176 protein-coding genes, 1 tRNA gene and 4 pseudogenes (1 of these 181 only partly in view) are annotated in these 165512 nt (G+C 33.4%); 163 read left to right on the forward strand and 18 right to left on the reverse strand.

The window, feature by feature from the left end:
* A protein-coding gene (locus tag KA894_RS04410) for a pyruvate carboxylase (protein WP_115342297.1) crosses the window boundary here: on the forward strand, nucleotides 1-2638 show its 3' portion. The gene continues 818 nt to the left of window position 1, outside the view; the window shows 2638 of its 3456 coding nt (coding positions 819-3456); the start codon falls outside the window, past its left edge; the stop codon is at nucleotides 2636-2638.
* Between the two features lie 557 nt (nucleotides 2639-3195).
* Nucleotides 3196-3408 (forward strand): annotated as a pseudogene (locus KA894_RS14925) (IS5/IS1182 family transposase); the annotation flags it as partial.
* A gap of 252 nt (nucleotides 3409-3660) precedes the next feature.
* Here the strand turns inward: KA894_RS14925 and KA894_RS04415 are convergent.
* Nucleotides 3661-4569 carry a COX15/CtaA family protein gene (locus KA894_RS04415; RefSeq protein WP_096810382.1) on the reverse strand — a complete coding sequence of 303 codons (909 nt, stop codon included), beginning with the start codon at nucleotides 4567-4569 and terminating at the stop codon, nucleotides 3661-3663.
* 286 nt (nucleotides 4570-4855) lie between these two features.
* Between KA894_RS04415 and cyoE the strand changes: the two genes are divergently transcribed.
* The 4 genes from cyoE (at nucleotide 4856) to KA894_RS04435 (ending at nucleotide 8675) form a co-directional block, all read left to right on the forward strand.
* On the forward strand, nucleotides 4856-5767 hold the full coding sequence (gene cyoE, locus KA894_RS04420) for a heme o synthase (RefSeq protein ID WP_096810381.1): 912 nt from the start codon (nucleotides 4856-4858) through the stop codon (nucleotides 5765-5767).
* Nucleotides 5768-5791: 24 nt separating this feature from the next.
* The gene (locus KA894_RS04425; protein WP_096810380.1) at nucleotides 5792-6253 is read left to right on the forward strand and encodes a DUF420 domain-containing protein; all 462 of its coding nucleotides are present in this window, start codon (nucleotides 5792-5794) and stop codon (nucleotides 6251-6253) included.
* 926 nt (nucleotides 6254-7179) lie between these two features.
* Nucleotides 7180-8229, forward strand: a complete 1050-nt coding sequence (locus KA894_RS04430) for a CAP-associated domain-containing protein (RefSeq protein ID WP_096810379.1) — start codon at nucleotides 7180-7182, stop codon at nucleotides 8227-8229.
* Between the two features lie 11 nt (nucleotides 8230-8240).
* A complete protein-coding gene (locus tag KA894_RS04435; protein WP_096810378.1) occupies nucleotides 8241-8675 on the forward strand; it encodes a YlbF/YmcA family competence regulator in 435 nt (144 codons plus the stop codon).
* Between the two features lie 79 nt (nucleotides 8676-8754).
* On the opposite strand, the gene KA894_RS04440 is transcribed toward KA894_RS04435, so the two are convergent.
* Entirely contained in the window at nucleotides 8755-9672 is a 918-nt protein-coding gene (locus KA894_RS04440; RefSeq protein WP_096810377.1) for a glycerophosphodiester phosphodiesterase family protein, read from the reverse strand.
* A 128-nt stretch (nucleotides 9673-9800) separates the two neighbouring features.
* On the opposite strand from KA894_RS04440, the gene KA894_RS04445 reads away from it, so the two are divergent.
* Entirely contained in the window at nucleotides 9801-10052 is a 252-nt protein-coding gene (locus KA894_RS04445) for a YlbG family protein (RefSeq protein WP_096810376.1), read from the forward strand.
* Between the two features lie 93 nt (nucleotides 10053-10145).
* Here KA894_RS04445 and KA894_RS04450 read toward each other — a convergent pair whose 3' ends face one another.
* The gene (locus KA894_RS04450; protein ID WP_103373004.1) at nucleotides 10146-10535 is read right to left on the reverse strand and encodes a DUF7147 family protein; all 390 of its coding nucleotides are present in this window, start codon (nucleotides 10533-10535) and stop codon (nucleotides 10146-10148) included.
* A gap of 67 nt (nucleotides 10536-10602) precedes the next feature.
* Here KA894_RS04450 and rsmD point away from each other — a divergent pair, with 67 nt between their 5' ends.
* The 3 genes from rsmD (at nucleotide 10603) to KA894_RS04465 (ending at nucleotide 12375) form a co-directional block, all read left to right on the forward strand.
* Nucleotides 10603-11145: a 16S rRNA (guanine(966)-N(2))-methyltransferase RsmD gene (rsmD, locus tag KA894_RS04455; protein ID WP_096810374.1), complete on the forward strand. Its 543-nt coding sequence runs from the start codon at nucleotides 10603-10605 to the stop codon at nucleotides 11143-11145.
* Nucleotide 11146: 1 nt separating this feature from the next.
* A complete protein-coding gene (gene coaD / locus KA894_RS04460) occupies nucleotides 11147-11632 on the forward strand; it encodes a pantetheine-phosphate adenylyltransferase (RefSeq protein WP_096810373.1) in 486 nt (161 codons plus the stop codon).
* A gap of 278 nt (nucleotides 11633-11910) precedes the next feature.
* Entirely contained in the window at nucleotides 11911-12375 is a 465-nt protein-coding gene (locus KA894_RS04465; protein WP_332271621.1) for a MepB family protein, read from the forward strand.
* Between the two features lie 256 nt (nucleotides 12376-12631).
* Here KA894_RS04465 and KA894_RS04470 read toward each other — a convergent pair whose 3' ends face one another.
* Nucleotides 12632-13765: a nucleotidyltransferase gene (locus tag KA894_RS04470; protein ID WP_096810371.1), complete on the reverse strand. Its 1134-nt coding sequence runs from the start codon at nucleotides 13763-13765 to the stop codon at nucleotides 12632-12634.
* Nucleotides 13766-13891: 126 nt separating this feature from the next.
* Here KA894_RS04470 and KA894_RS04475 point away from each other — a divergent pair, with 126 nt between their 5' ends.
* The 7 genes from KA894_RS04475 (at nucleotide 13892) to pheT (ending at nucleotide 20303) form a co-directional block, all read left to right on the forward strand.
* The gene (locus tag KA894_RS04475; protein ID WP_096810370.1) at nucleotides 13892-14428 is read left to right on the forward strand and encodes a YceD family protein; all 537 of its coding nucleotides are present in this window, start codon (nucleotides 13892-13894) and stop codon (nucleotides 14426-14428) included.
* An 80-nt stretch (nucleotides 14429-14508) separates the two neighbouring features.
* Nucleotides 14509-14682, forward strand: a complete 174-nt coding sequence (rpmF, locus tag KA894_RS04480) for a 50S ribosomal protein L32 (protein ID WP_096810369.1) — start codon at nucleotides 14509-14511, stop codon at nucleotides 14680-14682.
* Nucleotides 14683-14808: 126 nt separating this feature from the next.
* Complete coding sequence (locus KA894_RS14665; protein WP_245337193.1) at nucleotides 14809-15384, forward strand: hypothetical protein; 576 nt, start codon at nucleotides 14809-14811, stop codon at nucleotides 15382-15384.
* A gap of 1 nt (nucleotide 15385) precedes the next feature.
* Nucleotides 15386-15751, forward strand: coding sequence for a M23 family metallopeptidase (locus KA894_RS14670; protein WP_245337194.1), 366 nt, complete (start codon nucleotides 15386-15388; stop codon nucleotides 15749-15751).
* 17 nt (nucleotides 15752-15768) lie between these two features.
* Nucleotides 15769-16509: a TrmH family RNA methyltransferase gene (locus KA894_RS04490; protein ID WP_096810367.1), complete on the forward strand. Its 741-nt coding sequence runs from the start codon at nucleotides 15769-15771 to the stop codon at nucleotides 16507-16509.
* Between the two features lie 333 nt (nucleotides 16510-16842).
* Nucleotides 16843-17901: a phenylalanine--tRNA ligase subunit alpha gene (gene pheS, locus KA894_RS04495; RefSeq protein ID WP_096810366.1), complete on the forward strand. Its 1059-nt coding sequence runs from the start codon at nucleotides 16843-16845 to the stop codon at nucleotides 17899-17901.
* Nucleotides 17901-20303: a phenylalanine--tRNA ligase subunit beta gene (gene pheT / locus KA894_RS04500; RefSeq protein WP_210133736.1), complete on the forward strand. Its 2403-nt coding sequence runs from the start codon at nucleotides 17901-17903 to the stop codon at nucleotides 20301-20303. The genes pheS and pheT overlap by 1 nt, the downstream gene beginning before the upstream one ends.
* 87 nt (nucleotides 20304-20390) lie before the next feature.
* Here pheT and rnhC read toward each other — a convergent pair whose 3' ends face one another.
* Nucleotides 20391-21329 (reverse strand): ribonuclease HIII, encoded by a 939-nt coding sequence (gene rnhC / locus KA894_RS04505; RefSeq protein WP_107644530.1) that lies wholly within the window; start codon nucleotides 21327-21329, stop codon nucleotides 20391-20393.
* Between the two features lie 305 nt (nucleotides 21330-21634).
* Between rnhC and zapA the strand changes: the two genes are divergently transcribed.
* The 13 genes from zapA to KA894_RS04570 all read left to right on the forward strand — a co-directional run bounded on the left by zapA (nucleotide 21635) and on the right by KA894_RS04570 (nucleotide 35061).
* Complete coding sequence (gene zapA / locus KA894_RS04510; protein WP_096810363.1) at nucleotides 21635-21901, forward strand: cell division protein ZapA; 267 nt, start codon at nucleotides 21635-21637, stop codon at nucleotides 21899-21901.
* On the forward strand, nucleotides 21901-22422 hold the full coding sequence (locus tag KA894_RS04515) for a CvpA family protein (protein WP_103373526.1): 522 nt from the start codon (nucleotides 21901-21903) through the stop codon (nucleotides 22420-22422). Before zapA ends, KA894_RS04515 begins: the two co-directional genes overlap by 1 nt.
* A gap of 112 nt (nucleotides 22423-22534) precedes the next feature.
* Nucleotides 22535-24247 (forward strand): DNA polymerase/3'-5' exonuclease PolX, encoded by a 1713-nt coding sequence (polX, locus tag KA894_RS04520; protein ID WP_096810361.1) that lies wholly within the window; start codon nucleotides 22535-22537, stop codon nucleotides 24245-24247.
* Between the two features lie 9 nt (nucleotides 24248-24256).
* A complete protein-coding gene (locus tag KA894_RS04525; RefSeq protein ID WP_119487804.1) occupies nucleotides 24257-26605 on the forward strand; it encodes an endonuclease MutS2 in 2349 nt (782 codons plus the stop codon).
* 82 nt (nucleotides 26606-26687) lie between these two features.
* Nucleotides 26688-27002 (forward strand): thioredoxin, encoded by a 315-nt coding sequence (gene trxA, locus KA894_RS04530; RefSeq protein ID WP_019469293.1) that lies wholly within the window; start codon nucleotides 26688-26690, stop codon nucleotides 27000-27002.
* A 229-nt stretch (nucleotides 27003-27231) separates the two neighbouring features.
* A complete protein-coding gene (gene uvrC, locus KA894_RS04535; RefSeq protein WP_096810359.1) occupies nucleotides 27232-29016 on the forward strand; it encodes an excinuclease ABC subunit UvrC in 1785 nt (594 codons plus the stop codon).
* Between the two features lie 337 nt (nucleotides 29017-29353).
* A complete protein-coding gene (locus KA894_RS04540; protein WP_096810358.1) occupies nucleotides 29354-29965 on the forward strand; it encodes a succinate dehydrogenase cytochrome b558 subunit in 612 nt (203 codons plus the stop codon).
* Between the two features lie 40 nt (nucleotides 29966-30005).
* A complete protein-coding gene (gene sdhA / locus KA894_RS04545) occupies nucleotides 30006-31769 on the forward strand; it encodes a succinate dehydrogenase flavoprotein subunit (RefSeq protein ID WP_096810357.1) in 1764 nt (587 codons plus the stop codon).
* A 2-nt stretch (nucleotides 31770-31771) separates the two neighbouring features.
* A complete protein-coding gene (gene sdhB / locus KA894_RS04550; RefSeq protein WP_096810356.1) occupies nucleotides 31772-32584 on the forward strand; it encodes a succinate dehydrogenase iron-sulfur subunit in 813 nt (270 codons plus the stop codon).
* A gap of 261 nt (nucleotides 32585-32845) precedes the next feature.
* Nucleotides 32846-33640, forward strand: a complete 795-nt coding sequence (gene racE, locus KA894_RS04555) for a glutamate racemase (protein ID WP_096810355.1) — start codon at nucleotides 32846-32848, stop codon at nucleotides 33638-33640.
* A 17-nt stretch (nucleotides 33641-33657) separates the two neighbouring features.
* On the forward strand, nucleotides 33658-34239 hold the full coding sequence (locus KA894_RS04560; protein WP_096810354.1) for an XTP/dITP diphosphatase: 582 nt from the start codon (nucleotides 33658-33660) through the stop codon (nucleotides 34237-34239).
* Nucleotides 34239-34748, forward strand: coding sequence for a metallophosphoesterase family protein (locus KA894_RS04565; RefSeq protein ID WP_096810353.1), 510 nt, complete (start codon nucleotides 34239-34241; stop codon nucleotides 34746-34748). Before KA894_RS04560 ends, KA894_RS04565 begins: the two co-directional genes overlap by 1 nt.
* A 239-nt stretch (nucleotides 34749-34987) precedes the next feature.
* Nucleotides 34988-35061 (forward strand) — tRNA-Arg (locus KA894_RS04570).
* Between the two features lie 52 nt (nucleotides 35062-35113).
* On the opposite strand, the gene KA894_RS04575 is transcribed toward KA894_RS04570, so the two are convergent.
* Genes KA894_RS04575 through KA894_RS04590 form a run of 4 tightly spaced genes read right to left on the reverse strand, consistent with a single transcriptional unit; the run spans nucleotide 35114 to nucleotide 37868 of the window.
* Nucleotides 35114-36160: a tyrosine-type recombinase/integrase gene (locus KA894_RS04575; protein WP_210133737.1), complete on the reverse strand. Its 1047-nt coding sequence runs from the start codon at nucleotides 36158-36160 to the stop codon at nucleotides 35114-35116.
* Nucleotides 36161-36220: 60 nt separating this feature from the next.
* Nucleotides 36221-37012: a hypothetical protein gene (locus KA894_RS04580; protein ID WP_210133738.1), complete on the reverse strand. Its 792-nt coding sequence runs from the start codon at nucleotides 37010-37012 to the stop codon at nucleotides 36221-36223.
* A 47-nt stretch (nucleotides 37013-37059) separates the two neighbouring features.
* Entirely contained in the window at nucleotides 37060-37524 is a 465-nt protein-coding gene (locus KA894_RS04585; RefSeq protein WP_210133739.1) for an ImmA/IrrE family metallo-endopeptidase, read from the reverse strand.
* A gap of 11 nt (nucleotides 37525-37535) precedes the next feature.
* Nucleotides 37536-37868 carry a helix-turn-helix transcriptional regulator gene (locus KA894_RS04590; protein WP_115342283.1) on the reverse strand — a complete coding sequence of 111 codons (333 nt, stop codon included), beginning with the start codon at nucleotides 37866-37868 and terminating at the stop codon, nucleotides 37536-37538.
* Nucleotides 37869-38034: 166 nt separating this feature from the next.
* Between KA894_RS04590 and KA894_RS04595 the strand changes: the two genes are divergently transcribed.
* Both KA894_RS04595 and KA894_RS04600 read left to right on the forward strand, forming a co-directional pair.
* Complete coding sequence (locus KA894_RS04595; protein WP_107549498.1) at nucleotides 38035-38265, forward strand: helix-turn-helix transcriptional regulator; 231 nt, start codon at nucleotides 38035-38037, stop codon at nucleotides 38263-38265.
* An 18-nt stretch (nucleotides 38266-38283) separates the two neighbouring features.
* Nucleotides 38284-39021 carry a phage antirepressor KilAC domain-containing protein gene (locus KA894_RS04600; RefSeq protein WP_210133740.1) on the forward strand — a complete coding sequence of 246 codons (738 nt, stop codon included), beginning with the start codon at nucleotides 38284-38286 and terminating at the stop codon, nucleotides 39019-39021.
* 119 nt (nucleotides 39022-39140) lie between these two features.
* Here the strand turns inward: KA894_RS04600 and KA894_RS04605 are convergent, their stop codons facing one another.
* On the reverse strand, nucleotides 39141-39374 hold the full coding sequence (locus KA894_RS04605; protein ID WP_115342281.1) for a hypothetical protein: 234 nt from the start codon (nucleotides 39372-39374) through the stop codon (nucleotides 39141-39143).
* 211 nt (nucleotides 39375-39585) lie between these two features.
* The gene (locus tag KA894_RS04610) at nucleotides 39586-39867 is read right to left on the reverse strand and encodes a hypothetical protein (protein WP_119649746.1); all 282 of its coding nucleotides are present in this window, start codon (nucleotides 39865-39867) and stop codon (nucleotides 39586-39588) included.
* A gap of 64 nt (nucleotides 39868-39931) precedes the next feature.
* On the opposite strand from KA894_RS04610, the gene KA894_RS04615 reads away from it, so the two are divergent.
* The 59 genes and pseudogenes from KA894_RS04615 to KA894_RS04905 all read left to right on the forward strand — a co-directional run bounded on the left by KA894_RS04615 (nucleotide 39932) and on the right by KA894_RS04905 (nucleotide 75611).
* Complete coding sequence (locus KA894_RS04615; protein WP_210133741.1) at nucleotides 39932-40141, forward strand: hypothetical protein; 210 nt, start codon at nucleotides 39932-39934, stop codon at nucleotides 40139-40141.
* A 254-nt stretch (nucleotides 40142-40395) separates the two neighbouring features.
* Nucleotides 40396-40650, forward strand: coding sequence for a DUF2483 family protein (locus tag KA894_RS04620; RefSeq protein WP_096810590.1), 255 nt, complete (start codon nucleotides 40396-40398; stop codon nucleotides 40648-40650).
* Nucleotides 40643-41260 carry a Sak single strand annealing protein gene (locus tag KA894_RS04625; protein WP_210133742.1) on the forward strand — a complete coding sequence of 206 codons (618 nt, stop codon included), beginning with the start codon at nucleotides 40643-40645 and terminating at the stop codon, nucleotides 41258-41260. Before KA894_RS04620 ends, KA894_RS04625 begins: the two co-directional genes overlap by 8 nt.
* Nucleotides 41260-41640 (forward strand): single-stranded DNA-binding protein, encoded by a 381-nt coding sequence (locus tag KA894_RS04630; protein ID WP_210133743.1) that lies wholly within the window; start codon nucleotides 41260-41262, stop codon nucleotides 41638-41640. Before KA894_RS04625 ends, KA894_RS04630 begins: the two co-directional genes overlap by 1 nt.
* A 15-nt stretch (nucleotides 41641-41655) precedes the next feature.
* Nucleotides 41656-41988 carry a hypothetical protein gene (locus tag KA894_RS04635; protein ID WP_210133744.1) on the forward strand — a complete coding sequence of 111 codons (333 nt, stop codon included), beginning with the start codon at nucleotides 41656-41658 and terminating at the stop codon, nucleotides 41986-41988.
* The gene (locus KA894_RS04640; RefSeq protein WP_210133745.1) at nucleotides 41988-42767 is read left to right on the forward strand and encodes a phage replisome organizer N-terminal domain-containing protein; all 780 of its coding nucleotides are present in this window, start codon (nucleotides 41988-41990) and stop codon (nucleotides 42765-42767) included. Before KA894_RS04635 ends, KA894_RS04640 begins: the two co-directional genes overlap by 1 nt.
* A gap of 4 nt (nucleotides 42768-42771) precedes the next feature.
* Nucleotides 42772-43128 (forward strand): hypothetical protein, encoded by a 357-nt coding sequence (locus KA894_RS04645; RefSeq protein ID WP_210133746.1) that lies wholly within the window; start codon nucleotides 42772-42774, stop codon nucleotides 43126-43128.
* Nucleotides 43121-44371 (forward strand): DnaB helicase C-terminal domain-containing protein, encoded by a 1251-nt coding sequence (locus tag KA894_RS04650; RefSeq protein ID WP_210133747.1) that lies wholly within the window; start codon nucleotides 43121-43123, stop codon nucleotides 44369-44371. The genes KA894_RS04645 and KA894_RS04650 overlap by 8 nt, the downstream gene beginning before the upstream one ends.
* Nucleotides 44368-44574: a hypothetical protein gene (locus KA894_RS04655; RefSeq protein WP_210133748.1), complete on the forward strand. Its 207-nt coding sequence runs from the start codon at nucleotides 44368-44370 to the stop codon at nucleotides 44572-44574. Before KA894_RS04650 ends, KA894_RS04655 begins: the two co-directional genes overlap by 4 nt.
* On the forward strand, nucleotides 44565-44801 hold the full coding sequence (locus tag KA894_RS04660) for a DUF3269 family protein (protein WP_210133749.1): 237 nt from the start codon (nucleotides 44565-44567) through the stop codon (nucleotides 44799-44801). The genes KA894_RS04655 and KA894_RS04660 overlap by 10 nt, the downstream gene beginning before the upstream one ends.
* 10 nt (nucleotides 44802-44811) lie before the next feature.
* Nucleotides 44812-45225 (forward strand): RusA family crossover junction endodeoxyribonuclease, encoded by a 414-nt coding sequence (locus tag KA894_RS04665; RefSeq protein ID WP_210133750.1) that lies wholly within the window; start codon nucleotides 44812-44814, stop codon nucleotides 45223-45225.
* Nucleotides 45218-45406: a hypothetical protein gene (locus KA894_RS04670; RefSeq protein WP_192943052.1), complete on the forward strand. Its 189-nt coding sequence runs from the start codon at nucleotides 45218-45220 to the stop codon at nucleotides 45404-45406. The genes KA894_RS04665 and KA894_RS04670 overlap by 8 nt, the downstream gene beginning before the upstream one ends.
* A 1-nt stretch (nucleotide 45407) precedes the next feature.
* Nucleotides 45408-45758, forward strand: a complete 351-nt coding sequence (locus KA894_RS04675; protein WP_210133751.1) for an SA1788 family PVL leukocidin-associated protein — start codon at nucleotides 45408-45410, stop codon at nucleotides 45756-45758.
* A 429-nt stretch (nucleotides 45759-46187) separates the two neighbouring features.
* Nucleotides 46188-46406, forward strand: a pseudogene (locus KA894_RS14675) (DUF3310 domain-containing protein); the annotation flags it as partial.
* On the forward strand, nucleotides 46407-46712 hold the full coding sequence (locus KA894_RS04685; RefSeq protein ID WP_210133752.1) for a DUF1140 family protein: 306 nt from the start codon (nucleotides 46407-46409) through the stop codon (nucleotides 46710-46712).
* On the forward strand, nucleotides 46709-46906 hold the full coding sequence (locus tag KA894_RS04690) for a hypothetical protein (protein WP_210133753.1): 198 nt from the start codon (nucleotides 46709-46711) through the stop codon (nucleotides 46904-46906). Before KA894_RS04685 ends, KA894_RS04690 begins: the two co-directional genes overlap by 4 nt.
* On the forward strand, nucleotides 46903-47286 hold the full coding sequence (locus KA894_RS04695; RefSeq protein ID WP_210133754.1) for a hypothetical protein: 384 nt from the start codon (nucleotides 46903-46905) through the stop codon (nucleotides 47284-47286). The genes KA894_RS04690 and KA894_RS04695 overlap by 4 nt, the downstream gene beginning before the upstream one ends.
* 92 nt (nucleotides 47287-47378) lie before the next feature.
* The gene (locus tag KA894_RS04700) at nucleotides 47379-47570 is read left to right on the forward strand and encodes a hypothetical protein (protein WP_210133755.1); all 192 of its coding nucleotides are present in this window, start codon (nucleotides 47379-47381) and stop codon (nucleotides 47568-47570) included.
* 12 nt (nucleotides 47571-47582) lie between these two features.
* Nucleotides 47583-47954 carry a hypothetical protein gene (locus KA894_RS04705; RefSeq protein ID WP_210133756.1) on the forward strand — a complete coding sequence of 124 codons (372 nt, stop codon included), beginning with the start codon at nucleotides 47583-47585 and terminating at the stop codon, nucleotides 47952-47954.
* Nucleotides 47955-48233 carry a hypothetical protein gene (locus KA894_RS04710; RefSeq protein ID WP_210133757.1) on the forward strand — a complete coding sequence of 93 codons (279 nt, stop codon included), beginning with the start codon at nucleotides 47955-47957 and terminating at the stop codon, nucleotides 48231-48233.
* Entirely contained in the window at nucleotides 48223-48366 is a 144-nt protein-coding gene (locus KA894_RS04715; protein WP_210133758.1) for a hypothetical protein, read from the forward strand. The genes KA894_RS04710 and KA894_RS04715 overlap by 11 nt, the downstream gene beginning before the upstream one ends.
* A complete protein-coding gene (locus KA894_RS04720; RefSeq protein ID WP_210133759.1) occupies nucleotides 48356-48577 on the forward strand; it encodes a hypothetical protein in 222 nt (73 codons plus the stop codon). Before KA894_RS04715 ends, KA894_RS04720 begins: the two co-directional genes overlap by 11 nt.
* 90 nt (nucleotides 48578-48667) lie before the next feature.
* Nucleotides 48668-48973: a MazG-like family protein gene (locus KA894_RS04725; RefSeq protein WP_210133810.1), complete on the forward strand. Its 306-nt coding sequence runs from the start codon at nucleotides 48668-48670 to the stop codon at nucleotides 48971-48973.
* Nucleotides 48966-49793 (forward strand): hypothetical protein, encoded by an 828-nt coding sequence (locus KA894_RS04730; protein WP_210133760.1) that lies wholly within the window; start codon nucleotides 48966-48968, stop codon nucleotides 49791-49793. The genes KA894_RS04725 and KA894_RS04730 overlap by 8 nt, the downstream gene beginning before the upstream one ends.
* A 10-nt stretch (nucleotides 49794-49803) precedes the next feature.
* Nucleotides 49804-49992 (forward strand): DUF1381 domain-containing protein, encoded by a 189-nt coding sequence (locus tag KA894_RS04735; protein ID WP_210133761.1) that lies wholly within the window; start codon nucleotides 49804-49806, stop codon nucleotides 49990-49992.
* Nucleotides 49993-50146: 154 nt separating this feature from the next.
* A complete protein-coding gene (locus tag KA894_RS04740; RefSeq protein ID WP_210133762.1) occupies nucleotides 50147-50380 on the forward strand; it encodes a hypothetical protein in 234 nt (77 codons plus the stop codon).
* Nucleotide 50381: 1 nt separating this feature from the next.
* Nucleotides 50382-50516: a transcriptional activator RinB gene (gene rinB, locus KA894_RS04745; protein ID WP_210133764.1), complete on the forward strand. Its 135-nt coding sequence runs from the start codon at nucleotides 50382-50384 to the stop codon at nucleotides 50514-50516.
* Nucleotides 50513-50713 carry a hypothetical protein gene (locus KA894_RS04750; protein WP_210133766.1) on the forward strand — a complete coding sequence of 67 codons (201 nt, stop codon included), beginning with the start codon at nucleotides 50513-50515 and terminating at the stop codon, nucleotides 50711-50713. The genes rinB and KA894_RS04750 overlap by 4 nt, the downstream gene beginning before the upstream one ends.
* Complete coding sequence (locus KA894_RS04755) at nucleotides 50713-50913, forward strand: hypothetical protein (protein WP_210133768.1); 201 nt, start codon at nucleotides 50713-50715, stop codon at nucleotides 50911-50913. Before KA894_RS04750 ends, KA894_RS04755 begins: the two co-directional genes overlap by 1 nt.
* 1 nt (nucleotide 50914) lies before the next feature.
* Nucleotides 50915-51124, forward strand: coding sequence for a DUF1514 family protein (locus KA894_RS04760; protein WP_210133770.1), 210 nt, complete (start codon nucleotides 50915-50917; stop codon nucleotides 51122-51124).
* A gap of 13 nt (nucleotides 51125-51137) precedes the next feature.
* Nucleotides 51138-51584: a transcriptional regulator gene (locus KA894_RS04765; protein WP_210133772.1), complete on the forward strand. Its 447-nt coding sequence runs from the start codon at nucleotides 51138-51140 to the stop codon at nucleotides 51582-51584.
* Between the two features lie 640 nt (nucleotides 51585-52224).
* Complete coding sequence (locus tag KA894_RS04770; RefSeq protein WP_115342255.1) at nucleotides 52225-52575, forward strand: HNH endonuclease; 351 nt, start codon at nucleotides 52225-52227, stop codon at nucleotides 52573-52575.
* Nucleotides 52576-52731: 156 nt separating this feature from the next.
* A complete protein-coding gene (locus tag KA894_RS04775; protein ID WP_115342254.1) occupies nucleotides 52732-53217 on the forward strand; it encodes a phage terminase small subunit P27 family in 486 nt (161 codons plus the stop codon).
* Nucleotides 53210-54961 carry a terminase large subunit gene (locus tag KA894_RS04780; protein ID WP_210133774.1) on the forward strand — a complete coding sequence of 584 codons (1752 nt, stop codon included), beginning with the start codon at nucleotides 53210-53212 and terminating at the stop codon, nucleotides 54959-54961. The genes KA894_RS04775 and KA894_RS04780 overlap by 8 nt, the downstream gene beginning before the upstream one ends.
* Nucleotides 54962-54973: 12 nt before the next feature.
* The gene (locus KA894_RS04785; protein WP_210133775.1) at nucleotides 54974-55159 is read left to right on the forward strand and encodes a hypothetical protein; all 186 of its coding nucleotides are present in this window, start codon (nucleotides 54974-54976) and stop codon (nucleotides 55157-55159) included.
* Between the two features lie 2 nt (nucleotides 55160-55161).
* Nucleotides 55162-56394 carry a phage portal protein gene (locus KA894_RS04790; protein ID WP_210133781.1) on the forward strand — a complete coding sequence of 411 codons (1233 nt, stop codon included), beginning with the start codon at nucleotides 55162-55164 and terminating at the stop codon, nucleotides 56392-56394.
* A complete protein-coding gene (locus KA894_RS04795; protein WP_210133784.1) occupies nucleotides 56384-56947 on the forward strand; it encodes an HK97 family phage prohead protease in 564 nt (187 codons plus the stop codon). Before KA894_RS04790 ends, KA894_RS04795 begins: the two co-directional genes overlap by 11 nt.
* A 40-nt stretch (nucleotides 56948-56987) precedes the next feature.
* Entirely contained in the window at nucleotides 56988-58331 is a 1344-nt protein-coding gene (locus KA894_RS04800; protein ID WP_210133785.1) for a phage major capsid protein, read from the forward strand.
* 18 nt (nucleotides 58332-58349) lie between these two features.
* Nucleotides 58350-58691, forward strand: coding sequence for a head-tail connector protein (locus KA894_RS04805; protein ID WP_210133787.1), 342 nt, complete (start codon nucleotides 58350-58352; stop codon nucleotides 58689-58691).
* Nucleotides 58681-59010, forward strand: a complete 330-nt coding sequence (locus KA894_RS04810) for a hypothetical protein (RefSeq protein WP_115342247.1) — start codon at nucleotides 58681-58683, stop codon at nucleotides 59008-59010. The genes KA894_RS04805 and KA894_RS04810 overlap by 11 nt, the downstream gene beginning before the upstream one ends.
* Nucleotides 59007-59417, forward strand: coding sequence for a hypothetical protein (locus tag KA894_RS04815; RefSeq protein WP_210133788.1), 411 nt, complete (start codon nucleotides 59007-59009; stop codon nucleotides 59415-59417). The genes KA894_RS04810 and KA894_RS04815 overlap by 4 nt, the downstream gene beginning before the upstream one ends.
* Nucleotides 59418-59822, forward strand: coding sequence for a hypothetical protein (locus tag KA894_RS04820; RefSeq protein ID WP_210133789.1), 405 nt, complete (start codon nucleotides 59418-59420; stop codon nucleotides 59820-59822).
* 12 nt (nucleotides 59823-59834) lie between these two features.
* Nucleotides 59835-60464, forward strand: coding sequence for a major tail protein (locus KA894_RS04825; protein ID WP_210133790.1), 630 nt, complete (start codon nucleotides 59835-59837; stop codon nucleotides 60462-60464).
* Nucleotides 60465-60482: 18 nt separating this feature from the next.
* Complete coding sequence (locus tag KA894_RS04830; RefSeq protein ID WP_108909455.1) at nucleotides 60483-60668, forward strand: hypothetical protein; 186 nt, start codon at nucleotides 60483-60485, stop codon at nucleotides 60666-60668.
* A 61-nt stretch (nucleotides 60669-60729) separates the two neighbouring features.
* Nucleotides 60730-61080 carry a hypothetical protein gene (locus KA894_RS04835; protein WP_210133791.1) on the forward strand — a complete coding sequence of 117 codons (351 nt, stop codon included), beginning with the start codon at nucleotides 60730-60732 and terminating at the stop codon, nucleotides 61078-61080.
* 27 nt (nucleotides 61081-61107) lie between these two features.
* Entirely contained in the window at nucleotides 61108-61470 is a 363-nt protein-coding gene (gene gpG / locus KA894_RS04840) for a phage tail assembly chaperone G (RefSeq protein ID WP_108909453.1), read from the forward strand.
* 44 nt (nucleotides 61471-61514) lie between these two features.
* Complete coding sequence (gpGT, locus tag KA894_RS04845) at nucleotides 61515-61655, forward strand: phage tail assembly chaperone GT (protein WP_182478042.1); 141 nt, start codon at nucleotides 61515-61517, stop codon at nucleotides 61653-61655.
* 27 nt (nucleotides 61656-61682) lie between these two features.
* The gene (locus tag KA894_RS04850; RefSeq protein ID WP_210133792.1) at nucleotides 61683-66290 is read left to right on the forward strand and encodes a tape measure protein; all 4608 of its coding nucleotides are present in this window, start codon (nucleotides 61683-61685) and stop codon (nucleotides 66288-66290) included.
* Nucleotide 66291: 1 nt separating this feature from the next.
* Nucleotides 66292-67119 (forward strand): distal tail protein Dit, encoded by an 828-nt coding sequence (locus KA894_RS04855; protein ID WP_210133793.1) that lies wholly within the window; start codon nucleotides 66292-66294, stop codon nucleotides 67117-67119.
* An 8-nt stretch (nucleotides 67120-67127) separates the two neighbouring features.
* A complete protein-coding gene (locus KA894_RS04860; RefSeq protein WP_210133794.1) occupies nucleotides 67128-68714 on the forward strand; it encodes a phage tail protein in 1587 nt (528 codons plus the stop codon).
* Nucleotides 68704-68919 carry a hypothetical protein gene (locus KA894_RS04865; RefSeq protein ID WP_210133796.1) on the forward strand — a complete coding sequence of 72 codons (216 nt, stop codon included), beginning with the start codon at nucleotides 68704-68706 and terminating at the stop codon, nucleotides 68917-68919. Before KA894_RS04860 ends, KA894_RS04865 begins: the two co-directional genes overlap by 11 nt.
* The gene (locus KA894_RS04870; protein WP_210133798.1) at nucleotides 68906-70810 is read left to right on the forward strand and encodes a phage baseplate protein; all 1905 of its coding nucleotides are present in this window, start codon (nucleotides 68906-68908) and stop codon (nucleotides 70808-70810) included. The genes KA894_RS04865 and KA894_RS04870 overlap by 14 nt, the downstream gene beginning before the upstream one ends.
* Nucleotides 70811-70820: 10 nt before the next feature.
* Nucleotides 70821-72281 carry a BppU family phage baseplate upper protein gene (locus tag KA894_RS04875; protein ID WP_210133800.1) on the forward strand — a complete coding sequence of 487 codons (1461 nt, stop codon included), beginning with the start codon at nucleotides 70821-70823 and terminating at the stop codon, nucleotides 72279-72281.
* On the forward strand, nucleotides 72281-72664 hold the full coding sequence (locus KA894_RS04880; RefSeq protein ID WP_210133801.1) for a DUF2977 domain-containing protein: 384 nt from the start codon (nucleotides 72281-72283) through the stop codon (nucleotides 72662-72664). The genes KA894_RS04875 and KA894_RS04880 overlap by 1 nt, the downstream gene beginning before the upstream one ends.
* Before the next feature lies 1 nt (nucleotide 72665).
* Nucleotides 72666-72827, forward strand: a complete 162-nt coding sequence (locus tag KA894_RS04885; protein ID WP_210133803.1) for an XkdX family protein — start codon at nucleotides 72666-72668, stop codon at nucleotides 72825-72827.
* Between the two features lie 37 nt (nucleotides 72828-72864).
* A complete protein-coding gene (locus KA894_RS04890; RefSeq protein WP_115342520.1) occupies nucleotides 72865-73287 on the forward strand; it encodes a hypothetical protein in 423 nt (140 codons plus the stop codon).
* Nucleotides 73274-73672, forward strand: coding sequence for a hypothetical protein (locus tag KA894_RS04895; protein WP_210133805.1), 399 nt, complete (start codon nucleotides 73274-73276; stop codon nucleotides 73670-73672). Before KA894_RS04890 ends, KA894_RS04895 begins: the two co-directional genes overlap by 14 nt.
* Nucleotides 73673-73787: 115 nt before the next feature.
* Entirely contained in the window at nucleotides 73788-74108 is a 321-nt protein-coding gene (locus tag KA894_RS04900) for a holin (protein ID WP_147641501.1), read from the forward strand.
* 57 nt (nucleotides 74109-74165) lie between these two features.
* Entirely contained in the window at nucleotides 74166-75611 is a 1446-nt protein-coding gene (locus KA894_RS04905; RefSeq protein ID WP_103372652.1) for an SH3 domain-containing protein, read from the forward strand.
* Between the two features lie 1551 nt (nucleotides 75612-77162).
* Here the strand turns inward: KA894_RS04905 and KA894_RS14680 are convergent.
* Nucleotides 77163-77330: pseudogene (locus KA894_RS14680) on the reverse strand (transposase); the annotation flags it as partial.
* Between the two features lie 1230 nt (nucleotides 77331-78560).
* On the reverse strand, nucleotides 78561-78992 hold the full coding sequence (locus KA894_RS04910; protein ID WP_103373263.1) for a GNAT family N-acetyltransferase: 432 nt from the start codon (nucleotides 78990-78992) through the stop codon (nucleotides 78561-78563).
* A gap of 271 nt (nucleotides 78993-79263) precedes the next feature.
* On the opposite strand from KA894_RS04910, the gene KA894_RS04915 reads away from it, so the two are divergent.
* From KA894_RS04915 to KA894_RS04935, 5 genes are all read left to right on the forward strand, one after another.
* Nucleotides 79264-80886, forward strand: coding sequence for a BCCT family transporter (locus KA894_RS04915; protein WP_096810352.1), 1623 nt, complete (start codon nucleotides 79264-79266; stop codon nucleotides 80884-80886).
* Nucleotides 80887-82621: 1735 nt separating this feature from the next.
* Complete coding sequence (locus KA894_RS04920) at nucleotides 82622-82756, forward strand: beta-class phenol-soluble modulin (protein ID WP_096810351.1); 135 nt, start codon at nucleotides 82622-82624, stop codon at nucleotides 82754-82756.
* A 42-nt stretch (nucleotides 82757-82798) separates the two neighbouring features.
* Entirely contained in the window at nucleotides 82799-82933 is a 135-nt protein-coding gene (locus KA894_RS04925) for a beta-class phenol-soluble modulin (protein ID WP_096810350.1), read from the forward strand.
* Between the two features lie 37 nt (nucleotides 82934-82970).
* Nucleotides 82971-83105: a beta-class phenol-soluble modulin gene (locus tag KA894_RS04930; RefSeq protein WP_096810349.1), complete on the forward strand. Its 135-nt coding sequence runs from the start codon at nucleotides 82971-82973 to the stop codon at nucleotides 83103-83105.
* Nucleotides 83106-83264: 159 nt separating this feature from the next.
* Complete coding sequence (locus KA894_RS04935) at nucleotides 83265-83951, forward strand: YjjG family noncanonical pyrimidine nucleotidase (protein ID WP_210133807.1); 687 nt, start codon at nucleotides 83265-83267, stop codon at nucleotides 83949-83951.
* Nucleotides 83952-84231: 280 nt separating this feature from the next.
* On the opposite strand, the gene KA894_RS04940 is transcribed toward KA894_RS04935, so the two are convergent.
* Entirely contained in the window at nucleotides 84232-84672 is a 441-nt protein-coding gene (locus KA894_RS04940) for an N-acetyltransferase (protein ID WP_096810347.1), read from the reverse strand.
* Between the two features lie 284 nt (nucleotides 84673-84956).
* On the opposite strand from KA894_RS04940, the gene bshC reads away from it, so the two are divergent.
* From bshC to KA894_RS05095, 31 genes are all read left to right on the forward strand, one after another.
* Nucleotides 84957-86570 (forward strand): bacillithiol biosynthesis cysteine-adding enzyme BshC, encoded by a 1614-nt coding sequence (gene bshC, locus KA894_RS04945; protein ID WP_115342232.1) that lies wholly within the window; start codon nucleotides 84957-84959, stop codon nucleotides 86568-86570.
* A 149-nt stretch (nucleotides 86571-86719) separates the two neighbouring features.
* Nucleotides 86720-87151, forward strand: coding sequence for a division/cell wall cluster transcriptional repressor MraZ (gene mraZ / locus KA894_RS04950; protein ID WP_096810345.1), 432 nt, complete (start codon nucleotides 86720-86722; stop codon nucleotides 87149-87151).
* Nucleotides 87152-87165: 14 nt separating this feature from the next.
* Complete coding sequence (gene rsmH / locus KA894_RS04955) at nucleotides 87166-88101, forward strand: 16S rRNA (cytosine(1402)-N(4))-methyltransferase RsmH (protein ID WP_119487928.1); 936 nt, start codon at nucleotides 87166-87168, stop codon at nucleotides 88099-88101.
* 14 nt (nucleotides 88102-88115) lie between these two features.
* Nucleotides 88116-88520: a cell division protein FtsL gene (ftsL, locus tag KA894_RS04960; RefSeq protein ID WP_096810343.1), complete on the forward strand. Its 405-nt coding sequence runs from the start codon at nucleotides 88116-88118 to the stop codon at nucleotides 88518-88520.
* Complete coding sequence (locus tag KA894_RS04965) at nucleotides 88501-90834, forward strand: penicillin-binding protein (protein ID WP_107644078.1); 2334 nt, start codon at nucleotides 88501-88503, stop codon at nucleotides 90832-90834. The genes ftsL and KA894_RS04965 overlap by 20 nt, the downstream gene beginning before the upstream one ends.
* A gap of 206 nt (nucleotides 90835-91040) precedes the next feature.
* Nucleotides 91041-92006 carry a phospho-N-acetylmuramoyl-pentapeptide-transferase gene (gene mraY / locus KA894_RS04970; RefSeq protein ID WP_096810341.1) on the forward strand — a complete coding sequence of 322 codons (966 nt, stop codon included), beginning with the start codon at nucleotides 91041-91043 and terminating at the stop codon, nucleotides 92004-92006.
* A gap of 1 nt (nucleotide 92007) precedes the next feature.
* The gene (gene murD, locus KA894_RS04975) at nucleotides 92008-93357 is read left to right on the forward strand and encodes a UDP-N-acetylmuramoyl-L-alanine--D-glutamate ligase (protein WP_119487927.1); all 1350 of its coding nucleotides are present in this window, start codon (nucleotides 92008-92010) and stop codon (nucleotides 93355-93357) included.
* 15 nt (nucleotides 93358-93372) lie between these two features.
* Complete coding sequence (locus KA894_RS04980) at nucleotides 93373-94263, forward strand: cell division protein FtsQ/DivIB (RefSeq protein WP_096810339.1); 891 nt, start codon at nucleotides 93373-93375, stop codon at nucleotides 94261-94263.
* A 105-nt stretch (nucleotides 94264-94368) separates the two neighbouring features.
* Nucleotides 94369-95775, forward strand: coding sequence for a cell division protein FtsA (ftsA, locus tag KA894_RS04985; protein ID WP_103372924.1), 1407 nt, complete (start codon nucleotides 94369-94371; stop codon nucleotides 95773-95775).
* Nucleotides 95776-95804: 29 nt separating this feature from the next.
* A complete protein-coding gene (ftsZ, locus tag KA894_RS04990; protein ID WP_096810337.1) occupies nucleotides 95805-96980 on the forward strand; it encodes a cell division protein FtsZ in 1176 nt (391 codons plus the stop codon).
* Between the two features lie 223 nt (nucleotides 96981-97203).
* A complete protein-coding gene (gene pgeF, locus KA894_RS04995) occupies nucleotides 97204-97992 on the forward strand; it encodes a peptidoglycan editing factor PgeF (RefSeq protein WP_115342227.1) in 789 nt (262 codons plus the stop codon).
* Nucleotides 97993-98010: 18 nt separating this feature from the next.
* Nucleotides 98011-98685: a YggS family pyridoxal phosphate-dependent enzyme gene (locus KA894_RS05000; protein WP_119487925.1), complete on the forward strand. Its 675-nt coding sequence runs from the start codon at nucleotides 98011-98013 to the stop codon at nucleotides 98683-98685.
* A 5-nt stretch (nucleotides 98686-98690) separates the two neighbouring features.
* Nucleotides 98691-99284 (forward strand): cell division protein SepF, encoded by a 594-nt coding sequence (locus tag KA894_RS05005; RefSeq protein WP_119487924.1) that lies wholly within the window; start codon nucleotides 98691-98693, stop codon nucleotides 99282-99284.
* Nucleotides 99285-99296: 12 nt separating this feature from the next.
* Nucleotides 99297-99587 (forward strand): YggT family protein, encoded by a 291-nt coding sequence (locus tag KA894_RS05010; RefSeq protein ID WP_096810333.1) that lies wholly within the window; start codon nucleotides 99297-99299, stop codon nucleotides 99585-99587.
* 118 nt (nucleotides 99588-99705) lie between these two features.
* Complete coding sequence (locus KA894_RS05015) at nucleotides 99706-100479, forward strand: YlmH family RNA-binding protein (protein WP_115342225.1); 774 nt, start codon at nucleotides 99706-99708, stop codon at nucleotides 100477-100479.
* 143 nt (nucleotides 100480-100622) lie between these two features.
* Complete coding sequence (locus tag KA894_RS05020) at nucleotides 100623-101252, forward strand: DivIVA domain-containing protein (protein WP_119487923.1); 630 nt, start codon at nucleotides 100623-100625, stop codon at nucleotides 101250-101252.
* 241 nt (nucleotides 101253-101493) lie between these two features.
* Nucleotides 101494-104244 (forward strand): isoleucine--tRNA ligase, encoded by a 2751-nt coding sequence (ileS, locus tag KA894_RS05025; protein WP_096810330.1) that lies wholly within the window; start codon nucleotides 101494-101496, stop codon nucleotides 104242-104244.
* A gap of 334 nt (nucleotides 104245-104578) precedes the next feature.
* Nucleotides 104579-105373: a VOC family protein gene (locus KA894_RS05030; RefSeq protein WP_096810329.1), complete on the forward strand. Its 795-nt coding sequence runs from the start codon at nucleotides 104579-104581 to the stop codon at nucleotides 105371-105373.
* Nucleotides 105374-105510: 137 nt separating this feature from the next.
* Nucleotides 105511-105987, forward strand: a complete 477-nt coding sequence (gene lspA / locus KA894_RS05035) for a signal peptidase II (RefSeq protein ID WP_096810328.1) — start codon at nucleotides 105511-105513, stop codon at nucleotides 105985-105987.
* Nucleotides 105988-105999: 12 nt separating this feature from the next.
* Entirely contained in the window at nucleotides 106000-106917 is a 918-nt protein-coding gene (locus KA894_RS05040; RefSeq protein WP_115342224.1) for an RluA family pseudouridine synthase, read from the forward strand.
* Nucleotides 106918-107447: 530 nt separating this feature from the next.
* Nucleotides 107448-107975 carry a bifunctional pyr operon transcriptional regulator/uracil phosphoribosyltransferase PyrR gene (gene pyrR / locus KA894_RS05045; RefSeq protein WP_107644081.1) on the forward strand — a complete coding sequence of 176 codons (528 nt, stop codon included), beginning with the start codon at nucleotides 107448-107450 and terminating at the stop codon, nucleotides 107973-107975.
* 291 nt (nucleotides 107976-108266) lie between these two features.
* Nucleotides 108267-109574, forward strand: coding sequence for a uracil-xanthine permease family protein (locus KA894_RS05050; protein WP_115342223.1), 1308 nt, complete (start codon nucleotides 108267-108269; stop codon nucleotides 109572-109574).
* 31 nt (nucleotides 109575-109605) lie between these two features.
* Nucleotides 109606-110520, forward strand: a complete 915-nt coding sequence (locus KA894_RS05055) for an aspartate carbamoyltransferase catalytic subunit (protein ID WP_096810324.1) — start codon at nucleotides 109606-109608, stop codon at nucleotides 110518-110520.
* Nucleotides 110504-111778, forward strand: a complete 1275-nt coding sequence (locus tag KA894_RS05060; protein WP_115342222.1) for a dihydroorotase — start codon at nucleotides 110504-110506, stop codon at nucleotides 111776-111778. Before KA894_RS05055 ends, KA894_RS05060 begins: the two co-directional genes overlap by 17 nt.
* Nucleotides 111778-112878, forward strand: a complete 1101-nt coding sequence (locus KA894_RS05065; RefSeq protein WP_115342221.1) for a carbamoyl phosphate synthase small subunit — start codon at nucleotides 111778-111780, stop codon at nucleotides 112876-112878. Before KA894_RS05060 ends, KA894_RS05065 begins: the two co-directional genes overlap by 1 nt.
* Nucleotides 112871-116044 carry a carbamoyl-phosphate synthase large subunit gene (carB, locus tag KA894_RS05070; protein ID WP_119487922.1) on the forward strand — a complete coding sequence of 1058 codons (3174 nt, stop codon included), beginning with the start codon at nucleotides 112871-112873 and terminating at the stop codon, nucleotides 116042-116044. The genes KA894_RS05065 and carB overlap by 8 nt, the downstream gene beginning before the upstream one ends.
* Nucleotides 116045-116145: 101 nt before the next feature.
* Nucleotides 116146-116850: an orotidine-5'-phosphate decarboxylase gene (gene pyrF, locus KA894_RS05075; RefSeq protein ID WP_096810320.1), complete on the forward strand. Its 705-nt coding sequence runs from the start codon at nucleotides 116146-116148 to the stop codon at nucleotides 116848-116850.
* Nucleotides 116843-117454, forward strand: a complete 612-nt coding sequence (gene pyrE / locus KA894_RS05080) for an orotate phosphoribosyltransferase (protein ID WP_103372934.1) — start codon at nucleotides 116843-116845, stop codon at nucleotides 117452-117454. The genes pyrF and pyrE overlap by 8 nt, the downstream gene beginning before the upstream one ends.
* Before the next feature lie 22 nt (nucleotides 117455-117476).
* Complete coding sequence (locus tag KA894_RS05085; protein ID WP_096810318.1) at nucleotides 117477-117662, forward strand: hypothetical protein; 186 nt, start codon at nucleotides 117477-117479, stop codon at nucleotides 117660-117662.
* Between the two features lie 812 nt (nucleotides 117663-118474).
* The gene (locus KA894_RS05090; protein ID WP_096810317.1) at nucleotides 118475-119329 is read left to right on the forward strand and encodes a YitT family protein; all 855 of its coding nucleotides are present in this window, start codon (nucleotides 118475-118477) and stop codon (nucleotides 119327-119329) included.
* A 121-nt stretch (nucleotides 119330-119450) separates the two neighbouring features.
* Entirely contained in the window at nucleotides 119451-119858 is a 408-nt protein-coding gene (locus KA894_RS05095) for a VOC family protein (RefSeq protein ID WP_096810316.1), read from the forward strand.
* A gap of 541 nt (nucleotides 119859-120399) precedes the next feature.
* Here the strand turns inward: KA894_RS05095 and KA894_RS05100 are convergent.
* Nucleotides 120400-122100 carry an Rqc2 family fibronectin-binding protein gene (locus KA894_RS05100; protein WP_119488210.1) on the reverse strand — a complete coding sequence of 567 codons (1701 nt, stop codon included), beginning with the start codon at nucleotides 122098-122100 and terminating at the stop codon, nucleotides 120400-120402.
* Nucleotides 122101-122259: 159 nt separating this feature from the next.
* On the opposite strand from KA894_RS05100, the gene gmk reads away from it, so the two are divergent.
* From gmk to KA894_RS05205, 21 genes are all read left to right on the forward strand, one after another.
* Nucleotides 122260-122883, forward strand: coding sequence for a guanylate kinase (gene gmk, locus KA894_RS05105; protein ID WP_096810313.1), 624 nt, complete (start codon nucleotides 122260-122262; stop codon nucleotides 122881-122883).
* Nucleotides 122883-123083 (forward strand): DNA-directed RNA polymerase subunit omega, encoded by a 201-nt coding sequence (gene rpoZ, locus KA894_RS05110; RefSeq protein WP_096810311.1) that lies wholly within the window; start codon nucleotides 122883-122885, stop codon nucleotides 123081-123083. The genes gmk and rpoZ overlap by 1 nt, the downstream gene beginning before the upstream one ends.
* Before the next feature lie 386 nt (nucleotides 123084-123469).
* Complete coding sequence (gene coaBC / locus KA894_RS05115; RefSeq protein ID WP_115342219.1) at nucleotides 123470-124672, forward strand: bifunctional phosphopantothenoylcysteine decarboxylase/phosphopantothenate--cysteine ligase CoaBC; 1203 nt, start codon at nucleotides 123470-123472, stop codon at nucleotides 124670-124672.
* Between the two features lies 1 nt (nucleotide 124673).
* Nucleotides 124674-127082: a primosomal protein N' gene (gene priA, locus KA894_RS05120; protein ID WP_115342218.1), complete on the forward strand. Its 2409-nt coding sequence runs from the start codon at nucleotides 124674-124676 to the stop codon at nucleotides 127080-127082.
* A gap of 372 nt (nucleotides 127083-127454) precedes the next feature.
* Entirely contained in the window at nucleotides 127455-127637 is a 183-nt protein-coding gene (locus KA894_RS05125; RefSeq protein WP_096810203.1) for a CsbD family protein, read from the forward strand.
* Between the two features lie 117 nt (nucleotides 127638-127754).
* Complete coding sequence (locus KA894_RS05130) at nucleotides 127755-127946, forward strand: hypothetical protein (RefSeq protein ID WP_096810201.1); 192 nt, start codon at nucleotides 127755-127757, stop codon at nucleotides 127944-127946.
* A gap of 310 nt (nucleotides 127947-128256) precedes the next feature.
* Nucleotides 128257-128727, forward strand: a complete 471-nt coding sequence (locus KA894_RS05135) for a GNAT family N-acetyltransferase (RefSeq protein ID WP_096810200.1) — start codon at nucleotides 128257-128259, stop codon at nucleotides 128725-128727.
* Between the two features lie 270 nt (nucleotides 128728-128997).
* Nucleotides 128998-129195 (forward strand): hypothetical protein, encoded by a 198-nt coding sequence (locus KA894_RS05140; protein WP_096810197.1) that lies wholly within the window; start codon nucleotides 128998-129000, stop codon nucleotides 129193-129195.
* Nucleotides 129196-129622: 427 nt separating this feature from the next.
* On the forward strand, nucleotides 129623-131065 hold the full coding sequence (locus KA894_RS05145; RefSeq protein WP_115342217.1) for a M20 family metallopeptidase: 1443 nt from the start codon (nucleotides 129623-129625) through the stop codon (nucleotides 131063-131065).
* A gap of 62 nt (nucleotides 131066-131127) precedes the next feature.
* Nucleotides 131128-132642 (forward strand): AbgT family transporter, encoded by a 1515-nt coding sequence (locus tag KA894_RS05150; protein WP_096810193.1) that lies wholly within the window; start codon nucleotides 131128-131130, stop codon nucleotides 132640-132642.
* 12 nt (nucleotides 132643-132654) lie between these two features.
* A complete protein-coding gene (locus KA894_RS05155; protein ID WP_096810192.1) occupies nucleotides 132655-133929 on the forward strand; it encodes an amidohydrolase in 1275 nt (424 codons plus the stop codon).
* A 529-nt stretch (nucleotides 133930-134458) separates the two neighbouring features.
* The gene (locus tag KA894_RS05160) at nucleotides 134459-135148 is read left to right on the forward strand and encodes a GNAT family N-acetyltransferase (protein WP_107644156.1); all 690 of its coding nucleotides are present in this window, start codon (nucleotides 134459-134461) and stop codon (nucleotides 135146-135148) included.
* A gap of 711 nt (nucleotides 135149-135859) precedes the next feature.
* Nucleotides 135860-136348, forward strand: coding sequence for a peptide deformylase (locus KA894_RS05165; RefSeq protein ID WP_096810184.1), 489 nt, complete (start codon nucleotides 135860-135862; stop codon nucleotides 136346-136348).
* Nucleotides 136341-137273 (forward strand): methionyl-tRNA formyltransferase, encoded by a 933-nt coding sequence (gene fmt, locus KA894_RS05170; RefSeq protein ID WP_096810179.1) that lies wholly within the window; start codon nucleotides 136341-136343, stop codon nucleotides 137271-137273. The genes KA894_RS05165 and fmt overlap by 8 nt, the downstream gene beginning before the upstream one ends.
* A 2-nt stretch (nucleotides 137274-137275) precedes the next feature.
* Entirely contained in the window at nucleotides 137276-138583 is a 1308-nt protein-coding gene (gene rsmB / locus KA894_RS05175) for a 16S rRNA (cytosine(967)-C(5))-methyltransferase RsmB (protein WP_229719049.1), read from the forward strand.
* A 3-nt stretch (nucleotides 138584-138586) separates the two neighbouring features.
* Entirely contained in the window at nucleotides 138587-139681 is a 1095-nt protein-coding gene (gene rlmN / locus KA894_RS05180; RefSeq protein ID WP_096810176.1) for a dual-specificity RNA methyltransferase RlmN, read from the forward strand.
* Between the two features lie 4 nt (nucleotides 139682-139685).
* Entirely contained in the window at nucleotides 139686-140429 is a 744-nt protein-coding gene (locus tag KA894_RS05185; RefSeq protein ID WP_096810170.1) for a Stp1/IreP family PP2C-type Ser/Thr phosphatase, read from the forward strand.
* A complete protein-coding gene (gene pknB / locus KA894_RS05190; RefSeq protein ID WP_096810165.1) occupies nucleotides 140426-142480 on the forward strand; it encodes a Stk1 family PASTA domain-containing Ser/Thr kinase in 2055 nt (684 codons plus the stop codon). The genes KA894_RS05185 and pknB overlap by 4 nt, the downstream gene beginning before the upstream one ends.
* Before the next feature lie 203 nt (nucleotides 142481-142683).
* Nucleotides 142684-143559 carry a ribosome small subunit-dependent GTPase A gene (gene rsgA, locus KA894_RS05195; RefSeq protein WP_107644159.1) on the forward strand — a complete coding sequence of 292 codons (876 nt, stop codon included), beginning with the start codon at nucleotides 142684-142686 and terminating at the stop codon, nucleotides 143557-143559.
* Complete coding sequence (gene rpe, locus KA894_RS05200; RefSeq protein ID WP_115342215.1) at nucleotides 143560-144204, forward strand: ribulose-phosphate 3-epimerase; 645 nt, start codon at nucleotides 143560-143562, stop codon at nucleotides 144202-144204.
* 5 nt (nucleotides 144205-144209) lie between these two features.
* A complete protein-coding gene (locus tag KA894_RS05205; RefSeq protein ID WP_103372970.1) occupies nucleotides 144210-144845 on the forward strand; it encodes a thiamine diphosphokinase in 636 nt (211 codons plus the stop codon).
* 80 nt (nucleotides 144846-144925) lie between these two features.
* Here the strand turns inward: KA894_RS05205 and rpmB are convergent, their stop codons facing one another.
* Entirely contained in the window at nucleotides 144926-145114 is a 189-nt protein-coding gene (rpmB, locus tag KA894_RS05210; RefSeq protein WP_002483503.1) for a 50S ribosomal protein L28, read from the reverse strand.
* Nucleotides 145115-145350: 236 nt separating this feature from the next.
* On the opposite strand from rpmB, the gene KA894_RS05215 reads away from it, so the two are divergent.
* The 5 genes from KA894_RS05215 (at nucleotide 145351) to recG (ending at nucleotide 151357) form a co-directional block, all read left to right on the forward strand.
* Complete coding sequence (locus KA894_RS05215; RefSeq protein ID WP_096810143.1) at nucleotides 145351-145722, forward strand: Asp23/Gls24 family envelope stress response protein; 372 nt, start codon at nucleotides 145351-145353, stop codon at nucleotides 145720-145722.
* Nucleotides 145723-145736: 14 nt separating this feature from the next.
* Nucleotides 145737-147395 (forward strand): fatty acid kinase catalytic subunit FakA, encoded by a 1659-nt coding sequence (gene fakA, locus KA894_RS05220; RefSeq protein ID WP_115342214.1) that lies wholly within the window; start codon nucleotides 145737-145739, stop codon nucleotides 147393-147395.
* A 366-nt stretch (nucleotides 147396-147761) separates the two neighbouring features.
* Nucleotides 147762-148427, forward strand: coding sequence for an L-serine ammonia-lyase, iron-sulfur-dependent subunit beta (gene sdaAB, locus KA894_RS05225; protein WP_096810131.1), 666 nt, complete (start codon nucleotides 147762-147764; stop codon nucleotides 148425-148427).
* Nucleotides 148428-148440: 13 nt separating this feature from the next.
* Nucleotides 148441-149310, forward strand: a complete 870-nt coding sequence (gene sdaAA / locus KA894_RS05230; protein WP_096810130.1) for an L-serine ammonia-lyase, iron-sulfur-dependent, subunit alpha — start codon at nucleotides 148441-148443, stop codon at nucleotides 149308-149310.
* A 1-nt stretch (nucleotide 149311) separates the two neighbouring features.
* On the forward strand, nucleotides 149312-151357 hold the full coding sequence (recG, locus tag KA894_RS05235; protein ID WP_096810129.1) for an ATP-dependent DNA helicase RecG: 2046 nt from the start codon (nucleotides 149312-149314) through the stop codon (nucleotides 151355-151357).
* A 103-nt stretch (nucleotides 151358-151460) separates the two neighbouring features.
* Here recG and KA894_RS05240 read toward each other — a convergent pair whose 3' ends face one another.
* Nucleotides 151461-153020 (reverse strand): M4 family metallopeptidase, encoded by a 1560-nt coding sequence (locus KA894_RS05240; protein ID WP_119488122.1) that lies wholly within the window; start codon nucleotides 153018-153020, stop codon nucleotides 151461-151463.
* A gap of 300 nt (nucleotides 153021-153320) precedes the next feature.
* Between KA894_RS05240 and fapR the strand changes: the two genes are divergently transcribed.
* From fapR to ffh, 10 genes are all read left to right on the forward strand, one after another.
* Nucleotides 153321-153890, forward strand: coding sequence for a transcription factor FapR (fapR, locus tag KA894_RS05245; RefSeq protein ID WP_096810127.1), 570 nt, complete (start codon nucleotides 153321-153323; stop codon nucleotides 153888-153890).
* Nucleotides 153883-154869 (forward strand): phosphate acyltransferase PlsX, encoded by a 987-nt coding sequence (gene plsX / locus KA894_RS05250; protein WP_096810126.1) that lies wholly within the window; start codon nucleotides 153883-153885, stop codon nucleotides 154867-154869. The genes fapR and plsX overlap by 8 nt, the downstream gene beginning before the upstream one ends.
* Nucleotides 154862-155788, forward strand: coding sequence for an ACP S-malonyltransferase (fabD, locus tag KA894_RS05255; protein ID WP_096810125.1), 927 nt, complete (start codon nucleotides 154862-154864; stop codon nucleotides 155786-155788). Before plsX ends, fabD begins: the two co-directional genes overlap by 8 nt.
* A complete protein-coding gene (gene fabG / locus KA894_RS05260) occupies nucleotides 155781-156518 on the forward strand; it encodes a 3-oxoacyl-[acyl-carrier-protein] reductase (RefSeq protein ID WP_096810124.1) in 738 nt (245 codons plus the stop codon). Before fabD ends, fabG begins: the two co-directional genes overlap by 8 nt.
* Before the next feature lie 240 nt (nucleotides 156519-156758).
* Nucleotides 156759-156992 (forward strand): acyl carrier protein, encoded by a 234-nt coding sequence (locus KA894_RS05265; RefSeq protein WP_019467939.1) that lies wholly within the window; start codon nucleotides 156759-156761, stop codon nucleotides 156990-156992.
* A gap of 310 nt (nucleotides 156993-157302) precedes the next feature.
* The gene (gene rnc, locus KA894_RS05270; protein ID WP_369967697.1) at nucleotides 157303-158019 is read left to right on the forward strand and encodes a ribonuclease III; all 717 of its coding nucleotides are present in this window, start codon (nucleotides 157303-157305) and stop codon (nucleotides 158017-158019) included.
* A gap of 531 nt (nucleotides 158020-158550) precedes the next feature.
* Nucleotides 158551-162120: a chromosome segregation protein SMC gene (gene smc / locus KA894_RS05275; protein ID WP_103373754.1), complete on the forward strand. Its 3570-nt coding sequence runs from the start codon at nucleotides 158551-158553 to the stop codon at nucleotides 162118-162120.
* Nucleotides 162117-163352 carry a signal recognition particle-docking protein FtsY gene (ftsY, locus tag KA894_RS05280; RefSeq protein ID WP_096810120.1) on the forward strand — a complete coding sequence of 412 codons (1236 nt, stop codon included), beginning with the start codon at nucleotides 162117-162119 and terminating at the stop codon, nucleotides 163350-163352. Before smc ends, ftsY begins: the two co-directional genes overlap by 4 nt.
* The gene (locus tag KA894_RS05285; protein ID WP_119488123.1) at nucleotides 163339-163671 is read left to right on the forward strand and encodes a putative DNA-binding protein; all 333 of its coding nucleotides are present in this window, start codon (nucleotides 163339-163341) and stop codon (nucleotides 163669-163671) included. The genes ftsY and KA894_RS05285 overlap by 14 nt, the downstream gene beginning before the upstream one ends.
* A 26-nt stretch (nucleotides 163672-163697) precedes the next feature.
* Entirely contained in the window at nucleotides 163698-165065 is a 1368-nt protein-coding gene (gene ffh / locus KA894_RS05290) for a signal recognition particle protein (protein WP_096810117.1), read from the forward strand.
* A gap of 50 nt (nucleotides 165066-165115) precedes the next feature.
* Here ffh and KA894_RS05295 read toward each other — a convergent pair.
* Nucleotides 165116-165512, reverse strand: a pseudogene (locus KA894_RS05295) (transposase); the annotation flags it as partial.

Below are 165512 nucleotides of genomic sequence, written 5' to 3' on the forward strand. Positions count from 1 at the left end.
CGCTGGTACTGTTGAATTTCTAGTTTCTGGAGAAGATTTCTATTTCATTGAAGTAAACCCACGTGTTCAAGTTGAGCATACGATTACTGAAATGGTAACAGGCGTAGATGTAGTTAAAACTCAAATTCTTGTAGCTGACGGTGAAAAGTTATTTGATGCAGAAATTGGTATGCCCCAACAAAAAGATATTAAAACACTAGGCTATGCTATCCAATGTCGTATCACCACGGAAGATCCAACTAACGATTTCATGCCAGACACAGGTAGAATTATTGCGTATCGTTCAAGTGGTGGTTTTGGTGTGAGGCTGGATGCTGGTGATGGATTCCAAGGTGCCGAAATCACGCCATATTATGATTCTTTACTAGTAAAATTATCTACACACGGTATGACATTTAAACAAGCAAACGAAAAAATGGATCGTTCATTGCAAGAAATGAGAATTCGTGGTGTAAAAACCAATGTCCCATTTTTAATTAACGTTATGCGAAATGCACAGTTTAAAACTGGCGATTATACAACCAAATTTATTGAAAGTACACCAGAATTATTTGATATTGAACCGACTTTAGATAGAGGGACAAAGACATTAGAATATATCGGTAATGTATCGATTAATGGATTTCCAAACGTTGAAAAACGACCGAAACCGGTATATGAAACATCACCTATTCCACAAGTGCCTAAAAAAGTAGTGGATAAGTTTGAAGGTACAAAACAATTATTGGATAGTAAGGGACCTACAGCAGTTGCTCAATGGTTGAAAGAACAAGAAGACGTATTGATTACAGATACGACATTTAGAGATGCACATCAATCCTTACTGGCAACACGTGTTAGAACAAAAGATATGATGAATATTGCTTCTAAAACATCGGAAGTAATGAAAGATAGTTTTTCATTAGAAATGTGGGGCGGCGCCACGTTTGATGTCGCTTATAATTTCTTGAAAGAAAACCCATGGGAAAGATTAGAAAGATTAAGAAAGTCTATTCCAAATGTTTTATTCCAAATGTTGTTACGGGCTTCTAATGCAGTAGGGTATAAAAACTATCCAGATAACGTAATTAAAAAGTTCGTGAAAGAAAGTGCTGAAGCAGGTATAGATGTATTCCGAATTTTTGATTCATTAAACTGGGTAGACCAGATGAAAGTTGCTAACGAAGCAGTCCAAGAAGCAGGAAAAATTTCAGAGGGAACGATTTGTTATACGGGTGATTTCTTGGATCCAAATCGTTCTAATATATATACATTAGACTACTACGTTAATATGGCGAAAACGCTAGAATCTGAAGGTTTCCACATACTTGCTATTAAAGATATGGCTGGTTTATTAAAACCTAAAGCAGCATACGAATTAATCGGTGAATTAAAAGCAGCAGTTAATTTACCAATTCACTTACACACACATGATACAAGTGGTAACGGTCTTTTAACTTATAAAGAAGCTATAGATGCCGGTGTAGATGTTATAGATACAGCAATTGCATCAATGAGCGGTCTAACAAGTCAACCAAGTGGCAACTCGTTATATTATGCACTAAATGGATTTGGAAGAAGTATGCGTGCAGATATTGATGGCATGGAAGAGTTATCTCATTATTGGAGTACAGTACGTCAATATTATAGTGATTTTGAAAGTGATATTAAGTCACCAAATACAGAGATTTATCAACATGAAATGCCGGGCGGACAATATTCTAATTTACGTCAACAAGCCAAAAGTTTAGGGTTAGGTAATCGATTTAATGAAGTTAAAGACATGTATAAACGTGTCAATTTCTTATTTGGGGATATCGTTAAGGTTACACCATCATCAAAAGTAGTTGGAGATATGGCGTTGTATATGGTCCAAAACGATTTAGATGAACAAACTGTAATTAAAGATGGTTATAAATTAGATTTTCCTGAGTCGGTTGTTTCGTTCTTTAAAGGTGAAATTGGTCAGCCAGTAAACGGATTTAATAAAGAACTACAAAAAGTGATTTTGAAAGGACAGCAGCCATTAACTGACAGACCAGGTGAGTATTTAGAACCAGTCGACTTTGAAGCAATAAGGAAAGAATTAGAAGAAAAACAACAAAAAGAAGTCACTGAACAAGACATTATTAGTTATGTATTATATCCAAAAGTTTATGAACAATTTATTACGACACAAGAACAATATGGTAATGTGTCACTTTTAGATACACCAACATTCTTCTTCGGTATGAGAGCAAATGAAACCGTAGAAATTGAGATAGACACTGGTAAACGATTGATTATTACGCTTAAAACAATTACTGAACCTGATGAAAAAGGGGTTCGTACAATATTTTACGATATGAATGGTCAAGCGAGACGTATTTTCATACAGGATGAAAATGTAAAAGCAAACGCAAGTGTTAAACCTAAAGCTGACAAATTAAATCCAAATCATATTGGCGCACAAATGCCTGGGTCAGTAACAGAAGTTAAAATTTCAGAAGGGGAGTCTGTAACAAGTGGACAAGCCTTATTAATCACAGAAGCAATGAAAATGGAAACAACGATACAAGCGCCATTTGATGGTGTGGTTAAGAAAGTAACCGTTCAAAATGGAGAAGCGATCGAAACTGGAGATTTATTAATAGAAATTGAAAAAGAACCAGTAGATTAAATAAGAATTAATCAAATAAAAAATGTGAGTATGACTAAAATCAAACATATACTCGTTGCATTCCTTGCATAGACATCATTTATTTTTATAATTAGAAAATACTGATTTATAGTTAATGAGTGACTTAATTGGAACGCTTCATACTGTCAACAAAGCCTTTGACTTTGTTGACAGTTTTTTATGCGCACTTTTTCGCGGGTAATGTATTATCTTATAGTCTTTGCTTAGTACTTTCTCACAAAAATCAGGCGAAACTACTGTTATTTTTAAAAAATAGCATATTATATAGATTATACAGTAGTGGCGTTTGTATGTTGAATAAATCAATGAATATTGAGACTAAATGCTCAATACGCATGCTATTCCTACAGCGTGTCACAATCAATACTATGTTTTAGACTAATATCATTATCATAAGTTTTTACTAAAAATAAGACACTTTCATATAATTCAATAAACCTCACTAAACTAAATTAACGGGGCGTATTATATCTGAGATGATAACATGACTCAACTTTCGCTACTAATTGAACTCAAGTATCAATCACTAATCATGATATATGGCGTCAATCATAGATCATTTTAATAGCATGTCTTTCATTACATATTATTTTTTGTTTCTTAAAGGTAAGGTTAAAAAATATAAAAGTAATCTTTTCAATACACAGAATTTGAAATACGATAAATTTATTTATCTAAAACACAAAAGAGTCGACTTTAAAAGTTATGTAAATCGAGAAGATAAATATGAATTTAAGAGAAATTTTAAATGATATGCATACGGCAATTGTTCATGAAAAATTTAATTTATGAAAACTGGATTAAAAATGAATAAGGTTAAACGAAAATTTAGTTTTATCTTAGTAGCGCTGGATATGAGAAAAATAAGAGCTCAACGAGATGCAAAATTACACAAAAACAAAGAAAACGTCAATTTCTATATGATTTCAATAGAAATTGACGTTTGTTTCTAGTTGGAGCTACCTATGTCTTCAACACTTATTTAAGGTTATTCATTTCATTTATTTAGCACTTCGAATTGTTCGTAACATCAATACAATAAAGTATGCAATCAAGCCAAACAATAGTGTGATAAATAAAGCATGTAGTAAAGCAACCAATAAATTGACTTCAGTAATAATAGATAAAGCTCCTGTAATTACTTGTAAAATAATTAAAATAAAGGCAGCAGTATAACCGAATCGAATGGTACGATTCTCTTTATAATTATTAATTGCATGAATAAATGTAATTAATATCCATATAAACGCAATTAAAGCCATGCCTCGGTGCGTAAAGTTTACCCAATCTTGCACATTATGAGGTATTAAATCATTAAACGGTAGAGGCCATTGCCCATAAGCTAAACTTGCTTCTTTGTGTCTAACTAAGGCACCAGTATAAATTGTTAGATAAACAATGACAGCCATTATCCATGTATAAATTCTTAGAGGCTTACGAATAAATAATTCATCAGCTTCATATTTATGGTCTACTTCAAAGATGATTAAAGTTAAGACAAATACTGAAGAGAACGAAATTAATGAAATACCAAAATGTAATGCAAGAACATAAGCATTTTGTTGCCACATTACCGCAGCTGCACCAACAAGTGCTTGTATGAGTAAGAAACCAACACTGATGATACATAAAGGTTTAACTTCCTTGATGTAACCGAGGTGTTTCCAAGCTACGATTACTAGCCATAAAACAATAATTAAAGATAATCCAGATACAGCGCGATGGCTTAGTTCAATTATCGTTTGTATAGGTAAATTTTGTGGTAAGAAAGCGCCATGACATAATGGCCAGTCTGAACCACAACCATCTGCTGAACCAGTTTTGGTTACTAAAGCTCCTCCGAGTTGTACAAATGCCATAATTATGGCTGCTAACACAGATAACCATTTCAGGTTTTTTTTGTTAAACAAGAATTAACCCCCCACATATAAATAAAACTCAAATAAGAGATGGAATAGAGTTGAAGTGAAAGTTAAGCACAACATTTCACTATTATTCATAATCTCTTGAAATTGATTTCTTTCTTTTTAAATAAAACTTAATTATCATTATAACAAGAAATGCACTTCTAATTGTGTCACAAAAATGACTATTTGTGAATGTCGATAAAGTGTCACAAATAACTTTATATAAATGTAGTCAATGACCATAAATTGATATATCATTGTATTATATGGAAAAATTAGGAGGGAAATTATGAACAAAGAACAAACTTTGTCGCATAATTCTAGCCGTGTAACTTTTAAAGAGTTACAACAAATTATTAAAATGGGGCTAGTTCAAGGTAATTTAATACCAGCTTTTGCTGGTTCATGGCTTGCAATTGTGTTGGCAAATCATTCCTTCCTCTCGTCAATACCACAGATTTTAATGATGTTGGTAGGCTCGACGTTAATTATGGGGGGCGCTTGCGCTTTAAATAATTACTATGATCAAGATATTGACAGTATCATGCCAAGCAAACAACAAAGACCAACGGTGAACGAAAGAATTTCAAATAGAAATTTATTATTACTTAGTTTTGGAATGATGCTCGTAGGGGAAGCATTTTTATTTGCTTTAAATGTACCATCAGGCGTAATTGGATTACTAGGTATTGTTGGATATGTATCATTTTATTCCATTTGGTCTAAGCGCCATACGGTTTGGAACACAGTAATCGGGAGTTTCCCTGGTGCCGTTCCGCCATTAATTGGTTGGACAGCAATAGAAGGTAATATTAGCATGGTCGCAGTTGCATTATTTTTAGTTATTTTCTGTTGGCAACCGATACATTTCTATGCTTTAGCGATTAAGCGTAAAGATGAATATAGTATGGCTCATATTCCAATGCTTCCTTCTGTTAAAGGGTTTAAACGGACAAGAGTCAGTATGTTTATTTGGCTCGTATTTTTATTGCCATTACCATTATTATTAAGTAATCTTGGTACAACATTTATTATATTGGCCTCACTATTGAATCTTGGTTGGCTATATTTAGGTTTAACAAGCTTTAAAAAAGATTCAGACCAAACAAAATGGGCTACAAAAATGTTTATCTACTCTTTAAATTATTTAGTAGTATTTTTTGTACTCGTTGTTGTTGTCTCGTTAATAAAAATGTTCTAATAAATAAAAATAAGGATGGAATGTATGAATTTACCAATCTTACCTACAATCAGCACAAGTTTTATAGTTATTAGTGCGATCCTTGTTGCAATAGGATGGCGTAAAATTTGGAAGAGAAAAATCGAAAGCCATAAAAAAGTGATGTTAACGGCAGCTTTTTTTGCACTTGCGTTCTTTATTATCTATGCTTCAAGAACAATATTTATTGGGAATACTGCTTTTGGTGGTCCAGATTCTATTAAGATTTATTATACAATCTTTTTAATCTTCCATATTAATTTGGCAACAATTGGTGGTATCTTGGGTCTTGTACAAATTATAACTGCTTTCAAAGAGAAATTTAAAATTCATAGATTTGTAGGACCAATTGCATCAATTATTTGGTTTTTCACCGCAATCACTGGTGTAGCGGTATATATGCTACTTTACGTTTTATATCCAGGCGGAGAAACAACGTCGTTACTTAAAGCAACTTTTGGGTTATAAAGCATACTATATTAAGCGTTAGTTATTCGGGAATAAAAGAGTTTGGACTTAGTCATCCATACTCATAATAAGAGGGGACAGGATAGAAATCATACTTTTCTAGAATAATTTTGTTATCCTACTCTGATAAATACAAGTATGGTTAAAAGTGCAGAGCTTAGGCTAAAAGGTTATCTGGCACGAGATTATGTATAAGTCTCATTAGCATTAAAATTATTACACGAGTTAAATACTTGGATAAGTATTACTAGTTCTTTATTGTATATATCATGTTTGTGGCCGAGACATCATTGATGTCTCGGCTTTTTTTTAGGTTATGAGATTTTATTTGAACATTAACTTAAGGCGTCAGTTACAATTTAGTCAATATTTTATTCTCATAAAAGGTGTTGGTAAGACGGGTTAAAGGATAGTAATCCTTCATACAAAACAGAAATAATGAGTGTCAATAACCACTTAAGATAAATACCGTTTTAAACGCTTAGCAGTTAAAGAGTCATCGATACTTAATAAACCATAAGGAATTACCTTGATAAAGTAATTCACTGCCCTTATGGCCTGAATATAGCCCAATAACAATAATCCAATCTGGTTTAGTCATCATTATTAAATTATGTTCAGTAATAACTACAGTATTATTTTACCCAATTAAATGATCAAAGCAAGCTAAAATAATAGGAACACCTACTGAAATGTTTTTTAAGTTATTTTTTGCCCCATATATACGAGTCATTGATATATGCATCGCTCCTTAGTGAGCACTATACCCAAGGTTTGGTTGTGTATCATTTAATACCTAAATATTGAAAGTTGGTTCAATTCATTGTAAAGAGATTATTACAAAAGGAGAAATTTATGGAGATGCCTTGCTTGAATCAATCATAAACATGTACAATGAACCAAAGAATACTATAGGTGGATGAGCGATGAAAAAACTAATAATTAAAGTTATTGGTGTATTGTTATTAATTTGTTTTATAATTTATTTATTTTACTCACCGCGTTTAAAATTTGATGTTTTGGAAAATCCGAATAAGGACACGCCAAAAACAACTCAAAATAAAGATTTTCAAAAGCAAAAAACGACAAGTGAAAATCCAAAACTTGAAAAAGGTGTAGGTACATGGGTGGGGCAAGATTTACATAGTTTAACTGACAAATATGGACAAGCAGATAGGGTTTATTCATATAAAAAAGGTTTTAAAAACTACGTATTTAAACAAAAAGATCAATATTATCTGGTGACGACTAGAAAAAACAAAATAAAATCTGTTTATGCAACTGGTAAAAACGCTAGCGTTAATCCAGTGGAAATTGGAGACAAAGCTTCTAATGTATTTGAAAAATTCAGTATAAATCCAGAACCAACAATCAAAGTAGATGGCAAAGCATATGAATTAGAGCTTTCTGATGCAGATATGAAAACACAGACGCTTATCAAATTTAATGACGTTTATGCTCAAATCTATATTGACCAACAAGACAATGAAATTGTCGGTGTACGCTATTTAGATAGTGAGGCATTAATGGCGTTTAAACCATACCAAATGATCACTGCAAAAGAAGATAAAAAAGTAAAAAATAATTATAAAGAAATACCTTATGAACAAAATGCTAATCAATTGATGACATTATATGAAATAACAAATGAAATGAGAGCATTAAAAGATGCAAAAACTTTAAAAGTTAATAATGATTTAGCACATATTGCTTCATATAACTTGTACGAAGCAATCGACACTGATAGTGTAGAATTTACAGAAGAAGCATTAAAACAGAAACTTGATGAACAAAATATATCTTTCGTTTCGACAAGTCAAAATGTTGGTTATGATTTCAATGAAGTGCCAACATTAATTCACAGTTGGTTAAACTCAGATATTCATAGATCGAGAATGTTAAATTCCAAATACAATGAAATGGGCGGCGAAGTATCTAATGGTTACTATACGATTATTTTCATTGAAGATAAGTAAGGAGTGTCACTATGATAACAGAAGAAACATTGACTGTACTTGATGATATCGAGAGTTTAAGTGATAAAATACTTGACTCACGTTTATATCAAGCATTCAAATTAGCTGAGAAGTATTTAATGGAAAATGATGAGGCTCATTTACTATACCAAGCTTTTTTAAAATCAAAAGAAGCATACGATGAAATTATGAGGTTTGGGAAATATCATCCGGACTATCAAAAAGTTATGTTAGAAACACGTAAACGTAAACGTGCTTATGAAATGTTGCCAGTCGTTATGGACTATAAACAAAAAGAAGTAGCGTTACAAGATTTAATTGATGAAGTCATCGTTAAAATTGCGTATGCAGTATCTGAAAATGTAAAAATTGAAACAGGAAATCCGTTTTTCCAAAAAGATGCGAGTGGTTGTGCTACAGGTGGTTCTTGTAGCTGTTCTTTGTAAACGTAAGACATTGTGTATCTATTAATGACGATAAAAGCTGGGAAACCAAACAGGTAACCCAGCTTTTATATAATTTATTTTAGTATGTGTTTTTAAAACGTTCTGCTAAATCCGGTCTGTCAGTGACTAAAGTGTGAGCGCCGTTTACGATTAAATCATTCATTAAATCTAAATTGTTAATGCCATAATATCCAGGTACAATATTTCGTTCATTTAACCAGCTAATAAATTTAGGAGAAGTCAATTTGATACCTTTGAATGTGACTGGCATTTGGAAGGTATGGGCTTGTGGTTGGAACATATTACCAAGACCTAAACTGAATTTTAAGAAACCTTCAGCAACTTCATTTTGGCTTGCACCTATAGCAATTGTGTCGTTACTTCCTTTTTTAAAACGTTTCACTTGTTCACTATGAAAACTAGTAACTAAAACACGATTTTGCGCATTATTTCTAACAATTATGTCATAAATGATGTGAGGTACAAGCTTGCCTTCGCTACTTTGTGGCATATCTTTAAGGTCTACATTGACGAGTGAGTTTGGATATGATTTTAACAACTCATCAAATGTTAAGACCTTGGCACTTAAATGATTACGATAGGGCTTTAAACCATTCACATCTGTAAAATGGTAACCAGCATCCAATTGTTTTAACTCATCTAAAGTATGTTCTGCTACTTTTCCTGAACCATTTGTAGTACGATCAATTTCTGCATCATGAAAAACGATCAGTTGTTGATCTTTGGTTAATCTAACATCAATTTCAAATCCATCAATTTTATGGTTAATCGCGTTATCAAATGCAAGTTTGGTATGTTCTGGCATAACTGCCATGCCACCACGATGCGCAAATATATAAGGCGCCGGTTTAGAGAAGAAGGAAGGGACTGCCTGATTATTTGGCATACCTTTATATTTAGAAACGAAAATAGCACTGCCGACTAAACCAACTGTAGCTAAAAACGCACCTTTAATTAATTTATTAAATGTTGTCATGCGCAAATCCTCCTTGGTTTAAGTATATTAAGTAATATAGCAAATGTTAGCTTTACTTCAAAATAATTGTTATTTATTAATTGAATTAGTCGTGATATTATAAAGTGGCTAATAGATGGAGTGATAATATGGATATTGTATCTAGAACAAGTTTAATCATATATTTAAAACATATGAAACATGAACGCCAAATTAGAAAATTTGGCCATATTGTAAGTACAAATAAACAACAACGTTATGTTATTATGTATATAAATGAAGAAGAAGCTGATAGTATTGTAGACAAACTAATGAAATTAAAATATGTTAAAAATATTGTTGGCTCTCCTTATAAGTATTTAAAAAAAGAATACCCAAAAGAACAACATGAATTTACATAAGAATAAGTTATTAAATTAATTGAATTATTTTATAAACAAAACAAAGTTACAATAGGTTTAAGAACCAGTAAGGTGACTTTGTTTTGTTTACTATTATTCTAGTGGAGGAATCCATCTTTCTATTCTTAATACACTGATTAAATAATTGAAATAAATACTATGAGAGTGAAATCTTTCAGGTGGTTGTACATCAATTTCTTTTATCTCAAGATTAAATTGTGCTGCTTGTTTGTTAATCATATCGAACTTTTTGTTAGGCTCAGGATATGGATATTTTAATGCATTTACCATAATATACATAGCTTGAAAATGTTTGTCGCTCGTTGGTTTCATAATAATAGCGACTGAAGATAATTTTTTATCAAAAGTAGGGGTATGAAAATAGACAATATAATCTATCCGTGTATGGTTATATTCAATAAGTGTTATAAATTCAAATAAATCTGTAAGACCTTCACCTAATTTTATAAATGATTGTTTCATCTTGCTCCTCCTTATCATGCAATATGTATTATATAAAAATAAAATCTAGAATGGAAGTGTTTGTAAAATGAGAGTGATTTCTGGAATTCATAAAAGTAAACCCTTAGAAAGTTTAGAAGGACGTAATACAAGGCCTACTATGGATAAAGTTAAAGAAGGCATTTTTAATAGTTTGCACGAGGTCTCTGGCGTCGGTTTAGATTTATATGCTGGAAGCGGTGCTTTGGGTATTGAAGCATTGTCTCGCGGTATGGAAAAAATGATTTTCGTAGACCAAAATTTCAAGGCTATAAAAATTATAAAATCTAATCTTCAAAATTTAAAAATTTCCAATCAAGCAGAAGTATATAAAAATAATGCTGATCGGGCTCTTAAAGCACTTTCAAAAAGAGAAATCCAATTTGATGTTATTTTTTTAGATCCCCCTTATGAAAAAGGTTTGATTGATGAAGCATTAGATGGAATTGCAAAGTTTAACTTATTGAAAGAAAATGGTATTATCGTTTGTGAGTTCAATCATAAAGAAAAGATTGATACAAAATCATTTCATATGATAAAAAGATATCATTATGGATTAACAGACACTTTGTTATTAGAAAAAGGAGATTAAAATGTCTACAACTAAAGCAGTCATTCCAGGAAGTTTTGATCCAATTACATATGGTCATATTGATATTATTGATAGAAGCGCGGATCGTTTTGATGAGTTGCACATTTGCGTTTTGAAAAACAGTAATAAATCAGGAACTTTTTCAATTGATGAACGTATCGAATTGATTGAAGAATCAGTGAAGCATTTAAATAATGTTACTGTACATCATTTTAACGGTTTGCTGGTTGATTTTTGTGATGAAATCGGTGCTCAAACTATTATCAGAGGGTTGCGAGCTGTAAGTGACTTTGAGTATGAATTAAGACTTACTTCGATGAATAAAAAACTAAACAGTAACGTAGAAACAATGTATATGATGACAAGTACAAACTATTCCTTTATTAGTTCTAGTGTGGTAAAAGAAGTGGCTGCATATAAAGCTAATGTTTCAGACTTTGTACCAGAACATGTCGAAAAAGCATTAAATAAAAAATTCAAAAAATAATGAAAAGCTGGGGCGTAAAAGTATGTCTCAGCTTTAAATATAGTCTGTCTAATAATCATTTTATAGAAAGCATTTGTAAATTAGCTTTTGAAACAAAATATTAATGTCTGGAGTATAATGAAATGTGACGCGTAACATGGTAATTTGGCTTTGTTCCTTATACTTTGATATAGAAACACGCAATTTGGCGTAACCGTAAAACAAGGGGGAGACGAACTATTACGAACAATATCATTTCGAATTATAATTCGTATTTCATATTTAAAAAGATAAGTGAAATTCTACCTCGACTTTCTCTAGATGAGGTAGAATTAGAAGAATGGAATCAAAGCTATGAAAGCTTTAACTTTATATTTAACCGCGTTTCATTTAAAAGTAGAATGGCTAAAAAAACACCAAAAAAAAGCGGTTATTTTGTGGCAGTCTGGCATAAAAATAGCGAATATGAAAACGAACCTTTCGATTTTTATGAAATGAAAGATAAATTAATCGTTAATATATTAGATGGAAATCAAAAAGGACAATTTATTTTTTCGAAAGAGATCCTTGCGAAAAAAAGTATTATTCGTACTGATTATTCTATAGGTAAAATGGCCTTTCGTGTATATCCAGATTGGGAAACTAATTTAAATAAGGCTGCAACGTTAACCCAAAAATGGCAAAGTCAATATTTTATTGACTTATCTGATGGATTAAGTGAACAAGAAATAAAGGCACAAAACGTAAATAAATATTTAGAATAATTGTTGACATTAGCAATATCTTCGATTAAACCAAAACGTGTATTTATATCAATTTCTATAAAGACGACATTTAATGTAAGCGCTTGATATATTGTGTTTTTAAGTTATTAGTATTTCGGAGATATGGAATTGTTTCCGAAAATGTGACATCTCTCTTGTTCTGGTTTTTATATAAAATCTCCCTTTTTTTATAATTTATTAAAAAAACGACGAACGTATGAACACTTAATCGTTTCATAGTGTTGTTAGCTTAATTTTAAATACGTATCACTGGGGTGTTGAAATCTGTTTCTGGTCGATGAGAAAGCAAATTATAAATTTCAGTAGTATGTATTTCTTGTTCAAATAAACGCGCATTTTGTTGGTTTATTTGCGTTATATAATTACGATTTGGAAATTTTTGTTTTAAGTATTTTAAATAGTGTTGTCCTTTTTGAGACATGCCTAAAACGCGGACAGCAGAAATGGTATCGAATTGATGTTGTTTTTGAAAATTGAGTAAGATATTCATTAATAAGCGCTGGATATGCGTATATGTATAACGTTTTGTTTTTATTAATGACATCAAATGTTCAAATGATGTGGCATGTTTAATTTTTTCTAATATTCGATTTTCTAGGCCCTCGCTCATGGTATAGATGTTTTTTAAGGAGCCTGCGGTATGACTTAAAATCGCATATTTAATATATGGAAATGTATCGTCAACAGATGTGTGTGGTTCTTGATAAAGATGGTGTATTGAATGAGGGACGACATGTTTCCATTGTTCGTCATATGCTTGTATTGCATTACGAATTGACGTACCACTAGCAAAATTTAAATTTGAGATATCTTGATCATGATGATGGCTGTTTTCTCTTGAAATTGTCCAAGCTTTAATATGAGGTGCAATCTTTTGAATTGCGCGCATGTAAGAAATGCCTAAAGTATTATTTGGGGAAGATAACAGCGTATTATCATTTACAAGTTCACTTAATATCCTAGGATAACTCTTACCTTCTTTTATCTTTTTAAGAAACAGGGAAGATTGTTCAACTTGATTGATATCTCGTAAAAACGCATTAAATGAATCTATGTCTCCTGATTCGCTTCCAAAAGATAAGTGATCTGCATCAACATAATCTGCAATTTGAACAGCTGACGTTGCAAAATATTGGCCAGCTGATAGTGCAGCAAGGGCAGGTAATTCAATTACTAAATCTACAACGTTTAACGCCATCTGTGTGCGAATAAATTTATTATATATAGCTGGTTGTCCCCTCATTACAAAGTTACCACTCATAATCGCAATAGAGACTTCAGAGTCGGTTATTGACTTTGATGTCTGGGCATGGTATAAGTGACCATTGTGGAAAGGATTATATTCAGTGATTAGTGCAACGCTTTTCATTTGCAATTCTCCCTTTCAGAACTCATTATAGATATTGTATCAGATTAAACCGTGTTAAGAAAAAATCTTGACAACTTTTGTCTATAAAGTTAAAATAAATTTTGTGCTTGTTAGAGGTGAAGCCATATGAAATGGTCAATAACACAATTAAGAAAATTCCAAGATAAACCATTTGAGTTCAATCAAACGGTGAATTTTGATCATTTAGTAAAATCATTAGATTTAATAGATCTATCTGATATTGATGTTGAAGGTGAGCTAACTGTCAAATCAAATGAAGTCATTGCAGACATGCATATTACTGGAACGTATACGATGGCGTGCGCACGTACATTAGTGCCAGTTGAAGTGCCTATCGATATTAAATCACAAGAAATTTTTGATTTAGAAGGTTATGAGTATTTAAGTGATGACGAAGAAAATGATGAGCATTATCATGATGCTTCAGACGGCATGATTAATCTAAAAGATATTGCTGAAGAACTTGTTATTGTAGAAAAGCCAATGCGTGCTTTTGCTAATGATAGCGATCAGATGTTACGTGAAGGTAATGGTTGGGAAGTTATTGACGAAGAAGAAGCGGTTGAGCTTGCTGAAGAAGAAACTAAGCAAATCGATCCTAGGCTTCAAAAACTACAACAATTATATGACGAAGAGCAATAGCGGATTTAAATAATTTATAGTATAATAGGTTATTGAGTCTGAAAACAATTATTAGTGTATGTATATAAGGAGGATATATCATGGCAGTACCAAAAAGAAGAACGTCAAAAACTAGAAAAAATAAACGTCGTACGCATTTCAAAATGTCAGTACCTGGTATGACAGAATGCCCAAATTGTGGTGAGTACAAATTAAACCACCGCGTTTGTAAGAACTGTGGTTCATACAAAGGTGAAGAAGTAGTATCTAAATAATTTCATTTATTTATGGGCTTATTGATAGCCGAAAATTAATCGTTCATTAATTATTCACATGATAATTTTTGAGCGATTTTTTTAATACTTATAGACACTATATTCAATTGATAGGTTGTGTGACTGTTGACGCAAATAAATGCTCAAATGATTCTGGCAAAAATTGAAAACAATGAAATTGATTGGTTATATGAGCATTTTAGTGATTATTTTCAAGAAGTTTCTTCTTATGATGAGTTAAAAAAATTGTTGAAATCGTATAACGCAATTAGATATAAAAATAAATTATTTAAACATATTCAACTCAATTATAGAGAGGAATACATATGGTTTGACGAAAAGATGGCCACCGGTATTAGCGTAACGCTAAATAAATATAATGAAATAATTGGTTTTGTTCTTACCCCAATTAAAAATATAAAAGGAATTAAAAAATCAAAATGTTATTATACGACTCCTGTTCAAAATGCTTGGTTTGTATACGCTGGTGGTGAAAATGAATTGCTCAATCATCATTATCCATACAAAAACCAACGCTATGCACTTGATTTGGTTTTAACAAAGGCAAATCGTAGCTACCACGGTAATCCTAATTTATGTGAAAGTTACTATAGTTACAACCAAGTTATTGTTGCTCCTGCTGACGGGCATTGTCGTCAAAATCATAGATGGTATACCAGATGCAACGCCAGGAGAAAATAACATGAAACATCCCGAAGGTAACTACGTTATTATGAAACATGCAAATAATGAATATAGTATGATTGCGCATATTAAACCACATTCATTTAAAGTTAACGTTGGAGATTGTGTTACGAGAGGGCAATTTATTGCTAGAATTGGTAATTCGGGTAACGCAATGGAACCACATGTACATTTTCAGATTATGAACCAATGTAATACTCAATTCGCTAAAACTTACAAAATTAAGTTAATCAATGGTACTTCGCCTGAAAAAGGTGATATAGTAAGTTATACTGACGATAATATGATATTAAAAAATAAGTTCAATTTTGCTACTAAATTTAAGAAATTAAGTTCAAATATGATTCATATCTTTAAAAATTAAAATGAAGAGGCTATAGTATGGAAATGATAACTTCTGCACAAAACAATAAAATTAAAAGTGCAAATAAATTAAAAAAGAAACGTGAAAGAGATAAAACAGGTCAGGTGTTAATTGAAGGTGCACACCTCATTGAAGAAGCGTATAAAAGTCATTTAAAAATATTACAATTATTTGCTGTTGATATTGAAAGATTAGATGATAATTTGGTGAATTATGTTGAAGAAGTATATGAAATAAATATAAAAGTAGCGGAAGCACTTTCCGGTACAGTCACACCACAAGGATTTTTCGCAATTATAGAAAAAGCACATATTGATGTTACAGGAGCACAACAAGTGTTATTAATAGATCGTATTCAAGATCCAGGAAATATGGGGACTTTGATACGTACTGCAGACGCTGCAGGTATCGATTTAATCGTTTTAGAAAAAGGGACAGCAGACCCGTATCAAGATAAAGTATTACGGGCGAGTCAAGGCAGTGTATTCCATCTCCCAATTGTCACTGAGGATTTAAGCACATTTATCCGTAAATTTAATGGGAATGTATATGGTACTGCACTTGAAAATGCAGTTGCTTTTAATCAAATTACAAGTCAAGAAAAGTTTGCGTTACTGTTAGGAAATGAAGGAGAAGGGGTCAACCCTGAGTTATTAGATCAAACAACACAAAATTTAAACATTCCTATTTATGGCAAAGCGGAAAGCTTAAATGTCGCTATAGCCGGCAGTATATTGTTGTACCATTTGAAAGGTTGACCCTTTAGTTAGATTTCGTATATAATAGATTTAATACTGATTAAAAATATTAACCAATAAAAAGACGTAAACTAATTTAACCCAGTTGTCTAAGGGAGATTATCCAAAGACTGAAAGATAATCCGCTGCTATTAGTTTTTTTCACCTTTTTGGTTACTTAAAGAAATTTAAGTCGGAAATCATTTCCGTTATCAATGACAACAAGTGTATGCGTATGCATAAATTTGGGTGGTACCACGGAAAGCTTTCGTCCCAGTTTCAGGGGATGAAAGCTTTTTTTATATGCGATTATCTATTGTTTTACAGTATACATTTTAAATAGGAGGCAAAATTATGACTCAAACAGAAGCAATGTCTGAGATTAAACAACAAGCATTAGTAGACATAAATGAAGCTCAAAATGAAAAAGAGTTACAAGATGTTAAAGTTAAATATTTAGGAAAAAAAGGTTCTGTCACTGGTTTGATGAAACACATGAAAGAATTGTCTAATGAAGAAAAACCAGCGTATGGTCAAAAAGTAAACGAAGTGAGACAAGCAATCGAAGGAGAAATTGAATCACGACGTGAAATTTTAGCCAACGAAAAACTAGAACAACAATTAAAAAATGAAAAAATTGATGTTACGTTACCTAGTAGAAAAATTTCAATAGGCGCTAAGCATCCTTTAACTAGAACAATTGAAGAAATTGAAGATTTATTCTTAGGTTTAGGTTATGAAATTGTAGACGGATTTGAAGTTGAAAAAGACTATTATAACTTTGAGGCGTTAAACCTACCTAAATCACATCCAGCTAGAGACATGCAAGATAGTTTTTATATTACAGAGGATATTTTAATGAGAACGCATACGTCACCCGTACAAGCGAGAACAATGGAACAACGAAATGGACAAGGACCAGTTAAAATATTATGCCCTGGTAAAGTTTATCGACGAGATTCTGACGACGCAACACACAGTCATCAATTTACTCAAATTGAAGGTCTTGTGGTAGATGAAAATATTCAAATGAGCGATTTAAAAGGGACTTTAGAATTGTTGGCTAAACAATTATTTGGCGAAGACAGAGAAATTAGACTCCGTCCAAGTTATTTCCCTTTTACAGAACCTTCAGTCGAAGTCGACGTATCTTGCTTTAAGTGTAAAGGTGAAGGTTGTAATGTGTGCAAACATACAGGTTGGATTGAAATTCTAGGTGCTGGAATGGTGCATCCTAACGTGCTTGAAATGGCTGGATTCGATGCCTCTAAATATACAGGGTTTGCTTTTGGTATGGGGCCAGATAGAATCGCAATGTTAAAATATGGCATTGAAGATATCCGCCATTTCTATACGAATGATGTCCGTTTCTTAAATCAATTTAAAGCAGTAGAAGATAGAGGTGAAGCATAATGTTTATTTCAAAAGAATGGTTAGAGACATTTGTAGAAATTAATCAACCTGTCAATGTGCTTGCAGAAAGAATTACGCGCACAGGTATCGAAGTTGATGATATTATTGATTATACAAAAGATATTAAAAATTTAGTGGTAGGGCATATCCAAACGAAAGCACCTCATCCAGATGCTGATAAACTCAGTTTATGTCAAGTTGATATTGGTGAAGCAGAACCAGTACAAATTGTTTGTGGTGCACCTAATGTTGATGCTGGACAAACAGTCATTGTAGCTACTGTAGGTGGACGTTTACCTGGCGGTGTAAAAATAAAGAGAGCGAAACTACGTGGTGAACGTTCTGAAGGTATGATTTGTTCATTACAAGAAATTGGTATTCCAAGTAACCTTGTGCCTAAACAATTTGAAGAAGGTATCTATAATTTTACATCAGATATCAAACCAGGTACAAATGCATTGAAAGCTTTATACTTAGATGATCAGGTCATGGAGTTTGATTTAACGCCAAATAGAGCAGATGCTTTAAGTATGGTGGGTACGGCTTATGAAACAGCAGCGCTTTATAATGTACCAATGATTAGACCAGAGACACAAAGTCAAGAATCTACAAAACAAGCTACTGATGAAATGCGTATTAGTGTTCAAAATAAAGATAAAGTACCATATTATAGTGCTAGAATAGTGAACGATGTGAAAATACAACCCTCACCTGAATGGATGCAAATGAGATTGATTAAAGCAGGTATTCGCCCGATTAATAATGTTGTAGATATTTCAAACTATGTGTTATTAGAATATGGTCAACCACTTCATATGTTTGACCAAGACCAAATCAGATCTAAACATATCGAAGTTCGTCAAGCGACAACAGGCGAAAAAATGACTACATTAGACAATCAAGAAAGAGCCTTAAAAGATAGCGATATTGTCATTACTAACGGGGATACACCAATTGCTATTGGCGGCGTTATGGGTGGAGACTTCTCAGAAGTAACCGAAAGTACAACAAATGTTGTTATAGAGGGTGCCATTTTTGATTCAGTTTCAATCAGACATACATCAAGACGCTTGAATTTAAGGAGCGAAGCTTCAAGTCGTTTTGAAAAAGGTATTGTAACTGAATTTGTAGACGAAGCTGTCGATAGAGCTTGTTATTTATTACAGCAATACGCAGAGGGAACAGTGCTTCAAGGCCGCATTGCTGAAGGCCAACTAGGCCAATTTGTTACACCAGTGAATATTACTGTGGAAAATGTTAACGAAACAATTGGTTTTAACTTATCACCAGAAGAGATTGAAGCTGTCTTTGTTCGATTAGGCTTCGAGACGACTAGGGAAGGTAATTCACTTACTGTTATGGTGCCGTCGCGCCGTAAAGATATTACCATTAAAGAAGACCTTATAGAAGAAATTGCACGTATTTATGGTTACGACGAAATACCATCAACATTGCCTGTATTTAAACAAGTCACACCGGGCACATTAACGGATAGACAAGCAAAAACACGTGTTGTTAAAGCGACGCTAGAAGGCGCTGGATTAAACCAAGCGATTAATTATTCCCTTGTCGATAAAACACGCGCAACTGATTTTGCTTTGCAAGACCGTTCAACGATATCATTGTTGATGCCTATGAGCGAAGCACACTCTACTTTAAGACAAAGTTTAATCCCGCATCTAATTGATGATGTATCTTACAATGTTGCACGTAGTAATCATCATGTAGCATTGTACGAGTTAGGGCGTGTATTCTTTGGCAATGAAGAGAATCAATTACCAGATGAGGTTGAATATTTGAGTGGTATTTTAACAGGGGACTATACTGTAAATACATGGCAAAATAAAAAAGAAGAAATAGATTTCTTTGTAACCAAAGGTATTGTCGATCGTATTGCAGAAATATTAGATATTCAATTTGAATATGAAGCCGGCGAAATAGATGGTTTACATCCAGGCAGAACGGCATGGGTTAAATTAAATGAGGAAATAGTTGGTTTTGTTGGAGAATTACATCCACAAACTGAAAATAACTATGATTTAAAACGTACTTACGTTTTTGAGTTGAATTATGATAAATTAATGTCAGTATCTGTAGGTTATATTAATTATGAACCAATTCCAAGATTCCCAGGCGTATCAAGAGATATTGCACTGGTAATTAATCGAGCAACGCCATCCGCTGAAATTGTAAAAATCATTCAAAATTATGGCGGAGATATTTTACAACATGCTGAAGTATTTGATGTATACGAAGGTGAACATGTTGCAGAAGATGAAAAATCAATTGCTATTCGTCTAGCATATTTAGATATGCACCAAACGCTTACGGATGATAAAGTGAACGGAGTGCATAACCGTATTTTAGAAGCTTTACAAGCAGAAGGCGCGACAATTAGATAATAAAAATAAACCTTGAATTGTAGCTTTATTAGCCTACAGTTCAAGGTTTTAATTTATGTATTAAGCATAACTGTTTTAAGTGCAAATTCAGCGATGTTTTTGGTTTACTAAATTGATAGCTTTATTTCTATTAGCAAAATGTTTTTTCGTGATTGTATCTAAATAGTCAATGCCATTTTTTTCAATGATTTTTGCTGCTGCTAAATCTACTTTATTACTAGCTCCTTTAGGTAAATCAGTTTTTGCATTTTTTGATAAATGGTCCATATTTTTTACAAATGCATAACGAGAAATAATACTGGCTGCTGCAATTGCAATTGATTTTGATTCACCCTTAGTTTCAAATTTCGTCTTATTTTCGAAAGGCATTTGACTAAGTGCATACCTTTTATAAACACCGGGCTCTGCAAACTGATCGATAACGATGTAGTCAAATTCTTCTTGATCGATTTTATCAACGACATTCTTAATCGCTTCATTATGTAAAACAGCTTTCATTTTAACCTGAGACCAACCAGACTTTTGCTTTTCATTGTATTTTTCATTATACATTGTTAGTAAAGAGTGCGGAATAAACGTTATAATCTGTTCAGCAAGCTCAACAATTTTTGAATCAGTAAGCCGTTTGGAATCATCTACGCCAAGCGTTTTTAAGATTTGCGCATGCTTATTAGATACATAGGCGGCGCATACCGTAAGGGGACCAAAATAATCACCACTACCTGCTTCATCGCTCCCTATACATTGAAATTGGTTATAATATATGTGTTGCTTAGCTTGTTTGATTTTGGAGGTTTTTGTATTATTTTGAGTAGCCGTAGATTTAGATGGTAGTAAAGTATTGGCTACAGCTTCTGCGTTTTTCCCTTGAAACATTATCTTATTTGAATTATAGATCGTGATGGAAGTATTTTGATATTTTGTACGTGCTTTCATACCTTGTGAAAGATTAGATGTATCAAAACGTATTTTAGTCATTAATTCTTGGATTTCTTGATTTGTTAATTTATGTACTACATTCGTCATTGAGTGACCTCGCTTTGTTCATATTACTTATTTTAAAATGAGACAATGCATATCATATCATAATTTTTAATATTTGAATGTTTTATGTTATAAGTAGCAATATAGCTTGAATTAAAAGGTGTTAAAGTTAAATATATGTAATTATTAAATAATTCAAATATAACAAATCACACCTCTTACAAAAAAATATTTTGTCGTGTATAATAGTTCGTGATAAATATTATAAATTACGAACATATAAATATAAATAAAGGTATATAACAGCAAGATTGGAAATATATATTTTTAAAGTCAGGAGTTATTATATGGGTGAGTTTAAAAACCGGATTAACGTAACTATCAATGATCAACATTATACAATCGTAGGAGAGGATAATCCAGAGCATATCCGTTATGTAGCACACTTAGTAGATGAAAGACTCAAAGAACTTGCGAGTAAGAGTGCTGGACTAGATACTACAAGAAAAGCAATCCTTACCGCTGTTAATATTATGCATGAAAAAGTGCAAGTAGAAGAGGAAAATGAACGTTTGCGACAAGAAATAAACCAGTTAAAAAATAGTGAAGACTAATGATAATTGATATACTAGTTGTTCTTCTCTTCATATATATTGGTATGATTGGATTTAGAAGAGGGCTTTGGTTAACAACTTTACATTTAGGCACTACAATGTTTGCTTTATGGTTAGCTCAACGTTATTATAGGCATGTTGCACAACGCTTAGAACTATTTGTACCTTATCCTAAAACGCGCGCTTATGATTTGGATTTTGCATTTCAATTCGCTCATCTGCAGCAACGATTTGAGCACGTGGTTGCTTTTGTAATTATTGCAACCCTTACGAAAGCTATATGTTATGGTGTTGTTGTACTATTTGATAACATTGTTCAACAAAGCTGGCCGAATATGATAAGCAGGGTATCTGGAATGGTATTGAGTTTGATTTCATCGTCAATTATTAGTGCTATTTTGTTATATGGTATAGCCATATATCCTAATGGCTTAATCCAACAACAACTATCTCATTCAATCATAACAGAATACATATTATTACATATTCCGTTTATCTCAACTTTTATCACACAACTTTAAATATATTCGTGTGGAATACAGTGATTTTAAAAACTAGGAGGTCAAGACATAACTGATATACCGAAATAACTAGGGTATGTTGTCTTGGTCTTTTTTTATGGAGTGAAACTTAATGACAAAAAAAGAAATTGTTCAATTATTAGAAAAAATAGCTGTATATATGGAAATCAAAGGTGAAAATACTTTTAAAGTTTCAGCTTATAGAAAAGCAGCTCAGAGTTTAGAAATCGACGAACGCCCTTTGGATCAAATTGAAGATGTCACTGAATTAAAAGGAATTGGTAAAGGTGTTGGTGAAGTGATCAATGAATACCTTGTAAACGGTCATTCGACAACATTAGCAGCTTTACAAGAAGAAGTGCCAGAAGGACTTATACCTTTACTAAAAATTCAAGGACTTGGTAGTAAGAAAATAGCTAAACTATATAAAGAACTTAATATAGATGGAAAAGAAGCTTTGCAACAAGCATGCGAAGAAGGAAAAGTAAGTGAACTAAATGGTTTCGCTAAGAAAACGGAACAGAATATACTTGAAGCAGTGAAAGCATTGGGCGCGAAAAAAGAACATTATCCTATTGATCAAATGAGAGGTTTAAATATAGACATTGACGACTATTTAGCGACAGTTGAAGCCATAGAAAAATACGAAGTTGCAGGCAGCTTTCGTCGCTTTAAAGAAGTGAGTAAAGATTTAGATTATATTATAAGTACAAAACAACCAACGGAAGTACAGCAAGCATTATTGAACATTCCAAACAAGGTGAAAGAAATTGCAGTTGGTTCGACAAAAGTTTCATTAGAATTAGCCTATGATGATGAAACGATAGGTGTAGATTTCCGATTGATTGAACCTTCAGCGTTTTATCATACGCTACAGCATTTCACTGGTTCGAAAGATCATAATATTCGCATCCGCCAATTAGCAAAAGAACAAGATGAAAAAGTAAGTGAATATGGTATAGAAAAAGCCGATGGTTCATTACTCCAATACCATAGTGAAAAAGAAATCTATGAACACTTTGGTGTGAATTGGATCGAACCAGCGATACGTGAAGATGGAAGCGAGTTTGATAAAGATTTATCTAACATTGTCACTTTAAATGATATCAACGGTGATATTCATATGCATACAACATACAGTGATGGTGCTTTTAGCATTGAAGATATGATTGAAGCAAATATTGCTAAAGGTTATCAATTTATGGTTATTACTGATCACTCTCAAAGTTTAAAAGTGGCAAACGGTCTCTCTGTAGAACGTTTATTACGCCAGAATGAAGCGATTAAAGCTTTAAATAAAAAATACGATGAAATTGATATATATTCAGGCATTGAAATGGACATATTACCTAATGGTCAATTAGACTATAGTGATGAAATCTTAGCACAATTAGATTACGTTATTGCAGCAATACATCAAAGTTTTAATCAATCGCAAGATGAAATTATGTATAGATTGGAACAAGCATGTCGGAATCCCTATATAAGACATATTGCGCACCCTACAGGACGTATTATAGGTAAACGACCAGGATATGAACCAGATATTGATAAATTATGTAAAATTGCTGAAGAAACAAATACGATTTTAGAAATCAATGCAAATCCAAAACGCTTAGATTTAAACGCGGAAATAGTTAAAAAGCATCCAAACGTTAAATTGACGATTAACACAGATGCGCATCATGTCGATCATTTAGAATTTATGAAATATGGTGTGGCTACTGCACAAAAAGGATTTGTTAAAAAAGATAGCGTAATTAATACGATGGATCGAGAGGCTTTTAAAGCGTTTATCGAAAACAATATTAAATTGAAGAAATAGAGGGATTATATGAGACAGAAATCATTAAATGTCTTAGAATTCGATAAAATTAAAGCACTCGTTGAAAAAGAAACAATGAGTGATTTAGGTAAAGAAAAAGTAGTTGGAATGGTGCCAGCAACTGATATAGAAACTGTAGAATTTCAAATTAATGAAACAGATGAAATTGCTCAAATTTATAATAAATATAGATTGCCGAGTTTGAGTGGTCTATCAGCGGTATCTGCACTCATCCATAGAGCAACAATTGGTGGCGTATTAAGTGTTAAAGAGCTCAATGCAATTAAACGCTTAATACAAATTCAAAACCAATATAAAACATTTTATAATAACTTGTTGGAAGAAGAAGAGGAAGTGAATTATACTATCCTCCACGATAGAATGGAACAATTACCTGTACTTTCAGGTTTATATCAAAATATTCACCAAAAATGTGATGCAAATGATCTATTTGACAATGCAAGTTATGAATTACAAGGTATTCGCAGTAAAATATCTGGAACAACGCAACGTATAAAACAAAATTTAGATAAAATTGTTAAGAGCCAAGCGAATCAGAAAAAATTGTCTGATGCTATTATCACAGTTCGTAATGAACGTAACGTTATTCCAGTCAAAGCTGAATACCGTCAAGATTTTAACGGCATTGTGCATGACCAATCCGCATCCGGTCAAACACTTTATATTGAACCATCTTCTATTGTTGAAATGAATAACCAAATTAGCCGACTACGCAATGATGAAGCAGTAGAAAGTGAACGTATTTTAACTGAACTAACCGGCTATGTGGCTGCAGAAGCAGATGCATGCTTAATTTCAGAATCTATAATGGGCCAGATAGATTTTTTAACTGCTAAAGCACGTTATGCACGTTCGTTCAAAGGTACAAAGCCTGAATTTACAAGTGAACGCACAGTTTATCTACCAAAAGCATTCCATCCTTTATTAGATCAAGATACAGTTGTAGCGAATACGATAGAATTCGCAGAAGATATTGAAGCGGTGATTATTACTGGGCCGAATACAGGTGGTAAAACCGTAACACTTAAAACACTAGGACTCATTATTCTTATGGCACAATCCGGTATGCTGATTCCTACATTAGATGGCAGTAAACTGAGCATCTTCGAGAATGTTTATTGTGATATCGGGGATGAACAATCTATTGAACAATCACTATCAACATTTTCTTCTCATATGAAAAATATTGTTGAAATATTACAAAATACAACTAAGCACAGTTTGATTTTATTTGATGAACTTGGCGCTGGCACAGATCCTAGTGAAGGTGCTGCATTAGCAATGAGTATTTTAGATTATGTACATGACATTGGTTCTCTCGTCATGGCAACTACACACTATCCTGAACTTAAAGCTTACAGTTATAACAGAACTGGTGTGATGAATGCGAGTGTTGAATTTGACATTAATACATTGAGCCCGACGTATAAATTGTTAATGGGCGTGCCAGGACGTTCAAATGCTTTTGACATTTCTAAAAAATTAGGCTTAAATATGAAAGTAATTCAAAAAGCGAAATCAATGATTGGTCAAGACGAACAAGAAATAAATGAAATGATCGCGTCATTAGAAAAAAATTCTAAACGTGTAGATGAACAACGTATTGAATTAGATAGATTGCTACGTGAAGCACAAGAGACACATGATAATCTTGAGAAACAATACGAACAGTATCAAAATCATGAGAAACAATTAATGAGCGAAGCTAAAGAAAAAGCAAATCAACGGGTGAAAGCTGCAACTAAAGAAGCTGAGGATATTATTAAAGAATTACGTGAACTTAGAGACAAAAAAGGTGCAGATGTAAAAGAGCATGAACTCATTAATAAAAAGAAACAGCTTGACGATCAGTATGAAGCGAAATCATTAAAACAAAATATACAAAAGAAAAAATGGGATGAAATTAAAGTCGGCGATGAAGTGAAAGTGCTAACTTATGGGCAAAAAGGCGAGATTTTAGAATTATTGGACGAAAATGAAGCAGTCGTCCAAATGGGTATTATTAAAATGAAGCTGCCAATCAGTGACTTAGAAAAAACGAAAAAAACGAAAGAAACGCCTACTAAAATGGTTAAGCGTGAAAATCGCCAAAGCATAAAGATGGAACTGGATTTACGCGGTTATCGTTATGATGAAGCGATGGTCGCAGTTGATCAATATTTAGACCAAGCTGTGTTGAGTAACTATGAGCAAGTTTACATTATTCACGGTAAAGGAACAGGCGCATTGCAAAAAGGTGTGCAAAAACATTTAAAACGACATAAAAATGTGTCATCATATAGGAACGGTATGCCAAGTGAAGGCGGATTTGGCGTGACCGTTGTAGAATTAAAATAAATGTGAGCAAGAGATATGCAGAATTATAAAAACTCTGTTATAATTTCTTCATCATTTGATAATTTAAGGAGGATTGGCAGTTATGGCAATCGTAAAAGTAACAGATTCAAACTTTGATGAAAATATTCAATCAGGTGTCAATTTAGTAGATTTTTGGGCAACTTGGTGTGGACCATGTAAGATGATTGCTCCAGTATTAGAAGAATTAGCTGGTGATTATGATGGAAAAGCTAATATTTTAAAACTTGATGTAGATGAAAATCCATCAACAGCTGCTAAATTTGAAGTAATGAGTATCCCAACTTTAATCTTATTTAAAGATGGAGAACCTGTTGATAAAGTTGTAGGTTTCCAACCTAAAGAAAACTTAGCAGAAGTAATCGAAAAACACTTATAGAAACAACCAAGCTGGGACATTAATTAATTTAATGTCTCAGCTTTTAAATTTGTAAATAAAACGAATACTTTGGTTTAATTATAAATAATGTTTTATAATAACAATTAGCATTTTAATCTTACAAAGAAGGATAAAAATGAAGTATAACTTATTTTCAGTGTAAGTTTATATATATACATTTACTTTTCAATAAAGAATATAGAAATTTGATAGAAAGGAGGAAAATGAAATGGAAGCATATCAAGAAGATATTAAGCAAAAATTGACTGTAGTACCTACTGAACCAGGCTGTTATTTAATGAAAGATCGCAATGATCAAATTATATATGTAGGTAAGGCAAAAAAGTTAAGAAACAGATTAAGGTCTTATTTTACTGGTGCACATGATGCTAAAACAACAAGGCTCGTTTCAGAAATTAGAAATTTTGAATTTATTGTAACATCAAGTGAGACTGAATCTTTATTGTTAGAACTTAACTTGATTAAACAATATCAACCTAGGTATAACATTTTATTAAAAGACGATAAAAGTTATCCCTTTATCAAAATTACAAAAGAAAAATATCCTCGGCTTCTTGTGACACGCACGGTAAAAAAGGGGACTGGAAAATATTTTGGACCGTACCCTAATGCGTATTCGGCTCAAGAAACGAAAAAACTACTCGATAGAATTTATCCATTTAGGAAATGTGATAAAATGCCAGATAAATTGTGCTTATATTACCATATTGGGCAGTGCTTAGGGCCGTGTGTCTATCCAGTAGATTTAAATAAATACGCTGAAATGACAAAAGAAATTTCTGATTTTTTAAATGGAGAAGATAAGACTATACTGAATAATTTAGAACAAAAAATGGGCGAAGCAAGTGAAGCACTAGATTTTGAAAGAGCGAAAGAATATAGAGATTTGATTCAACACATTCATAATTTAACTAAAAAACAAAAAATTACAACTTCTGATAATACTATTAGAGATGTTTTTGGTTACACTGTTTCAAAAGGCTGGATGTGTGTTCAAGTGTTCTTCATTAGGCAAGGAAACATGATTAAACGAGACGCTACAATGATTCCTTTGCAACAAACAGAAGAAGAAGAATTTTATACCTTTATAGGTCAATTTTATGACTTGAACCAACATATATTACCTAAAGAAGTGCATATCCCTAAAAATTTAAATAAAGAAATTATTCAATCAGTGGTCGACACTAAAATTGTGCAGCCAATTAAAGGTAAGAAAAAAGAATTGATAGACTTAGCCAATCATAATGCAGAAGTGACATTAGATAATAAATTCGAATTAATTGCTAAAGATGAGTCACGTACAGTTAAAGCGATTGAAGAGTTGGGAGATTGCATGGGTATACAGACGCCCATACGAATTGAAGCTTTTGATAATTCAAATATTCAAGGCGTGCACCCTGTTTCAGCCATGGTTTCATTTATTGATGGCAAACCTAATAAAAAAGGCTACCGCAAATATAAGATTAAAACAGTAGATGGTCCAGATGATTATAAATCTATGAGAGAAGTTGTGAGAAGACGTTATACGCGGGTGCTGAATGAAGGCTCACCTTTACCTGATTTAATTATTGTAGATGGTGGTAAAGGTCACATGACCGGCGTCATTGATGTACTTGAAAATGAATTAGGACTAGACATTCCAGTAGCTGGCTTACGTAAAAATGATAAGCATCAAACATCAGAAATTTTATACGGGGAAAGTGCGGAAGTGGTTCCTCTGAAAAAGAATAGCCAAGCTTTTTACTTATTACAAAGAATTCAAGATGAAGTTCATAGATTCGCAATTACATTTCACAGACAAACACGTCAGAAGACAGGTTTACAATCAGTATTGGATACTGTAGACGGTATCGGTTCTAAAAGAAAAACAAAATTATTGCGTACTTTCGGTTCAATCAAGAAAATGAAAGAAGCAAGCGTTGAAGAATTAAAATCAGCGGGGTTACCTCAAAATGTTGCTGAGAATCTTCATCAGGCGTTATACAACAAGTAAGAAAAAAAGATTAGGGGATGAGAATCATTCTCATGCCCAAAATCTTACTAATTAGTGTTACAATAGCAAATAACAGGGATTCTTTTTTTAAAAGTATATGGAAGCGTTTTCTAATTGAGAAAAATTATCACTTAAATCTAAGTTGTTAAACAACTGTCAAAACCAACTAGGGGTAATACTTCAATGTTTAACAAAAGTATGTTGCACTTTACATTGCTATAAATATAAAGCGATATTATAAAATGTTGTAGCTTAGTTTTAGTTGATAAGTGTCATCGCTTCTTTACTTTAATGAAAGATACCAAAAAATTAATTGTTTCACAGGGGGGACTTCCTTTTGGCATACTCGAAAAATCAATTCTATTTAAGACGCTTACATTCTTTACTAGGCGTGATACCGATAGGCGGATTCTTATTAATCCATTTGCTCGTTAACCACCAAGCAACGAAAGGTGTTGAGGCGTTTAACAAAGCAGCTGGATTTATGGAATCACTGCCATTTTTGATTGCATTGGAGTTTATCTTTATTTATATTCCAATTTTTTATCATGCGGTATATGGTGTACATATTGCCTTTACGGCAAAGGAAAACGTAGGACATTATTCCCAATTTAGAAATTGGATGTTCTTATTACAGCGTGTCACAGGTGTTATTACGTTTGTTTTTGTTGCGATTCATTTGTGGCAAACACGTATTCAACGTGCATTAGGTGATGAAGTGAATTTTGATATGGTACATGACATTGTATCAAATACAGGTTGGTTAATTTTCTATATCATCTGTTTACTAGCTGTAACATTCCACTTTGCTAATGGCTTATGGTCGTTCTTAGTAACTTGGGGCGTTTTACAATCAAAAAGATCACAACAAATTTTTACATGGGTATCACTTATTGTATTTATCGTAGTTTCATATATTGGATTAAGTGCTATTCTTGCGTTCGTATAATTTAAAAATGTTTCAGATATATTTAGGGGAGTGACTATTTATGGCAGAGAAAAAAATTATTGTTGTCGGTGGAGGACTTGCCGGTCTGATGGCAACAATTAAAGCAGCGGAACAAGGCGCTCATGTAGACTTGTTCTCATTAGTTCCTGTTAAACGTTCACACTCTGTATGTGCCCAAGGCGGCATAAACGGAGCGGTAAATACGAAAGGTGAAGGTGACTCACCTGCGGTCCACTTTGATGACACAGTTTATGGTGGCGATTTCTTAGCTAACCAACCACCCGTAAAAGCAATGGCAGAAGAAGCGCCTAAAATTATTCATTTACTGGACCGTATGGGCGTAATGTTTAATAGAACAAGTGAAGGACTTTTAGATTTCCGACGTTTTGGTGGTACGATGTATCATAGAACAGCTTATGCTGGAGCGACAACTGGACAACAATTAATGTATGCCCTAGATGAACAAGTTCGTAGTTTCGAAGTAGATGGTTTAGTAACAAAATATGAAGGTTGGGAATTCTTAGGCATTGTCAAAGATGATGACAACATGGCTAGAGGGATTGTAGCACAAGATATGACTAGCGCAGAAATTCAATCTTTTGGATCAGATGCGGTTATCATGGCAACTGGTGGCCCTGGCATTATTTTTGGTAAAACAACGAATTCAATGATTAATACAGGCTCTGCAGCTTCAATCGTATACCAACAAGGAGCGATGTATGCGAATGGAGAATTCATTCAAATTCATCCAACAGCTATCCCTGGAGACGATAAATTACGATTAATGAGTGAATCTGCCCGTGGTGAAGGTGGTCGAATTTGGACATATAAGGATGGTAAACCATGGTATTTCTTAGAAGAAAAATACCCGGATTACGGTAACTTAGTACCGCGTGATATTGCAACGCGTGAAATCTTTGATGTATGTGTAAACCAAAAACTAGGTATTAACGGTGAAAACATGGTATATCTAGACCTTTCACATAAAGACCCACATGAATTAGATGTAAAATTAGGTGGTATCATTGAAATTTATGAAAAATTCACTGGTGATGATCCACGTAAAGTACCAATGAAAATCTTCCCAGCGGTACACTATTCAATGGGTGGCCTATACGTAGACTATGACCAAATGACGAATATTAAAGGCTTATTTGCAGCTGGTGAATGTGATTTTTCACAACACGGCGGTAATCGTTTAGGTGCTAACTCATTGTTATCGGCAATCTATGGCGGTACAGTTGCAGGACCGAACGCGATCAAATATATCTCAAATATTGAAAATTCTTATACAGATTTAGATGATAGCATTTATGAAAAACGTGTCAAAGAAGAGCAAGAAAAATTCGATAATCTATTAAAAATGAACGGTACAGAAAACGCGTATAAACTTCATAGAGAACTTGGTGAAGTAATGACAGCAAATGTAACGGTTGTACGAGAAAATAAATCACTATTAGAAACAGACAAGAAAATCGTAGAATTGATGGAGCGCTATCAAAATATTGACATTGAAGATACGCAAACATGGAGTAACCAAGCAGTATTCTTCACACGTCAATTATGGAATATGTTAGTTCTAGCACGTGTTATCACAATCGGTGCTTATAACCGAAATGAGTCTCGTGGGGCACATTACAAACCAGAATTCCCTGAGAGAAACGACGAAGAATGGTTGAAAACAACTTTAGCATCATATCAAGGAAAAACAGAAGCGCCTAAATTTACATACGAACCAGTCGATGTAAGTTTAATCCCACCTCGTAAACGTGACTATACAAGTAGTGCTAAAGGAGGTAAATAATTATGGCAGATACTAAAGAAGTAAATGAAGCGCAAGCACAAGACGAACAACAAAGCCAAAAAACGATTAAATTAATTATTAAACGTCAAGATGACGCAGAATCAAATCCTTATGAGGAAGAATTTGAAATACCTTATAAAGAGAATTTAAATGTCATCGCTTGTTTAATGGAAATTAGACGTAACCCAATTAATAGCAAGGGTGAAAAAACAACACCTGTCATTTGGGATATGAACTGTTTAGAAGAAGTCTGTGGCGCTTGTTCGATGGTTATCAATGGTAAATCAAGACAATCTTGTACGGCAATCATTGACCAATTAGAACAACCAATTAAATTAGAGCCAATGAGCACCTTCCCAGTTATCCGTGACTTGCAAGTTGATCGTAGTAGAATGTTTGATAACTTGAAACGTATGAAAGCATGGGTGCCGATTGACGGTACGTATGACCTTGGTCCTGGACCACGTATGCCTGAGAAAAAACGACAAACTGCATATGAGTTATCAAAATGTATGACGTGTGGTGTGTGTTTAGAAGTTTGTCCAAACGTTACAAGAGATAATGATTTTATAGGCGCACAAGCCATTTCACAAGTTAGATTATTTAACTTACACCCAACAGGCTCAATGACTAAGGACGAGCGTTTAAATGCGTTGATGGGCGTAGGTGGCTTACAAGAATGTGGTAACTCTCAAAACTGTGTTAATGCATGTCCAAAAGGTATTCCACTAACGACATCTATAGCAGCATTAAACAGAGAAACTTCTTTCCACATGTTTAAATCATTCTTTGGTTCAGATCATCAAGTAAATTAATTAAATATTATAAATTAACAAAGAGTCTGGGATATAAATATCTCAGGCTTTTCTATATTGTGGTAGTGGGTGTCTGTGTGAAAAAGTGGTTATTCAAGTGTTTAAAAACTGCTTTATCTAATGGCTCATTTATTCTGAAACATAGCTATTTATTATGTTTTTAAGCGATATATTTATTATATTTTAGGTCTTGTAAAATGATTTTGAAAACGTGGCTGTGCTACAATAAAAGACAAGTAAACATGTAAGGATGAACAAAATATGGAGAAACCAATTGGAGTCATTGACTCTGGCGTTGGTGGCTTAACAGTAGCAAAAGAAATTATGCGCCAATTGCCAAATGAAACAATCTACTATTTAGGAGATATTAAACGATGTCCCTATGGACCTAGAGAAGGTTCAGAAGTTAGACAATTCACAACTGAATTAGCTGAAAAACTAATGGCTTTTGATATTAAAATGTTAGTTATTGCGTGTAATACCGCAACAGCAGTAGCTTTGAAACATCTGCAGAGCTTATTTGCTATACCTGTTATTGGCGTCATTGAGCCAGGCGCTAGAACAGCAATTATGACTACTAAAAATCAAAATGTTTTAATTTTAGGAACAGAAGGTACTATTAAATCGGAGGCTTATAGACACCATATTAAGAAGATAAATCCGAATGTAGAAGTGTCAGGCGTAGCTTGTCCAGGTTTTGTGCCTCTTGTTGAACAAATGAGGTATAAAGATCCGACAATTACTAGCATAGTGATTCATCAAACATTAAAACAATGGAGAAATAGTAAAGCAGATACTGTTATTTTAGGCTGCACACATTACCCATTGTTGTATCAACCAATAAACGATTATTTTGGGGGAGAAAAAATTGTTATTTCTTCAGGTTTAGAAACTGCTAGAGAAGTAAGCGCATTATTAACCTTTAGCAATGAACATGCTGGCTATAAAAGCCAACCTAAACATAGATTTTTTGCTACCGGAGAAACTGAACATATCGAACGTATTATTGAAGAATGGTTAAATATGAAAACAACAGTTGAAAAAATCGAAGTTTAAAGTGAGGAGAAAACAAAATGGAAGATATTGTTATTGCATCAAATAATAAAGGGAAAATAAATGATTTTAGAGTTATTTTTCCTGAATATAACGTCATAGGCATTTCAGAAATTATTGAAGGTTTTGATGTTGAAGAAACAGGCGATACCTTTGAAGCAAATGCAAAATTAAAATCTGAAGCTGCTGCTAAAGCGTTGAATAAACGTGTAATCGCTGATGACAGTGGTTTACAAGTTTTTGCTTTAAATGGCGAACCTGGCATTTATTCAGCACGATATGCAGGTGAAGCCAAAGATGATAATGCCAATATTGAAAAATTATTAACTAAATTAGGCGATGAAACTGATCGCAGCGCGCAGTTTGTTTGTGTCATTAGTATGAGTGCGCCTGGCGAAGAAACGGTTCAATTTAAAGGGACAGTACAAGGTGAAATTACTTTAGACAAAATTGGTGAATATGGTTTTGGTTATGATCCAGTCTTTTATGTTGAAGATAAAAATAAAACGATGGCACAATTAACAGCTGAAGAAAAAGGTGCAATTAGTCATAGAGGGAGAGCAATAGAACAACTACAACAATATCTAGAAGGTGATCAATAATGACGAAATGGGTAATTGTTAGTGATAATCATACAGAACAAGGTATTTTATTCAATGTCATTAATCAGCATGATGATATAGATGTTGCAATACATTTAGGAGATTCTGAACTTGCATATGACGATAGTGAATTGAGTCATTTCTATAAAGTAAAAGGAAACACTGATTTTTATCCAGAATTTCCAAATGAACAAACTATTGATATACGTGGAATAAAAGCATTTTTAACGCACGGCCATTTATACAGTGTTAATCGCACAAGAATGAATATAGCCCAACAAGCAAAAGCTTCAGATTGCCAATTTGCATTTTATGGCCATACACATGTAGCTAAACATGAAGTCATTAGCGGCGTGCATGTTATAAATCCTGGAAGCATTTCACAATCTCGAAGCGATATAGAAGAAACTTATGCAGAATTGTTAATTGATGAAACAAATCAATCTGCAACGTTAAATTTCCGCAATCGAGACCATAAAATTATTAATAGCGAAAATTTTACAATTTAATTAGATAAGAGGGAGTGTGCTTATAAAATGGTGACATCTTTCATTTTAGTAACGCTTCCTTGTTTCTGTATTTGAAAGTTTAATGACGCGTTTTCGAAAAATAATTTGATAAAAAATAAAATGGCAATAATATGATAAAAAGTTTACAATAGTGAAAAATCATATTTATTTTTAATGGCCAGAGTATTGCTTTATTGGCATAAGTTAGATATAATAATTCTTGTGTTCAAAAGAATGATGTCCTGGTAGCTCAGTTGGATAGAGCAATGGCCTTCTAAGCCATCGGTCGGGGGTTCGAATCCCTCCCAGGACACTATAACCCGTTGTTATGACAACGTTTCAAGTGTGCAGGTGTCAAATATGTGTCAAGAGAATATTTCTCTGACACGTTGGCCCTGCTCTTTTTTATGTTCATCAAGTAAATGTGTATAAACATCTAGCGTAATTGATATACTCGCGTGTCCTAATCTTTTGCTAATATATTCAATAGAAATCCCTTTACTAATTAAGTAACTAGCATGTGTATGTCTTAATGAGTAAGGTGTTATTTCATCGTCTATATTAAATCTATCTTTGGCTTTATTAAACACTTTAGAAACTGCTGTGTGAGATAAACTGAATAACTTTCTGTCTGTTCTTAACGGATGATTAGCAATGCTTTTTTTAATATGTGCTAAATCTGCGTCAGATACTTCTATTTCTCTGTCAGCGTTTTCTGTTTTTGTACCAGGTAAATGGATTAAACCTGGTTTATAATATAAATCATTATATGTCATTCTATTAACTTCTGAAAATCTAGCACCAGTTATCAAAAGTATATATAACATCAATGTACTTTTATCACTTTTTAATTTAAAGTGTTTTCTTAATTGTTCGTATTGGAATATCGTTAGGAATTTCACACTTTCTTTTTTAGGCGCTTTAGTTCCTTTATAAGTTACTTTGTAAGTCGGGTCCTTTTTTATATATCCATCATAAATTGCATCTTTAATGCAACTAGATATATACAGATGTACTTTTCTAACTGTTTCTGATGTTCTATCAATCGAGTATTCTGAAATAAATTTTTGATATTCATTTCTTGTTATATTTTTGATCAGTACGTTTTCTCCAAAATGTTTTAGAAACAAATTAAGCGCATGTTCATACCAATATTGTTGTTTTTCAGACAACGTGTTTTTGCCATTAGCTATTAACCAATCTCTATAATAATCTTCAAACTTCTTATTATCTTCTATTTTATTTCCATCTTCTAAATCTCTGATAAGTTGTTGTGCTGCTAATGTAGCTTCTGCTTTCGTTTTAAAACCTGATTTACGTTTCTTACCCGACTTAAAACTTGGGTCTTTTACATCGTATTGCCACGTAGTAGACGTTTTATTTTTACGTTTTGTTACTGTAAATGTTGCCATATTCTTCATTCCTCCTAAAAAAGATAAAAATATATAGGGCAGGGGTGACTGCCCATAAAATTATTTTTCACTTTTACGCATTACAGGATGCATAAAACTGCTTTCAGCTTGTGTTTCAATTGCGTCTGGTAGAGTAGTTAGCGCGTCTTTATTCATTTCATTAATAGTATCTTTATCCCATCTACTACTCATAACCATTTTTTCTTCATCTTTCATTCCATCATTCAGAGGATAATATACGTATATATCTGCACTATTTACATCAATTTTAGATTTCTTTAGCGCATATAACGCTTCAGATGTTCCCATTCTAAACCCTCTTGAGGTCATTTTTTCAGATAAATTTTCTTTGCCTTTCAATTCAATGGTTACATCAGACTCACCTACGCCAAAATCAACATTTTTAACATCTGCAGAATGTACTTCTTTTTTCAACTCCTTATTTAGCTTTTCTTCATCTGTCAGAGGTTTTTTAGTTTCTTCTTTCTTGTTAGTATCTTTTTCTTTTTTAGTATCTTGTTTATTTTCTTTCTTCTCTTGTTTGGTAGCAGTTTCCTTTTTAGGATCTTCTGATTCTGTGTTTTCGGAATCAGTAAAAATGTTCCCGATGCCACCAATAAGTATTAATATTATAATCCCACTCCAAATTTTGTGTTTTTTAATCCAACCGATAATTTTGTTATCTTCATTATCAGACGGTTCAAACTTCTGTGGATTAAACTCATGTATAATTTTTCTTTTTTCTTCCACTGGTTTTTTCTTGTACTCTTTTTTCTGATCTTTTGTTAGTGTTCTTAAATAATCCCCTTCCACCATAGTTTCCTTAAACGTAAGTGTTTCCTTCTTTGCCATTCTACCTTCTCCTTAATTATATTTTATATATTAAACAACAAACGTTGCTATTCCCAATTATGATGCTCGAACACTTGTAGTGGTTCAAACTTAATTACATATCCATGATGATATACCATCAACCCAAATTTCATTTTATAATGATTCAAAGCATTCAAAACATATTCCTCAGAAATATCTAAATATTGTGACATTTCGTATAAATTTTGTACGCCGTGATGAAAAGCATTAATTATGTCATCTAAGGAAATCGCTAATTCTGAACCTAAACGTCTTGCTTTTAATTCAAATTTACGATTTAACATTTTTGATTGATCTCGAATATCTCCATATGTAATTAGATGATGTGCTATTTCCTCATATAAAGTTTCAAGTTTGTTTACAGAATTTAAGCGTTTTTCAATAAGTATAACTTCACCTAAATACAGGCCTGCAAGGCCTTTTTTTAAATTAGTTTCTTCTATAATGATTTCATCATCATATTGTGCTAATAATTTTTCATAACTCCCCATGAAAACACCCCTTATTTATTACGCTTGCTTTTAACATATTCTGCATAATCTAATATTTCTTGCCATTCTTCTTCTGTTAAATCGCCATCTAAATGTGCAGCAATCGTTTCGAAAGAGTTTTTTGGTTTTGATTCTTTATCAGAAGATAAGTCTTCGCCCATTAAATCATCTATATTGACATTGAATATAGAAGCTATTTCAACTAACGTTTGCATTTTAGGAGTATATTTGCCTTTTTCCCATTCACTAATACTAGATGCGCTTTTTCTTCCTAGTTTATGTGCTAGATCAATTTGTTCCATATTATGTTTATTTCTTAAGTATTTTAAATTTTGGCTAAACATTTATGTTACCTCCTAAAATTAGTTTGTACCTATATTATACATTATTGTCGGATATTTACAACAGGAAAACCGAAATATTTTTTCGGCAAAAATGAAATATAATGCTTGACTTCGGAAAAACCGTAATGATACAATGTGGTTAACCTTTTCGAAAGGGGTGAAAAAAATGAATGAAAATACCGTTCTAACTTTAAAAGAATGGCGCGGTCTTAAAGGTTACACTAAAGTTGCTTTAGCGGCAAAGTCTGGTGTTAACGAAAGAACAATATATTTGTTCGAAAAAGATGTTAACAATATACAAAATGCTAACTTTAAGACAGTGAAAAAATTAGCGGATGCTTTAGATATTAAAGTCGCTAATATTTTTTTAGAATTCGATTCGGAAAAACCGAAATAAAATATAGGAGGAGCTTAAATGCAGGATTTACAAAACAAACCGAACATATCACAAATGTTCAATATTCAAGAAAAAGAAAATGGCGAAATTGCAATTAGTGGTCGTGAATTACATGAAGCACTAGAGATTAAAACAGAATATAAAAAGTGGTTCAGTAGAATGACTGAATATGGTTTTGAAGAAAATATCGATTATACAAGGGTGACCCAAAATTGTCTTACCCGAGGTGGATATCAAAATATAACTGATCACGCACTAACATTAGATACTGCTAAAGAAATTGCAATGATTCAAAGAAGTGATCCAGGTAAACGAGCACGACAATATTTTATTCAAGTAGAGAAAGCATGGAACAGTCCAGAAATGATAATGCAACGTGCTTTGAAAATAGCTAATGATACGAAATTACAATTAGAAGCACAAATTGAAAAAGACAAACCTAAAGTATTGTTCGCAGATTCTGTAGTTGGCAGTCAAAGTTCGATTTTAGTAGGAGAGTTAGCCAAACTACTTAAACAAAATGGAGTAGATATTGGTCAAAACAGATTGTTCGAGTGGATGAGAGAAAACGGCTATCTCATCAAACAAAAAGGTGAGAACTACAATTTACCTACACAACGCAGCGCAGACTTAGAAATCATGGATATTAAGAAACGCACAATTAACAATCCAGATGGTTCAAGCCAAATCACAAGAACAACAAAAATCACTGGCAAAGGTCAGCAATACTTCATTAATAAGTTTTTATCAGAGTAGGAGGAAGCGCAGTGAGTAATAATCGAGACACAATAAAAAATATAGCTATAAGACCACCAAGTTAGAACTTGATAGTCCGAGCTATTGAATAGTGAAAATCAGTGGTTTAACAATTAAATTTATTCAGAGGCGTGATAATGGTGGTTGTGGTTAGTTTGTTCATGTATCTCATAATACAGAACATTATTTAAATTTATTACTAGTTCATTAGGTTCTGTTACGTGAATGAATTGGTCATCAGATTCAGAAAAAAGAATGTCTTTAATTATAACTGATTGATTATCACTAAAGAAAAACTCTAAATGTCCGACATCGCTTGATTGTAATTGCTCATATATTTTACTTGAAATCATAGCAACTCTCCTTTCTTAGGGAGTTATTAAACTATAACATATAAAAACTGATAACAGGAGGAAACGGAATGAACCTAAAACAAGCATTAAAAATAACACTCCTAATCGTCATCTTGGCGGAAGAGATTAAGAGTGTTAATAAGAATAAACGATTTATTCCCGAAGATTCGAATGGATTATCCGATTTATCAAAGCCTTCAATGAGCAAATTCTAGTCAAAGATATTTTGATTAATAAAATCCCATTGACTTTTGGTTAGCCACCCTTGATGGTTATCTGTTATTTCTGCAAAAAACAATTTATCACCTGAATCGAGATAAGGTTTTAATTTATCTAACATTTCTGAAGGCGTTAAAGCAGAACGGAATAAAAATGAAGATTTCCAATAATTACAATAACCATTAGAAATTTCTTCTTTTATAACGTTTCTTAATTCTTCATATTTTTGTCCAGGTGAATTTAAATCATAGGTTAGCATATAAGGTTTCATCATAATTTTTCACCACCCACTATCGCAGTAGCGATAAATCAATTATACCAGAAAGGAGCCGGTAAAGATGGAATATATCGGATTTGCAGATGCAAAAGAGTTTGTAAAAATCAGTGGTATTTCTAGAGATGATCTAGAAGAAAAAGTTTATCCTAACAAAGAATTTCAAGCAGCTTGTATGTACCGGTTCGGAAGAGGTAACAAACGTTACATCAAAGTTAGACCAGCAATTGATTTTATAGAACAAAACATTTTCATTAAAGAAACTAATTTATAAGGAGGGATAGCATGAGGATGTTTTTAACAATACTAACAATGCCAGTCATCACGTTAATAGTAGCTTTGACAGTACAAGAGTTTTTCCTCGGCATTACATTATCGGTATTACTAAGTTATGTATCTTACATGTGCTGGGACTGGTTCCTTAACACAATAAAAAAGACTGAAAGCAACGGTAATTGCTAACAGTCAAAGTAAGTTATTTAAGAAATTTATAACTTAAATATACACGGAATAGAGGTGTTTCGTCAAATGGCGAAGGAAAAATCAATGTCTAGAAAAGAATATTGCAGAATCGTTCACAAGAATGTAGATCATTATGTAAACAATCGTCCAACTGAACGAGCGCCCAAAGTTGAGTATACAGACGAAGAAGAAACAGCACGTAAATTTTTCGAAGAAGATTTCGAAGTGTTAGAAATCGACTGGTCACTACACGACAAAATTATATATGAATCAACTCATATAAGAATACAAAGAAGTGAGAGGGTTGAAGTAAATGAATGAACAAACACTATTTAATAAATTGAATGCTTTAAATGTAAATGATCATGTTGAAAAGAAACAAGGTTTATCTTATCTAGCTTGGTCATATGCGCATCAAGAGCTTATGAAAATTGACCCTAACTATGAAATGAAGATACATGAATACCCACATCCAGACGTAGCTAACGAACAGTATTTCGTACCGTACTTAGCAAGTCCAGAGGGATATAGTGTAACGGTATCAATCACATTAAAAGGATTAACTAAGACTGAGACGTTGCCAGTATTAGATTTTAAAAATAAGTCAGTACCATATAAACAAGCTGACATGTTCCAAATTAATAAAACTTATAAACGTGCATTTGTTAAGTGTGCAGCGTTGTTAGGAATTGGACTTTACTTATATCACGGAGAAGATGCACCTGAAATTCCATTTGAATCTGCATCAGATGATGAAATCAACTCAATCAATGACAAAGTAAAACAACTTGCACCATTGATGAATATAAGTGAATCGCAATTAAAAAAGAAATTGCAAATACCAGATAAGATTTCTGCTCAAGACGCTGAAGAATCTCTAGTTAGATTAGACAACGGAATTAAATATTATAACAAAAAGGATGATAAATAATGACAAACTCAATTATATTCACAGGACGTATAACTAAAGATTTAGAAATTAAAGAAGTAGGACAGAAAAAAGTCACACACTTCTCGTTGGCAGTAGATAATCCATTCAAACGTGATGACACAAGCTTCTTTCATATTGAAGCATGGAACAAAACAGCAGACTTGTTAGTAGAACACTGCGGCAAAGGTTCAAAAGTACTAATTGAAGGTTCAGCTAAACAAAATACATTCACTGATAAAGAAGGTAATAATCGTGAACGAGTAGTATTCAATGCTAATAGAGTGGAATTCTTAGATACTAAATCATCAAATAATCAAAGTAAACAAGATAATGTTTTTGCTAATGGGACAAAAGACATTGAGCCAGAATTACCGTTTTAAAAAGGAGGAATAATCTTGAACATTCGTCAAAAATCAGAAGATTACTTGCAGAAACTTTATGATAATAAAGATTTCGTCATTATAGATAACCATGAAATAGATAACTTAAAAAATTTACACGGAATTGATCTTGATATTCTAAATACTTTTCATGCACAAGATATCTTTATGGTAGAACGCAACGACAGTAGATTTTGTGGGATAAGAGCAAATCATTTTGTAGTAAAAGTTGGTTGGTCTGAAGCACTTCTTGAAGATAATTCTCCAGTATACGTTATAACTGCCAACCATAAAGGCGATAGAGTGGTTACAGTTTTTATTGATTGGTTTATTGGAAGTGATTACTAGTGAGTGAAGTATCATGGATAAAGTTAAAGGTCGGCATGTTCGATGATAGCAAAATCAAATATATAGAGGGTTTACCTGAAAGAGATACAATCATAACGATTTGGGTTAAGTTGTTAACTTTAGCTGGTAAACACAATGAGCAAGGCTACATCATGTTGTCAAAAAACCTTCCGTATAACGAAGAAATGTTGGCTAACGAATTCAACAGATCACTTAACACAGTAAGGTTAGCGCTTCAAACTTTCACTATGTTAGGCATGATTGAATATGATGATGGAATTCTTAAAGTTGCTAACTGGGAAAAACACCAAAACATCGAAGGACTTGAGAAAATCAGAGAACAAAACAGATTACGTAAACAGAAACAAAGAGAAAAACAGAAATTATTAGAAAATAATCACGTGAAGTCACGTGACAGTCACGCAACAGAAGAAGAATTAGAAGAAGAAAAGAATAGAGAAGAAGATAAGTCTCCTTCTCTTCCTTACAAAAATATTATTAATCATCTAAATGAACAAGCAGATAAAAAATATAAGCACACTACTAATAAAACACAAGGACTCATCAAAGCGAGATTTAATGAAGGTTTTAATGAAGATGACTTCTTAAAAGTAATAGACAATATGGTTACAGAATGGAAAGGCAGCGAAAAGATGGAAATGTATCTGAGACCAGAAACATTATTCGGTACTAAATTTGAAAGTTACCTAAACAAAACAGTCGTAACTAATAAAAAAGGCGATAGTTATTTAGATAGATTAATGAACGGGGAGGAGTAGATGAATGAGTATGACTAAAAAGGAAGCAGTCACGATAATTAATCTAGTTGATTCTGCATTCAATATGAACTTCTCTAACGATGATTTAAAAACAAAGTTGTGGGTAGAGCAACTAACCCAATATGCAGACTATGAAAAGTCGTTATATAAAACCAAGAAGTACATCCGTGAAAATAAATTTAAACCTGCAATCGCTGAAGTTATGGATAGCAAACCTAAACAAACAAGTGACATCACAATACCTACTGAAGAAACGCATGAGTATAGAATGAAGCATGATCCTGAGTACGCTAAGAATCGTGAAAAACTAAAGCGACAGTGGGAGCAAATGAAACAAGAATGGATGAGTGAAGATGACTAAAATAAATGTACTTTCGACAGAAGAAGCCATCGTTTCGAATCTTATGCGCAATCCAGATCTGATAGGTAAATTAAAGCTCAAGCCACAAATGTTTAGCGACGATAAAATACAAGGATTCATTCAATACATTATGGATGCAGGAAAAGTAGATGTTAATCAAATCTATTACAAAAGTCGTGAAGATAAAAATTTCATAACTACTAAAAGACTTGGTGAAATTTATAACTCAAAAGGCACGGATAAGATGTTTTTTATGCAGGACCAAATGAATTTATTAGAGTCCTATGTTATTGAACAAGCTGCTAAAGAATCATCAGAATATCAATCAATGCCAAATCGCACTAATTTTAAACATCTAATCGAACAACTTCAACAATTAGATAGCATGACTATTGATAAAGAGAATCCAACTGATAACTATTTGATGGAAGTTATGGATCATATACTTTCAGATAAGCCAAAAGAATTCATTAAGACAGGTTTCGCTGCAATAGACAATAAAATAATGGGATTTGAAAGTGGCCAATTAAATGTATTAGGTGCTAGGCCGAGTCTTGGTAAAACAGCGCTTGCTTTAAATATGTTATGGAACATCACCTTAGAAGATTACCCAACAACTTTCTTTAGTTTAGAAACAGGTGGCAACAATATAGTTGAACGTTTGGTATCAAGCATTACTAATATACCACTTCATAAAATTAAGCAAGCTGATGGCATGAGTGATGATGAAACATCGTTGGTTATGGGTGCAATTAATAAAATTAAGCGACATAGCAATTTACGTATAGAGGACCAAGCGCAAATGACACCACAACATGTCAGAGAAATTGCGATGAAACCATCAGATAAGCCTCATGTAATCTTTATAGACTATTTAACATTGATGGAATCAGATGTTCCACAACGAGATAGACGATTAGAAGTGGAAAAAATATCCCGTGATTTGAAAATTATAGCAAAAGAAACTGGATGCGTAATTATAGCATTGTCTCAGCTAAGCCGTGGCGTTGAATCACGTAATGATAAAAGGCCAATGATGAGTGATCTAAGAGAAGCTGGTGGCATAGAGCAAGATGCGAATATGATTTTCTTCTTATATAGAGAAGATTATTACGATAAAGAGTTACAAAAAAATGATTCAGGCAAATCCGATATCGAATTTATTATTGCTAAAAATAAAGATGGGGAAACTGGTACTGCAGAACTGGAATTTTATAAAAAATCACAGAGGTTTTACGGATGATTATAGAAGAATTTCAACAACTACTAGGACACCTTTACAGAGACACATACAAAGGCGATACGCTCATTCAAGCTAATTTATTAGAGTTAGGTTGGGCAACTGAAAGATTGCTTATGAATGGGCGCATAACGCCGTTTGACGAGTACGAGGATAAGAAGGAAATTATCTACAAGGAAATGGAGTGGTCTGATAGATGGGATTAGTTGAAGGATATAAAAATAAATATTATTTGTACCGAGAAAATGACGAAAAAGTACTTTCAGTTATCCCATTAGCTCCTAATGTGAATAACGTAGGCAATTTAACTGGTGCTTACTTTGAAGGTGCAGAAAAAAATATGACTGATGACGAGTTAATGCACTTTAAGGGAGTACACAATCTGTACTACGAGCAAGAACTTGACAGCCAAATGAATATATTTGACCTCTAGGAGTGAATGAATGAAACGCATAGAATTAACGGTAGATGCTCCTATGGCATCACCTAGACCGAGATTTAGAAATGCAGGGAAGTTTGTACAAACATACATGTCTAGTGATTATATGAAGCATAAGAAAGAGTTGCAAAAACAAATGCCGAAACTTCTGCTAGATGAACCACTGATAATACTCATAGAGTTTCACTTTCCAATGTTGAAAAGTTGGAGTAAGAAAAAACAACAAACAATGGCAGGTAAATATAAAACAACCAAACCAGATGTAGATAATTTAATTAAAACAATACTTGATGCTGGTAATAATCACTTATGGGTTGATGACAATATCATTGCTGATGCAAGAGGCATAAAAACTTATTCCTTTGAACCGAGAGTCATTATTCACATTGAAAAAGTAGAAGGTGATCTAGATGAATGAAGAAACGGCGACTATTCGATACAAAGTCTACGTTGAGAAGAAAGTGTATGTAAATCACGACGACGACGATAATACTGCTGCTGATAAGATACACGATCAGATGTGGACATTAAAAGAAGATTACATGGACGCAAAGCCATTAGAGTTTGACGACGTAAAAATTATAGATAGGGGTTATTAATATGAAAACAATTAAAATACACGATGCGACATACGAGATTAAAGGTGAAAACTATGAAATGACAGAGAAATTAGATATTACGGATAAGTTAATTCGTAACAGATTACAAAACAATTGGTCTATAGAAGAAGCTTGCCAAGTACCTAAGGGAATTAACAGACAAGATCTAGTATACATCAACTATGCAAAACAATATGAAGAAGATAACACGGAAGCAACTTTGAATTATAGAGACGAAAAGCAAAGAGAAGAACGTCCTTGGTTGTATGACGGAACACCACAGAACCATAACAGAGGTAAGTGGTGCCAGTATTTAATGGAAACAAGTATTTTTCCCAAGGCGGTGCGTTAGATGAACATCAGTGATTTAAAAATTGGTAAATACGTTGTTGTGAATGATTTAGGTGCAAGTAAATATAGCGGTGGTATACGTGTGATAGGTAAAGTGGTTGAGATTGATGATAAAGGTAATTATGCAATTATCGAATCGCTACCTAAACACAGATATGAAATCACAGACTTCAATGATTTTGAGTTGTGGAGTAAGCAGATAGAAGATAAGACGGAGCGTATGAGTAAAACATCGGTTAAGTGGAATGAAAACAAGAATTTAGAACTTTATGATGGCCACGAAATAAAAGTACCAGATGAATTGTTAGAAAACTCTAATTCAAATTTAGTTGATTATGTTAGTGAAGAAATTAGAAAACATCAATCCAACGACGTACAACAACGTAAGCGTGGTGAATTAAATATAAGTGTTGGTATGGAAATAAAATCCGAAGATACAGTTAATCACCCACCACATTATAACTACGGTGATATAGAAACAATCGATTTTATAGAACAGGTAACCAAACACTACAACGCTAACGTAGCTTATCACATTGGAAATGCAATTAAATACTTAGCACGTAGTCCACATAAGAATGGTAAAGAAGATGTGGACAAGGCTAGATGGTATATCGAAAGAGCATTTGAGAATTGGGATGTGAAGTAAATGACACCTAACGACATACTACTAAAAAATTCTGACTTGATTGTTAAATCATTATTTCAAAGAGCCGATAGAACATATAAACAATTCTTGAAATATAGTAACACAAGTTATGAGGCAGAAGTTGGTACAAGTAGATACTGGAAAGCAATAAGCAGTATGGAACAGTCACAATTTGAGTTTAACGATTACATGAAACAACTTAAATTTATGGATGAGCTAACACAATGGAGTGATAAGTTGCATCAAGACAGATATAAGTTTGTTGAGAAGTATGACATTGTGATGGAGAAGTATAAATTATCATGATACTATCCGACACTATTAAAACTAAATACAAACTTGATACTAAAGGCAGAAATACTGTCGAAATGGCAAAGCTACTAAAAGATTATGGAGTTAAAGGATTTTTGATATCCGTAAATGCACACAGCATTGTCATGGCAGTGTTGCCAGAAGATAAGGAACATAACAGGAAAGCGATGGAGGGGTTGAGAAGATGAAAATCAAAACTAAGAAAACTATGAACTTACCACAGTTGATTGAGTGGGCGTGGGATAACGGTGTGAGAAACGTAACATTTAGAGGACTTGATAAAAAAGGTTATGTAGTTTCTATTAGCATTAATGATAAAGGAGAGTTTACATCAGACTGGCGTGTTTCTAAAAACGACCTTTTCACAGTCGAAGTCGAGGAAGAAATTACGGAAGATACACATTTAGATTATTTATATGTACTGACTGACGCAAAAGACGTCCATCGTTGCAATAACTTTACAATTAAAACTGCATCAATGGTTATAGGACGAGATGACCTCACATTCTTTACTTTGATTGATAACGACCTTGTAAAAATTTGCGATAGAGGAAAGCTGGTGGAGTAAATGATAGACATAGTAGCAAGTGGGACTGTGATTATCATATTCATTATATTTTTTATGATCATGACTAAAGGTGAGTAGAGGAGTGATGGCTAGTGGCTACAGATAAACAAGTAAAGTATGTCCAATCATTACAAGAACAATATGGTGCAGAAGATTACACAGAAAAAGAAATTAGAAATATGAGCCATAACGAAATAAGTATAGTCATAAATGAACTTAAAAAAGCGATTGCAGAAGATGAATTGTACAACGAATGTATGAGTTATGGATTACCTAATCAATAAGGAGTGTTAATTATGAATTCAGAAACGAAATTTCATGTTGGTGTTATGGATGCAAGGTTGAAGAAAGTGAAAAAGCAATGTGACCAATATAAAAAAGCGTATCAGCACTGTGTAGATGATTTAATCGTCTTGCGTGCGAATAACAAACGGTTGGAGCGGGAGAATGAATGTGAGAAAGAATGGTTTTATAAATATAGTTGTGAATTAGAACATATCGTCAAGCATGAACGAGACACAATTAAGAGGTTGGAACGGGAGAATGAGCAGTATATAAAATTACTTAAAGAATTTAACAATCTCATTAACTATAAACTAGCTATTCATCCTGGCAGCGATGTTTATATGTATTACCGAAGTGAGCTAAATAAATTGGGGGTTAAGTAGATGGCGTATGAGTATGAGGAAAGCAATAAGCAAATTGTTTTTACAGTAGATAATGAAAGTTCAATGGGTGAATTAAACGAACGAATTAAAGAACTACAAGAAGTCTATCAAAAAGCAAAGGCGTTTGAGGAGATAAAAGAATTTATAATCGAAAAATTAAAAGAGGAAGAAGAAAAATACTTGATTCAAAGTGAACAAGATGTCGGACAATATAAGGCGTACAACTACATTGACGATATTATACAAGAACATTTGGAGCGTGCAGACGATGAAAGGTGAAATTGAATTAACAGTTACACAACCGGCCACTGAATTACAGATAACAAAAGACAGTAGTATACAAGCGATACCACTTAGTAATGAGGCGTATGAGAAAGCGGTAAAAGGAGAAGGTGTAGACGATGAAAGATAGAGAGTATAAAGAGGTATGGCAGAAGATAAAGGCAGAAATGTTGGAATCTTACGCAAACTATGAAGGGCAGAAATGCATAAATAAGAATATGGGATTTCATAAGATTTTAGAGGGCGCACAAATTAGTTTAGCTCCAGTATTAGAAGACATGGACAAACTAGATGGCACAAACGAATTTAGCAACTTACTAAGCGATTTGGGGGACAAATAAATGATTAACACAGTAACTATAGATTTAAAAACATATAACGAACTACTTGCGAACACGGTAATGTACAACACTATGAAAGAGAAAAGCAATATGAACGAATTAATTAAACAAGTAGAACAATGGAGTAAAGATAAAGATTTGCACAAAGCAGACCCAACACGTCAAGCACTTAAAGTGTGGGAAGAAAGTGGGGAAGTTGGCGCAGCATTATCTCGTAACAAATTAGATGATTTAAAAGACGGTATAGGCGATACAGTCGTTACTTTAATTATATTGGCACAACAACATGGTTGGTCGTTACAGGAGTGTTTACAGTACGCATATGACGAGATCAAAGGGAGAACTGGGCGTACTATAAACGGTACATTTATTAAGGCAAGTGATTTGAATGGTTAAAGTATGTTCTATTTTTGATAGTATGCCAACATCTAAAACTAATACAGAAACAAGAATAGATATTACTAATCATAGGTTTGGAAAGTTGGTAGCCAAAGAAAGAATTGTAAAAATTCGACCTAGTGGCAAATATGTGACTTGCTATAAATGTTTATGCGATTGTGGCAATGAAGTTCTATATTCAATGCAATATTTAAGGAGTGGACATCGGAGAGATTGTGGTTGTGAAATCCCAATTGTTCATTTAGATATTACTAAAGATTTAAATTATCAAAGCAAAGACTATAATAATGAATATAGAAGAAGATATAGAAAGACTCCTACAGGTTATCTAAACAACTTGTATCATGGTATGAACGAGCGGAACAAAGCAAACGGATTTGGAAAACTTCCTTTTACTGCGAAAGAATTTTCGGATAAATATAGCAAACACTATGACTATTTAAAGTTGTTTGAAGAATATAAAAATAAAGATTTTAAAAAAGATTATGCACCTAGTATAGATAGGATTAACCCAAAACTAGGATATTTTTATGAAAACATGCAATTTATTTCTTGGAAAGACAATAAAGAAAAAAGTTACCAAGAACGAAAATTTACAAAAAGTGTACCTATTGATATGTACGAATTCAAAACAGGTAAGTTTTTAATGTCATTTGGAAGTGTTAGTGACGCTGCAAAGTATACAAAATTACAACAAAGTAATATAACTAAAAACTTAAAAGGGTTACGAAATAGAGTAGGAAGCTATACATTCAAATATGCTAACAAAAAAGAAAGTGATATATACCTTAAAATAAAATCTATTCTTAATAAGTAGGAGTGAATCTATGCAATACCTAGTACGCAAAATACACCACACAACAGATGAAGTGTTCCTGGATGCAACTAAGGCTAAGGAGAATGAAACGTTTGTTGTGGTGGATGCAGAGAGTGCAGAAGAAGCTAAGAGGATAGCAGAGTATAAAAACATATCAGAACATTTTATTGAATTATCGTTAAAAAAGGACAGTGAGTGATGATATTACTAGCTTTAATTATTAGTATACCTCTTACTTTATGTATGGTAGAAATGACTACTCAACGTGGTGTAGAGAAGAAACCTGCTAGTGATGAGTTAAAAAAACTTTTGAAGGAAAAATCAGAGGACAATAAGAAAGGGCAGTGAGTAACTTGGAAACAGGCAAATACTATTATGTTGTTACACGTAATAATCGAATGGCTACCGGTTCTATTGTGAGTTTTTATGCTGATGAAATAGTCGTGGAGAAAGTGTTAGAAACTACAAAAGACTTAACGAAAGCTGTACTATATGAAGATTACGAGGACGCATTAGAATTAGCAGAACAATATAACTTAGAAATTAAGAAAATAAGAGCAGACATTTTAGGATTAGGGAGTCGGTAATATGAAACACATACTCAAACCATTATTAATTATATTCTTATACGAACTAAGTAAAGCAATCACGTACGAGATCATTGTTAGGAAACAAGCAAACGATATGGTGGATGGGCCGAGGGATTATGAGGTGAGTAGATGACTAAGTATAAAGTACAATTCGAAGTACCGTATTTGTATCAAGGGGTCATCCCTTTAATGTATCATCCTTGCACCGTGGTAGATGCTAGAGATGAAGAAGAAGCTAAGACAAAAGCACAAGAAGTGTTCAACAGTCATCCAGATAACGTGAGCTTACCTAGAGAGATTATAAATGTGTCTATTGAGGAGGACGAGTAGTGTACATGGTAATGGCTACAGATAAAACCTTTTTCACAGGGCGTTGTCAATCTTACTTTGGGAGTAAAATGTTTAAAGATGTCAACGTTACAACTGATATAAACAAAGCATTGATTTTTAAAGATAAAGATTGGGTGCGTGAGTTTGTTGAGAAATATGGTGGAAAGATAGTGAAGATTAAATTACAGGAGGTATTTTGATATGTTCTGGATAATAGCGACAATTGTATTAGGTTGTATTACAATACTCACGCTTATATACAATTCAATTAAAGATACAAAGATAGATGCATTGGAGTATGAAGTAGCTTATCTACTATTCACGATATTTGAAAAGGACTTGCCTAAGAGAGAGTTGAGCGATGAGGATTTACGCAAGATTAAAAATGAGTTTAATAACCGTATGAAGTAACTGGAGGTAGCATATGAATTTAGGTAAAGAAGATATTCCAAAATTAGAACAGTTTTATCGCAAGTATGATGAGATGAAAGGACAGTTAGCATATAGAAGATATGAACTGTTATACCAGCCAGAAGATACAAATGTAGGTGGTGGCAAGTCTAATTTGCCTAGCAGTCCAGTAGAGAATGAAGTCATCAAGCTACATAAAGATGATAAGTATCGTAACTTACAATCAACTATACAAGCTGTGGAAGACGTATACAACAGAGCTACACCAGAACAGAAGGCGATTATCGAATATAGATATTGGGAGAAAGACCTGCTTATATATGAGTGGGAAGATATAGCTCATGAGTTAACTAAACGTAGAGAAGATGATAAGGTTATCAGCCAACATTCTGCTATTAGAATGCGCAATCAAATAATGAGAGATACTGCAGAAAGAATAGGATGGATACATTTCGACTAACCGCAATTACCACATTAGTGAATTGCGCCTTGTCAATGGGTTAATATTATATCATAGGTAAAATGGATAGTAGCTTTAGAGGTAGAGCTATTAATAATGTAGGTGTGTGAAACCTAGTACTATATTATACGAGGCACGTTACTTTTGTAGCGTGTCTTTTTGTATGCACCTATTTAATCTACCCACATAATAAGGACACACATATTAAAGGACACTACTTATTAAGGTGCGGTGTTTAAGGTCGCATACTTTAAGGACCTATGTTAAAGGTCATGCACTTTGAGTGCAGGCTTTGAAGGTCAACACTTATCCATTGAGTGTATGACAGACAGAACAATGAACATTCATTTACATTAAAAGGTTTCGTTAGTTTAAAAGATTAATTGAAACATTAAATAATAAATCAAAGTAAAGTTTGTTTGTTGTTTTAACAATTGAATAATAAAGAAATGTTTTATTGATCATAAACTTTAAAGATTAATTTGCATTTGATTGATGAAACATTTTCTAAAGTGAAAGACAAAATGATTTCTTAATTTTATTTTAGATTTTGTTTTGTCTTTTCTTTTTTTATTTTTAAAACCAATTTAAATAATTATTAATTTTAAATATTAAATTCAAATGAAAGAAGTTGATTCATTTGTTTGTTCAACCAAAGGTTCGACTTGGTAACAAGAACTATACTCAAACCGAGTTGCAAAGGTATAGGAAAGGCAATACCAAAAGGTATAACCAAGAGGTTAGGCAGAATAGACGTAATAAGGAGTATACAGCGTTCTACAACAGTACATTGTGGCGTAAGTTACGTGTGCAGGTTTTAATACGTGATAACTACTTATGTCAACACTGTTTAGCTGAAGGTGTTGTGAATGACAAGGATTTAATTGTCCATCACATCGTGGAGTTAAAAGACGACTGGTCAAAAAGACTGGATATGGAAAATTTAGAGGCGGTGTGTATTTCATGCCACAACAAAATTCATTCTAATTAATTTTTTACTTTATTTTTTATTTTTCAAAAATATTTTTGGGGGAGAAAGAAAACCCCCGTCACTCTGGGAACAGCGAACAACGAGCCGCCCCTTTCTGTGACCAAATTCCCAAAATGAAAACTTTCACAAAGTCATATAACGTCTGGAGGTGCTGATATGGCAGGAAGAAAACCGAAATTAAATGCAAATAAGCTAGGAAATAGAACAAAAGAAGAATTAGAACAATCAGAACTTAAAGAAAACGGCTTACAACAGTTCACAAAAATTAATGTTGAAACTGTGCCTGATGGTTTAACTGAAAATGCTGCTAAAGAGTGGTTAAGGGTAGTACCATTACTTGAACAATTGCCAATAGCCGAATTAGATTATTCGCTTATCAAGAAATATTGTGAAGTATTAGATCAGAACGATACTTTATATCGCTCAATAAGCGAGAAAAATGGTATTGAAGGTATGGTTGACCCGGAAACTAATCGTAAAACAGGCGCCTTCATGGCTTATATGGAGTCGTTGAAAGAGTTGCGTTCTATTTGTGGGCAATTAGGAATGACAATCGATTCACGTATGAGGTTAGTTGTGCCTACTGAAAGTGAAGTTAAACAATCTGTGTACGATGAATTTGGTGTTGATGACGATGACTAGCGTAAAAATACCTAAAGCGTATGAAACATTATTAGATATACCTAAAGAATACAGAGATGACGCTTATAAATATTGTGTCATGGTCTTGTCTGGAGCTTATGTTACGTGTAAGGATACTAGGTTGGCTTGTATTCGTCATTTAAAGGACATACAACGGTCAATAAACAATGATGAATGGAATTATACCTATAAGCCTAAACGCGCTAAAAAGGTTATTAAATTCATTGAAGCACTGCCCGATACAAAAGGTAATATAAATAAACTTGGATTGTTCCAAAAATTCATCATCGCTAGCGTGCGTGGTTGGTTTACTAAAGACAACGACATGTTGCGTTTTAGAAAAGCTTTTATCTCTGTATCAAGAAAGTCTGGTAAATCTTTATTGGTAAGTGGTTTGGTATTATATGCTTTCCTATTTGATAAAGAACCTAAAGAAGGACGACAAATGTTTGCTGCAGCTAATGATAAAAAACAAGCAAGTATTGTATTTAATATGGTTGCTAAACAATTGATGTACTTTGTATCTAAGGTACCAGAACTAAAAAAAGATGTTAAGAAAGTGCGCGAGTTGTTGCAAAACACTAAAGATGATTCATATGTAATGCCTCTCTCTCGTGATACTGGAGCAGTGGACGGATTCGAACCATTCTTAGCAGTAATAGATGAATATCATGCAGCAAAAACAAATGAAATGCTAGAACTTATACAGTCTGGTCAAGGTAACTTATTACAAAGTTTAATTTTTATTATCTCAACAGCAGGTTTTAATCTTAACGCGCCAATGTATACAGATGAATGGCCATATGCAAAAGATATATTAGCGGAAGTATATACGGATGATGAATACTTCGCAGTGATCTATGAACAAGATTCAGAAGATGAATGGCAAGATAAGTCCACTTGGGCTAAATCTAACCCATTGATTAACGAGACAGATGAATTGAAAGAACAAATAGAAGATTTTCTTGAAAAGCGTGTAGCAGAAGCTACTAAGAAAAATACAATGTTCAGAGTGTTAGTGAAAAACTTCAATTATTGGATGCAAGCTAGTGAAGAATCTTACCTTGATTTCAATGATTGGAAGAAAAACGAAACTGACTTCGACATTAATAATTCAAAAGTTTATATCGGCTTAGACTTATCTCGCGCAGATGATTTAACAGCAATATCCTTTATACACCTAGATGAAACCAACAAACAATACTATATAACCTCTCACTCCTTTGTGGGCACTAAAGGAGGGTTACAAGGAAAGATTGAGCGAGACCTTATAGATTATCATCAGTTAGCAAATGATGGCTATTGTACTATCACAAACTTGTCTAGCGGGATTATAAATACAGACCAAGTCTTAGATTACATTGAAAATTATGTGAATAGACACAATTTAGATGTTCAAGCCATTTGTTACGACCCTTATTCTATACACGGTGTGTTAGCAGAGATTGAACGTAGAGAATGGTTTTATGACTTATATGAAATAAGACAGGGTCCACAAACATTATCTAATCCTAACTTAGATTTCAGATTAAATGTAATTAATGGTGATGTTAAACATCATAAAAACCCATTATTAGATACAGCAGTTAAAAATGCTATTGCTAAGAATGTGAATGACTCAATAATGATTGAAAAGAAAATGAACAGACATAAAATCGACCCACTCATGGCTACAATATTCGCTTATGTAATAGCTAGTGAACACGAATGGGACACAGAAACGTTTATGCCAATGTTCTTATAGGGAGGTGTTGCAATGAAAAAATTCTTATACGCATTATTATTGATTATATTATTTATAGTCGGAATAACCAGTATATTCTATGGATTATTTATATTTTGGAAACCATTAGCATTTATTGTTGGTGGTTTATTTTTAATTGGTTTAACTGGAGTGTTAAATCAAGCGTACGATAACACCTCAGAAAGGGGTGAAAATTAAAAATGCCATTACTTGATTTAGGATTTACAAGTAAACAAGAAAAAATGAATAGAGATTTAGAAAGATTATTGTACTGGCAAGAACATGGAACACATGCGAGTTATGTTGGTATTAATGCATTGAAAAACAGTGATGTATTTACTGCTACACGTATTATTTCAGCAGATATTGCTAGTACAAAATTAAAAGTTAAAGGTCATGAGACGAACACAGTAATGAACGATGTATTGAATTTATTCAATAACAATCCTCATTCAGACTTACCAGGGTGGCACTTCAAATTCATTATCATTGCGAACATGTTACTCAACGGCCAATCGTTCGTTGAGATTGTACGTGATAAAAATGATTTCCCTGTTGGTTTCCATTTCTTACATAACGATTTAGTAGGGATTGAAGAAAAGGATGGGGAAGTTATTTATAACGTCAGTGAGGATGTAGAAGGTAATGCAGTAAAAATTACTAGTGAGGATATACTGCATTTTAGATACATCACACTAGATGGATATGTAGGTTATAGTCCCTTGTACGCGTTAGCACATGAGATTGGTATATCACAAGGTTCAAAAAGTTTCTTACGGAATTTCTTTGACAATGGTGGTACGTCAACTTCTGTATTGCAGTATAAAAAAGGTCACATCAATGCCGAGCAGTTAAGAGATTTAAAACAAGATTTTGCGAACAGCCAATTAAAAAATAATGGTGGACTAGTTGCTATAGATGACACGATGGACTTTAAACGGTTACAAATACCGACTGAGGTATTAAATTTCTTAAATAGTTATAAGTTCAGCACATCACAAGTCGCTAAAGCATTTGGATTACCAGTATCTAAATTAGGTATAGAAACGGTTAATACATCCATTACACAAGCTAATCTCGAATATCTGCAAAGTACATTAGATCCAATATTCAAAATGATGATTGCAGAACTAGAAACTAAGATATTCAAATTCATTGATTCTGGTTATGAATTGGAATTTGATTCTTCTCGTCTTATTGATATTGACCCAGAATTACAATTGCAACGTATTACAGAATTGCATGGTAAAGGAATTATATCAACAGATGAAGCAAGAAGTGTATTTGGTTATCAACCTATTGAATATGGTGAACAACCACTTGTTGACCTTAACAGAGCGCCACTTTCAACTTTACAAAGCTATCAAGAATCAAAGATAGAAAAAGAAGTTGAAAAAAACACAGTTGAAAGGGGTGATGAATATGACAAATAGTAACGTTGAGACTACACAGGATATGGTTATTGAAGGTTATGCTTTAACTTTTAATACACTGAGTAATGATTTAGGCGGGTTTAAAGAAAGAGTTTTACCTAATGCTTTAGACGATGTGGACATAGATGACGTTAAGTGTTTAATCAATCATGAAGATAGATATGTTATTGGTAGGACAAAAGCTGGAACGCTTGAACTATCTGTGGACGACAAAGGATTAAAATTTAAATGTTGGCTGCCACAAACATCTTACGCAAAGGATATATACGAAAATATTGATGTGGGAAACGTTAATGAATGTAGTTTTCACGCTTGGTATTTAAAAGATAACAATGGTAAAACAACTGGATTTTATTGGACTGTTGAAGATGGAGATTACGTCATGAATGTTGAAAAGTTTGAAAAGTTAATTGATGTAAGCATCGTCACCACACCTGCTTATAAAGATACTGGCGTGTTAGTTGCTCAACGTTCACAAGACCTAACACAAGTTAAAGAGTTAGAAAAATTGAAAATAGCGATTGAATTGGACGGCCTACGTTTTAAAACGTAAGGCTATTTTTTATACCCAAATTTAATAAGGAGGCATACACATGGCTAATTTAGACGAGCGCAAAAAAGAAATCTCTAATTTGATTTCTAAAGCGCAAGAAGCAGTCGAAAAGGGCGACCTTGAAACTGCTCGTAATTTAAAAGCTGATATCGATGCACAGAAAAAAGAATATGAAGAACTTGAACAACTTTCTGAAGAAATCGAAGCATCAGCGCCTAAGCAAGATGAAACACCACCTAAAGATGAAGGTGCAGAAGAAACGGACAACAAGACAGAGGAACCCAAGGAAGACAAGTCAGAGGATAACCCAACCGATGACAAAGAAGAAAAGCCAGACACAGAGGATGATAAACCATCGTCTGATGATAAGGCAAAAGATGAAACACCAGCTATCGAGAAAGTAGAAGAACCTACGGAAGACGAGCTGGAAGAAGAAAAAGACAAAAAGAAAAAAGAAGGAGCGAAACGTTCTATGGCGAAATTAAATCAAAATCAAGAAACAAACGAGGAAATCTTAGGTTTCGAACAGTACATGAAATCTAAAGGAGCAAAACGTGACAATGTTAAGTCTGATGATGTTGGCGTAACAATTCCAGAGGATATTAAATATATTCCTGAGAAAGAAGTTAAGACAGTACAAGACTTATCAGAATTAGTACAAAAAACATCAGTATCAACTGCAAGTGGTAAATACCCAATCTTAAAACGTGCTAATGCTAAATTTAACACTGTTGCAGAACTAGAGAAAAACCCAGAGTTAGCGCGTCCAGAATTCGAAACAATTGCATGGGAAGTAGACACTTACCGTGGATCTATTCCAATCTCACAAGAGGCGTTAGACGATTCAGTTGCTAACTTAACTGCTATTGTGTCTGAGAATATCAACGAACAAAAAATTAATACTTTAAATGAAAGAATTGGAGCAGTGTTACAAGCATTTAACCCTACATCAATCTCTGATGTGGATGACTTAAAAGCAATCATTAACGTTAAATTAGACCCAGGTTACGACCGTCAAATCATCTGTACACAAAGTTTCTACCAAAAATTAGATACTTTGAAAGATGGTAACGGTCGTTATTTATTACAAGATAGCATTATTAATACTGCAGGGAACACAGTATTAGGCATGAACGTAACAGTTGTGCGTGATGACCTATTAGGTACTAATGGTGATGCTAAAGCATTTATTGGTGATATTAAACGTGGTGTTCTATTTGCTGACCGTACAGACGTATCAGTTCAATGGATTGAAAACGAAATCTACGGTAAATACTTGATGGGCGCTTTCCGTTTCGATGTTAAACAAGCAGATAAAAACGCTGGTTTCTTCGTAACATTTGAAGATTCAGCACAAGAACCAGATGGCGATTTAGGCGCATAAGAAAAGTAGGTGATTTCAATGTTCAAATTGGATAACGTTGAATCCATCAAGAAAGCAATACGCGTTGACTATGATTTTGACGATGACTTAATTATGGAAGTTTATTTGCCTGGCGCTATCAATGAAGTGAAAACGGCTGTTTCTTTAGATAGTGAGGATGAGCCTTTTTACAAAGATAATCCGACGTTTAATTTAGCAGTATTGAATATCATTGCTCATCACAATGATAATCGTTCTATTACTTCTAATGAGCAAAGTTTCGATATACCAGCATCTTCAATAAAATTAGTGCAAACATTACGTAGTGATCTTGCTAAATGGCGCAGAGATAACATCGAGGTGATAGCCGATGAATCTTAACCAATTAGATTATAGAGTTACTTTTTACGAAAATGTTAATGATGGTCCAGAAGCTGGCATGGGTGGTTTTCAACCTATATATAGTTGTTTCAGTGGACTATATGAACCTACTCAAAAAGATGTTCAATTAGGCAACTTAGAGCTTAGTAAAAGGTCAGTTACATTAAATATTAGAAATGCACAACCTCAATTTATACCTAACGTAAATCAAACGTTTGAAATACAAAATGGTATTTATGCAGGGTTGTTTTTTAATGTCAAAAATGTAGCCCCTGCTAAGACGCCTAATTACGTAAAAGTGGTGGGTGAAGAACAATGAAGGCAACATTACGCGGCGCAAAGGAATTACAGAGTGAACTTGAACGTAGGCTTGGAAAACGTAAGATGCAAAAAATTACTGATTACGCCTTAACAAAAGGCGGAGGCGTGGTTGCATCTATTATTGCTAGAGATATGCGTTCATTTGCAGGCACTGGTAAGTCTTTCAAATCAACAACTGTATCTAAACCCGAAACTGTGGGTGGTGTTCGTGAAGTAAAAATTCACTGGAACAGTAATGTGCCTGGTGAACGTTATCGTATTATACACCTTAACGAATATGGCCATTTTGACCGCTCTGGTAAGTGGGTTAACACTGCTGGTAAAGGTGTTATAGAAAATGCAATGCGAAAAGGCAGAGAAACATATTTTGCCACAATTAAATCAGAATTAGCTAGGAGGGTGTAAATGGATGACATCACAATGAAGATATATGAAGCGATTATAGATAATAAAGAAATTATGGAACATGTTCCTAAGAACAACATTAAATTTTTTGATTATCCAAACGCACAAGAAATCAAAGATGTAGTGATTGTTATAGATCCATTAGACACACCTACACCTTCTGATTTTGCAGATAATGACAATTTAACTTACGAATATTTTTATCAAATAGATGTATTTGTAAAACAAAAGCAAGGCGTAAACGGACGAGTCCTATCAGATAGGCTCGTTTTTTTATTGCAAAGAATGATGTGGGAAAAATTGGGGTTCGGCGAAACGTCCTCAATGAAACCTGAATACGTCAAAGATTTCAACATATACCGACAAGCAAAAAGGTTTGAAGGTAAACAATATTTCAAATTATAGGAGTGTTTTAATATGGCAGAGAAAAACTACCGTTCATTTACAGGTTTAACAGAATTTTATTACAAAGTGCATGGTGAAGATGTACAACAAGTTACTGACCCAGAACGTATTAAATATTTACAAGAGATTTCAGTATCAAAAGATCAAGATATTGAAAAAGCATACGGTGATAACCAAGTAGCAGAAATGGCGGTTGCTAACGGAACAATTGAAGTAGAAGCTGGTTTCCATAAACTTCCATTAGAAGATAGAGTGGCTTTATTTGGTTTAGAAAAATCAGAAGATGGCATTGTATCTGTGGGTAACGATACACCTCCATATGTAGCAGTTATGTTCGCTAAGACTATGGAAGATGGTTCTCGTGAATATGTTGGATTACCTAAAGGATTATTCACATTCCCAGAACTAGAAGGTAACACTAAAGAAGATGGTGTTGAATTCAGTTCAGACTCTACTACTGCAGAATTCATGCAAGCACCAGTTAAAGGATTTGAAGAAGAAAAAGCTATGTTACTTGGCCATGATGCAAAAGGAACATCAGTTATGAAAGATGCTATTTGGGAAGCTATCTTTGGTGAATCTGCAGAAAGTAGTAATTCAGATGAAGGAACAAGTACACCAGAAGAAGAACTAGGCGCATAACATACAGGAGGTTTGATTATGGCTAAGAAAAAATATGAAGTATTACACAAATTCATTGATCTAGAAGATAAGAACAAAGTTTATAATGCTGGCGATACTTATCCTAAACCAGCAAACAAAAAGATAACTCATGACCGCATATTAGACCTTACTACAAGTGATAATAAACGTGGCATGGTGTTAATTAAAGAAATAGAAGAATAACTATTAACGAGGGCTTTATGCCCTCTTTTTATTTGCAAATAAAAATTAAAGGAGACTAGCTATGAAAAAATTAATCGACTTTTTCAAAAAGAAGAAAAAAGAAACTGATTTATTAGTCATCACTCAGAAGGATATTAATTCTGTACCAACCGTGATTTATCAAGGTAAAAAAATCCCATTAAAACAGCGAATTAACTTTGAGTGGGATACGAAAGATCTAGATAAACCTTATGGCACAGCATTTAGCGTTCAATATACAGACGATGCTGAAGAAGGATATCGACAAATTACAGAATGTTATACGCATCCCAGTAAAACAGAACTTCTTGAGGGAGTGATATACACAACTGGTTTACATGCTATAGCTGAAAACGAGCAACCAGAATCCATCATACCTATTAATAATAAATAAAAATTAAATTTAAAGGAGTAATTATAAATGGCTAAACGTAATTTTATTAAATTAATTCAAATCGACAAAAAAGGTAACGCAGTAACAGATACAGAAGGTAACGCAAAATTTGACACATATATTACACCTACTCAAATTCCATTCCGTAAAATATACGATGCTGCTGATTTAATGGACGGCGCATCAGATGAAAATACTTCTGCACAAGAAAACATCGACCAAATGTTAGATATGGTGGTTGATATTTATAACAACCAATTTACTAAAGATGACTTGCTAGACAGACTTCACGCACCAGATGCAGTAGAAGAATTGCAAGGGCAAATCGAATTTATCGCACAAGGACAAATGGACGAAGAAAGAAAAAAGGAACTAGCGAGAATAATTTAAAGTCACTCACTTGGTCCGAACATAAAAAGAATATGAAAAAAATCATGCTACAGATGATGAAAGATGGCGGGAAGGATATCAACGAAATACTAGATATGCCTTTCGCCTTTTTTATGGAATTAGTAGATGAAAGTAATCAAAAAAATGTTAAGAAAACAGAAAGTATGCTCGATGCATTTATGTAAGTCATCTCAAAGATTGGAGGTGGAATAATGGCAGAAAGAATAAAAGGGCTGCAGATAGATTTAAGTCTTAATGATATGGATGTTAGTAAAAAACTTTCAAACGTTAAGCGAGAGTTTAGAGCTTTAGATAGCAGTATGAAGGTATCTAATAATAACTTTAAATATGGCAATAAATCTGCTGCAGCCTATAAAGACCGTATGAGTGAACTACAGACAGCTGTAGATGGCAGTTCTAAACATTTAGAGCAGCTAAAAAGAAGGCATTCAGAAGTATCTGCAGAACAAGGTGCAGGATCTAAAGCTGCCTTAGATTTAGCAAATCAGATTAACAAAGAAACTAACGCTTTTAATATGTACAAAAGTCAATTGAGTAGCGTCACAAAAGAATACCAACAAAACTTCTCAATGTTGGGTAAATTAAGTAAATCGTTTGGGTCTATTGGTTCTGGACTACAAGGTGTCGGACAAAAAGCGCAAGACATGGGAAGGTCTCTCTCTAATAGTATTACTAAACCCGCATTGATTGCTGGTACTGCTATGGCTGGTATCACAGCAAAGTTAGGGTTTGATAGATTGGTCGGATTAGACAGCGCTAAAGCTAAGCTTGAAGGACTAGGCTATTCTACAAAAGAAGTAGGTTCAATCACTGACCAAGTAGCGAAAGCTATTGAAGGTGGAATGACTACAATGGCAGAAGGTACTGATGTTGCAGCAGGTGCTTTAGCAGCAGGGGTCAAAGAAGGAAAGGACTTAGAGAAATACATCAAACTTGTTGGTGATGCTGCAGTTGGTAGTAATAGGCCAGTATCTGAAATGGCTATGATATTTAACCGTGTGCAAGGTCAAGGCAAACTCATGACCCAAGAATTAAACATGGTTGAAGAAGGTATGCCAGGTTTTAGTAATGCTATGGCTAAACATTTAGGCGTTTCATATGATGCATTTAGAGAAATGGTTACCAACGGTGAAGTTAGTTCAAAAGAATTCCTAACCGTAATGGATGACTTCGCAGGTGGTATGGCTAGTGCATATTCTAAATCATGGAAAGGTATGCTACAAAATACTAAAGCTTATATTGGCCAAATAGGAGAAAGTCTACTAGGCGGAGTGTTTGAACAAGCTAAAGGGTCACTACATGAGTTTGAAAAGTTACTTAAATCTCCTGGTGCTCAACAGTGGGCAAAAGAAACAGGTGAAAAACTAGGTAAGGCTTTCACTACAATTAGTAATGGTATCCAATCCGTTATAAAATGGTGGCAAGGATTAGACGGTTCTACACAAAAAACATTAGGTGGCATAGTTAAATGGCTTGGCATTACGTTAGTAACTCTAGGTCCAGTTTTAACCATATTTGGTAAATTAGCCAGTACAATTGGTGGAATGTTCGGTGGAATGTCTAGTTTAATCCAATTTTTCATAAGACATAATGCTGCAGCCAAAATATCAGCTGCATCACAAGCAATATGGAATGGTGTTACTGCTACTGCTCGTGGTATAGCAAATGGCTATAGGGTTGCAATGGCAGCGTTAACTACTTCTCAAACAGTACAAGCTATTAAATCGAAAATTGCAGCAACAGCAATGACAATTTGGACTGGTGTTACTAAAGCAGCTGCATTAGCCACACGAGGATTAGGATTAGCAATCAGATTTATGACTGGACCAGTTGGAATAGTTATCACTGTGATTACTGCACTTGTTGGTGCTATTGTTTATCTTTGGAAAACAAATAGTACATTTAGAAATGCTGTAATAGGCGCATGGAATGCAATAAAAAATGCAGCAATTGCAGTTTTCGGATTTATTAAGCCTTATATTATTAATATTTGGAATGCAATTAAAACTTCTACAATTGTTGTTTGGAACGCCATTAAAAACACTGCTATAACAGTATGGAATGCCATCAAATTCGCTGTTCAGCACCCAATCCAAGCGTTAAAAAATATTTTATCTGCTTTATGGAACGGAATGAAAGCAGCAGCAATTAAAATATGGACGTTACTTAAAAATGGTGTAGTTGCAATAATTAAAGCTTATGTTAACCAAGTTAGATCTAACTTTAACTTAGTCAAACGGATTGTGGTAACTATATTTAATGCTATTAAAGCATTTGCCATTAAAGTATGGAATATTATAAAAAATGGCGTATTAAATATTGTAAGAGCTTTAAGAAGTGGTGTAACTAATACATTTAATGCATTAAAAAATGGTATATCAGCTATATTTAATGCAGTTAAGAATTTTGCTATTAAAGTCTGGAATGCTATTAAAAATGGTGTTATAAACCGAGCTAAAGGACTTTGGAATGGCGTTCGCGCTACGTTTAATGCGCTTAAAAAAGGAGTAACTGCAATATTTAATGCAGTGAAAGATTTTGCTCTAAAATTATGGACTTCTGTTAAAAACGGTGTAGTAAATAGAGCTAAAGCTTTATGGTCTGGCGTAAAAAACACATGGAACGGTCTTAAAAAAGGCACTACTAACACATTTAAAGCTGTAGGTAGTTTCATGAGTAATAAATGGAACAGCATTAAGTCAGGAACAGTAAATAAAGCTAAAGCTACTTGGTCGGGTGTGAAAGGTGCTTGGGGTTCGCTCAAAAAAGGAACGACCAACACAATGAACGCAATCGGCGGTTTTATGTCTAAAAAATGGAAGGGTATCAAGAGTGGAACAGTTGATTTAGTTACTGGAATGAAAGATAAAATCACTGGTGTTATGAACAAAATGGGTGATGTTATCAAGTCGGTAACTGGTGATATCAAAGGTTTCTTCTCTGGCATGATAGACAAAGTTAAAGGCGGATTAAACAAACTTATCGATGGTGTGAACTGGGTTGGTGGAAAACTTGGTATGGATAAACTTCCTAAAGTCAAACTCCACACTGGAACAGAACACACTACCACTCAAAATGTTGTAACAAACGGTAAAATAAACCGTGACACATTCGCTACTGTGGGAGATAAAGGACGAGGAAATGGCCCTGGTGGTTTCAGACACGAAGCTATTAAATATCCTAACGGCAAAATGGCTCTTACACCTAATAGAGATACAACAGCATTCCTACCTAAAGGTTCTTCGGTTATGAATGGTGCGCAAACACATTCTATGTTGAATAACATGCCTAAATTTGCTAGTGGTACACTTTCAAACAAAAAACCTAAGAAGAAAAAGAAAGGTGATAACTTCTTTGGTGATGTGGCAACTGGAGTTAAAGCAGGAGCAAAAGTAGCTACTGGTAAAGTTGTCGACGGCGGTAAAGCTGTTGTAAACAAAACGCTTGAAACAGCAGTTAAAGGTAAAAAGTGGATGGAAGATAAAATCGGCGATGTTATGGAGTGGATAGATAAGCCGGGTAAATTACTGGATAAAGTACTTGAAGGTATTGGCTTAAATTTAGACGGTTTCGGTATATCTAAAGCAGCAGAATTGCCATTTGACATGATGAAAGGTATGTTCTCTAAACTTAAAAAAGCTGCAATCGATACATTTACTTCTTGGATGTCAGACGCAGCAGAAGGTGATGGAGGTTACATCGACCTTTCTAAAGGTATTAACTTCCCATTCAGTCCTAACGGTAAAGCTCCAGGATATCCATTTGCAGGCCCTCACATGGGTGTGGATATTAACTATATTTACGACAAACTATATTCTGTTCTAGCTGGTAAAGCTACGGCTCGTAAAGGTTGGAACGGTGGTTTTGGTAACATGGTTGATATTGTAAAAGGAGCTACTAAAGTTATTTACGGTCACATGAGTAAGCATGCATTCAGTGGTAGTAAGAATGTTAAACCTGGTGATTACTTAGGTGTATCTGGTAACTCAGGTAAATCTTCCGGACCTCACTTACACTTTGAAGTTCAAAAGAACGGAACACCTATTGACCCTATCAAATGGCTTAAAGCTAATGATGGCGGAGGTTCTGGTAAATGGAACGGAGACGTTAAGAAGGCACTTAAATTAGCAGGTCTACCTCAATCATCTGCATATATTAATGCTTGGAAGAAACAAATACAAACTGAATCTGGCGGAAATGCTAAGGCTATTGGTGGGACTGATGGTCTTAATGATGGTAGAGCTAAAGGTTTAGTACAAGTAAAACCAGGTACATTTAATGCTTATAAAATACCAGGTCATGGTAACATTATGAATGGTTTAGATAACTTAATTGCTGGCATGAGATACGCAAAATCTCGTTATGGTACTAAAGGTATGTTATCTGCTATCGGCAAAGGTCATGGGTATGCTACAGGCGGGTTAATCAATTCATCTGGTTTATACCAATTAGCAGAAGATGGTCATCCAGAATTTGTTATACCTACTGACCCTAGTAGACAATCTGACGCTATGAAATTACTTGCTATTGCATCGCAGAGAATAGAAAGTAATAAGAAAAATAAACGTCCTAATCAAATGCGCACACCATCTACAGGGGGAAGTAACAGTAACGATAACACAGAATTGTTATTACAAATGATTGCTAATCAACAGAAACAACTTGATGCATTAATGCAAATCGCACGTAGTAACAAGAATATTGAACAACAACCTAAAGGTTTCACTGAACGAGATGTGAGTAAAGCACAAGGTAAAAAAGCGCAAATGATGGCATACAACTTGGGAGGTGCTTTCTAATTTGAAAAAAGAAGTAAGGTTATTTAATGATAACTTTGATATTAAGTTAACCGATACACCTAACTTATTATTTTTAGATCACATTGAAGAAGATGTGGAAGTTAACGCAAATACAACTGAAATCAATGGTACTGATGGTGTACTAATGGGGCCGACTACGTTCGGTCCTTTTAATTTGGTTTTAAATTTCTCGTTTAAAGGTTTAGATACTAACGATTTGAAGTTGTATAAACAAAAGATAAGAAATATCTTATACCAACGTGAACCATATTATGTGTGGCATAGTGATGCACCTGGTAAGAAATATGCAGTGTATTGTGATAGCAATGATAATGATGATTTAACTAACTCATTTGCTACTTTCGAAGTTACTTTCGTTGTTTTTAAAGGTTATTCAGAATCATTAAAAGACACAAGTCAATTTAGTTTATCAAGTGGTGATTGGCAATTTGAAGCAGTTGCTCGAGCTGATGATTCTATTAAATATACACACACTAGCGATTATTTCGATATATATAATGGCTCATCAGATACGATAGACCCTTTGCTAAGGCATAAATTACAAATTCAAATTAAAGCTGATGCACCAAACGGTATTACTATTCGAAATCTAACTACAGAAGATAAATTTGTTTATAAGAAGCCGCTAACACCAAGTAAAACATTAACAATACAAGGCATTCATCCTTTATTAGATGGTAACAGAGTTGGCATTGATACAAATTGGCAATGGATTACACTAGCACCAGGATATAACACCATCAAAATTGAAGACGATAGTATTATTTCGGTTGAAACTAAATGGAGTTTCAACTTTATTTATAGGTAGGTGATTATGTGGACTCATTAATTTTGACAAATAGAAAGCAACAATTTGGAGAAATACTTACAGATTTAGATTATGAATCTTTTAAATATGAGTATGAAAAAAATAACGATAGATCAATTAGTTTCACTATTTTTAAATCTACCGAAAATGCAGATATCTTCGACACGATTACAAATGAAATGTTGTTGTTATGGAAGGATCAATACTATGTTATTAAAAGTACAAAACCTATTTATGATGGGGTTGTATTAAAGAACGAAGTAGAAGCCAAACATATATTTATGGACTTTCAACATCACTATATAGATAAAGATTTAGAAAACGAAGAATTGAATACTGATGAAGATGAAAAAAATAAACCTAATTATACAGTAGAGGAATATATTAACCACATTTTCAAAGGAAATAAAATAGGCTTTAAGTATAAACTCGTTGGTACATTTAACAAACGTATGCCTCTAGACGAATTAGGCGGAAAGAATGGTTTAGAGGCACTCGTGGAAGGTGCTGAATTATTCGGTTATATTTACTTTGCAGACAACAAAACAATTTATATTTATGATGAAGAAACGTTTTATGAACGTTCAGATGAGCCTATTATATATAAGTATAATAATGACGATGCACAAGTAACGATAAACACAGTTGATCTAAAAACCATTATTCGAGGTTTTGGTAAAAAGAAAACTAAATCAGAAACAAAAAACTATAATCCAATAAAGCCTAATGATTTAAGTTATTCTGGACCCTTCATCAAAGAAGGCACTTGGAGAACCGAAAAGATAGGTGCAAGTTATACTAAAGAATTTGAGTGTAAATGGGGAAATGAACGTCTTGAATGGACTTTAAAGAAAATGTCTAAAGGTGGCGTATTAGAAGTATTCATTGACAACCAAAGCAAGGGCGAATTTGAATGTTATAGCAAAAATGCGGAAACAGAAAAAATAATTATAGCAAGTGGTTTAAGTAAAGGTAAGCATACATTTAAAGCAGTATTTAAAAAAGCTAAAAGTGGCGTTGACTATAAAAAGTCAGCGCCTTGTATGTATGTTGGGACAAGTAAATCCACTGTATTGAATTTAACAGCAGTGTTAAAAGGTGAAGATGTGTATCACACTAAAGCGACTTATAAATCACCTAATTATGAATCCTTTGGGCATTTAGAAGCAGCTACAATTTATGATGACGAAGCATTAAATTACGATGATTTAATGAATACGTTGGTAAATGAATTACAAGATGAACCAGTCGTGGAAATCGCTACTAATTATTTAGGCAGTGTTGAAGATAAACACTATATCCAGAGTGGTGATATCAAAGAAAATAGTTTAGTTCGTTTTATTCACAAACCGATGGGTTACAACGTGGAGTTAAAAGTGGTCAAAATAACTGAATCACATCCGATTGTCCCTAAACCAGTTGAAGTTGAATTTAGCAATGCTAGCAAAGATATATTAAAAATTCAATTACAAGAAAGTTTGAAAATCAAAAATATGAATAATTTTGTTATAAGTGAACGAGCAAGAAGAACCAATCAAATTGTGTCTACAAGTAATTATTCAGATTCTGTAGGGAGTGTTTTAATTGGTGAATGAAGCAGAAGTTAGATATTTAGAAGATAAAGAAGGAAATACTTTTATACCTGTAGCCCACGCTGATTATGTTATAGGTTTACCGGAAAATTTGAACGATAGAATAACAAAGTTAGAAAATGACAACTATTATTTATTGAATAGAGTGTATGAATTAGATCGAAAAATAGAAAACTTAGAAAAGGGGGATGGCAATGTATTATCTTAATTTTCCAATTGACTTAGGTCAAGAATACAGACGTATGATGGTTAGTAATTTTAAATATATTATAGAAAATATAAACTATATCAAAGATGACTTTCACTATCATCGTACAGATGAGAAGAACGCTCATACTTCTTCACAAATCAAACATGGTGCTAGAACATCAAAAGAAACATTCGAGGACTTACAGACACAAATTAATCGTTTGGTCTTAGCACCTAGAAATAATAGTGCAAACGAAATTGTACAAGCAAGAGTTAATATGTTTGGTAATCATTTCAATACTCTTAAAGAAAATATTAATGATTGGCAAGAACGTACACATATTAACAAAGAAGAAACAATTTCAGAAATCAACCAAACAAAACAAGAATTGTTAGATATAGAGTATCGCTTTGAACCAGACAAACAAGAATTTTTATATATTACTGATTTAGGCCCTTTGACAAACACTGTTATGCAATATGCCTGGTTTGATGATAGAACTGGCATCATTTATATGTCTCAGGCACAAGGGGATGATTACATGTTATCTCGTTTGAAACCAAATGGAGAATTTATAGATAGTAGTTTGGTAGTAAACGGAGGACATGGAACACACAATGGTTATAGATATATAGGAGATGAATTATGGATTTATTCTCATATAATTGACAATGAGGGAGAAAGAAAAATCGTACGTTTCAAGTATAAACCTAACACTAGAATAGTATATGGTACTTATGGAATGGAAGAAGTGTTTACAGGACATCCAGAAAACCCGTATATTACACCGGTAATAAATGAAAAAGAAGGATTAATCCTTTTTAGAATACAATACCCCAAAGAAGAACGACCAATAAGAAATGCACAAAATTATATTGAAATTAGAAAACTTGAAGATATTGATAATAGAATTGACAATATAATTTATAAAATGGATATACCGGGGAAATACACGTATTTTGGGGATAAAACACAACCTATGCAAGGGGTGGCTTTTGATTCCCAAACATTGTATTGGTATACAGGAAATAGTAATCCTCAAAACAAAAATTACTTAACAGCTTTTGATTTAAAAACACATAAAGAGATATATAGTACAGTAATTGATTATGGTGGTTCTGCTGGTATATATCCAGCAGATTTTGCAGAACCGGAAGGTATGCAACTTTATTATGACAATGAAGGAAGAAAAGCATTGTTGATTGGTTTTTCTGTGGGCGGTTCAAATAATAGAACACATAAAATTTACGGTGCTGCCCAAAGAGGGGTAATAGAAAAGTTGAAATCTCGTGGGGCCCCAGTGCCTTTAACCGATACTGGAGGACGAACGAAATCATTACCAATCGATCCAAATAATTTAAGGCTGTTATCTAAAATAACAGAACCTGGATATTATTATTTATATACCACTCATACTAAAAAGATAGATGATTTTCCCTTGGATAAAAAGTCGAGAGATGCAGGGTGGTTTTTCCAAGTTGAGCCCCCTCAAACGAGTGGGGATGTGCTACAAAGGTTAGTCAGAAATAGTTATAACAGGAACTTACTTACTTTTGAAAGATTTGTTTCCAAACGTGCAGATGATGTTGGTGAATGGAATTTAGTTTATAAAACAGCAGGAGAATGGGAAAGAGTACCTACTCACATTAACAAAATGTCAGATTTAAACATAGTTGGCATGAGTTATTATATGACAACAGAAGACTCTAAAAGAATGAGTGATTTCCCCTCAAGTAAAAAAGGAATTTCAGGATGGGTGATACATGTAGAACCTAGCAATAAGGGAGGTTTTGTACAGAGAGTTGTTAGAAATGTGTCTTCTGTGAGAATGGAAATTCTTTATAAAACTTATCAAGCAAATGGTGATTCCAGTGATTGGTGGATGATACCAGGAGAAAAAGTAAACTAGGAGGATGAATATGAATAATTTAGATAAAAATTCAATTATCAATATGGAAAACACTGCAAAATATCAACCTCGTTCAAAATTAAATGTTAGCTTTTCAACCGCTGATAGAGATTCAGCGGTTTTTGTATTTAATGTAACAAAAGACAACAAACCCTTATTATTGAGTACGGAAAACGTCACTGGTCATATTGCACTAAAACACAGTGATGGGTCATTTGTGAAAGATACCTTGCATTTTACCGAGCCAGATATCAATGGACGATTTGAATATTATCTTCCTAATGATATATTAAAACGTGAAGGTACAGTTACAATGCAAATCTTTATATCTGAAAAAGGCAATTCTAATGTAACTGTAGCTGAACGAATCGTAACGTTCGATATTGAAAAATCAATTATTAGCCAAATTAGTGCGGAAACCAAACTTCAATATATCGTTGAATATGATGAGTTACAGGCTATTATTGCTAATCGTATTACTGATATTGAAGATAATATGGCAAACGCAGAGGATTATGTTTCACAACTAGAACAAGTTAGAGAAAAAGGTTTAACTGATATTGAAATAGCTAAAACCGATAATATTAAAACATTAAATGATTTAGCAGACATACGTTTAGAAGAAATGAATAGTAAAGCAAGTGAGTATTCTAGCAAATTTGATGCTGACAAACAATATATGGATGAAAAACACGAGTCGTTTAAAGAGAGCGTTTTAAATAGTGAAGTTGTTACTCAAGGGGAGTCTGAGGAATGGCAAAAACATAAAATGACACAGAGTAACGGAGATAGAATAAGAATATCTGATATTAACCCTGTAAATTTAGAAAGTGGATATTATCAAATGTGGAGAATGAAAAATGCGCCAGTAGGCAATGATGATAGTGGAACTTATTGGAATATAGACGTTACTACAGCATTTGATGACGTAAAACAAATAAAAGCTGTTTTAAGCTATACAGGGCAAACATTTCAAAAAAATATTCATAAAGGTAATGACAGTGGCTGGAAAAAATTAGTTTCACTACCCCTAGACGAAGAAATAGAAACTCAAAATTCTGCCGAGTCACGTGCTAATGAAACTTTAACAGATGCTAATCAATACACGGATGAACAAATTAATAACAAACACTTTATTCTTTTCGATGGCAACGTAAGTGGTACAGGAAAGGGATTCACACTAGATGATGACATATATAATTATAACATGTTGTTTGTTAGTGGAGAGTTCCCTGGCGGTGTTTTTACCGAACCAGTATTAGTAAAAACTATAGATAATGATTTAGTGATTCAACGATTCAATTTATCAGATGATAGTGGTTCTTTGAGTAAATTTTATGAAACTTTATTAACTGTAATAGATAATAAAAACTTAAAGATTAAACATGATATTGCTTATAATTTTGAAACAAGCAAAGCTATAAGCTCAAGCAATGTTTTTGCTATATACCGAATCGAGGGGTGGAAATAATGCAAATACTGATAAATACCGATGATGAAATTATTAATTATGCAATAGTAGGTGGTTTTGAAGATGGTATTGAAATAAGCAATATACCAGATAACTTTATTGTAAATTTCAAACCTAGATATTATATATTTGAAGACAATGAAATAAAAGTAAATGAAAATTATAAAGAAAAAACAGATGAAATCTATGAACAACCAGAAATAGATTTAGATGAAAATACTAAAGGACTGGATAAAGAGCTTAGAAACATGTTTGCTAGTATGCAGGTACAAATAGTACAAGGGAACATGATGGTTTCACAGTTTTCGGAACAAAATGCAAAACTAGCTCAAGAATTAGCAAGATTACAAAAAGAGTTAGAAGATATGAAGGAGGATAAATAATATGAAATTACTATTTCCAACTTACGAAGATATAAAAACAATGTATGGATGGGGTTCTTACACAAATGACCAAATAAAATGGTTTGTAGATATGGAAGTTATCGATAAAGAAGAATACGCATTAATTACTGGAGAGAAATACCCAGAACAACCACAGGCTTAGGCTTGTGGTTTTAATTTAGATGGAAGTAGGTGAACGCATGAGTGAAAACTTTACAATACACGATAGATTGGCAACTTTATCACTGTTTGGTTTAGGTGTGTTTGTAGATATACGTGGTTTCTACTGGTTTGTAAGACAAGAAGATGTACTTAATGAAAGTGAATTCTATCAAGCATTACATGAAGTTATGCCTATATGGATATGGGGATTACTATTGATTGTATTTGGTACTTGTCTAATCCTAGCAAGTCTATTCTTTGGTAAACGGTCTGTAAACAATACTTCGAACTATTTTATGTTAATAGGTGGCACAGGGAGTGCAATTATCCACTTCTTAATGGCTTCGGCAGGTATATATAATTCACTCAATTGGCTAACACCAGCACAATTTGTAGCTATGACTGCATGGCTTGGATTTGTTGGTTTCTTAGGTGGCTTAGGTATTTATGGACGAAGATAGATACGTTCTAAGACACGAATGGGAAAGGTCAAGGGGTAAGATACACGAACGCATAAACGAAGTAGATAACAAACACACAGACAATTTTAATAGTTTGCTTAATAAAGTAGATAGACAGACATTGCTACAAGAGAAAGCATTTGAATCACAAGCTAGATCTGAGAAACATTTAGAAAAAATGAGTGAATCATTATCGACGGTAGGAACTAGAGTTACTGATTTAGAATACGAAACAAAAAGTCATGAAAAAGAAATTAAAAGTTTGCAAGGAACTGTAGAAGCAGAAGCAAAAGGAAACAGAGAAGTTATTGGCTACTGGTTGGGATTTGCAGGGGTTGTATTAGTCCCACTTATCTCTTTGGTAGCAAATATCTTTTTTAAATAAGTCGGCACATTGTGTCGGCTTTTTATTATGCACAATGACAGGTAAATACATTTCTCGATGCAACACAGGGCGTTTCTCAGCGTCCTGTTTTTATTATAAATGGAGGTTTTTATAAATGGAACAAATTATAGCATTTGCAGGGGTTATTTCTGTAATAACTATTGCACTAACAGAAGTAATAAAACGAACAAAAGCAATTCCGAAAAATATTATACCAATTATTTCAATATTTATTGGTGTGATAGTAGGTGGATTAACTGCTTTTATACCAGAAATTGTTTCTGAACTATCTATTGCTGGTCGATTACTAGCTGGTCTCATAAGTGGACTAATGGCAACTGGTATTTGGGAAACGTTCAAGGATAAGAAAGGATCTAGTAAAGATAATAAGAGTAAAGATGAATTAGGTGGCAATAGTGGTTTACCTAAAAGTTAACAATTAGAGCTGGCGTATATCGTCAGCTTTTTTAATTATATAAAGGAGTGATTTAAATTGAGTAAAACGCAAAAACAGATTAACGACAGATTAAAAGCTTATAAAAAAGGGACAGTAGATAGTCCTTATAGAATTACAAAATTAACTTATCGAGAACCAGGCTATTTGCCAATGCAACCGGGTGCTATTGATGCAGATAAAAGATTTAACGCCCAATGTATGGATCTAATTATTGATTATGTCTTGTGGTTTACTGATAACAAAGTAAAAATGTGGGGTGATGCTAAAGATGCAGTGGATAATAAACTAGGACCTTACTTTACATGGCATGATAATACACCCAATTACGTACCACCCGTTGGCGCAATTGGCGTAGCTAACTTTGGGACACCAGGGTATGAAAAATATGGTCATATTTGGATTGTTTACGCTAAAGCGAATGTTAATACTGTACAAGTTCTAGAACAAAATTGGAATAATGAAGCTAATTTACCACCTAAACTACGCACAGATAATTACTATGGTTGTACTGGTTTCTGGGTGCCTAAGGTAGCTGATAGTAAGAAAACAACTAAGAAAAAGAAAAAACAAGCAAAAAAACAAATGAAGAAATTAAAATATAACCGAGATGAAGTTAAAGGATATAAATTACCTAAACGTGGCTATAAACCTAAAGGCGTAGTCATTCATAATGATGCAGGAAGTTCTTCGGCTATGCAATACCACAATAGTTTAGTAAACGCACCTTATTCAAGATTAGCAATCGGTATAGCACATAGTTATATTAGTGGTGATACTGTTTGGCAAGCATTACCTGAAAGTCGTATCGCATGGGCTACAGCAGACGAAGAAGGTAATAGAGACTATTACAGTTTCGAAGTATGCCAATCGTTTTCAGCGAGTGATAAAACATTTTTAGATAATGAGCAAGCCGTATTCCAAGAAGCAGCGCGTATGTTAAAAAAATGGAAATTACCGGTCAATAGAGACACTGTTAGATTACACAACGAGTTTTCACCTACGCAATGTCCACATAGATCAATGGCACTACACGCCGGTTACACATCAACACAAAGAGCGCCGCAAGATATTGTTAATAAAACAAAAGATTATTTCATTAGCCAAATCAAACAATATTATAACGGGAAAATTCCTAAGGGCTCCACAGTTATAAACAAGCCGACTAGTAACAACAAACTTGCAACTAATACAGGTTGGCAACAAAATGAACATAATACTTGGTATATGTCTGAACAAGCTACGTTCAAAGTAGGTAATGAACCTATAGCAGTACACATGATAGGTCCATTTGTTAACTTAGCAATTAGTGGGTGGTTACAACCTGGTGAATCTATTAAATATGATGAAGTGATGTTACAAGATGGGCATGTATGGGTAGGCTACGATAGTTTTAATGGTAGAAGATATTTACCAATACGTACATGGAATGGAGTAGCTCCTCCTAATCAAGGTTTAGGGAATTTATGGGGAACTATTAGCTAAACTAATTCTCATATGTTACATTATAAATAGAGGCAATGATTATTTATTGACTCACCAATTCTATTTTTTTACGCATGAGGCATCCTTTAGGGGTGCCTTCCTTTATTTTAACTTGATTAAGTTTATAAAAAATGGTAAGTTAATTGCAGAGAGCTTAGACTCCTTTCTATGTAACTTAAAATAATTAATCGTCGAATGAATAGGTGGACTTTCAAGTTCGCCTATTTTTTATTTTATTTGACCGAGTCATTAGAAAGTGATAGTTTATAGATAGACATATATTCACGTTCCTTTATTTTTATTAAAACATGCGAGTATGAAGAGACAGGCCTTTGTGCTTGTCTTTTTTATTAACTTGCATAATTAAAAATTTATGCTAATATAATAAATACGTTGATATAATACCAACTGTATTTATCGTCTCATTTTAAAAATGAGTTTTCACAACACCCCTTTACGGGGTGTATTTTTTATATTATTATATAAATGCGCTTTCAATGATTGTATTTATAGTTCACACTGAGTAGGCACATTGTCCCGTGTCTGCTCTTTTTTTATTTGATTAAACGGAAAAATATGTTAAATTATAAATAGGCTTTAAAGCCACGCAATCCACTGTGATTGACCTTATAATATATTCAGCGTCTCTTTACGAGGCGCTTTTTTATTGTGTATTATAGGCACAATTATTATTAACCATACAATAGATTAGGCGGACTTTCGGAGCTGTCTTTTCTACGTTATAACTATAGTTAATAAGTGATTACTATGATATCTTGTCACTACATTTTCATTAGGGTAGGCACATAGCGGTGTCTGCCCTGTTTTTTTATGTTATAATATGTAATACATGCAGCCCTTATATTTATTTCGTCAACCACTCAAGCATGTCCATGGGTGGTTATTTATATAACAAAATATTTATAAGAGTATTAACTTGTAATAATATAGATTAGTGTTAGTGTGTAGATAGAAGTAGGAACCCGTCCTACTTCTTCTATTAAACAACAGTAAATCCAACAATTTATCCACTGTGGGAAGTGGAGTTTTATTATATTTATCCAGGTGATTGACAAGTTTATCAATCATATAGCCAGAGTATTCACTATTTCCTTACTCTATAACGAATTATAGCCACCCAACTTGTCACTGGGTGGTTATTTTTTACATAAATAAACCCACCAATTGAGGTGGGTCACGTGTCAAATACGTGTCAAAATGTTTCTGTTTCTTTCCATTCCGTTCTAAAGTATATACACTAAAATCCTTTAGTTATACGTTTTTCGATTATATTCGAAAGTATACAAATGCCCTCCCAGGACACTAATGCATAGAATTACACCAAATTCTATAACATATACTTAACCAAGAACGTTGATATGTCAGCGTTCTTTTTATTTTGTCTAAAATTATATTTTTATATGTTTTATAATTTTTGGTCACATGGTGGTTACAAAATTTGTATGCGTGGCCACAAATATGGTTACGACATATTTGCATTTCTTAATTTTTTAGACTCTTTGTCAAAGAGGACTGATACCATTTTTGAGATTAGGCAATATTAGGTTGCTTAATCTCTTTTTTGATTGAAGAAGTATAAAGCCGTGAAGTTAGTAAGATACGATTACGCAAATTATCATGATTTTTATATCCAAACGATATTCATTTAATAAGTTTAACTTTATTATTGATACCTTCTATTGGAGCATTGCTCATATTAGGGTATTTTAATGATAATTGATAATTTTAATGGCATTCGCCACTTTTTGCATAACCTGTAGCGAAAAGGACCCTAATATAGAAGGGCACATTCACAAAGTAGATAGCTATGAATAATTACTATACTTATATGAACAAACTGTGTTACGTAAAGTTAATTTAAAAGATATTATGGAGATAAAATAGAGAGTAATATGAATAAATCTCAAATTACTATTTTTAATTTACTTATTAAATTTAATAAGTTAAACTTAGGGTACACGCCTTAGGGCGTTAAGGAAATAATGAGTTTCTTCTCTTACATGCCCTTTGGCGTGGAGGAGAACGCAACTCCTTATAATCCTGAGGTCCTCTTAATTGGGGGCCTTTTTTAATTTTTAAGTATCATTTTTACGTTCAATAAAAATTTGTATAAAAAGTTATTGTTTTTTAAGTTTAATTGTAAAGTAAGTAGAACATTATTATTGAATCATTAATTGATAATATCCTAAACGACACCTCTAAATCCCTGCTATTACTTTAGGTTCCGCTATCTTTTGTAATAGTATAGATATTTCTAAAAAAGTATATTTTTTATTTCTGTTTATTGATTTTTTCACCTTTAAGTTTGAGAAAAAATGGCAGGGGATACTACAATTACATCTCCAAATATTATTTACACTTAATCAGATTACCATATCTTCTGTTTATTATTTTTTAAGTATCCCGCTTTTATTAATAATTAGGGGATGTTTTAGTGTGCAAAAAATTATTACATATAAAACTAGATTAATTTAAAAGATACTGTGGAGATAAAATAAATCTACCGATTAATGTGCGTAAAAATAATGGACACAATACGGCTACAAAAACACATTCACAAAGACTATAAAGCTATTTGCTAAATCCTTCTCAGGAGAGTGTATGGCTCTCCCCCATTATATATCGTTAAATAAAACGTTGATATAACAGGACTTTATTATGTCTCGATAAACATTCAAAGTGAAAATGTTACTAAATTAAAAAATAATGGAATATTATATGATGAACTATCAGATGTAATGGGGAAAGTTAAGAAGAGATTAAAAAGAAAACATACGAATTTTCAAAAAGTTAGGTGCTTTGACAAGATTAGAAAAGATAGAATTAACTAACATTACATTAGAGAGTAAAATCAAAAATAAAACTAAAATTATTAGAATAAACTACTAAATTAAGAGGGGTCAGAGCCTATTGTTAATAAGTGAAAAATTATAATTTAAGATGTAAAATAGGATAGTTTCTACCTTGACCGTCTTTTTGAGATTCTTTATATTTTTTAAATCCATTTTTGGCATAAAATTTTACAGCGTTATGATTGTCTTTGTTGACGTCAACGTAATGTACTTTGTTTTCTTGAATGAGATATTGAAGTATTTCTGTTCCATACCCATTTCTAAAATATTTAGGATCTATAAAAAGCATTTCTAAGTTTTTTTCGTTTGTGCCTGAAAAACCAATTGCTTCTTTATCATTGAACCATAAATAAGCTTTTACATATTTGAAATAAGTTGGAATTTCATTTTTTAATTCCAAAATATCTTTTTCTTTTAAAAAGTCATGTGTTGCAATTACAGATTTTTCCCATATTTCTAATGCTTTTGGATAATCTTTTTCCTGAAGTTTTATTTTGGATAAATGCATATTTCTGGCTCCTTGTTTTTACTTTTTATTTTGATATTCATTATAATAAAATTAACTTAATAAGCAAACCCATAAATCAAGGTAAGAAAGTGTTAAATCGCACGCGCTTTCGAAATACGTTTTAATAAAAATAAATGGGGGCCTTTTTTCGGGGTATCTTTTTTGTTATAAATCCCTATTTTATAAAGCGTTGGTATTTTTTTGGAAGTAAATTTAATGTATTATGGGGTTTGTCGTTTTTTACCGTTAAGTTTAAAGGAGGTTCATAAATTTGGAACAAAAAAATCCAAATTTAAATAATAGAAAACTATCTGCAGTTTTTATTTTTAGTATAATTATAACTGCAGTTTTTGTGATACTAGGCGCAATATTTCCTAACCAATTTAATAAAGTTGGATCAAGTATTACATCTTGGATAACTGAATATTTTGGTTGGTATTATATGATTATAGTAGCAGTAATGATATTTTTCTGTATATTTTTAATTTTTAGCCCGATTGGAAAATTAAAATTAGGAAAACCAGGAGATAAACCAGCTTTTAATACTATCTCGTGGTTTGCAATGTTATTTAGTGCAGGTATGGGTATTGGGCTTGTTTTTTATGGTGCAGCAGAACCGATCAGTCATTTTGCTAACCCAGCTACAGGCGACCCTAAAACAACACATGCTTATACTGAAGCTTTAAGAGGTTCATTTATGCAGTGGGGTTTCCATGCATGGGGCGTGTACGGTATAGTAGCACTCGCTTTAGCTTATTCTCAATATAGAAAAAATGAACCTGGTCTCATTTCGAGAACTTTACGACCTATTTTTGGTAATAAAGTAGAGGGACCAATAGGAACAGTTGTTGATGTGATTGCAGTATTTGCAACTATAGGCGGTGTAGCTGTTTCATTAGGTTTAGGTGCTTTACAAATATCAGGGGGACTTAGTTATTTATTTGATATTCCCAACAATATTACTACGCAAGGTATTGTAATTGTCATAGTGACATTCTTATTTCTTAGCAGCGCATGGTCAGGCTTGAATAAGGGGATGCAATATATTAGTAACATAAATATTGGACTTGCAGGAATAATACTTATCATTGTATTGATTATTGGACCTACCGTTTTGATTTTAAATATGTTAACTACTTCAACTGGAGAATATTTAAACACGTTCTTATATAATATGTTTGATACAGCGCCATTAAATGGTCAAAAACATCAGTGGATGTCACAATGGACATTTTTCCAATTAGCATGGTGGATTAGTTGGAGTCCCTTTGTAGGTATATTTATAGCGCGTGTATCTAAAGGACGTTCAATAAGAGAATTTGTTTCAGGTGTCTTATTAGCGCCAGTGTTAGTGAGTATAGTTTGGTTTTCTGCTTTTGGTGTACTTGGTATTGAAACAGCTAAAAGTCATCCGAAAATATTTGATATGCCTTCTGAAACAGCGCTGTTTGGTGTTTTTGATGCAGTACCATTAGGATTTGTACTATCAATTATTACATTAATATTGATTGTTACGTTTTTCGTCACATCAGCTGATTCAGCGACATTTGTTTTAGGTATGCAAACTACGTTTGGATCATTAAATCCATCAGTGACAATAAAAATTATTTGGGGCTTAGCCCAAGCCTTAATTGCGTTTGTATTACTCTTTTCAGGTGGAAACAATGGATTGAGCGCATTACAAAATATGGCGATTATGACTGCATTGCCTTTCTCAGTTATAATTATACTGATGATGATATCCTTCTATAAAGATGCTAACAAGGAACGGAAGTTTTTAGGGTTGACTTTACAACCTAACAAAAAACGTATGGAAAGTTATTTGAAAAGGAACCAAGAAGGCTACGAAGAAGAAATTATTGAAAGAAGAAAAGCAACTAGGAATTCAGAATGATAACTATCTTTCTATAATAAATAGGCGTATTATTTACATCCCTAAGGATAATTGAACAAATTAATAAATTGTTATGCTAATATAATTTGGTATTATTGGTTTGTTTTCTTGATATGAGCATTTCTTTATAATATGAAATAAAGGCAGTCGTTAATTCGGCTGCTTATTTTATTTTGTATGTAAAAAATCTTATTTATCACTCAAATGTGTCGTATATTTGTATATTTGTATATTTGAGGATGAACTATGGTTTATAGCCCCAGTAAGCCGTGCATAGAATTTAAAAATATGTGTTCTTTTTACTTTGTTTAAAATTATGTTTTTGTATTTTACAAATTTTAACCAAGAAGGGTACACGTCCCGAAAATTGATTTAATATACTTCTTGTTATTTTGAGGCTTTTTATAAATAATTCCATAGAATTTTTAGAATACAGATTTCTATATTTATGCGCTGTTAATTATACCAATGGCTTTTTTGTTTCTTTCTTCTAAGCTAAGTTTAATAAAATTACTGGGCGCCAGTTGTTACAGATATATTTTTGTGACTGATACTTGTATACCATATATTAAAATATTTTGGTTAATCAATAAATCAAGGATACTAACTAAAAAGTCTGCTGTTTTGACATACTATTGCTGCTGATTTAGCAGTGTTTTATTATAAAATGAAGTGAGTAAATTAAAATAAATACACAGGAAATATAATATAAGAGTCATAGCATAGATGATTAATTATTTATAGTTCATAATTTAAATTGCATAGTATTCAAGCTATAAATATGTTATGTAGATTTAAAATATATGTTTTACTCTAGTGATAAGTGGTATATATTAAATAACTATAAGGTCACTTGATTCGATGATTAATTTGCGCAAGCGCTACTTCAGTTTGAAGTGGCGCTTTTTTATGAAATTTTAATTTGAATTTTGGGCGTTTAATTTTTTATTAAACAATTTATCTTTGAAACTTCTCGTATAAAAGCCTATTTTAACTTTGCCGCTGAGCAACCCACCCATCTTCGTCTCCAGCAACCAAATCATTTTTGTATAAGTATTAACTATTATTTTAGTGTGCGAAAACGCTTACAAATATAATTTGGCGGGGATCCAATACGTGGATACATATAACGTCATTTGATTATGTAGTTTGTGTACCTGTATTTTAACACTATAAGTTTGAGCCAAAATAGCAATCACAAATTTATCTTTATTAATTAATGTGTCATAGCTATCTTGTAAATTGTTTTTTATAAATAGCAGCTCGTGCATTTGGATTATTATTTATATTTCTGATTAATTTATAAGCATTATAGTATTATTAGTTTATTTGTGAATCAAGTGCTAGTTTATATATTTTTAATAATTGGTTTTCAAAAGGGATAAAATCATTTTCTATATCGTTCGTACGCGTATTTAATATCTTCAATTGAGATTGAATACAATCAGTTTTTACATAAAATAAAGTTAAAAGTAGTGAAAATGATTAATAATAAGGATAATGATTTTACAAAATTGAATTGCGAAAAATTCAATTAGGCAGTCAAAACTGTCTCGAAAAATATAATTAAATACAGTTATTACTTCTTTTCAACGAAGTATGAATAAAAACCCAATGAGATTATTAATTGTTCTATAGTATAGATAACAAACGATACTTAATTCAAAAAATAACAATATCGTTTAAAACATAATAATCAGTCATAAGCATGTATCTTAAGTAAGGAGTGTTTATAATGGAAGGTTTATTTAGCGCAATTAAAGAAACAGTACAAGCAGGTATTGCGGGAGATGGTGCAAAATTAGGTACAAGTATTGTAAGCATCGTAGAAAATGGCGTAGGTTTAGTAAGTAAATTATTTGGATTCTAGTTTTAACATAAAAAAATTATAAATATAAAGGGGAGCTCAATCATGGCTAAATTAGCAGAAGCAATCGCAAATACAGTACAAGCAGCAAAATCAGGTAATGGTTCAGAATTAGGATCAAGCATTGTTGACATTGTATCGAGCGGAGTAGGCTTAGTAGGTAAATTATTCGGATTTTAATATATAGATTTTGGAAAAATTAAAGGAGAGATTTTAAATGGAAGGTTTATTTAACGCAATTAAAGAAACAGTACAAGCAGGTATCGCAGGAGATGGTGCAAAATTAGGTACAAGTATTGTAAGCATCGTAGAAAATGGCGTAGGTTTAGTAAGTAAATTATTCGGATTTTAAATTTAATCACTCATATGGACTGGCCAGGGTAATAACCTTGGCCTTTTTTGTTTGTGCTTGTCTAATTATGGTAAGATGTAATCGAATTCTATTATTATATTGAAGATTTGGTAATAAGTAATTAAACAAAGAATTTGAAATACGGGAAGCAGGGATAAAATGAAAAACAATTGTTTACTTATTGATTTTGATGATACTATTGTCGATTTTCATGATGCAGAAGCTTATGCATTTCACACGTTAACAAAAAAATATAACTTACATACGGATTCTAATGATTTGAAAAAATTCATGTCTGTTAATCAAGCTCATTGGGAAGCTTTTCAACAAAATCGATTAACTAAGGAAGAAGTGTTAAGCAAACGCTTTGAAGCGTATTTTGGTTTACATCACATTAACGTTAATGGCCAAGAAGCGGATGTGATTTTTAGAGATGAACTCGCAAGTGCACCAATAAAGTATTTTATGAATACTGTAGAAACGCTTAAAGCCCTTAAAGACACACATGATATGTATATCGTTACAAACGGCGTTTTAGAAACACAAGAAAGGAGAATAGGAAGAACTGAACTAGGTAACTGGTTCAAAGGTGTATTTGTTTCAGAACAAACAGGTTATCAAAAACCAATGCCAGAATTCTTTGATTTCGTGTTTAATGAGATTGGTGAAGAAAAAAGAGAGTGTGCAATGATTGTGGGTGACTCGATCACATCAGATATATTAGGTGGCATCAACGCTAATATTAAAACGTGTTGGTTTAATCCAAGAAATAAGTTGAATGAAACTGATATCAATCCTGATTTCACAATTGATTCGCTCGATCAATTATTGAAACTGACAAAATAAAAAAGCTGAGATATCAATGATACCCTAAGCTTCAAAAATAAATAGACTATGGATAACTAAACCTGGAGATGTGCTTTAACGTTTACTTCCTTTTTTAGTCACCATAGTCTGAGTGTGACGATAAATCATTTTATAAAATTGCGATTTTTGTCATATTTTTTATTTAGGTTTACTTAACCTCCCAAAGATTGAAATAATCCATTTAAGCGGTTAATAACTTTTAACGTGTTACTTTAAATTTATATATGTTGTTATATTTTATTTATGTTATACAGCATGGCTATGGTGTCCAAATCAGTACATCATGGCCGTCTTTATTTTGTAATTCAATATCTTTGAATCCTTGTTTAATAAAGAAGTCTTTTGATTGGTTACGTGCAATTACTTTAATAGGCTGGCCTTGTTCCTTAGCAAAATCTAAAAGTGCCTTACCATAACCGCGTCCTTGGAAATCGCGTAATACTTCTAATTTCCATAGTACGTTATAGTCATCAAAATCAGAGAAATATACTTCTTCGACTTCCCCTTTACGGTATAAAGCCATACGTGCGCCTAACCTGTCGCCAACGTATATACCATAAAATGGTGAGTCTGAACTAGCATCAATCATTTCTCCACGCAGCTCATCTACTAAATATAAATCTTCATTTCCGAAGTTTCTGAAATCTTCGAATAATTCATCTGTTTTATAATTAATATCAAGACGTTTTACATTACTCACTGTAGCTTCCCCCTTTGCGTTATTACTTATTATTATACCTTATTTTAATAGATATTTCACAAAAATGAATGCTTAAAACATTTTGTTTATTATTAAAATCAAATTGTTATCGTCTGTTACGCAAAGTAAAATTATTTTTGTTACATGAACAATAACTTCGAACAATATCTACTATTAATAGCAAAATAACTTGAATTTTATTAATATTATAAGCCGTAAAATTGTCAACGTTGAATATAAACTTTATACTAAATAGGAATAGAGTAACATAAGGAGAATTACGAATGGATTGTATAACAACGAAACTTAATGAAAAAGATCAATTTATACCAAAAATAAAAAATAGTGATTCCACTTTAGCTAAATATTACCACTTTGATGCAATGGATAAAAAGCATTATGAAGAAAGATTATTTTCAGAAAGTAATGGTAGAGAAACAGCGCTTGCTGATATTATTGAACGCTATATGAGTGATTTATCATTAGATAATCAACAAGTTGAAAATTTAAAAGCGCTTAGTGACGGTGCGAAAGTTGTGATTGGTGGACAACAAGCTGGTTTGTTTGGAGGTCCTTTATACACATTTCATAAAATATTCTCAATCATTACATTAAGTGAAAAATTATCAAATGATTATGATACACACGTCGTGCCTGTGTTTTGGATTGCTGGTGAAGATCACGATTTTGAAGAAATCAATCATACTTATGTATTTAATGAACAAAAGGCGAAGTTACAAAAAATTAAGTATAGTACTATGACGCCACCAGAATCTAGTGTCTCAAAGTACACGCCAGACAAAGCAGAATTACATAAAGCGTTGAATCAGTTTTTTAAAGAATTAAAAGAAACATCATCTTCTAAGCAATTATTAAACATGTGTAGAAATATCATCGATAACTATGATGGTTGGACGGATATGTTTAAAGCGTTATTGCATGAAGTTTTTAAGGCTTATGGTGTGTTGTTGATTGACGCTGATTATAAAGCGTTGCGTCAGTTAGAACAGCCACTTTTCAAAAAAATGATAGAAAATCACCAAGATGTGGACGACGCATTCAGACAAACACAAGCTCAAACGATTGATAGCGGTTTGGAGCAAATGATCCAAACTGATACAAATGTACATTTGTTTATCCACGAAGATAACATGAGACAGTTGCTGACTGTTAAAGATGGTCAATTCTATTTAAATAAATCGGAGAAGGTGTTATCGAAACAAGCAGTGCTCGATATAGTTGAAAAAGAACCTGAAAGATTTTCAAATAATGTGGTTACTAGGCCAATCATGGAAGAATGGCTATTTAACACAGTAGCGTTTGTCGGCGGACCAAGTGAAATTAAGTATTGGACTGAATTGAGTGAAGCCTTTCGAATATTAGAAGTTTCTATGCCTATCGTATTACCACGTTTAAGAATCACTTATTTAAACACTAGAATTGAAAAGTTGTTAGATCAATACCATTTGGATAAAAATAATATTATTGAAAAGGGCGTTACTGAAGATAAAGATAAATTTATAAGGGCGCAAGCTTCTCAATCATTTATTGACCAAATTAAATCGTTGAGTGAACAGCAAAAGTCTATATATCAGTCTCTTCAAACAGAAGTAAAAGGAAATCACGATAACGAAGTGCTATTGAGTAAAAATAATGAGATTCATCAAAACCAATTTGATTATTTACTGAAGAGATACCTATTAAATATTGAGAGAGAAAATGATATTAGCATGAAACACTTTGAAGAACTCAGTGAGACTCTCCATCCTATGGGTGGGCTCCAAGAAAGAATTTGGAATCCACTTCAAATTATGAACGATTTTGGGATAGATGTGTTCAGTCCCTCCACCTATCCACCACTTTCTTACACATTTGATCATATATTAATTAAGCCTTAGAGCGACAAGGGGAATACCCGATTCATCAACTAGATGAATCGGGTGTTTTTTTCTATAATTCAAGAAATTTTGGTGAAAATTGTATAATTAGTGGAGGATAGTGGTGAGATGTGGTAAATTATATATATGAGAAGGTGAGGTGATTATAAATGTTCATGGGTGAATACGAGCATCAATTGGATACAAAGGGACGTATGATAGTTCCTTCCAAGTTTCGTTATGACTTGAATGAACGATTTATAATCACCCGAGGCCTTGATAAATGTTTATTTGGTTACACTTTGGAAGAATGGCAAGTAATTGAAGAGAAGATGAAGACTTTACCGATGACTAAGAAAGACGCGCGTAAGTTTATGCGTATGTTCTTTTCAGGTGCTGTTGAAGTAGAACTGGATAAACAAGGGCGTATTAATATTCCACAAAATCTGCGGAAATATGCCAACTTAAATAAGGAATGTACAGTAATAGGTGTCTCAAATCGTATTGAAATTTGGGATAGAGAAACTTGGAACGATTTTTATGATGAATCAGAAGACAGTTTTGAAGATATTGCTGAAGACTTAATTGATTTTGAATTTTAAATGGAGGCGTTAAATTGTTTCATCATGTCAGCGTAATGCTAAAAGAAACTATCGATGAGTTAAATATTGAAGAAGATGGCATATATGTCGACTGTACTTTAGGTGGAGCAGGACATGCACTCTATTTATTAAATCAACTCGGTGACGAAGGTAGACTGATCGCAATTGACCAAGATACAACAGCGATTGAAAATGCGAAAGAAGTATTGAAAGACCACATACATAAAGTTACTTTCGTCCATAACAACTTTAGAAAATTAACTGAAATTTTAGATGATTTAAATATTGAAAAAGTAGATGGCATTTATTATGACCTAGGTGTGTCTAGCCCCCAATTGGATGTACCTGAAAGAGGATTTAGTTATCATAATGATGCCAAATTGGATATGCGTATGGACCAATCTCAACCATTATCAGCTTATGAAGTGATAAATGAGTGGCCGTTCGAAAAATTAGTTAGAATTTTCCATCGTTATGGAGAAGAAAAATTTTCGAAACAAATTGCAAGACGCATTGAACAAAACAGAGCGCAAAAGCCTATCGAAACAACATTAGAACTTGTAGATATTGTCAAAGAAGGTATTCCAGCTAAAGCAAGAAGAAAAGGTGGGCACCCTGCGAAAAGGGTTTTTCAAGCAATTAGAATCGCAGTTAACGATGAGTTATCTGCTTTTGAAGATTCTTTAGAACAAGCAATTGATTTAGTTAACGTAGATGGAAGAATCTCTGTTATTACCTTCCATTCATTAGAAGATCGACTTTGTAAGCAAATGTTTCAAGAATATGAAAAAGGCCCAGAAGTCCCAAGAGGACTGCCTATCATACCGGAGGCTTATACACCTAAATTGAAACGTGTTAATCGAAAACCGATTATAGCTACAGATGAAGATTTAGAAGAAAATAACCGAGCACGTAGTGCGAAGTTACGCGTAGCAGAAATATTAAAATGAGGAGTGAATATTGAGTGGCAGTAGAGAAGATATACCAACCATATAATGGAGCGGAGCAGCATATTCCAGAATCACAACCATCGACCCGCCCAGAGAGACATCCCAAGACAGTCAAGCGTAAAGTAATTGTTAAGCTAACTAAGTTTGAAAAGATGTTATACATAGGACTTATAACAGTAATTGCTTTAATAAGTATTTATATGCTATCTTTAAAAATGGATGCGTATGAAACTCGAGAAAAAATTGCAGATTTAGATACAAAAATTGAAAAACAATCAAGTGAAAACAGTGCAATAGAATCTGAAATTAAAAAGAACTCCTCATATGAACGCATTTACGAAAAGGCAAAAAATGATGGAATGAGCCTTAAGAACGATAATGTAAAGGTAGTGCGTAATAATGGCGAAGCGAAGAATTAAATTAAAAAAGCCAAAATTTTCAATCAAAAAAAGTAAAATAGGGGCAGTCCTACTCATCCTTGGATTTGGACTGCTCTTTTTTACGTTGGTTTTAAGATATTCATATATTATGTTGACAGGACACTCTTCTGGTGAAGATTTAATTATGAAAGCAAATGAAAAGTACTTAGTAAATAGTCAACAACAACCAGAAAGAGGAAAGATTTATGATAGGAACGGCAAAGTTTTAGCTGAAGATGTTGAAAGGTATAAAGTGGTCGCTGTAGTAGATAAAAAAGCAAGTGAAGGTAGCGACAAACCTAAACACGTAAAGGATAAAAAAGAAACCGCTAAAAAACTTGCTACTGTTATAGATATGTCGGCCAAAGATATTGAAGAAAAATTAAATAACAAAAAAGCATTTCAGGTTGAATTTGGTCAAAAAGGTACAGATTTAACGTACCAAGAAAAAGAAAAAATTGAGAAAATGAATCTTCCTGGTGTGATGTTATATCCAGAGACTGAAAGATTTTATCCTAATGGAAACTTTGCATCACATTTACTAGGTATCGCTCAAAAAGACCCTGACAGTGGAGAATTAAAAGGTGCGTTAGGTGTTGAGAAAATCTTTGATAGTTATCTTTCGGGTCAAAAAGGTGCCTTATCTTATATTCATGATATTTGGGGTTATATTGCCCCGAATACTAAAAAAGAAAAAATGCCTAAACGTGGAGATGATGTTCATTTAACACTTGATTCCAATATACAAGTGTTCGTAGAAGAAGCACTTGATGGCATGGTTGAGCACTATAAACCGAAAGATTTATTTGCTGTCGTGATGGATGCTAAGACTGGTGAAATACTTGCGTTCAGTCAAAGACCAACATTTAACCCAGAAACAGGTAAAGACTTTGGTAAAAAATGGGCTAACGATTTATATCAAAATACGTATGAACCTGGTTCAACATTTAAATCTTATGGTTTAGCAGCAGCAATCCAAGAAGGTAAATTTAAACCAGATAAAAAATATACAGCCGAACCTCGAGAAGTTATGGGGTCTAAAATATCTGACTGGAACAAAGTAGGTTGGGGTGAAATTTCAATGTCACTTGGTTTCACATATTCATCCAACACACTTATGATGCACTTACAAGATTTAGTTGGTTCAGATAAGATGAAAGAATGGTATGAAAAATTCGGCTTTGGTAAATCTACAAATAGTATGTTTGATGGTGAAGCAACTGGTGATATTGCTTGGGATAATGAAGCACAGCAAAAAACCTCTGCATTTGGTCAGTCTACAACAGTAACACCAGTACAAATGTTACGTGCACAGTCAGCTTTTCATAATGATGGGAATATGCTTCAACCGTGGTTCGTTGACAGCGTAAGTAATCCTGTTACTAAAGATACTTTTTATAAAGGTAAGAAGGAATACGCAGGAAAACCTATTACAAAAGATACAGCTAAGAAAGTGCGAACTGAATTAGATAAAGTAGTTAATAGTGAAGATAGCCACGCTAAAAACTATCAAATAGATGGTTATGATGTTGCTGGTAAAACAGGTACAGCACAAGTGGCGGATTCTGACAATGGTGGTTATGTTGAAGGTGAAAATCCATACTTTGTAAGTTTTATTGGTGATGCGCCTAAAGATGACCCTGAAGTCATTGTTTATGCGGGCATGAGTTTAGCTCAAAAAAATGATCAAGAAGCATATGAAATGGGTGTAAGTAAGGCTTTCAACCCAATTATGGAAAATACTTTAAAATATTTAAATGTAGGGGAAAAGGATTCAAAAGATGGCTCTGATGTTAAATATAGTAAAGTACCAGATGTACAAGGTCAGGAAACCCAAAAAGCACAAGACAAGATGAATAGTAAGTCACTTGAACCAATTGTGATTGGAAGTGGTGATAAGGTTGTAAAACAATCTGTAACATCAGATAAAGAAGTACTGCCAAACAGCAAAGTTTTACTATTAACTGATGGAGATATCACTATGCCAGACATGACTGGTTGGACGAAAGAAGAAGTACTTGCATTTGAGACATTAACTAATACAAAAATCACAACTAAAGGTAGTGGTTTTGTTTCAGAACAATCAGAAGCAAAAGGTCAAAAAGTTAGCAAAAACGATAAGATTGAAGTAACCTTCACTGCCGAAAAAGTCAATGGTGAGTCTTCAAGCTCGTCATCCAACAATGACTCTGAAGATGATGATAAAGACGATTCGAACAAAGATGATAAGAATGAATCAAAAGATAAATCAGAAGACAAATCCAGTGATGATTCAAAAACTTCTGATTCAAGTAGTGACAGTCAAAATGAATAAATACTTTCTTGATGTCTGACTTCAATTAAAAAACATGTTAAAATATTTAATTTGAAATTAGCACGAGGTAGTATGATAGGTTATCGGTAATAACAGTGGTATTGTGCGTCTGTTTAACCGATAATACTGCTATCTCGTTACATAATATATAAGCTGCACTAAGCATTAACGAAATTAATCCAATTTAATATTTAAAGGAGCATAATATGGTTTATTTACTAGCAATCATTGCATTACTAATAACATTTATATTAGTCCCTGTTTTGATACCAACACTTAAAAGAATGAAATTTGGACAAAGCATTAGAGAAGAAGGTCCTCAAAGTCATATGAAAAAAACGGGTACACCAACTATGGGAGGATTGACTTTTTTATTAAGTATTATCATCACTTCTATATTAGCTATTATCTTTATGGATAATGCAAATCCAATAATATTATTGTTATTTGTAACTATTGGTTTTGGTTTAATCGGTTTTATTGATGACTATATCATCGTTGTTAAGAAGAACAACCAAGGTTTAACTAGTAAACAAAAGTTCCTTGCACAAATTGCTATTGCAGTTGTTTTCTTTATATTAAGCCAAGTGTTTAATTTAACGGATTTTTCAACTGGAATTCATATTCCATTTACTGATGTAGAAATTCCGCTTTCTATTGCATATGTCATTTTCATAGTATTTTGGCAAGTAGGTTTTTCAAATGCGGTTAATTTAACAGATGGATTAGATGGGCTATCAACGGGTCTTTCTATCATTGGATTTATTATGTATGCGTTAATGGCTTATATTCAAGGTGCTACTTCTATTGGTTTATTCTGTGTCATTATGATTTTTGCATTGCTAGGTTTCTTACCGTTTAACCTGAACCCTGCAAAAGTATTCATGGGGGACACAGGTAGTCTAGCGCTTGGTGGGATATTCGCTACAATTTCAATTATGTTAAATCAAGAATTATCTCTTATATTTATTGGTTTTGTATTTGTAGCTGAAACACTATCAGTGATGATTCAAGTTACATCATATAAACTTACAGGCAAACGAATTTTCAAAATGTCACCGTTACATCATCATTTTGAACTCGTAGGTTGGAACGAAAGAAAAGTGGTTACTGTATTTTGGACAGTTGGTATTATTTCAGGTCTTATTGGTTTATGGATTGGAGTGAATTAAATTGCTGAAATATACAGGTTTAGAAGATGAAAATGTATTAGTAATCGGGTTAGCGAAAAGTGGTTATGAAGCTGCTAAGTTATTACAGGGACTGGGGGCCAACGTCGTCGTTAACGATGGTAAAGACTTAAGTCAAGATGCACATGCAATTGATTTGGAAAATATGGGTGTCAAAGTAGTTGGTGGTCAACACCCATTATCTTTACTTGATAACGAGCCGTTAATTTTCAAAAACCCCGGCATACCTTACACTGTGCCTCTGATCCAAGAGGCGCAACACAGAGGGTTGAAAATACTTACTGAGGTAGAATTGAGTTACTTAGTTTCTGAAGCGCCAATCATAGGAGTCACAGGTACAAACGGAAAAACAACGGTGACGTCACTAATTGGAGATATGTTTAAAAAAAGTAGGATAACTGGTAAATTATCAGGAAACATTGGTTATGTCGCTTCAAAAGTTGCGCAAGAAGTAAAGGCAAATGATTATCTAATAACAGAACTATCTTCGTTTCAGTTATTAGGTATTGACCAATATAAGCCACATATTTCTATTATAACGAATATTTATTCTGCCCATTTAGACTATCATGAAACCTTAGAAAATTATCAAAATGCGAAAAAACAAATATACAAAAATCAAACAGAAAATGATTATTTAATATGTAATTATCATCAGCGACACCTTATTGAATCCGAATCATTAAGAGCCAAAGCATATTATTTTTCGCCCCACCAAGAGGTTGATGGCATTTATGTGAAAGAAGGTTATATTACCTTTAAAGGTTTTCGCCTCATTCATAAAGATGATTTAGTATTACCTGGAGAACATAATTTAGAGAATATTTTAGCTGCTGTATTAGCCGCTTTATTAGCCGGTGTTTCTGTAAGAGCAATCATTGAAAGCTTGACAACATTCTCAGGAATTGAACATAGGCTGCAATATGTAGGGTCAAATAAAACAAATAAATATTATAACGATTCCAAGGCTACTAATACATTAGCCACACAGTTTGCGTTAAATTCATTCGAACAACCTATTATTTGGTTGTGTGGCGGTTTGGATAGAGGCAATGGATTTGATGAATTAATTCCATACATGAACAACGTCAGAGTGTTGGTTACCTTTGGGGAAACACAAGATAAATTTGTGAAATTAGGTGAAAACCAAGGGAAATATGTAATAAAAGCAACAGATGTAGAAGATGCAGTCGATAGAGTACAATCGGTTATTGAACCTAATGACGTTGTATTATTATCGCCAGCTTGTGCAAGTTGGGATCAATATAATACGTTTGAAGAGCGCGGAAATCGATTTATTAAACGTTTTCAAGCGCACTTACCTTCACTTTAAAGGGCGTGAAAATATATGTCAGATAAAGTAAGTGAATTTGACTCTGAATATTTAAAAGAGAAGCGAGCAAAACGTCGCAAAAAACAAAAACAAATTCAATATTCAGTGTTTGGTTTATTGTTGTTTGTGATACTGCTCATTCTTATTTATATGTTCACTCCATTAAGTAAAATTAATTCAGTGAAAATTGAAGGAAATGATAATGTATCTCAAACTTCAATTGAAAAAGCAATTAACGTTAAAGACGATTCTAGAATGTATACTTATAGTACTTCAAAAGCGATAAAAAACTTAAAGAAAAATGAATTGATTAAGGACGCAGAAGTTACTAAGCAACTACCAAATAAATTGAATGTCAAAGTGACTGAGAATCAAATTGTTGCCTTGACCAAAAAGAAAGATAAATACGTGCCCATACTTGAAGATGGTACAGAATTAGAAAATTACGAAGATGGCAATGTGACAGATGATGGACCGGTTTTAGAAGGGTTTAAAAAAGAGAAAAAAGATAAAATTATTCAAGAACTCGCAAAAATGTCTGCAAATGTAAGAGGTATGATTGCAGAAGTAAAATATGACCCACAAGAAAATTTGCAAAACCAAATTAAGTTATTTACAACAGATGAAATTCAGATAGTAGGGAATCTAAACACAATCGCAAATAAAATGAAGTATTACCCACAAATGTCACAATCACTAGAACGCGATGAATCAGGCAAATTAAAAAAATCAGGTTATATCGATTTGTCAGTAGGAGCATCTTTCATACCGTATAGTGGAGGAAGTACGACTAAATCAACAAGTGATCAAAATGTAGATAAAGGAAATTCAGAAGAAGATAAGGCAAAAGATGAGTTACAAAGTGCATTAAATAAGATTAATAAAGAATCAGACAAAAATAATTAAAAAATTTAGACAAATACATGTGTTTATAGTTCACAAGCATCAAAACGTATTGTAAACTGTTAATAGTGTGAACATGAATAAGTTATTGTCAGGAGGTGCCTATCTATGGAAGAGCATTATTATGTAAGTATAGATATCGGTTCGTCAAGCGTTAAAGCGATAGTAGGCGAGAAATTTCACAATGGAATAAATGTGATAGGTACAGGACAGACCTACACAAGTGGGATTAAAAACGGTCTCATTGATGACTTTGATATTGCAAAACAAGCGGTCAAAGACACAATTAAAAAAGCCTCTATTGCTTCAGGTGTCGATGTGAAAGAAGTATTTTTAAAACTTCCTATCATAGGAACTGAAGTATTTGATGAATCAAATGAAATAGAATTTTATGAAGATACAGAACTTGACGGTACACATATTGAAAGTGTGCTTGAAGGTATTCGTGAAAAAAATGACGTGCCTGAAACAGAAATTATAAACGCTTTCCCAATTAAATTTATAGTAGATGGAGATAATGAAGTATCAGATCCTAAAGAACTGATTGCAAGACATAGTTTGAAAGTCGAAGCTGGTGTCATTGCGATTCAAAAATCAATCTTAATAAATATGATTAAATGTGTAGAATCTTGTGGTGTAGATGTATTAGATGTTTATTCTGATGCATATAACTATGGCTCAGTTCTTTCAGCAACTGAAAAAGAACTTGGCGCATGTGTGATTGATATTGGCGAAGATGTAACACAATTGGCATTTTATGAGCGAGGAGAGCTTGTTGATGCTGATGCTATAGAAATGGCTGGAAGAGATATAACAGAAGATATAGCGAAAGGCTTAAATACATCATATGAAACAGCTGAAAAAATCAAACATCAATACGGGCATGCTTTCTTTGAATCAGCATCTGACCATGATGTATTCACAGTTGATCAAGTGAATAGTGAAGAAGAAGCACAATTCACTCAAAAAGATTTGGCAGATATAATCGAAGCACGTGTTGAAGAAATATTCTTTAATGTCTTTGATGTGTTACAAGAATTAGGGTTAACGAAAGTGAATGGCGGTTTTGTTGTAACTGGTGGTTCAGCTAATTTATTAGGTGTTAAGGAATTGTTACAAGATATGGTGAGTGAAAAAGTGAGAATTCATACTCCATCTCAAATGGGTATCAGAAAACCTGAGTTCTCTTCAGCGATTTCAACGATTTCTAGTAGCATTACTTTCGACGAATTACTAGATTATGTTACAATTAATAATCATGACAGTGAAGAATTCGAAGAAGAAGTCATCGAATCAAATGATCGAGAAAATAGTACGAAGTCAAGCGGATTTGATTGGTTCAAAAAGAAATCAAACAAACAAGAAGAGCCACATACATCAACTTCTGATTTAGAAGAACCAGAAGCGTCTGAGGCATACGAAGAAGAAGTCAATGTTGAACAAGACGAAGATCGTAAACCTCAAGACAAAGAAGAAGGTAAGTTCAAAAAACTTATGAAATCTCTATTCGATTGATTGGCCACTAAAACTAGGAGGAAATTTAAATGTTAGAATTTGAACAAGGATTTAATCATTTAGCGACGTTAAAAGTCATCGGTGTAGGGGGCGGCGGAAATAACGCTGTTAACCGAATGATTGACCATGGTATGAATAATGTTGAATTTATTTCAATCAATACGGATGGACAAGCTTTAAACTTATCTAAAGCTGAGTCTAAAATCCAAATTGGTGAAAAGTTAACACGTGGTTTAGGTGCTGGTGCAAACCCTGATATTGGTAAAAAAGCTGCAGAAGAATCCCGCGAACAAATCGAAGATGCCATTCAAGGTGCTGACATGGTATTCGTAACAGCTGGAATGGGTGGCGGTACTGGTACAGGTGCAGCGCCGGTTGTAGCAAAAATTGCAAAAGAAATGGGAGCGTTAACAGTTGGTGTTGTGACGCGTCCGTTCGGTTTCGAAGGTCGCAAACGTCAAACGCAAGCTGCTGCTGGCGTAGAATCAATGAAAGCTGCAGTAGATACATTAATCGTCATCCCTAATGACCGTTTGTTAGATATTGTTGATAAATCTACACCAATGATGGAAGCATTTAAAGAAGCAGATAATGTTTTACGTCAAGGTGTGCAAGGTATTTCAGACCTTATCGCAGTTTCAGGTGAAGTTAACCTTGACTTTGCAGACGTTAAAACAATTATGTCTAACCAAGGTTCTGCTCTAATGGGTATCGGTGTTTCTTCAGGAGAAAACCGTGCTGTAGAAGCTGCTAAAAAGGCCATTTCTTCACCATTACTAGAAACTTCTATCGTTGGTGCGCAAGGCGTGTTAATGAATATTACTGGTGGAGAATCACTATCATTATTCGAGGCACAAGAAGCAGCAGATATTGTTCAAGATGCGGCTGATGAAGATGTTAACATGATCTTCGGTACTGTAATTAACCCAGAATTACAAGATGAAATTGTAGTAACTGTAATTGCTACAGGCTTTGAAGATAAACCTTCATCTCAAGGTCGCAAAGCTTCAAATACTGGATTTGGTAGCAGCGCAACATCTGGAAATACTTCTGGAAAAGAAGACACATATGCGTCAAGTTCATCAAGCGCTTCTCAACCAGCAGATAATGCAAATGAAAGCAGAACACATACTACAAATGAAGATGATATTCCTAGCTTTATCAGAAACAGAGAAGAGAGACGTTCTAGAAGAACTAGACGTTAATAATAGATTGACTTCTTCTTCTTGTTAGTTTTTCATAATTATTAATATTTATTTAGACAACATAAAATATAAAGATGTCATCAGGTCCAAAGATCTGATGACTTTTTTGAATTAAAAGATTGTCATATTATTTAAGCGATATATATCATTGGGGGAAATGCTATTTTAAACTTTTAAAGTCGCCCAAATGAAGTAAGTGTTGGAACAGCTGGAGGTTTATAACATGCAAGATAAATTTATCAAAGATCGTCATATACTCAAATATGACGATGAACAATTAAATCATGTGAAATTGGGTATAACAACAAGAGAAGACGGATTAAGCGATTATCCAAGAAATGCATTCAATATGGCAAGATATATTGACGATAATCAAGATAACATTACAAAACATCAAGAATTATTAGCTTCTATAATTCAATTTCCAAGAGAGCAATGGGTTTTTCCGATTCAAACACATGAAAATCGAGTGGTTGAAGTTAATCAAGAAGACAGAGGCGCCAACATCGACTGTCTTACTCATGAGTTACATGGCGTAGATGGTTTTTATACCTTTGAAAAAGACGTTTTACTTACAATGTGCTATGCAGATTGTGTACCTATTTATTTTTACAGTGAAAAACATCAATATATAGGTTTAGCACATGCAGGTTGGAAAGGCACAGTTGGACAAATTGTTAATCAAATGGTGAAACATATACCGTTTGATTTAAATGATTTGAAAGTTGTTGTTGGGCCAGCGACCTCTAATTCTTATGAAATCAATGATGACATCAAGCATCAGTTTGAGGATTTACCGATTGATATCCATCAGTATATAGAGACAAGAGGTAAAAATCGTCATGGCATTGATTTGAAAAAAGCAAATGCTATGTTATTAGAGCATGACGGTGTTCCAAAAGATAATATTTATATTACAAATTATGCGACATCAGAAGATTTATCTTTATTCTTTTCATATAGAGTTGAAAAAGGCGATACAGGTCGTATGTTAGCTTATATTGGTCAATAACAAAGAGGTGTGTAGAAATTGGACGTACAACAAAGTTTAAAACAGATTAATGAGCAGTTAGAAATGCATTGTAAAAAAGGTAATATTTCAACATTGCCAGACGTGATAGCAGTGACAAAGTATGTTACAATAGAGCGAGCTAAGGATGCTTATAATGCAGGAATTAGACAGTTTGGTGAAAACCGTTTAGAAGGTTTTCAACAAAAAAAATCAGCTTTACCAGACGATGTTACCATGCATTTCATCGGTTCATTACAAACAAGAAAAGTAAAAGATGTCATCAACGAGATAGATTATTTCCATGCATTAGATCGTCTGAAATTAGCTAAAGAAATTAATAAAAGAGCAGAACATAGAGTGAAATGTTTTGTGCAAGTGAACGTTTCCGGAGAAACGTCTAAACAAGGTATTGCTTTAGATGAAGTTGAGACATTTATCAAGCGTTTAGAGCAATTTGAAAATATTGAAGTAATTGGTCTTATGACAATGGCACCATTTACGGATGATGCGCCGTATATTAAAAAATTATTTAAATTATTAAGAGCAAAAAGAGATGAAATTAAAGCGCTCAATTTAAATCATGCGCCGTGTACTGAGCTCTCGATGGGGATGAGTAACGACTTCCATTTAGCAGCTGAAGAAGGTGCGTCATTTGTGAGAATTGGGACTAAACTTGTAGGAAAAGAGGAGTGAGCCCCGTGGCTTTAAAAGATTTATTTAGTGGTTTTTTCGTAGTTGAAGAAGAAGATGACGATTTAAAAGCGCCACCAGAAGAAGAACAGAATCATCAACAAAATAAACAACAAGCACAGTCTCAGACAAATTATAATAACCAACAAACTGATAATACAGAAAGACAACGATTACAGTCCGTGCCCAAAAAACAACCAACAAGATTACAACAATCAACGAGTGAAAGGAAGTATCAGATGAATAACAGTGCACCTAAAAATAATACTAGGAACGTGGTGAACATGAATAATCAAGATCAAAACAATTATGACTTTGCCCAAGAAAGTTCTAAAATGTGTTTATTTGAACCACGTGTCTTTTCAGATACACAAGATATTGCAGATGAATTAAAAAATCGCAGAGCAACTTTAGTAAACTTGCAACGTATTGATAAAGTGTCTGCAAAAAGAATTATTGATTTTCTAAGTGGTACTGTTTATGCAATTGGTGGAGATATTCAACGTGTTGGCTCTGATATATTCTTATGTACGCCAGATAATGTTGAAGTTGCAGGAAGTATCACAGACCAGATTGAAAATATGGAATACCAAGGCGAATAGAGGTAAATAATAATGGATTTAAGTTTATTAGCAAATATATTTCAATTTATTTTATTCTTGGTTCAAATCTATTATTATGGAATGATTGTATATTTCTTTATGTCATGGCTACCGGGTGCACGTGAAAATAAATTCGGTCAATTTTTAACAAAAATATATGAACCGTTTTTAGAACCTTTCCGTAAGATTATCCCGCCAATTGGCATGATTGATATTTCATCCATTGTGGCGATTGTTGTTTTAGTTTTATTTAGAATGGGATTGGCAAATATTTTTAACTTTATAATCAATTCTTTAGCGTAATCTCTTCTATAAATGACTATTGAAACATAAGCGTTTTATGAAAACTAATGTATAAAATGAATGCCAAGCACCTAACGTTAAAAACGCGAGGTGCTTTATATTATATTTGGGGTGAAGTATCATCGATATTTATCAACATTTTAGAAAAGAAGAACATGAATTAATAGATCAACTTATAGATAAGTCTAAGCAAGCAAATGAACAATATGCTCCTGTTTTAACATCTTTTTTAGATCCACGCGGACAATATATTCTCAATGTGATTGTCGGCAGTTTTCAAGATTTAGAAGTTACTTTTTACGGTGGGCCTTTTGCAGAGAGGCAAAGAGCTATTATCGCACCAGAATATTTCCGACCAGAAGCTGAAGATTTTGAGATTAGTTTATTTGAAATCGATTATCCTCAAAAATTTGTTACGCTACAGCATCAACATATATTAGGTACTATTATGTCGTTAGGTATTGAAAGAGACCAACTAGGTGATATTTTGATAGACGATCGTATACAATTTACTTTGACAAAACAGTTGGAATCTTATATTATGTTAGAATTAAATAAAATCAAAGGCGCTACAGTCAAACTAAATGCTATACCTGTAAAAAATATGATACAATCAAAAGAGCATTGGCGCTCATTTGATACGACTGTGAGCGGTTTGCGATTAGATGTTGTATTAAAAGAAATTATTCGTAAATCTCGTTCTATTGGTAAACAGTTAATAGAGAAAAAGCGTGTCAAAGTCAATCATACCATTATTGATTCAGTTGATTTTCAATTAGATCAAGGCGATTTATTATCTGTTCAAGGGTATGGGCGAGCAATGATTACCGATATTGGTGGAAAAACAAAAAAAGATAAAATTCGTATTTCCTACAAAACTTTATTTAAATAAGTTATACTTATAGAACGTAAAATGAAATTATCTAATGAATAACAAATGAAAAATATGAAACCGAATGTATAAAAATTGAAATTTTGTTTATTATATTTAATGAAATACTAAAATAGTGTATTATAGAAGGAGGACACGGACGCATGGCTTTTACACCAAGTGAAATAAAAAACAAAACATTTACACGTGTGAAAACGGGTTTGGAACCAACTGAAGTTGAAAGTTATTTAGAACAACTTAGCAATGAAATTGAACGTTTAAAAGAAGATAAAGCACAATTAGAAAAAGTAATCGAAGATAAAGAAACGAATATTCAATCTTATAAAGATGTACATCAATCTGTGAGTGATGCTTTAATTCAAGCAAAACAAGCTGGAGAAGAAACAAAAGAAGCAGCAAACAAAGAAGCTGACGCAACAATTGCTAAAGCTAAGAGTGAAGCTGATCGCATTGTCAATGATGCAGTTGAAAAGGCACGTCGTCTTTCTTTCCAAACAGAGGATATGAAACGTCAATCAAAAATATTCAGATCCCGTTTTCGCATGTTAGTAGAAGCACAATTAGATTTACTCAAAAATGACGATTGGGATTATTTATTAAATTATGATCTTGATTCTGAACAAGTAACTCAAGAAAATATTAACCATTTAAACGAAAATGAATTAACTGATGAAGAAAAAGCTATGAAAGCAAGAGCAGAAGCCGATAGTACAGCAGAGGCAGATGCGCAAGCAACAGCTGATGGAACATCAAATGATAAAGAGAATAAATAATGAACAGCAGACGCGTAAGAAACAGTCAATATATCAAAGCGAGTTAGGGATAGTGTGAGCCTAATATATGTTTGTTTCTTACATCACTGGTGTTTTAACCAAATATAAGCAATGAGAGAACTCTAAGTTGAGTTAATCAGGGTGGTAACGCGGTGAATATCGTCCCTGTTAATTGAACTTAGAGTTCTTTTTATTGTTAAAAATAAATTTAGCCAGAATATTGTCATAAGGAGTGTAGGAAATGGATTATAAAGATACGTTATTAATGCCAAAAACGGAGTTTCCAATGCGTGGAGGTTTACCAAATAAAGAACCAAAAATCCAAGAAGAATGGGATGCTCAAAATATTTATCAAAAAGCACTAGAACAAAATAAAGGTAACGCACATTATATTTTACATGATGGTCCACCATACGCGAATGGAAGTTTACACATGGGGCATGCGCTAAATAAAATACTAAAAGATTTTATTACGCGTTATAAAACAATGCAAGGATTCTATACACCTTACGTTCCAGGTTGGGATACACATGGTCTACCAATTGAGCAAGCACTTACTAAAAAGGGTGTTAAACGTAAAGAGTTGTCAATTGCTGAATTCAGAAGAAAATGTGAAGCGTTCGCATTAGAACAAATTGAAAATCAGAAAAAAGATTTTAAACGACTTGGCGTTAAAGGTGATTTTGTGAATCCATATATCACATTAAAACCTGAATATGAGGCTGCTCAAATTCGTTTATTTGGTGAAATGGCGGACAAAGGTCTTATTTATAAAGGTAAAAAGCCAGTTTATTGGTCACCATCCAGTGAATCTTCACTAGCAGAAGCAGAAATTGAATATCAAGATAAGCGTTCACCCTCTATCTACGTGGCATTTGATGTTAAAGATGGCAAAGGTATTGTAGATGAAGATGCAAAATTTGTAATCTGGACTACAACACCATGGACATTACCATCCAATGTAGCAATCACAGTGCATCCAGATTTAGCTTATGGTCAATATAACGTAAATGGTGAAAAATACATTATCGGCAGAGATTTAGTAGCTAGTGTTGCTGAAGCGTTAGAGTGGGATGAAGATGCCATTGTATTAGAAAGAGAATTCACAGGGAAAGAACTAGAATACGTTGAAACGCAACATCCATTTGTTGATCGAGTTTCACTAGTGATAAACGGACAACACGTTACAACAGATGCTGGTACAGGATGTGTTCATACAGCGCCTGGCCACGGGGAAGATGACTTTGTTGTTGGACAAAAATATAATCTACCAGTTATTAGTCCTGTGGATGACAAAGGCGTATTTACTGAAGAAGCCGGACAATTTGAAGGTATGTTCTATGATAAAGCGAATAAAGAAATTACGGATCTCTTAAAAGAGAACGGTTCATTATTAAAATTAGAATTTATGACACATAGTTATCCTCATGATTGGCGTACTAAAAAACCTGTAATCTTCCGTGCAACGCCACAATGGTTTGCGTCTATTGATAAAGTACGTCAAGATATCTTAGATGCAATCGAAAATACGCACTTTAAAGTTGATTGGGGCAGAACGCGTATTTACAACATGGTAAGAGATCGTGGTGAATGGGTCATTTCACGTCAACGTGTTTGGGGCGTGCCATTACCGGTATTTTACGCAGAAAATGGCGACATCATTATGACTAAAGAAACAGTTAATCATGTTGCAGATTTATTCCAAGAACATGGTTCAAACGTCTGGTTTGAACGCGATGCAAAAGATTTATTACCTGAAGGATTTACACATCCAAGTAGCCCTAATGGTGAATTTACGAAAGAGACAGATATCATGGATGTTTGGTTTGACTCAGGTTCGTCACATCGCGGTGTATTAGAAGAACGTCCTGAACTATCTTATCCTGCAGATTTATATCTCGAAGGTAGTGACCAATATCGCGGTTGGTTTAACTCTTCAATTACAACTTCTGTTGCAACAAGAGGCATTTCACCATACAAAATGTTACTTTCTCACGGATTTGTTATGGATGGGGAAGGTAAAAAAATGAGTAAGTCATTAGGTAATGTTATTGTGCCTGACCAAATTGTGAAACAAAAAGGTGCAGATATCGCACGTCTTTGGGTAAGTAGTGTTGATTATTTATCAGATGTTCGTATTTCGGATGAAATCTTAAAACAAACGTCTGACGTATATCGTAAAGTTAGAAATACATTACGATTTATGTTAGGTAACTTAAATGATTATAATCCAGTAACGGATGCAATAGCTGAAGCAGATTTATTAGAAGTAGATAAATATTTATTAAATAGATTACGCGAATTTACTGCTCATACATTAGACAACTATGATAACTATGATTATTTAGATATTTATCAAGAATTACAAAACTTTATCAATGTTGAACTAAGTAATTTCTATTTAGATTATGGTAAAGATATTTTATATATCGAAGCGCAAAATGCACATAAACGTCGTAGTATGCAAACGGTGTTATACCAAATCGTAGTAGATATGACGAAATTATTAGCGCCTATTTTAGCGCATACATCTGAAGAAGTATGGTCTCATATTCCACACGTTGAGGAAGAAAGTGTTCATTTAAGCCGTATGCCAGAACGCGTAGAAGTAGACACCGAATTTATGGAAAAATGGAATACATTTATGAAATTACGTGATGATGTGAATCGTGCTTTAGAAGTTGCGCGTAATGAGAAAGTCATTGGAAAATCATTAGAAGCAAAAGTCATTATCGGCAATAACGATCAATTTGATGCTACATCATTCTTACAACAATTTTCTGACTTACAGCAATTGTTTATTACTTCTCAAGCAGAAGTAGTAGATAAAGTTGAAAATGGCGAATCATATCCATATGGAGATATCCGTATTGAACATGCACATGGTGAAAAATGTGAACGTTGTTGGAATTATAGTGAAGCATTAGGCGCTGTAGGCGAGTTAGATAATCTATGTCCACGTTGCCAAGCAGTAGTTAAAACACTTGTTTAAGTGTTATTCAAATAACATTTATTTTATAATATGTGAAATGAGGAATAGGATAGAAAACGCAGTGTTTAAAAAGGTTTCGATATGTTCCTAGCATAGATGCCTTGAAAGAAATATAGCTTGATATAAGCTTATTTTCATACCAAACAACTATTGCTAATAACAAAGATGAGTCTGAGACATTTCTTATGTTTCAGACTCTCTTTTTCGCTTATATAAGCATTTAACTAAAAATTTATCTAAACTGAAAAATTTTATTTTAAGTGAGCAAATTAAAATTTTTAATCTAGTGATTCGTATATAATAGAAACAATAAGCAATTAGAAAGGTGTTAAATATGTTCCATAACGAAAGTGCACATTTTGTAAATGGCATCTTATTAAATGTAAGAGATAAAGAAGAAATGAAGAAATTTTATGGTGATATCATTGGGCTGAATGTAGTCAATGAGTCATATTCTACCATGCAATATGAAATTGGTAATCTCAATCATTTTGTAACATTAAACCAGATTGATATGGGCAGAGAACCATTAATTTCAGAAGCTGGTTTATTTCATTTAGCCATTAAATTACCATCTAAAACAGATTTAGCTGACTTACTTGTACAATTGAGTGAATATAAAATACCAATCAATGGTGGAGAACACGACATTTCAACTTCATTATATTTGGAAGATACTGAAGGGAATGGCTTGGAGTTTTATGTAGATAATCCGATTGAAGATTGGTCTATTGAAAATGAAAAGGCAATTTTAGAAACCAAGCCATTAAATGTACCTAAATTATTAACACATGTATCAGATGATAAATGGCAAGGTATTCCTGATAAAAGCATCATAGGTTATATTAATTTAAAAACGGTTCGACTCAACAGAGTCAAACAATATTATAAAAACTATTTTGGTTTAGAACCATCATCTGAAGAAACGAATAGTGCTGTTTATTTAGCTTCAAATGGATATCATCAGCATCTTGTAGTTAATAATTGGTTATCAAGCATAAAAAGAATAGAAAATAACAGAACATATGGCTTAGCTTGCGTAGATTTTCATTTTCCAGAAACGACACATACATTATTAACTGGACCTGATGGTATTCAATTTAGATTTAATTATTATTCTGTGCTTTAAAATGAAAAATAGCACAAGAACGATTTTAAAAAGTTAGAACATTATTGAAACTGTAACTTTTTTTATAGGTTTGATTAGGATATAATGAGAGTTGTTATCAAAAGCGATCGCACGTAGAATAAATAGGAGGTACAGACATGAAACGTCAGTACTATATTGGTATTTCTTTATTTATAACAATCGTTATATTAATATTAGACCAAATCACAAAATACATCATTACTAAAACAATGCAAATTGGTGATTCATTTGAACTTATTCCTAATTTTTTGAACATCACCTCACATAGAAATAGTGGCGCAGCGTGGGGCATTTTAAGTGGTAAAATGGCATTTTTCTATATTATAACTGTAGTCATACTCATCGTGCTTATTGTTTTTTATATAAAAGAAGCGAAACATAATTTATTAATGCAAGTTGCTATAAGCTTATTGTTTGCTGGCGCTCTAGGCAACTTTATTGATCGTGTATTAAATGGTGAAGTTGTAGACTTCGTAGATACTTATATATTTAGTTATAATTTTCCAATATTTAACGTAGCTGATTCCAGTTTAACTATAGGCGTATTATTGATTATAATCGCTTTATTGAAAGATATGAAAACAGAAGAATAGGAGAGGTAATGTATGGAGATGCATGAGTTTAAAATAGAAAACGCTGTTAACGCAGGACAACGTATTGATAAAGTGTTGCCCGAATTTAACAATGAATGGTCACGGACCCAAATGCAAGATTGGATTAAAGAGGGGCTTGTTAAAGTTAATGATAAAGTAATTAAATCTAATTATAAAACAAAATTAAATGACCGCATTGTAGTCACTGAAAAAGAAGTAGTCGAAGCAGATATTAAACCAGAAAATTTAAATCTTGACATATATTATGAAGACAATGATGTAGCGGTTGTTTATAAACCTAAAGGTATGGTTGTTCACCCTTCAGCAGGGCATTATACGAATACATTAGTCAACGGTTTAATGTATCAAATGCAAAATTTATCAGATATTAATGGGGAGATACGCCCAGGTATCGTGCATCGTATTGATAAAGATACATCTGGCTTATTAATGGTAGCTAAAAATGATGTGGCACATCGCGGATTAGTAGAGCAATTGGTAGATAAATCAGTGACGCGTAAATACATTGCATTAGTTCACGGTAATATTCCACACGATTATGGTACTGTGGACGCACCGATTGGTAGAAATAAAAACGATCGTCAATCTATGGCAGTCGTGGACGATGGCAAAGACGCAATTACGCATTTTAATGTTCTCGAACATTTTAACAATTACACTTTAATCGAATGTCAATTAGAAACTGGTCGTACACACCAAATTCGTGTGCATATGAAATATATTGGCTACCCTTTAGTCGGCGATCCAAAATACGGTCAGAAGAAAACACTAGACATTGGTGGTCAAGCATTGCATGCTGCAGTAATTGGTTTTGAGCATCCTGTGACACAGGCATATATAGAAAAAAGTGCGCCATTACCAGATGATTTTGAACAGTTATTAAATGATATACGAAAATCAGATAATTAAATTAAAAATAAGATTTCTGTCCTCTCGGATTTGAAAAATGATGAATCGACCCCTTACTAAACGAATAGTGAGGGGTTTTTACTATAGTTATGCTATTTGGTTAACGGCAAAGCAGTCCATATATGGCCCGCTTAAAGTTTTTTTAATATAATTAAATATTTAAATTAACAAAAAGAAGGTGCATCTTCGAATAGTGCTTGCAACGATAGGTGATTCGTGATAATATAGTGACAGTTTAATAAAGAACGAACGTCTTTAAATGAAAGTCCAGAGAGGCTTCGAAGGCATGTAATGAAAATAGAATATACAAACAAAAATTTTAGTAAGTTAATTGCTAAAAATTCTCGTAGTCTACGAAATAACACGATAAAAGCATAACAGTAGATTGACACCATGTTATGCAGGAGAAATCATCTAAACGCACAGATACGTCTCTTGATACTTTGTTTGTAATATTTTATTAGTTAACCTCATGTCTTCTAAAGATATGAGGTTTTTTATATTATTAAGATTAAGGTAGGTGCCTAAAAATGTCAGAACGCGTTATCATGGATGAATCAGCCATTCAAAGAACAATTACACGTATCGCTCATGAAATTTTAGAATATAATAAAGGTACTGATCATTTGATTTTACTAGGTATTAAAACAAGAGGTGCGTTTCTAGCACATCGTATACAGCAAAAAATTGAACAAATTGAGGAGATAACCGTGCCAACTGGTACGATTGACGTCACTCAATTTAGAGATGATCTTGAGCAAACGACAGAACAGGCAAACGAAAAAACATACGAAATCGACGTCAGCCTTACAAATCAAGTCGTGATCATTGTTGATGATGTTTTATACACAGGACGTACAGTAAGAGCCTCATTAGATGCAATATTGCAGTACGCGAGACCTAAAAAGATTGGGCTTGCCACGCTTATTGATCGAGGGCATAGAGAATTGCCTATACGCGCAGATTTTGTTGGGAAAAATATCCCTACTGCTAGAGAAGAAGCTGTTTCGGTTTTTCTTAGTGAAATTGATAGCCGAAATGCAGTAGTAATTGAATAATTTAAAACCTTTTAATTCAGTACGAGAGACTGAAAAAGGGAGGGAATCCTGTGGTAATCTATGATAGTGAAATAAAATAATTAACCACATGAGATACTATAGCGATAAAGCACACGCTATAACATTCTCTTCATACCATTTGATTGGATGTTTAAGTATACGCATATGACAAACTACTTAAGTAGTTTGAAGTGTGAGGTACTTTAGTTCAAGGCAGAGGGTAGATACTTTTTAGTCTCTTTACATGAATATAATGTAAAGAGATTTTTTTATGAGAGGAAGCGTAAAAACATGGAGAACGAAACAATGTTCGAACGAACAGCCAAACCAGTACTAGATGTACGAGAACGACCTAAATTAGGACAATGGGCATTTTTAAGTACACAGCACTTATTTGCAATGTTCGGTTCAACAGTATTAGTACCGTTTTTAACAGGATTACCTATATCTTCTGCATTATTAGCATCTGGTATAGGAACCTTACTATATATTTTGATTACAAAAGCGAAAATACCAGCCTATTTAGGATCAAGCTTTGCGTTTATCACACCGATTATTACTGGTTTGAATTCGCATAGCCTTGGAGACATGTTAATGGCATTATTTATGAGCGGCGTTATGTATGTGCTTATAGGGTTAGCAATTAGATTAAGTGGGACGGGGTGGCTTATGCACTTGTTGCCACCAGTTGTAGTAGGACCAGTAATTATGGTCATTGGCTTGAGTCTTGCACCAACCGCAGTTAATATGGCTATGTTTGAAAACTCTGGAGAGATGAAAGGTTATAACTTAAGTTATTTAGTGGTAGCGATGATTACTTTGTTTGTTACTATTATTGTCCAAGGTTACTTTAAAGGTTTCTTGTCTTTGATACCGGTATTGATAGGAATCATAACGGGATATGTGGTATCGATATTTATGGGACTTGTTAATTTTAAGCCCGTAGCTGAAGCGAAATGGTTACAATTTCCAGAAGTATATTTGCCATTTAAAGATTATACACCGTCGATACATCTTGGATTGATACTTGTCTTAATACCGATTGTTTTTGTAACTGTAAGTGAACATATTGGACATCAAATGGTTATTAATAAAATAGTAGGACGAAATTTCTTTAAAGATCCTGGATTAGATAAATCGATTATTGGTGACGGTGTGTCAACGATATTTGCAAGTATCATAGGTGGCCCCCCGAGTACTACTTACGGTGAAAATATTGGTGTTTTAGCAATCACAAAGATTTACAGTATATACGTAATTGGAGGGGCTGCAGTGATAGCAATTATCCTCGGTTTTGTTGGAAAATTTACAGCGCTCGTTTCGTCTATACCAACACCTGTTATGGGAGGCGTATCAATATTACTTTTCGGTATCATTGCAGCAAGTGGTTTGAGGATGTTAGTAGAAAGTGAAGTAGATTTTGCAAGTAACCGAAACCTTGTTATTGCATCAGTCATATTGGTTATCGGGATAGGTAATTTGGTCTTTAACTTAAATGGCGTAGGTATCAACTTAGAAATCGAAGGTATGGCCTTAGCAGCATTAGCAGGTATCATATTAAATTTAATTTTACCCAAAGCATCTGCAACGATTAAATAAACAAGTATTTCATTATTAGGAGGCTGGAAAAATGGATAATTTACTATCAATGGAACATCTAACTACAAATGAGATTTATGAACTAATAGAAATCGCGAGCGGTATTAAAAGTGGTAACTTTAAGCCACATAGATATGAAGATAAGTTCGTAGCAAATTTATTTTTCGAAAATTCAACACGAACAAAAAGTAGTTTCTTAGTAGCAGAACAAAAATTAGGATTGAAGTTAATTGATTTTGAAACGAGCACTTCTTCTGTTCAAAAAGGTGAAAGTTTATATGATACATGTAAAACGCTAGAACAGGTCGGTGCAGATGTTCTTGTAATTAGACATTCAAATACCACATACTATAATGAATTAAATTCACTGAACTTGCCGATTATCAATGCAGGTGATGGGAGTGGCCAACACCCAACACAAAGTTTATTAGATCTCATGACAATTTACGAAGAATATAAAACTTTTAAAGGTTTAAATGTATTGATATGCGGAGACATTAAAAATTCTCGTGTAGCAAGAAGTAATTATCAAAGCTTGACTGCGCTTGGTGCAAATGTAATGTTCTCAAGCCCTGAAACATGGAGAGACGAAACTTTAGAAGCACCATATGTAGATATTGATCAAAAAATTGAAGATATAGACATTGTCATGTTGTTAAGAGTGCAACATGAAAGACATGATGATGGTGAGGTAGCTGATTTTGAAAACCAAAACTACCATCAAAATTACGGATTGACTAAGCAACGCTATAATCGCTTAAAATCCTCAGCCATCGTCATGCACCCTGCACCTGTCAATCGCGGTGTAGAAATTGACGATTGCTTGGTTGAAGCAGATAAGTCACGTATATTTAAACAAATGGAAAACGGTATGTACACGCGTATGGCTGTTATTGAATACATTTTACAAGCGAAAGGGGCAAAATTAAATGAAATTGCTAACTAATACAAAAATACTACAAGAGGGTGAACTTAAATCAGCCTCTATATTAATTGAAGGTAAATACATCAAGAAAATTGCACCACAAATTGAGGTAGACAATAATATCGAAATCATTGATGTACATGGACAATTTGTATCCCCTGGCCTGGTTGATGTACACGTTCATTTAAGAGAGCCAGGCGGAGAACATAAAGAAACCATTGTTACCGGTACTAAAGCAGCAGCAAGAGGGGGTTTTACTACTATATGCCCAATGCCTAACACACGTCCTGTACCTGATTCTGTAGAGAATTTAGAACATTTAAATCAATTAATTGAAAAAAATGCACAGGTAAGAGTCTTGCCTTACAGTGCTATTACTGTAAGACAAGCTGGCGAATCACATGTTGATTTTAAAGCGTTAGCAGATCAAAATACGTTCGCATTTACAGATGATGGCGTAGGTGTACAACAAGCTAATATGATGTATGAAGCAATGCAACAAGCAGCTAAAGTGAATAAGGCGGTCGTTGCACATTGTGAAGATAACAGCTTGATATATGGCGGCGCTATGCATGAAGGAGAGCGAAGTAAAGCATTGGGTATACCTGGTATTCCTAATATATGTGAAGCAGTACAAATTGCGAGAGATGTATTATTAGCAGAAGCAGCTGGCGCGCATTACCATGTGTGTCATGTATCAACTAAAGAAAGTGTCAGAACGATTAGGGATGCTAAAAAAGCAGGTATTCATGTTACTGCTGAAGTTACACCACACCATTTATTACTAACAGAAGATGATGTGCCAGGAGACGATGCAATTTATAAAATGAATCCACCATTAAGAAGCCAAGAAGACAAAGCAGCGTTAATTGAAGGATTATTAGATGGAACAATAGATTGTATTGCGACAGACCACGCACCACATGCAGAAGCAGAAAAAGCACAACCAATGACTAAAGCACCATTTGGTATCGTAGGTAGCGAAACTGCATTTCCATTATTATATACACATTTTGTGAAAAATGGTGATTGGTCATTACAACAACTTGTTGACTATTTAACAATTAAACCATCCAAGACGTTTGGTTTACCATATGGCAATTTAGAAGAAGGTGGTTTAGCTGACCTCACTGTCATTAATTTAGATGAAGAAAGAGAAATTAAAGCAGAAGACTTCGCTTCTAAAGGCAAAAACACACCTTTTATAGGTGAGAAAGTATATGGAACTCCTATATTAACAATAGTAGAAGGGGAAGTTAAATTTAAGGAGGAAAAGTAATGTTGCAAAAACGCTATTTAGTTCTAGAAGACGGTTCATATTATGAAGGTTACGCATTAGGGTCAAATAAATTAACAAAAGGTGAGATTGTGTTTAATACAGCTATGACAGGCTATCAAGAAACAATTTCAGATCCTTCCTATACTGGACAAATTATTACATTCACGTACCCTTTAATAGGAAATTATGGTATTAATAGAGATGATTTTGAATCATTAATACCAACATTAAACGGTGTAGTCGTTAAAGAAGCATGTGATTATCCAAGTCATTTTCGTAAGCAAAAAACATTAAACGATGTATTAATAGAATATGAAATACCCGGAATTTCAGGTGTAGATACGCGTAGTATTACCCGTAAAATTAGAAACTATGGCGTTTTAAAAGCAACGTTTACTGATAATAAGGAAGATATACAAAGGCTGACAGAGGATTTGAAAGTGATAGAATTACCAAGAGACGAAGTGAAAGCAGTCTCTACTAAAACGCCATATGTATCAACTGGTTATGATTTGAGCGTTGTGCTTGTAGATTTTGGAAAGAAACAAAACATTGTTAGAGAGCTTAATTCACGAGGTTGCAATGTGATAGTTGTACCTTATAATACAACAGCCGAAGAAATCATTAGAATGTCGCCGGATGGCATTATGTTATCTAACGGACCAGGGAACCCTGAAGAAATAGAGGTGGCAATTGAAATGCTGAAAGGCATTTTAGGAAAAATGCCTTTCTTCGGCATCTGCTTAGGTCACCAAATATTTGCACTTTCTCAGGGAGCGAGCGCTTTTAAAATGAAATTTGGACATAGAGGGGCCAATCACCCAGTCAAAGATTTAAAGAGTGGCAAAGTGGCATTAACGAGCCAAAATCATGGCTATGCAATCGATAAAGATTCATTGGTAAACACAGAGTTAGAGATAACACATATTGCAATTAATGATGGCACTATTGAAGGTTTGAAACATAAATCGTTGCCGGCATTTTCAGTACAATACCATCCCGAAGCCGCGCCAGGACCGACCGATTCCAATTATTTGTTTGATGAGTTTATTGAAATGATGCATTATTTTAAAACAAAGGAGTTTTTGACAAATGCCTAAACGTAACGATATAAAGACAATTTTAGTTATTGGATCAGGGCCTATTATCATCGGTCAAGCAGCAGAATTTGACTACGCAGGTACGCAAGCTTGTTTAGCATTACGCGAGGAAGGTTATCGTGTTATCTTAGTGAACTCAAATCCAGCTACAATTATGACAGACAATGAAATTGCGGACAAAGTTTATATTGAGCCATTAACGCATGATTTTATCACACGTATTATTCGTAAAGAACAGCCAGACGCGTTACTACCTACACTAGGGGGACAAACTGGGCTCAATATGGCTATAGAATTACATGAGAGTGGTGTTTTAGAAGACAACCATGTTCAATTATTAGGTACTAAATTAGAGTCCATTCAACAAGCAGAAGATAGAGAATTATTTAGAAACTTGATGAATGATTTGGATGTGCCTGTACCAGAAAGTGATATTGTCAATACATTAGCGCAAGCATTCCAATTTAAAGAAGCAGTAGGTTACCCGTTAATTGTTAGACCTGCGTTTACTATGGGGGGCACAGGCGGAGGTATTTGTTATAACGATGAAGAATTTAAAGAAGTCGTTTCAAATGGCTTACATTATAGCCCTGCGACACAATGTTTAATTGAAAAATCAATTGCTGGTTTCAAAGAAATTGAATATGAAGTGATGCGTGACAAAAATGGTAATGCAATGGTTGTATGTAATATGGAAAATATCGATCCGGTGGGTATACATACTGGTGATTCAATCGTGGTCGCACCAAGCCAAACGCTGTCAGATGTTGAATACCAAATGTTGCGAGATGTCTCATTAAAAGTAATACGTGCTTTAGGCATTGAAGGTGGTTGTAATGTACAACTGGCATTAGATCCACACTCGATGAAGTATTACATCATAGAAGTGAACCCGCGTGTTTCCCGTTCATCAGCTTTAGCTTCTAAAGCGACAGGTTATCCCATTGCTAAGCTAGCTGCAAAAATTGCTGTTGGTTTATCATTAGATGAAATGTTAAACCCTATTACCAAAACATCATATGCAGCATTTGAACCTGCGTTAGATTATGTTGTTACTAAAATTCCACGTTTTCCATTTGATAAATTTGAAAAGGGCGAGCGTGTTTTAGGGACGCAAATGAAAGCAACTGGTGAAGTGATGGCCATTGGTAGAACGTATGAAGAATCATTATTAAAAGCGATTCGTTCGCTAGAATACGGTGTCCATCACTTAGGTTTGCCCAATGGCGCATCTTATGATTTAGAATATATCAAATCACGTATTAAAGACCAAGATGATGAACGGCTATTCTTTATAGGCGAAGCGATACGTCGTGGCACAACATTAGAAGAGATACATGAATTGACTAAGATTGATTATTTCTTTTTAAATAAATTTTTACACATTATCCAAATCGAACATGGTTTAAAAGCGCATAAAGGCGATGTTGACTACTTAGCATGTGCTAAGCGTTATGGATTTAGTGATCGCGTCATCGCACACCGTTTTGATATGACAGAACCAGAAGTTTATGAATTAAGAAAACAATATAGCATAACCCCTGTCTATAAAATGGTAGATACGTGCGCAGCAGAATTTGAGTCAGCGACACCTTATTATTATGGTACGTATGAAACAGAAAATGAATCTATAATAACTGACAAAGAGAAAATATTAGTTTTAGGTTCAGGACCAATCAGAATTGGCCAAGGTGTTGAATTTGATTATGCAACGGTACATGCTGTATGGGCGATTCAACAAGCTGGTTATGAAGCAATTATCGTCAATAATAACCCTGAAACTGTATCTACAGATTTTTCCATTTCAGATAAATTGTACTTCGAACCTTTAACAGAAGAAGACGTAATGAATATTATTGATTTAGAACAACCTAAAGGGGTAGTCGTTCAATTTGGCGGTCAAACAGCAATCAATTTAGCAGATAAACTTGCAAAACATCAAGTTAACATCCTTGGGACATCATTAGAAGATTTAAACAGAGCTGAAGACCGTAAAGAATTTGAAGCATTGTTGCATACAATTGGTGTACCACAACCGAATGGTAAGACAACAACATCGCCTGGAGAAGCACTGGAAAATGCGAGACACATTGGTTATCCAGTGGTGGTTAGACCATCTTATGTATTAGGTGGGCGCGCGATGGAAATCGTGAATAGTGATACAGAATTAGAAAACTATATGAATCAAGCAGTTAAAGCCAGTCCAGATCATCCCGTATTAGTAGATCGGTACCTCACAGGAAAAGAAATCGAAGTAGACGCTATATCAGATGGCGAGACAGTGATTATCCCTGGCATAATGGAACATATAGAGCGAGCTGGTGTACATTCAGGTGATTCGATAGCAGTTTACCCACCTCAATCGTTGACACAAGCAGAAATCACAACATTGGAAGACTTTACGATTCGATTAGCTAAAGGATTAAATATTGTTGGGTTAATTAATATTCAATTTGTTATTGCACATGATGGTGTATATGTCTTAGAAGTTAATCCACGTGCGAGTCGTACAGTACCATTTTTAAGTAAAATTACAAATATACAAATGGCGCAGTTGGCTATGAAAGCCATTATAGGTACAAACTTAGCTTCGCTTGGTTATAAAGAAGGTATCCAACCCTATGCTGAAGGTGTCTTTGTTAAAGTGCCGGTATTTAGCTTTAATAAATTGAAAAATGTTGATATCACATTAGGGCCTGAAATGAAGTCAACTGGAGAAGTAATGGGCAAAGACCAAACTATGGAAAAAGCGTTATATAAAGGGCTAACAGCAAGCGGTATGGAAGTTAAAGATTGTGGTACTGTATTGATGACTGTCAGTGATAAAGATAAAAACGAAATTGTAAATGTTGCTGCTCGTTTGAAAGAAGTTGGTTACAACGTATTAGCCACAGAAGGTACAGCTAAAACATTACAAGATTATCATATTAACGCTGAAACTGTTGGTAAAATCGGTGGAGAGAATGATTTGTTAACTCAAATTCAAAATAACAATGTACAAATTGTGATTAATACCATGACAAAAGGTAAAGCGGTTGAGCGCGATGGTTTCCAAATCAGACGTGCTTCAGTAGAAAATGGTGTGCCTTGTTTAACATCACTAGACACAGCAGAAGCTTTGACCAGTGTAATAGAAAGTATGACTTTTACAATGAAAAATATGTAAATAAATCATTTATAAGCTAAGGACTCGAGCTTTGATATTATTAATATCTTAAACTCGGCTTTGGCACATGATATAAAAAAAGGAAGTGCGAGGCGTTAGATATGCAAAATAATTTACCTATCATTGCTTTAGATTTTGATTCTATAGAAACGGTTGAACAGTTTTTAGATCAATTTGATGAACCTTTATTCGTTAAAGTAGGCATGGAACTATTTTATCAAACTGGACCTTCCTTAATAGCATCAATTAAGGAACGGGGGCATCGCATTTTTCTAGATTTAAAATTACATGATATTCCCAATACAGTAAGTAAAGCAATGGAAGGTTTAAGTAAATTAGATGTTGATTTGGTCAATGTGCATGCAGCAGGTGGTTCAGAAATGATGAAACGTGCTTTAGAAGGCATTAGAAAATATAATCAACATACGAAAATTGTGGCTGTCACACAATTAACATCCACTACCGAAGCCATGTTGAACAATGAACAAAATATTCAAAGTACAATAGATGAAGCGGTACTTAATTATGCCAATTTGGCTAAGTCAGCGGGTCTAGATGGCGTTGTATGCTCGCCACTTGAAGCTGAATTGTTAACGCGTGAATTAGGAGATGATTTCTTAAAAGTCACACCAGGCATTAGGCCAGAAAATGCTACATCAGATGACCAACACAGAATCACTACACCAGAAAAAGCGAGTGCCTTAGGTTCTACCCATATTGTTGTCGGACGTCCAATTACTAAGAGTCAAACGCCGGTGACGAGTTACCAAAATATTAAAGAAAGTTGGTTTAAATCACATGACTAAAACAATTGCAAAATCATTATTAGACATAGAGGCAGTATCATTGTCTCCTAACAATCCATTTACGTGGAGTTCAGGTATTAAATCGCCTATTTATTGTGATAATCGAGTGACGTTAGGTTATCCAACTGTACGCCGACATATTAGAGATGGTTTGCGTGATTTAATTGAGTCTCATTTTGAAAATGTAGATATTGTATCTGGTACAGCAACAGCTGGTATACCGCATGCAGCTTATGTATCTGAAGTAATGGACTTACCAATGAACTATGTTAGATCAAAAAGTAAAAGTCACGGAAAACAAAATCAAATCGAAGGCGCAATAAGTCACGGTAAAAATGTGGTAGTTGTAGAAGATCTAATTTCAACCGGTGGATCTTCAATCACTGCAGTGGATGCTTTAAAAGCTGCAGGCGCAAATGTATTGGGCGTCGTGGCGATTTTTACATATGGTTTAAAAAAAGCTGAAACCTTATTTGAACAAGTCAATATACCATTTTATACTTTAAGCGATTATAATGAACTTATTGAAGTAGCTAGGGAAAATGGAGAAATTTCTGAAAATGATATTAGTACATTAGTTGATTGGAGAGATAACTTGTCATAATATATTAAATGGAGGGGATGTTATGACAGAAGACCCAAATGTAGCATATAATCATTTTGCGCATTTAAATAAGTTTCTTAAAAAATCAGAAGATTATAGACATCAATCAACTTCAGAAGATGAAAATAAAGGGTTATTAAATACTACTGAATCAGATATTTATAAAAAATCAAAATCAAACATTAAGCAAAAAGGTCATATCAAATAGTATGATTACCTTGTGATTGCGTGTAATTAAACTTGAAATGACGATATATGTTTTTATCCTATGGAAGGCTGGGCAGTAATGGCCCATGCTCAAAATAGAACTGAGGCCGGGGCATAATTATGCCTCGGCCTCAAACATCATATAGGTGTCTGTAATGAAAAGTTTTATAACAAGCATTTAAAATCACTATACCTTCTAGAAATTAATTCTCGACGAGGGGTTATGATAGCGTATCGTGCAATTGAGTGGAAAATGCAACTTGTGGGTGACATAATCTAACTCATTTTTAAATGAAATGGTTCAGTAGTGTCAAAATTAAGCAAGCGCAATAAAGAAATCAAAATTTAATTAAAACGTCTCTATTATTTTTTTAATCATATATAAACCTTGTTAACTTTTTTGGTTGATGCGTTTGAAAAGTTTTCAAAAAATAAAAAATGCAATATGCTATAGTTAATACATCAACGAATCATAATTTTTATAATAATAAAACCGATAATCAAAACTAAAGCTGCAATAAGAAGCGGAATAATATAAAAAGACATGAAATACCTCCAATGTTATTTATATTTATTTTAACTATAATTGTTTAAAAGTAAAATAATTTGTTGTTATAAGCATGATATGCAATTGCTGTGCAATGTGTCTTATTGAAAGTAAATCTAAAATACAATATCACTTGGTTGATTGAAATAAACACGAATAATAAAAAATAAATGAGTTTGTGAAGTGGGTATAGGAAAATGATATTTAATTTTTATATTTCTAACCTGCTTCCTTTATTTTATATTTTTTATGTAAGGGGAAATGATATGAGATTAGCAAAACAATTATTTAAAGATCATACTAAAAATGTGATTATCTGTTTGATTGGTGCTTTCATTAGTGCGATTGCAGTTAATTCGTTTATATTAGAATCTAATTTAGGTGACGGTGGCACGGTGGGTATAGCGTTAGCGCTTAAATATGCTTTTGGCTTTTCACCAGCAATTTCTTCTTTGATTATTAACACATTAGTTATTATTATCGGATGGCGGTTTTTAAGTACTAGAACAGCTGTTTATACCTTTATTGCGAATACGGCTATCTCTATCTTTTTAGATTTAACGGAAAATTTTAAGACAGGTATTGATAATTTTGTCATAAATGCTTCGTTTGGCGGGGTATTAGTAGGTGTAGGCATCGGTTTAGTCATTGCGGCTGGTGGTGTCATAGGTGGTACATCTGTAATTGCTAAAATGTTGAATAAATATTTTGATATCAAAACATCACAAGGTATTTTTGTCTTAGATGGATTAGTCGTTTTATCATTTTTATTTGTATTACCATTAGAGAATGTATTATTTACCATTATTATGATTTTTATAACAGAACGTGCAACTTCCTTTATCATTGAAGGATTTAACCCTAAAAAGGCAGTTACTGTCATTTCAAGTAAAAATGAAATAATCAGTGATAAAATCAATCGTTTTACTGGTAGAGGGTCAACATTGTTAAGAGGTAAAGGCGGTTACGGTAAAAATGAAACGAGTATGCTCTACGTCGTTGTGCCACAATCTCAAGTGACTAGAGTTAAAAAACTAATCAATGAAGAAGATGAAAATGCATTTTTAGTTATTCATGATGTGAGAGATGTTTTAGGTAATGGATTTATGAATTTATCTTAATTAAAAGTAAACCTATAGTTATTTAAATTTGATATGTTATTGAATTTTAAAATTGCATTAGTTCGATTTTTGAGTGAATTTGTTTTATTCTATAATTAAGATGTTTTAAGGAGGCAAGTACATGGTAGTTCCAAAAATAACGACGTTTCTAATGTTTAATGGTCAAGCAGAAGAAGCAATTAATTTATATATAGAAGCGTTTGAAGATGCCGAAATATTAGCAATGGTAAAATATGATGAAAATGATGAGGAACCGACTGGGGCAGTGCAACACGCTATTTTTCGATTAAAAGATCAAGTCTTTATGGCAATTGATAACATGAATGGTGTTGATATTGATATGAATCCAGCAATGTCATTATACGTTACAGTAGATAGCCCATTAGAAATGGAACGGTTATTTAGTAAGTTAAAAAGTGGTGGCGCAATTCTAATGCCCAGAACCGAGATGCCGCCATTTAGAGAATTTACATGGATTATAGATAAATACGGTGTGAATTTTCAACTTGCATTACCCGATAAAAAGTAACGTAAAGTAAACAGAGGTTGAGGTGTGAATTCCACGATAGCGCCCCTAAAAAATTTCAAAATTAAGCAATTTTTTAGGGGCTCATATTATATTGATATTTTGTATTGCTTTATCCCGTTGCCGCTATTCTGTCCAGATCCTGTAGATTCAAGGTACATGCTATCCCTGCAGATGTGTTGCAACCAAAATACTTGGTTTGACTAATGTACTGAATGTAAAGAAAATAATGTGTTAAGGCCTTGGAAAAGTTTAAAAAAGTAAAGAAAACGTCAATTTCTATTGAAATGATAGAAATTGACGTTTGTTTTTATCCAGAGATAGGTTTGTCTCGGTTTCTTTTTGTCGTTGTTAATTTTAAGCATTAGAACTAATTACTCACTATAGAAAGATATGAATATAAATAACAGTTAAACCTTAAATATAACAGAGGGGGTGAAGGAGCGGTTTCAAAAAAACCCAATGTTTGTTTGTGTAGTCAACTTTTTATCAACTAGGTTAAATAACGCTTTATAAAAAATAGAATTTAGCCATACGTTCATTATCATGATTTAATTTTCATTTTTTGAATATGGTCGTAATCGGGAGTCGCGTAAAGCGTTTTTTGATTGTCGTAAGTAACAAATCCTGGCTTAGCCCCAGAAGGTTTATGAACGTGCCTGATTTGAGTATAGTCTACTGGTATTTGGCCTGAATTACCTGCTTTTGAAAAGTAACCGGATAACATTGCCGCTTCTTTAATCGAGTTTTCACTCGGGTTATCGTTCAAGATAACTACATGAGATCCAGGGATATCTTTAGTGTGAAACCAGAGATGGTTTTTACTTGCTTTTTTATTAGTTAAATAATCATTTTGCTTATTGTTTTTACCGACAAGAATAGTATCTCCATCTGTAGATATATATGTTTGTAGCTGGATTGTCGATTTCTTTTTCTTCTTATTTTGTTTACGTTGTTTCATATAACCTTGTTCAGCAAGTTCTTCTCTTATATCCTCAATATCATCAACTGAAATATGAGTAAGTTGTTGTTCTATATTTTCAAAATAAGTGATATTCTCTTTGGTTAAATCAATTTGACGTGCCAATTCGTGTTCTCTTGTTTTTAGTTTATTGTATTTTTTATAATAATTTTGAGCGTTTGTCGCTGGGGATTTTGTTGTATCTAATGGAATTGTAACTTCTTCACCATTATAATAATTGATTGTTGTTAAAAATTTATCACCTTGTTTGATTCTATAAATATTAGCAGTGATTAATTCCCCAAAAAGTTGTTGCATTTCTTTATCTTTGGTGCCTTCTTGCTCATCGATTAATTTGCTTAATTTGTTTTGGTACTTATGCAATTGTTGTTGTACAAATTTAACCAAGTCGTTGGCACGTTGTTTGACACGTTCTCTTTCGCCTCTAGCATCATAATATCTGTCTAATAAATCATGTAAAGATTCATATATTACAACATCGTCATAAAACTGTTCTAAGTTCATAAAATAGAAATCTTCTTTTCCTGTCTCATGATTTTTATGAAAAACAGGTGTAGGTGTTTCTTTCGTTTCACCCATCACACTATCAAATGCTTCTGGTAAGGTTTCTGTTGTCATAAATTGTCTGCGATTAACCATTTCATTCGTTATTAAAGGACTGAAACCTTCAAAATGATTGAGTAATTGTTTTGCTATTTTGCCGCTGTTAAAATCTATATATTTTAAAACTTCAGCACCCGTTGTATCATAAGGGTTCATTTTATTTTGAGTCGGCGGAGCATCATATTGGAAACCAGGCATTACTGTACGGTATTGGTTTGTATTAGGTGTTAAGTGTTTAAACCCTTCAATAATCTTCCGCTGTTCGTCTACTAAAATTAAATTACTATGTTTACCCATAATTTCTAAAATAATGGTACGGTGAATCGTATCACCAATTTCATCTTTACTCTGAACATCTAGTTCTACGCGTCTATCATTACCAATTTGTCTAATTGCTTTAATAAAACCACCTTCTAAATGTTTACGAAAAACACGTGCAAACATTGGTGGTTCAAAAGGATTATCATATTTTTTATTTGTGAGATGCATTCTAGCAAAACTAGGATGGATAGAGAGTAGAAGTTGATGATTTTGACGATTTTGACGCACTACAATAATAATCGTATCGTTTTCTGGTTGATTGATTTTGTGGATTCTTCCGTCAACGAGAAATTGTAGAGATTCTATCATTTTTCGTGTAAATAAACCATCGTATGCCATTACTATCAGCCACCTTATTTTTAATCATTCAACATATTGTAACATGATGAAATGATTTGGTCATGAACAAAGATTGTATGAACGTATGCTATACAATTAAACGTTCCTTATGGTATCATAGTCTAATAATAGAAGAATAGCTTAGAGAGGTAGTAAGTCATGGATAATGAGAAAGGTTTGTTGATTGTACTTTCTGGACCTTCTGGAGTAGGTAAAGGGACAGTTAGAAAGAAAATATTTGATGACCCAACCACATCATATAAATATTCTATCTCGATGACGACACGTGGTATACGTGAAGGCGAAGTCGATGGTATAGATTACTTTTTCAAAACAAAAGCAGAGTTTGAAGAATTAATTAAACAAGACCAATTTATAGAATATGCAGAATATGTGGGTAATTACTATGGGACGCCAGTGCAATACGTAAAGGATACTATGGATCAAGGGCATGACGTGTTTTTAGAAATTGAAGTAGAGGGTGCCAAACAAGTGCGCAAAAAATTCCCTGACGCATTATTTATTTTTCTAGCTCCGCCAAGTTTAGACCATTTACGTGAACGCTTAGTAGGGCGTGGCACAGAGTCAGATGAAAAAATTCAAAGCCGTGTACTCGAAGCACGTAAAGAAGTTGAAATGATGAACTTATATGATTATGTTGTGGTTAATGACGAAGTAGAATTAGCTAAACAACGTATTCAATCCATTGTCGAAGCTGAGCATTTGAAAAGAGAACGTATTGAAGCAAAATATAGAAAAATGATATTGGAGGCAAAAAAATAATGTTATATCCACCATTAAATGATTTAACATCTAAAATTACATCAAAATATTTAATTGCAACTACAGCTGCAAAACGTGCGCGTGAATTAGACGAACATCCAAGTAGTGCATTACTAAATAGATATAGTTCTAAAAAAGCAGTAGGCAAAGCCTTAGAAGAAATTGCTGGCGGCGAAGTTTATCCTGAAAAAACAAAATAAAATATTCTAAGCAAATGATCAATAAAAAATTGAAATTTTGAAAAGTACACCGAGTAAACTATGTGTATCTTAAAGTCTCACTAAAAATCTGGCTTTAAGGTTCAGCACATCATTGAGGTGTGCTTTTTTAATTTGTATATTAATTTGTGTATAATAAACAGTAATCATATTTTTACTCAATACGAGTACCTCATTCTTTAAATAGAATGATTTATATATTTGTTAGAGAAACTATAAATCATATTGATAAAAGCTTAGTTATCCTAGCTATAATAAATTAATACCAAATATTTATTTAGATAGGTTGATGATTGAATATATTTAATTGTTCGAAATCATTTTAAGATAGTGATGGGAAGACATAAATTATTTGGAGGAGAACTACGATGAAAAATATATTACTTGCTGTAACTGGTGGTATCGCTGCATATAAAGCAATAGATTTAACAAGTAAATTAACACAAGCTGATTATGAGGTCAGAGTTATGTTAACAGATCACGCACAAGAATTTGTAACGCCTTTAGCTTTTCAAGCTATAGGAAGAAATCCTGTTTATACAAATACTTTTATAGAACAAAACCCTGAGGAAATTCAACATGTGGCTCTAGGAGATTGGGCAGACGCTATTGTCGTGGCACCTGCAACTGCCAATACAATAGCAAAATTAGCAAACGGCATCGCAGATGATATGGTGACATCTACCATACTAGCTACAGAGACGCCTAAATTTATTGCACCAGCAATGAATGTTCATATGTATGAAAATAAAAGAACACAACATAATTTAGCTACTTTAAGTGCTGATGGTTATTATTTCTTAGAACCTGGCGAAGGCTTCTTAGCTTGTGGTTATGTAGCTAAAGGAAGAATGGAAGAACCATTGCAGATCTTAGAAAGATTAAACCAATATTTTAATAATGATCTACCGAATAAAAAAAATAGTAAATTTAAGGGCGTCCATGCGATAGTAACAGCTGGTCCGACTATTGAAGAATTAGACCCAGTTCGCTATTTATCCAATCGTTCTTCAGGTAAAATGGGCTATGCTTTAGCAGAATCATTATCAAAAAGAGGCGCTAAAGTTACACTTATATCCGGTCCAACACATCTAGACGCTCCTAAAAATGTAGAGCTTATACCAATAGAAAGCGCTCAACAAATGTTTGAAGCGGTTAAATTACGGTTTGATAGTACGGATATTGTATTTAAATCTGCAGCAGTATCTGATTATGCGCCAGCTGAAATGTTAGATCATAAACTAAAAAAACAAGCAGGGGACTTAACGGTAACATTTAAAAGAACGCCCGATATTTTAAAATATCTTGGAGAAAATAAGCATAAACAATTTTTAGTTGGTTTTGCAGCAGAAACTCAAAATATTGAAACATATGCTCAAAAAAAATTAAAAAGTAAAAATGTCGATGTCATCATAGCCAATAATGTCGGAGATCGAACGATTGGGTTTAGTTCAGATGATAACGCTTATACAATGTATTATAAAAACGGCAAGGCGGTAGAGTTAGGTAAACATAAAAAAGTCGTATTAGCGGAGCATATATTGGACAGTTTAGAAACAAGGTGGCAATAAAATGATAGCAAAAGTAATTGTGGATATACCTTCTAAAAGTGTTGATTTTACGTTTGATTATATCATTCCACAAACATTCCAATCGATGATAGATATTGGTATGCGCGTGATTGTCCCTTTTGGGCCAAGAACAATTCAAGGCTATGTAATGAATATAACAGATCAATCAGATGCGAGTATGGACATATCAAAATTAAAAGAAGTTAAAGAAATTCAAGATATCAAACCAGAATTGACGAAAGAATTAATTGAACTGACAGACTGGTATCATACGTATTTTGTTACAAAACGAATTTCAATGTTAGAGGTTATGCTTCCAAGCGCTATCAAAGCTAAATATACCAAGGTATTTGCTATTAAAGACGCTACAGATATACCCAATACATTGTTGCAACGATTCAATGCTGAAGGTCATTATGCATATAAAGAAGCTCAAAAAAATGAAGATCTAACAACTATTGCGCCATTTTTAAAGCAAGGAGCAATTACTGAAAAAACACTATTATCTCAATCTTTAAATAAAAAGAAACAACGTGCTGTGCGTATTGTTGAAGGTTTCGATTACGATATGGTATTAGGTTCTTTAGAAAAGTCTAAAAAACAATATGAGCTATATGCCTATTTAATGGATGAAAATCACCATGTCGTGTTATTAAAACAATTAGAAGAAATGGGCTTTTCAAAGTCGAGTATAGATACGTTATCACGGAAAGGCTTTATTGAAAAATATGACACTACTATAGAACGCGATCCCTTTGCGACACGTGTGTTTGAGCAAGATGAGAAACAATCACTGACTAATGAACAACAACAAGCGTATGAAACAATCATAGATACAATTAACAAAAAAGAACAACGGACATTTTTATTACATGGCGTGACTGGTTCTGGAAAGACAGAAGTCTATTTACAAACAATCGAAACCGTACTAAAGCAAGGTAGGCAAGCAATGATGTTAGTACCTGAAATTGCACTCACACCACAAATGGTATTAAGATTTAAACGTAGATTCGGTGATGAAGTAGCTGTTTTACATTCAGGTTTATCCAAGGGTGAACGTTATGATGAATGGCAAAAAATTAGAGATGGTAAAGCAAGCGTGAGCGTTGGCGCGCGTTCAAGTGTATTTGCACCATTTAAAGATTTAGGCATGATTATCATTGACGAAGAGCACGAATCTTCATATAAACAAGAGGATTATCCAAGGTATCATGCTAGAGACATCGCGCAATGGCGAAGTCAATATCATCAGTGTCCATTAATTTTAGGTAGTGCGACGCCTAGTTTAGAATCATTTGCTCGTGCAGATAAAGGTGTTTATGAACTTTTATCGTTACCAAATAGAGTGAATCAACAAGCCTTACCAGAAGTTAAAATTGTAGATATGAGAGCAGAGCTCACTTCAGGCAATCGTTCTATGTTCTCAGAAGGGTTGCGTAGTGCGATTCAAGATAGATTAGATAAAAAAGAACAAGTTGTTTTATTTTTAAATAGACGTGGCTATGCTTCATTTATGCTGTGTCGTGATTGTGGTCATGTCCCTCAATGTCCTAATTGTGATATTTCGTTAACTTACCATAAATCGACTGACCAATTAAAATGTCATTATTGTGGTCATCAAGAAGTTCCACCTAATAAATGTCCAAACTGTGAAAGTGAACATATTAGACAAGTCGGTACTGGGACGCAAAGAGTGGAAGAGTTGTTACAAGAAAATTTTGAAACAGCCAAGATTATTCGTATGGATGTGGATACGACTTCTAGAAAAGGGGCGCATGAACGATTGTTAGATGACTTTGGTTCAGGTAAAGGCGATATTTTATTAGGCACACAAATGATTGCTAAAGGATTGGATTTTCCTAATATTACATTAGTCGGAGTGTTAAACGCAGATACTATGTTAAACTTGCCAGATTTCAGAGCAAGTGAACGTACGTATCAATTATTAACACAAGTTTCAGGGCGTGCGGGTCGTCATGAAAAAGAAGGTGAAGTCATCATTCAAACTTACAACCCAGAGCATTATGCAATCAAAGATGTTCAAGATAACGACTACACATCATTTTTTGAAAAAGAGATGAATTACAGAAAATTAGGTAAGTATCCGCCATACTTCTTTTTAATTAATTTTACGATTGCCCACAAAGATATGAAGAAAGTTATGGAAGCATCTAAGCACATCCATAAAATTCTGTTACAACATTTAACAGATAAAGCGTTAGTATTAGGTCCATCTCCGGCGGCACTATCGCGGATTAACAATGAATATCGTTTCCAAATACTAATTAAATATAAAAGCGAACCTGCTTTACATGAAGCATTAACATATTTAGATGACTATTATCATGATCAATATTTAAAAGATAAATTATCACTTAAGATAGATATCAACCCTCAAATGATGATGTGATTTAGCGGTGTAAGCAGTTCAATCACAGTATTTTCAAGGGTTTCTAAGGTTGTTAAAATTTAATTAAGGGTAAACAAAAGGATAGACTGTTTTACTAACTATGCTTTTACTTCTTAGTTAGCAGTTTGTCCATTTGATAATAATATGATAACTAACCCTTTTTTAAAGAAGTAAAAGATAATGTTAAGGATATAAATATGTATATAAAAACTGAAACGAAGTATAGACGAACTCAATATAATATGCGTACATTTATTTTATGAATTTTGTCAATTGTGTGAAATTGGATTGTTTTATGTTTAGATTATATATTTATGTGGTAGATTTTAATTAATCTTGTTTACAAAATTATTTTTTAGGAGGTAATGAAACATGGCAGATGAAAGTAAATTTGAACAAGTTAAAGGCAACCTTAAAGAAACAGCAGGTAATGTAGTTGGTAATGAAAAATTAGAACAAGAAGGTAAAGAAGATAAAACTTCTGGTAAAGTGAAAGAAGCGGCAGAAAACGCCAAAGATAAATTTAACGATTTAGTCGATAAAGTTAAAAAATAATTTGTGAAAATTTTAATATGTATATGTCATAAACAGAGTAAATATTTTAGCGTTTGCTCTGTTTTTTAAATTTTAAAAATAGAACAAGTGTTCCGTGATGGGAATCGAGGTGATATAATGAAAGTAAATTTGGATTGGAATAAAGAATTTCAAGAATTTCAAGAAATTTTAAATTCTGGTGTCAACCCAGAATGGTTATACAACGCAAAAGCGAATTTGATATTAATGCCTGCCTTCACTGGTAAAGGTAAGCAATATTTTTATACGAAAGATATTCAAAAAGCAAGTAATACAATACCCTTCTATTGAACGTTTAAGATAAAATTTTAATTTAGATATGTCTAAATGCTTTACCCTATCTATGATTTAGGTTCATTGAGATAAAATAAAAGGTTTGCCCTATGCTTAAAACGCCTGCTTGTGAAATATTAAATGGCTTTATAAATATATATTTATAAAGCATATGGCTATTTTAAATTAAGTTTGTTTTAATACAAAATTTTAATTTGGTTGATTACTCCATTCTTTTATTTATTAAACTTGAAATTTAATGGTTGAATATAGCTTTTATATGTAGTAAATTTATTTGCTCATATTTTTTTATAAAGGAGTAATAGATATGGAGATGAGTATTGCAAATCAAAAAGACATAGAAACAATTATTAAATTAAGAAAAGAACAATTACTAGATCAAGGTATGCCAGCAACTGAAAATATTGATGATAATATGAGAGCATATTTTGAAAATGTTTTTGAGCAAAATAATATTTACCAAGTTTTTTTAATAGAGAATGAACAAATTGTATCAACAGGAGCAGTTGTATTTCAACAAATCCCACCAGCTTATGATAATTATACTGGTGTTGAGGGATACATTACTAATGTATACACGATTAAATCATATAGAGGATTAGGTTTAGGGAAACATGTACTAGATCAATTGCTTACGAAATGTAAAGAAGAAAATATAAGTGTAGTAAATTTAAAAGCTTCTAGCCAAGCAGCGCCATTATATTCAAAAATCGGTTTTATTAAAAACGCATCTTCAATGACAATTGAATTAGAAAATAGTGAAGTAAATCAATTTTAAAATCCATTTTTGATTATGATTACAAAAATGACTTATTACAACTTATAACAAAAAGTATTTACACCGTTTTTATAAAAATATAAAATATTTCAATTATGGAATTAATTTGTGTTTGCTTTTAATAGATAATACAGTTATATTGAATACTAAGGAGCTCAATATAAAATGGCAGCATAGATAATCGTATATGTAATGTGGTTCCATATGATTATAAAAGCATAATGAATCATCATTTTACAGTGTGAATACAAACGGGTTGGAGGTCTTGATATGAGTTTAATAAGTAATAGAGAAGCAATTGGTTTAAGCGTAGATGAATTAGTGAATCGCTTAACATCTATTTATAACACTGGTTTAAGCACTGAATTAATCGCACGTGTAGAAAGCAAGCAAGCCAAGTTATCAGAACATGATGTTAAAATTTTAACAGAATTTTTTAATACAACATCAGAAGACTTACTTGGTTAAGCATCAAATTCAAGTCCCCTCTAATTTTTAAAGGTATGTAAAATAGTCTGAGGTATATCAACCGTTTTCCAGACTTATATATAACATTGAGCGTTGACGAATGACATAGTGTGTATTTATAACAAAACCATTTATTTCTAGCCAACAATACGTAGACGAGATGGCGAAATCTTTTAACAAAAACTGATTTCTGTCTCGTCTTTTTCATTTTTTAATTGGAGCAACTTACGTTATTATAATAGATTTTAAAGTAGATTGAGGTTAAGAAATACAAAGTGAGAAGCAAGCGTTGTTATGTATTTTCATTTTTATCCCCCCTTATTTTTAGTTAAACTATATGATAATGACATAAATCGTATTTGAAAACGCTTTCTATTTATAAATTATAATGATAACATATTATTAATTTATAAAAGGGAGTGGTTTTATGAATAATACAAATCATCAAAAGTTTGTTAATAATATTATTTTAGAAAAAGAATCAACGTTAACAAAAACTAGTGAATACATATGGTCACATCCAGAAACTCGGTTTGAGGAGTATTTATCTTCAGGGAAATTGTTAGAGGTTCTTGAAGCAGAAGGGTTTGCAATTGAACAAAATTTAGGTGGCATTCAAACTGCTTTTAAAGGAGAATATGGTAATGGAAAACCAGTTATTGGTTTTTTAGGTGAGTTTGACGCTTTATCGGGTTTAAGTCAAAAACCGCTTATTGATGAAGAACAATCTATTGATGGACAAATCAACGGTCATGGCTGTGGTCATAATTTACTCGGTGTAGGTTCATTAGGGGCCGCTATTGCAACCAAAGCGTACCTAAAGTCGCATAACTTGCCAGGTACTGTCATTTATTATGGTTGTCCGGGTGAAGAAGGCGGCTCTGGTAAAACATTTATGTCTAGAGAAGGTGTATTTGATTCATTAGATTATGCTTTTTGCTGGCACCCTTCACCAGCCAATGCCATCATGAGCAACAAATCACTAGCTAATTTTCAAATTTATTTTCGATTTAAAGGTATCAGTTCACATGCAGCAAATTCACCAGAATTGGGAAGAAGCGCGTTAGATGCTGTTGAATTAATGAATGTTGGTGTGAATTATTTAAGAGAGCATATGCCTGATACTAATCGTATACACTATGCTGTGACAAATACAGGTGGCATTTCGCCTAATGTAGTTCAAGCTAACGCTGAAGTTTTATATTTGATTCGTGCTGAAAATTTAAAAGGGGCCAATGAATTGTTAGAAAGAGTGAAAAATATTGCTCAAGGTGCAGCCTTAATGACAGGTACTGAGTGTGAAATAGAAATTGATAAAGCATGTTCTGATTATTCTCCTAATAGAAAAATGGAAGAAATTATGTACCACTATTTAAAAGAAGAAGAATCAGAAATTGTATATTCTGAAAATGAATTAAATTTTGCTGAAAACATTTGGCAATCTTTAACACAAGCAGAAAAAGATAATGCGCAAAATATGTTGCAAAGTTTCGGGGTTATAAGCGACAGTAATAAATTAGACCACCAAAGACTAAGTCGTATCGTTAACGATTACGTTATTTCTGATAAACCGATGATGGGCTCTACTGATGTAGCGGACGTGAGTTGGGTCGTACCAACAGCTCAATGTACATGTACTACTGAAGCAATGGGAACACCATTACATACTTGGCAAATGGTTTCGCAAGGGACATCTACCTATGCATTTAAAGGGATGTTTCGGGCTGCAAGGATTATGGCTAATACGGCTTTGCATATTTTAAAAGATGAAAATCTTTTAAAATCTATTCAAAAAGAACATAAGGAAAAATTAGAAAAACATCCTTATAAAAATCCTATACCAGATCACGTCCAACCGTCGACGTTATAGTTTAATCATTGAAATATAGTGATATATTTCAGAATATTCTGACAAACAAAGGGGAAATTTGAATGGCAGAGAAAGTGAAAAAGCAAAGTAAATTTTTAAATAAAGTAGAATATTTAGGAAATAAATTACCGCATCCATTTTTTCTATTCATATATTTAGCAGTCATAGTAGTTATACTATCCTTTATTTTTAATATGTTCGGTGCAACTGTGAAACCACCAGGTAGTGAAAAAACGTTAGAAGTTAAAAATTTATTTTCAGGCGATGGTTTACAATACATGTTGAAAAATACAATAACAAACTTCACTGGATTTGCACCTTTAGGAATTGTTATCGCTATGATGTTAGGCGTAGGCTTAGCAGAAAAGGTAGGACTATTAGAATACGTAATTAGGAAAACAATTACAAAAGCTCCTTCTTCATTAGTGACATATGTTGTCGTATTTGTTGGAATTATGGGAAATATTGCATCAGATGCAGCAATGATTTTAGTCCCTCCATTAGCTGCAATTGTATTTTATAAACTTGGTAGACATCCAATTGCAGGGCTTGCAGCTGGATTTGGCGCAGCAGGAGCGGGTTTTACTGCAAATTTATTAGTGGTAGGAACAGATGCGCTATTATCAGGTATTAGTACAGAAGCGGCATCGATTATTGACGCAAGTATGAGTGTTTCACCAGTATCAAATTGGTATTTTAACATTGTATCTACGTTTGCGCTCACGGTTGTCGGTGGCTTGGTAACGACTAAAATCATTGAACCACGGTTAGGTAAATATAATAAAAAAGTCGAAGATTTGGAAGTAGATGAATCATCTCCAACTGCTAAAAAAGCGTTGATTAGTGCATTGATTGCTGCTTCAATTTATATATTAGCAATCATTATTACATTATTTATACCCAACAGCCCGCTTCGGGGCGACGATGGTTCAATCATAAATTCGCCATTTATAGATGGTATCGTCCCCATTATTTTAGTCCTGTTTTTAATATTAGGTATTACCTTTGGTATTGTTGATAGAAAAATTAATACTACACATGATATTGGTAAATATATGACAGATGCTGTTCGAGACTTATCGGGTTATATTGTTTTAGCATTTGCTGCAGCTCAATTTATTAGCTTTTTCCAATGGTCTAATATGGCTACTTGGATTGCTGTTAATGGTGCAGAGTTTCTAAAAAGTATTAATTTAACGGGATTTCCATTAATTATTATGTATATTATATTTACTGCTTTTCTTGGTTTTTTAATCACTTCTGGCTCAGCAAAGTGGGCATTAGAAGCGCCAGTTTTTGTTCCGATGTTTATGCAGCTTGGTATACATCCCGGTTTCACGCAAGTAGCGTATAGAGTGGCTGATTCTTCTATTGCGACTGTCACACCGCTAAATCCTTATTTTGTTGTCATATTATCGTTTTTAAATAAATATGATAAAAAAGCAGGTGTTGGTACATTAATATCATTAATGATACCTTACACTGTATCATTTTTAACCACATGGATTGTTTTAGTCGCGTTTTTCTATATAACTGGTTTACCAGTAGGGCCCGGCGTTACAAGAGAATTGAAATAAAGGAGTGATTGAATGTTATTAGACGATCATCAAAGATTATATTTAAGTCAATTAAGAAGGAAATTACACGCTTTGCCTGAACCAGGTTTTTTGGAAATCAATACAGCAAATGAATTATATCATATATTAAAATCATTAAATTTTGATTTGGAGATAGGTGAAGCAGTGATGGATACTCAATATATGATGGGAAGACCAAATGACACCGTATTGAATGAACACATTGCGTTTTTAGAACAAAATCATTTTACAATTGAAAAATTTAAAGATGGTTTAACTGGTATTGTTGCGACAAAAGAATTTGAAGAACCAGGACCAACGCTGGCATTCCGGTTTGATATCGATGCTCTCCCCATTAAAGAAAGTGATTCTAATCATCATCAGCCATATAAAGCAAATTTTATTTCAAAGCATGAAGGGTTTATGCATGCTTGTGGCCATGATGCTCATATGACCATGGGTATTGGTTTAGCGCAATTAATAAATTTGAATCATTTAAACAAGGGCCGTATTAAACTTATATTTCAACCTGCTGAAGAAGGTGTGCGTGGGGCCCTATCTATGGTAAAAAAAGGCGTTGTAGATGATGTTGATCACTTTTTTGCGACGCACATTGGTCTAAATGGAAAATCCAATGAGATCATTACATCAATAGAAGGATTTATGGCTTCGACGAAATATGATTTATTTATATATGGTGAATCAAGTCATGCAGGTGCTAACCCACAAGATGGTAGCAATTCGATATTGGCAGCAGCAACACTTATTCAACAATTATATGCGATTCAAAGACATGAAAAAGGTGACTCTCGAATTAATGTGGGTAAAATTAATGGGGGTTCGAGTAGAAATATTATTGCGGATGAAGTGAAACTTGAAATTGAAGTAAGAGGTATGAATAACGAAGTTAACCAATTTATGAACGACCGTGTGACCGATATCATTAAAGGTATTGAAAATATGTTTAACGTTAACATCGTTCAAAATAAAGTGGGGGAAGCGCCAAGTATTCTACCTTCAAAAAAATTAAAAGAAACGGTATATCAATTAATTTCAAATGTAATGAGTGAGTTGAATATTACTAAAGATGAAACCACCCCTTCCGGCAGCGAAGATGCAACTTATTTTATTGAAAGAGTGCAAGAGCTAGGAAACGAAGGACTTTATTTAAATGTAGGTTCAGATCATCAATTCAACCACCACCACCCTCAATTTGATATTGTCGAACAAGATATTTTTAATGGTATTGATGTTTTATATACAATAGCAAAGCATTTTAATGGGTGAAAAATCGTAAATATATCAAGAAATTAGGGTATTGTTTTGGATTTAAAAGAGAATGAAATGTTTAATGCATAGTGAAATAGCTAATGCTGTTAATAAGTAAGATGTAACTTATTAACGTATCATGATAAATAGTTGAATCAGAAAGGAGTTGAGCCCAAAATATAATGTCTCAGCTTCAATGTGTAATGCATCAGTCTGTATACCACTTATTTATAAAAGGAACAAAGCGATTAAGTCAGCTTCAATCTAAAGAATTAGAACAACAATTTCCTGGTTTATTGAAATCGATTTTGTCTAATATAGAATAATGAACGTAATAAAACCTTTTTAATATGAGTTTATAGCGGTAGTCAGATGTATTATAAGCGGCGCCCTTTATGACTTTGAAGTTATTATAACTTTTTATGTTTATTATCTTAAAATATTTCATTTTAGTAATCGCGATTGCCTTTAATATTTTATAATCCTACTGCTCCTCATAAATGTTATACTTTTAATAATTTAAATATGCTTAGTGGGGTGTATAAAAATGAGAGTTAATGAATTTAATCAACCTATTGGAGAAGATTTAAAAGAGTTTGAATTACCAAAAGCACCGACAATTGATGTATTAGAAGGGAAATATTGTAGATTAGAAAAGTTATCTTCACACCATATTAAACGGTTATATCATCACTTTAAGGCAAACGAAGATGCACCTAATTGGACCTATTTACCTGATGAACAACCCCAAAACTATGAGGCTTTTGAATCTTATATTCATGCTAAAATACAAACGAAAGATCCGTATTTTCTTGCTATCATTAATCGTAGTGACCAAGATGTAGTTGGTATGTTATCTCTACTTAGAATTAACGAGAAAAATGCTTCTATTGAAGTTGGCCATATACATTATGCTAATAAAATGAAGCAAACGTGCGTTGCGACAGAAGTACATTATTTGTTAGCAAATTATATTTTTGGCACTTTAGGTTATAGAAGATACGAATGGAAATGTGATGCGCTGAATGAAGCTTCTATTAAAGCGGCAAAACGGCTTGGCTTTAAATATGAAGGGATATTTAGAAACCATACTATTTATAAAAAGCGAAGTAGGGATACGTGTTGGCTTTCCATGTTAGCGAGTGAATGGTCCGAGTATAGAATGAAATTTGAAAATTGGTTGGATCCATTTAACTATGACGAGTTTGGCATACAAATTAATAAATTATCACTATGATCCATTTAATTAACCGAGGGCTTGTTTTGTGTAAAACGCCTACGGTTATTTTTATAGTGTTAAAAAGAGAATGAAACGTAAATAACGTCTCAGCTCTGAATTCGAAAACGATTAATCGTTTTATAAGAAAGAGGCAGATTTTGCGAAAGCCACATGATTTCAATGCTATCGTTTATGAAAAATGCCATTGGTAGTGTAAGTTGAGGCATATTATAATCTTTATACATAAGGCACCTCGTTGATTTAGTTTAGTAGTGTTTATTAAATTATACGAAAGGGCCTTATTTTTTTGTGCTAAAACACATATTTTGTAACGATTTTCAACGTGCTCACGCTTGGGGAATAGTATGAGTGAGAGACTACAGGCACGAACCACGCCCAGGTATGCATGCACGGTTAAAATCGTCAGATTTTTATATAAAAAGGACTCCTCCATTTTAATACAGATGAGTCCTTTATTTTGAGGATGGATATTTAAGTCCCAGGGTTTTATACATGAGTTTACTCATGTAATTCACTTAGCCTTATTAGTTCTTGTGCAAGTCCCATATCATTTATATTATTTTTTCTAGTCATCCTTGAGGGCCAGCGCAACGAACTCATTTTATAAAAATATGTTTTTAACGCAACTGTTATTTTAACGAAGCTTGATGCAAATTCAACTAAAATAAGTTATAATGATGTGATGAATTTTTATGAGGAGTTAATTAAATGACAATAAAGCAACTTGTTTCGGGAAAAAACCCAATATTACAAAAAAAGATACCCGATGTGTCATTGTTTGATGAAAGTTTAGCACAATTATTACTTGATTTAGAAGATACTCTGTATGAAGTAGAAGCATCTGCAATATGTGCACCTCAAATAGGTATTTCTCAAAAAGTAGCTATTATAGATATGGAAGCAGACGGTTTATTACAACTTATCAATCCTAGAATAATAAGTGAATCGGATAAAACAGTAACTGACTTAGAAGGCTCTGTTTCTTTACCCGGCGTGTTTGGTGAAGTAAAAAGAAGTGAAATGATTGTAATAAAAAGTAATGACAAAAATGGAAATGAAGTAGAAATGACTGCATATGATGATATTGCGCGCATGATATTGCACATGATTGACCATTTTGAAGGTAAGCTATTTACAGCACGTGCCAATAAAATTTTGAATGAGGTAGAAATGGAGGCGTATTTCGATTATGAGTAAAATTATTTTTATGGGAACACCAGAATTTTCAACAAAAGTATTAGAAATGCTAATCGCTGAACATAATGTGATAGCAGTGGTTACACAACCAGATCGACCAGTTGGTAGAAAACGCAAATTGACACCGCCGCCCGTAAAGCAAGTGGCAGTTGAACATGCAATCCCGGTTTATCAACCAGAAAAATTATCACAATCTCAAGAATTGGAAGAATTAATTGGATTAAATGCTGATTTAATCGTGACTGCAGCGTTTGGTCAATTACTGCCAGAGTCATTATTACAATCACCAAAATTAGGTGCAATCAACGTTCATGCATCACTATTACCAAAATATAGAGGCGGTGCGCCAATACACCAAGCTATCATTGATGGTGAAAAACAAACTGGTATTTCTATTATGTATATGGTTAAAAAATTAGATGCTGGGAACATCATTTCCCAACAAGCAATTGATATTGAAGTGCAAGATGACGTTGGCTCTATGCATGATAAACTTAGTTTTTTAGGTGCGGATTTATTAAAAGAAACACTACCTTCCATCATTAATGGCACAAATGATAGTATTGCCCAAAATGATGATGAAGCGACATTTGCTTCCAATATACGTCGTGAAGATGAAAAAATTGATTGGTCAATGTCTGCAGAAGCAATTTACAATCAAATTAGAGGCTTATCGCCATGGCCAGTTGCACATACAATCATGGATGGTGAAAATTTAAAAATATATGCTTCTCGCATTGAAAAAGATAAAAATGGTGAACCTGGCACAATTATAGAAACGACTAAGAAGGCTATCATCGTTGCTACTGGTTCAAATGATGCAATCGCATTAACGGATATTCAAGTTGCAGGTAAAAAAAGAATGCTTACAGCTAATTATTTAAGTGGTGTGCAAGGCACGCTCGTTGGGAAGGTATTGTCATGACAATTGAAACAAATGTTAGATTATTAGCTTTTGAAACACTACAAGATATTATCGATGATAAAGCGTATAGTAATATTATTATCAATGAAGTATTATCAAATAATGAATTAAACAGAGCAGATAAAAATTTATTTACCGAGCTTGTATATGGTACTTTAAAAAGAAAATATACACTTGATTATCTGTTGAAACCATTTCTACGGACAAAACTTAAAGGATGGGTTAGACAGCTATTGTGGATGAGTATTTATCAATATGTTTATTTAGATAAAGTACCTCAGCATGCGATTATCAATGAAGCTGTTAACATTGCAAAGTTTAAAGGTGGTCCACATAACGGGAATGTAGTGAATGGCATTTTAAGGAATTTAATGCGCAGTGAGTTACCTGATTTTAGTGAAATTAAAGATGAAAAGAAACGCATTGCCGTTCAATATAGTTTGCCTAAATGGCTCGTTGACCATTGGACGACACACTTCGGTATTGATAAAACAGAAGCAATTGCTCAATCGTTTTTAACTAAAGTTACTACTACAGTTAGAGTGAACTTAACTAGAATTACAGTTGAAGAAGCAATACAGCGTTTAGAAAATGATGGTTATACGGTGACGCAAGACGAAGATATTACGGTTTGTTTACATATTAGTGGGAAACCGATTATTGAGTCTCGAATGTTTAAAGATGGCTTAGTATCTATTCAAGATAAAAGTTCTATGTTTGTAGCAGAAATCATGAATCTTCAAGAAGGAGATTTAGTATTAGATGCTTGTAGTGCACCAGGTGGAAAAGCTTGCCATATAGCAGAAACACTTCATGGGAGTGGACACGTAGACGCTACTGATATTCATGAGCACAAAATAGATTTAATTGATTTTAATATTCGAAAATTACGATTATCTAACATTTCTGCTTTTGATCACGATGCAACCCAAAAATATGATAAAGTGTATGATAAGATTTTAGTGGATGCACCATGTAGTGGCTTAGGTGTATTGAGACACAAGCCAGAAATAAAATATGAACAGAGTCAGCAAAGTATTCAATCATTAGTAAATATGCAATTAGAGATATTGAATAATGTTAAAGAAAGTTTACGCCCAGGGGGCACATTAGTTTATTCTACGTGTACCATTGAACAGTTAGAAAATGAAAATGTTATTTATACATTTTTAAAAGAAAATAAAGATTTTGAATTTGACCTATTTGAACATCCAATCAGTGGAGAAAAGGTAAAAACTTTACAAGTACTGCCGCAGCACTTTAACTCTGATGGCTTTTTTATTACTAGGATAAAAAGAAAGGAACAATAGACGATGATTACTACAGAAAAGAAGAAGAAAAATAAATTCCTTCCTGATTTCGAAAAGCAATCAATTTATTCACTTAGATATGATGAAATGGAAAATTGGTTAAAAGTGCACGGCCAACAAAAATTTAGAGCTAAGCAAATTTTTGAATGGTTATATGAAAAACGAGTGAATAGCATTGATGAAATGACAAACTTATCTAAAGCGTTAAGAGTATTATTGGCAGATAACTTTGCAATGACAGCTATGACAACAGTAGTTAAGCAAGAGAGTCGAGACGGAACAATCAAATTTTTATTTGAATTACAAGACGGTTATACTATTGAAACCGTACTAATGAGACATGAGTACGGTAACTCTGTATGTGTCACGACTCAGGTTGGCTGTCGTATTGGTTGTACATTTTGTGCTTCTACATTAGGTGGTTTAAAGCGTAATTTAGAAGCTGGAGAAATCGTATCTCAAGTACTCACCGTTCAGAAAGCATTAGACGAAACTGGGGAACGTGTATCACAAATCGTTATTATGGGGATTGGAGAGCCATTTGAAAATTATGATGAAATGATGGATTTCTTGAAAATCGTAAATAATGATAATGGTTTAAATATTGGTGCACGCCATATCACAGTGTCAACTTCTGGTATCATACCAAGAATTTATGATTTTGCTGATGAGGATATCCAGATTAATTTTGCAGTCAGCTTACATGGTGCAAACGATGAAATTCGTTCTAGATTAATGCCTATAAATAGAGCTTATAATGTTGAAAAATTAATGGAAGCTATTACTTATTATCAGGAAAAAACGAATAGACGTATTACATTTGAATATGGATTATTTGGAGGCGTCAATGATCAAGTTGAGCATGCAAGAGAGTTAGCACACTTGATTCAAAAACTAAACTGTCATGTCAATTTAATCCCTGTAAACCATGTACCAGAAAGAAATTACGTTAAGACACCAAAAGAAGATATTTTTAAATTTGAAAAAGAATTAAATCGATTAGGCATCAACGCCACAATAAGAAGAGAACAAGGTGCTGACATTGATGCAGCATGCGGTCAATTAAGAGCTAAGGAACGAAAAGTAGAAACGAGGTAATAGTATGCTAAAAGCACAATTTTTTACTAACACAGGTCAATATCGTGATAAGAACGAAGATGCAGGTGGTGTGTTCTATAACCAAACAGAACAACAATTACTTGTACTCTGTGATGGTATGGGTGGACATTTAGCAGGAGAAGTAGCTAGTCAATTTGTGACGAACGAATTGCAACGTCGTTTTGAAGAGGAAAATTTAATTGAACCTAAACAAGCTGAAGACTGGCTAAGAACTACATTAAAAGCTATTAACCGCGAACTGTACGAAATGTCAACGGAAAATGTTGAATATCAAGGTATGGGGACGACTTGTGTGTGTGCACTTGTATTTGATGAATATGTTGTTGTAGCTAATATAGGCGATTCAAGAGGCTATTTAGTAAATAGCAGAGAGATTGAACAAGTTACAAATGATCATTCTTTCGTCAATCATTTAGTTATGTTAGGTCAAATTAGTGCTGAAGAAGCATTTAACCATCCTCAAAGAAATATTATTACAAAAGTGATGGGAACGGATAAAGTTGTTACACCAGATATTTTTGTTAAAAAAACGAATTTTTATGATTTTCTACTTCTGAATTCAGATGGACTGACAGATTTTGTAAGAAACCACATGATACAAGAAGCATTAATGCAAGAAACAGATTTAGAAACACATGGTCAAAATCTTATTGAATTGGCATTGTCTCAAGATACAAATGATAATGTGAGCATTGTTTTAGCAGAAATCGAAGGAGATAAGGTATGATTGGAAAACTAATAAGTGAACGTTATAAAGTGATTAAAAAACTTGGCGGCGGTGGCATGAGTATAGTGTATTTAGCTGATGACACCATTTTGAATCGAAAGGTAGCAATTAAAGCGATTAGAATACCTTCTGGTGAGAAAGAAGAAACGATTAAACGTTTTGAGCGTGAAGTTCATAATTTAACACAACTTTCACATAAAAATATAGTGAACGTTTTTGATGTTACTGAAAATGATGAATATTTCTTCTTAGTCATGGAATGTATAGAAGGCCCCACTTTGTCTGAATATATTCAACAACATCGTCCTTTAGATATCCAAACTGTTATCAATTTTACGGAACAAATTATAGAGGGAATAAAACATGCGCATGATACAAAGATTGTACATCGTGATATAAAACCTCAAAACATATTGATAAATAGTGATCAAACGTTAAAAATATTAGACTTCGGTATTGCAAAAGCTTTGAGTGAAACAACAATGACGCAAACTAACCATGTTTTAGGTACTGTTCAATATCTTTCTCCAGAACAAGCTCGTGGTGACTCTACAGATAATGGCACTGATATCTATTCCATAGGTGTTGTCTTATATGAAATGCTTGTAGGTCATCCCCCATTCTCTGGTGAGACGGCTGTAAGTATTGCCATAAAGCATATTCAAGATCCTATGCCTAACGTTACAGATAAACGACCAGAAGTACCACAATCGTTAAGTAATGTCGTACTTAAAGCTACAGAAAAAAATAAAGCAGAACGTTATCAATCTGTTAAAGAAATGCTAGAAGATTTATCAACGGTGTTATCACAAGAACGCATGAATGAAGCAAGATACTATTCTGTGGATGCGGATACTAAAACTGTGCCTATTAATAAAGCAGAAATTGCCAACCAATCACGCGAAGAAGATAAATCGAAAAATATGCACCAAACAATGCAAATTCCAATTGTTAACCAACAATATTTTCAAACGAATGAAGAGCAATTATATGCAGTACCTCCTAAAAAGAGGTCTAAAAAGAAAAAGTTTTTCTATGGTTTGATCATTGTGTTACTTTTATTTGGGCTTTTTGGATTTATGGCTATGGGCATGTTTGGTAATAAATATTTAGAAACTCCCAATTTGATAGGCAAAACTGAAAAAGAAGCAGAAGGCATTCTAAAAGAAAATAAATTAGATTTAGGTAAAACGTCACGTGAATATAGTGATAAATATCCTGAAAATAAAATTATTAAAACAACGCCAGGTAAAGGTGAACGTTTAGAACAAAACAGCAAAGTTGATATTGTTTTATCTAAAGGCCCTAAAACAGCAGAAATGCCTAATTTATATGGATTACCTAAATCAGAAGCGTTAGATAAATTAAAAGATTTAGGAATCGATGACGCACAAGTCGATCAATCTTATACCAAACAAAATGTGTCAAAAGGTTTAATTGAAACACAAAATATCTCACCAGGCGAAAGAGTGAAAATCAGTAATAGCAATATTAAATTGACAGAATCACTAGGTATAAAACAGATATATGTAGATGACTATGAGGACAAATCATTTAAAACTGCTAAATCTGAATTAGAATCAAAAGGGTTTAAAGTAGTGACTGTAGAAAAACGTTCAGACAAATCGGTCGATAAGGATAGCGTAATTAGCCAATCACCGAAAGATAAAGAAGTTGACGAAGGATCTACTATAGAATTTGTAGTTTCTACAGGCAAGCCTGAATCCAAAGAGAAAAAAGAGGACAAAGATTCAGAGAAAAAGGAAGATGATGACTCATCAGATTCTGATAAGGATGAGAAAAAAGAAACCAAGGAATATACAGAAACATACCAAGTGTCATATACTGGTGATGATGATGAGAGTCAAGAAGTAAAGGTATATGTACGTGATAAAGATGATGAAGGGACGTCAGCTGCGCAAAGTTTCAAAATAAAAGATGACAAGACAGTCACTATTCCTATGACAATCGAAGAAGGTGAAACGGCGGGTTATACGATCCGTGTGGATGGTAAAGTCGTTGCAGATAAAGATATCCCTTACGATTTTTAGTGAATTGAAACATGTGAGCAAAAAGATTTAGCATATTAACCAACAAAAACAGAGCACTATTTCTACTGATACTGTGTAGAAATAGTGCTTTGTTATTTATTTGAAATTTTAATTTTTAACTGAATTAGTCTTAAATCGTATTTAAATTAAAAGGCCTTTGATATAATATAAAAAGTAAAGCTTAAAAAAGAAGGGGTGCCTAAGTGAAAACAGGACGCATCATAAAATCGTTAAGTGGCGTTTACCGCGTAGACGTCAGTGGAGAAATGTACGATACCAAACCACGTGGTTTATTTAGAAAAAATAAAATCTCTCCTATTGTTGGTGATGTAGTAGATTTCGATGTTGAAAATATAACAGAAGGTTATATCCAACATATTCATGAACGAAAGAATGAATTGAAAAGACCACCAGTCAGTAATGTAGACCATCTCATATTAGTGGTGAGTGCGGTAGAGCCTGATTTTTCGACTCAGTTATTAGATAGGTTTTTAGTTATTGCTCATTCTTATCATATGAGACCACGTATTTTAGTAACGAAGCGAGATATCACATCAGCTAAAATAGAAGATAATATTTTAGAATTATTAAAAGTATATGAAGATATGGGATACAAAACACAATTTATTAGCATTGATGAGGATATTAATCAAGTTTTTACACAATGGGGCGACGGTCTTGCTGTATTAAGCGGTCAATCAGGCGTCGGGAAATCAACATTATTAAACAAATACTTCCCAAATTTGAATATCGAAACACAATATATATCTAAAGCTTTAAATAGAGGTAAACACACGACAAGACATGTAGAATTATTTGAACGAAACAATGGCTATATAGCTGATACGCCAGGATTTAGTGCATTAGATTTTAATCATATTCAAAAAGAAGAAGTAAAACATTATTTTATGGAAATCAATACATATGGTGAACAATGTAAATTTAGAGATTGTAATCATATCAATGAACCCAAATGTAATGTGAAGCATGAATTAGAAAATGGTAATATAGCGCAGTTTAGATATGAACATTATTTACAAATTTTCAATGAAATTTCAAATAGAAAGGAAAGATATTAAGTGGCAAAATTATATCCTTCATTATTATCAGCAAATTTTTTACAGCTACAAGAAGAATTAAAAGCTTTAGAAAAAGCGGGCGTGGATGGCGTGCACTTTGACGTGATGGATGGACAATTTGTTCCAAATATTTCAATTGGTTTACCTATATTAGAAGCTGTAAGAAAAGGTACGTGTTTGCCAATAGATGTACATTTAATGATAGAAGAACCAGAAAAATACGTAGAACTTTTTGCAGAACAGGGCGCAGATATGATTTCTGTACATGTTGAAGCGACACCGCATATTCATAGAGTAATTCAACAAATAAAAAATGCAAATGTGCAAGCGGGTGTAGTGATTAATCCAGGTACGCCCGTAGAGTCCATTGCGCCTGTGTTGAAAATGGTAGATTATGTACTCGTAATGACAGTTAACCCTGGTTTTGGAGGACAATCGTTTATTCAAGAAAGCTTAGACAAACTTGATCAACTTTCGAACATCAAAAAAGAACTTGATTTAACATTTGAGGTCGAAGTAGACGGTGGTATTAATGATGAAACCGTTAAATCTGTAATAGAACATGGCGCAACAATGCTGGTTGCAGGTTCCTATTTCTTCAAACAAGATGATTATCAATCAGCGACTCAGATATTGAAAGGTTGAAATCGATGAAAGTCAATTTATTATGTGGTAAACGAAATTTGCCCAAAAATATTTTACAAAAAAAAGAAGACGAAGCTTGGATAGGTATTGACCGAGGTGCATTAAATTTAATCGAATCAGGTATTATACCAACATTTGCAGTTGGCGATTTTGATTCAATCACGAAAGAGGAAAAAGCTTATTTATCAGATAAGCTCACGATTAATCCTTACGCTTCTGAAAAAGACGATACTGATTTAGCGCTAGGTATCGGCCAAGCAATTGATTGTGGTTATAATGAGATTGATATATATGGTGCAACAGGCGGCCGTTTAGATCATTTTATGGGCGCTTTACAAATACTAGAAAAACCAGCCTATACACAACAACAAATTACCATTAAAATAATCGATCACCAAAATGAAATTTCATATTTATCTACAGGTGAGCATCATATTGAACGAGATATTAATTACCCGTATATATCATTTATACCTATAATGTATCCTACAATGATTTCATTAACCAACTTTAAATATGAATTGAAGCATGCGTCCCTACAATTAGGATCAACCTTAACCATATCTAATGAGCTGATTAAGGCACAAGGGATTGTATCAATTACTAAGGGTAGTGTGCTAATGATAAAAAGTAAAGATTAATATGAAAAAAGTCATTTTAAAGAAATAAAAAAAGACCAATCCTCCACATAAGGATTGGTCTTTTTCGTGCATTATATTTATTAAACTCTAGTTACTTTACCAGATTTTAAAGCACGTGCAGAAACCCAAACTTTTTTAGGTTTTCCGTCTACAAGAATTCTAACTTTTTGAAGGTTAGCATTCCATCTTCTTTTCGAAGAATTTAAAGCGTGTGAACGATTGTTTCCAGTTGAAGCTTTACGACCTGTTACGAAACATTGTTTGCCCATGAAAGTACCTCCTTTAATAAATATAAATACACGTATCTACTACATACCTGAATAATGTACCACATATAAAAGGATATGGCAATAAAATGAAAAAATTTTCTTTACAATGCTTATGCTTTTGTTACACTCATTTTATGGTATAATTCTAAACTGTGGATAAATATTGTGTTTTTTAAATTTAAAAACGATAAGTATCAAAGCTAAAATAAGAACCATAAACTAGGAGGCCCAATAAAATGACATTAGAAATCACAAATGATTATGGTAGTATTGATATTTCGAACGAAGTAATAGCTTCAGTGGTTGGTAGTAAAGCAGTAGAATGTTATGGCATTGTTGGTATGGCTTCTAGACAACAAGTGAGAGATGGCATTGCTGAAATATTAGGCTATGAAAATTATGCAAAAGGCATTGTTGTCAGAGAAGAAAATGGCGTGTTAGATGTTGATATGTATATTATTGTCAGTTATGGTACTAAAATATCAGAAGTAGCAAGCAATGTTCAGTCAACAGTGAAATATACATTAGAACAAACATTAAAAGTAAAAATAAATTCAATTAATATATTTATACAAGGTGTGCGAGTGGATAATGGCACGAAAAACTAGGAGGACATAACGTAATGGTTAGCAAAATAAATGGTAAATTATTTGCCGAAATGATAATTCAAGGGGCACAAAATTTATCTAATCATGCAGATTTAGTAGATTCATTAAATGTATATCCAGTACCAGATGGAGATACAGGGACAAATATGAATTTAACAATGACATCTGGTAGAGAAGCAGTAGAAGAGAATTTGTCACAACATATAGGTGAACTAGGCAAAACATTCTCCAAAGGTCTGTTAATGGGAGCGAGAGGCAATTCTGGTGTTATTTTATCGCAGTTATTTAGAGGATTCAGTAAAAATTTAGAAGAGTATAATGAAATTAATACACAACAACTAGCAGACAGTTTTAAGGCTGGCGTTGAAACAGCATATAAAGCAATTATGAAACCAGTAGAAGGTACAATCTTAACAGTGGCTAGAGATGCAGCAGATGCAGGTCTAGAAAAAGCCCCAGAAACAGAAGATTGTATTGAATTAGTGACTTATATTATAGAGCAAGCTAAAATTTCTCTAGAAAATACGCCTAATTTATTACCAGTATTAAAAGAAGTTGGTGTAGTAGATAGTGGTGGTAAAGGGTTAGTAGTAGTATATGAAGGCTTTCTTAAAGCTTTAAAAGGAGAAACAATAAGTGCAGAAACACAAAAATTAGATACAGATACTTTAGTGAACGAAGCGCATGATTTCCATGGCGTTATCAATACGGAAGATATTATTTATGGATATTGTACAGAAATGATGGTCCGTTTTGGTAAAAATAAAAAATTCTTTGATGAAAATACTTTTAGAGAAGATATGAGTCAATACGGTGATTCATTATTAGTGATTAATGATGATGAAATTGTAAAAGTTCACGTACATACTGAAAAACCTGGAGATGTGTTTAATTACGGACAACAATATGGTGAATTAATTAAATTAAAAGTTGAAAATATGCGCGAACAACACCGAGAAGTTGTTAAAAAAGAACAAAAAGGACAAAATGTTGATTCAAATCAAGATATGACAACAGTAGATACTGCAGTTATCGCTATTTCTATGGGTGAAGGTATATCAGAGTTGTTTAAATCGATGGGCGCTACGCATATCATCAGTGGCGGACAGACAATGAATCCATCTACAGAAGACATTGTCAAAGTAATTGAGCAATCTCAGTGTAAACGTGCAATTATCTTGCCAAATAATAAAAATATTATGATGGCAAGTGAACAAGCTGCGACGATAGTTGAAGCAGAAGCAGTTGTGATTCCAACCAAATCGATACCTCAAGGTATTGCTGCACTATTTAACTTTGATGTAGCAGACACGTTGACAAACAATAAAAAGCGAATGATTGAATCATTAGAAATAGTCACGTCAGGCTCTGTTACATATGCTGTAAGAGACACAAAAGTGGACGGCGTTGAGATTAAAAAAGATGCATTTATGGGCTTGGTCGAAGATAAAATTATTACAAGTAATGAGGATCAGATTGAAACAGTTAAAAACTTATTAGCAGAAATGATAACGGATGAAAGTGAAATTATCACTATGATTGTTGGAGAAGATGCGCATGCTGATATCACTTCAAGCGTTGAATCGTGGATTGAAGCGACATATCCTGATATAGAAATAGACCAACATCAAGGTAATCAACCCGTTTACCAATATCTGTTTTCAGTTGAATAGCTTTAAGTGAGTCGATAAAAATAACATTTTAATCCATATACGTAATTAGATAATCATATCTAGTTGCGTATATTTTTCTTTTTGCAATACATTGTTGCCATATTTAACCTATCTTGTTGAAAAAAGTGTATAATAAATCGGTGCATTTCATTTGAAAAATTCGCTAGTAAAGATAAATGATTTTGAAACTTTACTTATATATAATTTTTGTTCAAAATGGTGTGCCATTTTGGGTAATATTAAATTAAAAGCAGCACAACCAGAATTAGTTTATTATGTTAAGTTAACTTGTTATAATAATATAGATGCCATAAAATGTAAGCGCAACACTTTAGAACAATTAAAAATAAGGGCGGGGTATAATTTATGAAATATAAAACAGTTTTCGATATCATTGGACCGACAATGGTTGGTCCATCATCGTCACATACAGCGGGTGCAGTTAGGATTGGATTAGTGGCTAGAGACTTATTCAATGAAACACCAAAACAAGTTGATATATACCTTTATGGTTCATTTATGGAAACATATAAAGGCCACGGTACCGATGTTGCTCTTGTTGGTGGTCTATTAGGTTATGATACAGATGACGATCGAATCCAAAAAAGCATAGAAACTGCTGAGGACATTGGAATGAAAGTTAATTTTATTGAAATGACAGAAGAACGTTCTCATCCTAATACTGCTATGATTAATATGCGAGATGGAGATAAAGAAATTTCTGTAGAAGGCGTATCTATCGGTGGTGGCAAAATAGAAGTTGTCGCGATTAATGGATTTAGTATTGCAATTAGTGGCAATTACCCAGCACTTTTAGTATTCCATAAAGATACATTTGGCACGATTGGTCGCGTAGCTAATATATTAGGTGATTCGAGTATCAATGTGGGGAGTATGCAAGTTTCAAGAAAAGAAAAAGGTGACCAAGCCTTGATGACTTGTGAATTAGACGATGCTATAAATGATGAAATAATAGAAAAAATTAAAAACGTCGATGGTGTAGTGACAGTCTCACTCATGGGCGACGCTTAATGGAGGGATATCAATGTTTAAAAGCGTGAAAGAGCTTATTGAAAAATGTGAGGCAGAAAATAAAAAAATCTATGAAGTGATGCTAGAGCAAGAAATGGAAGTTACAGGATTATCAGAAGATGAAATATATGCACATATGGATAAAAACTTACAAACGATGGAAAATGCTTTAGATGAAGGATTAGAAGGTGTAACATCCACGACTGGTTTAACCGGTGGGGATGCGGTATTAATTAAAGCATACTTAAAAACAGGAAAATCTTTAGCAGGGCCTACATTATTAGATGCTGTTAGTAAGGCAGTGGCAACAAATGAAGTCAATGCTGCAATGGGTAAAATTTGTGCTACACCAACGGCTGGTTCTGCAGGTGTGGTTCCAGGTGTTTTATTTGGATTAAAACCCCGTCTTGAGCCTACACGTAAAGATATGTTGAACTTCTTACTTAGCTCTGGCGCCTTTGGATTTGTAGTTGCAAATAATGCTTCTATTTCAGGCGCAGCTGGAGGTTGTCAGGCGGAAGTGGGTTCGGCAGCTGCCATGGCAGCAGGTGCAACTGTTGAACTAGCAGGTGGCACACCTCAACAATCTTCTGAAGCTTTTGCAATTTGTTTGAAAAATATGCTAGGTTTAGTATGTGATCCAGTAGCAGGTTTAGTAGAAGTACCATGTGTTAAAAGAAATGCTGCTGGCGCGTCTAATGCTATTGTATCAGCAGATATGGCGTTAGCAGGTGTAACTTCTAGAATACCTACGGATGAAGTTATTGAAGCAATGTATAAGATTGGTCAAACAATGCCTTCTGCATTACGTGAAACTGGGCGTGGCGGCTTAGCAGGCACACCAACAGGGCAGCGTTTAAAACAAGAAATATTTGGTGATTAAAATGTCAAAAGTCAATTTAATAGAAAGTCCATTTCCTTTAGCTGAAATAAAAGGTTTAGGTCCAAAACGCTTATCGGTATTAAATGAATTAAATATTTATACAGTAGAGGATTTAATCTTATATTTACCAACGCGTTATGAAGATAATACTGTAGTTGACTTAAATGAGGCAGAAGATCAAGCGATGGTGACAGTTGTTGGGGAAGTTTATTCCACACCTACTGTCGCTTTTTTTGGTAGAAACAAATCTAAGCTAACTGTCCATTTAATGGTTAATAATATTGCTGTAAAATGCGTATTCTTCAATCAACCTTATTTAAAAAAGAAAATTGAGCTACATCAAACGATTACAATTAAAGGGAAATGGAATAGAAACAAACAAGAAATTAATGGGAACCGAATGTTCTTTAACCAACAAGTCATAGAGGGTGCGCAATTTGAACCTGTTTACCGCATTAAAGAAGGTATTAAACAAAAACCGCTTCGCGATATGATTCGTCAAGTGTTAGATCATGTGACTATCCATGAGTGGCTGTCTAAAACATTAAGACAGAAATATAAACTTGAAACGCTTGAAGATACAATTAAAACATTGCATATGGCACCTGACAAGAAATCATTGTTAAGGGCAAGAAGAACATATGCGTTTATAGAATTATTTATGTTCGAATTAAGAATGCAATGGTTAAATCGACTCGAGAAAACATCGGATGAAGCAATTGAAATTGATTATGATATTCATTTAGTTAAAAATTTTATAGAAGATTTACCTTTTGAATTGACTGATGCCCAGAAACAAAGTGTAAATGAAATCTTTAGAGATTTAAAAGCTCCGCTTCGTATGCATCGGCTTTTACAAGGGGATGTAGGTTCAGGCAAAACAGTAGTGGCTGCTATTTGTATGTATGCATTAAAAACAGCTGGTTATCAATCTGCATTGATGGTACCTACTGAAATCCTTGCAGAGCAACATGCTGAAAGTTTAGCTGAAATATTTGGTGATCGAATGAACATTGCCTTATTAACAGGTTCAGTTAAAGGTAAAAAAAGGAAATTATTATTGGAACAACTCGAAAACAATGAAATAGATTGTATCATTGGGACACATGCGTTAATACAAGACGATGTTGTATTTAACAACGTTGGGCTTGTAATTACAGATGAACAACATCGATTTGGCGTTAACCAACGTCAACTATTGAGAGAAAAAGGCGCTATGACTAACGTATTATTTATGACTGCAACGCCTATTCCTAGAACTTTAGCAATTTCTGTATTTGGAGAAATGGATGTTTCATCAATTAAGCAATTACCAAAAGGAAGAAAACCTATTATTACGTCTTGGTCTAAGCATGAGGCGTATGAAAGTGTCTTGCACCAAATGACCGTTGAATTGCACAAAGGTAGACAAGCTTATGTGATATGCCCCTTAATAGAGAGTTCCGAACATTTGGAAGACGTACAAAATGTCGTGGCATTATTTGAATCTATGCAAGCTTATTATGGTTCAAATAAAGTAGGCTTACTTCATGGTAAATTAACTTCTGAAGAAAAAGATCATGTGATGCAACAGTTTAGTAATCATGAGATTGATATTTTAGTTTCTACTACAGTCGTTGAAGTTGGCGTTAATGTACCAAATGCAACATTTATGATGATCTACGATGCAGATCGTTTTGGGTTATCAACGTTGCATCAGTTAAGAGGTCGTGTTGGACGAAGTGAACAACAAAGTTATTGTGTATTAATTGCTTCACCAAAGACTGAAACAGGTATTGAACGCATGAATATAATGACACAAACTACAGATGGTTTTGAGTTAAGTGAGCGTGACTTAGAAATGAGAGGTCCTGGTGATTTCTTTGGTGTTAAACAAAGCGGGTTGCCAGATTTCTTGGTAGCGAATGTAGTAGAAGATTATAAAATGCTAGAAGTAGCTAGAGATGAAGCAGCAGAACTTATTCAGTCAGGTACATTTTTTGAACCTGAATATGAACGACTTAGAACATTTGTCGAGAATAATTTGCTATATACGAGTTTTGATTAAGCGTTCAATGCGCATGTAGTAAGTTCATATATTTCAAACAGCAGTGTAGAAACGCTTTAAAAGCGCTACACTGCTGTTTATTATTTAATGAAAATATATTCATTTATTTAACGCCGACATCATTCCAAGCTTGTTCAATTGCTTTTGATTCGTTACCATTCTTGCCATATAGTTCATTGGCAGCTTGTTTTAATGCTATTTTTGCATCTGTAAATTCAGCATTTGATGATAGATATTGCGTTAATGCTAGGTAGTAAATTTGTTCTGCTTTATCTTTGCCAATAGATTGGATTGTAAGATACGCAGCTTTATTTGGAATGCCACTATTAATATGTACGCCCCCGTTATCATCAGTTCCAGTATAAAATTGATTCATGTGTGCTGGTTGATCATATTTTTCTGGATTTTGTAAGCTTCTTAAAGCATCTCCATCTTGATTCGGTGTATAAACATCTTCGCCCATTAGCCAGTTATCTGGATCGATGAAATAGCCAAATACGTCTGAAAATGATTCATTTAAAGCGCCTGATTGATTTGTGTACTCTAAATTAGCAGTTTCTTCTGTTACGGCATGTGTTAATTCGTGCCCTACGATATCTTTAGCACCTGATAGTGGGTTAAATGTTTTACCATCACCATCGCCATAAATCATATATTGTCCAGTCCATGCAGCGTTATTATAATTTTTATCATAATGTACGACAGAGTTAATATTTGCGCCTTTATTGTCATAGCTTTCTCTATCGTATTTGTCTAAATAATAATCATAAACTTCGTTTGCATAAAAATGTGCGTCGACGCCTGCGCGTTGAATATCTTTGTCAAAATTATTTGAATCATGGGTGATTGGTGAAAACTGATCTGTAGTTTCATTCGCTGTTTTGGTTTCGATATGAGTATCTTTGCTTGTGTCGTTTAATGAATATTGTCCGTTGTCATTGCTTAAGTAAAGTGGAGATTTTTTATCACCATTAACGCCTGTGCCAGAACCTTCTGCTGTTGCATGTTTTATTAGGTTTTGTTTTTTTATAATCTCTCCGGTGCTCGCATCGACTTGTATCTTCCAATGCGCGGCTTTAGGAGATAAATAATTTAATTCGATATTATGTATTAATTTGCCTTTTTCACTATTAATATCTAGTTGATTTTGAGTTACAATTTTATAACCTTTTAGATTTTTAACTTCATTTTTTTGTTTACCAATTGCTTGAAAAGCTAAATTTTCAGCTTTGGATGGTGATATGTTAGCTTTGTTTTTAATGTCAATGTGCTGTCTATGGATATGCCCATTTATAAGTGAGACGTTGCCTTGTTGATTCACATGTACTTTAATGGTGCTATCATTCGCTAATATATTATTGATTTTTGGTTTTAACTCATAATGTGAAGCGCCAGTGGTGTCAACGTTTTTATTGATTACTTTGTATTGTTTAAACGCATTTTTACTGATTGATTCATTTTTAGTTTTCTGGTTTCGATTAATGATAGATGAGGCGTTATTTTGTAAGTAATTTTCTACATCAGTATGGTTAGAAATATGTGTTGAGTCTGATGATTCCAATTGTTCTGGCACCACACTATTTGTTTCTTTTGCAAAACTAAAGGCCGAAGTAGATGTGAATAATGTAGCAGAGAGTAGCGTGCTTGTTATTGCTTTTTTCATTGTTCTTAACCCCTTTATTATAAAATGAATAATCAATTATTTCTAATGAAATTATTTAATATATAAAATACATCTTTTTTAATTAAACATTATATTTTTATTTAATTTAACATAAAAACTTTGTGGTTTGTATGTTATTTTTGAAATTATTAAAATAAAGCTTGAAATGAAAGAACTGAGAATTGAGTAAATAGAATGATAAAAAGTAGTACGTTTTTAGTTGAGCAATTGAAATAGAAAGTGTTATGATATGTTAGGAATGTTTAAGACTTGGTACTAAAAATAGGGAGATAGAATACTATGAAGTTAAAAAAACAGGAACGTCGTGAGGCAATTAAAAAAGAAATAGAAAAAAACCCCTTTATTACGGATCTTGATTTGAGTATTCTTTTTTCGGTCAGTATTCAAACAATTAGATTGGATCGTACATACTTAAATATTCCCGAGTTAAGAAAAAGAATTAAATCTGTTGCTAGAAAAAATCACGAAAGTATTCGATCTATTGATGGAAGTGAAATCATAGGTGATGTGATCAACGTAGAACCAGATCATCAAGCGATCTCTCTTATTAATATTGATGAAGATTCAGTATTTACTAGAAATGAGATTGCTAGAGGGCATGTATTATTTGCTCAAGCTAATTCACTATGTGTGGCACTTATACATAAACCAGTTGTGTTAACTAAAGAAAGTAACGTTACATTTTTAAAACAAGTTAAGTTAAATGATACAGTACGTGCAGAAGCAAAGGCTGTTGAAATAACAGATAAATATTTCATGATAAAAGTATGTTCGTACGTCAAAGATACTTTGGTATTTAAGGGTACTTTTAAAATGTATTATACAAGTGAGGATGAACAAAATGGTTAAAATAGCTATCGACATGATGGGTGGCGATGATGCGCCTGGCATCGTTCTTGAAGCTGTTGAAAAAGCGGTCAAAGATTTTAAAGATTTAGAAATAATATTATTCGGTGACCAAAATAAATGTGACATTAACCACGGACGCGTGGAAGTGCGTCACTGTACAGAAGCGATAACAATGGAAGACGAACCTGTTAGAGCAATCAAAAGAAAAAAAGATAGTTCAATGGTGCGTATGGCAGAAGCGGTGAAATCTGGTGAAGCGGACGGTTGTGTTTCAGCAGGAAACACGGGCGCTTTAATGTCTGCTGGATTATTTATCGTAGGTAGAATAAAAGGTGTTGAAAGACCAGCATTAGTATTAACTTTACCAACTGTTTCAGGTAAAGGTTTCGTATTTATGGATGTAGGCGCAAATGCTGATGCAAAAGCAGAGCATTTATTACAATATGCACAATTAGGTAATATTTATGCACAAAAAATCCGAAATATTGAACAACCTTCTGTTGCATTACTTAATATTGGTACAGAAGCAGCAAAAGGAAATACATTAACTAAAAAAGCATATCACTTAATGGAAGAACAACAAGGTTTTCATTTTTCTGGAAATGTTGAAGCTAAAGCATTAATGGATGATGCTGCAGACGTAGTTGTAACAGATGGTTATACTGGAAACATGATTCTAAAAAATCTAGAAGGTGTAGCAAAATCTATAGGAAAAATGCTTAAATCTACGCTTTTGAGTAGTTTTAAAAACAAATTAGCAGCGCTTGTGTTGCGTAAAGATTTGAATGATTTAACTTCGAAAATGGATTATGCCGAGTATGGCGGTTCAGTATTGTTAGGGTTAAATGGTATTGTCGTGAAAGCGCATGGTAGTTCAAATGCAAAAGCATTTTATTCAGCGATTCGTCAAGCTAAAGTTGCTGGAGAATTAAACATTGTAAATACAATGAGAGAAACGGTGGGGACAGAAAATGGGTAAAACAGCAATTATTTTCCCGGGACAAGGATCACAAAAAGTTGGTATGGCTAACGACTTATTTAACAATGATGAAAAAGCTACGTCTATTCTTAATGAAGCTCAAGCGCAAATGGACTTTGATATTCTAGAAACTATGTTTGAAGATGTTGAAGACAAATTAGGCCAAACTGAAAATACACAACCTGCTTTATTAACTCACAGTATAGCATTATTAAACGCGTTAGAGCACGTTGATGTAGATTATACGATGGGACATAGCTTAGGAGAATATGCAAGCTTAGTAGCAAGTGGTGTATTGAATTTTGAAGATGCGGTGAAAATTGTTCGCAAACGTGGGCAACTCATGGCAGCTGCTTTTCCAGATGGTGTAGGTAGTATGGCAGCTGTGTTGGGTCTCGACTACAATGAGGTGGATGAAATTTGTAAAGAACTTTCGACAGATGATGAAATCATTGAACCAGCGAATATAAATGCGCCTGGACAAATTGTTGTTTCAGGCCATAAAACATTGATCGATAAACTTGCTGCTGAAGGGAAGTCCATGGGTGCTAAACGCGTGATGACTTTAGCAGTATCTGGTCCTTTCCATTCATCAATGATGCAAGTGATTGAAGCAGACTTTGCCAACTATATTGAACAATTTGAATGGCGTGATGCATCATTTCCAGTCGTTCAAAATGTAAACGCTAAAGGTGAAACGAATGCTAAAACAATTAAAGATAATATGATTAAACAATTGTATTCTCCAGTTCAATTTATAGATTCAACAAAATGGTTAATCGACCAAGGCGTTGATCATTTTATCGAAATTGGGCCTGGTAAAGTACTTTCAGGTTTAATTAAAAAGCTAAGTAAAGATGTAAAACTTACTTCAATTCAAACATTAGAAGATGTAAAAGGGTGGAATGAAAATGACTAAAAATGCATTAGTAACTGGAGCATCTAGAGGTATCGGCCGTAGTATAGCAGTTGAATTAGCTGAGGAAGGCTACAATGTTGTTGTTAATTACGCTGGGAATAAAGCAAAAGCAGATGCTGTGGTAGAAGAAATCAAAGCAAAAGGTGTAGAAAGTTTTGCGATTCAAGCTAACGTTGCAAATGGTGATGAAGTAAAAGCAATGATTAAAGAAGTTGTTAGTCAGTTTGGTACAGTGGATGTACTTGTTAATAATGCTGGTATAACAAGAGATAATTTATTAATGCGCATGAAAGAAAGTGAATGGGATGACGTTATTGATACTAATTTAAAAGGCGTATTTAATTGTATCCAAAAAGTAACGCCACAAATGTTAAGACAAAAAAGCGGATCAATTATCAATTTATCCAGCGTAGTTGGTGCAGTAGGAAATCCTGGACAAGCTAATTATGTAGCGACAAAAGCAGGTGTGATTGGCTTAACAAAATCAGCAGCCAAAGAACTTGCTTCAAGAAATATTACAGTGAATGCTGTCGCGCCAGGATTTATCGTATCTGATATGACTGATGCGTTAAGTGAAGATCTTAAAGATCAAATGCTTGAACAAATTCCATTATCAAGATTCGGAGAGGATAAAGATATCGCTAATACTGTGTCATTTTTAGCATCAGATAAAGCGAAATATATCACTGGTCAAACGATACACGTTAACGGTGGCATGTTTATGGAATAATATACCAGACGACGTGAAAATCATTTTTGTATCACTTGAAGTGACTTGAAAATGTATGGCATGCTCTAAGGTATATGATGCATTCAATACTCATTTTTAATTGAAAAGCATCTAAAAAATTGTGGTTCAATAAATTATATTTATAACAACCCCATTTCATTAAATACTACTTGTATTTCGATTGATAACATGGGAAAATATAAAAGTCTATTATAGACTTTTTAAAGGAGGTGAATCGACGTGGAAAACTTCGACAAAGTAAAAGATATCATCGTTGACCGCTTAGGTGTTGACGCTGAAAAAGTAACTCAAGATGCTTCATTTAAAGATGATTTGGGCGCTGACTCACTTGATATTGCTGAATTAGTTATGGAATTAGAAGATGAATTTGGTACTGAAATTCCAGATGAAGAAGCAGAAAAAATCAACACTGTTGGTGATGCAGTTAACTTTATCAATAGTATGGAAAAATAATGAGCAAATATCTGAGTCGTGGATTTTACGGCTCAGATTTTTTATTTTAAAAAGAATTTAGTAAAAATTTGTTGTTTTTGAAACGTTGCCACCTATTTCTGTATGATTTAGAGGTTAGCATAGGAAGTTTAGGCAAAATTGCTTACTAGAAAATATAACACCTGTTGGGCTTTTTATTTATGGATAAAATAGCGCATCATTAACAGTTTTTCCTTTAGTTTTATAATAAATTCACGTAAAATGTAAATGCATAAGTACAATCAAAATTAAGATTGACTGAGGAGGAAATGTATTGGCGAATCATAAAAAAATGGAAATGGTTAAAGCATTCCAAGAAAAATTTTCTAAAAAAATGCAAGAATTAGATTTACCCTTTGATAAGGTGGATTTATACCAACAAGCCTTTTCACATTCGAGCTTCATTAATGATTTTAATATGAATCGATTAGAACATAATGAACGTTTAGAGTTTTTAGGAGACGCGGTATTAGAATTGACGGTTTCACGCTATTTGTTTGATAAATATCCAGAGTTGCCTGAAGGTAATTTAACGAAAATGCGTGCGACAATTGTTTGTGAGCCCTCACTTGTAATATTCGCAAATAAAATTGAATTGCATGACCTAATCTTATTGGGTAAAGGGGAAGAAAAAACAGGAGGCAGAACAAGACCCTCTCTTGTATCAGATGCCTTTGAAGCATTTGTAGGTGCACTATATTTAGACCAAGGATTAACGTCGGTGTGGAAATTTGCAGAGAATGTTATATTCCCATTTGTAGAAGAAGATGAGTTAGATGGCGTCGTCGATTTTAAAACGCAGTTCCAAGAGTTTGTGCATCGACAAAATAAAGGTGATGTAACTTATCGTTTAGTAAATGAGGAAGGACCAGCACATCACCGTTTATTTACTTCTGAAGTTATTTTAGAAAACAAGCCTGTAGCATTAGGCAAAGGCAAAACGAAAAAAGAATCAGAACAACAAGCTGCAGAAAGTGCTTATAAACTTTTGAAAAATAAAGAATTATAATAACAAATAGTAAAGCATTGTGTGAACTATACAACATTAATGCAAACTTTCATAATATATGATAAATAAAATTTAATTAAACATTAGTAAAAATAAACGAATGTATAAGTATTTCTAAAAGACGAACCATAATGAACTTGTTATAAATACTGGAATATAATATTAAATTATAACTGTACAATAGATGTTGAGATTTAAGCGTATTTGTACCAAATTTATTGACACGTTAATTATGCGAGGATGAGTAGATGGGGTTAAGACAGAAATTTAAACTTTTTAAAAAATTCGTTGTCTTCCTGAGGCATTGATGACTAGGAAAAACGCTTAAGCTAAGAGTATTACATAGTTCTAAGTATACACATAAACGATGCTAACTTTAAGATGGATAGCTATAGAAGGCATTCTTTTACAATAGTACTTTAAAGTTTGATATAAAGTGCTTCAAACTAGTCACAATTACTAATTTTATATTTGCATATATAAGCCCCAGTTTCTACCCCGCACCTAAGAAACACTTTAAAGGAGAATAGCATGGTATATTTGAAATCAATTGATGCCTTTGGCTTTAAATCATTTGCTGAACATACCAACGTACAGTTTGATGAAGGCGTCACAGCAATAGTAGGACCTAATGGTAGTGGTAAGAGTAATATTACGGATGCAATCAAGTGGGTGTTAGGCGAACAATCTGCTAAATCACTACGTGGTGCTAAAATGGAAGATATTATTTTTTCCGGTGCTGAACATAGAAAAGCTCAAAATTTTGCTGAAGTAAGATTAAAATTAGACAATAGTTCAGGTAAGTTAAATGTTGATACACAAGAACTGGCTGTGACACGTCGTTTATACCGCAGTGGAGAAAGTGAATATTATTTAAATAACGATCGTGCAAGGCTCAAAGACATTATCGAACTATTTTTAGATTCAGGATTAGGTAAAGAAGCATTTAGTATTATATCTCAAGGTCGGGTTGATGAAATACTCAATGCTAAGCCAATTGATAGAAGACAAATACTAGAAGAATCTGCGGGTGTTTTAAAATATAAAAAAAGAAAAGCTAATTCTGTTCAAAAATTAGATCAAACAGAAGATAACCTTACACGTGTAGAAGATATTTTGTATGATTTAGAAGGTCGCGTCGAACCTTTACGAGAGGAAGCGGCAATTGCAAAAGAATACAAACATTTATCTAATGAAATGGAAAAAAGTGATGTATTAGTAACGGTTTATGATATTGAACAATATAGCCAAAATATTCATGAGCTCGATGAAAATTTAAATCATTTGAAAAGTCAACAAGCTGCAAAAGATGCAGAAAAAGTACAACACACACAAGCACTAAATAAATATAAATCTGAACGACAGCAATTAGATGAAAAAATAGAATCATTGAATTACCAACTCGTTAAGGCAACAGAAGAAGTCGAAAAATTTGCTGGTCAATTAAATGTGTTGGAAGAACGTAAAAAAAATCAATCACAAACCAACGCGCGTTTTGAAGAAGAACAAGAAAGCCTCGAGATTCAAATTACGAATATCCAACAAGAGCAAGTAGATGCGAAAGAACAACTTACGCAGTTAAAAGAGAAACAAAAAGCGTTGAATGAAGAAATACAACAATATGAATCACAACTCTATGTATCTGATGAACAACATGACGAAAAATTAGAAGCAATTAAAGATGAGTATTACCAACTTATATCAGAACAATCAGATGTTAATAATGACATTCGCTTTTTAGAACATACAATTCAAGAAAATGAAAATAAGCAATCTCGACTTGATTCTCGACTATTAGATGCATATAAAGAATTAAAAAACATTCAAAATCAAATTAGCGAAACAGAGAAACAAAGTATGATCGCGCATAAAGATTTTAAAAAAGCGGAAAATCATTTGGCCGAATATGAAAAGAAATTAACACGACTAAAGAATCAACAAAACGAGCATGAAGAAAAGCTACACCAAGCTTATAGGTTTAATGAGAAATTAAAATCACGTATTGATAGTTTAGCAACACAACAAGAAGAATATAGTTATTTCTTTAATGGCGTAAAACATATATTGAAGGCTAAAAACAATAAATTATCTGGTATACGAGGCGCAGTTGCAGAAATAATCAATGTGCCATCCAATTTAACTAAAGCAATCGAAACGGCACTTGGTGCTTCTTTACAACATATTATTGTAGATTCTGAAAAGGATGGCCGACAAGCAATACAATATTTAAAACAGAACGGACTCGGTAGAGCGACATTTTTACCATTAAATGTTATTCAACCACGTCACGTAGCACATGATATTTTAAATATAACGGAAAACGCTACTGGGTTTATCAATATTGCATCAAACGCGATACAAGTTGAAGCGGATTATAAACATATTATCCAAAACCTGCTTGGTAATACAATAATTGTAGATAATTTAAAAAATGCCAATGAATTAGCGAGACAAATTCGTTATCGCACACGCATTGTAACGCTCGAAGGAGATATCGTAAATCCCGGAGGTTCAATGACTGGTGGTGGCGAACGTAAAACAAAGAGCATACTATCTCAAAAAGATGAACTTTCGACTATGCGTGCCCAATTAGAGGATTACCAGCAACAAACTGTTACATTTGAAAAGCAATTTCAAGCTATTAAAGAAGAATCTGAGGCGTTAAGTAATACTTATTTTGATACAAGTCAACATTATAATGCCATAAAACAGCGTGCTCATGAGTATGATTTAGAACTGGATAGATTACGTAAACAAGAAGCACATTTAAAAAATGAACACGAAGAATTTGAATTTGAAAAAAATGATGGCTACCAAAGCGAAACGAGTAAGCAAACATTAAATGAAAAAAAAGAACAGTTAGCAATCATTAAAAAACAATTGCAAAAATTAGAAGGCGACATCCATCTTTATACAAAACTGTCTAAAGAAGGTAAAGAAAGCACAACGCAAATACAACAAAAATTACATCAAAAACAATCTGATTTAGCAGTGATTAAAGAGAGATTAAGCGCTCAAAAACAATCTGAAAAGAGATTAAATAATCAACTGACACAACTCACAGATCAAAAGCAAAAACTAAAAGAACAGATTGAATTATTTAATTCGGATGAAATGACCGGGGAAAAAGCTTTTAAAACAATTCAAAACAACATTGAACAAAGTAAAAGTGATAAGAACCAATTAACGGAAGATTTAGAAACTGTTAAATCACAAAGGCAATCGTTGAATGATACAATCGAAGTGACAGAACAGAAATTACAAGAAGCAAACCAAGATATTTTATCAATCGAAAATCGTTACCAAGACATTAAAGCTGAGCAATCTCGTTTAGATGTATTAATTAACCATGCGATTGATCATCTCAGTGAGCAATACCATCTGACATATGAACGTGCAAGCACATTATACACTTTAGAAGAAGACATTGAATCGTTGCGTAAAAAAGTTAAATTAACTAAAATGTCAATCGAAGAATTAGGTCCTGTAAATTTAAATGCAATTGAGCAGTTTGAAGAAATTAATGAACGTTACACATTCTTGAATGATCAACGTGCAGATTTAAGAGCTGCTAAAGCAACTTTAGAACAGCTAATAGAAGAAATGGATAAAGAGGTAAAAGATAGATTTAAAACTACCTTTCATGCAGTACAAAGCCATTTTTCAGAAGTATTTAAATCATTATTCGGTGGTGGACAGGCGGAATTACGTCTGACAGATGATGATTATTTATCAGCAGGTGTAGATATTATCGTACAACCTCCTGGTAAAAAATTACAAAACTTATCGCTATTAAGTGGCGGTGAGCGTGCTTTAAGTGCGATTGCTTTGCTATTTGCAATTTTAAAGGTAAGGTCTGCGCCATTTGTTATTTTAGATGAGGTTGAAGCTGCGTTAGATGAGGCCAATGTGATACGTTATGCACAATATTTAAAAGAATTGTCGAGTCAAACTCAGTTTATTGTTATAACGCACCGTAAAGGCACGATGGAGTTCTCTGATTGCTTATATGGTGTAACGATGCAGGAATCAGGCGTATCAAAATTAGTAAGTGTCAATTTAAACACTATTGATGAGGTCATGAAGGAGGAACAAGTATGAGCTTTTTCAAACGATTAAAGGATAAATTTACATCTTCTACAGAAAAACATAATCAGGACGAGCTAAACGAAGCGCAACAATCCGAATTAGATGTAGAACAATCTCAAGTATCAGAGGAACCACAAGAAAAAAACAAAAAACCCAAGAAATTAAAAGAAGCAGATTTTGATGACGACGGCTTAATCTCAATTGAAGATTTTGAAGAAATTGAAGCACAACAATTAGGAGCAAAATTTAGAGCTGGTTTAGAAAAATCACGTGAGAATTTCCAAGAACAATTAAATAATTTAATTGCACGATACCGTAAAGTAGATGAAGATTTTTTTGAAGCGTTAGAAGAAATGTTAATTACTGCAGATGTTGGGTTTAATACAGTAATGGAACTTGTTGAAGAGTTACGTACAGAGGCGCAACGTCGTAATATTTCTGAAACAGAAGATTTACGAGAAGTTATTGTGGAAAAAATCGTTGAAATATATCACCAAGATGATGAACATTCAGAGATTATGAACATTGAAAACGAAGGATTAAATGTTATTTTAATGGTAGGCGTTAATGGTGTTGGGAAAACAACAACGATAGGTAAATTAGCGCATCGTTACCAAGCTGAAGGTAAAAAAGTAATGCTTGCAGCTGGTGATACATTCAGAGCAGGAGCAATCGAACAACTCAAAATTTGGGGAGATCGTGTTGGCGTCGAAGTAATGAGCCAAAAAGAAGGTTCCGACCCAGCAGCTGTTATGTATGATGCAATTAATGCAGCTAAAAGTAAAGGTGTGGATATTCTCATTTGTGATACTGCAGGTCGTTTACAAAATAAATCTAATTTAATGAATGAATTAGAAAAAGTCAAACGTGTCATAGGTCGAGCAGTACCTGAGGCACCACATGAAGTTTTACTTTGCTTAGACGCAACCACTGGACAAAATGCATTATCTCAAGCTAAATCATTCAAAGAAGTTACCAATGTAACTGGTATTGTGTTGACTAAATTAGACGGTACTGCAAAAGGTGGTATTGTATTAGCGATACGTAATGAACTTAAAATACCAGTTAAGTATGTTGGTTTAGGTGAAAAATTAGATGATTTACAACCATTTAACCCCGAAAGTTATGTATATGGATTATTTGCTGATATGATCGAACAAAATGTTGATAGTTCAGATAAATCTGAGGATCATTCAGATAATAGTAATGAACAGAATGAAGGGCATACAGATGAGCCAAAATGATTTAATTAAAACAATACGTATGAATTATTTGTTTGATTTTTATCAAGCACTATTAACGGATAAGCAACGTAATTACCTAGAACTATTTTATTTACAAGATTATTCTTTAAGCGAGATTGCTGATACATTTGATGTGAGCCGTCAAGCAGTGTATGATAACATAAGAAGAACTGGTGATTTAGTAGAAGATTATGAAGCTAAATTAGGCCTTTATCAAAACTTTGAAAAACGTCAAAATATATATGAACAAATAAAACAATACGTTAATGATCCAGAAAAAATAAAACAGTATCTTCAATCACTTGAAGATTTAGAATAATAGAACACATAAAGGAGGGTATTGATATGGCATTTGAAGGACTGTCCGATCGTCTTCAAGGGACGATGCAAAAAATCCGAGGCAAAGGAAAAGTGACAGAAGCAGATATTAAATTGATGATGCGAGAAGTCAGACTGGCATTACTTGAAGCCGATGTTAACTTTAAAGTTGTAAAAGATTTTGTCAAAACCGTATCAGAACGAGCTTTAGGTTCAGATGTAATGAAGTCATTAACACCTGGGCAACAAGTTATTAAGATTGTACAAGAAGAATTAACACAACTGATGGGTGGCGAAAATGCTACAATTCAGATGGCTAATAAACCACCAACAGTAGTGATGATGGTTGGTTTACAAGGTGCAGGTAAAACAACGACCGCTGGTAAATTAGCATTATTAATGCGTAAAAAATATAACAAAAAACCTTTATTAGTAGCAGCAGATATTTACCGTCCAGCTGCGATTGATCAGTTACAGACTGTAGGTAAACAAATTGATATTCCTGTCTATAGCGAAGGAGATCAAGTAAAACCGCAACAAATAGTAGAAAATGCAATTAAACATGCTAAAGAAGCACATTTAGACTTTGTGATTATTGATACTGCAGGTCGTTTACATGTGGATGAAGCATTGATGGAAGAATTAAGTGATGTTAAAGAGATTACACAACCAGATGAGATTATGCTTGTTGTGGATGCTATGACTGGTCAAGATGCAGTTAATGTCGCTCAATCTTTTGATGAACAGTTAGAGGTTTCAGGTGTTACGTTGACTAAATTAGATGGCGATACACGTGGTGGTGCTGCATTATCAATTAGAGCGGTAACACAAAAACCAATTAAATTTGTTGGTATGAGTGAAAAATTAGATGGCTTAGAACCCTTCCATCCAGAACGTATGGCATCACGTATATTAGGTATGGGTGATGTGTTAAGCTTAATTGAAAAAGCACAGCAAGATGTGGATGAAGACAAAGCCAAAGATTTAGAAAAGAAAATGCGTACGTCGTCATTTACATTAGAAGATTTCTTAGGACAATTAGATCAAGTGAAAAATCTTGGCCCGTTAGATGATGTTATGAAAATGATTCCTGGTATGAACAAGATGAAAGGTGTTAACAATTTAAATATGGATGAAAAACAAATTGACCATATCAAAGCGATTATTCAATCTATGACACCGAATGAGCGTAACAATCCAGAAACATTGAATGTATCCCGTAAAAAACGTATTGCTAAAGGTTCTGGTCGAACTGTCCAAGAAGTCAATAGACTAATGAAACAATTTAATGAGATGAAGAAAATGATGAAACAATTTTCTGGTGGCGGTAAAGGCAAAAAAGGTAAACGTAAACAAATGGAAAATATGCTTAACGGTATGAACTTGCCATTTTAATGTTTGCTTAAAAGACCAACCAAATGGATTAAACGAATACGTATGGAATATTAATACCTACGCTTAAAAGAAAAATTTGAGGCCGGGACATAAAGTTCTTGGACAAGTGAGAAAAGGCAATTTCTATTGAAATAATATAGAAATTGCCTTTTTCATTATTGTTTTGATTATAGTTAGCTCGTTGAGCTACTACTTTTCTTATATTAAGTGCCATTAATACAAAGCCCAGTTCTCTTTTGACTTTATTTATGCCTCTAACCGACATTCGAGTGAAACCCAAAATAGCCTTCATAAATCCAAAAACAGGTTCTACATCCATTTTTCTTTGATTGTAGATTTCTTTTGTTTCTGGTTCCGAAAGCTTTTGATTGATCTGGGCTTTGAAATATTCCCAGTTATAATTTCTCATTATTTTTTATTCGATTGTGAATTTGATTTCATACAATG

Source organism: Staphylococcus sp. GDY8P131P, assembly GCF_017891975.1.
Classification (GTDB): domain Bacteria; phylum Bacillota; class Bacilli; order Staphylococcales; family Staphylococcaceae; genus Staphylococcus; species Staphylococcus nepalensis.

Coding starts and splice junctions, on each gene's coding strand:
- KA894_RS04645 (WP_210133746.1), top strand. CDS start 42,772: ATGAGTATGACTAAAAAGGAAGCAGTCACGATAATTAATCTAGTTGAT.
- KA894_RS04660 (WP_210133749.1), top strand. CDS start 44,565: ATGGGATTAGTTGAAGGATATAAAAATAAATATTATTTGTACCGAGAA.
- mraZ (WP_096810345.1), top strand. CDS start 86,720: ATGTTCATGGGTGAATACGAGCATCAATTGGATACAAAGGGACGTATG.
- KA894_RS04600 (WP_210133740.1), top strand. CDS start 38,284: ATGCAGGATTTACAAAACAAACCGAACATATCACAAATGTTCAATATT.
- KA894_RS04565 (WP_096810353.1), top strand. CDS start 34,239: ATGACGAAATGGGTAATTGTTAGTGATAATCATACAGAACAAGGTATT.
- gpG (WP_108909453.1), top strand. CDS start 61,108: ATGGCTAAACGTAATTTTATTAAATTAATTCAAATCGACAAAAAAGGT.
- KA894_RS05055 (WP_096810324.1), top strand. CDS start 109,606: ATGGATAATTTACTATCAATGGAACATCTAACTACAAATGAGATTTAT.
- KA894_RS04895 (WP_210133805.1), top strand. CDS start 73,274: ATGGACGAAGATAGATACGTTCTAAGACACGAATGGGAAAGGTCAAGG.
- priA (WP_115342218.1), top strand. CDS start 124,674: ATGATAGCAAAAGTAATTGTGGATATACCTTCTAAAAGTGTTGATTTT.
- KA894_RS05095 (WP_096810316.1), top strand. CDS start 119,451: ATGGTAGTTCCAAAAATAACGACGTTTCTAATGTTTAATGGTCAAGCA.
- rinB (WP_210133764.1), top strand. CDS start 50,382: ATGAAACACATACTCAAACCATTATTAATTATATTCTTATACGAACTA.
- ftsZ (WP_096810337.1), top strand. CDS start 95,805: ATGTTAGAATTTGAACAAGGATTTAATCATTTAGCGACGTTAAAAGTC.
- KA894_RS04830 (WP_108909455.1), top strand. CDS start 60,483: ATGGCTAAGAAAAAATATGAAGTATTACACAAATTCATTGATCTAGAA.
- KA894_RS04910 (WP_103373263.1), bottom strand. CDS start 78,992: ATGCATTTATCCAAAATAAAACTTCAGGAAAAAGATTATCCAAAAGCA.
- KA894_RS04710 (WP_210133757.1), top strand. CDS start 47,955: ATGGCGTATGAGTATGAGGAAAGCAATAAGCAAATTGTTTTTACAGTA.
- KA894_RS04425 (WP_096810380.1), top strand. CDS start 5,792: ATGAATTTACCAATCTTACCTACAATCAGCACAAGTTTTATAGTTATT.
- KA894_RS04625 (WP_210133742.1), top strand. CDS start 40,643: ATGAATGAACAAACACTATTTAATAAATTGAATGCTTTAAATGTAAAT.
- KA894_RS05205 (WP_103372970.1), top strand. CDS start 144,210: ATGAAAGTCAATTTATTATGTGGTAAACGAAATTTGCCCAAAAATATT.
- KA894_RS04630 (WP_210133743.1), top strand. CDS start 41,260: ATGACAAACTCAATTATATTCACAGGACGTATAACTAAAGATTTAGAA.
- KA894_RS04885 (WP_210133803.1), top strand. CDS start 72,666: ATGAAATTACTATTTCCAACTTACGAAGATATAAAAACAATGTATGGA.
- KA894_RS05065 (WP_115342221.1), top strand. CDS start 111,778: ATGTTGCAAAAACGCTATTTAGTTCTAGAAGACGGTTCATATTATGAA.
- racE (WP_096810355.1), top strand. CDS start 32,846: ATGGAGAAACCAATTGGAGTCATTGACTCTGGCGTTGGTGGCTTAACA.
- KA894_RS04585 (WP_210133739.1), bottom strand. CDS start 37,524: ATGGGGAGTTATGAAAAATTATTAGCACAATATGATGATGAAATCATT.
- KA894_RS04705 (WP_210133756.1), top strand. CDS start 47,583: ATGAATTCAGAAACGAAATTTCATGTTGGTGTTATGGATGCAAGGTTG.
- KA894_RS04475 (WP_096810370.1), top strand. CDS start 13,892: ATGAAATGGTCAATAACACAATTAAGAAAATTCCAAGATAAACCATTT.
- KA894_RS04580 (WP_210133738.1), bottom strand. CDS start 37,012: ATGGCAAAGAAGGAAACACTTACGTTTAAGGAAACTATGGTGGAAGGG.
- KA894_RS04795 (WP_210133784.1), top strand. CDS start 56,384: ATGACAAATAGTAACGTTGAGACTACACAGGATATGGTTATTGAAGGT.
- rpmF (WP_096810369.1), top strand. CDS start 14,509: ATGGCAGTACCAAAAAGAAGAACGTCAAAAACTAGAAAAAATAAACGT.
- KA894_RS04695 (WP_210133754.1), top strand. CDS start 46,903: ATGAAAATCAAAACTAAGAAAACTATGAACTTACCACAGTTGATTGAG.
- KA894_RS05020 (WP_119487923.1), top strand. CDS start 100,623: ATGGCTTTTACACCAAGTGAAATAAAAAACAAAACATTTACACGTGTG.
- KA894_RS04925 (WP_096810350.1), top strand. CDS start 82,799: ATGGCTAAATTAGCAGAAGCAATCGCAAATACAGTACAAGCAGCAAAA.
- KA894_RS05100 (WP_119488210.1), bottom strand. CDS start 122,100: ATGGCATACGATGGTTTATTTACACGAAAAATGATAGAATCTCTACAA.
- KA894_RS05130 (WP_096810201.1), top strand. CDS start 127,755: ATGAAAGTAAATTTGGATTGGAATAAAGAATTTCAAGAATTTCAAGAA.
- bshC (WP_115342232.1), top strand. CDS start 84,957: ATGGATTGTATAACAACGAAACTTAATGAAAAAGATCAATTTATACCA.
- coaD (WP_096810373.1), top strand. CDS start 11,147: ATGTCTACAACTAAAGCAGTCATTCCAGGAAGTTTTGATCCAATTACA.
- KA894_RS04870 (WP_210133798.1), top strand. CDS start 68,906: ATGTATTATCTTAATTTTCCAATTGACTTAGGTCAAGAATACAGACGT.
- KA894_RS04430 (WP_096810379.1), top strand. CDS start 7,180: ATGAAAAAACTAATAATTAAAGTTATTGGTGTATTGTTATTAATTTGT.
- pyrR (WP_107644081.1), top strand. CDS start 107,448: ATGTCAGAACGCGTTATCATGGATGAATCAGCCATTCAAAGAACAATT.
- KA894_RS05240 (WP_119488122.1), bottom strand. CDS start 153,020: ATGAAAAAAGCAATAACAAGCACGCTACTCTCTGCTACATTATTCACA.
- lspA (WP_096810328.1), top strand. CDS start 105,511: ATGAAACGTCAGTACTATATTGGTATTTCTTTATTTATAACAATCGTT.
- KA894_RS04765 (WP_210133772.1), top strand. CDS start 51,138: ATGAATTTAGGTAAAGAAGATATTCCAAAATTAGAACAGTTTTATCGC.
- mraY (WP_096810341.1), top strand. CDS start 91,041: ATGGTTTATTTACTAGCAATCATTGCATTACTAATAACATTTATATTA.
- KA894_RS05040 (WP_115342224.1), top strand. CDS start 106,000: ATGGAGATGCATGAGTTTAAAATAGAAAACGCTGTTAACGCAGGACAA.
- KA894_RS04920 (WP_096810351.1), top strand. CDS start 82,622: ATGGAAGGTTTATTTAGCGCAATTAAAGAAACAGTACAAGCAGGTATT.
- KA894_RS05155 (WP_096810192.1), top strand. CDS start 132,655: ATGTTATTAGACGATCATCAAAGATTATATTTAAGTCAATTAAGAAGG.
- rnc (WP_369967697.1), top strand. CDS start 157,303: ATGGAAATGGTTAAAGCATTCCAAGAAAAATTTTCTAAAAAAATGCAA.
- KA894_RS04820 (WP_210133789.1), top strand. CDS start 59,418: ATGGATGACATCACAATGAAGATATATGAAGCGATTATAGATAATAAA.
- ftsA (WP_103372924.1), top strand. CDS start 94,369: ATGGAAGAGCATTATTATGTAAGTATAGATATCGGTTCGTCAAGCGTT.
- rsmD (WP_096810374.1), top strand. CDS start 10,603: ATGAGAGTGATTTCTGGAATTCATAAAAGTAAACCCTTAGAAAGTTTA.
- KA894_RS05090 (WP_096810317.1), top strand. CDS start 118,475: ATGAGATTAGCAAAACAATTATTTAAAGATCATACTAAAAATGTGATT.
- recG (WP_096810129.1), top strand. CDS start 149,312: ATGTCAAAAGTCAATTTAATAGAAAGTCCATTTCCTTTAGCTGAAATA.
- KA894_RS04785 (WP_210133775.1), top strand. CDS start 54,974: ATGAAAAAATTCTTATACGCATTATTATTGATTATATTATTTATAGTC.
- KA894_RS04560 (WP_096810354.1), top strand. CDS start 33,658: ATGGAAGATATTGTTATTGCATCAAATAATAAAGGGAAAATAAATGAT.
- KA894_RS05215 (WP_096810143.1), top strand. CDS start 145,351: ATGACATTAGAAATCACAAATGATTATGGTAGTATTGATATTTCGAAC.
- KA894_RS04900 (WP_147641501.1), top strand. CDS start 73,788: ATGGAACAAATTATAGCATTTGCAGGGGTTATTTCTGTAATAACTATT.
- KA894_RS04810 (WP_115342247.1), top strand. CDS start 58,681: ATGAATCTTAACCAATTAGATTATAGAGTTACTTTTTACGAAAATGTT.
- KA894_RS04445 (WP_096810376.1), top strand. CDS start 9,801: ATGGATATTGTATCTAGAACAAGTTTAATCATATATTTAAAACATATG.
- coaBC (WP_115342219.1), top strand. CDS start 123,470: ATGAAAAATATATTACTTGCTGTAACTGGTGGTATCGCTGCATATAAA.
- ileS (WP_096810330.1), top strand. CDS start 101,494: ATGGATTATAAAGATACGTTATTAATGCCAAAAACGGAGTTTCCAATG.
- uvrC (WP_096810359.1), top strand. CDS start 27,232: ATGGAAGCATATCAAGAAGATATTAAGCAAAAATTGACTGTAGTACCT.
- KA894_RS04690 (WP_210133753.1), top strand. CDS start 46,709: ATGATACTATCCGACACTATTAAAACTAAATACAAACTTGATACTAAA.
- smc (WP_103373754.1), top strand. CDS start 158,551: ATGGTATATTTGAAATCAATTGATGCCTTTGGCTTTAAATCATTTGCT.
- KA894_RS04750 (WP_210133766.1), top strand. CDS start 50,513: ATGACTAAGTATAAAGTACAATTCGAAGTACCGTATTTGTATCAAGGG.
- KA894_RS04735 (WP_210133761.1), top strand. CDS start 49,804: ATGCAATACCTAGTACGCAAAATACACCACACAACAGATGAAGTGTTC.
- KA894_RS04760 (WP_210133770.1), top strand. CDS start 50,915: ATGTTCTGGATAATAGCGACAATTGTATTAGGTTGTATTACAATACTC.
- KA894_RS04450 (WP_103373004.1), bottom strand. CDS start 10,535: ATGAAACAATCATTTATAAAATTAGGTGAAGGTCTTACAGATTTATTT.
- KA894_RS05125 (WP_096810203.1), top strand. CDS start 127,455: ATGGCAGATGAAAGTAAATTTGAACAAGTTAAAGGCAACCTTAAAGAA.
- pgeF (WP_115342227.1), top strand. CDS start 97,204: ATGCAAGATAAATTTATCAAAGATCGTCATATACTCAAATATGACGAT.
- KA894_RS04595 (WP_107549498.1), top strand. CDS start 38,035: ATGAATGAAAATACCGTTCTAACTTTAAAAGAATGGCGCGGTCTTAAA.
- KA894_RS04515 (WP_103373526.1), top strand. CDS start 21,901: ATGATAATTGATATACTAGTTGTTCTTCTCTTCATATATATTGGTATG.
- KA894_RS04675 (WP_210133751.1), top strand. CDS start 45,408: ATGAAAACAATTAAAATACACGATGCGACATACGAGATTAAAGGTGAA.
- ffh (WP_096810117.1), top strand. CDS start 163,698: ATGGCATTTGAAGGACTGTCCGATCGTCTTCAAGGGACGATGCAAAAA.
- KA894_RS05285 (WP_119488123.1), top strand. CDS start 163,339: ATGAGCCAAAATGATTTAATTAAAACAATACGTATGAATTATTTGTTT.
- trxA (WP_019469293.1), top strand. CDS start 26,688: ATGGCAATCGTAAAAGTAACAGATTCAAACTTTGATGAAAATATTCAA.
- KA894_RS04435 (WP_096810378.1), top strand. CDS start 8,241: ATGATAACAGAAGAAACATTGACTGTACTTGATGATATCGAGAGTTTA.
- pheT (WP_210133736.1), top strand. CDS start 17,901: ATGTTTATTTCAAAAGAATGGTTAGAGACATTTGTAGAAATTAATCAA.
- KA894_RS04790 (WP_210133781.1), top strand. CDS start 55,162: ATGCCATTACTTGATTTAGGATTTACAAGTAAACAAGAAAAAATGAAT.
- KA894_RS04605 (WP_115342281.1), bottom strand. CDS start 39,374: ATGATTTCAAGTAAAATATATGAGCAATTACAATCAAGCGATGTCGGA.
- KA894_RS04805 (WP_210133787.1), top strand. CDS start 58,350: ATGTTCAAATTGGATAACGTTGAATCCATCAAGAAAGCAATACGCGTT.
- fapR (WP_096810127.1), top strand. CDS start 153,321: ATGAAGTTAAAAAAACAGGAACGTCGTGAGGCAATTAAAAAAGAAATA.
- KA894_RS05030 (WP_096810329.1), top strand. CDS start 104,579: ATGTTCCATAACGAAAGTGCACATTTTGTAAATGGCATCTTATTAAAT.
- pyrE (WP_103372934.1), top strand. CDS start 116,843: ATGACTAAAACAATTGCAAAATCATTATTAGACATAGAGGCAGTATCA.
- KA894_RS05135 (WP_096810200.1), top strand. CDS start 128,257: ATGGAGATGAGTATTGCAAATCAAAAAGACATAGAAACAATTATTAAA.
- sdaAA (WP_096810130.1), top strand. CDS start 148,441: ATGTTTAAAAGCGTGAAAGAGCTTATTGAAAAATGTGAGGCAGAAAAT.
- KA894_RS04780 (WP_210133774.1), top strand. CDS start 53,210: ATGACTAGCGTAAAAATACCTAAAGCGTATGAAACATTATTAGATATA.
- KA894_RS04620 (WP_096810590.1), top strand. CDS start 40,396: ATGGCGAAGGAAAAATCAATGTCTAGAAAAGAATATTGCAGAATCGTT.
- KA894_RS04730 (WP_210133760.1), top strand. CDS start 48,966: ATGGTTAAAGTATGTTCTATTTTTGATAGTATGCCAACATCTAAAACT.
- KA894_RS04655 (WP_210133748.1), top strand. CDS start 44,368: ATGATTATAGAAGAATTTCAACAACTACTAGGACACCTTTACAGAGAC.
- sdaAB (WP_096810131.1), top strand. CDS start 147,762: ATGAAATATAAAACAGTTTTCGATATCATTGGACCGACAATGGTTGGT.
- KA894_RS04890 (WP_115342520.1), top strand. CDS start 72,865: ATGAGTGAAAACTTTACAATACACGATAGATTGGCAACTTTATCACTG.
- KA894_RS04930 (WP_096810349.1), top strand. CDS start 82,971: ATGGAAGGTTTATTTAACGCAATTAAAGAAACAGTACAAGCAGGTATC.
- KA894_RS14670 (WP_245337194.1), top strand. CDS start 15,386: ATGAAACATCCCGAAGGTAACTACGTTATTATGAAACATGCAAATAAT.
- pknB (WP_096810165.1), top strand. CDS start 140,426: ATGATTGGAAAACTAATAAGTGAACGTTATAAAGTGATTAAAAAACTT.
- KA894_RS04525 (WP_119487804.1), top strand. CDS start 24,257: ATGAGACAGAAATCATTAAATGTCTTAGAATTCGATAAAATTAAAGCA.
- KA894_RS04725 (WP_210133810.1), top strand. CDS start 48,668: ATGAACGAATTAATTAAACAAGTAGAACAATGGAGTAAAGATAAAGAT.
- KA894_RS04875 (WP_210133800.1), top strand. CDS start 70,821: ATGAATAATTTAGATAAAAATTCAATTATCAATATGGAAAACACTGCA.
- KA894_RS05150 (WP_096810193.1), top strand. CDS start 131,128: ATGGCAGAGAAAGTGAAAAAGCAAAGTAAATTTTTAAATAAAGTAGAA.
- KA894_RS04685 (WP_210133752.1), top strand. CDS start 46,407: ATGACACCTAACGACATACTACTAAAAAATTCTGACTTGATTGTTAAA.
- fmt (WP_096810179.1), top strand. CDS start 136,341: ATGAGTAAAATTATTTTTATGGGAACACCAGAATTTTCAACAAAAGTA.
- KA894_RS04590 (WP_115342283.1), bottom strand. CDS start 37,868: ATGTTTAGCCAAAATTTAAAATACTTAAGAAATAAACATAATATGGAA.
- KA894_RS04615 (WP_210133741.1), top strand. CDS start 39,932: ATGGAATATATCGGATTTGCAGATGCAAAAGAGTTTGTAAAAATCAGT.
- gpGT (WP_182478042.1), top strand. CDS start 61,515: ATGCTACAGATGATGAAAGATGGCGGGAAGGATATCAACGAAATACTA.
- sdhB (WP_096810356.1), top strand. CDS start 31,772: ATGGCAGATACTAAAGAAGTAAATGAAGCGCAAGCACAAGACGAACAA.
- KA894_RS04935 (WP_210133807.1), top strand. CDS start 83,265: ATGAAAAACAATTGTTTACTTATTGATTTTGATGATACTATTGTCGAT.
- pyrF (WP_096810320.1), top strand. CDS start 116,146: ATGCAAAATAATTTACCTATCATTGCTTTAGATTTTGATTCTATAGAA.
- KA894_RS04470 (WP_096810371.1), bottom strand. CDS start 13,765: ATGAAAAGCGTTGCACTAATCACTGAATATAATCCTTTCCACAATGGT.
- rpmB (WP_002483503.1), bottom strand. CDS start 145,114: ATGGGCAAACAATGTTTCGTAACAGGTCGTAAAGCTTCAACTGGAAAC.
- KA894_RS05185 (WP_096810170.1), top strand. CDS start 139,686: ATGCTAAAAGCACAATTTTTTACTAACACAGGTCAATATCGTGATAAG.
- cyoE (WP_096810381.1), top strand. CDS start 4,856: ATGAACAAAGAACAAACTTTGTCGCATAATTCTAGCCGTGTAACTTTT.
- KA894_RS04850 (WP_210133792.1), top strand. CDS start 61,683: ATGGCAGAAAGAATAAAAGGGCTGCAGATAGATTTAAGTCTTAATGAT.
- plsX (WP_096810126.1), top strand. CDS start 153,883: ATGGTTAAAATAGCTATCGACATGATGGGTGGCGATGATGCGCCTGGC.
- KA894_RS04665 (WP_210133750.1), top strand. CDS start 44,812: ATGAAACGCATAGAATTAACGGTAGATGCTCCTATGGCATCACCTAGA.
- KA894_RS05060 (WP_115342222.1), top strand. CDS start 110,504: ATGAAATTGCTAACTAATACAAAAATACTACAAGAGGGTGAACTTAAA.
- carB (WP_119487922.1), top strand. CDS start 112,871: ATGCCTAAACGTAACGATATAAAGACAATTTTAGTTATTGGATCAGGG.
- KA894_RS04720 (WP_210133759.1), top strand. CDS start 48,356: ATGAAAGATAGAGAGTATAAAGAGGTATGGCAGAAGATAAAGGCAGAA.
- ftsY (WP_096810120.1), top strand. CDS start 162,117: ATGAGCTTTTTCAAACGATTAAAGGATAAATTTACATCTTCTACAGAA.
- pheS (WP_096810366.1), top strand. CDS start 16,843: ATGACTCAAACAGAAGCAATGTCTGAGATTAAACAACAAGCATTAGTA.
- KA894_RS04980 (WP_096810339.1), top strand. CDS start 93,373: ATGTCAGATAAAGTAAGTGAATTTGACTCTGAATATTTAAAAGAGAAG.
- KA894_RS04440 (WP_096810377.1), bottom strand. CDS start 9,672: ATGACAACATTTAATAAATTAATTAAAGGTGCGTTTTTAGCTACAGTT.
- KA894_RS05165 (WP_096810184.1), top strand. CDS start 135,860: ATGACAATAAAGCAACTTGTTTCGGGAAAAAACCCAATATTACAAAAA.
- fakA (WP_115342214.1), top strand. CDS start 145,737: ATGGTTAGCAAAATAAATGGTAAATTATTTGCCGAAATGATAATTCAA.
- KA894_RS04965 (WP_107644078.1), top strand. CDS start 88,501: ATGGCGAAGCGAAGAATTAAATTAAAAAAGCCAAAATTTTCAATCAAA.
- KA894_RS04490 (WP_096810367.1), top strand. CDS start 15,769: ATGGAAATGATAACTTCTGCACAAAACAATAAAATTAAAAGTGCAAAT.
- KA894_RS05050 (WP_115342223.1), top strand. CDS start 108,267: ATGGAGAACGAAACAATGTTCGAACGAACAGCCAAACCAGTACTAGAT.
- rpoZ (WP_096810311.1), top strand. CDS start 122,883: ATGTTATATCCACCATTAAATGATTTAACATCTAAAATTACATCAAAA.
- KA894_RS05010 (WP_096810333.1), top strand. CDS start 99,297: ATGGATTTAAGTTTATTAGCAAATATATTTCAATTTATTTTATTCTTG.
- rlmN (WP_096810176.1), top strand. CDS start 138,587: ATGATTACTACAGAAAAGAAGAAGAAAAATAAATTCCTTCCTGATTTC.
- KA894_RS04610 (WP_119649746.1), bottom strand. CDS start 39,867: ATGATGAAACCTTATATGCTAACCTATGATTTAAATTCACCTGGACAA.
- KA894_RS04825 (WP_210133790.1), top strand. CDS start 59,835: ATGGCAGAGAAAAACTACCGTTCATTTACAGGTTTAACAGAATTTTAT.
- KA894_RS05085 (WP_096810318.1), top strand. CDS start 117,477: ATGACAGAAGACCCAAATGTAGCATATAATCATTTTGCGCATTTAAAT.
- KA894_RS04815 (WP_210133788.1), top strand. CDS start 59,007: ATGAAGGCAACATTACGCGGCGCAAAGGAATTACAGAGTGAACTTGAA.
- KA894_RS04670 (WP_192943052.1), top strand. CDS start 45,218: ATGAATGAAGAAACGGCGACTATTCGATACAAAGTCTACGTTGAGAAG.
- sdhA (WP_096810357.1), top strand. CDS start 30,006: ATGGCAGAGAAAAAAATTATTGTTGTCGGTGGAGGACTTGCCGGTCTG.
- KA894_RS04800 (WP_210133785.1), top strand. CDS start 56,988: ATGGCTAATTTAGACGAGCGCAAAAAAGAAATCTCTAATTTGATTTCT.
- fabD (WP_096810125.1), top strand. CDS start 154,862: ATGGGTAAAACAGCAATTATTTTCCCGGGACAAGGATCACAAAAAGTT.
- KA894_RS04650 (WP_210133747.1), top strand. CDS start 43,121: ATGACTAAAATAAATGTACTTTCGACAGAAGAAGCCATCGTTTCGAAT.
- KA894_RS04880 (WP_210133801.1), top strand. CDS start 72,281: ATGCAAATACTGATAAATACCGATGATGAAATTATTAATTATGCAATA.
- rnhC (WP_107644530.1), bottom strand. CDS start 21,329: ATGACGAATGTAGTACATAAATTAACAAATCAAGAAATCCAAGAATTA.
- KA894_RS05145 (WP_115342217.1), top strand. CDS start 129,623: ATGAATAATACAAATCATCAAAAGTTTGTTAATAATATTATTTTAGAA.
- KA894_RS04835 (WP_210133791.1), top strand. CDS start 60,730: ATGAAAAAATTAATCGACTTTTTCAAAAAGAAGAAAAAAGAAACTGAT.
- gmk (WP_096810313.1), top strand. CDS start 122,260: ATGGATAATGAGAAAGGTTTGTTGATTGTACTTTCTGGACCTTCTGGA.
- KA894_RS04575 (WP_210133737.1), bottom strand. CDS start 36,160: ATGGCAACATTTACAGTAACAAAACGTAAAAATAAAACGTCTACTACG.
- KA894_RS04715 (WP_210133758.1), top strand. CDS start 48,223: ATGAAAGGTGAAATTGAATTAACAGTTACACAACCGGCCACTGAATTA.
- KA894_RS05160 (WP_107644156.1), top strand. CDS start 134,459: ATGAGAGTTAATGAATTTAATCAACCTATTGGAGAAGATTTAAAAGAG.
- polX (WP_096810361.1), top strand. CDS start 22,535: ATGACAAAAAAAGAAATTGTTCAATTATTAGAAAAAATAGCTGTATAT.
- fabG (WP_096810124.1), top strand. CDS start 155,781: ATGACTAAAAATGCATTAGTAACTGGAGCATCTAGAGGTATCGGCCGT.
- KA894_RS04775 (WP_115342254.1), top strand. CDS start 52,732: ATGGCAGGAAGAAAACCGAAATTAAATGCAAATAAGCTAGGAAATAGA.
- KA894_RS05140 (WP_096810197.1), top strand. CDS start 128,998: ATGAGTTTAATAAGTAATAGAGAAGCAATTGGTTTAAGCGTAGATGAA.
- zapA (WP_096810363.1), top strand. CDS start 21,635: ATGGGTGAGTTTAAAAACCGGATTAACGTAACTATCAATGATCAACAT.